Annotated in this window: 205 protein-coding genes and 2 tRNA genes (1 of these 207 running past the window's edge); 90 read left to right on the forward strand and 117 right to left on the reverse strand. The window is 67.2% G+C overall.

Going from position 1 to position 227,947, the window contains the following annotated elements:
- Window positions 1-167: 167 nt before the first annotated feature.
- Window positions 168-626: a translation initiation factor IF-3 gene (gene infC, locus AC2IR1_RS15190; RefSeq protein ID WP_486476423.1), complete on the forward strand. Its 459-nt coding sequence runs from the start codon at window positions 168-170 to the stop codon at window positions 624-626.
- Window positions 627-1,060: 434 nt separating this feature from the next.
- Here infC and AC2IR1_RS15195 read toward each other — a convergent pair whose 3' ends face one another.
- The 4 genes from AC2IR1_RS15195 to AC2IR1_RS15210 all read right to left on the reverse strand — a co-directional run bounded on the left by AC2IR1_RS15195 (window position 1,061) and on the right by AC2IR1_RS15210 (window position 5,578).
- Entirely contained in the window at window positions 1,061-1,525 is a 465-nt protein-coding gene (locus AC2IR1_RS15195; RefSeq protein ID WP_486472812.1) for a (2Fe-2S)-binding protein, read from the reverse strand.
- A 151-nt stretch (window positions 1,526-1,676) separates the two neighbouring features.
- The gene (locus tag AC2IR1_RS15200; protein WP_486472813.1) at window positions 1,677-2,678 is read right to left on the reverse strand and encodes a molybdopterin-binding protein; all 1,002 of its coding nucleotides are present in this window, start codon (window positions 2,676-2,678) and stop codon (window positions 1,677-1,679) included.
- Entirely contained in the window at window positions 2,675-3,640 is a 966-nt protein-coding gene (locus AC2IR1_RS15205) for an XdhC family protein (protein ID WP_486472814.1), read from the reverse strand. Before AC2IR1_RS15205 ends, AC2IR1_RS15200 begins: the two co-directional genes overlap by 4 nt.
- A gap of 168 nt (window positions 3,641-3,808) precedes the next feature.
- The gene (locus tag AC2IR1_RS15210; protein ID WP_486472815.1) at window positions 3,809-5,578 is read right to left on the reverse strand and encodes an OmpA family protein; all 1,770 of its coding nucleotides are present in this window, start codon (window positions 5,576-5,578) and stop codon (window positions 3,809-3,811) included.
- Window positions 5,579-5,983: 405 nt separating this feature from the next.
- Between AC2IR1_RS15210 and AC2IR1_RS15215 the strand changes: the two genes are divergently transcribed.
- The 9 genes from AC2IR1_RS15215 (at window position 5,984) to AC2IR1_RS15255 (ending at window position 17,220) form a co-directional block, all read left to right on the forward strand.
- Entirely contained in the window at window positions 5,984-7,012 is a 1,029-nt protein-coding gene (locus tag AC2IR1_RS15215; protein ID WP_486472816.1) for a glycosyltransferase family 2 protein, read from the forward strand.
- A gap of 2 nt (window positions 7,013-7,014) precedes the next feature.
- Complete coding sequence (locus AC2IR1_RS15220) at window positions 7,015-7,668, forward strand: sulfotransferase (RefSeq protein ID WP_486472817.1); 654 nt, start codon at window positions 7,015-7,017, stop codon at window positions 7,666-7,668.
- Window positions 7,665-10,034 carry a glycosyltransferase family 2 protein gene (locus AC2IR1_RS15225; RefSeq protein WP_486472818.1) on the forward strand — a complete coding sequence of 790 codons (2,370 nt, stop codon included), beginning with the start codon at window positions 7,665-7,667 and terminating at the stop codon, window positions 10,032-10,034. The genes AC2IR1_RS15220 and AC2IR1_RS15225 overlap by 4 nt, the downstream gene beginning before the upstream one ends.
- 18 nt (window positions 10,035-10,052) lie before the next feature.
- Window positions 10,053-11,123 carry a glycosyltransferase family 2 protein gene (locus AC2IR1_RS15230; RefSeq protein WP_486472819.1) on the forward strand — a complete coding sequence of 357 codons (1,071 nt, stop codon included), beginning with the start codon at window positions 10,053-10,055 and terminating at the stop codon, window positions 11,121-11,123.
- Between the two features lie 103 nt (window positions 11,124-11,226).
- Complete coding sequence (locus AC2IR1_RS15235; RefSeq protein ID WP_486472820.1) at window positions 11,227-12,201, forward strand: phosphoadenosine phosphosulfate reductase; 975 nt, start codon at window positions 11,227-11,229, stop codon at window positions 12,199-12,201.
- Window positions 12,202-12,285: 84 nt separating this feature from the next.
- Window positions 12,286-13,338 carry a dihydroorotase gene (pyrC, locus tag AC2IR1_RS15240; RefSeq protein WP_486472821.1) on the forward strand — a complete coding sequence of 351 codons (1,053 nt, stop codon included), beginning with the start codon at window positions 12,286-12,288 and terminating at the stop codon, window positions 13,336-13,338.
- Between the two features lie 109 nt (window positions 13,339-13,447).
- Window positions 13,448-14,125, forward strand: coding sequence for an orotate phosphoribosyltransferase (locus AC2IR1_RS15245; RefSeq protein WP_486472822.1), 678 nt, complete (start codon window positions 13,448-13,450; stop codon window positions 14,123-14,125).
- 396 nt (window positions 14,126-14,521) lie between these two features.
- Entirely contained in the window at window positions 14,522-16,006 is a 1,485-nt protein-coding gene (locus tag AC2IR1_RS15250) for a replicative DNA helicase (RefSeq protein ID WP_486472823.1), read from the forward strand.
- 371 nt (window positions 16,007-16,377) lie between these two features.
- A complete protein-coding gene (locus AC2IR1_RS15255) occupies window positions 16,378-17,220 on the forward strand; it encodes a DUF1194 domain-containing protein (RefSeq protein ID WP_486472824.1) in 843 nt (280 codons plus the stop codon).
- 117 nt (window positions 17,221-17,337) lie between these two features.
- On the opposite strand, the gene AC2IR1_RS15260 is transcribed toward AC2IR1_RS15255, so the two are convergent.
- The 10 genes from AC2IR1_RS15260 to AC2IR1_RS15305 form a co-directional block, all read right to left on the reverse strand.
- Window positions 17,338-17,547 (reverse strand): YgaP family membrane protein, encoded by a 210-nt coding sequence (locus AC2IR1_RS15260; protein ID WP_486472825.1) that lies wholly within the window; start codon window positions 17,545-17,547, stop codon window positions 17,338-17,340.
- Window positions 17,548-17,639: 92 nt separating this feature from the next.
- Window positions 17,640-18,317 carry a Crp/Fnr family transcriptional regulator gene (locus AC2IR1_RS15265; protein ID WP_486472826.1) on the reverse strand — a complete coding sequence of 226 codons (678 nt, stop codon included), beginning with the start codon at window positions 18,315-18,317 and terminating at the stop codon, window positions 17,640-17,642.
- 11 nt (window positions 18,318-18,328) lie between these two features.
- Window positions 18,329-19,288 carry an SLAC1 anion channel family protein gene (locus tag AC2IR1_RS15270; protein WP_486472827.1) on the reverse strand — a complete coding sequence of 320 codons (960 nt, stop codon included), beginning with the start codon at window positions 19,286-19,288 and terminating at the stop codon, window positions 18,329-18,331.
- Window positions 19,289-19,620: 332 nt separating this feature from the next.
- Entirely contained in the window at window positions 19,621-19,749 is a 129-nt protein-coding gene (gene cydX, locus AC2IR1_RS15275) for a cytochrome bd-I oxidase subunit CydX (protein ID WP_486472828.1), read from the reverse strand.
- 17 nt (window positions 19,750-19,766) lie between these two features.
- Window positions 19,767-20,927 (reverse strand): cytochrome d ubiquinol oxidase subunit II, encoded by a 1,161-nt coding sequence (gene cydB, locus AC2IR1_RS15280; RefSeq protein ID WP_486472829.1) that lies wholly within the window; start codon window positions 20,925-20,927, stop codon window positions 19,767-19,769.
- A gap of 6 nt (window positions 20,928-20,933) precedes the next feature.
- Entirely contained in the window at window positions 20,934-22,532 is a 1,599-nt protein-coding gene (locus AC2IR1_RS15285) for a cytochrome ubiquinol oxidase subunit I (protein WP_486472830.1), read from the reverse strand.
- 179 nt (window positions 22,533-22,711) lie between these two features.
- On the reverse strand, window positions 22,712-24,355 hold the full coding sequence (locus tag AC2IR1_RS15290; protein WP_486472831.1) for an amino acid ABC transporter ATP-binding/permease protein: 1,644 nt from the start codon (window positions 24,353-24,355) through the stop codon (window positions 22,712-22,714).
- Window positions 24,352-26,184, reverse strand: coding sequence for an ABC transporter ATP-binding protein/permease (locus tag AC2IR1_RS15295; RefSeq protein WP_486476424.1), 1,833 nt, complete (start codon window positions 26,182-26,184; stop codon window positions 24,352-24,354). Before AC2IR1_RS15295 ends, AC2IR1_RS15290 begins: the two co-directional genes overlap by 4 nt.
- A 51-nt stretch (window positions 26,185-26,235) precedes the next feature.
- Entirely contained in the window at window positions 26,236-27,051 is an 816-nt protein-coding gene (locus AC2IR1_RS15300; protein ID WP_486472832.1) for a Crp/Fnr family transcriptional regulator, read from the reverse strand.
- A 115-nt stretch (window positions 27,052-27,166) separates the two neighbouring features.
- Complete coding sequence (locus AC2IR1_RS15305) at window positions 27,167-28,378, reverse strand: TsoY family (seleno)protein (RefSeq protein ID WP_486472833.1); 1,212 nt, start codon at window positions 28,376-28,378, stop codon at window positions 27,167-27,169.
- 484 nt (window positions 28,379-28,862) lie between these two features.
- On the opposite strand from AC2IR1_RS15305, the gene pepT reads away from it, so the two are divergent.
- Window positions 28,863-30,101, forward strand: a complete 1,239-nt coding sequence (gene pepT, locus AC2IR1_RS15310) for a peptidase T (protein ID WP_486472834.1) — start codon at window positions 28,863-28,865, stop codon at window positions 30,099-30,101.
- A 244-nt stretch (window positions 30,102-30,345) separates the two neighbouring features.
- On the opposite strand, the gene AC2IR1_RS15315 is transcribed toward pepT, so the two are convergent.
- Window positions 30,346-30,957 (reverse strand): redoxin domain-containing protein, encoded by a 612-nt coding sequence (locus AC2IR1_RS15315; RefSeq protein WP_486472835.1) that lies wholly within the window; start codon window positions 30,955-30,957, stop codon window positions 30,346-30,348.
- 444 nt (window positions 30,958-31,401) lie between these two features.
- Window positions 31,402-32,133 (reverse strand): Crp/Fnr family transcriptional regulator, encoded by a 732-nt coding sequence (locus AC2IR1_RS15320; protein WP_486472836.1) that lies wholly within the window; start codon window positions 32,131-32,133, stop codon window positions 31,402-31,404.
- A gap of 82 nt (window positions 32,134-32,215) precedes the next feature.
- Here AC2IR1_RS15320 and AC2IR1_RS15325 point away from each other — a divergent pair, with 82 nt between their 5' ends.
- From AC2IR1_RS15325 to dgt, 14 genes are all read left to right on the forward strand, one after another.
- Entirely contained in the window at window positions 32,216-32,620 is a 405-nt protein-coding gene (locus AC2IR1_RS15325; protein ID WP_486472837.1) for a hypothetical protein, read from the forward strand.
- Window positions 32,621-32,832: 212 nt separating this feature from the next.
- Window positions 32,833-33,873 carry an alanine racemase gene (alr, locus tag AC2IR1_RS15330; protein WP_486472838.1) on the forward strand — a complete coding sequence of 347 codons (1,041 nt, stop codon included), beginning with the start codon at window positions 32,833-32,835 and terminating at the stop codon, window positions 33,871-33,873.
- Between the two features lie 2 nt (window positions 33,874-33,875).
- The gene (locus AC2IR1_RS15335) at window positions 33,876-34,670 is read left to right on the forward strand and encodes an MlaE family ABC transporter permease (RefSeq protein WP_486472839.1); all 795 of its coding nucleotides are present in this window, start codon (window positions 33,876-33,878) and stop codon (window positions 34,668-34,670) included.
- On the forward strand, window positions 34,667-35,413 hold the full coding sequence (locus AC2IR1_RS15340) for an ABC transporter ATP-binding protein (RefSeq protein WP_486472840.1): 747 nt from the start codon (window positions 34,667-34,669) through the stop codon (window positions 35,411-35,413). The genes AC2IR1_RS15335 and AC2IR1_RS15340 overlap by 4 nt, the downstream gene beginning before the upstream one ends.
- Window positions 35,414-35,721: 308 nt before the next feature.
- The gene (gene radA / locus AC2IR1_RS15345) at window positions 35,722-37,089 is read left to right on the forward strand and encodes a DNA repair protein RadA (protein WP_486472841.1); all 1,368 of its coding nucleotides are present in this window, start codon (window positions 35,722-35,724) and stop codon (window positions 37,087-37,089) included.
- A gap of 69 nt (window positions 37,090-37,158) precedes the next feature.
- Window positions 37,159-37,722, forward strand: coding sequence for a CvpA family protein (locus AC2IR1_RS15350; protein ID WP_486472842.1), 564 nt, complete (start codon window positions 37,159-37,161; stop codon window positions 37,720-37,722).
- A gap of 212 nt (window positions 37,723-37,934) precedes the next feature.
- Window positions 37,935-39,440 carry an amidophosphoribosyltransferase gene (purF, locus tag AC2IR1_RS15355; RefSeq protein ID WP_486472843.1) on the forward strand — a complete coding sequence of 502 codons (1,506 nt, stop codon included), beginning with the start codon at window positions 37,935-37,937 and terminating at the stop codon, window positions 39,438-39,440.
- A gap of 524 nt (window positions 39,441-39,964) precedes the next feature.
- Window positions 39,965-40,498: a DUF2199 domain-containing protein gene (locus AC2IR1_RS15360; protein ID WP_486472844.1), complete on the forward strand. Its 534-nt coding sequence runs from the start codon at window positions 39,965-39,967 to the stop codon at window positions 40,496-40,498.
- A gap of 121 nt (window positions 40,499-40,619) precedes the next feature.
- Window positions 40,620-40,874: a hypothetical protein gene (locus AC2IR1_RS15365; protein ID WP_486472845.1), complete on the forward strand. Its 255-nt coding sequence runs from the start codon at window positions 40,620-40,622 to the stop codon at window positions 40,872-40,874.
- Window positions 40,875-40,972: 98 nt separating this feature from the next.
- Window positions 40,973-41,653, forward strand: coding sequence for an SDR family NAD(P)-dependent oxidoreductase (locus tag AC2IR1_RS15370; protein WP_486472846.1), 681 nt, complete (start codon window positions 40,973-40,975; stop codon window positions 41,651-41,653).
- 180 nt (window positions 41,654-41,833) lie between these two features.
- On the forward strand, window positions 41,834-42,616 hold the full coding sequence (gene surE, locus AC2IR1_RS15375) for a 5'/3'-nucleotidase SurE (RefSeq protein ID WP_486472847.1): 783 nt from the start codon (window positions 41,834-41,836) through the stop codon (window positions 42,614-42,616).
- 93 nt (window positions 42,617-42,709) lie between these two features.
- Window positions 42,710-43,369: a protein-L-isoaspartate(D-aspartate) O-methyltransferase gene (locus AC2IR1_RS15380; protein WP_486472848.1), complete on the forward strand. Its 660-nt coding sequence runs from the start codon at window positions 42,710-42,712 to the stop codon at window positions 43,367-43,369.
- 174 nt (window positions 43,370-43,543) lie between these two features.
- Window positions 43,544-44,746, forward strand: a complete 1,203-nt coding sequence (locus AC2IR1_RS15385; RefSeq protein WP_486472849.1) for a peptidoglycan DD-metalloendopeptidase family protein — start codon at window positions 43,544-43,546, stop codon at window positions 44,744-44,746.
- Window positions 44,747-44,868: 122 nt separating this feature from the next.
- A complete protein-coding gene (dgt, locus tag AC2IR1_RS15390) occupies window positions 44,869-46,209 on the forward strand; it encodes a dGTP triphosphohydrolase (protein ID WP_486472850.1) in 1,341 nt (446 codons plus the stop codon).
- A gap of 229 nt (window positions 46,210-46,438) precedes the next feature.
- On the opposite strand, the gene AC2IR1_RS15395 is transcribed toward dgt, so the two are convergent.
- The 6 genes from AC2IR1_RS15395 to AC2IR1_RS15420 all read right to left on the reverse strand — a co-directional run bounded on the left by AC2IR1_RS15395 (window position 46,439) and on the right by AC2IR1_RS15420 (window position 51,527).
- Window positions 46,439-47,278, reverse strand: a complete 840-nt coding sequence (locus AC2IR1_RS15395) for an ATP-binding protein (protein ID WP_486472851.1) — start codon at window positions 47,276-47,278, stop codon at window positions 46,439-46,441.
- A 23-nt stretch (window positions 47,279-47,301) separates the two neighbouring features.
- Window positions 47,302-48,255, reverse strand: a complete 954-nt coding sequence (gene tatC, locus AC2IR1_RS15400; RefSeq protein ID WP_486472852.1) for a twin-arginine translocase subunit TatC — start codon at window positions 48,253-48,255, stop codon at window positions 47,302-47,304.
- Window positions 48,256-48,306: 51 nt separating this feature from the next.
- Window positions 48,307-48,942 (reverse strand): Sec-independent protein translocase protein TatB, encoded by a 636-nt coding sequence (gene tatB, locus AC2IR1_RS15405; RefSeq protein ID WP_486472853.1) that lies wholly within the window; start codon window positions 48,940-48,942, stop codon window positions 48,307-48,309.
- 6 nt (window positions 48,943-48,948) lie between these two features.
- A complete protein-coding gene (tatA, locus tag AC2IR1_RS15410) occupies window positions 48,949-49,164 on the reverse strand; it encodes a twin-arginine translocase TatA/TatE family subunit (protein WP_486472854.1) in 216 nt (71 codons plus the stop codon).
- 307 nt (window positions 49,165-49,471) lie between these two features.
- Window positions 49,472-50,557, reverse strand: coding sequence for an ABC transporter ATP-binding protein (locus tag AC2IR1_RS15415; RefSeq protein WP_486472855.1), 1,086 nt, complete (start codon window positions 50,555-50,557; stop codon window positions 49,472-49,474).
- 190 nt (window positions 50,558-50,747) lie between these two features.
- Complete coding sequence (locus tag AC2IR1_RS15420) at window positions 50,748-51,527, reverse strand: SDR family oxidoreductase (RefSeq protein ID WP_486472856.1); 780 nt, start codon at window positions 51,525-51,527, stop codon at window positions 50,748-50,750.
- 144 nt (window positions 51,528-51,671) lie between these two features.
- Here AC2IR1_RS15420 and AC2IR1_RS15425 point away from each other — a divergent pair, with 144 nt between their 5' ends.
- Window positions 51,672-52,721 (forward strand): Hint domain-containing protein, encoded by a 1,050-nt coding sequence (locus AC2IR1_RS15425; protein ID WP_486472857.1) that lies wholly within the window; start codon window positions 51,672-51,674, stop codon window positions 52,719-52,721.
- A gap of 42 nt (window positions 52,722-52,763) precedes the next feature.
- Here AC2IR1_RS15425 and AC2IR1_RS15430 read toward each other — a convergent pair whose 3' ends face one another.
- Window positions 52,764-55,163 carry a Kelch repeat-containing protein gene (locus AC2IR1_RS15430; RefSeq protein WP_486472858.1) on the reverse strand — a complete coding sequence of 800 codons (2,400 nt, stop codon included), beginning with the start codon at window positions 55,161-55,163 and terminating at the stop codon, window positions 52,764-52,766.
- Window positions 55,164-55,557: 394 nt separating this feature from the next.
- Between AC2IR1_RS15430 and AC2IR1_RS15435 the strand changes: the two genes are divergently transcribed.
- The 5 genes from AC2IR1_RS15435 (at window position 55,558) to AC2IR1_RS15455 (ending at window position 62,323) form a co-directional block, all read left to right on the forward strand.
- A complete protein-coding gene (locus AC2IR1_RS15435; RefSeq protein WP_486472859.1) occupies window positions 55,558-57,165 on the forward strand; it encodes a peptide chain release factor 3 in 1,608 nt (535 codons plus the stop codon).
- Between the two features lie 36 nt (window positions 57,166-57,201).
- Complete coding sequence (locus AC2IR1_RS15440) at window positions 57,202-58,953, forward strand: glycosyltransferase family 2 protein (protein ID WP_486472860.1); 1,752 nt, start codon at window positions 57,202-57,204, stop codon at window positions 58,951-58,953.
- Entirely contained in the window at window positions 58,950-59,912 is a 963-nt protein-coding gene (locus AC2IR1_RS15445) for a glycosyltransferase family 2 protein (RefSeq protein ID WP_486472861.1), read from the forward strand. The genes AC2IR1_RS15440 and AC2IR1_RS15445 overlap by 4 nt, the downstream gene beginning before the upstream one ends.
- A gap of 258 nt (window positions 59,913-60,170) precedes the next feature.
- Window positions 60,171-61,688, forward strand: coding sequence for a DEAD/DEAH box helicase (locus AC2IR1_RS15450; RefSeq protein ID WP_486472862.1), 1,518 nt, complete (start codon window positions 60,171-60,173; stop codon window positions 61,686-61,688).
- 179 nt (window positions 61,689-61,867) lie between these two features.
- Window positions 61,868-62,323 carry a PilZ domain-containing protein gene (locus AC2IR1_RS15455; protein WP_486472863.1) on the forward strand — a complete coding sequence of 152 codons (456 nt, stop codon included), beginning with the start codon at window positions 61,868-61,870 and terminating at the stop codon, window positions 62,321-62,323.
- Here AC2IR1_RS15455 and AC2IR1_RS15460 read toward each other — a convergent pair.
- The 32 genes from AC2IR1_RS15460 to AC2IR1_RS15615 form a co-directional block, all read right to left on the reverse strand.
- Window positions 62,292-63,965 (reverse strand): ribonuclease J, encoded by a 1,674-nt coding sequence (locus AC2IR1_RS15460; protein WP_486472864.1) that lies wholly within the window; start codon window positions 63,963-63,965, stop codon window positions 62,292-62,294. The genes AC2IR1_RS15455 and AC2IR1_RS15460 overlap by 32 nt on opposite strands.
- Window positions 63,962-64,741 (reverse strand): type III pantothenate kinase, encoded by a 780-nt coding sequence (locus AC2IR1_RS15465; protein ID WP_486472865.1) that lies wholly within the window; start codon window positions 64,739-64,741, stop codon window positions 63,962-63,964. The genes AC2IR1_RS15460 and AC2IR1_RS15465 overlap by 4 nt, the downstream gene beginning before the upstream one ends.
- Window positions 64,725-65,534, reverse strand: a complete 810-nt coding sequence (locus AC2IR1_RS15470) for a biotin--[acetyl-CoA-carboxylase] ligase (RefSeq protein WP_486472866.1) — start codon at window positions 65,532-65,534, stop codon at window positions 64,725-64,727. The genes AC2IR1_RS15465 and AC2IR1_RS15470 overlap by 17 nt, the downstream gene beginning before the upstream one ends.
- On the reverse strand, window positions 65,524-66,960 hold the full coding sequence (nuoN, locus tag AC2IR1_RS15475; protein WP_486472867.1) for an NADH-quinone oxidoreductase subunit NuoN: 1,437 nt from the start codon (window positions 66,958-66,960) through the stop codon (window positions 65,524-65,526). The genes AC2IR1_RS15470 and nuoN overlap by 11 nt, the downstream gene beginning before the upstream one ends.
- A gap of 18 nt (window positions 66,961-66,978) precedes the next feature.
- Window positions 66,979-68,535, reverse strand: a complete 1,557-nt coding sequence (locus AC2IR1_RS15480) for an NADH-quinone oxidoreductase subunit M (RefSeq protein ID WP_486472868.1) — start codon at window positions 68,533-68,535, stop codon at window positions 66,979-66,981.
- Complete coding sequence (gene nuoL / locus AC2IR1_RS15485; protein ID WP_486472869.1) at window positions 68,535-70,640, reverse strand: NADH-quinone oxidoreductase subunit L; 2,106 nt, start codon at window positions 70,638-70,640, stop codon at window positions 68,535-68,537. The genes AC2IR1_RS15480 and nuoL overlap by 1 nt, the downstream gene beginning before the upstream one ends.
- A gap of 4 nt (window positions 70,641-70,644) precedes the next feature.
- Window positions 70,645-70,950 carry an NADH-quinone oxidoreductase subunit NuoK gene (nuoK, locus tag AC2IR1_RS15490; RefSeq protein ID WP_167688014.1) on the reverse strand — a complete coding sequence of 102 codons (306 nt, stop codon included), beginning with the start codon at window positions 70,948-70,950 and terminating at the stop codon, window positions 70,645-70,647.
- 228 nt (window positions 70,951-71,178) lie between these two features.
- Entirely contained in the window at window positions 71,179-71,787 is a 609-nt protein-coding gene (locus tag AC2IR1_RS15495; protein ID WP_486472870.1) for an NADH-quinone oxidoreductase subunit J, read from the reverse strand.
- On the reverse strand, window positions 71,784-72,191 hold the full coding sequence (locus tag AC2IR1_RS15500) for a carboxymuconolactone decarboxylase family protein (protein WP_486472871.1): 408 nt from the start codon (window positions 72,189-72,191) through the stop codon (window positions 71,784-71,786). The genes AC2IR1_RS15495 and AC2IR1_RS15500 overlap by 4 nt, the downstream gene beginning before the upstream one ends.
- Window positions 72,192-72,230: 39 nt before the next feature.
- Window positions 72,231-72,725: an NADH-quinone oxidoreductase subunit NuoI gene (gene nuoI, locus AC2IR1_RS15505; RefSeq protein WP_486472872.1), complete on the reverse strand. Its 495-nt coding sequence runs from the start codon at window positions 72,723-72,725 to the stop codon at window positions 72,231-72,233.
- A gap of 3 nt (window positions 72,726-72,728) precedes the next feature.
- Window positions 72,729-73,769: an NADH-quinone oxidoreductase subunit NuoH gene (gene nuoH, locus AC2IR1_RS15510; protein ID WP_486472873.1), complete on the reverse strand. Its 1,041-nt coding sequence runs from the start codon at window positions 73,767-73,769 to the stop codon at window positions 72,729-72,731.
- Between the two features lie 6 nt (window positions 73,770-73,775).
- The gene (locus tag AC2IR1_RS15515; protein WP_486472874.1) at window positions 73,776-74,201 is read right to left on the reverse strand and encodes a hypothetical protein; all 426 of its coding nucleotides are present in this window, start codon (window positions 74,199-74,201) and stop codon (window positions 73,776-73,778) included.
- The gene (gene nuoG / locus AC2IR1_RS15520; protein WP_486472875.1) at window positions 74,198-76,183 is read right to left on the reverse strand and encodes an NADH-quinone oxidoreductase subunit NuoG; all 1,986 of its coding nucleotides are present in this window, start codon (window positions 76,181-76,183) and stop codon (window positions 74,198-74,200) included. Before nuoG ends, AC2IR1_RS15515 begins: the two co-directional genes overlap by 4 nt.
- Window positions 76,184-76,189: 6 nt before the next feature.
- On the reverse strand, window positions 76,190-76,621 hold the full coding sequence (locus tag AC2IR1_RS15525) for a DUF5333 domain-containing protein (RefSeq protein WP_486472876.1): 432 nt from the start codon (window positions 76,619-76,621) through the stop codon (window positions 76,190-76,192).
- Between the two features lie 217 nt (window positions 76,622-76,838).
- The gene (locus AC2IR1_RS15530) at window positions 76,839-77,213 is read right to left on the reverse strand and encodes a hypothetical protein (RefSeq protein ID WP_486472877.1); all 375 of its coding nucleotides are present in this window, start codon (window positions 77,211-77,213) and stop codon (window positions 76,839-76,841) included.
- Window positions 77,214-77,217: 4 nt separating this feature from the next.
- Entirely contained in the window at window positions 77,218-78,519 is a 1,302-nt protein-coding gene (gene nuoF, locus AC2IR1_RS15535; RefSeq protein WP_486472878.1) for an NADH-quinone oxidoreductase subunit NuoF, read from the reverse strand.
- A gap of 3 nt (window positions 78,520-78,522) precedes the next feature.
- Complete coding sequence (locus AC2IR1_RS15540) at window positions 78,523-78,759, reverse strand: DUF5337 domain-containing protein (protein ID WP_486472879.1); 237 nt, start codon at window positions 78,757-78,759, stop codon at window positions 78,523-78,525.
- A gap of 3 nt (window positions 78,760-78,762) precedes the next feature.
- The gene (locus tag AC2IR1_RS15545; protein ID WP_486472880.1) at window positions 78,763-79,371 is read right to left on the reverse strand and encodes a helix-hairpin-helix domain-containing protein; all 609 of its coding nucleotides are present in this window, start codon (window positions 79,369-79,371) and stop codon (window positions 78,763-78,765) included.
- A gap of 49 nt (window positions 79,372-79,420) precedes the next feature.
- A complete protein-coding gene (locus tag AC2IR1_RS15550; protein ID WP_486472881.1) occupies window positions 79,421-80,590 on the reverse strand; it encodes an NADH-quinone oxidoreductase subunit E in 1,170 nt (389 codons plus the stop codon).
- Between the two features lie 129 nt (window positions 80,591-80,719).
- Window positions 80,720-81,013 (reverse strand): hypothetical protein, encoded by a 294-nt coding sequence (locus AC2IR1_RS15555; protein WP_486472882.1) that lies wholly within the window; start codon window positions 81,011-81,013, stop codon window positions 80,720-80,722.
- Entirely contained in the window at window positions 81,014-81,172 is a 159-nt protein-coding gene (locus AC2IR1_RS15560) for a hypothetical protein (protein WP_486472883.1), read from the reverse strand.
- Window positions 81,172-82,386 carry an NADH-quinone oxidoreductase subunit D gene (locus AC2IR1_RS15565; protein ID WP_486472884.1) on the reverse strand — a complete coding sequence of 405 codons (1,215 nt, stop codon included), beginning with the start codon at window positions 82,384-82,386 and terminating at the stop codon, window positions 81,172-81,174. The genes AC2IR1_RS15560 and AC2IR1_RS15565 overlap by 1 nt, the downstream gene beginning before the upstream one ends.
- The gene (locus AC2IR1_RS15570) at window positions 82,386-82,997 is read right to left on the reverse strand and encodes an NADH-quinone oxidoreductase subunit C (protein ID WP_486472885.1); all 612 of its coding nucleotides are present in this window, start codon (window positions 82,995-82,997) and stop codon (window positions 82,386-82,388) included. Before AC2IR1_RS15570 ends, AC2IR1_RS15565 begins: the two co-directional genes overlap by 1 nt.
- Before the next feature lie 16 nt (window positions 82,998-83,013).
- Window positions 83,014-83,547 carry a NuoB/complex I 20 kDa subunit family protein gene (locus AC2IR1_RS15575; protein ID WP_486472886.1) on the reverse strand — a complete coding sequence of 178 codons (534 nt, stop codon included), beginning with the start codon at window positions 83,545-83,547 and terminating at the stop codon, window positions 83,014-83,016.
- Window positions 83,538-83,903: an NADH-quinone oxidoreductase subunit A gene (locus tag AC2IR1_RS15580; protein ID WP_486472887.1), complete on the reverse strand. Its 366-nt coding sequence runs from the start codon at window positions 83,901-83,903 to the stop codon at window positions 83,538-83,540. The genes AC2IR1_RS15575 and AC2IR1_RS15580 overlap by 10 nt, the downstream gene beginning before the upstream one ends.
- A gap of 384 nt (window positions 83,904-84,287) precedes the next feature.
- Window positions 84,288-85,076 carry a crotonase/enoyl-CoA hydratase family protein gene (locus tag AC2IR1_RS15585; RefSeq protein ID WP_486472888.1) on the reverse strand — a complete coding sequence of 263 codons (789 nt, stop codon included), beginning with the start codon at window positions 85,074-85,076 and terminating at the stop codon, window positions 84,288-84,290.
- Window positions 85,073-85,930 (reverse strand): hydroxymethylglutaryl-CoA lyase, encoded by an 858-nt coding sequence (locus AC2IR1_RS15590; RefSeq protein WP_486472889.1) that lies wholly within the window; start codon window positions 85,928-85,930, stop codon window positions 85,073-85,075. Before AC2IR1_RS15590 ends, AC2IR1_RS15585 begins: the two co-directional genes overlap by 4 nt.
- Window positions 85,931-85,987: 57 nt before the next feature.
- Window positions 85,988-86,659 carry a glutathione S-transferase family protein gene (locus tag AC2IR1_RS15595; protein WP_486472890.1) on the reverse strand — a complete coding sequence of 224 codons (672 nt, stop codon included), beginning with the start codon at window positions 86,657-86,659 and terminating at the stop codon, window positions 85,988-85,990.
- The gene (locus AC2IR1_RS15600) at window positions 86,656-88,608 is read right to left on the reverse strand and encodes an acetyl/propionyl/methylcrotonyl-CoA carboxylase subunit alpha (protein ID WP_486476425.1); all 1,953 of its coding nucleotides are present in this window, start codon (window positions 88,606-88,608) and stop codon (window positions 86,656-86,658) included. Before AC2IR1_RS15600 ends, AC2IR1_RS15595 begins: the two co-directional genes overlap by 4 nt.
- Before the next feature lie 7 nt (window positions 88,609-88,615).
- Entirely contained in the window at window positions 88,616-89,113 is a 498-nt protein-coding gene (locus AC2IR1_RS15605) for an O-acetyl-ADP-ribose deacetylase (protein ID WP_486472891.1), read from the reverse strand.
- Entirely contained in the window at window positions 89,110-90,087 is a 978-nt protein-coding gene (locus AC2IR1_RS15610; RefSeq protein WP_486472892.1) for an NAD(P)H-dependent flavin oxidoreductase, read from the reverse strand. The genes AC2IR1_RS15605 and AC2IR1_RS15610 overlap by 4 nt, the downstream gene beginning before the upstream one ends.
- Before the next feature lie 135 nt (window positions 90,088-90,222).
- Entirely contained in the window at window positions 90,223-91,824 is a 1,602-nt protein-coding gene (locus AC2IR1_RS15615; protein ID WP_486472893.1) for a carboxyl transferase domain-containing protein, read from the reverse strand.
- Window positions 91,825-91,955: 131 nt separating this feature from the next.
- Here AC2IR1_RS15615 and AC2IR1_RS15620 point away from each other — a divergent pair, with 131 nt between their 5' ends.
- Complete coding sequence (locus AC2IR1_RS15620; protein WP_486472894.1) at window positions 91,956-92,558, forward strand: OmpW/AlkL family protein; 603 nt, start codon at window positions 91,956-91,958, stop codon at window positions 92,556-92,558.
- A gap of 77 nt (window positions 92,559-92,635) precedes the next feature.
- Here AC2IR1_RS15620 and AC2IR1_RS15625 read toward each other — a convergent pair whose 3' ends face one another.
- The 3 genes from AC2IR1_RS15625 to AC2IR1_RS15635 all read right to left on the reverse strand — a co-directional run bounded on the left by AC2IR1_RS15625 (window position 92,636) and on the right by AC2IR1_RS15635 (window position 95,860).
- A complete protein-coding gene (locus AC2IR1_RS15625) occupies window positions 92,636-93,799 on the reverse strand; it encodes an isovaleryl-CoA dehydrogenase (protein ID WP_486472895.1) in 1,164 nt (387 codons plus the stop codon).
- Between the two features lie 170 nt (window positions 93,800-93,969).
- A complete protein-coding gene (locus AC2IR1_RS15630) occupies window positions 93,970-95,163 on the reverse strand; it encodes a DegT/DnrJ/EryC1/StrS family aminotransferase (protein ID WP_486472896.1) in 1,194 nt (397 codons plus the stop codon).
- 34 nt (window positions 95,164-95,197) lie between these two features.
- Complete coding sequence (locus AC2IR1_RS15635) at window positions 95,198-95,860, reverse strand: HAD-IIIA family hydrolase (RefSeq protein WP_486472897.1); 663 nt, start codon at window positions 95,858-95,860, stop codon at window positions 95,198-95,200.
- Window positions 95,861-96,098: 238 nt separating this feature from the next.
- On the opposite strand from AC2IR1_RS15635, the gene glmU reads away from it, so the two are divergent.
- Genes glmU through AC2IR1_RS15650 form a run of 3 tightly spaced genes read left to right on the forward strand, consistent with a single transcriptional unit; the run spans window position 96,099 to window position 100,023 of the window.
- Window positions 96,099-97,454, forward strand: a complete 1,356-nt coding sequence (gene glmU / locus AC2IR1_RS15640) for a bifunctional UDP-N-acetylglucosamine diphosphorylase/glucosamine-1-phosphate N-acetyltransferase GlmU (protein WP_486472898.1) — start codon at window positions 96,099-96,101, stop codon at window positions 97,452-97,454.
- Entirely contained in the window at window positions 97,454-99,277 is a 1,824-nt protein-coding gene (gene glmS, locus AC2IR1_RS15645) for a glutamine--fructose-6-phosphate transaminase (isomerizing) (protein WP_486472899.1), read from the forward strand. Before glmU ends, glmS begins: the two co-directional genes overlap by 1 nt.
- Entirely contained in the window at window positions 99,274-100,023 is a 750-nt protein-coding gene (locus AC2IR1_RS15650; RefSeq protein WP_486472900.1) for a DNA alkylation repair protein, read from the forward strand. Before glmS ends, AC2IR1_RS15650 begins: the two co-directional genes overlap by 4 nt.
- On the opposite strand, the gene AC2IR1_RS15655 is transcribed toward AC2IR1_RS15650, so the two are convergent.
- A complete protein-coding gene (locus AC2IR1_RS15655) occupies window positions 100,024-100,512 on the reverse strand; it encodes a hypothetical protein (RefSeq protein WP_486472901.1) in 489 nt (162 codons plus the stop codon).
- A gap of 102 nt (window positions 100,513-100,614) precedes the next feature.
- On the opposite strand from AC2IR1_RS15655, the gene moaA reads away from it, so the two are divergent.
- From moaA to gloA2, 4 genes are read left to right on the forward strand one after another with little or no spacing between them, the layout of a single operon-like run.
- Window positions 100,615-101,619, forward strand: a complete 1,005-nt coding sequence (gene moaA / locus AC2IR1_RS15660) for a GTP 3',8-cyclase MoaA (RefSeq protein WP_486472902.1) — start codon at window positions 100,615-100,617, stop codon at window positions 101,617-101,619.
- Window positions 101,620-102,933, forward strand: a complete 1,314-nt coding sequence (locus tag AC2IR1_RS15665; protein WP_486472903.1) for a 3-deoxy-D-manno-octulosonic acid transferase — start codon at window positions 101,620-101,622, stop codon at window positions 102,931-102,933. It abuts the gene before it with no gap.
- A gap of 55 nt (window positions 102,934-102,988) precedes the next feature.
- Window positions 102,989-104,041 (forward strand): glycosyltransferase family 4 protein, encoded by a 1,053-nt coding sequence (locus AC2IR1_RS15670; RefSeq protein WP_486472904.1) that lies wholly within the window; start codon window positions 102,989-102,991, stop codon window positions 104,039-104,041.
- 13 nt (window positions 104,042-104,054) lie between these two features.
- On the forward strand, window positions 104,055-104,438 hold the full coding sequence (gene gloA2 / locus AC2IR1_RS15675) for an SMU1112c/YaeR family gloxylase I-like metalloprotein (RefSeq protein ID WP_486472905.1): 384 nt from the start codon (window positions 104,055-104,057) through the stop codon (window positions 104,436-104,438).
- On the opposite strand, the gene AC2IR1_RS15680 is transcribed toward gloA2, so the two are convergent.
- The 5 genes from AC2IR1_RS15680 to AC2IR1_RS15700 all read right to left on the reverse strand — a co-directional run bounded on the left by AC2IR1_RS15680 (window position 104,435) and on the right by AC2IR1_RS15700 (window position 110,844).
- Complete coding sequence (locus AC2IR1_RS15680) at window positions 104,435-105,301, reverse strand: MBL fold metallo-hydrolase (RefSeq protein WP_486472906.1); 867 nt, start codon at window positions 105,299-105,301, stop codon at window positions 104,435-104,437. The genes gloA2 and AC2IR1_RS15680 overlap by 4 nt on opposite strands.
- Window positions 105,302-105,374: 73 nt before the next feature.
- Entirely contained in the window at window positions 105,375-106,541 is a 1,167-nt protein-coding gene (locus AC2IR1_RS15685) for a M20 aminoacylase family protein (protein WP_486472907.1), read from the reverse strand.
- 48 nt (window positions 106,542-106,589) lie between these two features.
- Window positions 106,590-107,750, reverse strand: coding sequence for a M20 aminoacylase family protein (locus tag AC2IR1_RS15690; RefSeq protein WP_486472908.1), 1,161 nt, complete (start codon window positions 107,748-107,750; stop codon window positions 106,590-106,592).
- Window position 107,751: 1 nt separating this feature from the next.
- Window positions 107,752-108,915, reverse strand: a complete 1,164-nt coding sequence (argE, locus tag AC2IR1_RS15695; RefSeq protein ID WP_486472909.1) for an acetylornithine deacetylase — start codon at window positions 108,913-108,915, stop codon at window positions 107,752-107,754.
- Between the two features lie 93 nt (window positions 108,916-109,008).
- Window positions 109,009-110,844: an ABC transporter ATP-binding protein gene (locus AC2IR1_RS15700; RefSeq protein ID WP_486472910.1), complete on the reverse strand. Its 1,836-nt coding sequence runs from the start codon at window positions 110,842-110,844 to the stop codon at window positions 109,009-109,011.
- Window positions 110,845-111,111: 267 nt separating this feature from the next.
- On the opposite strand from AC2IR1_RS15700, the gene AC2IR1_RS15705 reads away from it, so the two are divergent.
- The 8 genes from AC2IR1_RS15705 (at window position 111,112) to AC2IR1_RS15740 (ending at window position 117,412) form a co-directional block, all read left to right on the forward strand.
- Window positions 111,112-112,818, forward strand: a complete 1,707-nt coding sequence (locus tag AC2IR1_RS15705; protein WP_486472911.1) for a peptide ABC transporter substrate-binding protein — start codon at window positions 111,112-111,114, stop codon at window positions 112,816-112,818.
- A 154-nt stretch (window positions 112,819-112,972) separates the two neighbouring features.
- Window positions 112,973-113,995, forward strand: a complete 1,023-nt coding sequence (locus AC2IR1_RS15710; RefSeq protein WP_486472912.1) for an ABC transporter permease — start codon at window positions 112,973-112,975, stop codon at window positions 113,993-113,995.
- Window positions 113,988-114,953, forward strand: coding sequence for an ABC transporter permease (locus AC2IR1_RS15715; protein WP_486472913.1), 966 nt, complete (start codon window positions 113,988-113,990; stop codon window positions 114,951-114,953). The genes AC2IR1_RS15710 and AC2IR1_RS15715 overlap by 8 nt, the downstream gene beginning before the upstream one ends.
- 146 nt (window positions 114,954-115,099) lie before the next feature.
- The gene (locus AC2IR1_RS15720) at window positions 115,100-115,507 is read left to right on the forward strand and encodes an EF-hand domain-containing protein (protein ID WP_486472914.1); all 408 of its coding nucleotides are present in this window, start codon (window positions 115,100-115,102) and stop codon (window positions 115,505-115,507) included.
- Between the two features lie 116 nt (window positions 115,508-115,623).
- Window positions 115,624-115,917 (forward strand): hypothetical protein, encoded by a 294-nt coding sequence (locus tag AC2IR1_RS15725; protein WP_486472915.1) that lies wholly within the window; start codon window positions 115,624-115,626, stop codon window positions 115,915-115,917.
- A 107-nt stretch (window positions 115,918-116,024) separates the two neighbouring features.
- Entirely contained in the window at window positions 116,025-116,603 is a 579-nt protein-coding gene (locus AC2IR1_RS15730; protein WP_486472916.1) for an RNA polymerase sigma factor, read from the forward strand.
- Window positions 116,604-116,613: 10 nt separating this feature from the next.
- The gene (locus AC2IR1_RS15735) at window positions 116,614-116,994 is read left to right on the forward strand and encodes a hypothetical protein (RefSeq protein WP_486472917.1); all 381 of its coding nucleotides are present in this window, start codon (window positions 116,614-116,616) and stop codon (window positions 116,992-116,994) included.
- Window positions 116,995-117,004: 10 nt separating this feature from the next.
- A complete protein-coding gene (locus AC2IR1_RS15740) occupies window positions 117,005-117,412 on the forward strand; it encodes a hypothetical protein (protein ID WP_486472918.1) in 408 nt (135 codons plus the stop codon).
- Between the two features lie 10 nt (window positions 117,413-117,422).
- On the opposite strand, the gene AC2IR1_RS15745 is transcribed toward AC2IR1_RS15740, so the two are convergent.
- Window positions 117,423-117,845: a PaaI family thioesterase gene (locus tag AC2IR1_RS15745; RefSeq protein ID WP_486472919.1), complete on the reverse strand. Its 423-nt coding sequence runs from the start codon at window positions 117,843-117,845 to the stop codon at window positions 117,423-117,425.
- Between the two features lie 400 nt (window positions 117,846-118,245).
- On the opposite strand from AC2IR1_RS15745, the gene AC2IR1_RS15750 reads away from it, so the two are divergent.
- The 8 genes from AC2IR1_RS15750 (at window position 118,246) to AC2IR1_RS15785 (ending at window position 129,471) form a co-directional block, all read left to right on the forward strand.
- Window positions 118,246-121,569, forward strand: coding sequence for a protein kinase domain-containing protein (locus AC2IR1_RS15750; RefSeq protein ID WP_486472920.1), 3,324 nt, complete (start codon window positions 118,246-118,248; stop codon window positions 121,567-121,569).
- A gap of 27 nt (window positions 121,570-121,596) precedes the next feature.
- Entirely contained in the window at window positions 121,597-122,265 is a 669-nt protein-coding gene (locus AC2IR1_RS15755; protein WP_486472921.1) for an FHA domain-containing protein, read from the forward strand.
- A complete protein-coding gene (locus tag AC2IR1_RS15760; RefSeq protein ID WP_486472922.1) occupies window positions 122,262-123,413 on the forward strand; it encodes a PP2C family protein-serine/threonine phosphatase in 1,152 nt (383 codons plus the stop codon). Before AC2IR1_RS15755 ends, AC2IR1_RS15760 begins: the two co-directional genes overlap by 4 nt.
- A gap of 65 nt (window positions 123,414-123,478) precedes the next feature.
- Window positions 123,479-124,897 (forward strand): FHA domain-containing protein, encoded by a 1,419-nt coding sequence (locus AC2IR1_RS15765; RefSeq protein WP_486472923.1) that lies wholly within the window; start codon window positions 123,479-123,481, stop codon window positions 124,895-124,897.
- A 97-nt stretch (window positions 124,898-124,994) separates the two neighbouring features.
- Window positions 124,995-125,927, forward strand: a complete 933-nt coding sequence (locus AC2IR1_RS15770) for an FHA domain-containing protein (protein WP_486472924.1) — start codon at window positions 124,995-124,997, stop codon at window positions 125,925-125,927.
- Window positions 125,924-128,059: an FHA domain-containing protein gene (locus tag AC2IR1_RS15775; RefSeq protein ID WP_486472925.1), complete on the forward strand. Its 2,136-nt coding sequence runs from the start codon at window positions 125,924-125,926 to the stop codon at window positions 128,057-128,059. The genes AC2IR1_RS15770 and AC2IR1_RS15775 overlap by 4 nt, the downstream gene beginning before the upstream one ends.
- A gap of 16 nt (window positions 128,060-128,075) precedes the next feature.
- Window positions 128,076-128,531, forward strand: coding sequence for a hypothetical protein (locus tag AC2IR1_RS15780; RefSeq protein WP_486472926.1), 456 nt, complete (start codon window positions 128,076-128,078; stop codon window positions 128,529-128,531).
- Window position 128,532: 1 nt separating this feature from the next.
- Complete coding sequence (locus tag AC2IR1_RS15785) at window positions 128,533-129,471, forward strand: TSUP family transporter (protein ID WP_486472927.1); 939 nt, start codon at window positions 128,533-128,535, stop codon at window positions 129,469-129,471.
- A gap of 368 nt (window positions 129,472-129,839) precedes the next feature.
- Here the strand turns inward: AC2IR1_RS15785 and AC2IR1_RS15790 are convergent, their stop codons facing one another.
- Together AC2IR1_RS15790 and AC2IR1_RS15795 are read right to left on the reverse strand one after the other, a co-directional pair.
- Window positions 129,840-131,273 (reverse strand): NAD(P)(+) transhydrogenase (Re/Si-specific) subunit beta, encoded by a 1,434-nt coding sequence (locus AC2IR1_RS15790; protein ID WP_486472928.1) that lies wholly within the window; start codon window positions 131,271-131,273, stop codon window positions 129,840-129,842.
- A 13-nt stretch (window positions 131,274-131,286) separates the two neighbouring features.
- The gene (locus AC2IR1_RS15795; protein WP_486472929.1) at window positions 131,287-132,861 is read right to left on the reverse strand and encodes a Re/Si-specific NAD(P)(+) transhydrogenase subunit alpha; all 1,575 of its coding nucleotides are present in this window, start codon (window positions 132,859-132,861) and stop codon (window positions 131,287-131,289) included.
- Between the two features lie 347 nt (window positions 132,862-133,208).
- On the opposite strand from AC2IR1_RS15795, the gene AC2IR1_RS15800 reads away from it, so the two are divergent.
- Window positions 133,209-133,961 carry an SDR family NAD(P)-dependent oxidoreductase gene (locus tag AC2IR1_RS15800; protein ID WP_486472930.1) on the forward strand — a complete coding sequence of 251 codons (753 nt, stop codon included), beginning with the start codon at window positions 133,209-133,211 and terminating at the stop codon, window positions 133,959-133,961.
- A gap of 292 nt (window positions 133,962-134,253) precedes the next feature.
- Here AC2IR1_RS15800 and AC2IR1_RS15805 read toward each other — a convergent pair whose 3' ends face one another.
- Window positions 134,254-135,033, reverse strand: a complete 780-nt coding sequence (locus AC2IR1_RS15805) for a gamma-glutamyl-gamma-aminobutyrate hydrolase family protein (protein ID WP_486472931.1) — start codon at window positions 135,031-135,033, stop codon at window positions 134,254-134,256.
- Window positions 135,034-135,295: 262 nt separating this feature from the next.
- Here AC2IR1_RS15805 and pepN point away from each other — a divergent pair, with 262 nt between their 5' ends.
- The 5 genes from pepN (at window position 135,296) to AC2IR1_RS15830 (ending at window position 142,526) form a co-directional block, all read left to right on the forward strand.
- Window positions 135,296-137,860, forward strand: a complete 2,565-nt coding sequence (gene pepN / locus AC2IR1_RS15810) for an aminopeptidase N (RefSeq protein ID WP_486472932.1) — start codon at window positions 135,296-135,298, stop codon at window positions 137,858-137,860.
- A gap of 211 nt (window positions 137,861-138,071) precedes the next feature.
- Complete coding sequence (locus tag AC2IR1_RS15815) at window positions 138,072-139,349, forward strand: hypothetical protein (RefSeq protein WP_486472933.1); 1,278 nt, start codon at window positions 138,072-138,074, stop codon at window positions 139,347-139,349.
- An 80-nt stretch (window positions 139,350-139,429) separates the two neighbouring features.
- A complete protein-coding gene (gene gatB / locus AC2IR1_RS15820; RefSeq protein ID WP_486472934.1) occupies window positions 139,430-140,944 on the forward strand; it encodes an Asp-tRNA(Asn)/Glu-tRNA(Gln) amidotransferase subunit GatB in 1,515 nt (504 codons plus the stop codon).
- Window positions 140,945-141,588: 644 nt separating this feature from the next.
- Entirely contained in the window at window positions 141,589-142,053 is a 465-nt protein-coding gene (locus tag AC2IR1_RS15825) for a thioesterase family protein (protein ID WP_486472935.1), read from the forward strand.
- Entirely contained in the window at window positions 142,050-142,526 is a 477-nt protein-coding gene (locus tag AC2IR1_RS15830) for a DUF4177 domain-containing protein (protein WP_486472936.1), read from the forward strand. Before AC2IR1_RS15825 ends, AC2IR1_RS15830 begins: the two co-directional genes overlap by 4 nt.
- Window positions 142,527-142,679: 153 nt before the next feature.
- On the opposite strand, the gene AC2IR1_RS15835 is transcribed toward AC2IR1_RS15830, so the two are convergent.
- Window positions 142,680-142,934, reverse strand: coding sequence for a BolA family protein (locus AC2IR1_RS15835; protein WP_486472937.1), 255 nt, complete (start codon window positions 142,932-142,934; stop codon window positions 142,680-142,682).
- A gap of 93 nt (window positions 142,935-143,027) precedes the next feature.
- On the opposite strand from AC2IR1_RS15835, the gene AC2IR1_RS15840 reads away from it, so the two are divergent.
- Window positions 143,028-143,657, forward strand: a complete 630-nt coding sequence (locus AC2IR1_RS15840; protein ID WP_486472938.1) for a J domain-containing protein — start codon at window positions 143,028-143,030, stop codon at window positions 143,655-143,657.
- A gap of 308 nt (window positions 143,658-143,965) precedes the next feature.
- Window positions 143,966-144,397 carry a VOC family protein gene (locus AC2IR1_RS15845; RefSeq protein ID WP_486472939.1) on the forward strand — a complete coding sequence of 144 codons (432 nt, stop codon included), beginning with the start codon at window positions 143,966-143,968 and terminating at the stop codon, window positions 144,395-144,397.
- A 4-nt stretch (window positions 144,398-144,401) separates the two neighbouring features.
- On the opposite strand, the gene AC2IR1_RS15850 is transcribed toward AC2IR1_RS15845, so the two are convergent.
- The 6 genes from AC2IR1_RS15850 to AC2IR1_RS15875 all read right to left on the reverse strand — a co-directional run bounded on the left by AC2IR1_RS15850 (window position 144,402) and on the right by AC2IR1_RS15875 (window position 148,905).
- Entirely contained in the window at window positions 144,402-145,115 is a 714-nt protein-coding gene (locus tag AC2IR1_RS15850) for an LrgB family protein (RefSeq protein WP_486472940.1), read from the reverse strand.
- 3 nt (window positions 145,116-145,118) lie between these two features.
- Window positions 145,119-145,487, reverse strand: coding sequence for a CidA/LrgA family protein (locus AC2IR1_RS15855; RefSeq protein WP_486472941.1), 369 nt, complete (start codon window positions 145,485-145,487; stop codon window positions 145,119-145,121).
- A 329-nt stretch (window positions 145,488-145,816) separates the two neighbouring features.
- Window positions 145,817-146,377, reverse strand: a complete 561-nt coding sequence (locus AC2IR1_RS15860) for a T6SS effector amidase Tae4 family protein (protein WP_486472942.1) — start codon at window positions 146,375-146,377, stop codon at window positions 145,817-145,819.
- Window positions 146,378-146,567: 190 nt separating this feature from the next.
- Complete coding sequence (locus AC2IR1_RS15865; RefSeq protein ID WP_486472943.1) at window positions 146,568-147,116, reverse strand: hypothetical protein; 549 nt, start codon at window positions 147,114-147,116, stop codon at window positions 146,568-146,570.
- Window positions 147,117-147,544: 428 nt separating this feature from the next.
- A complete protein-coding gene (locus tag AC2IR1_RS15870) occupies window positions 147,545-148,366 on the reverse strand; it encodes an anti-sigma factor (RefSeq protein WP_486472944.1) in 822 nt (273 codons plus the stop codon).
- On the reverse strand, window positions 148,363-148,905 hold the full coding sequence (locus AC2IR1_RS15875) for a sigma-70 family RNA polymerase sigma factor (protein ID WP_486472945.1): 543 nt from the start codon (window positions 148,903-148,905) through the stop codon (window positions 148,363-148,365). The genes AC2IR1_RS15870 and AC2IR1_RS15875 overlap by 4 nt, the downstream gene beginning before the upstream one ends.
- A 229-nt stretch (window positions 148,906-149,134) precedes the next feature.
- On the opposite strand from AC2IR1_RS15875, the gene cobS reads away from it, so the two are divergent.
- Both cobS and AC2IR1_RS15885 read left to right on the forward strand, forming a co-directional pair.
- Complete coding sequence (cobS, locus tag AC2IR1_RS15880) at window positions 149,135-150,118, forward strand: cobaltochelatase subunit CobS (protein WP_486472946.1); 984 nt, start codon at window positions 149,135-149,137, stop codon at window positions 150,116-150,118.
- A complete protein-coding gene (locus AC2IR1_RS15885) occupies window positions 150,118-150,795 on the forward strand; it encodes an aspartate/glutamate racemase family protein (protein ID WP_486472947.1) in 678 nt (225 codons plus the stop codon). The genes cobS and AC2IR1_RS15885 overlap by 1 nt, the downstream gene beginning before the upstream one ends.
- Window positions 150,796-150,802: 7 nt before the next feature.
- Here AC2IR1_RS15885 and AC2IR1_RS15890 read toward each other — a convergent pair whose 3' ends face one another.
- Window positions 150,803-151,420 (reverse strand): hypothetical protein, encoded by a 618-nt coding sequence (locus AC2IR1_RS15890; RefSeq protein WP_486472948.1) that lies wholly within the window; start codon window positions 151,418-151,420, stop codon window positions 150,803-150,805.
- Between the two features lie 195 nt (window positions 151,421-151,615).
- On the opposite strand from AC2IR1_RS15890, the gene AC2IR1_RS15895 reads away from it, so the two are divergent.
- The 7 genes from AC2IR1_RS15895 (at window position 151,616) to AC2IR1_RS15925 (ending at window position 158,168) form a co-directional block, all read left to right on the forward strand.
- Window positions 151,616-152,098: a hypothetical protein gene (locus AC2IR1_RS15895; protein WP_486472949.1), complete on the forward strand. Its 483-nt coding sequence runs from the start codon at window positions 151,616-151,618 to the stop codon at window positions 152,096-152,098.
- 223 nt (window positions 152,099-152,321) lie between these two features.
- A complete protein-coding gene (locus AC2IR1_RS15900; RefSeq protein WP_486472950.1) occupies window positions 152,322-152,558 on the forward strand; it encodes a hypothetical protein in 237 nt (78 codons plus the stop codon).
- Complete coding sequence (locus tag AC2IR1_RS15905; RefSeq protein ID WP_486472951.1) at window positions 152,543-152,962, forward strand: hypothetical protein; 420 nt, start codon at window positions 152,543-152,545, stop codon at window positions 152,960-152,962. Before AC2IR1_RS15900 ends, AC2IR1_RS15905 begins: the two co-directional genes overlap by 16 nt.
- Window positions 152,963-153,067: 105 nt before the next feature.
- A complete protein-coding gene (gene cobT, locus AC2IR1_RS15910) occupies window positions 153,068-154,942 on the forward strand; it encodes a cobaltochelatase subunit CobT (protein WP_486472952.1) in 1,875 nt (624 codons plus the stop codon).
- A 209-nt stretch (window positions 154,943-155,151) separates the two neighbouring features.
- Window positions 155,152-155,880, forward strand: a complete 729-nt coding sequence (locus AC2IR1_RS15915) for a class I SAM-dependent methyltransferase (RefSeq protein ID WP_486472953.1) — start codon at window positions 155,152-155,154, stop codon at window positions 155,878-155,880.
- Between the two features lie 51 nt (window positions 155,881-155,931).
- Window positions 155,932-157,743, forward strand: a complete 1,812-nt coding sequence (locus AC2IR1_RS15920; RefSeq protein ID WP_486472954.1) for an aminopeptidase P family protein — start codon at window positions 155,932-155,934, stop codon at window positions 157,741-157,743.
- 83 nt (window positions 157,744-157,826) lie between these two features.
- Window positions 157,827-158,168, forward strand: coding sequence for a DUF427 domain-containing protein (locus AC2IR1_RS15925; protein ID WP_486472955.1), 342 nt, complete (start codon window positions 157,827-157,829; stop codon window positions 158,166-158,168).
- A gap of 161 nt (window positions 158,169-158,329) precedes the next feature.
- Here the strand turns inward: AC2IR1_RS15925 and AC2IR1_RS15930 are convergent, their stop codons facing one another.
- Window positions 158,330-159,961, reverse strand: coding sequence for a chloride channel protein (locus AC2IR1_RS15930; RefSeq protein WP_486476426.1), 1,632 nt, complete (start codon window positions 159,959-159,961; stop codon window positions 158,330-158,332).
- 288 nt (window positions 159,962-160,249) lie between these two features.
- Here AC2IR1_RS15930 and AC2IR1_RS15935 point away from each other — a divergent pair, with 288 nt between their 5' ends.
- Window positions 160,250-162,505: an alpha/beta fold hydrolase gene (locus tag AC2IR1_RS15935; RefSeq protein ID WP_486472956.1), complete on the forward strand. Its 2,256-nt coding sequence runs from the start codon at window positions 160,250-160,252 to the stop codon at window positions 162,503-162,505.
- A 270-nt stretch (window positions 162,506-162,775) separates the two neighbouring features.
- Here the strand turns inward: AC2IR1_RS15935 and recN are convergent, their stop codons facing one another.
- The 13 genes from recN to ftsW form a co-directional block, all read right to left on the reverse strand.
- Window positions 162,776-164,428, reverse strand: a complete 1,653-nt coding sequence (gene recN / locus AC2IR1_RS15940; RefSeq protein ID WP_486472957.1) for a DNA repair protein RecN — start codon at window positions 164,426-164,428, stop codon at window positions 162,776-162,778.
- Between the two features lie 80 nt (window positions 164,429-164,508).
- Window positions 164,509-165,357, reverse strand: coding sequence for an outer membrane protein assembly factor BamD (locus tag AC2IR1_RS15945; protein ID WP_486472958.1), 849 nt, complete (start codon window positions 165,355-165,357; stop codon window positions 164,509-164,511).
- A 211-nt stretch (window positions 165,358-165,568) separates the two neighbouring features.
- The gene (lpxC, locus tag AC2IR1_RS15950) at window positions 165,569-166,489 is read right to left on the reverse strand and encodes a UDP-3-O-acyl-N-acetylglucosamine deacetylase (protein ID WP_486472959.1); all 921 of its coding nucleotides are present in this window, start codon (window positions 166,487-166,489) and stop codon (window positions 165,569-165,571) included.
- A gap of 267 nt (window positions 166,490-166,756) precedes the next feature.
- On the reverse strand, window positions 166,757-168,592 hold the full coding sequence (ftsZ, locus tag AC2IR1_RS15955; protein ID WP_486472960.1) for a cell division protein FtsZ: 1,836 nt from the start codon (window positions 168,590-168,592) through the stop codon (window positions 166,757-166,759).
- Window positions 168,593-168,761: 169 nt separating this feature from the next.
- On the reverse strand, window positions 168,762-170,069 hold the full coding sequence (gene ftsA, locus AC2IR1_RS15960; RefSeq protein ID WP_486476427.1) for a cell division protein FtsA: 1,308 nt from the start codon (window positions 170,067-170,069) through the stop codon (window positions 168,762-168,764).
- 102 nt (window positions 170,070-170,171) lie between these two features.
- Window positions 170,172-171,065 (reverse strand): cell division protein FtsQ/DivIB, encoded by an 894-nt coding sequence (locus AC2IR1_RS15965; protein WP_486472961.1) that lies wholly within the window; start codon window positions 171,063-171,065, stop codon window positions 170,172-170,174.
- A complete protein-coding gene (locus AC2IR1_RS15970) occupies window positions 171,053-171,973 on the reverse strand; it encodes a D-alanine--D-alanine ligase (protein ID WP_486472962.1) in 921 nt (306 codons plus the stop codon). The genes AC2IR1_RS15965 and AC2IR1_RS15970 overlap by 13 nt, the downstream gene beginning before the upstream one ends.
- 122 nt (window positions 171,974-172,095) lie before the next feature.
- On the reverse strand, window positions 172,096-173,085 hold the full coding sequence (murB, locus tag AC2IR1_RS15975) for a UDP-N-acetylmuramate dehydrogenase (RefSeq protein WP_486472963.1): 990 nt from the start codon (window positions 173,083-173,085) through the stop codon (window positions 172,096-172,098).
- Window positions 173,086-173,163: 78 nt separating this feature from the next.
- Complete coding sequence (locus AC2IR1_RS15980; protein WP_486472964.1) at window positions 173,164-173,451, reverse strand: hypothetical protein; 288 nt, start codon at window positions 173,449-173,451, stop codon at window positions 173,164-173,166.
- A 3-nt stretch (window positions 173,452-173,454) separates the two neighbouring features.
- Window positions 173,455-173,700 (reverse strand): DUF2484 family protein, encoded by a 246-nt coding sequence (locus AC2IR1_RS15985; RefSeq protein ID WP_486472965.1) that lies wholly within the window; start codon window positions 173,698-173,700, stop codon window positions 173,455-173,457.
- A 450-nt stretch (window positions 173,701-174,150) separates the two neighbouring features.
- Window positions 174,151-175,551: a UDP-N-acetylmuramate--L-alanine ligase gene (murC, locus tag AC2IR1_RS15990; protein ID WP_486472966.1), complete on the reverse strand. Its 1,401-nt coding sequence runs from the start codon at window positions 175,549-175,551 to the stop codon at window positions 174,151-174,153.
- A gap of 4 nt (window positions 175,552-175,555) precedes the next feature.
- Window positions 175,556-176,671 (reverse strand): UDP-N-acetylglucosamine--N-acetylmuramyl-(pentapeptide) pyrophosphoryl-undecaprenol N-acetylglucosamine transferase, encoded by a 1,116-nt coding sequence (locus AC2IR1_RS15995; RefSeq protein ID WP_486472967.1) that lies wholly within the window; start codon window positions 176,669-176,671, stop codon window positions 175,556-175,558.
- Window positions 176,672-176,679: 8 nt separating this feature from the next.
- A complete protein-coding gene (gene ftsW / locus AC2IR1_RS16000; protein WP_486472968.1) occupies window positions 176,680-177,846 on the reverse strand; it encodes a putative lipid II flippase FtsW in 1,167 nt (388 codons plus the stop codon).
- A gap of 316 nt (window positions 177,847-178,162) precedes the next feature.
- Between ftsW and AC2IR1_RS16005 the strand changes: the two genes are divergently transcribed.
- Window positions 178,163-179,338 (forward strand): BaiN/RdsA family NAD(P)/FAD-dependent oxidoreductase, encoded by a 1,176-nt coding sequence (locus AC2IR1_RS16005; protein WP_486472969.1) that lies wholly within the window; start codon window positions 178,163-178,165, stop codon window positions 179,336-179,338.
- Window positions 179,339-179,447: 109 nt separating this feature from the next.
- Here the strand turns inward: AC2IR1_RS16005 and murD are convergent, their stop codons facing one another.
- The 9 genes from murD to AC2IR1_RS16050 form a co-directional block, all read right to left on the reverse strand.
- Window positions 179,448-180,854, reverse strand: coding sequence for a UDP-N-acetylmuramoyl-L-alanine--D-glutamate ligase (murD, locus tag AC2IR1_RS16010; RefSeq protein WP_486472970.1), 1,407 nt, complete (start codon window positions 180,852-180,854; stop codon window positions 179,448-179,450).
- Between the two features lie 625 nt (window positions 180,855-181,479).
- Window positions 181,480-182,562: a phospho-N-acetylmuramoyl-pentapeptide-transferase gene (gene mraY / locus AC2IR1_RS16015; RefSeq protein ID WP_486472971.1), complete on the reverse strand. Its 1,083-nt coding sequence runs from the start codon at window positions 182,560-182,562 to the stop codon at window positions 181,480-181,482.
- A gap of 47 nt (window positions 182,563-182,609) precedes the next feature.
- The gene (locus AC2IR1_RS16020; protein ID WP_486472972.1) at window positions 182,610-184,040 is read right to left on the reverse strand and encodes a UDP-N-acetylmuramoyl-tripeptide--D-alanyl-D-alanine ligase; all 1,431 of its coding nucleotides are present in this window, start codon (window positions 184,038-184,040) and stop codon (window positions 182,610-182,612) included.
- Entirely contained in the window at window positions 184,037-185,560 is a 1,524-nt protein-coding gene (locus tag AC2IR1_RS16025; protein WP_486472973.1) for a UDP-N-acetylmuramoyl-L-alanyl-D-glutamate--2,6-diaminopimelate ligase, read from the reverse strand. Before AC2IR1_RS16025 ends, AC2IR1_RS16020 begins: the two co-directional genes overlap by 4 nt.
- Window positions 185,561-185,614: 54 nt before the next feature.
- A complete protein-coding gene (locus AC2IR1_RS16030; RefSeq protein ID WP_486472974.1) occupies window positions 185,615-187,396 on the reverse strand; it encodes a peptidoglycan D,D-transpeptidase FtsI family protein in 1,782 nt (593 codons plus the stop codon).
- Window positions 187,393-187,782: a cell division protein FtsL gene (ftsL, locus tag AC2IR1_RS16035; RefSeq protein ID WP_486472975.1), complete on the reverse strand. Its 390-nt coding sequence runs from the start codon at window positions 187,780-187,782 to the stop codon at window positions 187,393-187,395. The genes AC2IR1_RS16030 and ftsL overlap by 4 nt, the downstream gene beginning before the upstream one ends.
- Window positions 187,779-188,807 (reverse strand): 16S rRNA (cytosine(1402)-N(4))-methyltransferase RsmH, encoded by a 1,029-nt coding sequence (gene rsmH, locus AC2IR1_RS16040; protein WP_486472976.1) that lies wholly within the window; start codon window positions 188,805-188,807, stop codon window positions 187,779-187,781. Before rsmH ends, ftsL begins: the two co-directional genes overlap by 4 nt.
- 3 nt (window positions 188,808-188,810) lie before the next feature.
- Window positions 188,811-189,338: a division/cell wall cluster transcriptional repressor MraZ gene (gene mraZ, locus AC2IR1_RS16045; protein WP_486472977.1), complete on the reverse strand. Its 528-nt coding sequence runs from the start codon at window positions 189,336-189,338 to the stop codon at window positions 188,811-188,813.
- A 946-nt stretch (window positions 189,339-190,284) separates the two neighbouring features.
- The gene (locus tag AC2IR1_RS16050) at window positions 190,285-191,388 is read right to left on the reverse strand and encodes an Mrp/NBP35 family ATP-binding protein (RefSeq protein WP_486472978.1); all 1,104 of its coding nucleotides are present in this window, start codon (window positions 191,386-191,388) and stop codon (window positions 190,285-190,287) included.
- A gap of 220 nt (window positions 191,389-191,608) precedes the next feature.
- On the opposite strand from AC2IR1_RS16050, the gene AC2IR1_RS16055 reads away from it, so the two are divergent.
- Together AC2IR1_RS16055 and AC2IR1_RS16060 are read left to right on the forward strand one after the other, a co-directional pair.
- Window positions 191,609-191,872, forward strand: coding sequence for a hypothetical protein (locus AC2IR1_RS16055; RefSeq protein ID WP_486472979.1), 264 nt, complete (start codon window positions 191,609-191,611; stop codon window positions 191,870-191,872).
- Between the two features lie 48 nt (window positions 191,873-191,920).
- Window positions 191,921-192,139 carry a DUF1127 domain-containing protein gene (locus AC2IR1_RS16060; RefSeq protein WP_486472980.1) on the forward strand — a complete coding sequence of 73 codons (219 nt, stop codon included), beginning with the start codon at window positions 191,921-191,923 and terminating at the stop codon, window positions 192,137-192,139.
- A 952-nt stretch (window positions 192,140-193,091) separates the two neighbouring features.
- On the opposite strand, the gene AC2IR1_RS16065 is transcribed toward AC2IR1_RS16060, so the two are convergent.
- A complete protein-coding gene (locus AC2IR1_RS16065; RefSeq protein ID WP_486472981.1) occupies window positions 193,092-195,530 on the reverse strand; it encodes an ATP-dependent helicase in 2,439 nt (812 codons plus the stop codon).
- 247 nt (window positions 195,531-195,777) lie between these two features.
- Between AC2IR1_RS16065 and AC2IR1_RS16070 the strand changes: the two genes are divergently transcribed.
- The 3 genes from AC2IR1_RS16070 (at window position 195,778) to AC2IR1_RS16080 (ending at window position 201,541) form a co-directional block, all read left to right on the forward strand.
- Window positions 195,778-196,884 (forward strand): heme-binding protein, encoded by a 1,107-nt coding sequence (locus AC2IR1_RS16070; RefSeq protein WP_486472982.1) that lies wholly within the window; start codon window positions 195,778-195,780, stop codon window positions 196,882-196,884.
- Between the two features lie 132 nt (window positions 196,885-197,016).
- Window positions 197,017-197,724 (forward strand): hypothetical protein, encoded by a 708-nt coding sequence (locus tag AC2IR1_RS16075; protein ID WP_486472983.1) that lies wholly within the window; start codon window positions 197,017-197,019, stop codon window positions 197,722-197,724.
- Window positions 197,725-198,097: 373 nt separating this feature from the next.
- Complete coding sequence (locus AC2IR1_RS16080; protein WP_486472984.1) at window positions 198,098-201,541, forward strand: pyruvate carboxylase; 3,444 nt, start codon at window positions 198,098-198,100, stop codon at window positions 201,539-201,541.
- A 141-nt stretch (window positions 201,542-201,682) separates the two neighbouring features.
- Here AC2IR1_RS16080 and AC2IR1_RS16085 read toward each other — a convergent pair whose 3' ends face one another.
- The gene (locus AC2IR1_RS16085) at window positions 201,683-201,841 is read right to left on the reverse strand and encodes a hypothetical protein (protein WP_486472985.1); all 159 of its coding nucleotides are present in this window, start codon (window positions 201,839-201,841) and stop codon (window positions 201,683-201,685) included.
- A 136-nt stretch (window positions 201,842-201,977) separates the two neighbouring features.
- Here AC2IR1_RS16085 and AC2IR1_RS16090 point away from each other — a divergent pair, with 136 nt between their 5' ends.
- A complete protein-coding gene (locus AC2IR1_RS16090; RefSeq protein ID WP_486472986.1) occupies window positions 201,978-202,643 on the forward strand; it encodes a thermonuclease family protein in 666 nt (221 codons plus the stop codon).
- 52 nt (window positions 202,644-202,695) lie between these two features.
- Here AC2IR1_RS16090 and AC2IR1_RS16095 read toward each other — a convergent pair whose 3' ends face one another.
- Window positions 202,696-203,190, reverse strand: coding sequence for a MarR family winged helix-turn-helix transcriptional regulator (locus AC2IR1_RS16095; protein WP_486472987.1), 495 nt, complete (start codon window positions 203,188-203,190; stop codon window positions 202,696-202,698).
- 129 nt (window positions 203,191-203,319) lie between these two features.
- Here AC2IR1_RS16095 and AC2IR1_RS16100 point away from each other — a divergent pair, with 129 nt between their 5' ends.
- From AC2IR1_RS16100 to AC2IR1_RS16130, 7 genes are all read left to right on the forward strand, one after another.
- On the forward strand, window positions 203,320-203,745 hold the full coding sequence (locus tag AC2IR1_RS16100; protein WP_486472988.1) for an organic hydroperoxide resistance protein: 426 nt from the start codon (window positions 203,320-203,322) through the stop codon (window positions 203,743-203,745).
- Between the two features lie 213 nt (window positions 203,746-203,958).
- Window positions 203,959-204,474 carry a GNAT family N-acetyltransferase gene (locus AC2IR1_RS16105; RefSeq protein WP_486472989.1) on the forward strand — a complete coding sequence of 172 codons (516 nt, stop codon included), beginning with the start codon at window positions 203,959-203,961 and terminating at the stop codon, window positions 204,472-204,474.
- A 196-nt stretch (window positions 204,475-204,670) separates the two neighbouring features.
- Window positions 204,671-204,745: transfer RNA gene (locus AC2IR1_RS16110), tRNA-Gly, on the forward strand.
- A gap of 67 nt (window positions 204,746-204,812) precedes the next feature.
- A tRNA-Gly gene (locus AC2IR1_RS16115) sits at window positions 204,813-204,887 on the forward strand.
- Window positions 204,888-205,063: 176 nt separating this feature from the next.
- A complete protein-coding gene (locus AC2IR1_RS16120; protein WP_486472990.1) occupies window positions 205,064-206,110 on the forward strand; it encodes an ABC transporter ATP-binding protein in 1,047 nt (348 codons plus the stop codon).
- Window positions 206,111-206,203: 93 nt separating this feature from the next.
- Complete coding sequence (locus AC2IR1_RS16125; RefSeq protein WP_486472991.1) at window positions 206,204-207,187, forward strand: NAD(P)H-dependent flavin oxidoreductase; 984 nt, start codon at window positions 206,204-206,206, stop codon at window positions 207,185-207,187.
- 523 nt (window positions 207,188-207,710) lie between these two features.
- On the forward strand, window positions 207,711-208,325 hold the full coding sequence (locus AC2IR1_RS16130) for a TetR/AcrR family transcriptional regulator (protein WP_486472992.1): 615 nt from the start codon (window positions 207,711-207,713) through the stop codon (window positions 208,323-208,325).
- 47 nt (window positions 208,326-208,372) lie between these two features.
- Here AC2IR1_RS16130 and AC2IR1_RS16135 read toward each other — a convergent pair whose 3' ends face one another.
- Complete coding sequence (locus AC2IR1_RS16135; RefSeq protein WP_486472993.1) at window positions 208,373-209,101, reverse strand: hypothetical protein; 729 nt, start codon at window positions 209,099-209,101, stop codon at window positions 208,373-208,375.
- A 230-nt stretch (window positions 209,102-209,331) separates the two neighbouring features.
- Here AC2IR1_RS16135 and AC2IR1_RS16140 point away from each other — a divergent pair, with 230 nt between their 5' ends.
- Together AC2IR1_RS16140 and AC2IR1_RS16145 are read left to right on the forward strand one after the other, a co-directional pair.
- Window positions 209,332-210,063: a response regulator transcription factor gene (locus AC2IR1_RS16140; protein ID WP_486472994.1), complete on the forward strand. Its 732-nt coding sequence runs from the start codon at window positions 209,332-209,334 to the stop codon at window positions 210,061-210,063.
- Between the two features lie 3 nt (window positions 210,064-210,066).
- A complete protein-coding gene (locus AC2IR1_RS16145; RefSeq protein ID WP_486472995.1) occupies window positions 210,067-211,440 on the forward strand; it encodes a sensor histidine kinase in 1,374 nt (457 codons plus the stop codon).
- A 36-nt stretch (window positions 211,441-211,476) separates the two neighbouring features.
- Here the strand turns inward: AC2IR1_RS16145 and AC2IR1_RS16150 are convergent, their stop codons facing one another.
- From AC2IR1_RS16150 to AC2IR1_RS16195, 10 genes are all read right to left on the reverse strand, one after another.
- The gene (locus AC2IR1_RS16150; RefSeq protein WP_486472996.1) at window positions 211,477-212,706 is read right to left on the reverse strand and encodes an aminopeptidase P family protein; all 1,230 of its coding nucleotides are present in this window, start codon (window positions 212,704-212,706) and stop codon (window positions 211,477-211,479) included.
- 209 nt (window positions 212,707-212,915) lie between these two features.
- Window positions 212,916-213,338, reverse strand: coding sequence for a hypothetical protein (locus tag AC2IR1_RS16155; RefSeq protein WP_486472997.1), 423 nt, complete (start codon window positions 213,336-213,338; stop codon window positions 212,916-212,918).
- A gap of 139 nt (window positions 213,339-213,477) precedes the next feature.
- Window positions 213,478-214,557 carry a DUF1513 domain-containing protein gene (locus AC2IR1_RS16160; RefSeq protein ID WP_486472998.1) on the reverse strand — a complete coding sequence of 360 codons (1,080 nt, stop codon included), beginning with the start codon at window positions 214,555-214,557 and terminating at the stop codon, window positions 213,478-213,480.
- A 2-nt stretch (window positions 214,558-214,559) separates the two neighbouring features.
- A complete protein-coding gene (locus AC2IR1_RS16165) occupies window positions 214,560-215,561 on the reverse strand; it encodes an imelysin family protein (RefSeq protein ID WP_486472999.1) in 1,002 nt (333 codons plus the stop codon).
- Window positions 215,561-217,144, reverse strand: coding sequence for a di-heme oxidoreductase family protein (locus AC2IR1_RS16170; protein ID WP_486473000.1), 1,584 nt, complete (start codon window positions 217,142-217,144; stop codon window positions 215,561-215,563). Before AC2IR1_RS16170 ends, AC2IR1_RS16165 begins: the two co-directional genes overlap by 1 nt.
- A 161-nt stretch (window positions 217,145-217,305) precedes the next feature.
- A complete protein-coding gene (locus AC2IR1_RS16175; protein WP_486473001.1) occupies window positions 217,306-218,175 on the reverse strand; it encodes an amidohydrolase family protein in 870 nt (289 codons plus the stop codon).
- Window positions 218,176-218,372: 197 nt separating this feature from the next.
- Window positions 218,373-218,858 carry a bacterioferritin gene (gene bfr, locus AC2IR1_RS16180; protein WP_486473002.1) on the reverse strand — a complete coding sequence of 162 codons (486 nt, stop codon included), beginning with the start codon at window positions 218,856-218,858 and terminating at the stop codon, window positions 218,373-218,375.
- Window positions 218,824-219,099: a (2Fe-2S)-binding protein gene (locus AC2IR1_RS16185; protein WP_486473003.1), complete on the reverse strand. Its 276-nt coding sequence runs from the start codon at window positions 219,097-219,099 to the stop codon at window positions 218,824-218,826. The genes bfr and AC2IR1_RS16185 overlap by 35 nt, the downstream gene beginning before the upstream one ends.
- A 206-nt stretch (window positions 219,100-219,305) precedes the next feature.
- Complete coding sequence (locus AC2IR1_RS16190) at window positions 219,306-220,574, reverse strand: imelysin family protein (protein ID WP_486473004.1); 1,269 nt, start codon at window positions 220,572-220,574, stop codon at window positions 219,306-219,308.
- Between the two features lie 30 nt (window positions 220,575-220,604).
- Window positions 220,605-221,072, reverse strand: a complete 468-nt coding sequence (locus AC2IR1_RS16195) for a hypothetical protein (RefSeq protein WP_486473005.1) — start codon at window positions 221,070-221,072, stop codon at window positions 220,605-220,607.
- 375 nt (window positions 221,073-221,447) lie between these two features.
- Here AC2IR1_RS16195 and AC2IR1_RS16200 point away from each other — a divergent pair, with 375 nt between their 5' ends.
- Window positions 221,448-223,511 carry an oxidoreductase gene (locus AC2IR1_RS16200; protein ID WP_486473006.1) on the forward strand — a complete coding sequence of 688 codons (2,064 nt, stop codon included), beginning with the start codon at window positions 221,448-221,450 and terminating at the stop codon, window positions 223,509-223,511.
- Between the two features lie 274 nt (window positions 223,512-223,785).
- Here the strand turns inward: AC2IR1_RS16200 and AC2IR1_RS16205 are convergent, their stop codons facing one another.
- The 4 genes from AC2IR1_RS16205 to AC2IR1_RS16220 all read right to left on the reverse strand — a co-directional run.
- Window positions 223,786-224,034 (reverse strand): formate dehydrogenase subunit delta, encoded by a 249-nt coding sequence (locus AC2IR1_RS16205; RefSeq protein ID WP_486473007.1) that lies wholly within the window; start codon window positions 224,032-224,034, stop codon window positions 223,786-223,788.
- The gene (gene fdhD / locus AC2IR1_RS16210; protein ID WP_486476428.1) at window positions 224,024-224,836 is read right to left on the reverse strand and encodes a formate dehydrogenase accessory sulfurtransferase FdhD; all 813 of its coding nucleotides are present in this window, start codon (window positions 224,834-224,836) and stop codon (window positions 224,024-224,026) included. The genes AC2IR1_RS16205 and fdhD overlap by 11 nt, the downstream gene beginning before the upstream one ends.
- Window positions 224,836-227,739, reverse strand: coding sequence for a formate dehydrogenase subunit alpha (gene fdhF / locus AC2IR1_RS16215; protein WP_486473008.1), 2,904 nt, complete (start codon window positions 227,737-227,739; stop codon window positions 224,836-224,838). Before fdhF ends, fdhD begins: the two co-directional genes overlap by 1 nt.
- Before the next feature lie 157 nt (window positions 227,740-227,896).
- A protein-coding gene (locus AC2IR1_RS16220; protein WP_486473009.1) for an NADH-ubiquinone oxidoreductase-F iron-sulfur binding region domain-containing protein crosses the window boundary here: on the reverse strand, window positions 227,897-227,947 show its 3' end. Its footprint extends 1,449 nt past the window's final position; the window shows 51 of its 1,500 coding nt (coding positions 1,450-1,500); the start codon falls outside the window, past its right edge — the gene reads right to left on this strand; it ends in the stop codon at window positions 227,897-227,899.

The raw sequence follows: 227,947 nt of genomic DNA on the forward strand, positions 1-227,947 counted from the left end.
CGCGAAATGGCGCTTGAAAAAATCCAGCCTCGCGCGTATTTTGCCGCCTCAATCCGATCAACGATCAAAGGACGAAAACCATAGCTCGCAGACCCCACAACGCGCCGCCGACCCGTGACACCGGCCCCCGCGTAAACGACCGCATCCGCGCCCCCGAAGTTCGCCTGATCGGCGCCGAGGGCGAAAACATCGGCGTCGTGCCGCCCGCCCGTGCCATGGCACTGGCCGAGGAAGCCGGTCTCGACCTGGTCGAGATCTCTCCCAACGCGACCCCGCCGGTCTGCAAGATCATGGACTTCGGCAAGTTCAAGTACGAACAGCAGAAGCGCGAGTCCGAAGCCCGCAAGAAACAGAAGGTGATCGAGGTCAAGGAAGTGAAATTCCGCCCCGGCACCGACATCCACGACTACGACGTCAAGATGCGCAACGTCATCAAGTTCCTCGAAAAGGGCGACAAGGTGAAGGTCACCCTGCGCTTCCGGGGCCGCGAGATGGCGCACCAGAACCTCGGCCGGGAACTCCTGGAACGGGTGGCGGAAGACGTCAAGGAACTCGGCAAGGTCGAAAACATGCCGAAGATGGAAGGCCGCCAGATGGTCATGATGATCGGCCCGCTCGCGCGCTGATCCCGTCTGACGGATCCCCGATGCTCAACGCCCTCCCCCAACCGGGAGGGCGTTCTGCATTCGTAGGGTGGATGAAATCCACCACTGCTCCCCAAGCCTGAAATCCACCGCCTGCCCACATTCGTAGGGTGGATGAAATCCACCGCAACTCCCCAAGCCCCCATGCACCACACCTCTCCCACACCTCTCCCGCGCCCGGGGTTTGCCCGCCCCCTTACGCGGCCCGGCCATCACGTCCCCCAAAACCCACCGCGCGCACCGTTAACCCCGGCGGATCCGGCCATGCCGCACCGCCGCGATACCGACGCAATACCGACGTTATACCGACGTGCCGATTTCGGCCCGAAAGCCCTGTTAACCATGGGTTTCGCTGGCTGAGTCGCTGCACTGCAGTACCGACGTTGTCGACGGTGCCGCAGGATCTCGTTAACGGATCACAGCTGCCCGGTGGCCGCCAGCGCCGCCTTGACGATGTTGTGGTAGCCGGTGCAGCGGCAGATATTGCCTTCCAGGTGGTCCCGGATCTCCGCCTCGCTGGGCTTGGGGTTCACCTCGATCAGCTTGGACAGCGACATGATCATCCCCGGCGTGCAGAAGCCGCACTGAAGGCCGTGATTGTCCTGGAAGGCCTGCTGCAGCGCCGACAGCGTGCCGTCGGGTGCCGCCACCCCCTCGATCGTCGTCACCTCCGCCCCGTCGGCCTCCAGCGCGAACATGGTGCAGGCCTTCACCTGCAGCCCGTCCACATGCACCGTGCAGGCACCGCATTGCGAGGTGTCGCAGCCAACATGCGTGCCGGTCAGGCCCAGCCCCTCGCGCAGGAACTCGACCAGGAGCGTGCGCCCCTCGACCTCTCCACTGCGGGTTTTTCCGTTCACTTTCAAACTGATGCTGGGCATGGCTCCCCCCGGGGCTGGCTAGTACCCGCACTCAAGCATGGCAGGCCCCGGGGGGCAAGGAAAGATGCCCCCGGCAGGCATCACCAGGCCGTCACGGACCTTCCCGGGCCGTCACGGACCTTCCCGGGCCGTCACACTGCGAAAGGATGCCTCACTTCGGGTCGCGCGGCTGCGGCCGGGTCGGGATGTCCTTCAGCAGGCCCCCCACCCCCATGCCGGCCACATCGGCAGAGGTGACCTCGACCCCGCAAAGGATCCGTTCCAGTACCCAATCCGCCCCGTTCAGCGCGGGCGACCGGGCACAGCCCGGCAAGCCGATCACCGGGGTGCCGGAAAGATCGCCGAAGAACAGCAGGTTGCCCGGATCCACGGGCATGCCGAACCGGGTCACCTGCCCGCCCGCATGGCGCAGCGCGGCGGGCGCCACGTCGTCAGGGTCCGAGGTGGCCGAGCCGGTCAGCACCAGGATCACATCCGCCCGCGCCGCCTCCCGGGCAGAGGCCAGCGCCAGCGACAGCGCCTCTTCCTCATGCGGGACATTGCTCTCCGCCACCAGCCCCGCGCCCAACCGCTCCAGCCGCGTCGACACCGCCCGGACCCCGGTCCGCTCCGGCACCTCTCCGGTGAAGGTCTGCACCAGCACCGCGCGGGGGCGCGCCAGGTGCTGCAGCCGCAAGGCACCCCGCCCCGCGTCGCAGGCCGCCTGCAGCGCCGCATCGGGCACCGCGTAGGAAATGATCTTCACCGTGGCCACCATGCCCCGCACCGCCATACGCTGGTACTCGGGCACCGTGGCCACCGTGATCATCGGATGTATCGCGTTGACCGCGTTGATCTTTTCCGCGTCCACCACGGCCAGACCCGGGGTCTCGGAAAAGACATTGACGCGCCCCGTGCCCGGCACGCCCAGGCGCAGCCCGTCCCGTTCCGGCACCAGGGCCCGGGCCAGCGCCTCGGCCGCGGCATCCTCGTGCACGTCATGCGCTTCCAGCCGCGCGGCGGTCACCCGGTCGATCCCGAACCAGCGCAGCCGTTCCAGATCGGCCGTGCCCAGGCGCAGCCCTTTGCGCAGGCGCGTCCCGTCCGGCAGTTCCAGCGAATGGGCCAGGATGGCCCCCTCCGCCCGGTTCAGGCGGACCTCTCCGAACTTCATGCGCCGCGCCTCAGGACCTGTACCAGCTCCGCCAGGATCGACACCGCGATCTCCGCCGGATTCGCCGCCCCGATATCGAGCCCGACAGGCCCGTGGATCCGCGCCAGGTCCTTGTCGGCAAAGCCCTTTTCGGCCATGCGTTCCAACCTCTTGCCATGGGTCCGCTTCGACCCCAGGGCACCGATGTAGAAACAGTCGGACCGCAGCGCGGCTTCCAGCGCCGGGTCGTCCAGCTTGGGGTCATGGGTCAGCAGTACCAGCGCGGTGCGTGCGTCCAGCCCCAGTTCCGCCACCGCCTCATCCGGCCAGTCAGTCAGCAGCCGCACCCCCGGAAAGCGCGCGTAGGAGGCAAAGCTCTCCCGCGGGTCGACCACCGCCGGATCGAACCCCGTCGCCCGCGCCATCGGCACCAGCGCCTGGGCGATATGCACGGCGCCCACCACGATCAGCCGCAGCGGCGGGTTGTGCACGGCGACGAAGCGGCCATCTTCTTCGAAACCGGATCTATCCATGCGGAAACGCTCGGGAAATCCCTCTGCCACGACCTCCGTCACCGCCCCCTCCGGGGCCGAGATCACCGCCGCCGCCTGCCGGTCCGCGCGGCGTGTCACCAGGTCCTGCAACAGGTCTTCGGGAAAGGCCCCGCCCACCGGCTGCACCAGCACCCGGATGGTCCCGCCGCAGGCCAGGCCCACGGCAAAGGCGTCACCGTCGCTCACCCCGTATTCCAGAAGCCGCGGCGCGCCGGTTTCCAGCGCCTCCAGCGCCTCGGTCACCACCGCGCCCTCGACACAGCCGCCCGAGACGGAGCCCGCGATCTCCCCCTCCCCAGAAATGGCCAGCTGGCTGCCCACGCGGCGCGGCGCGCTGCCCCAGGTTTCCACCACCGTGGCCAGGGCCGCGCCCTTGCCCGACAGGTGCCAGTCCAGCGCCTGTTCCGGGATCATGTCGAATGCGTCCATCGGATCTCTCCCCCGAACCGTGATGCCGGCACCTGCCCGGCGTTCCGGCCCCAGTAAGGGCCATGCGGCGACAGAGTACAAGCCGTGCCCCCCCGGCCTGGCGCGAAAACGTGAAAAGGGCCGCCCCCACCTGGGGGACGACCCGAATTTTCGTGCATTTGCGGTGGCTTATTCGCCCTGCAGCAGCGGCGTGATGCGGCGGACGACGGCGCGGCGGTTCATCCGCTCCGCGTCGGAGGTCGCCACCTTCAGGTCGCCCTCGCCATAGCCCTGGACCACCATGTTTTCCGGCGGAACGCCGAAGTATTCGGTGAGGGCCAGCGCCAGACTTTCCGCGCGCCGGTCCGACAGGGCCAGATTGTAGCTCGCCTGACCGACCGCATCGGTATGGCCTTCGACCAGGAACACCTCCGAGGGGTTCTCCTCGATCATCTCGACCATGGCCTGCCCCAGCTCTGCCAGGTCGCGGGCCTCTTCGGGGCGGATCACGGCGCTGCCGGTTTCGAAGTTCACGTTGTCGACGGTGATCTCGGGCACCAGTTTCCGCACGGCACCGATGTCACGCACCTGGCCGAGAGAGAACGTCCGGTCCGCCCCGGTCTGGTAGCGTTCCAGCGCGCGGGCCAGGTCACCGGCATTGCGGTTGTCATAGGTGATTTCCGGCTGCGCGGGGGCCTGCGGAAGGTCCTGCACCTGCACGCGGTCGAACTGGCGCGTGTCGTCGAACAGCAGCACTTCCTGCCCGTTGGGCAGCACGCGCGTCCGGCGCAGCACCGTGCCATCGGCTGCCCGGATCGTCACCACCTGGGTGCCGTCCTCGCGGGTCACCGTCGTGCGGGTGGAGCCGTCGTTGAAGGTCTCGGTCCGCACGTCGCTGCCCGGCTGGCGCAGCAGCGTATCGTCATCCTTCAGGACCACGTAACGGCCGTCGCGTTCCACCACGACACGGTCACCGGAGTTGGTGACAACCTTGTCGCCATTGGACAGGATCTTGCCCACGGCATAGGCGCCAAGACCCGCAATCGCGGCCTTGCCCAGGGTTTCCAGCAGGTCGTTTCCGCCGTCGTCATCCCGGGCACGCTGATCCTGCTCCGGGGCCTGTTGCGGCGCGGATGCGGGGGCGTTGGCACTGACACTATTGGAGAATTCCTCGTCCGAGGAGCGGGAATTCTCTTCGGTGACGCGTTGATCGTCCACGTCCGCCGCCTCTGCGCCTTCCTGCGCTGCGGCCACGCCTGCACGCTCTTCGGCACGTTCTGCCTGTTGCTCGGCCTGCTGCTCCGCTTGCTGCCGGGCCTCTGCGTCGGGCTTGGGCGGGGCGTCAGCCTCCGGTGCGGGTGCGGCTTGCTGCTCGGGCGCGGGGGCCTGTTCGGGCGCCTGCTCAGGGGCAGGCTGCGGCGCAGGTTCCTGTGCGGGCTCCTCTTCGGGGGCCGGTTCAGGCGCGGGGGCCTGTTCCGGTGCGGCCTGCGGCTCTGGCGCTGGCTCAGGGGCCTGCTCAGGCTCCGCCTGCGGTTCAGGGGCCGGCTCGGGGGCCTGCTCTGCCTCTGGCGCCTGCTCAGGCGCTTGTTCGGGCATCTGTTCGGGCACTTGCTCCGGCTCAGGCTGGTCCCCGACCTGCGGCAGCGCCTGGGGCGCGACCTCCTGATCGGGCTCCTGATCGGGGGCTGCGGGCTGGGGCATCTCGCCCTGCGGCTCTTCGTTGCCCGGCTGGCCCTCGCCCTGCCCGTTCCCTTTCCGGCCCGGGCCGCCACGTTGCAGGCCATTCTCGATGCAGGTCTGAAGGTCCTGCCCGCTCAGCCCGGCGCAGGCTTCTGCGCGGTTACCATTACCATTGCCCTTCTGCCCACCGGGGGCAGATTGCGACATGCCCGTACCGGGCAGCGCGAGGGCCAGGGACAGGGCAAGCGCCGTGCCATTCCTGAAAACTCGTGCGGTCATACTTACGTGTCCTTTCTCCTCCGCCGGGGCCTGCTCATGCCCCGGTCGTTGCCACTCAACACCCGAGAGCGCGAGTTGGTTCAATTTCAACGCATCGCCCACCGGGTTCCGGCGCTCGCAGCCTGCCGCAAGACGGGGAAGAAACGGGGGCGCGATTGACGCAACGGCCGGAAATTGCGATCTTTCCGCCAAAGAACAACCACAATCGCCGGTCAGATCACGTGTCAGATCACGAGGGCGTCCATTCCCGGGCGCATGGACGATACGGACGATGGCGAAGGGCAGGACACAGATGATCGCAACGCAGGCCAGATCCGCGGCCAGATCCGGAACAGCTGCCCCGGCCGACGCCCTTTTCAGCGACCCTGTCGGCACCCCCTGCCGCCGTGGCAAAGGAGCCTCGCGATGCAGGTAACCGCCGTCACCTGCGTCAAGAACGAAGGCCCCTTCCTGCTGGAATGGATCGCCTTCAACCGGGTCATCGGGGTCACGGATTTCCTGTTCTACTCCAACGATTGCTCCGACGCGACGGACCGCCTTCTGGACCGGTTGCAAGATCACCGGCTGGTCTGGCACCTGCCCAACCCCGCCCAGGGCCGCAACTACCAGATGGAAGCGCTGAAGGACGCGGCACGGCAGACCATCGTGACCGGCGCCGACTGGGTCTGGATCGCCGACGTGGACGAATTCCTCAACATCCACACGGGCGATCATACCATCCCGGCCCTGATCGCCGCCTGCGGCGACCCCCAGGCGATTTCCGTCACCTTCCAGTTCTTCGGCAACGACGGGATCGACGGGTTCGAAGACCGTCCCGTGATCGAACAGTTCACCCGCAGCCATAACCCCGACATCTGGTGCGGCGAAACCGCGATCGAGGTGAAGTCGCTGGTGCGAAAGGACTTTCCGCTGCGCTACTACGGCGCGCACCGCCCCTTCTTCGGCAACAGGCTGGCCCCGGCCAAGCGGCCCCGCTGGACCGACGGATCCGGCAGGAAGGTCCCGCCAAAGTTCCTGGTGGCCGACAATCCCCGCCGGATCCGCAAGTTCCCCGCGAAGGGCGCCCGCGATCTCGCGACGCTCAACCACTACGCCCTGCGCTCGCTGGACAGCTACCTGGTCAAGAACGACCGGGGCGACGTGAACCGCGAAGGCCGTGCCTTCGATGACAGCTACTGGCGTGAACGCGCCGACGTCGCCTGGCAGGACCTGTCGATACAGCGCTACCTGCCCGCCCTGACGGCGGAGATGGACCGGCTGAAGGCCCTGCCCGGCATCGCCGCGCTGCACGAGGAAGCCTGCGCCCTGCACCGGGCCAAACGCGACGCCCTGCTCGACCAGGCGCCCTACCCCGCCATGCGCGATCAGCTCCGCGCAGCCTCGACCCTGCCACCGCGCGAAGAAGCCCTGCTGGCCGAACTGGGGAGGCTCTGACGATGCACCGCATGCGCGTGATCAACCTCGGCCTGCCGAAATCCGGCACCACCTCCTTTGCCGAAGCGATGACGGCGGCCAAGCTCAACGTGGCCGACCACCGGATCCGGCGCGGGCAGACCGCGGACCAGGCGATGAACCGGAACTTCGTCGGTCTCGTGCTCTACCGTGGCTACTACGGCTCCGGCGATCCGCTTGAACTTCTGCATGAATTCGACGCCGTGGCAGAGGCCTCCTTCCTGCACCAGGGCCGCTCCGCCTGGCCGCAGATGGACTATGCCCTGATCGCCGCGATCCGCGAACGCCACCCGCATGTGAAATTCACCGCCACCCGGCGCGATCCGGCAAGGCTGGCCAACTCCATGATGCGCTGGACGAACATGCCCAAGCGGCTGCTGGAAAATTCCCTGCCCGGCCTGCCTGCAGGCTTCGGCGGGGAAGAGGCGCAGCTGGCCCGCTGGATCGACGGCCACTATGCCCACCTCGACCGGATCTTTGCCGGGGATGACGCCTTCCTCAGCTTCGACGTGGCCGATCCGGACGCCCAGCCAAAGCTGGAGGCGCACCTGGGCTTTGCCCTGCCCTGGTGGGGCCGCGCGAACGAGAACACCTCCCGCCCGGCGGATGAAAACGAAGACCGGGATCAGACCGCATGAAGATCATCCTGCATATCGGCACCGAACCTGCGGGGTCGCTCGCGCTGCAGACGACGCTGCACGAAAAGCGCGATCAGCTGAAATCCCATGGCATCCTCTACCCGCGCTCGCCGGGCAAGAAGAACCAGGCGCGGCTTTTCATGGCGGTCACCGACCCGGATCAGGTCGATCCGCTGCGGTTCAACCGCGGTCACATCCTGCCCGAGAAGCAGCGCGCCCTGCGCGAAGAGGTCGGCGCTGATCTTCTACGTGAAGTTCAGTCCGCAAACCCTTCCACTCTCGTGATTTCCTGCGCTCAGCTTGCGACCGGCCTGACCCGCCGCTCCGAACTGGAAACGCTGCGCAACCTGCTGCTTCCCCTGTCCGACGACATCACGGTCGTGGCCCATCTGGCGGATCAGGCCACCGCCATGGCCCGCGCCTATGCCGCGCAGGTCATGGAAGGGCGCGCCAGCTCGCTTGCCGTGGAACAGGCCATCCCCCAGACCGCCGACTGGTGGACCTCCTGCCTCGATGCCTGCCCCGAACCCGACCCGCTGCGCGGCATCTTCCCCTCGATCCAGCGCCCGCTGTTCTGGCTCGACTACGCCGCGCTGCAGACCCATTGGGAGGCCGTCTTCGGCCCCGGCCGCGTGATCTTCCGCCCCTACCGGCCGGAGGTAATGCATTCCGAAAACGTCACCGATGAAATCCGCGACATGCTGGGCCTCGAAGCGCAGATCGGCAAGGGAGAGGCAGTGCCAGTCCCCGGTCAGGTGCCGGCGGCCACGCTGACACGCGCCCGGCAGATGAACGACCTGCTGCAGGCCTACCTGCAATCGCGTGACGCGATCCTGCCGCGCCAGCTCTGGATCCGGTTCCTGAACGAGATCGCGGTCGATGGCCCCGCGATGGATCCGGCCGAGCTCGGCGCGCTCTGCGCCCGCTTCGCGCCCGGCAATGCCGCCCTTCTGCCCGCGCAACCGGCCCTCTCTGCCGCCGACCTCGCCCTGCCCGCCCCCGGCGTGCCCTGGGCCGAGGCCGATCCCCTATTCGGCTACCGCGCGTCCCAGTACCTGCTGTCCTTCCGCTGGCGCATCGACAAGGCCACGAAGGAAGAGCGCGACGGCAAGATCGCGGAGGCCAAGGTGATCACCGGCGAAGCCCCCGCGCCTGCGACAGCAGGCCCCGCCGGAGGCGGCCTCTCGGCCGAGGCGCGCGCGATCCTGCCCCCCGATGCCGTGGCCCGGTTCGACAACATCAAGGGCGGCGCCTTCGCGCCCCACAACAACATCGGCCAGGTCGATGAAGAGGCAGAGCTTCCGCCCTATACCCCCATCACGCCCCGCAGCCTGCCCGCAGGCAACTCCGGCCGCGTCGTGCTGGGCTGCATGAAGAACGAGGCACCCTACATCCTGGAATGGGTCGCCTATCACCGCGCCGTGGGTTTCGACAATTTCCTGATCTACACCAACGACTGCACCGACGGCACGTCACAAATCCTGGACCGCCTGATGGAGCTGGGCATCGTCCAGCACCGCAACAACGACAACTGGCAGGGCAATTCCCCCCAGCAATCGGCGCTGGATGCCTCGCTGAAGGAACCGCTGATCCGCGACGCGGAATGGATCGCCCATTTCGACGTCGACGAATTCGTCAACATCCGCACCGGCAACGGCACCCTGGATGATTTCTTTGCCCGCGTCCCCGATGCCACCAATGTCGCGATGACCTGGCGGCTTTTCGGCTACAACGGCGTCAGCGCGCTGAAGGATGACCTGGTGATCGCCCAGTTCGACCATGCCGCGCCGAAATACTGCCCCAAGCCCCATACCGTCTGGGGGTTCAAGACCATGTTCCGCAACATCGGCGCCTACCAGAAGATCTCCTGCCACCGTCCGAACAAGCTGGACGAGGCAAAGCAGCCGCAGGTTTCCTGGGTCAACGGATCGGGGCAGCCGATGACGAAGGACGTGCTGAAGAACGGCTGGCGCAGCTCGCAGAAGAACATCGGCTACGACCTTCTGCAGCTGAACCACTACGCCCTGCGCTCCGCCGAAAGTTACCTGATCAAGCGGCAGCGCGGCCGCGCCCTGCACGTCGATCGCTCCATCGGGTTGAACTACTGGGTGCGCATGGACTGGTCCGACAACCGTGACATCACGATCCAGCGCAACATCCCCCGCGTCCGCGCCGAACTGGCCCGCCTGCTGGAGGATGACAAGCTGCGCTCCCTGCACGAGGCGGGCTTTGCCTGGCACCGCGCCAAGGCCGCCGAACTGCACGGGATGGAAGAGTTCGAAGAGCTCTACACCCAGGCGCTGAAACTGAAGCTGACCGAAACGGAGCGCGTCGCCTATGCGCTGGCCCTCGACGTCGAAAGCTGACCGGCGGCCCGCGCACTGATGCGGGTGCTGGCGATCCTGACCGTCCGGAACGAAGCCGCCTTCCTGCTGGAATGGCTGGCCCATCACCGCTGCATCGGCTTCACCGATTTCCTCGTGTTTTCCAACGATTGCCAGGACGGCACCGACCTGATGCTCGACCGGCTGGCGGAACTGGGCGTGCTGACCCATGTCCGCAACGACGGGCCCTATGATGCACGCGGCATCCAGTTCACCGCGCTCAAGCAATGCGAAAAGCTCGACATCGTGCAGCAGGCCGACTGGATCCTGCCCTTCGACATCGACGAATTCGTCAATATCCACGTGGGCGACGGCACCATCCCGGCGCTGCTCTCCGCCCTGCCCGAGGCGACGGCGATCACCCTCACGTGGCGGCTCTTCGGCAATGGCGGCGTCGTGCACTACGACGACACCCCCGTGACCGAAACCTTCACCCGGGCCGCGCCCGAGGTCCTGCACTGGCCCTGGCGGGCTTCCATGTTCAAGACGCTCTATCGCAATGACGGCACCTACCGGAAGGTGGGCGTGCACCGGCCCCGCGCGCCGGTGGCAAGCCGGCTCGACCAGGCGCGCTGGTTCGGCTCCGACGGCGAGGCCCTGCCGGAAAAGTTCCGCCGTGAACGGATTTTCTCCAACTACGGAAAGTCGAACTACGCCCTGGCGCAGCTGAACCACTACGCGCTTGGCGCGATGGAAAGCTTCATCCTGAAGGCCGATCGTGGCCGGGCGGTGCATGCCGATGACATGCTGGGCATGGACTACTGGGTCGAACGGAATTTCGCCGCAGAGGAAGACCGCAGCATCCTCCGCCACGCCCCCGCCATGCAGGCGGAGCTGGCCCGGCTGAAAGCCGACCCGAGGCTCGGCGCACTGCACGGCGCCGCCGTCACCTGGCGGCATGACCGGTTCCAGGACCTGATGCTGCGCGAACCCTTCCGCGCCCTGATGGGCCGGATGCTGCTGACACCGCCCACGCGCCCCCTGCCCCTGCGCGCCGCGCGCTACATCGCGAAATACGCCATGCAATCCCGCAGGATTAGCGATGAAGGCAGCGACTCAACCGGCGGCTGAAGGCGCTTTCATTTCCCTCCGAACATCCTACTTTCGCCCAAATCGCCATGCATCATGGCGTCGAACAAGGCGGAGAAACCGCCGCCGGGTAGCCAGGGGTCCCATGACGGAGCAGCAGACAACAGCCAGTATTCCAACCGACCTCTCGGTCTCCCTGCAGGGACTGGGCAAGGCGGACTGGCTGTCGCGACTTGCCGGGATCGCCGCGGCGCGCGGTGGCTTCCGCAACCTCGGCAAACACCATTTCGCCGCCTATATCGCCGGTGGCTCCACCCTTCTGGTCACCTTCGAAACCCAGGCCGGTATCCAGGGCCTGACGGAAGAAGCGCAGCCCCTGGGCTGGCGCATGGTGCGCGAAGAAGGCTGGTCCCACCTCTGCCTCGTCTCCGACGGCGATACCTGGTTCCGCGACGAAGACGTCTATGCCTATGTCGACGACCTGGTCGACCGCGGCTTCTTCGAAGATTTCGACCGGGTGGTCTTCTACGGTGCGGGCCCCTGCGCCTATGCGGCCTGTGCCTTCTCCGTGGCCGCGCCCGGGGCGCTGGTGCTCGCGATCCAGCCCCAGGCGACGCTGGATCCGACGCTGGCGGAATGGGATGACCGCTTCATGGAAATGCGGCGGCTTGATTTCACCTCCCGCTACGGCTTTGCGCCCGACATGCTGGATGCCGCCGAACGCGCCTGGGTGCTCTACGATCCGACCGAACACCTGGACGGCATGCATGCCGCGCTCTTCGCCCGGCCCAATGTCACGCTGCTGCGGCTGCGGTTCCTCGGCGCGGCGCTGCAGGGGTCGCTGCTGCGGATGGGCATGCTGCACACGCTGCTGCGGCTCGCCGCCATGCGCCGGCTGGATCCGCGCAGCTTCGCCACGCTCTACCGTCGCCGGCGGCGCTATCCGCCCTACCTGCGCAACCTGCTGACCGCGCTGGAAGCGGACGGAAGAGAGGCGCTGATCCAGGCCCTGTGCCGGAACGTGACGCAGCGGATGAACCTGCCCCGTTTCCGCCGCCGCCTGCGCCGCCAGCCCGACATGGCCGAAAGCTTCGACGATCTGAACCACGAACTCGACTGACGCGCGCGCCCGGGGGCACCTCGGCGTCAGCTTTGCCCCGCTACCCTCTGGCGCGCCGCGGGGTGATGTCGTAAAGCGCTTGGCATGACCCAGAGCCTCACGATCCGCCGCCCCGACGACTGGCACCTGCATCTGCGCGACGGCGAGATGCTGAAGGCCGTCCTGCCCGAAACCGCGCGCCACTTCGGCCGCGCCATCATCATGCCGAACCTGGTGCCCCCCGTGGTCACCGCCAAGCATGCAGCGGAATATCGTGACCGCATCCTGGCCGCCCTGCCCGAAGACATGACCTTCGAGCCGCTGATGACTCTCTACCTGACCGAGGGCACCGATCCAGCCGATGTCGCCGCCGCCGCCGCCTCCGGCCTGGTCAAGGCGGTAAAGCTCTACCCGGCGGGCGCCACCACCAATTCCCATTCCGGCGTGACCGACTTCCGCAAGGTGATTCCGGTGCTGGAACGCATGGCCGAAATCGGCCTGCCGCTCTGCACCCATGGCGAGGTGACGGATCCCGAGGTCGACATCTTCGACCGGGAAGCCGTCTTCATCGACAAGGTCCTCGATCCGCTGCGCAAGGAAATCCCCGAACTGCGCGTGGTGATGGAACATATCACCACCTCGGACGCGGCCGACTACGTCCGCTCCGCCGACGCAGGCCTGGGCGCCACGATCACCACGCACCACCTGGTCATCAACCGCAACCACATCCTGGTCGGTGGCATCAAGCCCCACTACTACTGCCTGCCGGTCGCGAAACGCGCCACCCATCAGCAGGCGCTGCGCAAGGCGGCGACCTCGGGCGATCCGCGCTTCTTCCTGGGCACCGACAGCGCCCCCCACGTGGACCCGGCCAAGGAATGCGGCTGCGGCTGCGCGGGCTGCTTCACGGCCACCAACACCATGGCGATCCTGGCCCATGTCTTCGACGAGGAAGGCGCGCTGGACAAGCTGGAGGGCTTCACCTCCCTCAACGGTCCCGCCTTCTACCGCCTCGCGCCGAACCCCGGCACCCTGACGCTGGAAAAGTCGCCCACGGAATACCCCGCGAAGATCGAGACCAAGGCCGGCGGCCCCGTCACCGTCTTCGATCCCGGTTTCATCCCCGCCTGGCACGTCTCGGCCGTCAGCGCCGAGTGACGGCAGAACGCCCATTCGGGACGCGCCACAGGCGCGCGCGCGCCCCGAGCCTCCGGCGGGAGTATTTCCGGCCGTCGAATATGAACAGGTCAACGAGAGGACACCGACAATGATCCCCAGCTCCTACCCGTCGAAAGAAGAGATCGCCCGGCTGACCGCGGGGATGCTCCTCGACATCAAGGCAGTGGATTTCAACACCGAAACCCCCTTCACCCTGGCCTCCGGCCTGCCCTCGCCCTCCTACGTCGACTGCCGGAAGCTGATCTCCTTCCCGCGGATCCGTTCCGCGCTGATGGATTTCATGACCTGCACCGTGATGCGCAACGCGGGCCTTGAAGCCTTCGACAACATCGCCGGCGGCGAAACCGCGGGCATCCCCTTCTCCGCACTGGTGGCCGAACGCATGGCCCTGCCCATGACCTACGTGCGCAAGAAGCCCAAGGGCTACGGCCGCAACGCCCGTATCGAGGGCGTCATGACCGAGGGCCAGCGCGTCCTGCTGGTGGAAGATCTGACGACCGATGGCGGCTCCAAACTGTCCTTCGTGGATGCGATCCGGGAAACCGGGGCCAGCTGCAACCACACCGCGGTGATCTTCTACTACGACATCTTCAAGGGCACCGAGGAGACGCTGGCGGAACACGGCGTGACGCTGCACCACCTGTGCACCTGGTGGGATGTCCTGGCCGAGGCACGCCGCCGTGGCGCCTTCGACGCAAAGACCCTGGACGAGGTCGAGACCTTCCTCAACGCCCCGCGCGAATGGCAGGAAGCCCGCAAGGGCTGACGAGACTAGGCGGGCACCGGCCCGCCCGACTCGCTGCACCGCCGCAAAACAGCTGTCCCCCGTTCACCGACCAGATCGTAGACGCGGGGGCAGCCGATCCGGCCCCGCCCTGCCTGACTTCCGGGCAGACCTCCGCCGGTCACAACACAGGCCATTCCCAATATCTCGGGCAAGCCGCGCAAATTGCCACGAACTGTGGTAGGATGGAACCATGCACAGCTTATCCACAGGATATCCCGATTGTCTCCGCCCGGGCGCTGCGGCTAAGACCTCCTTCCACGGGGGACGATCCGGCGGCAAGATCCGGACGGCCGAGGCAGGTCCGTCCCGCGGCAGGTCACCGGACCGCCGCGGGATCGCGCATGTTTCCCACAACTGTGTCATCAGGGGCTTGGAATGAACGAGATCACCACATTCAACGCGACCGGCGAAGAAGCGGATCTCTCGAAGGCAATGCCGCACTCGGTGGAGGCGGAGCAGCAGCTGCTGGGCGCCATCCTGACCAACAACGATGTCTACGACCGCGTGGCGCAGATCATCGGTGCGAACCATTTCTACGATCCCGTCCACGCCCGCATCTTCGAGGTCGCGGCGGCCCGGATCGCCAAGAACAACCTGGCCTCTCCCGTCACGCTGAAGGCCTTCCTGGCCGATGATCCCGGCCTGCAGGAACTGGGCGGCCCCTCCTACCTGGCAAAGCTCGCCGGTGCGGCCGTCTCCTCCTACGCCGTGCGCGACTACGCCCAGATGATCTACGACCTCGCCATCCGGCGGGAACTGATCCGGCTGGGCCGCGACATCTCCGACGGGGCCAGCAAGGTCGATGTCGAAAACGACCCCAAGGAACAGATCATCCAGGCGGAACAGAAGCTCTACAAGCTGTCCGAACAGGGCTCCGCCGAACAGGGCTTCGTGTCGTTCCTGAAGGCCGTGACCGACGCCGTGAACGTGGCCAATGCCGCCTACCAGCGCGAAGGCGGCCTGGCCGGTGTCTCCACCGGGCTGATGGACATGGACCGCAAGCTCGGCGGGTTGCACCCATCCGACCTTCTGATCCTCGCCGGGCGTCCCTCGATGGGGAAAACCTCGCTCGCGACCAACATCGCCTTCAACGTCGCCAAGGCCTACCGCAAGGGCACCAAGCCCGACGGGTCTGTCGGCACGATCGAAGGCGGCGTCGTGGGCTTCTACTCCCTCGAAATGTCGGCCGAACAGCTGGCCGCCCGTATCCTGTCCGAAGCCGCCGAAGTGCCCTCCGAACAGATCCGCAAGGGCGACATGACCGAAGAGGAATTCCGCCGCTTCGTTCAGGCTGCCAAGGATCTCGAAGCCTGCCCGCTCTACATCGACGACACCCCCGCCCTGCCGATCGCGCAGCTGGCCGCGCGGGCCCGTCGCCTGAAGCGGACCCATGGCCTCGACCTGCTGATCATCGACTACCTGCAGCTCTGCCGCGGCACCGCCGACAACCGGGTGCAGGAAATCGCGGAAATCTCGATGGGCATGAAGGCCATCGCCAAGGAACTCAACATCCCGGTGATCGCCCTGTCCCAGCTCTCGCGTACCGTGGAAAGCCGGGACGACAAGCGGCCCCAGCTGTCGGACCTTCGCGAATCGGGCTCGATCGAACAGGACGCCGACGTGGTGATGTTCGTGTTCCGGGAAGAATATTACGTCGAAAGGGAGAAACCTTCCGACGACAAGCTGGAAGATATGGCCGCCTGGCAGGAACGGATGGAACGTCTGCACGGCAAGGCCGAAGTCATTATCGGCAAGCAGCGTCACGGTCCCATCGGCACCGTGGAGCTTTCCTTCGAAGGTCGCTTCACCCGCTTCGGCAACCTGGTGAAGCCCTGGCAAAACGATCAGGGCGGGTACTGAGGGCGCCCCGCGCGCCCCATCCGCCAAAGTTCTGAATTCACGGGGAAACCGGGCCTGAGCCCGCGTCCTTCCACGCCTCCGGCCTGGGCGGTGCGCAGGCTGCGGTTTCCGGCGAAGATACCTCTCGGCGCCGCTTTTCGCCGGGGGCATTTCGCATGTGCAGAAACCACTTGTTAACATGAGAAGTCAAGCGACTCACCCGTCGCGAGCCTTGTATATATGGAGAATTTGCAGCAGCACGTTCCGGACAAGCTCGCGTTAAGGTAAATTCGCTACTTTCTTGCGCATCTATTCCGGTGGTTACCGCTCTCACTTGCTGCGCTGCGGCAAAAACGCTGGACAGAATTACCGAACCGAACGGAGAATTCGTCATGCGCCTGTTACATTTGTTGCCCCTGTTGCTTATCCCCGCCCATGCCTCGGCCGATTCCGCCGATCTCTTCGCCTATGATCCGACCCTGGTCGAAGTGGATGTGGAGCTCGCCCTGATGGTCGATGTCTCCCGCTCCATGACCCCGAACGAGCTTGAGATTCAGCGCCACGGTTATGCCGCCGCGCTGACCTCCGGTGCGGTTCTGGATGTGATCGGGGACGGTTTCCTTGGCCGGATCGCCGTGACCTACGTCGAATGGGCCGGCCCCGGATCCCATCGCGTCGTGGTCGACTGGACGACGATCAGCACCGCCGAAGATGCCGAACGCATCGCGGCCCTGCTGATGGAGAACCAGCCCCACGGCATGCAGCGCACCTCGATCTCCTCCGCGCTCGATTACGCCGCCGAAACGCTGGACAACAACGGCTACCAGGGGCTGCGGCGGGTGGTGGATGTCTCCGGTGACGGGCCCAACAACTCCGGCGATCCGGTGGTGCCCGCGCGCGACCGGCTGCTGGCGCGAGGCGTCACGATCAACGGGCTGCCCCTGATGACCGAAGAGGGCGTCGGCTCGCAATGGACGCTGGATGATCTGGATGCCTACTACCGCGACTGCGTGATCGGCGGGCATGGCGCCTTCATGATCCCGGTGCGCAGCTGGGATGAATTCGCCGATGCCGTGCGCCGCAAGATCGTGCTGGAAATCGCCGCCCTGCCGCCACCGCGCATTGCGCCCAGCACGGGTTACCGGGTGATCCCTGCGGCGGGCCTCAGCCCTGCGGCCGATTGCCTGGCGGGCGAAAAGACCTGGGAACGGTTCCGCACCCAGTGGGATCCGTGATCCCCGCCACGGGCAGGCGCATCACCGCAGATCCCGTCAGGCCGGCCGCGCAAGCGGGCCGGCCTTTTCCCTGGCCCTTGAGCTGTCAGTGGCCCTCACCAGCGGCCCGCGCCGGGATCAGCAATCCCGACAGGTCTTCAGACCGACGATACGATACAGCGGGCAGTTCCCGACGATCGCGGTCACCCCCATGATCACCGCCACCAGCAGCACCAGCCAGTGCCACAGGCCCGCGCCGGCCCAGCCGGTCCCGAATGCGACGACCAGAAGAACCACAGCCAGCACGATGCGCAGCCCACGGTCCAGTTTTCCCATGTTCACGGACATGACGACCTCCTTTCAGGAAGAACGCGGATCTAGTGCCCGCATCCTGCCACGAAAGGCCCCGCCCCGACGGTGACAAGATCACCAAGCGAGGTTCAGCGTTCGCTGCCACCGCGCGCGATCCGCTCCAGCGCCTCCCGGTCGGTCAGGCAGACCGCCCCGCGCGCCTGCTTCACCAGGCCCCGCTTGTGGAAATCCGACAACAGGCGGCTGATCACCTCCCGCGCGGTGCCCAGCTCGGTACCCAGAACCTGGTGGGTCGCATGCACCACCCCGTCCTCATCCGCCAGCTGCAGCAGCCGCCCGGCCAGACGCACGTCCAGCCGCTGGAAGACGATATCGTCGATCAGCGTGAACAGGTCCGTGATCCGCCGGGCATAGGCGCGGAAGACGAACTCGCGGAAGGCCTTGCTCTCCGCCACCAGCCCGTCGAAGGTCCCGCGCGGGATCTCCACCGCGGTGACCGGGGTCTCCGCCACGCCGGTGGTGGCGTAATCCTCGAAGGCCAGCATGCAGGCGGTGGTCAGCACGCAGCTTTCGCCCGCATGCACCCGGTAAAGGAACACCTCCCGCCCACTGTCGGAGCTTTGCTGCACCCGCACCGTGCCCGACAGCAACAGCAGCAGGCGATCCGCCTCCTGCCCCGGCTCGAACAGCACGGCGCCCATGGGGAAACGGCTCACCCGGCTGCCCTGGCGCAACCGGCGGCGCGTGTCCTCCGGCAGGGCCTTCAGCCCCTCGAACCGTTCGATCCAGTCGATATCCTCGCTCACCGCGTCGCCTCCTATTCCGGTACGCAGATTTCCCCGGCCGCCGCCGCGCGCGCGGTGCGCAGGATCAGCCCCAGGATGGTCACCACCAGCGCCACCAGCAGCAGGAGCCCGATCCCCCGGTGGAACCCCGACCCGGTCAGCGCCGCGAAGCGGAAGCTGGCCGTGGTGATGGCCGCCAGCGGGAAGGACAGCGCCCAGAAGCTCAACGCGAAGGGCAGCTTCAGCAGCGCCGGCACCTGGATTGCCACCAGGGCGGCAAAGAAATAGCCCGCGTTGATCAGCACCCGGGCAACGTCATCCACCGCGCCGCCATGCAGCTGCACCCAGGCCAGGAACCCCACGGCGGGCGGCGCCACCAGGATCACCAGTGTGGGGCGCAACTTGCCCGGCAGCGGCTCGTGAAAGATCAGGCGGTTGAAGACCAGCGTCAGCAGCACGATCCAGAACAGCACGCCGACGGAAAAGAAGTACCAGCTCAGCTCCATGAACCCCAGCGGCACCCCTGCCAGCGGCACGATCACATTGCCGACCGCCGGGATGAACCAGGCCGGTGAAAGCTGCTGCGGCCCGAACGCCCGGGCAGAGATCCAGGCCGAAATGACTACCAGCGTCAGCACGGCCTGCACCGCCGCCCCCAGGATCCAGACCCAGTGCGCCAGCGCCGGGGCCTCCTCCCGCAGGAAGGCCGCCAACAGCAGCATGGAGATGGAGACGGCCGGGAAGAAGGCCAGCCGCACCGGATGATGCCACTCGGCCTTCAGCGCCTCCCAGTGCAGCAGCGCCTTCGCCGCCAGGGCCAGCAGAAGCAGGGCAAAGACCGCCATCGCGGCCCAGCCCACCGGGCTTGCCACTGCGCCCAGCCCCCCGGCCCGCAGCGCCAGGGTCAGGCCGAAAAGCCCCATGGACATGCCGAAGAAGGAGATCGGGAAATTGACCAGCCGTTGCGGCGTCTGTTCGGAAGTCGTCGTCATCTCAAATCCTCCTCCTGCGCCGCAGCCCCGGCCAACAGATTGGGCCAACGGACTGGGCCAACAAATTGGGCCAACAAATTGGGCCAACAAATTGGGCCCGCAATCAGCCCGCACCCGCCGGGGGCCAGCTTAGCGCAAGATCCCGGCTCGGCACGTGAAAACCGGGCTCGCCCTGCGCGACCAAGGCGCGCGCCCGGGAAAATTCCTGCTTCGATCATCACGCAAGCCCCTCCCCTGCGGGAGGCCTGACGCATCCCGCCCTTCGGTCGGAGCTTGCGAAATGATCGGTCATCGGGGTGGTGGCCGGCGCGGGTCCGGCCACCACCAGCGGCTTACTTCTCGACCGGGGTGTCAACCTCGCCCGCCAGGCGGCGGTCGCGTTGCATCTCAAGCCACATAGCGTTCAGCACGGCAAAGCCGGCAGCCAGCGGAAGCCCCAAGAGCCAGGCAAAGTACCACATCGTTGCTTTCCTTTCTGTCAGTAGCTGTGCGACGGGCCGGTCACGTCATCCTCGGTCACCTTGCCCCACAGGACTTTGTAGACCCAGGCCGTGTAGGCCAGGATGATCGGCACGAAGATCACCGCGGCGATCAGCATGATGAACAGCGTCTGGTGAGAGGACGAAGCGTCCCAGACCGTCAGCGAGCTTGCGGGGTTCACGTTCGACGGCAGGATGAACGGGAACATCGTCAGCCCGACAGAGCTGATGACCCCCAGGATCCCCATCTTGGAGAAGAGCAGGGTCGAAACCTCGCCCCCCTTGCGCAGACCGCGCACCGCCAGGCCCATGCCGACAAAGCCGAGCACCGGGGCAATGACGATCCAGGGACGCAGCGCATAGGCCTGCAGCCAGGAGCCGCCCCGGGCCACTTCGCTCAGCAGCGGGTTGGACGGGCCGTTGGCCGCCACTTCGCTGGTGATCTGGTAGCCCTGCACGCCGAAGGCCAGCCACAGGCCCGCAAGGGCATAGGCGACCATGGCGACGATACCCGCGACCGACCCGATGCGACGGGCCCGGGCGTTGATGACGCCCTCGGTCTTCACCGTCAGCCAGGCGGCACCGTGCATCATCAGCATGCTGAAGGACACGACACCGGCCAGGATGGCGAAGGGACGCAGCAGCCCCAGGAACTTGCCGTAGAAGGACCCGTCATAAAGCGGCATCAGCAGGTCGTTGAGGTGGAAGGGCACGCCCAGCAGGGCATTGCCCACGGCCACGCCGAACAGCAGCGCCGGGCCGGCACCGCCGACGAAAAGCGCCTTGTCCCAGTTGCTCCGCCACCGCTGGCCGTCCCGCTTGGAGCGGTACTTGAAGCCGACGGGCCGCAGGATGAAGCAGGCCAGCACGGCGAACATCGCCAGGTAGAAGCCGGAGAAGCTGACCGCGTAAAGCGGTGGCCAGGCGGCAAAGATCGCGCCGCCCCCCAGGATGAACCACACCTGGTTGCCTTCCCAGACCGGGCCGATGGTGTTGATCACCACGCGGCGTTCCACGTCGGTCTTCGCCACGAAGGGCAGCAGCGCCGCGACCCCCATGTCGAAACCGTCGGTCAGTGCGAAGCCGATCAGAAGGACACCCAGAAGCACCCACCAGATCACCCGCAGCACGTCATAGCTTATGAGATCGTGAAGAATCATGGCTTGTTACTCCGCGGCAGCGATTGCGGGATCGGCCTGCAGCCGGGCCGCATGGCGCTGTTCCCAGATTTCGGTTTCCTCGACATCTTCGACCGGGCCCTTGCGGATGTATTTGATCATCAGACCCATCTCGATGATGAAGAGCACGGTGTAGAAGATCACGAAGCCCGCGATGGTCAGAAGCAGGTCACCCACGGTCAGGTGGCTGACCGAAAGCGCGGTCGGCAGGATGCCATCGACCGTCCAGGGCTGACGCCCGTACTCGGCCACGATCCAGCCCATTTCCACGGCGATCCACGGCGCCGGCAGCGCATAGAGGCCAAGGCGCAGCGCCCAGCGGGGATAGGATTGCCCGTAGAAGCTGGAGCGGACGAAGAACAGCGCCATCACCGCGATCAGCACGACGCCCATGGCAACCATGATGCGGAACGCCCAGAACAGGGATCCGACGGCGGGCACCGTGTCCCAGGCCGCCTTGGCGATCTGGTCATCGGTCGCCTGGCGCGGGTCTTCCACGTAGCGGTTCAGCAGGAAGGCATAGCCCAGGTTCTCCGAATGGTCCTCGAAGGTCTGGCGCACGGCGGCCGGGGTGGCGTCATGCTGTGCCCGGATGGTCATCAGCGCATCATAGGCGATCAGCCCGTCGCGGATCCGGTCCTCGTTCTCGGCCACCAGCTGCTTGATGCCCGGGATCTCCTCGGTCAGCGACCGGGTCCCGATCAGGCCCATGACCCAAGGGATGTGGACGGCGTAATGCGTCTCGCGCGCTTCCTTGTCGGGGATGCCGACCAGGGTGAAATGCGCGGGCGCCTCTTCCGTCTCCCACATCGCCTCGATCGCGGCGAGTTTCATCTTCTGCGTCTGCCCGGCCGAATAGCCCGACTCGTCGCCCAGCACCACGACCGACAGCGACGCCGCCAGCCCGAAGGAGGCCGCAACGGTGATCGAACGCTTCGCCAGGTCAACGTGCCGGCCCCGCAGCAGGTACCAGCAGGACACGCCCAGCACGAAGGCCGCCGCGGTGGCATAGCCGGCGCTGACGGTGTGCACGAACTTGGCCTGCGCCACCTCGTTGAAGAGCACCTCGAAGAAATTGTTCATTTCCATGCGCATGGTGTCGGGGTTGAAGGTGGCCCCCACCGGGTGCTGCATCCAGCCGTTGGCGATCAGGATCCACAGGGCCGAGAAGTTGGAGCCGATGGCGACAAGCCAGGCCACCACCAGGTGCGAGACCTTGGAAAGCTTGTCCCAACCGAAGAAGAACAGGCCGACGAAGGTCGCTTCGAGGAAGAAGGCCATCAGCCCCTCGATCGCCAGCGGCGCACCGAAGATGTCCCCCACGTAGTGGCTGTAATAGCTCCAGTTCATGCCGAACTGGAATTCCATGGTGATGCCCGTGGCAACGCCAAGGACGAAGTTGATGCCGAAAAGCGTCCCCCAGAATTTCGTCATCTGCCGCCAGATCGGGCGGCCGGTCATGACGTAGACCGTCTCCATGATCGCAACGAGGATCGAAAGACCCAGCGTCAGCGGCACGAAGAGGAAGTGATACAGAGCTGTCAGTGCAAATTGCAGGCGTGACAGCTCTACGATGTCGAGCTCCATCTCTGGCCTCCTTGGTTCCGGATCGGGCAGGTCCTCAAAGGCGACTCGCCCGCTCCTCATTTCTCCCGGACATACCTCCCCAAGCATCCGGACCTATGTGACAAGATCACCGTTGAAGGTGACTTCATCACAACTGGTACTAATCAGACCTCGAGGATGCGTGTTTGCGCTAGGTCAAGTCACAGGGGCATTCTGGAAGAAAAAGTGAGTCGCTGCGTAAAGATTTCGTGATCTCCGCCGCGATGCAAGGTGGCCAATACGGCACAGTCCGGGAAAAGCTCCTTGATGTTTTTCAACACCTTGTCGGCCGTTTCGGAATCGAGCCCCTCGGTCGGTTCGTCCAGCAAAAGAAGGGACGGACGGCGCAACAGGCAGCGCGCCAGCGCCAGCCGGCGCCCCTGACCGCCCGAAAGTCCGGCCCCGCCCTCGCCCAGCTGGGCCTCCAGCCCGCCCCGTTCACGAACTTCGTGATCCAGCGCGACCGCCTCCAGCACCTGCCAGAGCGCCGCATCATCCGCCCCGGGCCGGGCCAGCGTCAGGTTGTCGCGGATGCTGCCCGCGATCAGCGCGGACCGCTGCGGCAACATGGTGACCACCTCCCTCAGGGCGGCTTCGTCCCAGTCGGCCGGGGACAGGCCCGCGATGGTGATCTGTCCCGGGGACGCCTCTGCGCCCTCGCTCAGAAGGCCCGCGATCCGCATCAGGAGGGTGGTCTTGCCGATGCCCGATGGCCCTTCCAGCGCCAGCGCCTCCCCCGGCGCCAGGGTGAACTGCAACCCGACCTCGGGCAGATCCACCGACAGCAGCGCAGCGCCCGCAGCGCCTTGGCCCCCGCCCCGTGTCGTCCCGCCCACGGGCGACGCCTCCGGGGCGACGCGGCCCGCCGCATCCATCATCCGGCCCAGTTCGGAAAAGCCGCGGCGCAGCGGATGCACCGTTTCGGCCAGCGCCAGCGCCACGAAGATCGCGATCGCGGCCTTCGCCGGATCCAGCGTGCCCGCGTCGACCGCCTGCGCGCCCATGACGAGCGCCCCGCCGACCGCCAGCGCCACCACCACGGCCAGGCCGAAGCCCGCCCGCCGCTCGGCCCGGTCCAGTACCGCCGATGCCGCACGCGCCCGGCCGTCGCCGGCCAGCAGCTCCGCCTCCGCGCCGGCCAGTTGCCCGGCCAGGATCAGCGCCTCGCGATCGCGGATCATGTCGATCATGCCCCGGCGCAGGGCCTGCGCCTCCCGCTCTCCCTCGCGCGATGGCACCATGGCCGCGCGGCCCAGCCGCCACAGCACCAGCGCCGCCAGCGGCAGGTAGAGCGCGGCCACCGCCTGCGCCACGGGCCAGCCCGCCAGCCATCCCAGCATGGCAAAGACGGCGGCATGGGTCACCAGCCCGGCAAAGACCGGCAGCGCCAGCCGCAGCATCACCCCGTCCAGCGCATCCACATCCGCCAGGATCCGCGTCAGCACCGCCTCGCTGCGCAGCTGCGCCAGCGCCCGGCCACCGGCCCGCGCCTGCCGGCGCAGCAGGTCCACCCGCAGGGCCGCCAGCGCCCGCAGCGTCGCGTCATGGGTCAGCACCCGCTCGCCATAGCGCGCGGCGGTGCGTCCAAGCGCCAGCAGCCGCACCCCGGCAGAGGGCTGGAACACGTTGAAGGCAATGCCGATCCCGGCCAGACCGGCCAGCCCGGTGGCGGTGATGAACCACCCCGACAGGCCCAGCAGGGCCACCCCCATCAGCAGCACCGTCACCGACAGGACCGCGCCCCGCGCCATCGCCTTAGGACTGGCGCGCAGGACAAGCTTCAGGACACGCAACAACGCCTTCATGCCTCACCCTCCGTGCTGACCGGCGCGATCTGCACCTGCCTGTCCATCGCTGCCGCCAGCGCCGGGTCATGGGTCGCCACGATCAGCGCCGCGCCCCGTGCCTTCAGCCCCAGAAGCGCGCGCGTCACCCGCGCCGCCGTCTCGGCATCCAGATCGGCGGTCGGTTCATCCGCCAGCACCAGGTCCGCGCCCTGCATGATCGCCCGGGCAATCATCAGCCGCCGCGCCTCCCCGCCGGAGACGCCGCCGCCGGTTTCCCCCAGCCGCGCCGCCAGGCCGCCGGGCAGACGCGTAACGATGCGATCCGCCTCCGCCGCCGCCAGCGCCGGGGCCGGGTCCTGCCCGCTGCCCTTGGGATCCAGCCACCGGCCCAGCTCGCTGTCGGGGAAATGCACCCGCTGCGGCACCAGCGCCAGCCGCGCCCGCCAGCCGTCGGCGCGCGCGGCGTCAAGCGGCTGGTCGCAGACCATCACCCCCCCCTCCAGCAGGGGGACCAACCCCGCGATGACCGACAGCGCGGTCGATTTGCCCGCGCCCGAAGGCCCCACCAGCGCCAGGCTTTCACCCGCCTCCAGCGACAGGTCCGGCAGCGCCAGCGCCCGCCCCGGCAGCGCGGCCACCGCGCCCCGCATCGACAGGCGCATCGCCCCCGGCAGCGGCGCGGCCTCCACGCCCTCGCCCAGCAGGCCGGTGCGCGGCGCCGCATCCATCTCCTCCAGCTCCGCCACGACGGAGACACCCGACGCCCGGTCGTGCCAGGCCGCCGCAAGGTCGCGCAGCGGCTGGAAATACTCCGGCGCCAGCAACAGCAGGAACAGCCCCTGGTAGAGGCTCAGCCCGCCGCCCCAGCTGCCCCAGTTGACCTCGCCCAGCAGGGTGAAGCCCACGAAGACCGCCACCATCGCCACGCCGATCGCCGCGAAAAGCTCCAGCACGGTAGAGGACAGGAAGGCGATGCGCAGCACCGCCATCGTCTTTTCCCGCAGCCTGTCGGCCCGGGTCTCGAAATCCTCGGCCGCCCGCGCCTCGGCGCCCAGCAGGCGGATGTCGGCCAGTGCGCCCAGCCGGTCCATCAGCATGGAATTCAGATCCCCGATCTCGTCCATCTGGCGGCGAGAGGCCTCCTCCGCCGCCATGCCCACCAGCGCCATGAACACCGGGATCAGCGGCCCCGCGACCAGCAGGACGATCCCCACGGCCCAGCTGAACCAGAAGGCGATGGCAAGGTAGATCAGCGGCAGGATAGAGGTCCGCAGCATGGCCACGTGATACCGGGTGATCCAGGGATGCAGCAGCGGCAGCTTCTGCACCGCCAGCGCCGCCACGGCCGCCGATCCCGCCGCGCCCGGCCGGCGCGCTTCCCGCCCGATCAGCCGCGCGCGTTCCCGCGCGATAGTGCTGTCCGCGGCGCGGTACAGGATCCCGCCCGACACCCGGTCCAGCAGCCCCCGCAGGATGCCCGTGGCAACAAAGATCGCGGCGGCCCAAAGACTGCGCTGCAGCCCTTCCACCCCGTCGACCCAGCCCGCCACGGCCCAGGCGATGGCGGCGGCCTGCACCGGCCAGAGCGCGCCCGAAAGCACCGAAAGGATGCCCGCACGGCGCAGCTCCGCCTTCACCGGGGTGATGATCCGGGCCTGCATGCGCGCCCGCGCGGCGCTGCGATCTGCCCTGGCCGATCCCGCGCCCGCGCCCGCCTCTTTCCGGGTCTCTGGCGGGGCCTCGGATGGGACCCCTGTCCGGGGGTGGGTCCCCCCCTGGGTTGCCCCTGAAACGGCATCGCGGATCCCGGCCTCTGCCGGCGTTCCTGTGGCCACGGCGTCGTGCATGTTCAACGGCCCTTCCTGCCCGACCGGGCGCTCTGGGCCGCTCCGGCGTCGTCACTTTCCTGCCCCGGCGTCCTGTGGGCGCCTGCGGCCGGAACGGTCCCGCCCCTCCGGCATCCCGTCCCAGGCCGTCTCGCCCCAGACCGCCTGCCCCCTGGCAAGCCGCGACAGGGCCGCGGCGCCGGTCACCCGGATGCGCCCACGCCCCTGTTCGATCCAGCCCCGGTTGGCAAAGTCCTTCAACCGGCGGGAAATCACCTCTCGCGCGGTCACCAGATCGGCTGCCATGGCCTGGTGCGTCGTCTCTACCGCACCTGCGGCGGCGTTTTCCAGCAACCATTCCGCGATCCGCTGGTCCATCCGTTGCGCGGCACTTCCCGCAACCCGCTGGAAGAACCAGGGCAAACGCCTTGCATGCTGGGCGAAAAGCGCCTTGCGAAAGGCCGCATCCTCCGCCACCAGGCGACGGAAGGCCGCAGGCTCCAGCTCCAGCCAGCGAGTCCGTTCCAGGCACTGCGCCGTCACCGAAAGCCCGGTCCCCGACAGGATCGCGGCGGTCACCGGCATGCAGTCCTGCCCGGCGCTGGCCCGGCATTCCGCCATGGGAACCGTCCGGTTGCGCGTCTGGAAGCGCACCGAAACGCGCCCCGACTGCAACAGCACGAAGGCCCGCGGCGGCCCGTGCCAGCGAAAGGCGGTCGCGCCCGCAGCCGCCTCCCGCGGGCGGCCGCCCGCGCCTCGCACCGCCTGCTCCAAAGCGATCCGCGCGATCTCGTCCGGGGTCCCGGGGCATCCGCGCCCCAAACCACTCTCCGAACCGCTCTCCGGTTCACCCCGGGGGCCTCCGCCTGCGTCGATACCGATAGTCATGCTCTTGTCCTCCTCTGCCCTGCCCGGGCACGAAGAACCCCGCCCGGGATACCCCGGGCAGGGTCTGGCCAACACCGTGCCGGATCCCGTCACCGGGCCCTCATTCACCGGGCCCTCATTCGGCCGCGATCCGTGCGCCCTGGCGGGCCGGCATGAAGTGGCGGCGGTTCAGCACCAGCATCAGCACGATCATCGACAGCTGCAGGGCCAGGGCCACGCCCGTCAGCGCCCAGTAGGCCGTGCCGAACTTGGCAATCAGGCCGACCGCGACCAGCCCCTTGTTGATCCAGAAGTGCATCATCACCGACAGGGCGACACCGGGGCAGATCAGGGCATAGGACCCGACAGAGGTCTCATGTCCGCTGACGAAGCGCTTCAGGTAGCCCGTGGCGCGCAGCACGACCAGCCCGAACAGGCCGAAGGCCACCTGCACCGACAGCAGCCGCGTCAGCATCACCAGCATGTCGGCACCCGAGGTATGGGCGTCAAAGGCCACGTGCAGCCCGTGGGACTGGCGGACCAGCAGGATGCCCAGCACGGTGATCATCGGCACGACGATCAGCAGGGTCGGCGCCTGTTCGACGGCCACGCCATGTTCCAGCATGGCCCGCACGCCCAGGATCAGCTTGATGGTGCCATAGACGACGGCAACCACCAGGAAGAAGGTCGACAGCACGATCGAAACGCCCGTGGTCACGGCATTGACGCTCATCGCACCGGGGGCCGACAGGCCGACACCGACCATGGCGAGGGCGAAGGCGGGCAGCAGCTGCGCCAGGGAGTTGTTCTTGGTGCAGTCGAAGCCGCCAGACCCGATGACGCGGGCCACGAACCGGCCGATCTGGCGCAGGGCCATCACGCCCACGGCCAGGAAGGCCAGCATGGCAACCGGGAAGAGGTATTCAACCACGCCCCAGAGCCCAGGCACGAAGACCAGGCCAAGGATGAACATCGCGTTGATCGACATGGCCAGCGCCAGCGGCAGCGCGGTCATCTGGGTCTGCGCATTGGACATGTGCAGCGCCGCGCCATGTTCGGAGGCCAGGAAGGGCCCGGTGCGCCGCAGGTTCCAGACCAGCAGGTACAGGTTCATGGCCGAAAAGACCGCGATCCCCGCCATGGCGATCCAGATCGCGGCGGAAAACAGCGGGCCCGCCGTGGCCAGGGCCGCGGTGATGTCCTCGAAGACCGGCACGGGCTGGCCCGGGTGCTTCACCCAGAACATCAGGTACATGAAGAAGGTGACGGCCAGGCCGCCGGCGCCCACGGACGCTAGGTAATAGAGCGGGGACCATTGGTCCGCCGGACGGGAAGCTTGGGGTTTCATAGGGTCCTCCGTTGAACTGTGTTTGCTCTCTGCCCCAAGGCTACGCCGCCCGCGCCCGCGCTTCAGTGACATGGTCACCCTCGCCCTGACGACCCCGCAACCCACTGACAAAAAATACAAAACCCCTCCCGCATCCCCGGCCACACCGCCCTCCCTCCGCCTGCGCCCCATCCGCCGCGCCCGTGCCCTGCCACCCGCCTCCCCTCGCCCGTCGAATCGCCGCCCCCGCCATCCGCTCCCCCGCCCTTCCCATTTTTTGGCCCCAAATATCCTGGGGGGAGCCTCCGGCACGGAGGCGGGGGGCAAAGCCCCCCTTCCCTGTTTCAATGTCGCCCTCCGGCGACGGGGGGCAAAGCCCCCCTTCCCTTCTCATAAGGTCGCCCTCCGGCGACGGGGCGCAAAGCCCCCAACCCGCCCCCCTAGGCGGCACCCTTGACACTCCCGCGCCGCGGCCTTTCCCTCTGGGCAACAAAAGGAGTCTCCCATGTCCGCCACCTTCGGCCCCGAACTCGAAGATCGCCTGGTCCGCTACTGCGCCATCGACAGCCAGTCCGACGCGCTGTCCCCCACCTCGCCCAGCACCGAATGCCAGTGGGACATGATCCGCCTGCTGGAAGCGGAGCTGAAGGAGATCGGCGCAAGGGACGTCACCGTCACCGACTACGGCGCCGTGCTGGCCACCGTGCCCGGCACCGCCGCCGGGCCCACCGTCGGCTTCTGCGCCCATTTCGACACCGCGCCGCAATACAACGCCACCGGCGTCAAGCCGCGGGTCATCCGGGGCTACAACGGCGGCGACATCACCTTCCCCGATGCGCCCGAACTGGTGCTTTCGCCCAAGGACTTCCCTTACCTCGGCGAAAAGCAGGGCCACGACATCGTCACCGCCTCGGGCGCGACGCTTCTGGGCGCCGACGACAAGGCGGGCATCGCCATCATCATGGCGGCGGCGAAACACATGATAGACAACCCCGAAATCCCCCATCCCCCGATCCGCATCGCCTTCACCCCGGACGAGGAAATCGGCCGCGGCGTGGACAAGCGCCTGCCCGCCGATTTCGCCTGCGACTTCGCCTATACCTACGACGGTGCCGAAGTGGGCGAAGTGGTCTATGAAACCTTCTCCGCCGACATCGCCCATGTCACCGTGACCGGCGTGTCGATCCACCCCGGCTCCGCCACCGGCAAGCTGGTCTCGGCCATCCACCTGGCCTCCAAGATCACCCAGGCGCTGCCGGCCCACACCATGACGCCCGACACCACCAGCGGCTACGAAGGCTTCATCCACTGCACCGACATGACCGGCGACGCGGCAGAGATGAAGCTGACCTTCATCCTGCGCGACTTCGAACGCGACGGCCTGGCCCAGAAGGGAGAGATCCTGACGAAGGTCTGCGAAGCGGTGGCCGCCACCGAACCCCGCGCCACGGTGACCTGCGAGATTACCGAACAGTACCGCAACATGTACTACTGGCTGGAGAAGGACATGACGCCGGTCGAACTGGCCCGCGACGCGGCCCGCGCCATCGGGGTCGAACCGATCGCCCGGCCCATCCGCGGCGGCACCGACGGCTCCCGCCTGACCGAACTGGGCGTGCCCACGCCCAACCTCTTCACCGGGATGCAATGCATCCACGGGCCGCTGGAATGGGTCTCGGTGCAGGACATGACCAAGGCGACGGAACTGATGCTGCAGATCGCACAGAAATCCGCGACCGCCTGATCGCCCGGGTCCCCAAGTGCCAGAGCCGCTGCCAGAGCCTGTGCCCGGGGACGCAGGAAAGGCCCAAACGAAAAGGCGCGCCCCCGGCGCGCCTTTCTCGTGTCCCTTTTCCCGATGCCCCGCGTCTCCCCCCTCCGGCCCATCCCCGAGCCTTCACGACAAGACCTGCCCGACAAGACTTGCCCGACAAGACCGGCATCCTCACCCGTACCAGTAAGGGCGCCACTGCGCCGCCGACGGGCCTTCAGTAGCGGGCGCGCATCGCGTCGTAATATTCCCGCGCCGCATCCAGCGTCCGCAGCGTCTCGTCCAGGGACCGGCTGATGAACAGCGGATATTCGAAGAGCATGCTGACCTTCAGTTCCGGGCTGATGATGATCGTCTTGCGGATGGCGGAATTGTCCTCGGCCAGCGGGTGGATCATGCCGAAGGTGCCGGTCAGCACCCCGTCCGGGTCAGAGATCACGGGGAAGGTCACCCGGCGGCCCGTCTCCTGTCGGATCTGTTCCAGCCAGATGTGCAGTTCCGGGATCGGGTTGCGGGCGATGCCCACGACGCGCACGCCCTCACGTTTCAGGTCCTCGTAGACCCGCGCCACCGCGGCCAGCTCCTGTGTGCAGGTTTCCGAAAAGGCATCCGCAATGCTGAAGAACAGCGTCCAGTGACCGGAAACATGGGGGTGGAAGGTCATCTGGCCGGTCGTCGACTCGGCAGAGAAGTTGGGGAAGTACTCCCCGATGCTCGGCGTCCACTTCGCCCGCTTGCGGTAGGTCGTTGGCACTTCAACCCAGGTCTGCGGCCCCGTTTCCATCGGCTGCGCCTGCTGCGATCCGGCCTGCGGCCCCGGTTTCGGCATGGACAGGGCCGCCGATGGCTTCCCCGCAGCTTGTCCCGGCGTGATCCGTCGCGGCTTTACCCCGCCCGAGGGCGCACGCATGAAATTCTTTAACATCGTCTACCTTACCCCTGCGGCCCACACTTGACCGCTCCTTGACACGCCCCGGTTCTACTCGCGCGTAAGGGCCTAATTTGGGGCAAATTGTGGTAACTATTCGGCTGCGCCCCATATCGCCGCCCCGGATTGCCATCCCTCCGAAGGGCCGAAAAAGGGCGGAAAAGGTAACGAAAAAGATACGAAAAAGACCCGGCAAGCGCCCGCCCTGCCGCGCAATCGCGGGATGGATCGCGACCGCCACCCGGGCCTGTCCCAACCATTGCCGGGCCAGTACCCGTCCGTATCCCCGCCCATTCCCGTCCCATTTCCGTCGCATTCCCGGCCCCTGCCGGGGCGACCGGCAGATCAGATCAGCGGCCGCAGGTCGGGATTCGCCGTCGGATCCAGTTGCGCCAGCTCCGCCAGCGCCACCCGGTCCAGCACCTTCAGGCGGCCGCGCTTCCATTCCGCCAGGCCCTGCTGGCGCAACTTCTGCAGGGTCTTGTTGGTATGGACCAGCGACAGGCCCAGCGCATCCGCCAGGTCCTGCTGGCGATAGGGCAGATCCATCGCGCCCCCCTGCGCCAGGCCCAGCGCCGCCGCCCTGTCATGCAGCCGCACGAAGGCCCGCGCCACCCGCTCCGCACCGCTCATCTGGCCCAGCACCGCCAGGCTCTCGCCCAGAACGCGTTCCTCCACCGCCGACAGCCATGTCAGATCATAAGCCCGCCCCGGGTGATCCCGGAACAGCGACCAAAGCGCCTCGCGGTTGAAAACGCACAGTTTCATACGGCTCGATGCCTCCACCGAATGGTGCATTTCCCGCATCACCCCGGCCTGCAGGCCGATGAAGTCCCCCGGCATGACAAAGTTGATCACCTGCCGCTCACCGCTTTCCAGCGTCTTGTAGCGCAGGCCCATTCCCTCCAGCGCGGTATAAAGATGGGGGCTATTCGATCCCTCCAGCATCAGCTGCCCGCCCGGATCCACGATCAGCTCCCCCGTCTTGAACCGGGACATGAACTCCACCTCGCTTTCGCTCAGCGGGTCGAAGATCGCGTGCTTGCGCAGCGGACAATTGCCGCATTCGGTGGGCATCGGAACATTCCTCTCCAGATATGTCACAGTTTAATGCGCCATCGCCCGATTTGTTCCAGACGGGGCGGCATGGAGTCCCGCAATGTCCCCCGCTGACACCCCTTTCGATCCCCCACCCGAACCGACACCCCAGGCCTCACCTCAGGCGCCGGTCTACCTTGTCCTGGAAAGCGACATGCTGATCGCCACCGACCTGGCCGACGGGCTGCAAAGCGCAGGCCCCTGTCACGTGCGGCAGATCACCCATCCCGGGGAGCTCGCCGCCGCGATCCAGGCAGAGGTCTCCATCGCGGCCGTGATCCTTGAGATGACCCAGGCGCAGCTGCTCGCGGCAGAGCTGGAGCCCGTGCTCCTTGCCCGCCGGGCCCGCATCATCCTGACCCGGGGGGAGGCCGATCACGACGCCGTGCTGGCGCGCGGCTGGTTCATGCTGACCCGTCCCTTCACGGATGACATGATCCGCCGCCTGCTGCCGCCACCCGCCTGATCCCGGCCAGAAACATCCCGGCCAGAAACATCCCAGCCAGAAACCGGCCGAAATCCGGCCTCTATCCCGCTCTCTGCGCCCTGAACCGGCCGCCCGGGCGGAAGCGCCCGTTCCGGTCCCGGCTGGTCCAGCCGCCGGCGACGGTCTGGTCCAGCATGCGATCGGGTCCATTTCCCCTTGCGCTTGGCGCGCGGCGGGATCAAGAAACCCCCATGACCACCTCTCGCCTGACCATCGACCTCGCCGCGCTTCGTGCCAACTGGCGCGCGCTCGACGCCCTGTCCGGCCCCGACGTCGAGTCGGGCGCCGTCGTGAAAGCCAACGGATACGGCCTCGGCGCCGCGCCCGTTTCCACCGCCCTCGCCCAGGCCGGTGCCCGCACCTTCTTCGTCGCCGCAGCAGAAGAAGGCGTGGCCGTCCGCGCAGCCCTCGGGCCGGGGCCGCGCATCAACGTCTTCGCGGGCCACATGGAAGGCGACACCGCCCTCCTGCGCGATGCGCAGCTGACGCCGATGCTCAACTCCGCCGAACAGTTCCGCCGCCACCGCGACGCGCTGCCCGACGCCGATTTCGGCATCCAGCTCGACAGCGGCATGAACCGCCTCGGCCTCGAACCCGCCGACTGGGCCGCCCTGCGCGACGAAGCCCTGCCGCTGGGTCCGAAGCTGGTGATGTCGCACCTCGCCTGTGCCGACGAACCCGACCACCCGATGAACCTGCAGCAGCTCACCGCCTTCCGCGAGATGACGGAGGGTGTCGATGCGCCTAAATCCCTCTCCGCCACCGGCGGCATCCTGCTGGGCCGCGACTACCACTTCGACGTGGTGCGCCCCGGCTGCGGCATGTACGGCGGCCTGCCCTACGAAGAGGCGCAGCCGGTCGTCTACCTCGACCTGCCGGTGATCCAGACCCGCCACATCCCGGCGGGCGAATCCGTGGGCTACGGCAATGCCTTCATCGCCCAGCGCCCCACCACCATCGCCACCGTCGCCGCCGGCTATGCCGACGGGCTGCACCGGCTGATGGCCCCGGGCACCATGCTCTACGCCGGCGACACCGCCTGCCCGCTGGTCGGCCGCATCTCGATGGACCTGATCACCGTCGACGTCACCGACCTGGCAGAGGTCCCCGACAGCCTCTCCCTGCTGAACGAGGTGCAGGGCATCGACACGCTGGCCGCCAACGAAGGCACCATCGGCTACGAGATCCTGACCTCCCTGGGCGGCCGCTACGCGCGCCGTTTCACCGGCTGATCATGGCAGGCGCCTCCCTCCCCGCCCGCCTGCTCGCCGGGATCGGAGGCGCAGCCCTCGGCTTCCTGGCCCTCGTCGGCCGGGTCACCCTCTTTGCCCTCGGCTTCTTCCGTCACCTGCTGACCCCGCCCTTCTACGGGCGGGAGATGCTCCATGCGTTCGGCTCCATCGGCTGGCTGTCGCTGCCCGTTGTCGGGCTGACGGCCTTCTTCACCGGCGGCGCCCTGGCGCTGCAGATCTACGCCGGCGGCTCCCGCTTCGACGCCCAGGCCGTGGTCCCGCAGATCGTGGCGCTCGGCATGGTGCGCGAACTGGGGCCGGTGCTGGTGGGCCTGATGATCGCCGCCCGCGTCACCTCCTCCATCGCCGCCGAAATCGCGACGATGAAGGTGACCGAACAGATCGACGCCCTCGTCACCCTGTCGACCCACCCGATGAAATACCTCACCGTGCCCCGCGTGCTGGCCGGCATCGTCACCGTGCCGCTGCTGGTGGGCCTGGGCGACGTGATCGGCATCTTCGGCGGCTTCACCGTCGGCGTACATTCCCTGGGCTTCGGCCCCGCGGTCTACATCCGCAACACCTGGGACTTCATCGAACCGCTCGACGTGATCTCCTCCCTCGTCAAGGGCGTGGCCTTCGGCTTCATCGCCACCCTGATGGGCTGCTACTCCGGCATGAACTCCGGCCGCGGCGCCCAGGGCGTCGGCCGCGCCACCAAGAACTCGGTGCAGGCCGCCTCGATCCTGATCCTCACCGCCAACTTCCTCCTGACGGGAGCCTTCTTCTCGGTATGATAGAGCTGCACTCAGTCACCAAGAGCTTCGGCCCCCACCAGGTGCTCGCCGGCGTCGACCTCACCGTGCCCACCGGCACCTCGACGGTGATCATCGGCGGGTCGGGCACCGGCAAGTCGGTGCTGCTCAAATGCATCCTCGGACTGGAAAAGGCCGACGGCGGGCAGATCCTGGTGGATGGAGAGGACGCCATGCGGGGCGACCGCGACGCCTTCCTTGCCCGCTTCGGCATGCTCTTCCAGGGCGCCGCCCTCTTCGACTCTCTCCCCGTCTGGCAGAACGTCGCCTTCCGTCTGCTGCGCGGCTCGCTCAAGCGCCCCCGGGCCGAGGCGAAGGAGATCGCGGTGGAGAAACTCCGCCGCGTCGGCCTGACCCCCGACGTGGCCGACAAGCTGCCGGCAGAGCTGTCGGGCGGCATGCAGAAACGCGTGGGCCTGGCCCGTGCCATCGCCGCCGATCCGCAGATCATCTTCTTCGACGAACCGACGACCGGGCTCGACCCGATCATGTCCGGCGTGATCAACGACCTGATCCGGGAAATCGTGACCGAGATGGGCGCCACCGCGCTGACCATCACCCACGACATGACCTCCGTCCGCGCCATCGCGGACGAGGTCGCCATGCTCCACGGCGGCAAGGTCCGCTGGACCGGGCCGGTGGCGCAGATGGACAGCTCCGGCGATCCTTACGTCGACCAGTTCATCAACGGCCGCGCCGAAGGCCCGATCGAAGCCGTGCGCTGATCACTGGGGGCTCCGTCCCCCCGTCTCCGTGCCGGAGACTCCCCCCGGAGGCGATCGGCCCCAGACCGATCCCCACCGCGCGCGCCGTTAACCCGGGCCCCTCCGGCGATGCCGCACCGCCGCGATACCGACGCAATACCGACGTGATACCGACGTTGCGATTTCGCCCCGAAAGCCCTGTTAACCCGGGGTTTCCGCCACGATTCGCCGCACTGCAGTACCGACGTGGGGTTCGGCGCGTTCACTTTCCGTTCACGGATCACCCGGATGCCCTTGCCCGGACGCCCCGGCTCGGGCATCACTTGCCCATGGCAAAACCGATCACCACCTTCTCCTGCGCCGAATGCGGTGCCTCCTTTCCCAAGTGGTCCGGCCGCTGCGAAGCCTGCGGCGCCTGGAACTCCATCACGGAAGACGTGCCCCTTTCCGCCGGCCCCTCCGGCAAGACGCTGGGCGCGGCCCGGGGCAAGCGCGTCGCGCTCTCGGATCTTTCCGCGAAGGAAGTGCCCCCGCCCCGCACCTCTTCGGGGATGGAGGAGCTGGACCGCGTCCTGGGCGGCGGCCTCGTGCCCGCCTCGGCCGTGCTGGTGGGCGGCGACCCGGGCATCGGCAAGTCCACCCTGCTCCTGCAGGCCGCCGCAGCCTTTGCCTCCAGGGGTTTGAAAACCTTCTACATTTCCGGCGAAGAGGCCTCCGCCCAAGTGCGCATGCGCGCCTCCCGCCTCGGCCTGCAGGAGGCCCCGGTGCAGCTGGGCGCCGACACCTCGCTGCGTGACATCCTGACCACCCTGGACGAGGAACGCCCCGACCTGGTGGTGATCGACTCGATCCAGACCATGTGGTCCGACCAGGTCGACAGCGCCCCCGGCTCCGTCTCCCAGGTCCGTGCCGCAGCGCATGAGCTGACGACCTTCGCCAAGCGGCGGGGCGCCGCCGTCATCCTCGTGGGCCATGTCACCAAGGAAGGCCAGATCGCCGGCCCCCGGGTGGTCGAACACATGGTCGATACCGTGCTTTATTTCGAGGGCGAGCGCGGCCATCAGTTCCGCATCCTGCGCGCGGTGAAGAACCGCTTTGGCCCCGCGGATGAGATCGGCGTCTTCGAGATGACCGGCGGCGGCCTCAGCGAGGTCACCAACCCCTCCGCCCTCTTCATGGGGGAGCGGGGCCAGCCCACCCCGGGCTCCGTCGTCTTTGCCGGGATCGAGGGCACGCGCCCGGTTCTCGTGGAAATTCAGGCGCTTGTGGCGCCCTCTCCGCACAGCCAGGCGCGCCGCGCCACGGTGGGCTGGGACGGTGGCCGACTCGCCACCATCCTCGCCGTGCTGGAGGCACGCTGCGGCATCCCCTTTGCCGGGCTCGATGTCTACCTCAACGTGGCCGGCGGCATGAAGGTCTCCGAACCCGCCGCCGACCTCGCCGTCGCCGCCGCGCTGCTTTCCGCCCGGGAGGACAACGCCCTGCCCGCCGACTGCGTTGTTTTTGGCGAGATTTCTCTCTCCGGGGCCCTCCGACCGGTGGGTCAGACGGAAAACAGGTTGAAAGAGGCGGCGAAACTTGGTTTCTCGTCCGCGATTGCCCCCTCCGGCGGGAAACCCGGCGGCGACCAGGGGCTGAAGCTGCTCCGCATGGCGGATCTGACCAGCTTCGTCGGAGAGATATTCGGCGCCGGATGAGGCGTACAACCCCCGGGAAAGACTGGCGAAAGCCGGCACCCGCGGAACACAAGGCGGGGATGCGAGCGCATGGAAGGTTTTACTCTGGTCGACGGAATCGTCGCGGCGGTCATCCTGATCTCTGCCATCCTGGCCTACTCCCGCGGCTTCGTCCGCGAATGCCTGGCCATCGTCGGCTGGATCCTGGCCGCGGTCGTGGCCTTCATCTTCGCCCCGAACCTGCAGCCGCTGGTGAAGGAAATCCCGGTGCTCGGCGACTACCTCGCCGACAGCTGCGAACTGGCCATCATCGCCTCCTTCGGGGTGCTCTTCGCCATTGCCCTGGCCATTGCTTCGCTTTTCACCCCGGCCTTCGCCTCGGTGGTGCAGCGCTCGGTGCTGGGCGGCATCGACCAGGCGGCGGGCTTCCTCTTCGGCATCGCCCGCGGCGTCCTGCTCGTGGCCATCGCCTTCTTCATCTACAAGACCATGCTGACCAGCCAGCCGGTCCCCTCGGTCGACAATTCCCGCTCTGCCGCCGTTTTCGCCAAGCTCACCGACAAGATCGAGAACGAGGATCCGGAACGCGCACTGGGCTGGATCACCACCAAATATGAAGAGCTGGCAGCGGTTTGCACCGCCTCCGACAGCTGATCAGCCTGCTCCCCGTTCGGGCGCATGCGCCCGGCGGGGCGGGTCTTCACGGCATCGGCAGTGGACTGACACAAGATTCCATGTGATCCTTTCGTGACACTCGGCGTCCCCCGGCGTAAGAGGGGCGCGAAGGACATGACCGGATTCGGAGCATTTCCCTTGCTGCCAAAGCTCGCCGCCCTCATTCGTACCCAGCCCAGGACGTCTGCCCGATGACCAAGGCCGCCCGCAAAGCGCCCCCCGCCTCGCTTGCCGCTCAAAAGCGTTTCCTTGCCCACCCCTTCGATGACGACAAGCTGAAGGAAGAATGCGGCATCTTCGGTGTGATCGGCGTGACCGATGCATCGAATTTCGTCGCCCTCGGCCTGCACGCCCTGCAGCACCGGGGCCAGGAAGCCGGCGGCATCGTCTGCCACGACCCCGAACAGGGCTTCAACTCTGCCCGCCGTTTCGGCTACGTGCGCGACAACTTCACCTCCCACTCGGTGATGCAGACCCTGCCCGGGCCGCTCGCCATCGGCCACGTGCGCTACTCCACCGCCGGCAAGAAGGCCGCGGTGATCCGCGACGTGCAGCCGTTTTTTGGAGAGTTTTCAAAGGGTGGCGCGGCGATTGCCCACAACGGCAACATCACCAATGCCGATGCCCTGCGCCGCGAACTGATCGAGCGCGGCTCGATCTTCCAGTCGTCGTCGGACAGCGAATGCATCATCCACCTGATGGCGCGCTCGCTGCAAAAGGACATCCCCTCGCGCATGGAAGATGCCCTGCGCCGCGTCGAAGGCGCCTTCTCGGTCATCGCCATGACCCGGACCAAGCTGATCGGCGTCCGTGACCCGCTGGGCGTGCGCCCGCTGGTGCTGGGCAAGGTGGCCGACGGCTATTGCCTCTCGTCCGAGACCTGCGCGCTCGACATCATCGGCGCCGAACTGGTGCGTGAAATCGCCCCCGGCGAAATGATCGTGATCAACGAGAACGGCAAGGTCGAAAGCTCGCATCCATTCCGGCCGCAGCCGTCGAAGTTCTGCATCTTCGAACATGTCTACTTCTCCCGTCCCGATTCGATCATCGCGGGCCGGTCGGTCTATGAAACCCGCCGCCAGATCGGCGTGGAACTGGCCAAGGAAAGCCCGGTCGATGCCGACCTCGTCTGCCCCGTGCCCGACAGCGGCACGCCGGCGGCCATCGGCTACAGCCAGGAAAGCGGCATCCCCTATGCCATGGGGATCATCCGTAACCAGTACATGGGCCGGACCTTCATCGAACCGACCGAGCAGATCCGCAACATGGGCGTGCGGCTGAAGCTCAACGTCAACCGTGCGCTGATCAAGGGCAAGCGGGTGATCCTGGTGGACGACTCGGTGGTGCGCGGCACGACCTCCCGCAAGATCAAGGAGATGATCCTGGATGCCGGCGCGGCAGAGGTCCACTTCCGCATCGCCTCCCCGCCCACGGCCTGGCCCTGCTTCTACGGTGTCGACACGCCCGAACGCGAAAAGCTGCTGGCCGCCACCATGTCGGAAGACGAGATGCGCGACCACCTGCAGGTGGACAGCCTGAAGTTCATCTCGCTCGACGGTCTCTACCGCGCCGCGGGCGAGGCCTCGGGCCGCGACAACGACTGCCCGCAGTATTGCGACGCCTGCTTCTCCGGCGAATATCCGGTGGTGCCCTCCGACCAGGTCGAGAAGGGCTTCCAGCTCAAGGCGGCAGAGTAAGCCCCTGTTCCAGAACCGAGAAAGGCAGCCTTCGGGCTGCCTTTTTGCTGCGCGTGGCATCGGTGGATTGGCATCCACCCTACAGGTGGATGAAATCCGCCGATGCCACCATACGGTCCCCGCCGATCCACCGATGCCCCGTAGGGTGGATGAAATCCACCGGTGCCCCCGTACGGTCCACGCCAACCCACCGATGCCCCCGTAGGGTGGGTGAAATCCACCGAAGCCTCCGTACGGTGCATGCCAATCCACCGATACCCCTCGTAGGGTGGATGCCAATCCACCGACCGATGCCCCGCCGCTCCCGGCTGATCAGGGGGGCTCCGCCCCCGTCTCCGTCCCGGAGCCTCCCCCGGAGTATTTCGGACCCAGTGAGAGAGCGGGACGGCGCGAAGCCGGGCGGGGCTCAACCTCTTCTGCCCCGAACACGCCTGCCGGAAGCGGTCTCGCCCGGCGCATCCCGCTGGCCCCGGCGCGCCGGGGATGCTAGCCCGGAAGGGCAGACAGCCGAAAGGACGCGCCCCATGACCCTCCTCGCCCTAGACGCCCGCTGGCGCCGCCTCCAGGACAAGTTCGGCGGCGTCTTCGACATCGGTTTCGACATGCCCTCCGCCTGGCCCCACGCCGAACCCACCGACGACATGCCCGAGGTCACCGCAGGCGAAGACCGCCTCGCGCCGGAGCTTTGCCGCCTTGGCGACAAGCGCTTCCTGCACGCGGTCCTGCCGCTGCCCATTCGCGGCACCGAGGAAGTGCTCTACCTCGCCCCCTGGGCCGAGGTCCCGGCAGAGGTCTTCTACGGCTACCTCGACCTGATCACCGAAGGCACTCCCCTCGCCGCCGCCACTGCGCAGCTGGCCAACGACCTGCCGCTCTTCCCCGGCAGCCTCGGCACCCCCGTCACCCTCCAGCCCGGAGAGGACGGCGCCCGCCCCCTTCTGCTGGCAGAGGACGGCCCCCTGGCCGAGGCGCAGGAAGAGGGCATCTCCTTTGACCAGTTGCTCGACCTCTACGCCCAGGCCGATCACGACATCCGGCCGCAGCTCTCCGCCGACTGACCCGGGCCTGCCCGGCAGCCGGGCGCCGACGCGGCGCCCCGTCGCATCCCCGACGCCTCTCCGGGCCTTTCCCCCACCGCCGTTCCATGCGAGACGCCCGCCTCCATGAAACGGAGGCCCCATGGCCAGCTACGACCCGGCACAGACCGCCACCCAGAAAGACGCCCTGCCCCTGCGCCAGCTGGCGCTGCTCGGCACGATCACCGGCCCCTCGGGCCAGGAAGCCCTGCTGCGTACCGCCAATGGCCGCATCGAACGCGCCCGCGCCGGGGACAGGATCGCCGGGGCGCAGATCACCGCCATCGGCGAGGGAGAGGTCTCCCTCGTCGCGCGCGGGCAGGCCTACCGGCTGACCCTTCCGGCCGATCCGTCCTGAGCCCGGCGCTCATCCCTCCCGCGTCACTCCGTCCCGTCCGCGCCGCTGCGCCCCCGAAACGCTTGACCGGTCGCCCGGGACACGGCAGGAAAACCGCCATGACGGACCAGAACGCCCCCCGCCCCGCCGGTGATACCGACCTTCCCGTGGCTCTTGTGACCGGCGCCTCGCGCGGGCTGGGCGCGGCCTTCGCGCTGGAACTGGCGCGCACGCACCACGTGGTCGCGGTTGCCCGCACCGTCGGCGGCCTGGAAGAACTCGACGACCGGATCAAGGCGATCGGTGGCTCGGCCACCCTGGCGCCGATGGACATCTGCCTGCCCGAGGCCATGGCACAGCTCTGCCGCTCGATCTTCGACCGCTGGGGCGCGGTGGCGACCTGGGTCCATGCTGCGGTGCATGCCGCGCCGCTGACCCCGGCCTCCCATGTCGATGCCAAGGACTGGTCGAAATCCGTGGCCACCAACCTGACCGCCATGGGCCACCTGCTGCCCTACGTGGCGCCCCTGCTGGGCACCACCGGCCGCGCCGTCTTCTTCGACGATCCCACCGCGCCAGGGGCCAAGTTCTTCTCCTCCTACGGCGCCACCAAGGCAGCCCAGGTCGCCATGGTCCGCAGCTGGCAGGCGGAAACCGTCAACACCGGGCCCCATGTCCATGTGCTGACCCCGAACCCCATGCCCACGGCCACCCGCGCCCGCTTCTTCCCCGGCGAGGACCGCGCCCGCCTGGCCGACCCGGGCGCAGAGGCCCGCCGCCTGCTCGCCCTCATCGACTGAACCGCCCCCTGGCTGACCGTCCGGGGTGACCGCCCGGGCCGGTCACCCCGGACCCGGCGGGGCCTTTCGTTGCTTTATTTCAATGCTTTTGCCGCCCCCGGGCGCCTGCCCCGCCTTGCTCCTGCGCCTCCCCTCCCCTATGCAGGTCGCAAACCGGATCGAACGGCAAGGACCACAGGCATGCGCATTCTCATCACCAATGACGACGGCATCAACGCCCCCGGCCTGAAGGTCCTCGAAGCCATCGCGACCGAGCTCGCAGGCGCGGGAGGAGAGGTCTGGACCGTCGCCCCCGCCTTCGAACAGTCAGGCGTCGCGCATTGCATCTCCTACGCCCATCCCACTATGATCTCCGAACTGGGGCCGCGCCGCTTCGCCGCCGAAGGCTCCCCCGCGGACTGCGTGCTGGCGGGTGTGCATGACGTGCTGGCGGGCAAGCCCATCGACCTCGTCCTCTCGGGCGTGAACCGGGGCAACAACTCCGGCGAAAACGCGGTCTATTCCGGTACCATCGGCGGCGCCATGGAAGGCGCGCTGCAGGGGCTGACCGCCGTCGCCCTGTCGCAGTATTTCGGCCCGAACAATGCAAAGCTCGACGATCCGTTCGAAGCGGCCCGCACCCATGGCGCAGAGGTCCTGCGCAAGCTGCTGGCGCTGCACAAGCCCGTCTCGGGCAACTACAACACCTTCTACAACGTCAACTTCCCCGCCCAGCCCGCCGATGCGGTGAAAGGCACCCGCGTCGTGCCGCAGGGCTACCGCCCCGACACCTCCTTCTCGGTCACGCCGCAGACCTCTCCCTCGGGCCGGCGTTTCCTCTGGGCGCAGGGCGGCAACCAGCACGGCGCCTGCACCCCCGGCTGCGACGTCGAAGCGAACCTCTCCGGCTACATCTCGGTGACGCCGATGCGGGCTGATCTGACCGCGCATGAGCTGATAGAGGGGCTTCGCAGCATCGAGTGACCCTCTAATGCGCCCCTGCGCCACGCAGGCCCTTTCCCCGCGACACGGTTTGGGCAATCGTTCGCCAGAGGCGCGCAAAGGACCCCGACCCGCATGACCCCGCAAGACGAAGACTTCGAAATCGCCGAACGCAAGATGCAGTTTCTCTTTGCGCTCCGCTCCCGCGGGGTCACCGACAAGCGCGTGCTGGAAGCGATGGAAAAGGTCGACCGGGGCCCCTTCATCCGCGGCATCTTCGCCGACCGCGCCTACGAGGACATGCCCCTGCCGATCGCCTGCGGGCAGACGATCTCCCAGCCCTCGGTCGTGGGCCTCATGACCCAGGCTCTGGAAGTGCAGCCGCGCGACAAGGTGCTGGAGGTCGGCACCGGCTCCGGCTACCAGGCCGCGATCCTCAGCCAGCTGGCGCGCCGGGTCTATACCGTCGACCGCCACCCCCGCCTGGTGCGGGAAGCCAAGAAGGTGCTGGATGGCATGGGCCTGGTCAACGTGACCACCTTTGCCGCCGACGGCTCCTTCGGACTGCCCGATCAGGCGCCCTTTGATCGCATCCTCGTGACCGCCGCGGCCGAAGACCCGCCCGGCCCGCTCTTGGCTCAGCTCAAGACGGGGGGTATCATGGTGCTGCCCGTCGGCCAGTCGGACACGGTCCAGAGCCTGATCCGCGTCCGCAAGCTGGAAACCGGGCTGGATTACGACGAGCTGCGCCCGGTCCGCTTCGTTCCCCTTGTCGAAGGCATGGGCAAGGAGTAGGCCCGGCACCGCTGCGATCCTGCTGCCCCCGCCGCCCTGGCGGCCAGGCGACCGGATACAGTGAACTACAGGCGCCGTGACGGCCCGCACCTGCGGCGCCCCGCGGCAGGACAAGACCGGCACAGACCGGACGAACGACAAGCCCCGAAGGGGCAGCGGATGAGGATCGGACAGATGACCGGATATCGACGCGTACCGGCCCGCCTGATGGCGGCCACTTGCCTGCTGGCCCTGGCGGCCGGCTGCACCCTCGACAGCGACCTGCGGGGGGGCTTCGATGCCTTCACCACCGCCGATGCGGCCCGCAATGCCTCTGCCCCGCGCCCCGCGCCGGACAATCGCGGCATCATTTCCTACCCGAACTACCAGGTGGTCGTGGCCCGCCGCGACGACCGCGTCGCCGATGTCGCCTACCGCATCGGCGCCGATCCCGCCGAACTTGCCCGCTACAACGGGCTGGAGGTCGACAGCCAGCTGCGCGAAGGCGAAATCCTGGCCCTGTCCTCCCGCGTCTCCGAACCTTCCCCCGCCACCGGCGCCGCCGGCACCGGGCCGATCCTGCCCCCGGGCCAGGTCGACATCAGCTCCATGGCCGGCTCCGCGATCGACCGTGCGGCCGACAACGAGGTCTCGGTCGCGACCCTGCCGCCCGCCACCGCCGGCGAACCCGCCCGCCAGGTCGGCAACGAACCGATCCGCCACCGCGTCCAGCGTGGCGAAACCGCCTATACCATCGCCCGCCTCTACGGCGTCTCGGTGCGCGCCCTGGCGGACTGGAACGGGCTCGACAGCCAGTTCACCATCCGCGAAGGCCAGTACCTGCTGATCCCGCTGGTCACCGAAAGCGGCACCACCACCGCCGCCCAGACCTCCGCCCCCGGCGAAGGCACGGCGACGCCGGTGCCGCCCTCGGCCTCCACACCGCTGCCGCAGGAAACCCCGCCCAGCCAGACGGAGGCCCGCCAGCAGGCCGAAGAGGTCGCCCAGACCGTCACCCCCGATCTCTCCTCCGAACAGGCGGCGCCTTCGGGCCGCTTCGCCTATCCGCTGCGCGGCCGGATCATCCGGGAGTACGAAAAGGGCCGCAGCGACGGCATCGACCTGGCCGCCGATCCCGGCACCGCCGTTTCGGCCGCCGCCGCAGGCTCCGTCGCCGCGATCATCGAGGATACCGACAACCGCTCCGTCATCGTGGTCAAGCACGAGGACAACCTGCTGTCGCTCTACTCCAACGTGACCGGCATCACCGTGGCCAAGGGCGACCGCGTCTCCCAGGGGCAGAAGATCGCCCAGGTCCCCGGCGGCGACAATGCCTACCTCCACTTCGAGATCCGCAACGGCCTCGAAACCGTCAACCCGATGGACTACCTGCGCTGACCACAAGGGCCCGGGGGCGCGCGGGCATCTGCCCGCCCGCGCCCCCGACCACCCAGCACCCCGGCCATCCTGCACCCCGGCCCTACCGTCAGCCCGGCCCCTCCTGCCAAAAGGATCCCGCCATGGACTGGACCGCCCTCCTGTCGGCCGAACGCCTGGGCGACAGCGCCTATCGCGGCGCGCCCGGCCGCTCCGTCTTCGTGCAGGACCATGACCGCATCGTCTTCTCCGCGCCCTTCCGGCGGCTGGCCAACAAGACGCAGGTCCACCCTCTCTACGATCACGACCACATCCACCACCGGCTGATCCACTCGGTCGAGGTCGCAAGCGTGGGCCGCTCCCTCGCCATGCGCATCGGCCAGTGGCTGACCGCGCAGGGGGAGCTGCCCCCGGGGGAGGAAAACACCCTCGCCAACGTGGTGCAGGCCGCCTGCGTCGCCCATGACATCGGAAACCCGCCCTTCGGCCATTCGGGAGAGGAAGCCATAGGCGACTGGTTCGCCGCCCGCTTCGACGCGGGCCAGGGCCTGCCCGGCACCCTGGACCCGGCCCTGCGGGACGAGTTCACCGCCTTCGAAGGCAACGCCCAGGGCTTCCGCATCCTGACCCGGCTGGAAATGTACCGCGGCCGTGGCGGCATGCGCCTGTCCAAGGCCGTCCTGGGTGCCTTCACCAAGTACCCCGTGACCGCCGCCACCCGCGCCACCCTGCCGGAGGCCACCCGGCAAGGCTATTCGGGGCTGAAGAAATTCGGCCTCTTCGCCACTGAGGCCGCCTATTTCGCCGAAGCGGCAGAGGCGCTCGGCCTGCCCCGCCAGGGCCTGCCCCAGGCCCCCTGGTGGCGCCGTCACCCGCTGGTCCTCGTGGTCGAGGCCGCCGATGACATCTGCTATAACATCGTCGACCTCGAAGATGCCTTCACCTCTGGCGACCTGCCCTACGAGGCGGTCCGCGCCCCGCTGGAAGCGCTCATCGGCAGCAGCCGCGAACCCACGGACCAGACCCCGGCGGAACATGTCTCCACCCTGCGCGCCATGGCCATCGGCGTGGCCATCGACGCCTGCACCACCGCCTTCGAAGCCCAGTATGATGCGATCATGTCCGGGGACTTCGCCGGCGCGCTGATCGACGCCTCCGCCTGCGCCGCGGAATTCGCGCAGATCAAGACCCTGGCACGCACCCGCATCTTCACCTCCCCCCGCAAGACGGAGCTGGAAGTCTCGGGCCGCCGCGTCATCCACAACGTGCTGTCAGGCGTGCTGCCGATCTACGAGGACCTCGCCGGCTGCGGCTGGGATCCGGACAGGCTCTCCGGACCCTCCGAACAGCTCCGCCGTGCGCTCTCCCTCGACCTGCGGGGCATCGACGGGCCGGAAAGCGCGCTGCACGGGCTGGCCGATTTCACCTCCGGCATGACCGACCGCTACGCGCTGCGCATCTCGCGGATGCTCTCCGGGACCTGAGCACGGCGCCGGGGCGAGCGGAGCGCCAGAGGGAGGGGGGCTTTGCCCCCCGTCTCCTTCGGAGACTCCCCCCAGGATATTTTTGGCCAAAAAATGGGAGTTGCGGGCGCGCGCCGGATGCTGGGCGCGTTTTCGAGGGGGAGCGTGCACGCGCTCATGCCAAACGTCCGCCGATCCAGGGGTGCCTGCCCGCTTTTTCAGCCGGACGGGCCTCGTCCCCGGGGCTATGTCAGCCCGCGCTGATGCCGTGGCGCCCGGCCAGATCCATGAAGAACTGCCAGGCCACCCGGCCCGACCGGCCGCCGCGCGTCGCCTGCCATTCGATGGCCTCCGCCCGCAGCACCTGCGGATCGACACTCAGCCCGTGGGCCGCGCAATAGCCGTCGATCATCGCAAGGTATTCGTCCTGGTCGCAGGGGTGGAAACCCAGCCAGAGGCCGAAACGATCCGAGAGGGAGACCTTCTCCTCCACCGCCTCGCTGGGGTTGATCGCGCTCGAGCGTTCGTTCTCGATCATGTCGCGGGGCATCAGGTGGCGGCGGTTCGAGGTGGCGTAGAACAGCACGTTCTCCGGCCGCCCGGCGATCCCGCCATCCAGCACCGCCTTCAGCGACTTGTAATGCTGGTCGTCATGGCTGAACGACAGGTCATCGCAGAAGAGCAGGAAGCGATGGGAGCTGGCCGAAAGCAACTGCAGCAGCCGCCCGACCGAGGGCAGGTCCTCCCGCTGCAGTTCGACGATCTTCAGCGGCAGGCCCTGGCGCAGCACCTCTGCATGCACCGACTTCACGAGGGAGGATTTGCCCATCCCCCGAGCGCCCCAGAGCAGGGCGTTGTTGGCGCCCAGCCCCTTCGCGAATTGCAGCGTGTTGGCCAGCAGCGTGTCGCGGGACCGGTCGATGCCCACCAGCAGGCCGATCTCCACCCGGGCGACCCGGGTGACGGGTTCCAGCCATTCCGGCGCGGTATGCCAGACGAAGGCATCGGCACTGTCGAAATCGGGTGCGTCCAGCGGCGCCGGCGCCATGCGCTCCAGCGCCGCGGCAATGCGGCTCAGGTCCTCGGACATCTCTCCCCCCGGCCCCTCGGGCCTCACGTCTTCCTGTCGGTCTCTTCGCTGTCGCCGGCGGCCTCATCCGCCCCATCGGTTTCGGCCACCTCGGTGCTGCCTTCCCCGTCGATATCCTCATCCCACAGGCCCTCGGCCTTCAGGTAGGCTTCGCGCCGCTTCTCGACCCGCCCCACCATGAAGATGGAAATCTCGTAGAGCCCGTAGACCACCACGAACAGCGTGATCTGCGTCACCACGTCCGGCGGGGTCACGATGGCGGCCAGGATCAGGATGCCGACGATGGCATACTTACGGACGTTCTTCAGGCCCTCCGCACTGACCAGCCCCGCCTTGCCCATCAGGGTCAGCAGCACCGGCAGCTGGAAGCACAGGCCGAAGGCCACGATCATCTTCAGCGTGATGTCCAGGCTTTCGTTTACCTTGCCGTTGAACACGATCTCGATGCCGGAGCTTTCCACCGCGTCGCCCACCGAATCCGCGCCCTGCGCCAGGGCCGCGACCAGCGACGGCACATCGGCAAAGCCCAGGAAGAAGGCCATCGCCATGGGTACCACGACATATTGCGCGAAGGCCGCGCCCAGCAGGAACAGCGCCGGAGAGGCGATGAGGAAGGGCAGGAAGGCCGATTTCTCGTTCTTGTAGAGCCCGGGCGCCACGAAACGCCACATCTGGTAACCGATGATCGGGAAGGACAGCACGAGGCCGCCCACCATGGAAATCCGCACAAGGGTGAAGAAGTATTCCTGCGGCGCAGTGTATTGCATCACCGGGTTCGGGTTGCCGAGCGACCGCATGGTCTTCTCGATCGGCACCAGCAGGAAGTCGAGGAGCTGCCCGCCGAAGCTGAAGCAGATCACCATGGCGACCACGAAGGCCAGCACACAGCGGATCAGCCGCGTGCGCAGCTCCGCCAGGTGTTCGATCAACGGGGCGGAGCTGTCCTCCAGCTCGTCCTGCTCGATCTGATCAGCCATGGATGGGGTCCCTCGTGAAATCAGGCCTGGAAACAGGCGCCTGGCCGCGGGTCAGCCCTTGCGGACCGGCCTGCGCGGCGATGCGGCGGCGCGGGCGCCGCGGGTCTTGGGCTGTGGCTTGCGGGCGGCTCCGGCGGCGCGCTGGCCGGCGGTCTGGCGCAGGCCCTGCTGGACCTGCATCGCGGGCGCCTCCTCCACCGGGGCAGCGGACACCGTGGGCCGCGACTTTGGCAGTTCAGGCACCGCCAGCGGCTTGGCCGTGGTCGTGGTCGCAGTCGTCGAACCCGATCCCGTACCGGCCGCCTTGGCGGCCGCTTCCCCGTCCAGCCGCTTCTGCGCGGCCTTGGAGGTTGCGTCGTGGATCTTTTTCGCCGCCTCGGCCCGTTCACCGGCCAGCTTCGCAGTCTCGCTGCCCGGCTTCCACTTCAGCGGATCGGCCGCTTCCTTCACCTTGTCCATCCCGTATTTCTTCGGGTTGGACAGGCCTTTCAAGGTGTTGGTCGCTTCCTTCATGCCGGACTGGTCGGCTGCATCCTCCATGGCGCGCGTGAATTCCCGCGCCATGCCTCGGGCCTTGCCGACGAACTGCCCAACGGAGCGGAAGAGCCCCGGCAGTTCCTTCGGTCCGACCACGATCAAGGCCACGATCCCGACCAGCAGGATCTCCGTGCCGCCCATTCCGAACATGTCAGATCAGGCCTTGTCCTTGGACTCTTCGGGCGTGACGTCGCGTGCGTCGGCCGCCTTCTGTTCTTCAAGCTCTTCGGTGCTGTCGTTCACGCCCTTCTTGAAGGCGGTGATCCCCTTGCCGACTTCGCCCATCAGGGACGAAATCTTGCCGCGCCCGAAGAGCACCAGCACCACGACGGCGATGAGCAGCAGGCCCATGGGGCCGATGTTGTTCAGCATTTCAGCTCTCCCCTGGAACGGAGGCCATGCCTCCTTGGTGGTAGACTATCTAATCGCTCGGGCGGCGGGTTGAAAGAACCAAAGCGCACGCTAGGGGGAAATTTGATTATACCTGCACTCCGGGCGCCACTTGCGGGGGGCCTCCGGCGCCTGCACCGGCCAGTTCCCGCCAGCCGGGCCCGCCGCATCCGGGCGGGTTTCGGCCCGGGATCTGCGCACGCCGGGGCGGTGCGGGCGGCGGAAAGACACCGGGCGGGGCGCCGTCCAGGGGCATACCGGGGCGGGACAGGCCCCGCCTGCGCAGCCCTCAGACCCCTGCAGGAAAGACGAAACAGCGATCCCGGCGGATCATCAGCCACAGCGGCTTGCCCGGTTTCGGCAGGAAGACATTCGGCACCGTCGCCTTAAGGATCGACCCGTCGTGGTCCATCCGAAACTCGACGAGGGATTCATTGCCCATGAATCGGGCACGCTCAACCACACCGCGAGCGGCCACGCCATGTTCGGGCGTCGGCAGCGGGCCGGTGCCGCCCCGGTCGAAGTCGATCCGCAGGTGCTGCGGCCGGATGACGATCTCCACTTCCGTGCCGTCGGGCTGGCCGGGCGCGAAGAACTGGCCAAAGGGTGTTTCCGTCAGCGCCCCCTGCACCGTGCCACGGATCACGTTGATATCGCTGAAGAAGGCCACTGCCGCCTTGTCACGCGGGGCATTGTAGATGTTGTAGGGCGCGCCCTGCTGCACGATCTGGCCTCCGCGCATCAGCGCGATCTCGTCGGCCATGCGCATCGCCTCTTCCGGCTCGTGGGTGACCAGAAGAACCCCCGCACCCTCTTCCTTCAGCACGTCCAGCGTCTGATCGCGGATCTCGTCGCGCAGGCGGTTGTCCAGCCCACTGAAGGGCTCGTCCATCAGCATGACCTTGGGCCGGGGGGCCAGCGCACGGGCCAGGGCCACGCGCTGCTGCTCCCCGCCCGACAGGTGATGGGGGTAGTTGTCGATATGACGCAGCAGGTCGACGCGCGCCAGCAGCTCCTCGACCCGGGCGCGCTGCGCCGCCTTGGATCCGTCAAGACCGAAGGCCACGTTCTGTGCCACCGTCAGATGGGGGAACAGGGCGAAGTCCTGGAACATCAGGCCGATCCGGCGCCGTTCGGGCGGGATGCGGAACTGGGTGTCGCAGATCAGGTCGCCGTCCACATGGATGGTGCCGCTGTCCTGCATCTCGACCCCGGCGATCATCCGCAGCGTCGTCGACTTGCCACAGCCCGAGGGCCCCAGAAGGCAGGTCACCTGCCCCGGCATCACCTGCAGCGACACGTCCCGAACCACCTCGGTCCCACCGTAGGAACGGCACAGGTTGCGGATCTCCAATCGCGGGGTCTGCTCGGGCATGTGGCCTGTTTTCCGATGCTTTGTGTCGGGTTTCAGGTGTCTTAGCAGCCCGCCCCGCACCGCGCAATCGGCACGGCTTGCGGCACGGTGGGCTTGGCATGCCCGCCCTCCACCGCGCCCCCCGACGCCGCGCGGCAATGCAAAAGGGGGCGCCCGACGGACGCCCCCCCCTTACCGCCATGCAGCGCGCTTACAGCGTGTAGTGCAGCGCCCCGCCATCCAGCAGGATGTTCTGCCCGATCATGAAGGCGACGTGCTGCGAACACATGAAGGCGCAGGTCTCGCCAAAGGCTTCGGCCGTGCCATAGGCGCGCGCGGGAATGCCCGACTTGCGCGCCTCGCGGGCCTCTTCCAGGGTGATCCCCTGGCTCTTCACCACGGCCCCGTCCAGAGAGGCGGCGCGGTCGGTGTCATGGATGCCCGGCAGCAGGTTGTTGATCACCACGCCGTGGGGCGCCACCTGCCGCGCGGTGCCCGCGACATAGCCGGTCAGGCCGGCCCGGGCCGAATTCGACAGGCCCAGCACGCCGATGGGCGATTTCACCGACTGGGAGGTGATGTTGACCACCCGACCCCAGCCCTGTTCGATCATGCCCGGCAGCTGCGCCTTCATCAGCGCGATCGGCGTCAGCATGTTGGCGTCCAGCGCCTTGATGAAATCCTCGCGCTCCCAGTCCATCCACATGCCCGGGGGCGGACCGCCCGCGTTGGTGACCAGGATGTCGACCTGCCCCGCCGCGTCCAGGACCCTGGCCCGGCCCTCTTCGCTGACGATATCGGCGGCCACCGCCGTCACTTCGACGCCGTAGGTCGTGCGGATCTCCTCCGCCGTCGCCTCCAGCGCCTCCGCGCCGCGCGCATTCAGCACCAGGTTCACGCCCGCCTCGGCCAGCGCCAGGGCACAGCCGCGCCCCAGCCCCTTGGACGAGGCCGTCACCAGCGCGCGCTTTCCCTTGATTCCCAGATCCATAGGTCTTCTCCCTCTCAGCGGCCCCCGGTGCCTGCGCACGCCGGGCCGAAACTTTCCGCGAAATCAGCCGTAACTCGCCAGTATCCCGCCACAATCGATCGATAGATCTTCGGCACGTCGCAGACATGGAGTAAGCAGAGCGCAATGACTGCCATTCCCACACAACCGGCCACGGCCATTCCCGTGTTTTTAGCCTCCGCGCTCGAGGTCGTCCATGGCGTGAACGAGGGCGACAGCCTGTCCTTCGCGGATGACCTCGTGCCCGACGACATCTACTGGTTCCAGCCGGGCACCGAACAGGCCCGGATGATGGTGCAGATGCGCGCCGATGGCACGATGCGCGTCGCCGAAGGTTCCCCCACCGGGGGGGCAGGCATGGCACTGCACCTCGACAGCTGCCTCATCTTCATGTCCCCCGACGGGGAAACCACGGAAATCCTCGTGCTCGTCGCGGTCGATGCCCGCGGCGACGTGGACGAGGTCTATGCCCTGCCGCTTGCCCCCCTCGTGCCGCGCCACGATTACCGCCTGGTGGGGATCGACCGCCGCTCCGCCCCGCGCAAGTTCGCCGAGGTCGGCTGCGTCTCCTTCACCCGTGGCACCATGATCACCCTGGCCTCCGGCGCGCAGCGCGCGATCGAGGATCTGAAGGTCGGCGACCGGGTGCTGACCCGCGATGACGGGCCGCAGGAAATCCGCTGGGTCGGTCACCAGACCCACCGCGCCTCGGGCGATTTCGCCCCCATCGTGATCCGCGCGGGCGTCCTGTCGAACACCAATGACCTGGTGGTCAGCCCCGAACACCGGCTGTTCATCTACCAGCGCCAGGACCGGCTGGGCGTCGGGCACAAGGAAGTGCTCGTCCGGGCCCGCCACCTGGTCAACGGCGACACGATCTACCGCCAGGACGGCGGCTTCGTGGATTACTTCCAGCTGCTCTTCGACCGGCACGAGATCATCTACGCCGAAGGCATCGCCGCCGAAACTCTGCTGCTGGACACCCGCACCATGGCGGTCCTGCCGCCGGAGCTCGATCCGGAGCTGGGCCAGGCCCTGAAACGGGTGCTGCCCAACCACGGTGACCAGGCCCACCTGCGGTTCGAAATCTCGCCCAAGGCGCTGAACCGGCCCGATGCGCTTTCGCTGCTGATCGACGCGGTGAAGGGCGGCAATAGCGGACAGCGGCGGCACTGATCCGCCGCCGCCCTTCCCGACACCACCGCCCCTGCCCGGGCCTTATTTCACCGGAACACTGACCGGCCCGGCCTCTGCCGCCGCCTCCTGCGCGGCTTCGGGGCCCGGCATCAGCGGCGCCAGCAGCGCTTCCATCGCGCGCAGCATGTCTTCCTGGCGGAACCGTTCCAGCGCATCTGCCCGGCCGGCAGCGGCCAGTTCGGCCACCCGCCCAGGGTCGCGCACCAGCGCCGCCAGCTTCTCCGCCAGCACGGGCTGGCCTGCCTCGCCCACCGGGTAAAGCACCCCGGTCACGCCATCGCGCAGGATCTCCGCCGTGCCGCCGCTTTCCGTGCCAAGCGCCAGCAGGCCATGCGCCATCGCCTCGGTCGTGACCCGGCCGAAACATTCCGCCTTCTGCCCGGGCCGCCCCTGCGAATTGGTCACATGGGCATCCGCCAGGTGAAGCAGCGCGCCCAGGTCGGGCCGCGCGACAAAGGCCCATTCGGGGCGCAGCACCCGGCGCTCGTCCCGGCTCAGCCCGCGCAGGAAACGCCTGCGATGGCGGGCATCCCGGAACCCGACCAGCATCAGCTTCACCGGCAGCTGCTGGTCCCGCGCCAGTTTCGCCACGGTCCGCAATAGCGGGATCTGCCCCTTCGCCTCGGTGACCGATCCCACGCAAAGCACCACAAAATCCCCCTCCTCGAAGCCGAGCGCGCGGCGCAGCGCCTCCCGGTCCTGGGGCACCGCACCTGCGGCATCGGGGTCCAGCGGATCAGGCTGCGGGTAAAGCAGACGAGTCGTGCCCTCCAGCAGGGTCTCGCTCAGCGGGGGATGCAGCACCGCCCGGCGCGCCGGCACATCGACCGCCCCCTCCCAGGCCGCCAGGCAGGCCTGGCTGTCAAACAAGGCCGCCGCCGCCTGCCCGATCAGCCGCCCGCCCGCGGCATATCCCTCCACGTCGATCTCATGCACCCACCAGGCCAGCTTCGCCGCCAGGAAGGGATCGCGCGCCAGAACCTCGGCGATCCAATCCGCCACCGGGGCCGCCACCGTGTTGGCCACCACAAGGTCTGCCTCCCGCGCCAGCTCTTCCGCCCGTTCGAAGGGCACCAGGGCCACGGGGAAATCCAACATCAGTGGATCGTCCAGCCGCGGGTTGCCCGGGCAGACCAGGCGCACTTCCGCGCCAGAGGCAATCAACGCCTTCGCCGTTTCCAGCAGCAAAAGGGGCGCCCCCGTCCGGGTCAGCTCATGGGTGACCAGCAGGATGCGCCGTCCGTCGAACCGGTTGCCCGCGGGCAGCGCCTCCGGCCGGGCGCCCGCGCGCAGGGTCTGCCGCGCCCCCGTCACCGCCGAGGGCGCGGGCACGAAGGCCGTCGTCTCCATCGCCCAGGTCCGGTCCGAAATCGCCCCGGGCCTGTCGCTCAGGGGCTGCGCTTCCTGCCCGCCCGTCACGACCAGCCGCCCTTCGTGCAGCGCCGTCGCCGGCAGCTTCAGCGGTCTCGGCAGGTGGCCCGCGATTTCCCAGCGATCGCGCGCCGGATCATAGACCTGCACCAGGTCCGTCAGCCGCAGATGGAAATGCTCGGGGTACTTGTAGACCTGCCCCCCCGCGACCAGGATCTTCCCGCCCACGGCCTGGATCGAGAAATCGATGTGCGACGCCGCCATCGGCATGTCGCGGATCCGGGTCCACTTGCCCCGCGGGGCATCCAGCCGGAAACAGGCCGCGATATAGCTCTCCTCGGTCTCGGCCGTGCAGGTGAATGCCGGATCGCCCTCGATGGCCATGAAATCACCCTGCTGGCCGCCCAGCACGTAGAGGCTGTCGTTCATCACGATGCTGCCCCGGTGCATGCCCGGAACCGGGATCGGCTCTTCCCGGCGCCAGCTCTCCTCGGTCGCGCGGCCGTTGTCGACCCCGATGGACCAGTGCTCCGCCCGGGGTGTCCAGCGGTCCTCGTCCGCCCCTCCGACAAGATGCAGGCGCCCCCGCCACAGCTGCATGGTGGAGGCATAGCGCGCCGCGGGCAGATCAGGCAGCGGGTGCCACTTGCCCGTGCGCGTGTCCATCACGAAGCCGGTGGTGATCGCCGGGCGGCACTCCGGGCCGACCTGGCCGGACACGATGTAGATGTAGCGCCGCCCGTCCGCCACGACCGAGGCATGCGAGCTGGGGAAGCCCTGCGGCACCGCGACGGGGGGCAGCCAGCGGTTGTCGGCCATGTCGAAGATATCGACGCTGTCAGAGGTATCGTGCAGGGCCCTGTAGCCGCCAAAGACGTAAAGCCGCTTGCCGATCTGCGCCGATCCGGCATCGTAAAGCCCGTGGCGGCAGGGGGTCAGTTCCCGCCACTTCGGCCCCGGGCGCCCTGCCCGATGAGCCTGTTCCGCGCGCAGCGCCTCTTCCATCCTGCGACGCTGCCTGCGCCGTCGAAACGCTCCGCGAAGCCCCATGGGCCGTCCTCCAGTTGTCATTATCAAACGTTCACGTAGCATTCTGGAGTGTGTTGGGTAAGCCCCCCTGCCCCTTGGGAAACCTTCGCGCGCCGTCACCGGCCGATCTTCGCCTCCCGCCCTCGGCTGGCCCCGGGTAGGCCCCGGATAGGCCCCGGGTTGCCGCCGGTTTGCCCGCCACCGGTCCCGTGCTGCACCGCCCGCAGGCGCAGGACTTTCTTCATCAAGCTTTACGGAATTAACCCGATCCGGCGCACCGACGGCTTACCGACACGATACCGACGTGATACCGACGTTCGGGACGTTGCTTCCGTTCGGTGGTTAACGCCCCGTCCGAAGGCCCCGCTCCACCCCCGCGCTTGCCCTTTTTCCGATCCCTGATATACGCCGCGACATGCTCGATACCGCTTCCAACCGCCCCCAATTGCCGCCCGAGATCGCCCGGCGCCGGACCTTCGCCATCATCTCTCACCCGGATGCCGGGAAGACGACCCTGACGGAAAAGTTCCTGCTCTACGGTGGCGCCATCCAGATGGCCGGCCAGGTGCGTGCCAAGGGGGAAGCGCGGCGGACGCGGTCGGACTTCATGCAGATGGAAAAGGACCGGGGGATCTCCGTCTCCGCCTCTGCAATGTCGTTCGATTTCAAGAACTTCCGGTTCAACCTCGTCGACACGCCCGGCCACTCCGACTTCTCCGAAGACACCTATCGGACGCTGACGGCGGTGGATGCGGCCGTGATGGTGATCGACGGCGCGAAGGGTGTGGAAAGCCAGACCCAGAAACTGTTCGAGGTCTGCCGCCTGCGCGATCTGCCGATCCTGACCTTCTGTAACAAGATGGACAGGGAAAGCCGTGACACCTTTGATATCATTGATGAAATCCAGGAAAACCTGGCCATCGACGTGACGCCGGCCTCCTGGCCCATCGGCGTCGGCCGGGATTTTCTTGGCTGCTACGACATGCTGCACGACCGGCTGGAACTGATGGACCGCGCCGACCGCAACAAGGTGGCGGAATCCATTTCGATCAAGGGCCTGGACGATCCCAAGCTGGATGAAAACATCCCTGCCGACCTGCTTGAAAAGCTCCGCGAGGAGGTCGAGATGGCGCGCGAACTGCTGCCTCCCTTCGATCAGCAGGCGCTGCTGGACGGCACGCTGACGCCCATCTGGTTCGGCTCCGCCATCAACTCCTTCGGGGTGAAGGAACTGATGGAGGGCATCGGTGAATTCGGCCCCGAACCGCAGCCGACGGCGGCGGAACCGCGTCAGGTTTCTCCCGATGAAACAAAGGTTTGCGGCTTCGTCTTCAAGGTGCAGGCGAACATGGACCCCAAGCACCGCGACCGGGTCGCCTTCCTGCGCATGTCTTCGGGCCACTTCAAGCGCGGCATGAAACTGACCCATGTGCGCTCCAAGAAACCCATGGCGATTTCAAACCCCGTGCTCTTCCTCGCCTCCGACCGCGAGCTGGCGGAAGAGGCCTGGGCCGGCGACATCATCGGCATTCCGAACCACGGCCAGCTGCGCATCGGCGATACGTTAACCGAAGGGGAAGCTCTTCGTGTTACGGGTATTCCGTCCTTCGCCCCGGAACTCCTCCAGGGTGTCCGTGCCGGGGACCCGATGAAGGCCAAGCACCTGGAAAAGGCCCTGATGCAATTCGCCGAGGAAGGCGCGGCCAAGGTCTTCAAACCCTCCATCGGCTCCGGCTTCATCGTCGGCGTCGTGGGCGCCCTGCAGTTCGAAGTGCTGGGGTCGCGGATCGAGCTCGAGTACGGCCTGCCGGTGCGCTTCGAACCGTCGCAATTCACCTCGGCCCGCTGGGTTTCGGGGCCGAAGCTTGCCGTCGACAAATTCGTCAACGCGAACAAGCAGCACATCAGCTACGACCATGACGGCGACGTCGTCTACCTCACCCGGCTGCAGTGGGACATCGACCGGGTCGAACGCGACTACCCGGAGATCACCCTGTCGGCCACGAAAGAGATGATGGTCTGACTTGCGAGGGGGTCGCTCCGGGGGCATGGTGGCGTCATGAGCGGCTCTTCTACATATGGCGGTTTTCGGCGCGTGATTGCCCAGATGGAGGGGCGACGCGCGCCGATGACCTTCGCCCCCGGAGAGGCCCTTCCGCCGGAGAACCTCGATTTCCGGCCCCTCCGGACCCGCATGGTCCACCCGGTGGAGGAGCCCTTCCGCTCCTCCCGCTCCAGCTTCGCCTACAAGATGAGGGAGCTCACGGCCCAGTTCGAAGGCGAGCCGGAGCTCCTGGCGCTGCATGGCCTGCTGATCGCCAACCTGCGCCGGCGCGACCAGCCGTCCCAGACGGCGCCCCTCTTCCTGCGCATGTGGCGCGAAGAGGCGGACTTCCTGCTCGAACACCTCGATGCCCGCTGGATGGTCTCTGCGGTGACCACCTTCGCCGATCACGGTGAGAATGAGATCCAGCGCCGCATCGGCCATGCGCTGACCGTGCTCTTTTCCACCATGAAGCTCTACGAGACGGAGCGCCTGCACTCCGGGGCGGAACCATGGGAAGCTTTCAGCGAGCAGCGCAAGCGGCCGCGTGTCCTGGCCCTGAAAATGGATCCCTACGCCATCCACTCCGGCGGGCTGGACGTGAACATGCTGGGCCGGCTCTGGCAGGACGCGGCGCAGGACGCGGTGATCTGGCCCCTCGCGCAGCGCCTGCTGCTCCTGCTGGACGAGGATGAGCGCACCGTCTTCCGCCGCTTCCGCACCATGCGGGAGGCCCGCCGCAAAGGCGAGGCGCGCGAAGCCAGGAAGCTCTTTCAGATCAAGAAGGTAACCGACAGCCGCGCCATCGCGTCGACAGAGGGGCTGCCCCTTGAACAGGATCCGGACAAGGTGACCTGGGCGATCGCCGCCACCGTGAAGGCCCCGCTGGCAGAGCTCGCCCGCTTCACCGCCTACCACCTCGATGAAGGCGCGGCGCAGATCGACCTCTACCTCGATGCGCCCGACCCGGCCGCCACCGCCTTCTTCGCCGCCGAACCACGCGTCAACGTCATCCCCTGCGACGCGGCCCACTGGGCCAGCTTCGACCGGCCGCGCCCCGTCGACCACCGCCAGCGCCAGTGCCGCAACGCGACGCGCAGCTACGAGCGCTGCCAGCATCACTTCCTCGCCCATATCGACGTGGACGAATACCTGATGCCCCCGCGCCGGCTGTCCTGGGTGCTGGCCCACCTGCCGCCCAAGGTCGCCGTGCTGCAACTGCACCCGGCCGAACTGCTGGCGGGGGGCGAAATGCACTTCAAGCTGACCGACCGCGATGCCGGGCACGAGAAATACGCCACCTCCGCCGTCTACCCCACCTTCGGAGAACACCTGCGCGGCGGCTTCGTCGGGCATATCCAGGGCAAGTCCATCGTCCGCACGGGGATCAAGGGGCTCCGCCTGGACCTCCACCGCCCCTACATCGGGGAAAAGCAGGTCCAGAACCGCGCAACCCTGCTGGGCGGCTGGGTCGGCCATGCCCATGTCCGGTCCTGGGAAGACTTCATCGACAAGCTGGACTTCCGCCTTGCCCAGGGCTCCTACCGCCCGCGCGAAAACCATTTCACCCTGCATGACGTGCTCACCTATCTCATTGCCGAAGAAGGGGAAAAGGGCCTGCATCAGCTTTATGAAGAGGTCTGCGCGGACACCCCCGAACTGCGCGACAGGCTGGCGCAATACGGCATGCTGGTGACCCGCGACCTGGACCTCGACGCGCGCTGCCTCCGGGTCTTCGGCCGCCTGCCGGAAGACATCCCCGCATGAGCGCGACCTGGGGCCTCGTCGCCACCATCAGGGCCCCGGCGGAGGCCGTGCTGAACTTCGCCGCCTGGCACCTGGAACTTGGCGCACGCCGGCTGACCATCTTCCTCGACGATCCGCAGGATCCGGTCTACCCGCTGCTGAAGGCCCACCCCAGGATCAGCGCGATCCGCTGTGACGACAGCTACTGGAAACGCCGTTCGACGACCGGGCGCCCGGAGAAACACCAGCTGCGGCAGGTGATCAACGCCAGCCATTGCTATACCCGCAAGAACACGCTGGACTGGCTGGGCCATATCGACGTCGATGAATTCCTGCTGCCCGAAACCACCGTGTCGGAGGCGTTGACGGCGCTGCCTGCCTCGATCCTGTCCGCCCGCATGCGCCCGCAGGAGATGCTGGCCCCGCCCCCCGGCTCGCCGCCCTCCGCACTCATCCGCCTGCGCGCCTTCTCCCTGCCGCAGGCGCAGCGCCAGGCAGAAACGGCACGGATCTACCCGGAGTTCGGCGCCTACCTCAACGGCGGCATGCTCTCCCACGTGGCCGGGAAGCTGTTTGTGCGCAAGGGCTTGCAGAACGTCCGTTTCAAGATCCATCGCCTCGTCGCCGGCGGAGAGGAAGATCCCGCCCAGACGGAGCTCCCACAGATCGCCCTTGCGCACCTCCACGCGCCCTCGTGGGAGGCATGGAAGGCCCATTTCCGCTTCCGGCTGAGCCGGGGCGCCTACCGCGCGGACCTGAAACCGAACCGCCCGGCCCTGACCGGCGCGGTCAACCTGCACACCCTGCTGTCCACCCTCGAAGACACCGAAGGCGAAGCGGGCCTGCGGCGCTTCTTCACCGAGGTCTGCGCCGACATGCCCGACCTGAGAGAGCGGTTGATGCAGGAAGGGCTGCTGCGGGAGGCGGTGATGGATCTGCCCGCGCTGCGCCGCAAGCACTTCCCCGAGGCCCCCAGCTGACAGCGGTCCGACAGAGCTTTTTGCAGGGCTCCGCCCCCCTTTCTGCGCCCGGCCACCGGCCCCTCGCCGCAAACGCGCGACAGAAACCCTCTGTTTCCCGGGATTCGCCTCGGCAAAGCCCCAGTCAGATTGACCTTTTGCCCCATCTGGGATATGCCCCCGCTCGTAAATCGCGCCAAAGACAGGCGCGAGGGGCCCATCGGGCCCTGGGACGTTAGACGCTACGGGCCAAACAGTGTCCGTATAGATCGGATACATATGACCAAGTTCTCTGACCTCGACCTGGACCCGAAGGTCCTGAAAGCCATCGCAGACGCCGGATACGAGGCGCCGACGCCGATTCAGGCGGGCGCGATTCCCCATGCCCTGAAGGGCAAGGATGTGCTGGGCATCGCCCAGACCGGCACCGGCAAGACGGCTTCCTTCACCCTGCCGATGATCACCCGCCTGGCCAAGGGCCGCGCCCGCGCCCGCATGCCGCGTTCGCTGGTGCTCTGCCCCACCCGGGAACTGGCAGCCCAGGTCGCAGAAAACTTCGACATGTACACCAAGTACCTGAAGCTGACGAAAGCGCTGTTGATCGGCGGCGTCTCCTTCAAGGAACAGGATGCCCTGATCGACCGCGGCGTCGACGTGCTGATCGCCACCCCGGGCCGCCTGCTGGACCACTTCGAGCGCGGCAAGCTGCTGCTGACCGGCGTGGAAGTCATGGTCGTGGACGAAGCCGACCGCATGCTCGACATGGGCTTCATCCCCGACATCGAACGCATCTTCTCCCTGACGCCCTTCACCCGTCAGACCCTGTTCTTCTCCGCCACCATGGCGCCGGAAATCGAACGGATCACCAACACCTTCCTCTCCGCACCCGAGCGGATCGAGGTGGCGCGGCAGGCCACGACCTCCGACACGATCACCCAGCAAGTGGTCATGTACAAGCCGACCCGGAAGGACCGCGAAGGCTCCGAGAAGCGCCGCATCCTGCGACAGCTGATCGACATGGAAGGCGACAGCCTGACCAACGCCATCGTCTTCTGCAACCGCAAGACCGACGTGGACGTGACCGCCAAGTCCCTGAAAAAGTACGGCTATGACGCTGCACCGATCCATGGCGACCTGGACCAGTCCCAGCGGATGAAGACGCTGGACGGCTTCCGTGACGGCTCCCTGAAGATCCTCTGCGCCTCCGACGTGGCGGCGCGCGGTCTCGACGTGCCCTCCGTTTCCCACGTGTTCAACTTCGACGTGCCCTCCCATTCCGAGGACTACGTGCACCGCATCGGCCGGACCGGCCGCGCCGGCCGCAAGGGCAAGGCGATCATGATCTGCACCCCGCGCGACGAAAAGAACTTCGCCGAGATCGAGGCGCTCGTCTCGATGGAGATCCCCCGCCTTGAACTGCCGGGCGTCGAAAAGCCCGCGAAGCAAGAGACCCCGGCCCCTGCAGCCGAAGAAGAGGGCACCCGCTCCTCCTCCCGGTCCCGCTCCCGCTCGCGCAGCCGGACCCGCTCCCGCGATGAGCAGAAGGACGCGGCCCCCGTCGCGGCAGAGGCGCAGCAGCCCGCCCCCGTGGCAGAGGAAAAGCCCGCCCGCGCAGAACGGTCCGAGAAGAAGAGCCCGGAAAACAAGACCGCGGAGAAGAGCAACTCTTCTTCCGACAGCAAGCCCCGCTCTTCCCGCGGCGGCAAGTCGCGTGGCAACGACAACAAGGTCGTGGGCATGGGCGATCACCTGCCCAGCTTCATCGCCCTCTCCTTCGAGCAGCGTCGCGCCAGCTGACCTGCCCCCGAAAGCTGATCGCGAAAGCAGACCTGACCCCAAACGGAATTCAGAACGCCCCGGCCCCATGGCCGGGGCGTTTTTCCTTGCCCGAACGGCGCCAATTCGCGTCACTTCGCCTGCGCTCTTCACGCTCTGGTAAGGGGCCCCGCCGAATACTGCGGCAAAGGGAGCCCGCCATGAGCATCGTGATACCCCCGGAAAACCTGCAGACACGCCGCCGCCACCGCCGCTATGCCCTGCGGCGCCCCTGCACGCTGATCTTCAACGACCTCTCGGTCACCGCGCAGCTGGTCGACATCTCCCTTGGCGGGGCTGGCATCTGCCTGCCGATGCATGTGGCGAACTACGGTCGCTTCACCGGGCTGATCTTCCGCCTGCAGGACGTGGGCGGGTTCCGCTCCGATCTGCGCTGGACCTCTGATCGCCGCATGGGCCTGCAGTTCGACCCGATCGCGCACAGGTCCCCGGGCTTGCTGGCCCTCCTGTCGGAGCTGGAAACGCAACAGCCCGACGCAGAGGGCGCCGGGCTGGAGGATGAAGGTTTCGCTCGGGTCGTCAGCCGGGGCAGCTGGATGCGCCGCCCCCTGCCCCGAAAGACGATCAGGGTGTCAGGCGCGACACCACCACCGTGACCTCGGGCTTCTTGCCGATCTCGTCGTTGGCGGAGTTGCGGACGATCCGGCGCAGGGCCTCTTCCAGCTTCGCATCGTCCCGCAGGGTCTTCGCATCGGCCCGGCCCAGGAACTGGCTCAGGTCATGCTCCAGCACGTCCGACAGAGGCGCGTTGGACTTGCCCGTTTCCGGCAGGCCCATCAGGTCGCACCAGGGATCGCCAAGCGGCTCGTCTTCCTCGTCCAGCACGGCCGTCACGGTGACATGGCCGTTCAGCGCCATGCGGATCCGGTCCCGCACGATCCCGTCGAGGTAGCCGATCTGCACCGAACCATCCAGGTAGGTGCGCCCGGTTTCCACATGTTCGACCACCTTGGGCGCATTGCCCGACAGGTCCAGCATCATGCCGTTGACGCAGACCTCGGCCGCACGGCCGGCGGCCATGGCGATCTTGGCATGCTCGCGCAGGTGACGGTGCTCCCCGTGCATCGGGATCACCATCTGCGGCTCGGTCACGCGGTGCATCGTCTCCAGGTCGGGGCGGTTGGCGTGGCCCGACACGTGGTAGCGGCCCGAGTGATCATCGACCACGTCCACGCCCAGCTCGGATAGCTGGTTCATGATCGCGATGACGCCCTTCTCGTTGCCCGGAATGGTCTTGGAGGAGAACAGGAACATGTCTCCTTCCTGCAGGGTCATGCCGTGGTGCTTGCCCCGTGCCAGCTGGGCGGAGGCGGCGCGGCGTTCGCCCTGGCTGCCGGTGACGAGCAGCATCAGGTTCTCGCGCGGGATCTCGCGGGCCTCTTCGGGGCTGACGACCTTGGGGAAGGACGACAGCACGCCGGTTTCCAGCCCCGCCTCGACCATGCGGCGCATGGCGCGGCCCATCAGGCAGATCGACCGCCCGGCACGTTCCCCGGCCTCGGCCAGGGTCCGCACGCGCGCCACGTTGGACGCGAAGGTCGTGGCGACGACCATGTACTTGGCGTCCGCCACCAGCTTCTCGACCTCGGGGCCGACCTCGGCCTCGGACCGGCCGGGGTTCGGGCTGAAGACGTTGGTGCTGTCGCAGACCAGCGCCTTGACGCCCCCCTTGGCGACATCCGCCCAAAGTTCAGGATCCCAGGCCTCGCCCACCAGCGGGTTCGGATCCAGCTTGAAGTCGCCGGTGTGCAGGACGCGGCCTGCCGGCGTGTCGATCACCAGGCCGGAGCTTTCGGGGATCGAGTGGGAGATCGGCAGGAAGCCGATCTTGAAGGGGCCGGCATTCACCGTCGCGGGCCAGGCGGAGGCAGTGGTGACCGCCTCGTCCGGCACGCCGTATTCGGCCAGCTTGCCGCGGGCGATATTGGCGGTAAAGGCGCGTGCGATGATCTTCGGATTGCCGAGACGCTGGTACAGATGCCCCACGGCGCCGACGTGATCTTCGTGCGCATGGGTGATGAAGACCGCCTCCAGGCGGTCCTTGTTCTGTTCGAGCCAGGTCACATCGGCAAAGATCAGGTCGACCCCGGGGGTCGTGTCCATGTCCGGGAAGGCGACGCCCATATCGACAAGGATCAGCCGCTCCTGCCCGGGTTCACCGTAGCCGTAGACATAGGCGTTCATGCCGATTTCGCCGGCGCCGCCCAGAGGCAGGTAGATCAGCCGTTCGTTGCTCATGTAGTCCCCAATGACTGGTTGAAGTCGTGGATGACCCTGAGGCCGTGGATGGTCAGGAATTCATCAAAGTGGTCGAACAGCGTATCGCCCTGCTGGAACAGAGGTGCAAGCCCCCCGGTAGAGATAATACGCATGGGACGTTCGTATTCGCCCTTGATCTGGTCGCAGATCCCCCGGACGAGGCCGACATAGCCCCAGAAGACACCGCTCTGCATGCAGGCCACGGTATTGGTCCCGATGACCTTCTGCGGCTTGGTGACATCCACATGCGGCAGCGCGGCCGCCGCCTCGTGCAGGGCCTGCAGCGACAGGTTGACGCCGGGGGCGATCACGCCGCCCACATAGGCCCCGTCCTGCGACACCACGTCAAAGGTCGTGGCCGTGCCGAAGTCCACCACGATCAGGTCGCCGCCGTAGCGGTCGAAGGCCCCCGCGGCATTCACCAGCCGGTCCGGGCCCACCTGCGTCCCCTCGTCCACCCGTGGCGGGTTCGGCAGGGCGCATTCCGGCTTGCCCACCACCAGCGGGCGGCAGTTGAAGTAGCGGTCCGCCAGGACCCGCAGGTTGAAGACCACCCGCGGCACGGTCGAGGAGATGATCACCGAGTCGATGTCCATGGCGATCTTGTTGTGCACGAGCAAAGTCGAAAGCCAGACATAGTACTGGTCCGCCGTCCGCTGATGCTCGGTCGAGGTCCGGAAGGTGCACAGCGACTCCTCTCCGTCCCAGACCGAGAAGACGGTGTTGGTATTGCCGCAGTCAATTGCCAGAAGCATGGTTTTCCTCCTCGTAGCGTACATCGCCCGAAGCGATCCGCACCGGCCCTCGGGCCGTCTCCAGGACAAGGCACCCGTCCTCGCCCAGCCCCCGGAACATGCCGCGCTGCACGGTCTGTCCGGTGGTCACTTCCACCCTGGTGCCGAGCCCATGCGCGCGCGCGGTCCAGGCGCGGCGGATGGGCTCGAACCCCTCGTCCTCGTAGATCTTGCGATAGCGCCGCAGGTTCGATGCCAGCAGGCTCAGCACCTCTTCCACACCCGGCGGGGCCTCCTGATCCCGGATCGACCGGGCGCCGAGATCGGCCAGGCTGATCGGGCGAAGCCCCCCTGCCCGCAACGCGGCGGCCGGCGGCACGGCGGCTATGTTCACGCCGAACCCGATCGACAGCCAGGGCTCGCCCGTACCACCGCTTGCGCTCTCCAGAAGGATGCCCGCGATCTTGCAGCCGCGCACCAGCACATCATTGGGCCATTTCAGCGCGATCTGGTCGGTGTAACTGGCCAGGGTGTCGCCAAGGGCCAGGGCGGCCTCGAAGGACATCAGGGCGGCCTCCTGCGGCGGCCTGGTGCCGCGCGTCAGGTAGGTCGTGGCCAGGTTGCCCTCGGGCAGGGTCCAGCTGCGGCCCCGGGTGCCCCGCCCCGCCGTCTGCCGGCGCGCCAGGATCCAGAGGTCACAATGAGGAGGAGGCGGCGCTCGTCGCGCCGCCTCGCTCATGGTGCTGTCCGTCTCTTCGAGGTCGATGACCTCTTCCGAGGAAGGCCACCATTCCTCCCAACCGTTAATTGACAAGCGTCGCTGCCGCGGCCTCGGCCAGGCCCTCGATGCCGAACAGGTTCACGGCACCGGCCACCATGATGACCGCCGAGGCCATGAGGAAGCCCCAGAGCACCGGGCTCTTCGACTTGTCGAGCGGCTCCGCATAGTTGCTGAAGTACATGAAGTAGACGATGCGCAGGTAGTAGAAGGCACCGATCACCGAGGCGATCACGCCCATGATCGCCAGCCAGACCAGGCCACCTTCATAGGCCGCCGTCAGCACGTAGATCTTGCTGAAGAAGCCCAGCATCGGCGGCACGCCGGCCAGCGAGAACATCAGCACCAGCACCGCCAGGGCGCGCCCCGGGTAGGAGGCAGAGTACATGTTCAGCGCGGTGATGTCGGTTACCGGCTGGCCATCCCGCTCCATCGACATGATGAAGGCGAAGACGCCGATGTTCATGACCACGTAGATCGACATGTAGATCAGCATCGCCTGCACACCGAAGGCCGTGCCGGAAGCCAGGCCCATCAGGGCAAAGCCCATGTGCGTGATCGACGAATAGGCCATCAGGCGCTTGATGTTGGTCTGACCGATGGCGGCGAGCGAGCCCAGGAACATCGACAGCAGCGAGATCAGCGCGATCACCTGTTGCCAGTCTTCGGTGATGCCACCGAAGGCGGAATGCACGACGCGGGCGAACAGTGCCATCGCCGCAACCTTGGGGGCGGTGGCAAAGAAAGCGGTGATAGGCGTCGGCGCGCCTTCGTAGACATCCGGCGTCCACATGTGGAACGGCACGGCGGACACCTTGAAGGCCATGCCCGCGATCATGAAGACCAGGCCGAAGAGCAGGCCAAGCGGCGCATGCCCCTCACCCGCGGCCTCGATGATGCCCGAGAAGAGCGTCGTGCCGGAGAAGCCGTAGACCAGCGAGGAGCCATACAGAAGCATGCCCGAGCTGAGCGAGCCCAGGACGAAGTACTTCAGGCCCGCTTCGGTGGACTTCACGCTGTCGCGCCGCAGCGAGGCCACGACGTAGAGCGCGAGCGACATCAGCTCGAGGCCCATGTAGAGCACGATCAGATCCCCGGCGGAGACCATGACCATCATGCCGATGACCGCAAGCACCACCAGCACGGGATATTCGAAGGATTTCACGCCGCGGCGCGACAGGTAGTCCTGCCCCATGGCCAGGACGGCCGCCGCAGAGAGCAGGATCGCCACCTTGGTGAACTTCGCGAAACCGTCGGCGTTGAAGGACCCGGCAAAGGCCGCCTCCGCCGTTTCCCGGCTGCCGACCCAGATGGCCGCCAGCAGCAGCACCGCCGCGGTGATCCAGGCCAGCGGACCGCTCAGCTTGTCCTTGCCCGTGTAGACCACGACGACAAGGGCGAGCATCGCGTAGATCGCCAGCAGGATCTCCGGCAGAATGACGTTCAGATCAGCCTGAAACATTGTCTTTTGGCCTCCAGGTCAGTGCGATGCAGCCACGGGCGCAGCCATGTCGCTGCCGCGACCGGCCGCGTCGAGGGCGGCGTGATGGTTTTCGACCAACACCGAGACCGTGGGGCCGACGATGTCCGTGACGAAGCTCGGGTAGATGCCCAGGAACAGGGTCATCGCGACCAGCGGGCCGAAGATCACCTTCTCCCGCAGGTCCATGTCCTTGATGCCCTTCAGGCTTTCCTTGATCAGGTCACCCATCACCACCCGACGGAACAGGAACAGCGCGTAGCTGGCCGACAGGATCACGCCGGTTGCGGCGAAGGCGGTGATCCAGGTGTTCACCTGGAAGATACCCAGCAGGGTGAGGAATTCACCGATGAAGCCAGAGGTCCCCGGCAGGCCGACGTTGGCCATCGTGAAGAACAGGAAGATCAGCGCGTAGATCGGCATCCGGTTGACCAGGCCGCCATAGGCCGAAATCTCCCGGGTGTGCATCCGGTCATAGATCACGCCCACGCCCAGGAACAGACCGGCGGAGATGAAGCCGTGGCTGAGCATCTGGAACATCGCACCGTCGATGCCGTTCTGGTTGGCGGCGAAGATGCCCATGGTGACATAGCCCATGTGCGCGACCGAGGAATAGGCGATCAGCTTCTTCATGTCGGTCTGCACCAGCGCCACGAGCGAGGTGTAGACGATGGCGATCACCGACAGCCACAGCACCAGCGGCGTCAGCACGTCGGCGCCCACCGGGAACATCGGGAAGGAGAAGCGCAGGAAGCCGTAGCCGCCCATCTTCAGCAGGATCGCCGCAAGGTCGACCGACCCGGCGGTCGGCGCCTGCACGTGCGCGTCAGGCAGCCAGGTATGGACCGGCCACATCGGCGTCTTCACGGCGAAGCCCACGAAGAAGCCGAAGAACAGCAGCGTCTGGAACCCGCCCGGGATCGTCACGCCCCAGATCGTGATCGGGTCGGAGGAGAAGTCGTAATCCAGCAGCGCCACGATGTCGGTGGTCTGGGTGTGGTGGAAGATCGCGACCATCGAGATCAGCATCATCACCGACCCGAGGAAGGTGTAGAGGAAGAACTTGAAGGTTGCGTAGACCCGGTTCGGACCGCCCCAGATGCCGATGATCAGGAACATCGGGATCAGGCCCGCTTCGAAGAAGACGTAGAACAGCACCATGTCCAGCGCCATGAAGACGCCCAGCATCAGGGTCTCCAGCACCAGGAAGGCGATCATGTATTCCTTCACCCGGGTGTTGATGTTCCAGGACGCCAGGATGGTGATCGGCATCATGAAGGTCGTCAGCATCACGAAGAGGACCGAGATGCCGTCGACGCCCATCTTGTAGCGCAGGCCCAGCAGCCAGGGATGATCCTCGATCAGCTGCAGCCCCTCGGTGGAGGGATCGAACTGGAAGAGGATAAACAACGACACCAGGAAGGTCAGCGATGTGGCGATCAGCGCCACCCACTTGGCATTCCGCTCGGCAGCCGCGTCGTCGCCCCGCAGGAAGATCGCGAGGATGACTGCCGCGATCGTCGGCATGAAGGTGACGATTGACAGAAGGTTATTCATTAGTGAGCCCCTCCGGTGAGCGTCATCAAGGTCACGAAGGCCGCGATCCCGATCACCATCGTGAATGCATAGGTGAAGATGTAGCCGCTCTGCCAGCGACCGACGAGCCAGGTGAAGAAGGGCACGATGCCCAGGGCCACGCCGTTCACCGTTCCGTCGATGAGCGAGCCGTCACCGCGCTTCCAGAACAGCCCCCCGAGCCAGAAGGCCGGGCGAACGAAGATGAAGTTGTAGATCTCGTCGAAGTACCACTTGTTCAGCAGGAACAGGTACAGCGGGCGGTTCGCCTTTGCCAGCCGGGCCGGCAGGGCGGGTTGCTTGATGTACATATACCAGGCCGTCACGAAGCCGAGCAGCATGGCGACGAAGGGGCTGACCTTGACCCAGGCCGGGGCGTGGTGCGCCTCATCCATGACGTGGTTGTCGGGGCCCATGAAGATCGCGCCCTGCGGCGCGCCGTAGGCTTCGGCATGCGCCTCGCCATGGTCGTCCGCCGCCGCTTCGGTGGTTGCATGTGCGGTCTCGGTCGCGGTTCCATGGCCGCCCTCCGCGCCTTCGGCCGCGGCCTCTGCGTGGTGGGGGATGCCGAAGAAGGCGTTCACCTTCTCATGGTCGCCGAAGAACTGGCCGTACCACAGCATGCCGGCGAAGATCGCGCCCAGGGACAGGATGCCCATGGGGATCAGCATGACCTTCGGACTTTCATGCGCATGATCGTGGGTGTGCTTGTCGCCCCGCGCCGTGCCGTAGAAGGTCATGAAGATCAGCCGCCAGGAATAGAAGCTGGTGAAGAGTGCCGCGATGACAAGCATCCAGAAGGCGTAGCCGCCGCCGGTGCCTGCCCAGGCGCTCTCGATGATGGCATCCTTCGACAGGAAGCCCGCAAAGCCGATGTGGGTCAGCGGGATGCCGACGCCGGTGATGGCGAAGGTGCCGATCATCATGGCCCAGTAGGTCATCGGGATCTTCTTGCGAAGGCCACCGTAGTTCCGCATGTCCTGCTCATGGTGCATCGCATGGATGACGGAACCTGCACCGAGGAACAGCATCGCCTTGAAGAAGGCGTGGGTCAGCAGGTGGAACATCGCGGCGGAGTAGACGCCGACGCCCGCGGCGACGAACATGTAGCCCAGCTGCGAGCAGGTCGAATAGGCGATCACGCGCTTGATGTCGTTCTGCACCAGGCCGACCGTTGCGGCGAAGAAGGCCGTCGTGGCACCGATGAAGGTGATGAAGGCCATCGTCTCGGGGGCGTATTCCATGATCGGCGACATGCGGCAGATCATGAAGACACCCGCGGTCACCATGGTCGCGGCGTGGATCAGCGCTGACACCGGGGTCGGGCCTTCCATCGCATCCGGCAGCCAGGTGTGCAGGAAGAGCTGGGCCGATTTACCGGCGGCCCCGATGAACAGCAGGAAGGCCAGCAGGTTCGCCGCGTTCCAGTCGGTCCACAGGAAGGTCAGCTGGGTGTCCGCCAGTTGCGGGCCGGAGGCAAAGATGACGTCCAGGTCGATGCTGTCGGTCAGAAGGAACAGCCCGAGGATCCCCAGCAGGAAGCCGAAGTCGCCCACGCGGTTCACGATGAAGGCCTTCATGGCCGCAGCCCCGGCCGAGGGCTTCTTGTAGTAGAAGCCGATCAGAAGGTAGGACGCAAGGCCCACGCCTTCCCAGCCAAAGAACATCTGCACCAGGTTGTCCGAGGTCACCAGCGCCAGCATGGCGAAGGTGAAGAACGACAGGTAGGCGAAGAAGCGGGGGCGATATTCCTCGCCCTCCTTGAAGTTCTCGTCATGCGCCATGTAGCCGAAGCTGTAGACATGGACGAGCGCGGAAACCGTGGTGACCACGATCAGCATGATCGTCGTCAGCCGGTCCACCCGCACACCCCAGGAGGTCGAAAGCGTGCCGCTTTCGATGAAGCGCAGGATCTCGACGTGCTGTGCGGTGTCGGGCGTGGTGAAGAAGGCGATCCAGCTCAGCAGGCAGACCAGGATCAGGACGCCCGTGGTCAGGAACTGCGCGCCCTTCACACCGATCAGACGCCAGCCGAACCCGGCAATGATGGCCGCGAAAAGCGGCGCCAGGAGGATGATGGGGACCATGTTCTCAGCCTTTCATCACGTTGACGTCTTCCACGGCGATGGTGCCGCGGTTCCGGAAGAAGCAGACGAGGATCGCAAGGCCGATCGCCGCCTCGGCCGCCGCCACGGTCAGCACGAACAGGGTGAAGACCTGTCCGGCGAGGTCACCGAGGAAGCTCGAGAAGGCCACGAGGTTGATGTTCACCGACAGCAGGATCAGTTCGATGCTCATCAGCAGGATGATGACGTTCTTCCGGTTCAGGAAGATGCCGAAGATCCCGATGACGAAGAGCGTTGCCGCCACCGTCAGGTAATGTTCGATTCCGATCATCCGCGGACTCCTTTCGCTTTCAGCCCCGCCGCACGGTTCCCGGCGAGCCCAACCACGACGGGCACGACTGCGCCCGCGAAAAAGATGGCTATCCAGCTGGCAATGCTCATCGCTGTCCCGTTCCTTCCCCCGGTCTTCCGGGGTCGCTTTGATTGCTGGGGTCGTCAGGCGACCCCGGGTTCTGCACGCCCCGGCCGAAACCGGGGCAGTTTGACACCGGTCAGAAGCTCAGAGCCCCTGCCCCGGTTTCACATCCTTCAGTTCCATCGCCTTGGCCGGATCGCGCCACATCTGCGCCAGCACGTTCTGGCGCTTGATGTCCTGGCGGTGCCGCAGGGTCAGGACGATAGCCCCGATCATCGAGACCAGCAGGACCAGACCCGCCAGCTGGAAGACCAGGAAGTATTGTTCGTAGATCAGCTGCCCCAGGGCGGCGGTGTTCTGAACATCCGTGGGCGCAACGGCCATCCGCGCCGCTTCCGCCGTCTCCGCCTCGGTCCAGGAGCCGAAGGCCAGGCCGAACTGCATCAGCAGGATCACCCCGATCAGCAGCGCCAGTGGCATGTACTTGGCCATCTCCGCCTTCAGCTCGGCGAAATCGACGTCCAGCATCATGACCACGAAGAGGAAGAGCACCGCGACCGCGCCGACGTAGACGATGATCAGCAGCATCGCCACGAACTCCGCCCCCAGCAGGACGAAGAGCCCCGCGGCGGACAGGAAGGACAGGATCAGCCAGAGCACCGAATGCACCGGGTTCCGGGAGATGACGGTAAACAGCCCCCCCACCAGCAGGCAGAGTGCGAAAAGGTAGAAGGAGAAGGCGGCGACAGTCATGTCTCATCATCCTCGTGTTCGTCCATGACCTCTTTGGCCAGCGTGGCAGCCTTGGTCATGGCGGGTATACCGGCGAACATCGACATCTGTGCGATGGCCTCGGCGATTTCCTGTTTCGTGGCGCCTGCCTCCAGAAGGTGGCGCACGGTGATGCGCAACTGGCTTTCGGCCTGTGCGCCCTGCATTGTCAGACCCGCGAGGGTCAGGAAAAGGCGGGTCTTTGCGTCCAGCCCTTCCTTGTTGACGGTGTTGCCAAAGGCGAACTCCATCCATTCCTTCGGCATCGTCGGCCAGAGCTGCTCGAACCCCTTGGGGGTGAAGCTCTCCAGCGCCGGGTTCATGGCCTTGGCCATGTCCTGGGCATGCCGGATGAACATCTCGAACGGGTTCTGGGGGTCAGACATGGCCGGCCCCTTTCGCTCGCATATGTTCACGGGAACAGATCATCGGTAGGGCGCATCCAGCTCCAGGTTGCGGGCGATCTCGGCTTCCCAGCGGGCCCCGTTATCCAGCAGCTTCTCCTTGTTGTAGAAGAGCTCCTCGCGGGTTTCCGTCGCGAATTCGAAGTTCGGCCCCTCGACGATCGCATCCACCGGGCAGGCTTCCTGGCAGAAGCCGCAGTAGATGCACTTCGTCATGTCGATGTCGTAGCGCGTCGTCCGGCGGGAGCCGTCCTCGCGCGGTTCGGCGTCGATGGTGATGGCCTGCGCCGGGCAGATCGCCTCGCACAGCTTGCAGGCGATGCAGCGCTCTTCCCCGTTGGGATAGCGGCGCAGCGCGTGTTCGCCGCGGAAACGGGGCGACAGCGGCCCCTTTTCATGCGGGTAGTTCAGCGTGGCCTTCGGCTTCACCAGGTACTTCAGGCCCATCTTGAAGCCCTTGAAGATATCCAGAAGCAGGAAGTACTTGGCGGCGCGGGTATAGTCGACGTTCGCCATGGGTCAGCCTCCAATCATCCAGCGGGCATAGGCACCGCCGAAGAGTTCGAATTTCGCAAGGAAGGCCACCAGGATCACCCAGACCAGGGAGATCGGCAGGAAGACCTTCCAGCCGATGCGCATCAGCTGGTCGTAGCGGTAGCGCGGCACCACCGATTTCGTCATCGCGAAGACGAAGAAGATCAGCAGGCACTTGCCGAAGAACCACAGGAAGCCGTCGGGCAGGCCCGGGATCGGGGACAGCCAGCCGCCAAGGAACAGCGTCGTGGTCAGCGCGCACATCATCACGATGGCGACGTATTCACCGATCATGAACAGCAGGAACGGGGTGGAGCTGTATTCCACCTGGTAGCCCGCAACCAGTTCGGATTCCGCTTCCGGAAGGTCGAACGGCGGGCGGTTGGTTTCCGCGTGGGCCGAGATCAGGAAGAGGAACAGCATCGGGAAGTGCGGCAGCCAGTACCAGCTGAAGATGCCGTAGCTGCCATCCTGTGCATGGACGATGTCGCCAAAGTTCATCGACCCGGTCGAGATCACGATCCCGATGATGATCAGGCCGAGGGACACCTCGTAGGAGATCATCTGCGCCGCGGAGCGGAGCGAGCCCAGGAACGGGTATTTGGAGTTCGATGCCCAGCCCCCCATGATGACGCCGTAGACTTCCAGCGAAGACACGGCGAACACGTAGAGGATCGCGACGTTGATGTCCGACAGGACCCAACCGTCATTGAAGGGGATCACCGCCCAGGCCACCATGGCCAGGACGAAGCTCAGCAATGGAGCCAGGAAGAAGACGAACTTGTCGGCGCCCGCCGGCACCACGACCTCCTTCATGATGTACTTGCCGAAGTCGGCGAAGCTCTGCAGCAGGCCGAAGATGCCAACCACGTTGGGACCCCGACGCAGCTGGACCGCTGCCCAGACCTTGCGGTCCGCGTACAGCAGGAAGGCGAGGCACACCAGCAGGGGCACCACGATCAAAAGCACCTGTCCGATTATCAGCAGCAGGATGCCTAGCGGGTTGGAGGTGAAAAACTCAGCCATGTGTCCTCACACCGTCGGTATTCCGTTTTCCGCGCAATTCGCGGTGACGACTTCTGCGTCCAGTGTCCGCAGACCCTCTGGCAGGGCTGCCGACACGGTATAAACCGCATCTGCCTCCCAGTGACCAGAGACCTCGGCGACATTAGTGCGCAGATGCCTTGCAAATCCGTAGCCGCGGATCAGCGCATATTGTGCTGCCGCGCATTCCGCGTAGGCCGAGACATCCTCGGCACTGCGCGCACCCCGCATGGAGACGTGGAAATTCACCAAATCACCATCCAGGAGACGGGTCTCGATGCCATCGTAGGACCGGCCCGGCAGCGTCGGGGACGCTGCACGGGTGACGGTGTCGACAGGCCCGCATGCACAGGGCTTCTCGCAACCCGCCAGGGTCAGCAGGACCCCCGCGCCTATGATCGCAAATGCCTTCATTCGGCCGCCATCGGTGCGGCGGCGCGTTCGGCCGCCATGCGGGACAGCTCTGCCATGACTTCCGACGCACGTGCGATCGGGTTGGTCATGTAGAAGTCCTTGATGACCGGACGGAAGTCCGCTTTGCCCAGCTTCGCCGCGGGTGCGGCGGTCCAGGTGTTCTCGGGCACCTCGCCGATGCGCGCCAGGTGCGGCACCGCCGCGACCAGGGCCTTGCGCAGCTGCGCCAGGCTGTCCCAGGGCTGGGTCGCGCCCAGCTCGGCGGAAAGCGCCCGCAGGATGGCCCAGTTTTCCTTGGCCTCGCCGGGGGCGAAGCCCGCCCGCATGGTCAGCTGGGGACGACCCTCGGTGTTCACGAAGAGCCCGTTTTCCTCGGTGTAGGCGGCGGCGGGCAGGATCACGTCGGCGCGGTGTGCGCCGCGGTCGCCGTGGGAACCCTGGTAGATCACGAAGGCACCCGCCCCGATTTCCACTTCATCGGCGCCCAGGTTGTAGATCACGTCGGCCTCGGACACGGCATCCATGCCGCCCTCGTTCACCGCGCCCACGTCCAGCGCGCCGACGCGGCTGGCGGCGGTGTGCAGCACCAGCATCCGACCCGAAAGGCCCATGGCCGCGGCCAGCACGGCGGCGCCGTCGGCCTCGTTCAGGGCGCCCTGCCCCACGATCACGATGGCATCCTCGGATACCTTCAGCCCGTCCAGCGCGGCCCGGTCGGTGCCGGCGTGGGTGTAGGTGTAGGTCAGATCCGTTGCCGGCCCCACCACGGTGACGCTTGCCCCGTGGGTCCAGGCCTTGCGGATCCGCGCGTTCAGCACCGGCGCCTCGTCGCGCGGGTTGGTGCCGATCAGCACGATCTCCTTGGCGGTGTCGATATCCTCGATCGCCACGTTGCCGACATAGGCCGAACGGTTACCGGCCGGCAGCTTCGCCCCGTCGGTGCGGCTCTCGACCACGCCGCCCTGCGCCTCGACCAGCTGCTTCAGCCCAAAGGCTGCCTCGACCGGGGCCAGGTCACCGACCAGGCCCGCGACCTTCTTGGCGCCCTTGATGGCACCTGCAGCAGCGGCCAGCGCCTCGCCCCAGGTGGCGGGCTTCAGCTTGCCGTCCACGCGGACGTAGGGCCGGTCCAGCCGCTGACGGCGCAGCCCGTCCCAGATGAAGCGCGTCTTGTCGGAAATCCATTCCTCGTTCACCGCGTCGTTGTTGCGCGGCATGATCCGCATCACTTCGCGGCCCTTGGTGTCGACCCGGATGTTGGAGCCGAGCGCGTCCATCACATCGACCGTCTCGGTCTTGGTCAGTTCCCAGGGACGGGCGGTGAAGCTGTAGGGCTTCGACACCAGCGCGCCCACCGGGCACAGGTCGATGATGTTGCCCTGCAGGTTCGAATCCAGCGTCATGTTGAGGTAGGAGGTGATCTCCGCATCCTCGCCCCGGCCGGTCTGGCCCATCTGGGTGATGCCCGCGACCTCGGTCGTGAAGCGCACGCAGCGGGTGCAGCTGATGCAGCGGGTCATATGCGTGTCGACGAGCGGCCCGAGGTTCAGGTCATCCGTGGCACGCTTGGCCTCGCGGTAGCGGGAGAAGTCGACGCCATAGGCCATCGCCTGGTCCTGCAGGTCGCATTCGCCACCCTGGTCGCAGATCGGGCAATCCAGCGGGTGGTTGATCAGGAGGAACTCCATCACCCCTTCGCGGGCCTTCTTCACCATGGGCGACTTGGTCTTGATCACCGGCGGCTGGCCTTCCGGCCCGGGGCGCAGGTCCTTGATCTGCATCGCGCAGGAGGCGGTCGGCTTGGGCGGGCCGCCCACGACTTCGACCAGGCACATGCGGCAGTTGCCGGCGATGGACAGACGTTCATGGTAGCAGAAGCGCGGCACTTCGACCCCGGCCTCCTCGCAGGCCTGCAAGATGGTCAGAGCCGGGTTAACCTCGATCTCCTGGTCGTCGATGATGACTTTGCGAAGGTCAGACATGGGTGCTCACTTTGCTTTCAAGAGAACGCCGATCTGGCTGTTCCGCGCGATCTCGGTCTTGCCGAGGCTGCACAGATCCGCCGTCTTCTCGGGGTCCAGTCCTTGGGATTTCACGTATTGCTCGCCCAGCTCGCGCATCCGCGCCTTTTCATCCTTGCTGGTGGCATAGTCTTCTATTTCGTCGTTGCTGTAGCCCAGGTCGCGGGCCTTGTTGCGCAGATCGTTGAGGACCAGCAGGCCCTTCAGGTTGCGCGGGTCGATCTGGGGGCACTTGTCGCTGATCTCGATCGCCATCGCGACCCAGAGCATCGGGCCGTCGATCTGAGGCACCTCGCGCAGGGGCGGGCGCGGATCGGTACTGGCGGCAGAGGCGCCGGCGGCGGTGATCGCACAGGCGGTCGTCAGGCTGGCGGTCAGGGCGGTGAAGGCAAGACGCATGGGGTGTCCTTTCTGCGGGGTTGCACCCCGCAGAGCGGTGGCGGACCGGCTGCTATTCAATAGCAGCCCCCGCGAAACACCCCGGATGAGAGCCTTCACGCTCATGCCACACCCCCTTCGTGCGCAGCGCTCCGCCGGCGCGCGAATGCAGCGGTGCCCGCCGTCTTCACGTCACGCGGCAGGGCCTGGGCCACTGCAAGGGGATATGCCCGTCCCATCACCATCCCTGGCAGCTTCCCGTCATCACCAGGTTGCCCGCATCGTCGTAAACCACGGCTTCCGGCGCATCGTCGGGGCCGACGGTCCAGTCGATCCGGCTGCTGCCGTAGTATTCGATGCAATGTTCGTTGGCCTTGTAGCGGCCGGCCTCGCGGGCACCGGCCAGGGACAGGCCCGGCTTGCGCACCGACACGGTGAAGGCGGCAGGCGCATCCTTGTCGAAGGAAATGTCGCTGCGGAAGTAGTAGCCGTCGAAGACCGGGCGGTTCTTGCTGCCGACCTCCTGCAGGCGCGCGCAGCCCGAAAGGGCCAGCCCGGCCAGGCCGGTCAGCAGGGCGCCACGCAGAAGGGTATTCAGGGTCGTCTTGGTCACGCGATCACTCCGCCGCCGTCAGGATGGTGGTGGAACGGCCGGTTTTCTGCCGCTTGATGCGATCCTCGATCTCGTCGCGGAAGTGGCGCACTAGGCCCTGGATCGGCCAGGCGGCCGCATCGCCCAGGGCGCAGATGGTGTGCCCTTCGACCTGCTTGGTCACCGAAAGCAGCATGTCGATTTCCTCGACCTCGGCCTCGCCGGTCACCAGGCGGTCCATCACGCGGGACATCCAGCCGGTGCCCTCGCGACAGGGGGTGCACTGGCCGCAGCTTTCATGTTTGAAGAATTTCGACAGGCGCCACACGGCTTTCACCACGTCCACGCTGTTGTCCATGACGATCATGCAGCCGGTGCCGAAGCTCGACTGGTTGGCGCGCATCCAGTCGAAGTCGAAGATCGCGTCTTCCAGCTTCTCCTTGGGCAGGACCGGGCAGGACGCACCGCCGGGGATGATGGCCTTCAGGTTGTCCCAGCCGCCGCGGATGCCGCCGCCGTGGTGCTCGATGATCTCGCGCACCGTCATCGACATGGACTCTTCGAAGACGCAGGGGTTGTTCACGTGGCCGGTCAGCGCCATCAGCTTGGTGCCCGCGTTGTTCGGGCGCCCGAAGGAGCTGAACCATTCCGGGCCGCGACGGATGATCGTCGGCACGACGGAGATGGACTCGACGTTGTTCACCGTGGTCGGGCACCCGTAAAGACCCGCGCCGGCCGGGAACGGCGGCTTCATCCGGGGCATGCCCTTCTTGCCTTCCAGGCTCTCGATCAGGGCGGTTTCCTCGCCGCAGATGTAGGCGCCGGCACCGTGATGCAGGAAGATGTCGAAATCGTAGCCGGACTTGCAGGCGTTCTTGCCGATCAGACCGGCATCATAGGCCTCGTCGATGGCGGCCTGCAGGGCCTCGCGCTCACGGATGTATTCGCCACGGATGTAGATATAGGCCGCAACGGCGCCCATTGCGAAACCGGCGATCAGCGCCCCTTCGACCAGGCAATGCGGGTCATGGCGCATGATTTCCCGGTCCTTGCAGGTCGCGGGTTCGGATTCGTCGGCGTTGATCACCAGGTAGGCCGGGCGACCATCGCTTTCCTTCGGCATGAAGGACCACTTCAGACCGGTGGGGAAGCCCGCACCGCCACGACCGCGCAGGCCGCTGTCCTTCACCTGCTGGATGATCCAGTCGCGCCCGTTGGCGAGGATATTCGCCGTGCCATCCCAGTGCCCGCGTGCCTGTGCGCCTTTCAGCGAACGGTCATGCATGCCGTAAAGGTTGGTAAAGATACGATCCTGATCCTTGAGCATGTCTTACCCTTTGTCATCCCGGCGCGTGCGCCAGATCCCAGCCACCACCACCAGCGCCCAGACGAAGGCGGCAATGGCGGCAAAATCGAACAGGAAGACGAAACGCTCAGGCAGGCCCAGCTGGCCACCGATCAGCTGCAACCCCATCCAGAGCACCATCGTCACGGCGATTACCACCCCGACCATGCGCCCCTTGCGGGCCTGTTCCAGCTCTTTCGCGCTTGCTTCCGTCATCTCCATTCCTCAGCCCGCCTTTTCGGCGGACAACTCCCGCGCCTGGTCGATCCAGCCGTCCCGGCCGATCCGCCCCCTGGCGCCTTTCACGTTCTCCTCGACCCAGGCGATATCCGCCTCGGTCCATGCGGCGATCTGGGCAAAACGGGTGATCCCCGCCCCGGCCAGGGCCTCCGCCAGCTTGGGGCCCACGCCCTTCAGCTGTTTCAGGTCATCTGCCGGCCCAGCCTCGTCAGCACCAGCCTCGTCAGCATCTGCCTCGTCAGCATCTGCCTCCTCGGCGACAGGCGCATCCGCTTCGGACACCTCCGCCGCGGGCGCTTCCGCTACCGGCTCTTCCTTGGGCTCAACCTCTTGAGTCCCCGGCTGCACCTCGCCCTGCGGCGCGGCCACGGCAGCACCGGCTTCCCCGGCAGAGGCGGCAACAGGCCCCTCCCCTGCGGCGGAGACGCAGACGAACCGCAGCACGATCACCACCAGGGCAGCGCCAAGGAAGACCGCGATGATGAAGGCCCCAAGGAACCCCAGCGGGCCGGTCAGCGCCAGCAACAGCAGCAGCGCCAGTGCCGCGCCTAGCGCCAGCCCCGTCGTCCTGCAAATGTCACCGGTCTTTCCCATGCCTCAGCTGCCTCTCCCTGGCCAGTTCGCCCTGTTGGTCTTTACCCTGTCAGTCCTTGTCGTAGACGTCGCCGCCCTTGACCCGCTTGGAGAAATCCGTCTCTTCGCCAGAGGCCAGTTTCTTCGCCTGACCGACCCAGTCGTCCCGGCTGACACGGCCCTTGAAGCCGACCAGGTTCTGGTCGGCCCAGGCCACCTGCGCGGCGTCCCAGGATGCGATCTGGTCGAAGTGGAAGATGCCGATCTCGTTCAGCACGCTTTCCAGCTTCGGACCGACGCCGGAAATTTCCTTCAGGTTGTCGGCCTTGCCGTCGCGCGGCCCATCCAGAACCTCGGGCTTTTCGCCCTCGCCCGCTGCGGCCACGGCCTCTGCGGAAACGGCGGGGGCCGGCTTTGCCGCGGCCTCGGCAGGGGCTTCCTGCTTGGTCACGCCGGTCTTGTCCGCCGGCACATCGGCCGCGGGCTTCGCCTCGGTCTTGACCTCCGGATCGGTCGCCGGGCCTGCCGGTTTCTCATCCCGCCAGGGCGTGCGCAGCGGCACTTCGGTGCCGTCGATCCGCTTGATCGTGTCGCCGACTTCCACCGCACGTGCGGCAGAGGCGTTGTACTGCGTGCGCCCGCTTTCCCACTCGGTCAGCGCAACCAGACCCGCCAGCGGTTCGGAGGAGAAGCGGCCGTTCTGCGGCCCCGGCACCGGCACTTCACCGGCGGCCAGCTTGTCCAGCAGCTCCGAGAACTTCTCGGGCGTCAGATCTTCGTAGTAGTCCTTGCCGATCTGGGCCATCGGCGCGTTGGCGCAGGCGCCCAGGCATTCGACCTCTTCCCAGGTGAACTTGCCGTCGTCCGACAGCTGGTGCGCCTTGGGAGCAATCTTGTCCTTGCAGATCGCGATCAGGTCCTCCGCCCCGCAGATCATGCAGGTCGTGGTACCGCAAACCTGGATGTGTGCGACGGATCCGGTCGGCACCAGCTGGAACATGAAGTAGAAGGTCGCCACTTCCAGGGCACGGATATAGGCCATGCCCAGCAGGTCCGCGACATATTCGATCGCGGGCTTGGTCAGCCAGCCTTCCTGCTCCTGGGCGCGCCACAGCAGCGGAATGATGGCAGAGGCCTGACGGCCCTCGGGGTACTTCGAAATCTGGCCCTCGGCCCATTTCAGGTTCGCCTCGGTGAAGGCGAAGCTTTCGGGCTGTTCATGGTGCAGGCGTCTCAGCATCGGCTCAGGTCCCGTCCTTTACTCTCTGTTCCGCGGAACTAGGCTCCGCTCCGGCCCTTTGGGGCCCATTCTCCAGCGGCGGTCGATCCGCCCGGCACGGCCCGGGGCCGTACCGCATCATCTGCCGCCTCAGGCGGCGCAGTCCCCGACCACCAGCTGCACGGCCCCGTCAGACAGGGACACGGCTTCGCCGGTGGCGATCTTGTACTGGGCCATCTCGATGGCCTGCTGCCGCGTCATGCCCGTCTGCAGCTCGACCGGCAGGTAATCCCGCTCGGTCCGCAGCACGCAGCCGACGGAGGCGACGGCATCGTTGAAGTTCTCGGCCGCGCCCACGGGCAGGTCCGAGGGGGGCGTGGCACAGGCGGCAAGAGCCATCAGGCCGCAGACCACCGTCAGGCGGGTCAGGTTCTTCGCCGCCATTCAGAAGTACCCCCGCGCGATGTCCATCAGCACGGCAACCGCCGCGCCCACGATAGTCCCGATCACCAGGCGAGAGCCGCCCCGCGCCGCCAGCACGGCCAGAAGGCCGCAGACGGCGCCGACCAGCAGCTGCCAGACGGAGATCGTGACAGACCCCATCAGCGGTCCACCTCGCCGAACACGATATCCATCGTGCCGATGATGGCGGCCACGTCGGCCAGCTGGTGACCAGACGCGACGTAGTCCATCGACTGCAGGTGCATGTACCCCGGCGCCCGCATCTTCACCCGGTAGGGTTTGTTGGTGCCGTCCGCCACGAGGTAGACGCCGAATTCGCCCTTGGGCGCCTCGACCGCGGCATAGACCTCACCGGCGGGCACGTGGAAGCCCTCGGTGTAGAGCTTGAAGTGATGGATCAGGCTTTCCATCTTGGTCTTCATGTCGCCACGCTTCGGCGGGGTCAGCTTGCCGCGCGCCAGAACGTCACCGGGGGTTTCCCGCAGCTTGACGATGGCCTGGCGGATGATCTTGGTGCTCTCGCGCATCTCGGCCATCCGGACGAGGTAGCGGTCATAGCAGTCGCCGTTCTTGCCGACGGGGATCTGGAAGTCGAACTCGTCGTAGCACTCATAGGGCTGCGCGCGACGCAGGTCCCAGGCAAAGCCGGATCCGCGCACCATGACGCCGGAATAGCCCCAGTCCTGGATGTCCTGCTCGGTCACGTGGCCGATGTCGACGTTCCGCTGCTTGAAGATCCGGTTCTCGGTCAGCAGTTCGTTGATATCGTCGAGGGTTTTGGGGAATTCGATCGCCCATTCCTCGATATCGTCGATCAGCTTGTCGGTCAGGTCCTGGTGGACGCCGCCGGGCCGGAAGTAGGCCGCGTGCAGACGCGCGCCGCAGGCCCGCTCGCAGAAGATCATCAGGTCTTCGCGCTGTTCGAAGCCCCAGAGCGGCGGGGTCAGCGCGCCGACGTCCATTGCCTGGGTGGTGACGTTCAGCAGGTGGTTCATCACCCGGCCGATTTCGGAGAACAGCACCCGGATCAGCGACGCCCGCTTGGGGATCACCGTGCCGGTCAGCTTCTCGATCGCCAGGCACCAGGCATGTTCCTGGTTCATCGGCGCCACGTAGTCGAGGCGGTCGAAATAGGGCAGGTTCTGCAGGTAGGTGCGGCTTTCCATCAGCTTCTCGGTGCCGCGGTGCAGCAGGCCGATGTGCGGGTCGGCGCGCTCGACGATCTCGCCGTCAAGCTCCAGCACCATGCGCAGCACGCCGTGTGCCGCCGGGTGCTGCGGCCCGAAGTTGATGTTGAAATTGCGGATCTGCTGTTCGCCCGTCTGGGCGTCTTCGAAACCTTTGGAGCCGTCCATCACTTCGCCTCCTCCTTCTTCTCGTCACCGGGAAGAATGTATTCGGCCCCCTCCCAGGGGGACATGAAATCGAACTGGCGGTATTCCTGGACCAGCTTGACCGGTTCGTAGACGACGCGCTTTTGCACCTCGTCGTAGCGCACCTCGGTATAGCCGGTGGTCGGGAAGTCCTTGCGCAGCGGGTGGCCGCGGAAACCGTAGTCGGTCAGGATGCGGCGCAGGTCCGGGTGGCCCGAGAAGATGATCCCGAACATGTCGAAGACCTCACGCTCGAACCAGTTGGCGGACTTGTGCACGCCGGAGATCGAGGGAACCATCTCGTCCTCCCGCACGCCGACGCGCAGGCGGATCCGCTGGTTCGTGTACATCGACAGGAAATGGTAGACGACGTCGAAACGCTTGGCCCGCTCCGGGTAATCCACCGCGGTGATGTCCACCAGGCTGGAAAACTTGCAGGAGCTGTCGGTGCGCAGGAACTCAACGAAGCCGACGATGTTCGAAGGCACGACGTCGATGTTCAACTCGCCGAAGGCCACCTCCCAGGAGGCGACGCAATCGGGACGCTTCATCTCGATATGGGCGCCCAGTTCCTTCAGAGCTTCTTCGCTCATGGTCTCTCCCCTGCCCTTATCGCGTCAGTGTGCCGGTACGGCGGATCTTCCGCGCCAGCTGCAGGATGCCGTAGAGCAGCGCCTCTGCGGTCGGCGGGCAGCCGGGGACGTAGATGTCCACGGGCACGATCCGGTCGCAGCCACGCACGACGGAATAGCTGTAGTGGTAGTAGCCGCCGCCGTTCGCGCAGGAGCCCATGGAAACCACGTAACGCGGTTCGGGCATCTGGTCGTAGACCTTGCGCAGCGCGGGGGCCATCTTGTTGGTCAGCGTGCCGGCGACGATCATCACGTCGGACTGACGCGGGGAGGCGCGCGGCGCGATCCCGTAGCGTTCGGCGTCGTAGCGCGGCATCGAGGTGTGCATCATCTCGATGGCGCAGCAGGCCAGGCCGAAAGTCATCCAGTGCAGCGACCCGGTGCGCGCCCAGGTGATCAGATCCTGGGTGGAGGTCAGCAGGAAACCCTTGTCCTGCAGTTCCTTGTTCAGCGCCTGGGTGGCAACTTCCTTGTCGGCGCCCGCAGTGTTGGCGGAGGTCATCACTCCCATTCCAGGGCTCCCTTCTTCCATTCGTAGGCAAAGCCGATCGTCAGCACGGCGAGGAAGACCATCATCGACCAGAAGCCGATCATGGAGATGTCCTTGAAGGCCACGGCCCAGGGGAACAGCATCGCGATTTCGAGGTCGAAGATGATGAACAGGATCGAAACCAGGTAGAACCGGACATCGAACTTCATCCGGGCGTCATCGAAGGCGTTGAAGCCGCATTCGTAGGCGCTGACTTTTTCAGGATCGGGGTTGCGAACGGCAATGATCACGGCGGCAAGGATCAGCACCAGGCCAAGGGCGATCGCGACCGCGAGAAAGATGAGGATGGGAAGATATTCCCGCAGCATCTCTTCCACGAATGGCTCCTTTCATGGGCGGCGCGGGTCCATCACGGGGACCCACAAGGCTGTGTGGGTTGTACGCCTGCCCCCCGGCATGGTCAACCGAAGGAGAGCGTTTTACACGGTTAGGAGTGCCTTGGACTTTCTTTATAAACAATTGAATACCAAGGAATTGGGGACTTCGTTCGCGGTTAACGCCGCGTTGCCGCATCGCTGAAGATACCCTACGGAATCCCTCACCTATTTCACACGGAATCACTCGGGTTTATCCTGCGTCACCCAAACCGCCCAAATAGGCGGCAAAATGCCGCCTCTCCTTACCCCAAGGTCAAGCGCGTTCGGCAAAAGGTGACACCATGACGCATAGTTTAGCGCGGACCCCGGCGGCCGATGGGGGGCTCAGCCCTGCCAGGGGGCAGCCCTGCGCGCAAAAAAGGCGGCGATGCCCTCCTGCGCCTCCTCGCCTTCCCAGCAGGTGACCAGCTCCTCGACCGAATGGGCGACCATCTCGGGTCCCGGCGCCCCCCCCAGAAGGCGGGCCAGCCGCTTGGCGCGGGCGACGGCGCCGGGGGCGGTCTGCAGGATCGGCGCGATCTCGGCCTCCACCTCCGCATCCAGCGCATCCACGCTGGCCACCACCCGGCTCAGCAACTGCAGCTCCCGCGCCTCGGCCGCCCCGAAACGCCGTCCCTGAAAGAAGATACGCCGTGCGCCGGCGGGCCCCGTGCGTGCAACCACATAGGGACCGATGGTGGCCGGGATCAGGCCCAGGCGCGTTTCCGTCAGGGCCATTTCAACCGTCTCCAGCCCGACGACCACATCGCAGACGGACACCAGCCCGACGCCGCCACCAAGGCAATTGCCCTGCACCCGGCCGATCAGGGGCTTGGGCATCGCATCCAGCGCGCCCAGCATGTCGGCCAGCGCCCGGGCCTCACGCCGGCGTTGCGGCCCGTCGGCGGCCATCTGCGCCTGCATCCATCCCAGGTCTCCGCCGGCGCAGAAACTGCGCCCCTCCGCGCCCAGCACCACCACGCGCACGGCCTCGTCCGCGGCAAGCTCCCCTGCGGCCTGCGTCAGCTCCGCGATCATCTGGCCGCTCATCGCGTTGTGCTTTTCGGGCCGCGCAAGCCAGAGCCGGGCCACACCGCGCGCCTCCCGCTCCACGCGGATCGTCTCGAAAGTCATGTCGTCCCCCTCAGACCGCGCGCCATGGCGGCGGCCTCCGCCAATATGTCGCCCCGCAGCCCGGTGACGTAGCCAAGGGACTCCACCCGCTCCTTCACCGCCTCCGTCGCCACGTTTCCCGCAGCCCCGGGCGCATAGGGGCAGCCCCCCAGCCCCCCGACCGAGGCATCGAAGATCCGCAGCCCCATCCGCAGTGAGAGTTCTATGTTATCAAGCGCATGCCCCGCCGTGTCATGGAAATGTCCGGCGACCTGCTCCGCAGGGATCTCGTGCAGGACGGCGCGCAGCATCGGCGCCACTTCCTCCGGCAGGGCGCGGCCCAGGGTCTCCCCAAGGGAGATTTCCGTACAGCCCATTTCGAACAGGGCAACGGCGACGCGTGCCACCGCCTCCGGCGCGACGGGTCCGTCATAGGGGCAATGGGTGACGCAGCTCACGTAGCCGCGCACAGGCACGCCCGCCTCCCCCGCCGCCGCGACTACAGGACGGAACCTCTCCAGGCTCTCTTCTATACTGGCGTTGATATTCGCGCGGCTGAAGCCCTCGCTGGCCGATCCGAAAACCGCGACCTCGTCGGCGCCTGCGGCCAGGGCATCCTGCAGCCCGCGCAGGTTTGGGGTCAGCGCCGTGTAGCGCACGCCGGGCACACGCGTGATCCCCGCAAGAACCGCGGCGCTGCCCGCCATTTGCGGCACCCATTTCGGGCTGACGAAACTGGCGCATTCGATCCGCGCGAACCCGGCGCGGCCCAGGCAATCGACCAGCGCCACCTTGTCGGCCACCGGGATCGCCCGCGCCTCGTTCTGCAGGCCGTCGCGCGGCCCCACTTCGAAAATCTCGACCCTCTCGGGCATCTCCCCTCCCCGCGCCCCTCCCAAGGCGCCCTGATCATTTCCGTCCCACCAACCCCGTCAGACCGTTTCGGACAGGGGCGCGTAGAAGGCCTTCGCATAGACGCCCGCGCCCGGGTCCGGCACCGACTGGCGGAACGCAGGCCGATCTGTCACCCTCTCGTACCAGGCGGCCACTTCGGGGAAGTCGTCCAGCGTCACGAAATGCAGCGCCATCCACAGGGCCTGCCCCACGGCGATATCCGCCGCCGAAAAGCCGGAGGTCAGCAGATAGTCCCGGTTTTCCAGCGGCGTGGACAGCCGCGCCTCGATCGCCGCAAGGCATTTGCGCAGCCGGGCCACCTCGATCTTCATCAGAACGGGGGAACGCATGTGATCTTCGTAAAGCACGATATGCTGCTGGGTCAGCGCCGCGCTGTGCTGCGAAATCGTCTCCGCGAAATGCAGCCAGACCAGCCAGTCGGGCCGGTCCAGGTCACCCGGCAGCCGCCCCAGCCCCCGGGCCGGGAAGCGCTCGCACAGGATCTCCATGATCGCCAGGCTTTCGAAGTAGACATCCCCGTCCATCTCCAGCGCCGGCACCCGGCCCGCGGGGGAGAGCGACAGGTACTCCGGCTGGCGCAGCGAGGCGTCGAAGGGGTGGACCACCATTTCGAAGGGCTCGCCCAGTTCGTGAAGCAGCCACAACACCCGCATGGAGCGGGACCCGGCGCAGTGATGCAGGCTGATCATGCGGAACCCTCCGCATCCTCGCGGGTTTCCAGACGGATGAGCGCGGCGCCGGCCTCGACCTGCCCGCCCTCCCCCGCCAGAACCTCGGCTACGATACCGTCTCTCGGGGCGCTGAGCGCATGTTCCATTTTCATGGCTTCGAGAATAGCCATTCGCTGCCCTGCGGCAACCGCTTCCCCGGGTTTGACGAAAACGTTACGCAAAAGCCCCGGCATCGGCGCAAGGATGACATCGCCCCCCGCCGCCTCCTCCGCCCCCGCGCCGGGCACGACGACCTCCCAGACCCGGGGCCAGCCGCCGAACATCGTGATCCGCTCCCCCGCCATGTGCCAGCCCGGCGCCCGCTGCCCCGCGATGCGCCAGCAGCCGCCCTGCCAGCGCGCCTCCGCCGCGACATCGCCCAGGCGCAGCAGGTGCGATCCGTCGTCCCGGCTCTCCACCGCGACCTCCACCTGCGCCTCCCCCCGCATCAGCCGCAGATGCCGCACCAGCGGCACCCAAAGGGTGAAGCCCCGCCGCGGCTCCGGCGCCCCTGCAAGGCCAAGCGCGACCATGGCCGCCCACCCCGCCTCCCAGGCCGCAGGCTCCGGCGGGTGGCAGAGCGCGGTGGCCTTACGCCCGATCAGACCGGTATCCATCCGCCCCGCCCGGAACTCCGGCTCCGCCACCAGCGCGCCGAGGAAGCCGAGGTTGGTGATGCTCCCCGCCACCTCGACCTCCGCCAGGGCACGCTCCAGCCGCTGCAACGCGACCTCCCGCGTCGGGCCATGGGCGATCAGCTTGGCGATCATCGGGTCGTAGTGCGGGGAAATCACGTCGCCCTCCGCCACGCCCGCATCGGCGCGGATCCCCTCGGGGAAGCGCAGCCGGTCCAGCCGCCCCGTGGCGGGCAGAAACCCCGCCTCCGCATCCTCGGCGTAAAGCCGTGCCTCGACCGCATGACCCCCGATCGCCAGATCCTCCTGCCGGGCGGGCAAGGGCTCCCCCGCCGCGACGCGGATCTGCCATTCCACGAGGTCCACACCCGTGATCGCCTCGGTCACGGGATGTTCGACCTGCAGGCGCGTGTTCATCTCCATGAACCAGAACCCGTCGGCGCGCAGACCGTCGCTGCCGTCCGCGATGAATTCCACCGTGCCCGCGCCGCTGTAACCGATGGCCTCCGCCGCCCGCACGGCGGCCCCTGTCATCGCCGCGCGCACCTCGGCGCTCATCCCCGGCGCGGGGGCCTCCTCGATCACCTTCTGATGGCGCCGTTGCAGCGAACAGTCCCGCTCGAAAAGATGCAGCGCCGTGGTCCCGTCGCCAAAGACCTGCACCTCCACGTGGCGCGGGGTGTCGATGTATTTCTCCACCAGCATGCGGTCATTGCCGAAGGCGCCTCGCGCCTCGGCCTGCGCGGCCTCCAGCGCCTCGGCAAAGGCGCCCGGCGCATCGACCCGCCGCATCCCCTTGCCGCCGCCTCCCGCCACGGCCTTCAGCAGCACCGGGTAGCCGATCCGCGCGGCCTCCCCTGCCAGAAACGCCGCCCCCTGCTCCTCTCCATGATAGCCCGGGACCACGGGCACGCCCGCCGCCTCCATCAGCGCCTTGGCCGCGCCCTTCAGCCCCATGGCGCGGATCGCCGCCGCCGAAGGCCCGATGAAGGCCACGCCCGCCGCCTCAAGCGCCTCGACGAAATCGGGGTTCTCCGACAGGAAGCCGTAGCCCGGATGCACCGCCTGTGCGCCCGTCTCCACCGCCGCCGCGACCACCCGGTCGATCCGCAGATAACTCTCCGCCGGCCGCGCCCCGCCAAGGCAGACCGCCTCATCCGCCAGCCGCACATGCGGCGCCTCGCGGTCGGCCTCGGAACAGACGGCCACCGTCGCGATCCCCATCCGCCGCGCGGTGGTGATCACCCGCACCGCGATCTCTCCCCGGTTCGCCACCAGGATCTTTCGGAACATCATGCCCTCAGCCATCGACCGCCTCCCTCAGGATCTCTTCCTGCCGGCTGTCGAAGGCCACCAGCAGGATCTCCATCTCGCCATGCGCCGCCTGCCAATCCCGGCAGGCCGCCACCGCCACCTGCGCCGCCTCTTCCGCCGGATAGCCGTAGACGCCCGTCGAAATCGCCGGGAAGGCCACCCGGTGCAGCCCCGCCTGCGCCGCCAGATCCAGCGACGCGCGATAGCAGGAGGCCAGCTTCGCGGCCTCCCCCGCGCCGCCGCCCTTCCAGACCGGTCCGACGGTATGGATCACGTGCCGGGCCTTCAGCCGGTAGCCCTTCGTCATGCGCGCCTCCCCCGTGGGACAGCCCCCCAGCCCCCGGCATTCCGCCAGCAACTCCGGCCCGGCGGCGCGGTGGATCGCCCCGTCCACGCCGCCCCCGCCCAGAAGGGAGGAATTGGCCGCGTTGACGATGGCATCGACATCCAGCGTGGTGATGTCGCCCTTCCAGACACCGATCATGCGCCTGCTCCCCTTCCTGCCAGCCTCTCTTCGGCCACGGTCTCCATTTCCTGCAGGATCGCCGCCGCCGGGCGTATCTCCCGGATCAGGCCGACCCCCTCGCCGATCACCGGCCCGGCGATCGTCGTGTCGCCAATGGCAGCGGCCTCGACCCATTGCGCCCGCAGGTCGGGCCGGGCCGCCAGCTCCTCCAGCCGGTCCTCCCAGGCATCGCCGAAGGCGCTGCGCAGCCCCCGCAGATCCCATTGCGCGGGCCAGTCCTTCTGCCGCGCCACATCCCACAGGCGCGACCGGCAGGTATCGTCCCCGCCCGCCGCCAGCACCGCAAGGCGCTGCCCCTCCGGCACCAGTGCCTCCTCCGCCGCCCAGAAGGCCGTCCCGCACAGCGCGCCATCCGCGCCCAGCATCAACGCCGCCGCAAGGCCCCGGCCATCGGCAATCCCTCCCGCCGCCAGCAACAGCACCTCCGGCGCATGGGCCGCCAGGAAATCCGCCACCTCCGGGACCAGGGTCATCGTGCCCCGCCGGGCGCCATGCCCCCCGGCCTCCGTGCCCTGGGCCACGATGACCGCCGCCCCCGCATCAAGCGCCGCGCGCAACTGCTCCAGGTCCTGGACCTGCGCCGCCACCGGCACGCCGGCCCCCTGCGCCCGCGCGGCGGGGGCCGCAAGATCCCCGAAGGAGAGGAACAGCAGCGCCGGATCCCGCGCCAGCACCTCCTCCAGCAGCGCCTCGCCCGCCGCGCCCTGCGCCGCCAGCGCCCAGGTGATCATCCCCAGGCCGACCCGGGCATCGCCTGCGGCCGCCATCTCCCGCCGGATCCACCCCGCCTCGGCATAGCCGCCGCCGATCAGGCCAAGCCCGCCCGCACGGCTGACAGCCGCCGCAAGCCGCCCGCCCGCGACCCCCGCCATGGGTGCCTGCATCACCGGGGCCCGCAGGCCGAACCGTTCCGTGAACCGTGTCGCGATCATCCCTGATTTCCTTCGCTTGCCTTCTGTCGCCTGCCCTGCGCCCAACGGCACGCCATCCCGCCCCGGCGTTGATACGCACCGCCGCTATACCGACGTTATACCGACGTGAGACCGACATGCCGATTTCGCCCGTTTTCACATCCTGAAGACGCCGAAACGGCTCTCTTCAATGGGGGCGTTCAGGCTCGCTCCCAGGCTCAGCGCCAGCACGTCACGGCTCTTTCCCGGGTCCACGATCCCGTCATCCCAGAGCCGTGCCGAGGCATAAAGAGGATGGCTCTGCCTTGCGAACTGCTCCTGCATGGGCCGCTTGAACGCCGCTTCTTCCTCTGCGCTCCAATGCGTACCGCGCCGTTCCAGCGCCTCTCGCCGGACCTGGGCCAGAACGCCCGCGGCCTGGTCGCCGCCCATCACGGCGATGCGGGAGTTGGGCCAGGACCACATGAACCGGGGGCCATAAGCCCTTCCCGCCATGCCATAATTCCCCGCGCCATAGCTGCCGCCTATGACCATCGTGATCTTTGGCACGGCAGTACAGCTGACGGCCGCCACCATCTTGGCCCCATGCCGGGCGATCCCCTCGGCCTCGTATTTCCGGCCCACCATGAACCCCGTGATGTTCTGCAGAAAGATCAGCGGGATCTTCCGCATGGAACAGAGTTCGACAAAATGCGCCCCCTTCACCGCGCTTTCGGAAAACAGCACGCCGTTGTTGGCGACGATCCCCACGGGCCAGCCATCCAGATGGGCAAAGCCGCAGACCAGCGTCTCCCCGAAGCGCGCCTTGAACTCGTCGAACCGCGACCCGTCCACCAGCCGCGCGATGACCTCCCGCACGTCATAGGGCACCTTCGGATCGGCGGGCACGACCCCCAGCAGCTCTGCCGGATCATGGGCCGGAGCCTCGGGTCGCTGCCGGGCCACGACGGGCGCATTGCGGTTCAGCGCCGCCACCTCCGCCCGGGCGAGCGCCAGCGCATGGGCATCGTCCTCGGCCAGGTGATCGGCCACGCCCGACAGGCGGGTATGCAGATCGCCGCCGCCAAGGTCTTCTGCCGTCACGATTTCCCCGGTCGCGGCCCGTACCAGCGGCGGCCCGGCCAGGAAGATCGTCCCCTGCTCCCGCACGATGATCGTCACGTCCGACATCGCGGGCACATAGGCGCCCCCCGCCGTGCAGGAGCCCATCACCACGGCGATTTGGGCGATCCCCTTCGCGCTCATCCGCGACTGGTTGTAGAAAATCCGGCCGAAGTGGTCACGATCCGGGAAGACCTCGTCCTGGTTGGGCAGGTTGGCGCCCCCGCTGTCCACCAGGTAGACGCAGGGCAGATGGTTTTCCTCCGCGATCTCCTGCGCGCGCAGGTGTTTCTTGACCGAGATCGGGTAGTAGGTGCCGCCCTTCACCGTGGCGTCGTTGCACAACACCATGACCTGCTGCCCCGCGACCCGGCCCACGCCCGCGATGATCCCGCCCCCCGGTGCCGCCCCGTCGTAAAGGCCATGCCCCGCCGTGGCGCCGACCTCCAGGAAGGGCGAGCCGGGGTCCAGAAGCCCCGCCACACGATCGCGTGGCAGCATCTTGCCCCGTGACAGATGCCGGGCCCGGGCCGCCTCCCCGCCGCCCGCCGCTGCCAGTGTTGCCGCCGCGCGCACCTCCTCCAGGGCCGCCTCATGGGCCGCGACATTGGCCCGGAACTCCTCCGATCCCGTCAGGATGGCAGACCTCAGCTTCATGACCGCCCTCCGCCTCTCTGTGCCAAACCGCCGCAGGATCCTGCTTTCATGTCAGTCACTTGACCCAGATCAAAGCTGCGACTCTCCTGCGGGCGCAAGCCCGGGCCCATGACATTCTGAAAGGACATCCCATGCATATCCGGACCATTCTCCTCTCCGCCACGGCCCTTCTGGCACTGGCGGCGACCGGTGCGGCCGCGCAGCAGAAGGGCGATATCACCCTTGGCCTGGGCCTGGGCTACGTGAACCCGAAGGACGACAACGGCACCCTGACCGCGGGCGACGTGACCATCGGCGATGACACCCAGCTGACCCTGACCCTGGAATACTTCCTGACCGACAACCTCGGCGTAGAGGTTCTGGCGGCCACCCCCTTCACCCATGACATCAACCTCAACGGGTCCAAGGTCGGCACGGTGAAGCAGCTGCCGCCGACGATCTCCCTCAACTACCACTTCACCAATGCCAGCGCCGTCACCCCCTTCGTGGGCATCGGCGTGAACTACACCACCGCGCTGGACGTCGACTCCTCCCTCGGCAACCTGAAGCTGGATGACAGCTGGGGCCTCGCCGCCCATGCCGGTCTCGACTACCGGATCGGAGAGAACAGCCAGATCCGCGCCGACCTGCGCTGGATCGACATCGACATGGACGCCTCCCTGAACGGCAGCGACCTCGGCACCGCAGAGGTCGACCCGATCGTGGTCGGGGTCTCCTACATCTACACCTTCTGATCCTGCAGGTTTCGGGGGACAGGGGCGCATCCATCGGATGCGCCCTTTTTCATGGGGAAACGGGACCTGTCGACGTCTCATCCCATGGCCGCCATCAGCTCGCGCCCCACCAGCATGCGCCGGATTTCCGAGGTGCCCGCGCCGATCTCCATCAGCTTGGCATCCCGGAAGAGCCGCGCCACAGGCGCATCCGCCAGGAACCCCGCCCCGCCAAGTGCCTGCACCGCCTGATGCGCCACCACCATCGCCTCTTCGCTGGCGTAAAGAACGCAGGCCGCCGCATCGGCGCGCGTCACCTCTCCCCGGTCGCAGGCCTTCGCCACCTCGTAGACATAGGCCCGCGCCGAATTCAGCTTGGTGTACATGTCGGCGATCTTGCCCTGCATCAGCTGGAAGGATCCGATGGGCTGGCCAAACTGCCGCCGCTCGGCCACGTAGGGCATCACCTCGTCCAGGCAGGCGGCCATGATGCCGGTGCCGATGCCCGACAGCACGACCCGTTCGTAGTCGAGGCCGGACATCAGCACGCGCACGCCCCGCCCCTCCTCTCCCAGGACATGTTCGAACGGAATTTCAACGTCGTCGAAGATCAGCTCGGCCGTGTTCGATCCCCGCATCCCCAGCTTGTCGAAATGCGGACTGGTGCTGAACCCCTTCATCGACTTCTCGACCAGGAAGGCCGTGATCCCCTTGGACCCGGCCTCCGGATCGGTCTTGGCATAGACCACCAGCACATCGGCATCCGGCCCGTTGGTGATCCAGTACTTGTTGCCGTTCAGCACGAAACGGTCGTTCTTCTTCTCCGCCCTGAGCTTCATCGACACCACGTCGGATCCGGCACCCGGCTCGCTCATCGCCAGCGCGCCGACATGGGCACCCGACACCAGCCCCGGCAGGTAGCGCGCTTTCTGCTCTGCCGTGCCGTTCAGCCGGATCTGGTTGACGCAAAGGTTGGAATGCGCCCCGTAGGACAGGGAAACGGAGGCCGAGGCGCGCGCGATCTCCTCCACCGCGATGACATGAGCCAGGTAGCCCATGCCGGTGCCGCCGAACTCTTCCTCCACCGTCAGACCCAACAGGCCCATCTTTCCCATCTCGCGCCACAGCGCGGCAGGAAAGACATTGTCCCGGTCAATCTCGCCGGCCAAAGGCTTCACCCGATCCCGGGCCCAGACATGCACAGCCTCCCGCAATGCATTGACGTCCTCGCCCAGATCGAAGCGCATGGATGCAGTGAACATCGGGCTCCTCCTTCCCGTTTATGAACACTCGTTCACAACACTAGAAGGAAGCCCCCGCGCCGGTCAACAGCCAGGCACCGGTGGCCAGACACCCGCGCGATTTCGCCCGGCGAAATCGCCAGGCATGGAATGCGCCGCAGGCGCGCCTTTGGATTACGTCAGATCCCGGATCAGGCCGCCTGCCAGACGGCCCCGACTTCCGACCGGATGATCCGCGCCAGCAACGCGCAGTCCTCCAGGCTGAAGGTCAGCGGCAGCCGCATGTCCAGGATCCCCTTCAGCACCCGGTCGGTTTGCGGCATCGGATGGCTTTCGGCATAGCGCCAGCTGTCATAGCGGGAGGTGAAGCCCACCGGCTCCGCATCCCCGAACCACTTCAACTCGACCCCGCGGGCGGCGCAGCGCGCCACCACGTCCCGCACCGCCTCCTCGGCCCAGTCCAGAAGCAGGAACTGGATGGACGACCCGACGTAGCGCTCCTCCGCGGGCCGTTCGATCACCGTCAGGCCGGGGGTGCCGCGCAGCCCCTCCTCCACCACCCGGTAGCGCGCATTCCAGTTTGCGCATTGCTGCGCAAGCGTTGCCAGCTGCGGACGCAGGATCGCCGCGCGCAGGTTGTCCATGCGGCCCGAAACGTTGGGCGTGTCATACTTGACCCGCTCGAAGACCTCCGCCCCCGGCGCCGCGAGGTGCTTGGAATAGAGCATGTAGCTGCCCGAAAGGATCACCGCCCGCGCCGCAAGCTCCTCGTCATCGGTCACGAGGAACCCGCCCTCACCCGAATTCATGTGCTTGTAGGTCTGGGTGGAATAGCAGCCGGCAATGCCCTGCCGCCCGCTTTCCTGCCCGTTCCAGGCCGCGCCCATCGTATGCGCGCAATCCTCGATCACCTTCACGCCCGCCGCATCGCAGATCGCCATCAGCCGGTCCATGTCGCACAGATGCCCGCGCATGTGGCTCAGCAGCAGGAACTTCGCCTGTCCGATCTTGGCCTCCAGGTCGTCCAGCTCGATGACAAGGCTCTCCGTCACCTCGACATAGACCGGGTGCCCGCCCACGGCGGCAATCGCCCCCGGCACCGGCGCCAGGGTGAAGGCATTGGTCAGCACCGCATCGCCCGGCTTCACCCCCGCGGCCCGCAGCCCCGTGGTGATGGCGATCCCCCCGGAGCCGAGCGCGACGCAGTATTTCGCCCCCACCAGGTCGGCAAATTCGCGTTCCAGCAACGCGGCCTCTCCCGCCTCGCCCGGCACGGTGTTGTAGCGGTGCAGGCGCCCCGTGCGCATCACTGCCACCGCGGCCTCGATCGCCGCCTCCGGGATCGGTTCCTGCTGGGTGAAGCTGCCGGTAAACCGTTCGGTCATGATCCGTCCTTCCGGGTTGTCTGCGTCGCGGATGTCACAGAGCCAGCCCGGCGACCACGCCGGGAAGCTCGTCGAAATGCCCGATCAGCGCCTCGGGCTCCAGCGCGGCCATGTCCTCCCCCGAGGGGCCGAAGCCCACCAGGATCGACGGCACGCCCGCCGCACGGGCCGTGTTGCGGTCGGTGTCGCTGTCGCCCACCAGGCAGCAGCGCGCGGGATCGGCCCCGACACGGCGCGCGGCCTCGCGCAGGGGCTCCGGGTCCGGTTTCTTCACCGTCAGCGTATCGGCCCCCACCAGCGCCCCGAAGTCGCCCAGCACGCCCAGTTCCCCCAGCAGCATCCGCGCCAACCCCTCGGGCTTGTTGGTGCAGATCGCCACGGCGTGGCCGTCGGCCTTCAGCGCCGCGACCGCCTCCATCGCCCCGGGGTAGAGCACGGTATGGGTCGCGATGTCGCCCTTGTAGGCCTCCAGCAGGTGGAAATAGTGCCGCAGCATCTCCTCCTCGCTCACCGGGCGCTCGACCCGCGAAAAGCCCAGCTTCAGCATCGCCCGCCCGCCGCGCAGCGCCGTGCCCGCATCGGCCGGCGTCAGCAAATCACCCAGCCCCTCGGCCCGGAAACAGGCATTGGCAGCGGCCAAAAGGTCCCCGCTGGTATCGGCAAGGGTTCCATCCAGGTCAAAGATGACGGCGCGCATGAAGGTCCTTTCCGCCGGGCTCCTCCCCGGCAGGGTTTTGCCCGCATTGTTGCGGACCGAAACCCAAGTTGATCGCCCCGCGCGGCCCCCGGCCTTGCGCAGCCTTGCCCACCGGATAAAACGGGCGCGAACAAAGGACAATGGCCCGCAAGCGGAAACGCCCGGGTCGAGGCTATCGAAGCGGCCCGGGTGCACCCCGGACCGGCATCAGGCGGGCAAAGACCCGCAAGGGGGCAGAATGAGCACGGCACTGGTGATCCTGGCAGCGGGCAAGGGCACGCGGATGAACTCGGACCTGCCCAAGGTCCTGCACGAAATCGCGGGGGCGCCGATGCTGACCCACGCCATCACCTCCGGCCTGGCGCTGGAACCTTCGCGCGTCGTCGTCGTCGCGGGCCATGGCGCCGAAGCGGTCGCCGCCGCCGCCGAAGCGGCCTTCCCCTTCAGCCAGATCGTCCTACAGGAAGAGCAGAAGGGCACCGCCCACGCCGTCGCCCAGGCGCGCGACGCGCTGGCCGATTTCGACGGCGATGTCCTCGTGCTCTACGGTGACACCCCCTTCATCCGCCCCGAGACGCTGGAGGCGATGAAGGCCGCCCGTTCCCGTCATGACGTCATCGTGCTGGGCTTCGAAGCAGCCGATCCCGCGCGGTACGGCCGGCTGGTGATGGAGGGCGAAAGGCTCGACCGGATCGTCGAATTCAAGGATGCATCGGATGAGGAGCGCCGCATAACCCTTTGCAACTCCGGCGTCGTCTGCGCCGACCGCGCGCTGCTCTTCGACCTGCTGGCGCAGGTTGGCAACGACAACGCGGCGGGCGAATACTACCTGCCCGACGTGGTGGGCCTGGCCAATGCGGCGGGCCATTCCTCCGGCGCCGTAACCTGCGCCGAAGCGGAAACCCTGGGCGTCAACTCCCGCGCCGAACTCGCCCGCGCCGAAGGCCTCTTCCAGTCCCGCGCCCGCGCCGAGGCGCTGGAAAACGGCATCACCCTGCAGGCCCCCGAAACCGTCTACTTCTCCTTCGACACCTTCATCGGCGGCGACACCGTGATTGAACCCAACGTGGTCTTCGGTCCCGGCGTCACGGTGGAAAACGGCGCGCGCATCCGCGCCTTCTCCCACCTCGAAGGGTGCCACGTCAGCCGTGGCGCCACCGTCGGCCCCTACGCCCGCCTGCGCCCCGGCGCGGAGCTGGCCGAGGACGTCCATATCGGCAACTTCGTCGAGGTGAAGAACTCCATCATCGACCGCGGCGCCAAGGTGAACCACCTGACCTATATCGGCGACGCCGACGTGGGCGAGGCCACCAACATCGGCGCGGGCACCATCACCTGCAACTACGACGGCGTGATGAAGCACCGCACCGTGATCGGCGCACGGGCCTTCATCGGCTCCTCCACCATGCTGGTGGCCCCGGTAACCGTGGGCGACGAGGCGATGACGGGCTCCGGCTCCGTCATCACCTCCGACGTGGAGCCCGGCGCCCTTGCCATCGGACGCGCACGGCAGGTTACCAAGCCCGGCATGGCGCGGAAATTGTTTGAAATCCTCAAGTCCAAAAAAGCCGCCAAGGCGAAAGAGGCAGAGTAATGTGTGGAATTATCGGGTACCTGGGCAAGCATGAGGCCGCGCCCTTTCTCGTCGAGGCGCTGAAGCGGCTGGAATACCGCGGCTACGACAGCGCGGGCATCGCCACGGTCAACGCAGGTCGGCTGGACCGTCGCCGCGCCGTGGGCAAGCTGGTCAATCTTTCCGACGTGCTGGTGCATGATCCGCTGCCCGGCAAGTCCGGTATCGGTCACACCCGCTGGGCCACCCATGGCGGCCCGTCCGAGATCAACGCCCACCCCCACAGGGTCGGCAAGGTCGCCGTGGTCCACAACGGCATCATCGAGAACTTCCGCGAGCTGCGCGCCGAACTGGCCGACGCCGGTCTCGTGCCCGAAACGGAAACGGATACCGAAACCGTCGCCATGCTCGCCGCGCAATACGTGGCAGAGGGGCTTTCCCCGCAGGAGGCCGTCGCCCGCACCCTGCCGCGCCTCGAGGGCGCCTTTGCCCTGCTCTTCCTCTTCGACGGGGAAGAGGACCTGATGATCGCGGCCCGCAAGGGCTCCCCCCTTGCCATCGGCCATGGCACCGGGGAAAACTACGTCGGCTCCGACGCCCTGGCCCTTGCCCCGCTGACCGACCGGATCACCTACCTCGAAGAGGGTGACTGGGCCGTGGTCACCCGCGAAAGCATCACCATCTACGATGCCGCCGGGGCACAGGTGAGCCGCCCGGTGAAACAGGTGACCCTGGACAGCGCTCGGGTGGACAAGGCCGGTTACAAGCACTTCATGGCCAAGGAAATCGCGGAACAACCCCAGGTTCTGGGCGATGCCCTGCGCTTCTACCTGACCGAAACGGGTGACGGCATCACCCTGCCTGGCGACGGCATCGACTTCACCGCCATCGACCGGCTGACCCTGGTGGCCTGCGGCACCGGCTACTACGCCTGCCTGACCGCGAAATACTGGTTCGAACAGATCGCCCGCCTGCCGGTGGAGGTCGATGTCGCCTCCGAATTCCGCTACCGCGAGCCGCCGATCAGCCCGCGCACCCTGGCGCTCTTCGTCTCCCAGTCGGGGGAGACGGCCGACACCCTGGCGGCCCTGCGCTACTGCCAGGGCAAGGCCGACAAGATCCTGGGCCTCGTCAACGTCGCCGAAAGCTCCATCGCGCGGGAAAGCGACCTTGCCCTGCCTATCCTCGCCGGGACGGAAATCAGCGTCGCCTCCACCAAGGCCTTCTCCTGCCAGCTGACGGTGCTGCTGACGCTGGCCCTCGAAGCGGCGCGCCAGCGTGGTGCGATCACCCCCGAACGGCTTTCTTCCCTGCTGTCCGCGCTGCGCGGCGTCCCCGCAGTGATGAGCCGCCTGCTCGACGACATGGACGCCACCGCCGACATCGCCCGCCAGCTGTCGGAGGCCCAGGACGTGCTCTTCCTCGGGCGTGGCCTGATGTATCCGCTCGCCCTGGAAGGCGCGCTGAAGATGAAGGAAATCAGCTACATCCACGCCGAAGCCTATGCCTCTGGCGAACTCAAGCACGGGCCGATCGCGCTGATCGACAAACATGTGCCGGTGGTCGTCATGGCGCCCCGCGACGGGCTCTTCGACAAGACGGTGTCGAACATGCAGGAGGTGATGGCGCGCGGCGGCAAGGTGCTGCTGATCTCGGACCGGGCCGGTCTCGCCTCCGCCCAGGATGGCATCTGGCAGAGCATCGAGATGCCGCAGGTCGATCCGGTGCTGACCCCGATCCTCTATGCGGTGCCCGCGCAGCTGATCGCCTATCACACCGCCATCGCCAAGGGGACCGACGTCGACCAGCCGCGCAACCTGGCCAAGTCGGTGACGGTCGAATGACCCTCGATGACGCGCTGGACGCGCTGAAAGCCCATGCCGATGCCGACCGCGCCGATGGGGCGGCGGCCTACCACAAGGTGCCCCGCAGCTACCTCGGCGTGCCGAACCCGGTGATCAACGATCTGGCGCAGGAGTGGCGCCGGTCGCTGACGCTTGAAAACCGGCTGTCGCTGGCCTCCGCCCTCTGGCAGACCGACATCCACGAGGCACGCATCGCCGCGGCCAAGCTGCTGACCCAGGCCCGCATCCGGCCCGACGACGCGCAGGTCTGGTGGCTGATCTGTTCCTGGGTGCCCGATTTCGACGCCTGGGCCATCGCCGATCACGTCTGCATGGCCGGCCAGCGCCGCATCATGGCCGATCTCTCCCGACTGGAAGAGGTAGAGGCCTGGACCACCCACGAAGACCTCTGGACCAAACGCGCGGCCCTGGTGATCACCCTCGGCCTGACCCGGTCGAACCATCCGGGCGCGGCCGAAGCCGCCGCACGCCAGCGGGTGCTGGGCTGGGCGGCGGGCTATGTCTCCGACAATCGCTGGTTCATCCAGAAGGCCGTGGCCTGGTGGCTGCGTGACCTCTCCAAACATGATCCCCAGGCTGTCGCGGCCTTCCTCGCGGAACACGGAGACGGCATGCGCGGCTTTGCCCGCAAGGAGGCGGGGAAGTACCTGCCGCAGGAGTTGAAGCCCGATCCGGCCAACACCCCGGAGGCCACGCCAGAGGCACCTTCCGGAGAGGAGGGCTGATCAGCCTGCGCTGATCTCCACCTCTGCCAGGGCGGTCAGGGACAGGCCAAGCGCCTGCATCGCCTGCAGGGACAGGCGCGATCCCGATCCCGGCGCACCGCCCGTCGGGATCAGCCGCACCGAAATCACCTTCCCGGTGTCCAGCGCCCGCACCTTGCCCGCCGTCTCGGCGGTCACGAAGGGCGTCTTCAGCCACATCCCCGGCTCCGTCGCCGTGCCAAGCGTCGCGATCGAGGTGCCCAGCACACCCGAGGCGGCGGTGCCCGGCGCCGCGACTGCCGCGCTTTCCTCCGCCTCCGCCCCGTCATCGCGGGATTTCGGCCGCATCGTCCAGGCCTCACCGGAAGAGGAATAGGCATCCCCAGCCACATCCCCTGTCTCCTCCCCGGCGGGATCGGCACCACGTCCGAAGGGGTTCAGGTCGGTCAGCGCCGTCTGCGAACAGGCGGAAAGGACGGGAATCACGAGAAGAAGGCGAAGTTGTTTCATGCCCGAATGCTAGCGCATCCGTCGCAGGCGGCAATCGCCTTGGTGTCGAGTGACCCACGAATGACCCTTGTCGGCGGCCCCCCGCCCCCCTAGGTTCTGCCCATGCAAAGACCCCTCGTCGATCCCTTCCAGCGGGCCATTTCCTACCTGCGCGTCTCGGTCACCGACCGGTGCGATTTCCGCTGCGTCTACTGCATGGCGGAAAACATGACCTTCCTGCCCAAGAAGGAACTGCTGACGCTGGAAGAGCTCGACCGGATGTGTTCCGCCTTCATCCGCATGGGCGTCGAAAAGCTGCGCATCACCGGGGGCGAACCCCTCGTGCGGCGCGACATCATGACATTCTTCCGCGCCATGTCCCGCCACCTGGACAGCGGCGCCCTGAAGGAACTGACGCTGACGACCAACGGCTCGCAGCTGGCACGTTTCGCCGCCGATCTGGCCGCCGCCGGGGTGCGCCGCGTGAATGTCTCGCTCGACACCCTGGACGAGGAGAAATTCGCCCGCGTCACCCGCTGGGGCCGCCTGCCCCAGGTCATGCGCGGCCTCGATGCGGCCCAGGCGGCCGGTCTGAAGGTCAAGCTGAACGCGGTCGCCCTGCGCGGTTTCAACGAGGAAGAGCTCTTCTCCCTCGCCGAATTCTGCGCCGAACGGGGCATGGACCTCACCTGGATCGAGGTCATGCCCATGGGTGACATGGGCGAAATGGACCGCATCGGCCAGTACTGGTCGATCCGCGACGTCCGCGCCCGGCTCGAAAAACAGTATACGCTGACCGACCTGACCGAAAGCTCGGGCGGGCCGGCCCGCTACGTCCGGGTGAACGAGACCGGCCAGAAGATCGGCTTCATCACCCCGCTCAGCCACAATTTCTGCGAAAGCTGCAACCGGGTCCGCATGACCTGCACGGGGGAGCTTTTCATGTGCCTGGGCCAGGAAGACATGGCCGACCTGCGCACGCCCCTGCGCGCCTCGGCCGAGGATGCCCTGCTCGACCAGGCGATCCGCGATGCCATCGCGCGAAAGCCCAAGGGCCACGATTTCGACTATTCCCGGAAGCAGGCAGGCGGACAGATGTCCCGCCACATGAGCCACACGGGCGGCTAGATGGCGGCCCGGCACGGGGCGCCGACGCCCTTCTATCGCTTCTACTGCGCCGTTGCGGCGTTGACCGCCCCGCTGATGTGGCGCCGCGTCTCTGCCAAGCTGCAGGCCGAAGGCACGCCCGCCGCCCGCAGGCAGGAACGCCTGGGCCACGCCACCCTGCCCCGGCCCGATGGCACGCTCTTCTGGTTTCACGCCGCAAGCGTGGGGGAAAGCGTCTCCGCGCTCGGCCTCGTGGAAGAGGTGCTCCAGCGGCAACCGCAGGCCCATGCGCTGATCACCTCCGGCACGGCAGGCGCGGCCAAGGTGCTTGCCGGACGGCTGCCCGACCGCTGCCTGCACCAGTTTTCGCCGCTGGACAGCGGCGCGGCCCTGAAACGCTTCTTCGCCCACTGGCACCCCGATGCCGGGATCTTCGTCGAAAGCGAGATCTGGCCGCAGATGATCGTGCGCGCCCGCGCCACCGGCATGAAACTTGCCCTGATCAACGCGCGCCTTTCCAAAAGCTCTCAGCGCAACTGGCGGCGCTTCAACCGGACTTTCCTGTTCCTGATGGATCAGTTCGCCCTGATCCGCACCCAGGATCGCGCAACCCTGGATGCGCTGCACGATCTGGGCGCCGATACCGCGCGCGTGGGCCAGGGGCCGAACCTGAAGGCGATGATCACGCCGCCGCCGGTGGACGCGGCGGAACTCTCCGCCATGAAGGCCGCCTTCCCCGCCCCCTTCTGGGCCGCCGCCGCCACCCATGCGGGCGAAGAGGCGCAGGTTCTGGAGGCCCATCTCGCGGCCCGTGCCCAGATCCCCGGCCTGCGCCTGCTGCTGATCCCGCGACACCCGACGCGCGCCGGTGAAATCCTGGCGGAGATCCGGGCCCGCGACCTCTCCGTCGCTCAACGCTCCGCCGGGGATCCGCCCGACGCGGCAGAGGTCTACCTGGCCGACACCCTGGGCGAGATGGGGCTGTGGTATGCTCTGGCCCCCTTCGCCTTCCTCGGCGGCTCCTTGTGCGATGCGGGCGGGCATACGCCCTATGAACCCGCCTGCTTCGGCACGCCCGTGCTGCACGGGCCCCTCTATGCCAATTTCACCGAAACCTACGCCACCTTCGACGGCGCAGGCGCCGCCCTGCAGGTCGCCGGGCCCGAGGCGCTGGCGCAGCAGGTCACCCGGCTGCTGACGGACGCCACCGCCCTGGCCCAGCTTTCCGCGCGGGCGCGCCATCTGGGCGAGGATCAGCGCGCGGGCCTTGGCGCCGTGGCAGAGGAACTGCTGCAGGCGCTCGGCCCCCTTCCCGCCTCCGCCCCCCTCGTGTAAGCCCGGCGCAACACCACCCGGCCGCACACCAAGGGGCCCCTCCGGAGAGACCGCCATGACGACCCCCGACATTTCCGAGATCGAGGTCATCGCGCCGAACTTCAAGAAGCGCATGTCCGGCGTCACCTCCACCGTTTACCGGCTGGTCCCGCTGCAGGCCCGCGATATCGCCATCGCCACCTGCGGCCCGACCATCCCCGACGCCCTGCCGCAGATCCCCGTCTCTGCCCTGCCGACCCTACCGCGCAACCGCACCCGGGTCTGGCACGCGCGCCGCAACAACGAGATGCTGGCGGGCATCGCCCTGAAGCGGCTGATGGGCAAGCGACTGAAACTGCTCTTCACTTCCGCCGCGCAACGCGACCACAAGGGTTTCACCAAGTGGATGATCCGCCAGATGGACCGGGTCGTGGCGACCTCCGCCCGCTCCGCCTCCTTCCTCGAAGTGCCTGCCACCGTGATCCACCACGGCATCGACGCCAGCCTCTTCGAACCCGCCGCCGACAAGACCGCCCTGCGCGCCGAACTGGGCCTGCCCGCCGGGCAACTGCTGGTCGGCTGCTTCGGCCGGATCCGTTACCAGAAGGGCAATGACCTCTTCATCCGGTCCATGCTGCGCCTGCTGCCCTCGCGCCCGAACGTCACCGCCGTGATGATGGGCGGCGTCACCGACAAGAACCGCGATTTCCTCGCCGGGCTCAAGCGGGAGGTGGCCGAGGCCGGTCTTTCCGACCAGGTGATCTTCCTGCCCGAGGATCCGCACTGGGACATCTCCCGCTGGTTCAAGGCGCTCGACCTCTACATCGCGCCGCAACGCTGGGAAGGCTTCGGCCTGACCCCGATGGAGGCGATGGCCTGCGGCGTGCCCGTCGTCGCCACCACCGCCGGCGCCTTCCAGGACTTCATCCCCGACGGCACCGCCGGCACCATCGTCCCGGTGGAGGATCTGGACGCCCTGACCGCAGCCACCGCCGCCCTCCTGGACGATGACGCGACCCGCACCGCCTGGGGCGCTGCCGCCCGGGCGCATGTGCTGGAAAGCTGCCTGATCGAACAGGAAGCCGCCACCCTGGTCGGCATCTACCGAGAGATGCTGGCCGAAGACTGACCAAGGGGGGGCCATGCTGAAACGCTTCCATCACGTCGCGATCATCGCCGGGGATTACGCCCGGTCGAAGGCCTTCTACACCGAAGTGCTGGGCCTCTCGGTCGTGGCCGAGACCTACCGCAAGGAACGCGACAGCTGGAAGCTCGACCTCGCCCTGCCCGGCGGCGGCCAGATCGAGCTTTTCTCCTTCCCCGACGCCCCCACGCGCCCGACCCGGCCAGAGGCACAGGGCCTGCGACACCTCTGCTTCGCGGTCGACGATCTGGACAAGACGGTGGCGGAGCTGACGGCGAAGGGCGTTGCCGTCGAACCGATCCGCATCGACGAAGGCACCGGCGCCCGCTTCACCTTCTTCGCCGATCCCGACGGCCTGCCGCTGGAACTCTACGAGATCTAGAACAGCGCCACGCCCGCATCCCGCGCGGCCACCACCGCCGCCAGGTTGGACCGGTGAAACCCGCGGTAGAAATCTCGCACCGGCTCCGGCATCGTCGTGGGCCAGTCCAGGAAATCCTCGGCCATAAAGCCCGCCCGACGGTCGCTCACCTCGCCCTCGGCCCCCGCCACAGCGACGACCAGCGCGCGGAAATAGGCCAGGTTTCTGTCGACCACCGCCGGGTCTGCGCTCTGCCCATGGGCCAGCACCACCTGCCGCGCCCCCAGATCCCGGATCCGTTCCAGCGACCGCAGAAGCAGGTCCAGGTCTCCCGGTGCGGCGCTCCAGACCTCGGGAATGGGATCTTCCACCGCATCCACGGCCAGGCAGGTCGCGAGCTCTGGGATCCAGACCGAAACATGGTCGGGAGTATGGCCGGGGGTGTGCAACAGCTCCAGCGTCAGGTCGCCGCCGTGCAGCGCCATCCGGGGTCCGGCAAAGGTGATCGTGGGTTCGATGATCCTCACCCCGGCAAAGCGCGCCTCCTTCGCCGCCATCTCCGACAGCACCCGCGCGGGCTCACCCCCGGCAAGGCGCTTCAGCGCCGTCTCATGGGCAATGATCGGTGCCCCTGCCACCGCCGCATTGCCCCAGAAATGATCCCAGTCCATGTGCGAATTTACCACCAGCAGGGGCAGGTCCCGCAGTTGATCCGCCAGCAGGTCCAGCGCCCGGGCGCACATCCCGGGCGTCGACAGCGTATCCACCAGCACCCCGAACCGCGCGGTCCGGACAAAGACCGCATCCACCTCGTCCCCTGCGCGCAGCACGCTGATCCGGGGATCCAGCCCCGGGTAGCGCGCCAGCCTCACCTCTTCCGACATCCCGCCCCCTCTGACCATCAAAAAGGGCGCCGCCCTGCGGCGACGCCCTCTCAAGCAACCTAAACGTAACCGATCACGCCTCGACCGGCATCCGCTTCTCCACGATCTCCGCCCACCAGGAGCAGCCCGCGGGGATCGCATCATCGTTGAAGTTGTATTCCGGGTTGTGCACGTCGGCGCTGTCGCCGTTGCCCACCAGGATGTAGGCGCCCGGGCGCTCTTCCAGCATGTAGGCGAAATCCTCGCCGCCCAGGGTGATCGGCGCATAGGCGCAATCGCCGGAAACGGACTTGGCCACCTCCGCCGCGAACTCGGTCTGCTCCTCGGAGTTGACCATCGCCGGATAGCCCGGGAACCAGTCGATCTCCGCCGTAGTGTCAAAGGCGGCTGCGGCCTGTGCGACCACGGCCTTGAACCGCTCTTCCGCCAGCTCGCGCATTTCCCTGGTCATGGTCCGGATCGTGCCGCGGATCGTGACATGGGCCGGGATCACGTTGAAGGCCTTGGAGGAGCTTTCGATCGAGGTCACGGAAATCACCATCTGGTGCACCGGGTCCGCGTTACGGCTGACGATGGACTGGATGGCCCCCACCACGTGCGAGGATGCGACAATCGGGTCGACGGTCTGATGCGGCTTGGCGGCGTGACCGCCCCGGCCCACCACCTTGACCTCGAACTGGTCGGTGGCGGCAAAGAACGGGCCGGAGCGGATGGCGAACTGCCCGACCGGGATCTTGGGCCAGTTGTGCATGCCGTAGACCTCGTCGATGCCGTATTTCTCCATCAGCCCGTCCTGGCACATCTCCAGCGCGCCGGCGCCGCCCTCTTCGGCCGGCTGGAAGATCACCACCACGGTACCGTCGAAGTTGCGGGTTTCGGCCAGGTACTTGGCCGCGCCCAGAAGCATGGCGGTATGGCCGTCATGGCCGCAGGCATGCATGGCGCCCGGTGTCTTCGACGCATAGTCCAGCCCCGTCGCCTCCTCGATCGGCAAGGCATCCATGTCGGCACGCAGGCCGATCACCTTGCCCGAGCCATTGGCACGGCCCTTGATCACGCCGACGACGCCGGTGCGACCCAGACCGGTGGCAATCTCGTCACAGCCGAATGCCTTCAGCTTTTCGGCCACCACGGCAGAGGTCCGGTGGGTTTCATAAAGGATCTCGGGGTTCTCGTGCAGGTCACGGCGCCAGGCGGTGATTTCGTCCTGCAGCTCTGCGAGGCGGTTCTTGACGGGCATATCGGGGCTCCTTGAAGTCTCGGGCTATGTCTGGTGCGGGATCGACGGTCAGCGGGGCATCGGCAGGCGGCTTTCGGCCAGCTCCGCGATGAAGCTCATACCATAGGGAATGATGGCATCGTTGAATTCATATTCGGGGTGGTGAAGGCCCGCGCTCTCTCCGTTGCCGATCAGGACATAGGCGCCGGGCCTGCGGCGCAGCATCTCGGCGAAGTCATCCGCGCCCATGACCGGCGGGAAATCCGTGGTCGCAGCAGAAACCGCGTCACCGGCGGTGGCGGCATAGCCCACCTGCTCGGCATGATTGATCAGCACCGGCGGCCCGGGCAGGAAGGTCACCTCGGCCTCCACGCCGAATGCTGCGGCAGTGGCCGTCGTGACCTGCTCGATCCGCGCGCGGACCTGCTCCTGCACCGCGTCGTCATGCACCCGGTAGGTGCCCTTCAGATGTACCACCTCGGGGATGACGTTGTAGGTGTTGGTCTCCGTCCGGAAGCCGCAGATCGACACCACGGCATTCTGCACCGGGTCGACGTTGCGGCTGACGATGCTCTGCAGCGCGGTCACCACATGGGCGCCCGCCAGCGTCGTGTCGATGTTGAGGTTGGGCATGGCCGCATGGCCGCCCTTCCCGGTCAGCACCACGTCGAACCGCTCCGGCGCGGCAAACTGCGGCCCCGCGCGCATGGTGAAGGCGCCGGGCTCCAGCCCGGGCCAGTTGTGCATGCCATAGACCTCGTCGATGCCGAACCGTTCGATCAGCCCGTCCTCGATCATCGCCCTTGCGCCGCCGCCGCCCTCTTCCGCCGGCTGGAAGATGCAGACGAAGGTGCCCGCGAAATTCCGCGTCTCAGCCAGGTACTTCGCCGCCCCCAGCAACATAGAGGTATGGCCGTCGTGACCGCAGGCATGCATCTTGCCCGCCACGGTGGAGGCATGGGGCAGCCCCGTCGCCTCCTCGATCGGCAGGGCGTCCATGTCGGCGCGGAAGGCCACGGCGCCCCCCGGTGCCCGGCCGCGGATCACCGCGACCACACCGGTCTGCCCGACGCCCTCGACCACCTCGTCACAGCCGGCCTCGCGCATGCGCTCTGCCACGAATTTCGCCGTCTCATGTTCCTCGAAACGCAGCTCCGGATGGGCGTGCAGGTGACGGCGCCAGCCGCCCACCTCCTCCGCCATCTCCGCAATGCGGTTGCGCACCGGCATCTCAGGCCTCCATCATCGTGATCAGGCGGCGCATGAAGTCGAGACCCTTCTCGAACTGCTCCACCGTGATGAATTCATCGGGCTTGTGCGCCTGTTCGATGTTGCCCGGGCCGCAGACCACGGCGGAAATGCCTTCCGCCTGGAAATACCCCGCCTCGGTACCGTAGCTGACCACGTGGGATCCGTTGTCCCCGGTCAGCCCGCGCACCAGCCGGTCGGCGGCGCCATCCTCTTCGGGCGTCAGCCCCTTCGAATTGAAAAGCCGCGTCAGCTTGATCGAGGCATCGGGATGCACCGCCTGCATCTCCGCCTCCAGCTTGCGGACCTCCTGGGTGTAGGCCTCGGCGTAATCCTCCGGCTCCTCGCCGGGAATGCAGCGGAAGGACATCACGAACTCGCAGTACCCCGCGGTGATGTTATGCGCCGTCCCGCCGGAAATCAGGCCCACATGGGCATTGGTCCAGGGCGGATCGAACATCGCATCGGTGCCCTCGGGCGTCTTCGCGGCGTTCTCTGCGTTCACCCGGTTGCCCCAGTCGACCAGCTTTGCCGCCTCCATCACGGCGGATACGCCGGTATAGGCGATGGAGCTGTGCACCTCCACGCCCGTGACCTCGGTGCGGATGGCAAGGCCGGCCTTGTGGCCCGACACCACCTGCATCTCGGTCGGCTCCCCGATGATCGCCACGGCGGGCATGGGCACCTGGGGCAGGCAATCCTGCAGCAGCGGGTCGGCGCCCAGCAGGCCGATTTCCTCGTCATAGGTGAAGGCAAGGTGCAGCGGTTTGGACAGCCGCCGAGACGAAGCCTCCGCCAGGGCCCAGACCGCCAGCGCGTCGAAGGTCTTCATGTCAGCGCAGCCGCGCCCGTACATCCTGCCCTCGCGCTCCTCCACGGTGAAGGGATCGCTCGACCAGTCCTGGCCATCCACCGGCACCACGTCCGTATGGCCCGAAAGCACGATCCCGCCCTCTTCGGCGGGCCCCACGAAGGCCCAGAGCCCGGCCTTCGGCTCGCTGGGGTGCAGGTGGCGCACACAGGTCGCGCCATGTGCCTCCAGGTAGGTCTGCACCCAGTCGATAAGGGGAAGGTTGCTATCACGGCTGACCGTGGGGAAGGAGATCAGTTTCTCCTGGATCTCGCGGGGAGACAGGCGGGACGTCATCGTCTGGTCTTTCCTGGCACACGGGGCAAGCCGCGCGGCTGTGTCTGGGTCAAGTGACGGCGGGCACCGGCCCGCCGGTCGCGGCGGCAGGTCTCAGTACCCGCTGTCGGTGGTCAGGACGAAATGATCCTTACCGACCTGGCTGTAGACCGAAGGTTCGGCCACGTAGTCCAGATCGTGGATCGGCGACGGGATCGGCTTGAAGTTCAGCTCCCGCTCCGACTTGCGCTGCAGCGGATCGGCGATCGGCACGGCCTTCATCAGCGCCTTGGTGTAGGCGTGCTGCGGGTTCTCGAAGACGGCCTGCCGGCTGCCGATCTCCACGATCCGGCCAAGGTACATGACACCCACCCGGTGGCTGACCCGTTCGACCACCGCCATGTCATGGCTGATGAACAGGAAGGACAGGCCAAGCTCGGCCTGAAGTTCCATCATCAGGTTCACCACCTGCGCCTGCACCGACACGTCCAGCGCCGAAACGGCCTCATCCGCGACGATCAGCTTGGGGTTCAGCGCCAGGGCACGGGCAATGGCGACGCGCTGGCGCTGCCCGCCCGACAGCTCGTGCGGGAAACGCCGCATGAAACTGCGCGGCAGCTCGACCCGGTCGAACAGCATCTCGACCCGCTCCTGCATGGCCTTGCCCTTCAGCGTGCCGAAGTTCTTCATCGGCTCCGCCACCTGGTCCGACAGCTGCATCTGCGGGTTCAGAGAGGCGAAGGGATCCTGAAAGATCATCTGCATGTCCAGGCGCGCCTTCCGCAGATCGCGATCGTTCAGCGCCATGATGTCGGTATGATCCAGCTCGATCTGGCCCGACTGCGGCTCCACCAGGCGCAGGACGGACCGGCCGGTGGTCGACTTGCCGCAGCCCGATTCGCCCACCAGGCTCAGGGTCTGACCGCGCTTGATGTCGAAACTGACGTCCTCCACCGCGTGCACATTGGCCACCGTCTTGCGCATGATGCCGCCTTTCACGGCAAAGCGCGTCGTCAGGTTCTTCACCGACAGCAGCACCTCGTCCTTGCCCGGGATCGGCTCGATCTTCTGCCCCTCGACCCCGAACAGCTTCATCGGCTCCGGCAGCGGCTTGCCCGTCATCTCACCCAGCTTCGGCACGGCAGCCAGCAGGGCCTTGGTGTAATCGTGCTTGGGCGCGTTGAAGATCTCCGCGACCGGGCCCTCTTCCACCTTGTTGCCCCGGAACATGACCACAACGCGGTCGGCCATCTGCGCCACCACGGCCATGTCGTGGGTGATGAACATCACCGCCGTGCCGGTTTCCCGCTTCAGCCGGTCCATCAGCGCCAGGATCTCTGCCTGGATGGTCACGTCCAGCGCGGTCGTGGGTTCATCCGCGATCAGAAGGCGCGGCTCGCAGGCCAGGGCCATGGCGATCACCACCCGTTGACGCATGCCACCGGAAAGCTCGTGCGGGTACTGTTTCAGGCGCCGCTCCGGCTCCGGGATGCGCACCTCGCGCAGCAGATCCACCGCCTTCGCCATCGCCTCGGACTTCTTCATGCCCTTGTGCAGCATCAGCCCCTCGGCCAGCTGGCGCCCCACGGTGAACACCGGGTTCAGCGCCGTCATCGGCTCCTGGAAGATCATCCCGATCTCGTTGCCCCGGATCGTCCGCATCAGCGACTGGTCCGCCTTCGCCAGGTCCAGCTCTTTTCCGTCCTTCCGGTCAAAAATTAGGCGCCCCCCCGCAATTTTTCCGCCGCCGTACTCGATCAGCCGCATCAGCGAGAGAGAGGAAACAGACTTGCCGGAGCCGGATTCGCCCACGATGCAGACGGTCTCGCCCGGGTTGATCTGGAACGAGACATCCTCGACCCCGATCACCGGCCCATCCTTTGTTTCGAAGGAGACACGCAGGTTTTCGATACGCGCGATAGGGTGTTCGGAGCCGGGAGTGTCGAGCATGGGATCGCCTTGGTCAGGAGTGTCCCCAGAACGCTACAGAGGCGCTCGCGAAAAAGTCAAACACGACCGGTGCCGCCGCTACGGCACCTCGCGGCCGATCACGTTTGCTCACATCCAAGGGTTGCTTTTTGATCGAATCCGATCTTCGATAATCCCATCCAAGGGTGGGATCGGCGCCTGGCGACCTTGCGGTTCGCCAGGCGCTCTGGGTCTCGCCTGCGGCAACGATCGGGCCAAAGAGGCCCGGCACTCAACTGGGAGATACCAATGAATCTGAGAACCGTCCTTCTCGGAGCGGCCGCCCTGTCGGCCATTGCCCCGGCAGCCTTTGCCGAGCGCGGCTCCGACGGCCAAGTCAACATCATCTACTGGCAGGCGCCGTCGATCCTGAACCCCTACCTCTCCGGCGGCACCAAGGACATCGAGAGCTCCTCGATGATCATCGAACCGCTGGGTCGTTTCGACGAAACCGGCGCCCTGGTGCCCTGGCTCGCCGCAGAGATCCCCACCGTCGAAAACGGCGGCGTGTCCGAGGATCTGACCTCGATCACCTGGAAGCTGAAAGAGGGCCTGCTGTGGTCCGACGGCACCCCCGTCACCTCCGCCGACGTGGTCTTCACCGCCGAGTACTGCATGCATCCCGAAGGCGGCTGCGCCCAGCTGTCCAAGTTCGATGCCGTCTCCTCGGTCGAGGCAGAGGATGACCTGACGGTCAAGGTGACCTTCAAGGCGCCCACGCCCAACCCCTACCTGCCCTTCATGGGCGGCCAGTCCCCGATCATCCAGAAGGCCCAGTTCGAAAGCTGCCTCGGCGCTGCCGCCTCGACCTGCACCGAGCAGAACTTCAACCCGATCGGCACCGGCCCCTTCGTGGTGGACGAGTTCAAGCCGAACGACGTGATCACCATGTCGGCCAACCCGAACTACCGTGACCCCGCCAAGCCCGCCTTCGCCTCCGTGACCTTCAAGGGTGGCGGCGATGCGGCAGCGGCCGGTCGCGCGGTTCTCGAAACCGGCGAATTCGACTACGCTTGGAACCTGCAGCTGGCCCCCGAAGTCATCGCAGAGATGGAAAAGGGCGGCAAAGGCACCACCGTGGCGGCCTTCGGCACCCTGGTCGAACGGATCGAGATGAACCTGACCGACCCGTCCCCCGACCTGCCGGCAGACATCCGCGCCACCCGCGAAGCGCCCCACCCCATCCTGTCGGACGAACGCGTGCGCAAGGCCCTCTCCATGGCCATCGACCGCGAGATCCTGGTGGAAATCGGCTACGGCCAGGCCGGTCGCCCGACCTGCAACCTCGTGCCCGCGCCCGATCTCTACGCCTCGCCCAACACCGACTGCATCGGCCAGGACCTGGAAGGCGCCAAGGCCCTGCTGGAAGAGGCCGGCTGGACCGACACCGACGGCGACGGCATCCGCGACAAGGACGGCATGAAGCTGTCCCTGCTCTACCAGACCTCGACCAACGCCGTGCGCCAGAACTTCCAGGATGCCATCAAGGCATGGTGGGGCATGATCGGCGTGGAAACCGAGCTGCGCAACGTCTCCGGCTCCGTCTTCTTCGGTGGTGACGCGGGCTCCCCCGACACCTTCCAGAAGTTCTATGCCGACGTCGAAATGTACGCCAACAACTTCGACGGCACCGATCCGCAGGCCTACCTGTCCATGTACCGCTGCGGCAACGAGCCGAAGCCGTCCTCCCAGTGGCAGGGTGAGAACATCAACCGCTTCTGCGATCCGGAATACGATGCCCTGCTCGACGAGCTGGCAGCGACCGGCGAACTGGACAAGCGCGGCGAGATCGCGATCCGCCTGAACGAGATGCTGACCAAGGACAGCTACACCATCGTTCCGCTGGTTGACCGTGGCCGTGTCTCCGCCCATTCCAACACGCTCGGCGGCGTGGTCCTGAACACCTGGGACTCCGAGCTGTGGAACGTGGCCGACTGGTACCGCATCAAGGACTGATCCTTGCAACGGGGGGCCGGGTTCCGTGCCCGGCTCCCCACTCCCCCGCCTGACCTTGTCTGTCTGACCGCTGCAAGATCCTTCGGGCCGGGAACGCCCGAACCGTCCTTGCGGTCCGCCTTTCGGGGACAGCGCCAAGACGCCGGGATCCTCCATGCTCAATTTCACCCTCCGACGGCTGCTGATCGCCGTCCCCACCCTGCTTGCCAGCGCCATCGTCATCTTCGGCCTGCTGCAGCTCGCCCCGGGCGATCCGATGGCCAACGTGCCGCTGACGGTGCCGCCCGAAGTGAAGCAGAAGATGCGCGAAGCCCTCGGCCTGGGCGAACCCATCCACATCCAGTTCTGGAAATGGCTGGTCCAGTTCTTCTGGATCGAACCCCAGGTCCTGATCGACAACATCTTCGGCACCCACCTGGCCGACGGCAAGCTGCGCGTCATCTCCTGGCAGACCCGTTCGCCGGTGATGGACATCGTTGTGCAGCGCCTGCCGCAGACCCTCTGGGTCGTGGGCACCTCCTACGTGGTCGGCATCCTGATCGCCCTGCCGATCGGCATCTACTCCGCCTACAAGCAGTATTCCGTCTTCGACCAGGCCGGGACGTTCATCTCGATGGTGGGCTACTCCGTGCCCACCTTCTTCACCGGCGTTCTGCTGATCGTGATCTTCTCGGTCAACATGCCGCGGGAAAGCTTCTTCTGGTTCCCGTCGATCTACGACACGACGCATGAGGTCGACAGCTGGGCCGCCCTGGGCTTCCAGGTGCGCCAGATGTTCCTGCCGGTGATGGTGCTGGCGCTCTACAATGCCGCGCAGATCTCGCGCTTCATGCGGGCCTCGATGCTCGACAACCTCAACCAGGACTACGTGCGCACCGCGCGCGCCAAGGGCCTGGGGGAACGGGTCGTCGTGCTGGTCCACGTGCTGCGGAACTCGCTGATCCCCGTCGTGACCGTCATCGCGCTCGGCGTGCCGCAGGTCTTCGGCGGCGCCATCATCACCGAACAGGTCTTCAAGGTGAACGGCCTCGGCCACCTGCTCATCGGCGCCATCGAAGCCAACGACCTGCCCATGGTCCAGACCCTGACCTTCATCTTTGCCGTGCTGATCGTGGTGTTCAACCTCGTCGCCGACGTCCTCTACGGCATCCTCGACCCGCGGATCCGCTATGACTGACGAACTCGACGACATCACCCCCACGACCGGGGGCGCAACCCAGGCCGGCGGCGTGCTCGCCGGGCCCATGCCCTCCGCCCCGCCGCGGTCCCAGTGGAAAGAGGTCTGGGTCCAGTTCCGCCACCACAAGGGCGCCATGGCCGGCGGGATCGTCTTCGTGCTGATCCTCTTCGGGGTCTTCGCCGGGCCCTGGCTCTGGCCGCTGGATCCGGCCGCGATCGACTTCCGTGCGCGCAACGTGGGCCCGACGCTGGCCCATCCCTTCGGCACCGACCAGCTGGGCCGCGACATGCTGGCCCGGATGATCGAAGGCGGCCAGGTCTCCCTGGCCGTGGGCGTCACGGCGATGCTGCTGGCGCTGGTGCTGGGGACGCTGATCGGCGTGCTCTCGGGCTACTTCCGGCGGCTCGACAACGTGCTGATGCGCCTGACGGACCTCTTTCTGGCCCTGCCCCTGCTGCCGCTTCTGCTGGTCATGGTGCTGCTCTTCCGCGAACCGCTGGCCAAGGCCTTCGGGATCGAGACGGGCATCTTCATCCTCATGGTCACCGCCATCGGCGTGACCTCCTGGATGCCCACGGCCCGGATCGTGCGCGGCGACGTGCTGGCCCTCAAGGAACGGGAATTCGTCCTGGCGGCGCGCTCCATCGGGACCACCAACGCGATGATGATCGCCCGGCACATCCTGCCCAACGTGATCTCCCCCATCGTGGTGTCGGCCACCCTCGGCATCGCCAATGCGATCATCACCGAGTCGGCGCTGTCCTTCCTGGGCCTCGGCTTCCCGCCGGACTTCCCCACCTGGGGCCGGCTGCTCTTCGACGCGGTGGACTACATGCAGCAGAACCCCGAACGGGTGGTCATGCCCGGCATCGCCATCTCTCTCACGGTGCTGTCGGTCAACTACCTGGGCGACGGGCTGCGCGACGCGCTCGATCCCCGGATCCGCGGCCGCTGACGCCACGCCACCCACACGCCCCGAAAATACCCGGCCTCACCCGCCGGGTATTTTTTTGCGGAAAGGCCAAATTTCCCGCCGGGCCCGCGTAGGCCTTTCCCCCTGGCGCCGTAGTGCAGGGTGAAAGCAACGAACGGAGCCCAACGATGAACCGACAGCTTCTTCTTCCCCTCGCGCTTCTGGCGCTGGCCGCCACCCCGGCGCTGGCGCAGAACGGCGCCCGCCAGGCCCAGGCGATTGCCCAGGCCGACACCAACGGCGACGGCATGGTCAGCCGGGACGAGATCGCGGCCCGCAAGGTCGGCGTCTTCTCCCGCCTCGACGGCAACGGTGACGGCTACATCACCCAGGCAGAGGCCGACCGCATGCGCCGCATGTTCGAACGCTCGATGAACGGCGCCGCCTTCACCGAGGCCGACACCAACAACGACGGCGCCCTGTCCCAGACCGAATTCACCACCTATTCCCCCATGTTCGCCGCCGCAGATACCAACGGCGACAACCTCCTGTCGCAGGCCGAGATCACGGCCATGCGCCAGGCCCTGCAGAACTGACCCCCGACAGATTTCTGCAGGGCACTCCCCCCAGAGGCAGCAGCCCCCTCGATGACCCTGACAGGCGGCGCCCTTCGTCCCGAAAGCGCCCGCCCCTCCCTCGAAAGGACTTTGACATGAAACGTATCGCAACCCTCACCACCCTGATGATCCTCGCCGCCGCCGGGGCCCAGGCCGACAGCAGCCGCACCACCACCTTCGGCAACGGCGCCTCGATCACCTCCGAACGCAACTGCGTGCGCATCGAAGGCCAGGCGGCCGAATGCGACAAGACCACCACCGCCACCAACCAGTACGGCGACAGCGCCACCAAGTCGCGCAACCGGGTGACCTCCTCCGATGGCACCACCGTCACCCGGCAGGGCTACGGCGGCGCCACCACCACGACCACCCGCAGCGTGAACCCGTAACCCCGGGGCCAACGACGGCCCGCACCGGGTCCCGGGGGATTTGTCCCGCCCCCGGGGCCGCGGATTGATGTAAAGATGACAGGCAATGAGACGAAACGGAGCCACAGGTGATCTCGCAGCAGGCCCCCCTGCCAGAGGATGCCCCCGAGGACGCGATGCTGCTTGCGCGCATCAGCGCCGGGGAGGAAGCCGCCCTGACCCTGCTGATCGCCCGACACGGGCGGGCAGTACGGGCCGTGGCCGCGCGCTACCTGTCCGACATGGCCCTGGCCGAGGATATCGTCCAGGAAACATTCCTGAAGGTCTGGACCCGCGCGTCCTCCTTCGACCCCGACCGGGGGCAGGCGAAATCCTGGATCTTCCGGATCGCCACCAACCTGTGCACCGACCGCTACCGGCGGCAGAGGCTGGGCTTCTTCCTGGGCTTCGGCCCCGACGATCCCGAACCGGCAGCCGACCAGCCCGGGCAGGATCGCCAGTATGCCGCCCGGCAGGATCTGGACCGCGTGCGCACCCGCATCGCCGCCCTGCCGCAGCGGCAGCGCATGGCGCTGCTGCTCAGCGCCGCCGGCGGTCTCTCGACAGCGGAGATCGCGACTTCTATGCAAACAAGCCCCGGCGCGGTGGAACAACTGCTCGTCCGGGCCCGGCGCACGCTGCGTGCCGCGCTCGACGAAACTGACTGAGGAGACGACCATGACCAAGCCAGACGGAAAACCGGAAGACGGTTTCGACCTGCTCCTCGATCGGGCCATCCACGAGGACCTGCGCGACACCGCACCCGAATTCACCACCGCCCGCATCCTGCGCCAGGCGAAACAGGCCGAGGCGCGACGCCCCGGTGCGGGCCGCCCCGCATGGCGAGGCAAACGCCTGCGCGCCGGGCTTCACATCGCCGTTCCCACCCCGGGTCTGATCGCCGCCAGCTTCGCCGCGCTGCTGCTTGCCACCCCGGTGGCCATCGCCAAATGGCCCGCCGGAGGCGACGCCATGGACCGCACCATCATCGCCCTGGCCAGCGGCGACCCGCTTGGCCTCGACCCGACGCTGCGCCTGCTCGCCCGGCCCGGTCGGTAAGGAGAAGAAAATGTCCCTGCGTCGCCGCTTCCCGCTTGTCCTCTGGGCCGTCCTGGCCCTCTCCCTGATGCTGAACGCCGTGGCCATCGGCGTGGCCTGGCGCCTCAACGACCTGCGCGCCAGCTTCAACGGCGAAACCGAAGGGTTCCGCGCGTTTTCACAGGATGTCACCGCCGGCGTCCTGCTGTCGATGAGCGACCGGAAGGAGGACTTCCGCGCCGGGCTGGATGAACTGGGCCAGGCACGCCGCCGCATGTTCGAAGCCGCCGCCGCCCGCCCCTATGACCGCGCCGCCGTCGAACAGGCGATGCGCGACGTGCGCGAGGCCACGACAGAACTTCAGACCCGGGCCCAGGCGCTGATGCTGCAGGAATTCGATAACCTCGCGTCAGAGGACGTCGACATCACCCTGGACTGACGGCCCCTGATCAGTCGGGCTTGCGGGGCGCGGGCCTGCGGGCGATCGTGCCTTGGGCGGCGGCCACGGCCTTTTCGGTCCCGTCGGGTTGCTCGCAGAAGATATCGCAGCGGCACACCGCCTGGCTGGCCCCGTGCGACAGCACCTCGCCCCGGGCCAGCAGCCGCCGACCCTGCGCCGGGCGCAGGAAGTTGATCTTCCATTCCATCGTCAGCACCTCCTGCAGGACAGATCCCCCCGCAAAGGTCAGCGCCATGTCCGCCAGCGTCGCGCTGACGCCACCATGCACGAAGCCGTTGTGCTGCATGTGATGCGGCGCGATCTCAAGCACCAGTTCACAGCCCCCCGGCTCAAAGCGCGTGATCTCCACGCCCACCAGCTGCGAAAATGGCTGCGCCGCCAGGATCTCCTGGCCAAACGGCATCAGGTCCATCGCTCTCTCCTCCCCCCGAAGGGTATCTGCTCCCCCCTCCACCCTGCCGGTCCCGGCTGCGGGGTCCAGCACGACGTCACGTCGATCACGCACCCCAACACCCGGCGCACCGCCTGCCGCAACCCCGGCGCGCACCGCGCAGGCCCGCTCCCGCAAGGGATGCAAGGGCCCGAAACCACTGCCGAATTCTCCTGCCGCCCGGGCTGCCCGAATATGGTGCAACCCTGCCACATCTCTGCTTTCCGCCCGGTCATGACGGTCATTTTCACGGGCCAGACCCCACGCCACCTGTTTTGATGGCGTCAACTCCGCTTTTTCCGACCGGCGCCTTCCAGCCGATCCAACTGGGCGAAGCCGGGGACGAGGTGTTAACAGTTTGATTTCAGATAGATAATTATCCATGCCCGCATCCGATGTCGCTTTCCACGCTGTTGAATCACCGGAAGAATCGTCTTTCGCCTATCCGCTGACCGTCACCGCCGCGAAGGTCGATATGGGCAGCTGGTGCGAACCGGGGGATGCGGTCTATGCCGTGGTCTCCGCCGATGGCCGCCGCCAGACGCTGAAGACCCCGCACGCCGGCTACGTCCACCTGCGCCTTGCGGTCGGCCAGAAGATCGACGGTCGCACCGTCGCCTTCTTCGTCAACGACAGCCGCCAGGTCTCCCCCTCCGAAGCCGTCCGGGCAGAGCAGGACGGCACCGCCGCCCCCGCCGAGGGCGATGAATACCTGCTGGACGCGCTGCCCAACGGCACCCGGCTGAACAATGGCCAGTTCACCATCACCCGCTACATCGACGCGGGCGGTTTCGGCATCACCTACTTCGCCGAAGACAACCTGGGCCGCCGCTTCGTGCTCAAGGAATGCTTCCCCAACTCGATGTGCGCGCGCAACAGCCTGCGCGTCTCCGCCCGGGCGAGCAAGTTCAAGGGCGACCTGCAGAAATGCGTCGACCTCTTCCTGAAAGAGGCCCGCATCCTCGCCCGGATCTCCTCGCCCAACGTGGTGCATGTCTCGGCGCTCTTCACCGACAACGACACCGCCTACATGGCGCTGGATTTCATCAACGGCCGCACCCTGTCGTGGTACCTGGAAAACGACCCCTCGGTCTTCGATCCGCCCTTCGTGACGGACTTCCTTCGCACCATGCTGCAGACCCTCGCCCAGATCCACGAGGCCGGGATCCTGCACCGCGACATCGCGCCCGACAACATCATGCTGGATACCGAAGGCACGCCGATCCTGATCGACTTCGGCGCGGCGCGGGCGGAACAGGCCGTCGCCTCGCGCATGGTCTCCTCCATGGCGATCTGCAAGGACGGTTTCTCCCCCTTCGAATTCTACGACGTGCGCAGCACCGCCGCGCACCGCCCGGCCTCCGACCTCTATTCCCTGGCCGCCACGGTCTACGCGATGATCACCCATCGCATGCCGCCGGCCTCGGTCACCCGGCAAAGCGCGGTGATGCAGGGCGATCCCGACCCGCTGAAGCCGCTGACGGGCAATTTCCCCGGCCACGACCCGGCGCTCCTGGCCTCCGTCGAAACCTGCCTCTCCCTCGGCATCCGCGATCGCTTCGCCTCCGCCACCGACTGGCTCGCCGCGCTGAAGGCCCCGACCTCACCACCGCCCCCTCCGCCGCCCCCGGGGCCCGACACGGACCAGCCGGACGGTGCGCAACCGGACGAGGTCACGTCCGACCCGACAACCGGCCCCCGGCCGGGGCCAGCGCCCTCCGAAGGCCCAGCCCCCTCCAAAGGCCCCGCCCCCTCCGAAGGTAACGTCACCATCGCGGCGCTGTTGCGGCAGATCCTCCTGTCGCGGGAAACAAAGCCCTCCGACGCGCCGGTCTCTCCGACCTCCTGGATCATCTCCTGGGGGAAGGACCTGACCCGGATCGCCGGGGACCTGCACCAGGCGGGGCAATGCTTCGGCGTGCTGACGGTCGATGATGTCGAACTGCTGCGCGATGCCTGGGAAACCGCGCAGCTGCGCCCGGATTTCAAATCCCTCGGCTTCTACCGCGCCCTGGGCCGTGCCCGCCGCGGGCAGATGGATCGCGGCACCTGCGCGCCCGAACTCACGGCCAAGGGCGCCCGCACGGGCGAGGCCTCCGACGTCTACACCCTCGCCGCCGTGCTCTTCGAAGGGATCACCGGCGCGCCCTATCCCGGGGATCGCACAGCCGTGGCCGCCGCCCGCGACCGCTACAACGCCGCGGAGTGGGAATTCGAGCGGATCCTGTGCCCCGTCCTGCACTGGGCGCTGAACCCCGATCCGGCGGGTCGCCCCACCCTGGATCAGCTGCGCATCGCCCTGAACGGGGACGTGCCCCAGGCCGCCCGCGATGCCTTCGCCGGGGCCGGAAAGGAGGAGCAGCCCCAACCGCAACCCCAGCCTAAACCAAAGCCCGAGCCGAAACCCCAGCCCCAAGCCAAACCCCAGCCGAAACCCGCACAGCCATCCCAACCGCCCTCCGGCGGCAGCGGCACAACCTCCCTCGCGCCCCGGCTCTCCGACCACATGGCAGAGCTTTCGGCCGGCCGTCAGCTGCGCCCCGTGCCCCGGCAACCCCTGGCGCCCGAAGCGGATGTCATCGCCTGGGGCCAGACCCTGCTGACCCTCGCCCGCCAGATGCACCTTTCGGGCCGCACCCTGGGCATCCTCACGCAGGAGGATCTGCGCCTGCCCGAGGGCGGAGAGCTGACGCTGGTGTCGCGTTTCGAGGACAGCGGCTTCTACCGAAAGCTCAGCCGCGCGCAGCAGCACAAGGCCTCCTCCGCCACCTGCGCGCCGGAACTGCTGCAAAAGGGCGGTCGCACGGGCGAGGCAAGCGATGTCTACACCATCGCCGCCCTGCTCTATCGCTGCATCACCGGCGACAAGGTGCCCGATCACTACCCCACCGTCGAAGCCCTGCCGCGCAACTACGACGGGCTGCCCGCGCTCTACCATGCCGTGGCCGCAGCCCTGTCGCCCGATCCCTCCATGCGCCCCTCGCTGGAAGACATGCAGGGCTACCTCAAGGGCCGTGCCCCCGGCACCTCCGCCACGCCGAAGCCCGCCCCCGGGAAGGCCAACGACAGGACAAGTGACACGGCGCGTGCCAAGACGAGCGAAAGGGCCAAACCCGCACCCGGCCCCGCCGGCGCAACGACTTCGACCTCGCCCTCGACTTCCGGCACCACTGGCCCCACCAGCGCCTCCTCCTCCGGAGAGTATTTTGCCGAAGGCCTCTCCGGGGTGTTCGCCGCGCTGACCGGTCCCTTCCTGCTGACCCTCTGCGCGACCGTCTATGCCGCCAGCGTCGATGCGCTACCCGCCTTCATCGAACCGCTGCGCTCGGTCACGCGGGAGCTGCGCATCGCGATCACCGGGGAATTTCCCGACACCACGCCGGTGCTGACCTTCCCCTCCGCGATCATGCTGGCCTGTGCCGCGCTGGTCACCTGGCTGATCCACCGTCAGCAGAAAAAGGGCCGCGCCCGGGCGGCGCAGGGCGGGGCCAACGATGCGGCCTTCAACCGGCTTCTGGTCCTGCCCGCCCTGGGCTGTGCACTCTTCCTGGGCCAGCTGCCCTTCATGCTGACCACCGAACAGATCATCGGCCCGTCCGAGATCACCACCCCGCCCTCCGCCACCCTCATCTTCGGCCTCTGCGCCGTCTTGGGCCTTGCCATCGGCGCCGTCACCGCGCGTCGTGGCCTCAAGGGCTACCGCTAACCGCTCCCGCTGTTCAGGAGATCACCGATGACCAAGAAGAAATTCCATGCCTCCGGCGTCTACGATGACGACGACGCCAGCACCGCCGGCAAGGCCGTCGGCAAGACCCGCAAGCTCGACACCGGCAGCGATGCCGGCGGCAGCGGCGATGACGGGATCTCTATCCGCACCCGCCCCTACGGGCGCGACCACATGGAAAAGGAGGCGATGACCGACGCCACGCCGGAGCCCGCCCCCCAACCTGCTCCCGAACCCGAAAGCTTCCGCCCCAAGACGCACATCGTCGGCCACGGTCGCCGCGCCTCCGCGCCCGATGCCAGCCCGGCCGCGTCCGGCGACATGGGCGATGCGATGCCGGTCACCGGCTGGCTGGTGGTGATCAAGGGCCCGGGGCGTGGCCGCTCCGTCGAACTGTTCAACGGCATGAACAGCCTCGGCCGGGGGGAGGAGAACGCGGTGCAGGTCGATTTCGGCGACACCACCATCTCCCGCGAGGCGCATTGCCATGTCACCTATGATGACGAGGGGCGGATGTTCTTCATCTCCCACGGGGGCAAGCAGAACCTGGTGCGGCGCAACAACAAGCCGGTGCTGAACTCCGAAGAACTGCTGGATGGCGACACCATCCGCCTGGGCGAAACCACCCTGCGGTTCCGCGCCTTCTGCTCCGAAGACTTCGACTGGGCCGACGAATGACCTCTCCCCGCTTTGCCTACGATACCGCCCACGCCCTGCTGTTGGGTGCGCGCGACCAGCAGGAAGACAGCCTGCTGGTCGACTTCCCCCTTGGCCGGGCGTGCGGTTATGCCGTCCTGGCCGACGGTATGGGCGGCGAAGGCAACGGGGAGATCGCCTCCCAGCTGGTCCTCTTCGAAGCCAGCTACGGCCTGCACGAATTGCTGCGCGCCGAAGCCGGCGGCGCGGAAGGAGGCGAGGCCCGCCTGCGCGCCGTCCTCCACGAAGGCATCGAACGCGCCAACGGCAGCATCGCGGAAAACATCCGTGCCACGCCACGGCTGCGCCACATGGGCTCCACCCTGCTGATGCCCGTCGTCTTCGAAGACCGGCTCTGGTGGGCCTCGGTCGGTGACAGCCCGCTCTACCTCTGGCGCGCGGGCCGGATGCAGCAGATCAACAAGGATCACTCGGCCCTCTCGGCCATGGATGCCGCCACCCTGACCCCCGACGAACGCCGCTACTACGGGGCGCAGCTGACCTCGGCCATCACCGGCAAGACGATCGAACAAATCGACCTGCCCGAAACCCCGCGCCAGCTGCAGCCGGGCGATGTCGTCATTGCGGCCAGCGACGGGCTGCAGTTCCTCACCAACGACGAGATCGCGGATATCGTCGCCACCCACGCCAGCGACGGCGCCCGCGCCATCTGCACCGCGCTCACCGCCGGGATAGAGGCACTGGCCGCCCCCGATCAGGACAATACCTCGATCCTCGTGCTCTGCTTCGGCGCCCCTGCCCCGACACGGCCCGCAACACGGCCCGTCACCGCCGCCGCGCCCGGCCCCTGGGGCACCGGAAAGCCGGGGGAGGAGGATACCAACACCGCCACCGCCCCGCAGCAGCCCCCGGAAGAGGATCCCGGCGCCCCCCGCATCCGCCGCGCCCGCGCACCGCGCCAGCGCCGTCCCGTCCTTGCCCTGGCCGCCCTGCTGCTGGCGCTGGCCTTCCTGGCCACCGGCGTGACGATGTATGCCCCCGACCTGCCCCGCACCCTGCTGGGCCGGCTGCTGGGCGCCGAACCCGCAAGCGAAGCCCCCTCGATGAAGGTCTCCGGCCAGGGGGGCGCCGGCTTCAAGACCCTGCCCCGCATGGCCCCGGGGGACTGATCCGACCCGCGCCGCCAAAGCGCCCCACTTCCAGACCTGCCGTACCCGAGCCCGAGAAAGTCCCGATGAAGACAAGATCCATCTCCCGCCCGTTCCTCCGGCTCCTGTCCGGTCTCGCCCTGCTTTCCCTGCCACTGCCACTGGCCGCGCAGCAGGCACAGACGCTGCCCTGCGCCCTGCTGGAAGATGGCTACAGCTGCGAAATCGCCCTGCCGCTCTCGGCATCGGGCGGGGCGCCCAAGACCCGGGTCACCGATGCCACCGGCGCAGAGGTCGATGCCAGTTTCACCCAGGGCCGTGCGGGCCGCGTCGTCATGCTGCTGGTCGATACCTCCAACCCCGCGCGCGGCGCGCTTCTGGGCCAGGGCATCCTGCAGTTGCGCGACCTGGTGGGCCAGATCCCCGAAGGCACCCTGGTGGGCCTCGCGCGGTTCGATGAAAACCTGACCCTCCTGCGGGACCCCACCCCGGATCACGCCGTGATCCTGTCGGCGCTGGACAGCGATCTTTCCGCCGACGGGCAGAACACCCACCTCTACGAAGCGCTGCTCGATGCGCTGGACGCGCTGCCGGGCACCCCCGCCGGGCGCGCCGATATCGTCGTCTTCTCCGATGGCAATGCCGAGGACCAGAACTTCACCCTGGCAGAAGTCTCCTCCCGCGCGCGGGAAGCCCGGGTGCGCATCTCCGGCATGGGGGCGGTCCTGCGCTCTTCCGAACTGGGCTACCTGCAAAGCCTCGAACGCCTGTCCGAGGAAACCGGCGGCATCTTTGCCGAGGCCCCGGCCGGCGGCGCCAATTTCCCCCCGGCGAAGCTCTCGGCCATCGCCGCCCTGGGCGAAGGCGGCGGCACCCTGCTGCTGCCCCGGGCGCCCACGGCCGATCTGACCCTGGAACTGACCTGGCCCAACGGGCGCGGCGAAACCTTCACCATTCCCGCCGGCGCGGAAGAGCCCGAGATCCTGGAAGAGGTGCCGCTGGTCCCGGTCTGGGCCTGGGGCATCGGGGCGATCCTTCTGCTGATCCTGGCGGCCCTGCTGCTGCGCGGCCGCAAGCAGCCGGAAACCGTGCAGGTCATGATGCCCGCCGCCCCCGATCCCGAACCGGCCGCGCCCCTGCGCAACTTCGGCACGCTCACCTCGGCAGAGGGGCACGTCTATGCCCTCACCAGCACCGTCGTCACCATCGGCCGGACCGAGGATGCGGAGGTGCAGCTGATCAACGATTCCGTCTCCCGCCGCCACGCCACGATCTCGGTTGCCGAAGAAGGCACCCTGCGCGTCACCGACCTCGATTCCACCAACGGCGTCTTCATCAACGGGAAGAAGGTCGCCACCGGCACCTTCGACGACGGCGACACCCTCACCTTCGGAGAGGTGAAGCTGATCTACACCGCCCCCGATGCCGACGCCCCCTGGCAGGGCGAACCGGATGACGACGGCACGCAGGACGGCGCAGATGCCGACGGCGGGGGCGATCCCTGATGCCCCACCACGCCGCCCCAACCGCCTCAGCAGCCACCGCCCCAGCAGCCACCGTGCCGGCCCACACGGGCCTGAAGCGCGCAAAAGGACTGCCCCGATGACCGCACCCACCGTTTCCCTCTCCATCGCCCAGGGGCAGCTGCCCCCGGGCGGCACGCCGTTTCGCGTCTCGGGCCTGACCCTGCCCCTGCGCCTGCTGCGCGGCCCCGGGGATGAGGTCCTCCTCGAAGACGGCCGGGGGCAGCGCAGCGGCACGGGCCTGCGCGTGCCGGAACTGTCGCGCGAACACATGAAGCTCTCGCTCGAAGCCAACGGCGAACTGGCGATCTGGGATCTCTCCAGCAACGGCATCGCCCTGGTGCAGAAGGATCGCCAACACCCGGTGGGCCGGGGCCGCGCCATCTTCATGAAGCCCGATCCGGGACGGCAATGCGCGCTAGTCTCCGTCGGGCTGTCGATCTCGGTCAGCGTGGATCAGCCCCGCCCGGTCCTGCGCGACACCCGGCAGCTCTGGATCGACCTGCACCATGCCCAGGACAGCCGCGGTTACCGCCTGGGTGAGGCGCCGCTCGTGATCATCACGAGCCCCGACGGTGGAAACGGCCGCGTCAAGGTCAGCCAGCCCGCGCCGCAACCGCTGGAACAGGTCGCGGCGGCCCATCCCCGGCGGCGCGGCATCATCCTGGGCCCCGACGCGCGGGGCGATCTCTCCCTGCTGCCCCTGCCCTTCACCGAACTGACGATCAACCGCGTGCCCCAGGGCCCGGTCACCGAAGGCGCCACGGCGCCCCGCCCCCTGGTGGACCGTGATCTGATCGCGACCCCGGATTTCCACCTCCACATCCTCGAAGAGGGTCCGATGCCCGTCCTGCCCTGCATCAACCCGGACTGCCGGATGATCAACGACTACATCCCCAACGGCAACTGCGCCTTCTGCGGCACCCGCCTGGGCGATGCCCGCACCCGCCTGCTGCGCGGCCCCGGAAAACCAGGATCAGGCGGGAACAGGCACGGCGGAGGCACCACATGACCCGCAACTACAACTGGATCTTCGAAGTGCGCGAGGCAGACCGCGCGGGCACCCCCACCGGCCCCGCCATGCCGCTCGAACTCGAAGCGGCGGGCTACTGGTCCTTTGGCCGGTCCGGGGACTGCGACGTGGAACTCGACGGCGACGGCGTCTCGGGCCTGCACTTCTCCCTGCTGCTCGACGGCAGCACGCACCAGGTCATCCTGCGCGATGCGGGCAGCACCAATGGCACCTTCCTCGAAGGGCAGCCCGTCACCGGCAACCGTACCGTCCGGAAGGGAGAGGTCATCTCCCTCCCCGGCTGGTCCCTGCGCCTGGTCGAAACGCCCAATGTCGGCCCCCGCACGGAACCCGGCGGCCTGCGGCGCGTGCCGCCCTGGCTGCGCGGTACCCCCCGGGGCAACGACATCCTGCAGCAACGCACCACGGGCCCCTACATCCCGCCCGAAGACGGCCCCGCGCAGCAGGCCGCACCCGATCCTGACCCGGCGCCCAATCCCGACCCGGCGCCCCGCCCGTCCCCCGCGTCCCGCGCGCGCGATCCCTTCCCCGCGCCCTTCTTCGACACCGACATGGTGGATCCCGCCGCCCTGCGCGCAGGCCCCCACGCCGTCACCGAAACCCGCTTCTGCGCCGTGGGCGGCGGCATCGGTTCCTTCGTCTTCGTCGACCACCTGCGCTGCTACGGCGTGCCCGCCTCCGACATCACCGTCATCGGCGCCACCACCAGCAGCTACGAAACCTACAAGCGCTACTGCGAGAACTCGCAGATCCCCTCCCACGAACGGCTGCGCTCCAACTCGCTCTCCACCCCCGACAACATTTGGGGCTTCCCCGGCTACGCCAGCCGCGAAGGCATGCGCGGGCTCAAGCGCGGCCGCCTGGGGGAGCTGAAGTACATCTTCCAGGTCTTCGGGGAACCCACCCTGGCCGAAAGCTATACCCCCCGCGCGGGCGATGTCTTCGACAGCCTCGACCGGGAAGAGGCGCGCATCGGCTGGCAGGGCATGCTCAGGCAGGGCCAGGCGGTGCAGATCCGAAAGACCACCGACGGGCGCTACGCCGTGGCCTACCGCGCCCGCGGGCGGGAACTGGAAAGCGGGCGCGGCAGGCAGCAGTTCATCATCGCCGATGTCCTGCACCTGTCCACCGGCTACGCCGCCACCCGCTTCGTCGAGGATTTCCAGGACTTCATCACCCGCCACCCCGACAAGCGGCACATGGTCCACAACGCCTACGAGACCCACGACCAGATCTTCGAAGAGGCAGAGCGCAGCCAGAAACCGGTGCACTTCGTCGTGCGCGGGCGCGGCATCGTCGCCAGCCGGGAAATCCAGCGCCTGTCGGAGGCGCGCCGCAAGAACCCCAACATCGTCATCCTGCACTCCATGCGGTCCAAGCTCGATCCGCGCGGCGGGGCGACCTACGGCCGTGCCTCCCGGCCCGTGCGCACCAACGTGGAAATCCAGCCCTTCAACTGGCCCAAGGCCTGCTGGGGCGGCGACCTGCGCTTCGAATACGAACGCGCAGGGCCCGAGAAACGCGGCGCCATGCTGGCCACGCTCGGCGGCACCACCACCGCGCAGCGCTCCGACTGGATCGAGATCGCGGAACGCGGCGAGGAAGAGGGCTGGTATCGCCCCGTCTACGGCAACATCACCGAAATCCTGCCCGAAGCGGACCACGAAGGGGTGATGATCCGCATCAAGGGGCCCGACGGCCACGTGGCCGAACTGCACGCCGACTACCTGATCGACTGCACCGGGCTGATCTCCGACATCACCCGCTCCGCCCTGCTGGGCGACCTGATCTCCACCTACGCGCTGCCGCGCAACCATGCTTATCGCAAGCAGGGCGCGGGCTGGCAGAAGGCCGGGCCCACCGGGCTGCAGGTCTCCAACGGGTTCGAGGTGGAAACCCTGCGCAATGGCCGCGGCCGGGTCTTTGCCGCGGGCACCATCACCTCCGGCGGGCCCTACCTCGCCGTCGACAGCTTCCTCGGCCTGCAATATTCCGCCCTGCGGTCCACCGACCAGCTGGTGACCGAAGGCCAGCACGGGGTGAAGAACCTCGGCCCGCTGCGCTCCTTCGGACAATGGCTGAAATGGTGCGCCGGGCGCGCCCCCCGCTGATGCAAAGGAGACAGAGATGATCCCCACCCTCGCCGGACGCATCCAGACCCGCCTGCTGCTCTTCGTGCTGATCGGCATTCCCGTCACCGCGCTCTTCACCTGGGCCTGGCTGGGCCAGTGGAACGGGCCGGTCTTCCAGCTGCTGCTGACCTTCCTGGCCACGATCACCGCCCTCGGCCTGCTGCTCGATGTGGCCTACATCGGCATCCAGCACCTCCGCTGGGACCGCGACTGGCCCTTCGCCTACCAGTTCTTCTTCTCCATCGTCGAATTCGGCATCGTGCTCTTTGCCGCCCGCGCGGGCCTCATCCCCTGGCTGCCCTCGGCGCTCTTTGCCCTGCCCCAGGTGCAGGTCATGGCCGTCAGCCACTTCGCCTCGGTCTTCATCCCGACCTTCCTGGCGCTTCTGGGTCCCGTCTCGGTCTTCTTCATCCGCTGGCGGTTCAAGGCCGGTCAGCTGGGCAAGATGTAGGATGAAGGGCTTCCTCCGGGTCTGGAGCCCGGTCCACCTCGGCCTGCTGATCGCGGCCTACCTCTACCTGCTGGCGCAATCCGGGCTGACGCTGGCGGTGCTCTCGGGCCTGTGGTTCTTCTTCCCGGTGGGCATCCTGGGTGCGATCATCGCCAATGCGACGGGCACCGGCGGCGGCGTGGTCTTCGTGCCGGTCTTCTCGGCCATCCAGGAAGGCGCCATCCCCGTGCCCGAAGCGTTGCGCGCCGTGGCCAGCCTCTCCGCCGCCGAAAGCGTCGGCGTCTCCTTCCTGATCCAGTGCTTCGGCATGTCGGTGGGCGCGCTCACCTGGGCGCATGGGATCTTCGTCAAGGACAGCCTGGCCTGGAACGAGAAGATCGCCGCCCCCGTCCTGATGTCGCTGACCTTCGCGCCCCTGGCCACGGGCATCCCCACCCTGCTGCTGGTGCAGGAATATGTCCGCATCGACGGCCAGGACCTGATCTATTTCTTCAAGCTCTTCTCCCTGGCCCTCGGGCTCACCCTGCTGGTCTTCACCTGGGTGCAGCGCAGCCAGGCCGCGAAGGAGCGCAAGCTCCACGTCACCCCCGGCGAAATCTGGGTGCTGCTGGGTCTGGGCGTGCTGGGCGGCGCGGTGACGGCGCTCTTTTCCGTGGGCATAGGGGAGTTCCTGGCGATCTACCTGATCCTGCGGAAGTTCCCCACCAAGGTGGCCATCGCCGTGGCGGTCTGGGTCTCGGTCGCCTGTGTCTTCACCGGGGTCTGGGCGAACCTGATCGCGGGCACGGTGCGGCTGGAAGTGGCACTGATCGCGGTGCCCGGCGCGGTGGTCGGCGGGTTCCTCGCCAAGCGCATCGCGCAGCTCCTGGGCTCGCTCTGGCTCAAGACCGCGGCCTCGGTCTGGATCATCGCCTCTTCGGTGTACCTGCTTCTGCACTGACGGGGGCGGTGGAAGGTGGATTGCATCCACCCTACGGGCGACGACGCCCGTTTGCGCCATGGTGGATTTCATCCACCCTACACGTCCTCCGTAGGGTGGATGCAATCCACCTTCCAAGGGCCCCAACCTCCCGACCACGCCGTCCCGGCACCATCCCCGCCCCATCCCCCAAACCACCGCACGCTCCGTTAATCCGCCCCTCCGGGAATAATACGCACCGACGCTATACCGACGTGATACCGACGTATCACCGACGTGCCGATTTGGCCCCCATCCCCCTGTTAACCCGCGCAAAATCGCGATTCCCATGCAAAAGGGGCGGTGCATCGCACCGCCCCTTCGCATCTCGTTAACCAGCCCCCTCGGGATCAGTCGATCTTGCTCAGCAGATCCCCGATGGAGCCCTTGGCGTCACCGTAGTACATCCGCGTGTTCTCCTTGTAGAACAGCGGGTTCTCGATGCCGGAATAGCCGGTGCCCTGGCCGCGCTTCGACACGAAGACGGTCTTGGCCTTCCAGACTTCCAGCACCGGCATTCCGGCGATCGGGCTGTTGGGATCTTCCTGCGCGGCGGGGTTCACGATGTCGTTCGACCCAATCACGATGACAACGTCGGTATCCGGGAAATCTTCATTGATTTCATCCATTTCCATGACGATGTCATAGGGCACCTTGGCCTCTGCCAGCAGCACGTTCATGTGACCCGGCAGGCGACCGGCGACGGGGTGGATGGCGAAACGCACCTCCTTGCCCTTGGCGCGCAGCTTACGGGTCAGCTCCGCCACGTTCTGCTGCGCCTGCGCCACCGCCATGCCGTAGCCCGGCACGATGATCACGCTGTCGGCGTCTTCCAGGGCGCTCGCCACGCCGTCGACGTCGATGGGCTTCTGCTCGCCCTCGACTTCCATGGCCGGACCAGCGCTGCCGCCGAAGCCGCCCAGGATCACCGAAACGAACGATCGGTTCATCGCCTTGCACATGATGTAGGAGAGAATGGCCCCCGAAGAGCCCACCAGCGCCCCCACCACGATCAGCAGGTCATTGCCAAGGGAGAAGCCGATGGCAGCCGCCGCCCAGCCGGAATAGCTGTTCAGCATCGAGACCACGACGGGCATGTCGGCGCCGCCGATGCCCATGATCAGGTGATACCCGATGAAGAGCGCCAGCAGGGTCATGACGAAGAGCGGCAGGAAACCGTCTGTGCCAAAGTACCAGAACAGGCAAAGCACCGACAGGATCGCCGCGCCCGCGTTCAGCATGTGACCGCCCGGCAGCTTCTCCGCCTTGGAGGTCAGCTTGCCCGAAAGCTTGCCGTAGGCCACCACGGAACCGGTGAAGGTCACAGCACCGATGAAGATGCCGAGGAACAGCTCGACGGCGAGGATGTTGATCTCCACCGGGGTTTTGTGCGCCACCAGCTGGGCAAAGGTGCCGATGACCTCTGCGCCATTTTCATGAGCCTTTTCAACAGCATGAATGGTGAAATGCGCATTGAAGCCGATGAAGACGGCCGCCAGGCCCACCAGCGAGTGCATGGCTGCGACCAGCTGCGGCATCTCGGTCATCTCGACCTTCTTGGCGACGAACCACCCGATGGAGCCGCCGGCCACGATCAGCACGATCGACAGCAGCCACAGGCCCGCGCCCGGGCCGATCAGCGTGGCGAAGACCGCCAGCGCCATGCCCGCGATGCCGTACCACACGGCGCGCTTCGCGCTTTCCTGCCCCGAAAGGCCACCCAGCGAGAGGATGATCAGAATGGCGGAGACCACATAGGCCGCCGTCGTGAATCCAAATTCCATGTCTCTGCGCTCCTTAGGATTTCTGGAACATGGCGAGCATGCGCCGCGTCACGAGGAAGCCACCGAAGATGTTGATGCCGGTCATGAAGACCGAAAGGGCGGCCAGCAGGATCACGATCCAGGAGCCGGAGCCGATCTGCATCAGCGCGCCCAGGATCACGATGGAGGAGATGGCGTTGGTCACGGCCATCAGCGGAGTATGCAGCGAATGCGCGACGTTCCAGATCACCTGGAAGCCCACGAAGACCGACAGCACGAAGACGATGAAGTGCTGCATGAAGCTGGCCGGTGCGACCAGGCCCACGGCCAGCAGCAGCACCGCACCCACGGTGATCAGCGTCACCTGGGTCTTGGTTTGCTTCTTGAAGGCCGCAACCTCCTGCGCGCGCTTCTCTTCCGGGGTCAGTTCCGGCTCCTTCGGGGCCTTCTTCTGGGCCGCGATGGCAGCCACCTTCAGAGGCGGCGGCGGGAAGGTGATCTCGTGATCATGGGTCACGGTGGCGGACCGGATCACGTCGTCTTCCATGTCGTGGTTGACCACGCCGTCCTTCTCCGGCGTCAGGTCCGCCATCAGGTGACGGATGTTCGTCGCGTAGAGAGAGGAAGACTGCGTCGCCATGCGCGACGGGAAGTCGGTGTAACCCACGATGGTCACGCCATTTTCCGTCACGACCTTCTCATCCGCGACGGTACCTTCGGCGTTGCCGCCCTTCTCTGCCGCCAGGTCGATGATGACCGAACCCGGCTTCATCGCGGCGATCATGTCCGCCAGCCACAGCTTGGGGGCTTCGCGGTTGGGGATCAGCGCGGTGGTGATGACGATGTCGATATCCGGCGCGATCTCGCGGAACTTGGCCAGCTGCGCCTCGCGGAATTCCGGGGAGGAGACGGAGGCATAGCCACCGGTCGCGGCGCCGTCGCTCTGCTCTTCCTCGAAGTCGAGGTAGACGAACTCGGCCCCCATGCTCTCGACCTGTTCCGCCACTTCGGGACGGACGTCGAAGGCATAGGTGATGGCACCCAGGGAGGTCGAGGTGCCGATGGCCGCCAGGCCCGCAACACCCGCGCCGATCACCAGCACCTTCGCCGGGGGCACCTTGCCCGCTGCGGTGATCTGGCCGGTGAAGAAGCGGCCGAAGTTGTTGCCCGCTTCGATCACCGCGCGATAGCCCGCGATATTGGCCATGGACGACAGCGCGTCCATCTTCTGCGCGCGCGAAATCCGCGGCACCATTTCCATGGCGACGGCGGTCGCGCCCTTCTCCTTGATCTCCTCCAGCAGGTCGGCATTGCCGCCCGGGTTGAGGAAGCTGATCAGGGTCTGGCCCTCGCGCAGCAGTGCGATTTCCTCTTCCGACGGCTGGCGCACCTTGGCCACGATGTCGGCAGCGCCGTAGAGCGCGGCCTTGTCCGCGACCACGGTCACGCCAGCCGCCTCATAGGCAGAATCCATGAAGCCGGCCTTCTCTCCGGCTCCGCTTTCGATCAGGCAGTCATGGCCGAGCTTCTGCAGTTGCAGAGCCGAGTCCGGTGTCATCGCGACACGCGCCTCGCCTTCGAACACTTCTTTTGGCGTTCCGATCTTCACCTGTGTCGTCCCCCCTTCCGAGTACGGGTTTAACGAATGGCCGGAAGTTTCCGGCACACAATTGTATGCAGCGCGCAATATTATTGCGCGCGTAGCTAAGCCGGGTTTGCCCTGAAAGCGACGCGACTGTCAAACACAACCATATGACGATCCACGGCCATTTCCAGCGAGCGCCCCCTTTGCCACAAGCTTTGGCAAGCAAATCGGATTGTCACGCGGTTGGGACATGGCAGCCATGAGCCGGGTGGGATTGCGCACAGATCGCCTCCGCCCTTGATCGACGACGGGGGATCGTCCTACGGTCGGATCCGATATGCGGAATTTCTTTCCGCAGATGGGAGGATGACATGAAACTGGACGGAAAGCACGCGCTCGTCACCGGCGGGGGCACCGGGATCGGGCTGGCCATCGCCCGCGCCCTGGTGGCCGAAGGGGCGAAGGTCACGATCACCGGACGCAGGCTCGAAGTGCTGGAGGAGGTGGCCGAGCCCGGGATGTTCCCGGCCGTCATGGACGTGACGGAGGAAGGCGCGGTGCGCGACGTCACGGCGCAGGCAGTGGCCGCCCGCGGCCCGATACAGATCTGCGTTGCAAATGCCGGCATTGCCGAGGGGCGAAAGCTCCACAAGACACCGACGGAGCAATGGCGGCGCATCATGGCAACCAACCTCGACGGCTGTTTCTTCACGGTCCGGGAAAGTCTGCAGTCGATGCTGGACACCGGTTGGGGGCGGGTGATTGCGGTATCCTCCATCGCCGGTCTGCGCGGCGCGGCCGGCGCCGGGGCCTACGCGGCCTCCAAGCACGGTGTGATCGGCATGATGCGCAGCTTTGCCGAGGATTTCCTGGGCCAGCCCTATACCTTCAACTCGATCTGTCCGGGCTATGTGGATACGCCGATCGTGACCCGCAACACCGATGCGATTTCCGCCCGTGCCGGCGTGTCCGAGGAGGAGGCGAGAGACATGATGGTGAAGCTCAATCGCCACAAGCGCCTGATTTCGCCCGAGGAAGTCGCGGCCGCCGCACTCTGGCTCTGCGATCCGCTTTGCGAAAGCGTCAACGGGACGGAAGTGCGGATCGCCGGCGGGCAGGTCTGACCCGGGTCAGGGTGGTGCGGCCCAAGGTGGATTGGCATCCACCCTACGCGGGGTTGTGGCGTCACGACGGAGGGTTGTGGCGTCGCGACCGAGGGTCGGGGCGTCGCGACCAAGGGGCGGGGTATCGCGACAAGGGTTGGGACGTCGCGACCAAGGGTGGGTGCACCGCGACCAAAGGTGGGGCCATGGCGAGAGATGTAGGGTGGATGCCAATCCACCTTCGCCTCCCCCACCTCCGACGGCATCAAAACAAGGAAAAAGCCCCCCTCTCCGCCCCTTCAATGGGTAGACATCACGCGGTCCGCCGCACCGGCATCGCCTGGCGGTTGCAGGCCCAGGCCCGCGCCGCCTCTCCCAGCCCTTCGAAGAGCGGGCGGGATACGGGATCATTGGCGGCATTGTATTCCGGGTGCCACTGCACGGCGAGCGTATAGCCCGAGGCACCGTCGACATAGCCGGCCTCCGGCGTGCCATCGGGCGCATAACCATCTATGACAAAACGTTTTCCCGGGGTCACCACGCCCTGCCCGTGAAGGGTGTTCGTCATCACCTCCCGCGCGCCCATCAGCTTGTGGAACACGCCGCCCTCGGTGAAGGTCACCTTGTGGCGCAGGGCGAACTTCTCTTCCAGGGTCCCGTCGGGCGGCATGCGGTGGTTCATCCGGCCCGGGATTTCCCGGATCTCGGGATGCAGGGTGGATCCCATGGCCACCGCGACTTCCTGGAACCCGCGGCAGATACCGACGAAAGGTTGCCCCCGCTCGACACAGGCCCGCACCAGCGGCAGGGTGATCGCATCACGATTGCGGTCGAAAGCGCCATGGGCCTCGGTCTCTTCCTCGCCGTATTCTGAGGGGTGCACGTTCGGTCGCCCCCCGGTCAGGACGAAGCCGTCGTAGGTTTCCAGCAGTTCCTCGATGGACAGGTAACGCGGATCCGCCGGGATCAGCGCCGGCTGCGCCTGGCAGACGGTGGCAACCGCTTCGCAGTTCATCACCCCGCCGGAATGGGTCCGGTAGTTGCCGTCGATGACATTCAGGTTCGTAATGATACCGATCAGGGGTCTTTTCATGGCGCGCCTCTTGATGCGCTGCCCACGATAGCCCCGCACCTTTCCTTTGAAAACTGAAATAGCTGTGCACACCTGCACCACCACGGGTGAGCGCTTCGGAATCCGGCAGAAACCTGCCCCGGGGCCTCATCTTCTGCACGCCTGGCGTGTCGGCCCCGCCGTCGTGCCGGAAAACGCATCGCCCGCCCCCTTGAATTGCCCCCCTTGAATTCCCGGCCCCGGGGCGCAAGATCGCGCCACCAGAGATGCGAAAGGACCCGCCATGAAGGACGCCGCCGCAAAGACCCCGGCAGAAACCATCTACCTTGCCGATTACACTCCCTTCGGCTGGACCGTGGACGAGGTGCACCTGACCTTCCGCCTGGCGCCGGACAGCACGCGGGTCACGTCGCGCATCCGGTTTACCCCGAACCCCGACGCCAGCCAGGAGCGTTTCTTCCTGCACGGCGAAGAGCTCGAGCTGATCAGCGCCAGCATCGACGGCGCCCCCGTCACGCCCGAGGTCACGGAGACCGGCCTGACCTGCGCCGTCCCCGACACCCCCTTCACCTGGGAAGCCGAGGTCGAGATCGCGCCGGCGCAGAACTTCGCCCTGGAGGGGCTCTACATGTCCAATGGCATGTACTGCACCCAGTGCGAGGCAGAGGGCTTCCGCAAGATCACCTACTACCCCGACCGCCCCGACGTGATGTCCACCTTCACCGTCCGCATCGAGGGCGACGAGAAGGTCAAGCTGTCCAACGGCAACCCGGTCGAAAGCGGCGATGGCTTCGCCGTCTGGCATGACCCCTGGCCCAAGCCCGCCTACCTCTTCGCGCTTGTGGCGGGCGAGTTGGTAAACCATCCCGACAGCTTCACCACCGCATCAAGCAAGGAGGTGGAGCTGAACATCTGGGTCCGCCCCGGCGACGAGGGCAAATGCGCCTTCGGCATGGAGGCGCTGAAGAAGTCGATGAAGTGGGACGAAGAGGTCTATGGCCGCGAATATGACCTCGACATCTTCAACATCGTCGCCGTGGATGACTTCAACATGGGCGCGATGGAGAACAAGGGGCTGAACATCTTCAACTCCTCCTGCGTGCTGGCCAGCCCGGAAACCAGCACCGACGGCAACTTCGAACGGATCGAAGCGATCATCGCGCATGAGTACTTCCACAACTGGACCGGCAACCGCATCACCTGCCGCGACTGGTTCCAGCTGTGCCTGAAAGAGGGGCTGACGGTCTTCCGTGACGCCTCCTTCACCGCCGACATGCGGTCGGAGCCGGTGAAGCGGATCAGCGACGTGATCGACCTGCGCGGTCGCCAGTTCCGGGAGGACAACGGCCCGCTCGCCCACCCTGTCCGCCCCGAAAGCTTTCAGGAGATCAACAACTTCTACACCGCCACGGTTTACGAGAAGGGCGCAGAGGTTATCGGCATGCTGAAGCGGCTGGTGGGGGACGAGGCCTATTTCAAGGCGCTCGACCTCTACTTCGCGCGCCATGATGGCCAGGCCTGCACGATCGAGGACTGGCTGAAGGTCTTCGAAGATGCCACGGGCCGCGACCTGACCCAGTTCAAGCGTTGGTACAGCCAGGCCGGCACCCCGCGCCTGCATGTCACCGAAGACTGGAACGACGGCACCTTCACTCTGCGCTTCAAGCAGGTGACGCCGCCCACGCCCGGCCAGCCCGACAAGCTGCCCCAGGTGCTGCCGATCGAGGTGGGCCTGATCGGCCCCAACGGCGACGAGGTGGTTGAAACGACCCTGCTGGAGATGACGGAGGCCGAACAGAGCTTCTCCTTCTCCGGCCTGGGTGCCCGGCCCGTGCCCTCGATCCTGCGCGGGTTCTCTGCCCCGGTGATCCTTCACCGCGACACGGACAATGCCGAACGCGCCTTCCTGATGGCCCATGACACCGATCCCTACAACCGTTGGGAAGCGGGCCGCGGGCTGGCGAAACAGGCGCTTCTGCGGATGATCACCGAAGGCGTAGCCGCCGACGAAGGCTATCTTGGCGCGCTGCAGACCCTGCTGGCGGACGAGACGCTGGACCCGGCCTTCCGCGCCCTGGCCCTGGCCCTTCCGTCGGAGGACGACCTGGCACTGACCCTGCATGAAAGCGGCATCGTGCCCGATCCGCAGCTTATCTGGGACAAGCGCGAAGCGATGCGCCAGGCCATGGCGGAATGGATGCCGGACCTGCTGGCGAAGCTCTACGAGACAAACCAGGTTCCCGGCATCTACCAGCCGGATGCAGGGCCCGCAGCGTCCCGTGCGCTGGCCAATGCCGCCCTGGCCCTGCTGACCCGTCTCGATGGTGGCGACAGGGCCCGGGCGCAGTATGCGGCGGCCGACAACATGACGCAGCAACTGGCCGCGCTGACCTGTCTGCTCTCCGTCGGGGCGGCCGAGGCGGAGCTCTCGGCCTTCTACGACCAGTGGCAGGCGGACAGGCTGGTGATCGACAAGTGGTTCTCCCTGCAGGTGGCCTACGCCAGACCCGCCGACACCGCCGCCGTCGCGGCGCGGCTTGTCACGCATCCCGACTTCGACATGAAGAACCCCAACCGGTTCCGGGCCGTCTTCGGCGCCCTGCAGATGAGCCAGGCGGGCTTCCACCACGGGTCGGGCGACGGCTATGCCCTGCTGGCGGACTGGCTGATGAAACTCGATCCGCTGAACCCGCAGACGACCGCGCGCATGTGCACCGCCTTCCAGACCTGGAAACGCTTCGACGCCGACCGACAGGCGATGATCCGGCACCAGCTGGAGCGGATCTCCGCCCGCGAGGGGTTGAGCCGCGACACGGCAGAGATGGTCGGGCGGATCCTGGCCGGGTGAGTCTGCGGGCGCCAAGTGAGTCTGCGGGCGCCAAATCATTGATACAAAAACGTTTCTCGGCGCAATTGCGCGCGCCGGGAAACAACTCAGGGTGATTTCCCGCAAATGTTAACGAAGTGGCGACGGTTTATCGCCATATCTCCGCGAGGGCGCCACGTTTCGGCCCCAAACCCCGGCCAGAACGACCGGTAACGAACATGCGGAGACCTCCATGCGCAGCCTCTCTACCCTTCCCGGCATCCGGACCCTCTTCGGCGGGGACACCACTCCTCCGCCCGAAGCCATGCCGGGTCAGGAGGCCGTCGTGGACAGGTTGACGGCCAAGGGCGGGCGCCAGATCCGCATCCGCTCTGCCGCCGAAGCACGGGCAGAGGTACAGCCGTCCCCGACCGAGGTGCGCCGCCTTCTGCCCATCCGTCACGCCACGCGGGAGCAGAGCACGTTCCGCGCCTATTTCCAGAAAGGTCAGAGCCTGGCCCGCCAGGATCGCTGGGACCTGCTGTCGCGCATGATCCGCGAAACCGACCGCCTGCGCGAAACCTCCCCCGCGGGGATCCGGATGGCAGAGGTCCTGTCCGCCGGGGCACGATCCGACATGGTCAGCGCCGCCCGCAAGGCCCTGCAACGCGGCGGCCAGCCCTGCGCCGCCTCCATCGCCGACCTGGATGAGATCGCAGCCGAAGGCGACTGGCCCGTCGCGGTCACGGTCGCCCGGCTGCACATGGATCTGGCCTGGCTCTACCACGGGGATCTGCCCCCTGTCGGCCGCCCCGCGCAGCCGCACCCGGAATTCGACCGCCATTTCGCCCGCGCCGCGCAGCTGCTGGACGGGTTCAGCCCGCTGGAGGAAGCCAGCCCGATGCTGGCCGAGGCGCGCATCGCCCTGCTGGCCGGGGATCCCGACGCGGCCCTGCGCATCCGCGACGACTTCGAGGACCTGATCGACCTGGATCCGTCCAACCCCGGGCCGCTGCGGACATTCGGCCTTTACCTGCTGCCCCGCTGGTTCGGAACCGATGCCGCCGGGATCGAGGCCGCGGCGAGTGCCACTGCCGACCGCCTTGCCGACGTCTGGGGCGATGGCGCCTATGCCTGGGCCTGGCTCGACGCCCTGTCGTCCGAGCCGGAGACCGCCGCCGCCTGCGACGGGGCGCGCCTGCGACGGGGCCTTTTCGACATCCTGGACCGTCATCCCGGTCAGGAAGTGGCCAACCTCCTGGCGGGCTTCTGTGCGCTTGCCATGGCGCCCGGCCGCGCCCCGGCGGGCCTGTCTGCCGACGCACGCGCCACGCGGGATCAACTGCACGCCGCCGCGGACGCCATCATCGAACACCACATGAGCGAGATCCGCCCCGAATTGTGGCTGCGCGGCTCCCGTCCGGCCCTGGCCCTGCCCGAAGAGCCGATGAGCCCGGCGGACCTTGCGGCAGATGCCGCGCAGATCGCCGCGATCGTCAAGGCGCGCCGTTCCGGGGCGGTGAAGCACTGACCAGCGTGCCGAGGGCTCTTGCCCCCTCTCCCGCCCTGTCCTAGAACCCGGGATCAAGCCAATCCCGGAAAGGACGGAGCATGCTGGACCTCACCTACGAGACCCCGAAGCCCAAGGTGATCGCGGGCGCGAAACACGACTGGGAACTGGTCATCGGGATGGAAGTCCATGCCCAGGTGTCCTCCAACGCCAAGCTGTTCTCCGGCGGATCCACCCTGTTCGGCGCTGAACCCAATTCCAACGTGGCCTTCGTCGATGCGGCCATGCCCGGGATGCTGCCGGTCATCAATGAATACTGCGTTGCCCAGGCGGTCCGGACCGGGCTCGGCCTGAAGGCGCAGATCAACCTGACCTCTGCCTTCGACCGGAAGAACTACTTCTACCCTGACCTCCCGCAGGGCTACCAGATCAGCCAGCTGTACCATCCCATTGTCGGCGAAGGTGAAATCCTGGTCGACATGGGGCCGGGCGTGGCGCGCATGGTGCGGATCGAACGGATCCACCTGGAACAGGACGCGGGCAAGTCGATCCACGACATGGATCCCAACATGTCCTTCGTCGACCTGAACCGGACCGGCGTGGCGCTGATGGAGATCGTCTCCCGCCCCGACATCCGCGGCCCCGAAGAGGCCGCCGCCTATGTCACCAAGCTGCGGCAGATCCTGCGCTACCTGGGCACCTGCGACGGCAACATGCAGAACGGCAACATGCGCGCCGATGTCAACGTGTCGGTCTGTCGTCCGGGTCAATACGAGAAGTACATGGAAACGCAGGACTTCTCTCACCTCGGCACGCGCTGCGAGCTGAAGAACATGAACTCCATGCGGTTCATCCAGCAGGCCATCGACTTCGAGGCACGGCGCCAGATCCAGATCCTGGAAGCGGGCGGCGAGATCGTGCAGGAAACCCGCCTTTACGATGCCGACAAGGGCGAGACGCGCTCCATGCGGTCCAAGGAAGAAGCGCATGACTACCGCTACTTCCCCGATCCCGACCTGCTGCCGCTCGAGATCGAACAGGGCTGGGTGGATGATATCGCCGCCTCCCTCCCGGAACTGCCGGACGAGAAAAAGGCGCGCTTCGTCAAGGACTTCGGCCTGTCGGAATACGACGCTTCGGTGCTGACCGCAGAGGTGGTGAACGCGGGCTTCTTCGAAGAGGTCGTGTCGGCCTGCGAGGATGGGAAGCTGGCGGCCAACTGGGTCATCAACGAGCTGTTCGGGCGTCTGAAGAAGGACGATCTGGACATCACCGACAGCCCCGTCAGCCCGACGCAACTGGCTGAAATCATTACCCTGATCAAGAAGGGCGACATCAGCGGCAAGATTGCCAAGGACGTCTTCGAGATCACCTTCACCGAAGGTGGCTCCCCCGCCGAGATCGTCGAAGCCAAGGGCCTGAAGCAGGTCACCGACACCGGCGCCATCGAGGCCGCCGTCGACGAGGTCATCGCGGCGAACCCGGCGCAGGTCGAAAAAGCCAAGCAAAACCCGAAGCTTGCAGGCTGGTTCGTGGGTCAGGTCATGAAGGCCACCGGCGGCAAGGCCAACCCGAAGGCCGTGAACGAGCTGGTGGCGGCAAAGCTGGGGCTGTGATCGTCGGAGTGCGGCGAGCGGCGGACGGCGGGGTGAAACCCCGCCCTACGGCCAATCCAGGGTGGGGTTCGGCGTTATGTAGGGCGGGGTTCACCCCGCCGCGCCACCCCATGCAGGACGACGTTCACCCCGCCGCGCGACGCCATGTAGGGCGGGAGATATCCCGCCTTCCGCAACCAGACTTTGCAACTTAGCCAAAGGGCGGGGCATTAACCCCGCCCTTTTTGCCGAAATTTGCAAACGTCGGTATTACGTCGGTATCGTGGCTGTATCGCGACGGTCCGTTTTCCAGGGGCCTGAGCGTAAAGGAAGATTTACCAAAGGTGACCGGGCGGCCGGCACGACTCGCCCGGCGCACGCTGGGGCAAGGATGCGGTGACCGGTCCAGAGCCTCGAGAAGGGCCGGGAGAAAGGCCCCGGCGAAGGCCGCGAAGCCTTGGGGAGGCCGAGGCCGGAAAGCGTGACGGGAGACGGGGCAGCGCGATACAGGGCACCGGGCACAGAGCACCGGGCGCGGCAGCAGACACAGGCGCCCGGGCAAGACACGCGTAAGACAGCGGGCAAAGCTACGGACATCGGAGGGCATGCCGACCGGCTTGCCCTCCTCCTCTCCTCTGTTACCCTCCGCCGCAAACGGAGGTTCCATGCCCTATCTCAGCGACTACATGACCATCAAGCCGGAGTGGATCGACTACAACGGCCACCTCAACATGGCCTACTACGGCGTCTTCTTCGATCTGGGCGGCGATCCCTTTACCGAGGAGATGGGCATGGGGGAGCAGTATCGGCAGGACACCGGCTGCACCACCTACGCGGCGGAGTTCAAGGTGCGTTACCTGCAGGAGGTCCACAGCGATGCGAAGCTGCGGGTGACCCTGCGGCTGGTCGACGTGGGGCCGAAGTCGTTCCACTATATCCAGGAGCTATACCACGAGGACGGATGGCTGGCGGCCACCGGCGAGGGGATCACCCTGCACGTGGATCAGAGCGGGCCGAAAGTCGCCCCTTTCCCCGAGGCGGTAAAGGCCAGGCTTGACGCCGCCCTGGCCGAACACCAGAAGGAGCCGATGCCCGACTGGGTAGGCAAACCGATGGGACTGCGGAAATGAACTGGGAATACAGGGTCGTGCCCGCCCCGGAAAAGGGGCGCCGTGCACGGGGCGTGAAGGGGCCGGAGGCGCAATTCGCCCTGGCCGTCGAGGACGTGATCAACGAGATGGCCGCCGCCGGCTGGGAATACTGCCGGGCGGAGATGCTGCCGCAGGTCGAACGGCGCGGGCGCCAGACCTATCGCAACCTGCTGGTCTTCCGCCGCGAGGGCACCCCGGGCGATGTGCCGCTGCACCGGCCCGAAGGCGAGGGCGCGCGCGATGGCGCCCGGCGCCCCCTGCTGGGCCGGGTGGTGGACGGCGTGCTGGCCCGCCCCTCGGGCCGCCGCGAACCCAGCCTTGAAAGCGGCGAAGCCAGGCCTGTCGCCGTGAAGGCCCCCGAAGTGCGGCCCCAGGCCGCACCGCAGCCCGGCCCCGCCGCGCCGCCGGTCGATGCGGCCCCCGAAGCCGGGGACGAGAACGAGAAAGCCTGATCGGGCGCGCCTGCCCCGGCCTGTTTTGCCCCGTCATGGGCACCGATCTGTCACTTGAAGCCTTCAGCCCCTTCCGGATCCGGTCCGGGAGGGGCTTTGCCTTGCCCGCATGGCCGGAGCCCTGCCCCGGCGCCGGATGTCAGGTGGGGCGCATCAGGCGGACAGATCCAGCGAAAGCGCGTGGATCTGGGTCATGAGCGGGCCCAGGGCCTCATGCACGGCGCGATGCCGCGCCACGCGGCCCATGCCGGCGAATTCACCGGCCTTCATGCGCACCTTGAAGTGGCTTTCCCCGCCTTCCTGGAACCCGGCATGGCCGCGGTGGCTTTCGCTGTCGTCGATGACTTCCAGGGTCTCGGGTGCGAAAGCGGCCTGAAGCCTTTCGCGGATCTCTGCCTGTCGGGACATTTTTTCTTTCCTCGCCTCTTCACCTTGTCGGTTCATAGTCTAAACTGCAGCGCCTGACTCGGAAACTCCCCCAAGACGCAGGAGGCCGCCCCCATGCCAAAGTCCGATCCCTTCGGTTTCGATATGTCCGTTTCTTCTGCCAAGAAGAAGCAAAACCGCGGTCGCCGCGGGATGTCCGGCGCGTCCGAGACCTCCACCCGCGTCTGCGAGCATCCGGGCTGTGATCAGCCGGGGAAATACCGGGCGCCGAAGGCCCCGGACGTGCTGGATGAATTCTACTGGTTCTGCAAGGATCACGTTCGGGAATACAACCAGAAATGGAGCTTCTTCGACGGCAAGACCGAGGCGGAGATGAACGCCCAGGCCAGCAATGACAAGGTGTGGGAACGCAAGACCAAGCCCCTGGGCGATCCGGAGGCGCGCGCCTGGGCGCGGCTTGGCATCGAGGATCCGCACCAGGTGCTGGGCGCCAATGCCACGCAGAACCCGGGCAAGAGCAACAACAACGGCCACACCCGCCGCCTGCCCCCCACCGAACGCCAGGCGATCGAGATCCTGGAGGCGAAGGACCACTGGTCCAAGGCGGAGATCCGCAAGGCCTACAAGGCGCTGATCAAGGTGCTGCACCCCGACATGAACGGCGGCGACCGCAGCCAGGAAGAACAGCTGCAGCAGGTCGTCTGGGCCTGGGATCAGATCAAGGACAGCCGGAGCTTCAAGTAAGCCTGCCGGCATCCGCAGGAAGGGGCGCGTCGCGGGGGAACCTGCGGCGCGCCTTTTCTTTGCCTCCCGGCGCGCGGGAAAGAGATGATCCCGGGATGGCGCGGGTCCCGGGCAGGTCGCGGTCGATGGACGGAGCGGAGATGGCCCGGCAGCCCGGGGCGCAGGATCTGCCCGGCAATGCGGCATCTGCGCGACGGTGCAGGCAGAGGCGCTGGCGGAGGCCTGTTGCGAAGGCGCGCGGGCGGCCGGGCACTGGCGCCCGGGCGCGGGGCGCGCTCTGATCCGGGCAGGACAGAGCGGAGACCCCCATGAAGATCAAGCGCATTCACCACGTCGCCATTGCGGCGACCGAGGCCTCCCCGCTGACCGAGGTCCTGACGGGTCTGTTCGGCTTCGACGTGCCGCAGGTGGAGAGAAGCGGCGATGGCCGGCTGGAGATCGCGATGTTCGGCAAGGGGGGCGGCAGCGCGGTCGAGCTGTTGTCGCCGCGCCAGCCGGGAGCGGAGCCGCCGACCGCGCCGGAAGCCCATCTGGAGGCGACCGGAGAGGGGCTTTACCACATCTGCCTGGAAGTCGAGGGGATCGAGGCGGTGATGGAGGCGCTCAGCCGCAAGGGTGTCCGGTTCCGGAGCGAGGCGCCGATGCCCGGCCATGGAGGCAGCCGGATCGCCTTCATGGATCCGGAAACCACCGGCGGGATCTTCTTCGAACTGATGGAACCCGCCGGCGCAGGGGGCTGAGCCCCTACTGGAACCAGTTAAGGACCAGGGGCGCGATGAACCCGGTCAGCACCGCGTTCAGCCCCATGCCGATGCCCGCGAAGGCGCCGGCGGTGGGGTGCACCTGCAAGGCGCGCGCCGTGCCGACGCCATGGGCCGCAACCCCGGTGGCAAAGCCCCGCCCCCGCCAGTCCCGCAGGCCGAGCGCGTTCAGCGCCGGCGTCACCACGATGGCCCCGATCATGCCGGTGATCAGCACCAGCACGGCCGTCATCGCCGGATCCCCGCCGACCTTTTCGGAAATGCCGATCGCCACCGGCGCGGTGGCCGATTTCGGCGCGAGGGAGGCCAGAAGCTCCCCCCGGACGCCAAAGGCCCAGGCCAGGCCGAGCGCTGCGACCACCGCCGTGAACGACCCGGCCACAAGCGCCACGCAAAGCGGCAGCAGCGCCTTCTTCACCCGCTTGAGGTTGGCGTAGAGCGGCAGGGCCAGGGCCACGGTGGCCGGTCCCAGCATGAAGTGGACGAACTGCGCGCCTTCGAAATAGGTGTCATAGGGCGTGCCGGTCGCCAGCAGCAGCGTGCCCAGCAGGATGACGGAGATCATCACCGGATTGCACCAGGGCTTGCGCCGCGAAAAGCGGAAGATCGCATCGGCCATCCAGTAGGCCACGAGCGTCACGGTCAGCCACAGCAGCGGGCCTTGTTCCAGGTAGGACCAGAGCAGAAGGGGATCCATGGGTCAGTCCTCCTCGTCCACATTGCCGGTGGCGCGGGCCACGTATTCAAAGGCCACGGCGCCGACGATGATCGCCAGCAGGGTGGACCCCACCAGCGAAACGGTGAGCGCGAGCGCGTGGGAGGACAGCTCCGGCAGGCGGGCGACGGCGCCGACGCCCACGGGCACGAAGAGCAGCGACAGGTGCTGCAGCAGCCCGTCGGCCACGGGCCGCACGGTCGCCAGCACGGGCGGAAAGAGCACCATGGAAATGCACAGCGCCACCATGGCGAGGACAGGCCCCGGCAGCGGCAGTGAGAGGGCACGGGAGAGGATTTCACCGCAGAGCTGGTAGAGCAGCAGCACGATGATACCGGAGAGGAATTTGGGCACGGTCGTTTCCCTGAATGGCTACGGGCCGCCGCGACGGGATGCGGGGGCGCCGGGCCACGGGATCGGGAACGGTCCCCAAGCCGGTGCGACGTCGCGGAAGCTTCTGACTGGCAAGGGGTTAGCGCAGGTGACGCAGGGTCCGCAAGCGCGGCACGGGCGAAGCCGCCATGCACGGGGACCATGGCAGCATCAGTGCCCGGCAGGACGGCACGGGCCCCGTCGAAGGCCCCGTCGAAGGCCCCGACGAAGGAGCCCGCTGCGGGGTCTGGCTGCGGGGGCAGGCTCAGGGTTCTGGCTCAGGGCCCCTGCCCCCTATGGGCCGTCGGTGGTCAGCCCTTGGTTTCCCACAGCTTGACCTTCCGGGCCCGCGCCAGCAGGCCAGAGGCCCCGGCCCAACGGCCCTTGTCGGCGTAGATTTCCAGCAATTCGCCGTTCCAGAGGTCGACATGATCGCCGCTGCGCCTTTTGTCGGTCAGCGGCAGCCAGTTGAAGACCGTTTCCGACGGCGTGCTCCAGCAATCTTCGAGGTAGATCACCCCGGTCTTGCCGTCGATCGGGGTGCTGAAGGTCTTTGCCTTGGTGTCGATGCTGTCGCGGATCGCCTGCAGCATGGTGGCGCCGCTGCAGGAATAGCTGGGCGGGCCCAGCTGCTTTTCCATCGCCACGGCCAGTTCGGTCGCCTTGACGAAGAACCGCTTCGTCAGGGGCTGGTCGCGCACCGCCTCGTTGGTGGCGCCGAGGCCGTGAAAGGTCACGTCCCCTTCGCCCGGGCGGATCTTCAGGGTGGCCCCGACGACGAGCGCGCAGCGGTTGCCGGTGGTGATATCACCGCCCCATCCCCGGATCTGGGTGAAGCGTTCGAGCAATTGCTTGTAGGTATATGCGAGCATGAAAACCTCTGACTGAATCCGGAAAGTTTCCGCCGGGTCAATGGAGGCTGTCAAGTTTTCATGGGTTCCTGCATGGGGCGCACACGGGCGTCGCGCCGCCCGGCCGGAACGGCAGGCCCCGCCGCCGGAGAGCGGCGACGGGGCTGAGGGACGAAACGCGGCGGAAGGGGCGCCGCATATGGCCCGGGGGTCACTGCAGCGCGGCGACCTCTTCGGCGACGCGGTTGCCGTAGTAGTCGACCAGCGCGGCGTAGTAGGTTTCGGGGCTGGGCAGGGTCACTTCGGTGCCGTCATCGACCGCGGCAAGATCGGGCCGGGCCATCAGGCGCACCGGCACCACGTCGATCACCTGGCCGCTGCGGTTCACGATGCGGGTGCGGGCGGTCATGCCGGACCGCAGGGGATCGGGCTGATCGCCACCGTTGTAGCGCAGGCCCAGGCGATCGAGGGAGGTTTCCACCTGCCAGCCATCGGCGGCGATCCCACGGGCCGCCAGGGCGCGCACCACCGCAAGGTCCAGATCGCGGCCGACCCCGTCGAAGAAATCATCGGCGGCCGGATCGGCCAGCTCGACCGGGCGGTTGAGCGCATTGGCGATGCCGCTGGCCTCTTCCAGGGTGTCCTGTTCGGGGATGTCGGCAAAGGCGGGCAGCGCCAGGGGCAGAGCGCCGGCGACGGCGAGGGGCAGCAGGTACTTGCTGGCGGGCTTCTTGCGGGACGTCTTGAGGGGCTGGGACACTTTCGATCTCACTTCCGTTGGCAGCCGGCCTATCCGGGGGCCAAGGGGCATCCGGCCCCGTCCGGGAACGGGGTGGATGGCCTGGGGACAGCCGGCGGGCTGGGGTTGATCAGGGTACGGGACCCTGCGGTCTCACTGCCCAGACAACGGCGGGCCGGGCGGCAGGTTCCCGCGGCTTTGCACGCCCCGGTGCCACTTGACCGCGCACAGGCCCACCGGAGGGCCCGGCAGGTTCCCGCGCAAGTTACTGACGTGACAGTCGTTTTTCAGACCATTCGGAAACGTCTGCCAGACGCCTGAAAGATAGGGGAAAAATTTTGCTCTCCGCAGCTCGGCCGAAGATCGGAAGGGGGCCGGGCGACGGGAGCGGCAGGTTTCCGCAGGCAGGATTCGGACCAGAATTCGGGAGGCAATTGGCGGGGCGGCTGTCAGTCCGACAGGGCCTCTGCCGCGGAGACAAGCTGACCGGAGGCGAGAATGGCCCCCGTCGGCGTGGTGCCCGGCGCGCCGCCTTCGGGCTCTTCCGAGACCTCCATCCGGCCTTCGGGCATGAGAGAGGCCGGCCCCGGCTGCAGGGTCAGGGCCAGGCTGATTTCCCCGTCGGGCCAGAGCGCAAGTGGCAGAGGATCGGCATCCCCGGCCACCAGCCAGAACTGGAACACCCGGCCCTCTGCGGCTTCCCTGCCCTGGCGTTCCAGGGTCAGGGTCCGGTGATCGGCATCGAAGGCGGCATCGAACTGCACCGGCAGATCGGCGGAAGCGACCTGTTCGCCCACCGGGGGCCGGATGGCGGCGAGGTAGTCCGGCGCGGTCGCCGGGACCATGAGCCCGCTTTGCCAGGCCAGCCAGGCCAGCCCGGCGGCCACGGCGGTGCCGATCACAGCCTCGCCCAGGCCGAGGGAGGCGATGAAGCCGCGCCAGCCGGTGGGGATCTCTTCCTCTTCCTCCGGCCAGAGGCGGGCCTGCAGGGCATCGCGGATGCGGGCGACCTTCTCCTCTTCGGGGAGGTCGGGATGGCGGGCGGTGAAATCCCTGGCCCAGGCCGTGACCTCTGCCCGCAGGGGGGCGGCCCCGCGCAGGCGGGCGCGCACCGCGCGCCGTTCGGGCGTGGACAGGAGGGAGAGCAGGTGATCCAGGGCCGCGGCCCCTTCGCCGGAGGCGGGCCGGGCAGCTCGGCCACGGCGGCGGGTTTTCCCGGAGGCGGCACCGCCTGCCGTCGTCGTCCGGGCGCGCCGGTTCTCTTCAGTCATCGCGACAGGCATTCCTTGAGCTTGATCAGGCTGCGCCGCAGCCATGTCCGCATGGTGTTGAGCGGGACCGCATGACGTTCCGCCAGTTCCTGGTAGCTGAGACCCACCAGGTAGGCCCCGCGCACCGCTTCCGCCCGGTCTGGATCAAGCTCTGACAGGCAGGTGACAAGGCGCGCACGTTCGCCGGAGGCAATGGCCTGCGCCTCTGGCCCGGGTTCGCCGGAGGGCAGAACCTCTGCCTCCGACAGATCCTCCCCCCGGGCGCGGCGGGCGCGCAGGCGGTCGATGGCGGTGTTGCGCGCGATGGTGATCAGCCAGGTCATCGGGGAGAACCCGGTGGAGCGGTAGCGATCGGCATTGCGCCAGATCTTCACGAAGGTGTCCTGCAACGCGTCCTCGGCTTCGGAGCGGGAGCGCAGGATGCGCAGGGAGACCCCGAAGAGCTTGCCCGAGGTCAGGTCGTAAAGCCGCTGGAACGCGCCACGGTCGCCATCGGCGGTGCGCGTGATCAGCTCTTCGATCTCCTCCAGCGTGGCCAAATGGCCCTCCGATATTCCAGCCGGCATTCGGAACCGGGCCTGTGCCCCGCCCCGTTCGATGCGGTTCGTGATCCCCGGACGAGCCTTTGTGCAGCCGGTTCGGCACGAACCGGGCCGGGCCCTGCCGGGGGCGTTTTTGCCCTTTCCCTCGCCGCGCGCTTCGATATGGTGCACCGAGACCCCGCAGGATGCTGCGGGTGCGGAATGAAGCAGGAAGGACTTGCCGACCATGGCCGAGGGATCGCTCGATAGCAACGCCAAACCGACCGAAGAAATCTCCGTCCGGGAGACCTTTGGCATCGATACGGACATGGTGGTGAAGGGCTTCGAAGAGCGCACCGACCGTGTGCCCGAAGTGGACAGCACCTACCGTTTCGACCCCGACACGACCCTGGCCATCCTGGCCGGGTTCAGCCACAACCGCCGCGTCATGGTGCAGGGCTACCACGGCACGGGCAAGTCGACCCATATCGAACAGGTCGCGGCCCGGCTGAACTGGCCCTGCGTGCGCGTCAACCTGGACAGCCACATCAGCCGGATCGACCTGATCGGCAAGGATGCGATCAAGCTGAAGGACGGCAAGCAGGTGACGGAGTTCCACGAGGGCATCCTGCCCTGGGCGCTGCGCAACCCGACCGCCATCGTCTTTGACGAATACGACGCCGGCCGCGCCGACGTGATGTTCGTGATCCAGCGGGTTCTGGAAACCGACGGCAAGCTGACCCTGCTGGACCAGAACGAGGTCATCACGCCGAACAAGTACTTCCGCCTGTTCGCGACGTCGAACACCGTGGGTCTGGGCGACACCACGGGCCTCTACCACGGCACCCAGCAGATCAACCAGGCGCAGATGGACCGCTGGTCCCTCGTGGCGACGCTGAACTACCTGAGCCATGATGCCGAAGCGGCGATCATCCTCAGCAAGGCGCCGCATTACAACAACGAGAAGGGCCGCAAGATCATCAACCAGATGGTCACCCTGGCCGGCCTGACCCGGACCGCCTTCATGAACGGCGACCTGTCGACCGTCATGTCGCCGCGGACCGTGATCAACTGGGCTGCCAACGCGGAAATCTTCCGCAACGTGGGCTATGCCTTCCGGCTGACCTTCCTCAACAAGTGCGACGAGCTTGAACGCCAGACGGTGGCCGAGTTCTACCAGCGCTGCTTCGACGAAGAGCTGCCCGAAAGCGCGGCTGCTTCTGCAAGCTGATGCATATCGGCCTGATCGGCGGCATCGGGGTCGCGGCGAGCCTGGTCTATTACCAGCGCCTCGCGGCCCGGGTTGCCGATCTGGGCGGGCGCATGGAAATGACGCTCGTCCATGCCGATATCCAGGAGCTGATCCGCAACAACCTGGCCTGGAACGCGGAAGCACAGGCCGAAAGCTATGCCCGTTATATCGACCGGCTGCGCGACGCGGGATGCGACTGCGCGGCGATCACGTCGATCGGCGGGCATTTCTGCTATCCCGAAACCGTGGCGCGGGCGCGCCTGCCCATGGTCAGCGCCATTGCGCCGCTGGATGCCCATTTCGCGGGTCAGGGGCTGAAACGCGTGGGCCTTCTGGGCACCGCCAACGTGATGCGAACCCGGCTGTTCGGCCAGATGGAGAAGGTGGAGGCCGTGGCGCCCGAGGGGGACCTGGACGCCATCGGCAAGCTCTATCAGGACATCGCCGTCGCCGGGATTTGCACCGAGGCGCAGCGCGCCGAGTTCTTTGAACTGGGCCGCCGCATGGTGGAGGATCAGGGCGCCGAGGCGGTGATCCTGGCGGGCACCGACCTGAACCTGGCCTTCGATCGTGATGCCGGATACCCGGTGGTGGATGCGCTGGACATCCACGTGGCGCTGCTGGCCGATCTGGCGACCGGCCGCGCCAGCCTTTGATCGCGCCCTATTCGAAGGGCAGCTTCGACCAGCTGGTGTTCTTGACGATCTTGGCCAGCTCATCGACCGGGTAATTGCCGTTGCCGCCCACGGGCACCATGGCCGCGGCATGGGTCCAGCACTGGTGGATGTAGATCTGCCGCGCCTTCTTCCCTCCGCCGAGAGAGACCGGTTTCAGCGTGCCGGAATAGCCCGCCGAATTGGCCGGGGCCCCTTCGCCGTAAAGGGCGTAGAGCGGGGATTTCAGCCGCACGACCTTGGCCAGGCCGATCTGCTTGGCGCTGCCGCTGTACCATTCCGACAGCAGGGCCAGCACGCCGTGCAGCATCGACTTGCCCTGCTGGCGATCATGGATCAGCAGGTCCCAGGTAACGCCGAAATGGGCCGCGATCCGTTCGAATTCATGCGGGGTGAACCACCAGGCGCCGAAGTCCCCGGCGCGTTCGCCGGTGCGTTCCACCTCCTTGTGGAGGCGCAGCAGCAGGGCGCCCGTGGGCAGGGTCACCGTGACCGGAGAGTTGATGCCGCCGCCGCGATGGCCGGAGGCGTCGAAGCCGAGCCCGCCCAGCAGGACGTCCTGCGTCGGCTGGCCGCCGGGGTAATCCCCGCTGTTGATGGGTGTCATCCTGTCCTCCCAGACGAAATGGATAGCTGAAAATGGATCCGAGAAATCTGCCGGTCGGGTCCGGCCCTTACAGGATGCGGGAGGCCGCGCGCCCTGTCCAGCCGCCTGACGCGCCGGGCCGGGATCCGCCGAATGCGAGGTATCTGCGCCCGTGCGGTTAAGGGTTTGGGAAACCCCGCGGCGCAGGGTGGATGGATGGAGAGATCGCCCGCCCCACCCCGCCGCCCCGGCCCCGCGTCGCGCGTGGTGCCCCTTGCGGTGCAGTGCCTCGCGCTGCTGTGGCTTCTGCAGGCAGGCGACGGGCGGGCCGCCGCGGCGGTGATGCCCGCGGACAGGGGCACAGGGCCGACAGAGGGGCGCGGGACCGATTGGGCCCCGCAGTTCGCCCGCTGCGCCGGGCGCCTGTCGGCAGAGGTGGAGCATGGATGGCTGACCGGGGCCGAGGGCGACGCCGCGCGCCAGGCCGCCCGCGCTACCATGCTGGAGCTTCTGGCCGCCAGTCCCCTCCCTGATCCGGGCACGCCCCGAGACCTGCTGTCCCTGCGGATCGAGGCGAAGATGGCGCAGCGCGCCCTGCTGGAACGCGCCCGCTTCAACGCCGATCCCGCCGATGCCGCCCGCGCAGCCCAGGCAGCGCGGGCTCTTCTGGCCCCCTGCCTGGCGATGCTGGGCGCCTGACGGGCGCCCTTTGGCCGCCGCGCGACCCGCCGCCCCGCCCTTCCCCTACGGCACCCGATCAAGCGCCGGTCGCGTCACTTCACATTGGCGAGAGGCGCGAATTCTCCCCCGTGCAATCTGCGGCAAAGAGTCCTAACTCATTTGACAATACAAACACACTCCCCTCCGCCGGCGGCCCTCCCCCGCTGGTCCTCCCCTTTCAGAAACAAGATCGGAGCTCCCCATGCGTCGTTTCCAACCCCTTATTTTCCTCTCCGCCCTCGCCTTCCCCGCCGGTATCGCCGAGGTTGCCACCGCCGAGGTGGATGACCGCAACCATGCCGTCACCAGCGAAGCCGTGACCCAGCTGTCGCTGGATGAAACCGCCAGCTACACCTTCGGCAGCGGCATGCCCGGCGGCGCCGGCGTGCGCGCCGACATGGACAGCCGCGCCCTGATCCGCGAGTGGACCCGAAGCTGACCGGCCCTATCTGGGACGGCATGCGCAGCCTGCCTTCCTCCCTCACGCCTCTGGTGGCTCTCATGTCCCTGGCCCTTGTCGCCGCAGCCCCGGCTGCCCGGGCGCAGGCAACAGACGACCCGGGCGAAACCGCGCGCTGCGCGGCCTTCTGGCTGGGCGTTGCGGATGTGGCTGGCGCCTATCCCGGCTATTTCCGCGAAGCAGAGGCGATCCGCGCCCAGGCGCGCGCCTTCGTCGAGGCCGCCGGGGTGGAGGACGTGCCCCCCCTCGACCAGATGCGGCGCGACTACGGGATCAGCGCGCGCGCCGCGATCCTGGGCGGTGATCGCCTTTCCGCCCGGATCTATGAAAACATGACCGATCGCTGCGCGGAGCCAACCCCGGAGCCCACCCCCGAGCCGTGACGCAGCGCCGTCGAAGGGCCGACAATGTGCCGGGCCCGCAAAGCACCGCCCGCGTGCGGCGCTTCGCGCTTGCGGGCGTCGCGGCCAAGTGCTTTATCTTTCGACATGAGCAAGTCCAGCGACAACCCCGCCGATCCGTTCAAGAAGGCCCTGGCCGAGGCCACCAAGGTCATGGCCGACGATCATGACCTGAACGTGCAGTACAGCGTCGACCCTTCGGGCAAGACCGCCGACCAGGTGCGTCTGCCGCAGGTGTCCCGACGGATGTCGAAGGAGGAGGTTCTGCTGGCCCGCGGCACCGCCGATGCGCTGGCGCTGCACCACCGCTATCACGACGCCAAGACCCACGGGAAATACCAGCCCGACGGCCAGATGGCGCGGGAACTGTTCGAGGCGATGGAAACCGCCCGTTGCGAGGCCATGGGCGCGCGCGACATGCCCGGCACGGCGGGCAACATCGACCACAAGATCGCCGCCGAGGCTCGCCGCCTTGGCTATGACGGGATCAAGGATCGCGCCAGCGCGCCGCTGCCTGCGGCGGCGGGCTATCTGATCCGTCACCTGGCCACCGGGCGCCCGATGCCCGCCGGTGCGGAAAACGTGATGGAGCTTTGGCGCCCCTTCATGGAGGAACGCGCGGGCGGGACCCTGGAAGACCTGCAGGAGCGCCTGTCGGATCCCGCGGCCTTTGCCCGCTTTGCCCGCAAGATGATCGACGACCTGGGCTATGGCGACCAGCTGGGCGATGATCCCGATGCGGAGGACGAGGAGTCCATGGACGACGCCGAGGAGGCGCCCGAGGACGATCAGGAGCCAGAGAGCAGCGGCGAGGACGACAGCGAGGACCAGCCCGAGGCAAGCCCCGAGCAGAGCCAGGAGGATCAGCAGGATCCGACCGAGGCCGAGGTCAGCGCCGAGGACATGGCCGACCAGGAAGCCGCCGAGGAAGCCGAGCTGCCGGAGGGCGAGGCCCCGCAGGAGCCCCCCACCCCGCAGCCCGTCAGCGACGCGGATCCGAACTACAAGGTCTACACCGACAGTTTCGACGAGGAGGTTCTGGCAGAGGACCTGGCCGATCCGCAGGAGCTGGAACGGCTGCGCGCCTACCTCGATCAGCAGCTTGACCCGCTGAAGGGCGCCGTGGGCCGCCTGGCCAACAAGCTGCAGCGCCGCCTGCAGGCGCAGCAGAACCGCAGCTGGGATTTCGACAAGGAAGAGGGCGTTCTGGATGCCGGCCGTCTGGCCCGCGTCGTTGCGAACCCCACCACCCCGCTGTCGTTCAAGGTCGAGAAGGACACCGAGTTCCGCGACACCGTGGTGACCCTGCTGCTCGACAACTCCGGATCCATGCGGGGCCGCCCGATCTCCATCGCGGCGATCTGTGCCGACGTTCTGGCGCGGACGCTGGAGCGGTGCAGCGTGAAGGTCGAGATCCTGGGCTTCACCACCCGCGCCTGGAAGGGCGGGCAGAGCCGCGAGAAGTGGCTGGCCGATGGTCGCCCCCAGCAGCCCGGCCGCCTGAACGACCTGCGCCACATCGTCTACAAGCAGGCCGATGCGCCCTGGCGCCGCAGCCGGGAGAACCTTGGCCTGATGATGAAGGAAGGCCTGCTGAAGGAGAACATCGACGGCGAGGCCCTGGAATGGGCGCACCGCCGGATGGTGGCCCGGCGCGAGGCGCGGCGCATCCTGATGGTGATTTCCGACGGCGCGCCGGTGGATGATTCCACGCTGAGCGTGAACCCCGCGAACTTCCTAGAAAAGCACCTGCGCGACGTGATCGCCATGATCGAGAAGCGCAAGGCGGTGGAGCTGATCGCCATCGGCATCGGCCACGACGTGACCCGCTACTACGAGCGCGCGGTGACGATCACCGACGTCGATCAGCTGGCCGGTGCGATGACCGAACAGCTGGCGAGCCTTTTCGACAACGATCCCCGGGCGCGCGCGCGCTTCCTTGGCATGCGCAAGGCGGGCTGAGCCCCGCCCGACAGTCGGAGGCCCCGAAAACGGCCCGGCCCCCAGCGGGAGCCGGGCCTTTTCATGCGCAGGGCCACCTTCGCCCGTGACATTATGCCCCCGTCTTGCCCGGCACGCCGGGCTGGATCGGTGCGCCCGGGGGTGGCAGGGTGTCCCTGGGTGGGCCCATGTGCGCGCTCCGCCGGGCGGAGCGCCGGAAGGATGCGCTGATGCCCCCTGATCTGCCTGAACGCCATTCCCGCAGCCCGCAGCCCCACAACCTGCCCCCCGCCCCGCCATCGGAGAGCAATTTCACCGCCGCGCGTGCCTTCGTCGCCCATGGGCGCAGGCGCCAGCGGGAGGAGGGACGGGAGAGCATTTCCGGCCCCGGCTCCTTCCTGGAGGCCGCGCGCCCCACGCTGACCCTGCTGCGCCGCGCGCTGGAGGAACGCGAGATCGGCTCGATCCTGGACCTGGGGTGCGGCGACTGGAACTGGATGCGGGAACTGGGCCTGCCGGAGGTCGGCGGTGGCGTCGACTACCTGGGCTGGGACGCGGACCCGGACCTGCTGGACGAGCTGCGCGCGCGCCATGGCGGCCCCCGGGTGCGGTTCGAGCTGCAGGATCTGACCACCGCCCCCCTGCCCCGCGCCGACCTGGTGATCATCCGAGACGTGCTGTTCCACCTGCCCCACGACCTGGGATGCCGGGTGGTGGAGAAGATCCGCCAGAGCGCGCGCTACATGATCGCCACCAGCTTCCCCGGGCAGGCCAGCAACCCGGACTGGGGCGACTGCCTTCCGGTGCGGATCGACGGCTGGGGGTTCTACACCATCGACCTTTGCGCGCCGCCCTTCGACCTGCTGCCCCATCTGGTGGAGATGCTGCGCGAACCGGCCTGTTCGGCCCGGGGACGCCCCCGTTTCGTCTGCCTGTTCGATTTCGGCTCGCAACCCTGAGCAGGGAGACCTAGATTGATCCCCGACCCGCGACGATCTTAGGGGATCCAGATGTTCCAGACTTTCGAAACGCCCTCCAGCCCCGACCAGGGGCCACCCCGGCTTGCCCTCCTGCGTGCGCAGCTGAAAGCGGAGGCGCTGGATGCCTTCCTGGTGCCGCGCGCCGATGCCCACCAGGGCGAATATGTCGCCCCCCGGGACGAACGGCTGGCCTGGCTGACGGGCTTCACCGGGTCCGCCGGGTTCTGCGTGGCCACCACCGACCGCGCGGCGGTTTTCGTGGACGGGCGCTACCGGGTGCAGGTGAAGGCGCAGGTGGCCACCGAGTTCGAGAAGATCGACTGGCCGGAAACCCAGGTCGGCACCTGGGTGCGGCAGGCGCTGCCGGGCGGCGGCGTGCTGGGCTACGACCCCATGCTGCATGCCCGGGGCGAGATCGACCGGCTGGCGGCCAGCCTGGAGGGATCCGGCGTCGCCCTGCGCGCGGTGGAGGCAAACCCGGTCGATGCGATCTGGGACGACCAGCCGGAGCCGCCGATGGGCCCCATCGTGCCGCAGCCGATCGAATTCGCCGGCGAGACCCTGGAAAGCAAATGCGCCCGGCTGGGCGCCGAGCTGGAGGCCGCCGGAGAGGCGATGGTCGTGCTGACCCTGCCCGACAGCATCGCCTGGCTCCTGAACATCCGTGGCAGCGACATCGCCCGCAACCCGGTGCCCCACGCCTTTGCCCTGCTCTTTGCCGACGGCCAGGTCGCCCTGTTCGCCGATGACGCCAAGTGCGACGAGGCCCTGCTGGACCACCTTGGCCCGACGGTGAACATCGAAGGACCCGAATCCTTTGGCCCGACGCTGGAACATCTGGCCGGGCGGCTGAAGAAACCCGTCAGGCTGGATCGCAACTCCTGCCCTATCTGGGTGGCCGACCGGCTGGCCGGGCTGGAGATCCACTGGGGCAGCGATCCCTGCATCCTGCCCAAGGCGCGCAAGAACGCCGCCGAGATCGAGGGCATGCGCCAGGCCCACCTGCGCGATGCCGTGGCAATGTGTCGCTTCCTTGCCTGGTTCGACGCCGCACAGGCCGAAAGCCTGAGCGAGATCGACCTTGTGACCCGGCTGGAAATCTTCCGGCGGGAAACCAACCAGCTGATGGAAATCAGCTTTGACACCATTGCCGGGGCCGGGCCGAACGGCGCCCTGCCGCACTACCATGTCACCAGCGACAGCAACCGCCAGCTGGAGACCGGGCAGCTGGTCGTGGTCGACAGCGGCGGCCAGTACCTGGACGGTACGACGGACATCACCCGCACCCTCCTGGTGGGCGAAGAGGCCGGCCCCGAAGAGCGGGAATGCTTCACCCGGGTCCTGAAGGGCATGATCGCCATTTCCCGCCTGCGCTGGCCAAAAGGCCTTGCAGGACAGCATCTTGATGCGCTTGCCCGCTATCCGCTGTGGCTGGCCGGGCAGGATTTCGACCATGGGACGGGCCATGGCGTGGGCGCCTATCTTTGCGTTCACGAGGGGCCGCAGCGCCTGTCGCGCGTGTCCGATGTGCCCTTCGAACCGGGCATGATCCTGTCCAACGAACCGGGCTATTATCGCGAGGGTGCCTTTGGCATCCGGATCGAGAACCTGATCGTGGTGCAGGAGGCAGGGGAGCTGCCGGGGGCCGACAACCGCGCCATGCTGGACTTCGAAACCCTGACCTTCGTGCCCATCGAAAGACGCCTGATCGCACCCGAGCAGCTGTCGGAAGAGGAGCGCGCCTGGGTCGATGCCTATCATGCAACGGTGCGCGATAAGATCCGTCCGCTGCTGGACGCCGAGACCGCACTGTGGTTGGATCGCGCGACAGCCAAACTGTGAACTTCCTGACCCCGCAAGGGGCGTGGTGACACGCCCCTGTTACACGCACGCGGCAGGAGTTTCGGGACCAAGGGAAAATGACCATGACCGACATCACCATCCGCAAGGCGGAGGGCATCTGGAGCGTTCGCGCTGGCGGTGCCGTGCTTGCCGAAAGCCGCGAGGCACTGGAACTGAGCGAAGCGGGCCACCCCGATATCATCTACTTCCCCCGTGACGACATCGCGATGGCCTTCCTGGACCGGACCGATCATGCCAGCCACTGCCCCAAGAAGGGCGACGCGGTCTACTTCTCGATCGTGACGAAGAGCCAGACCCTGGAAAACGCCGCCTGGTCCTACGAGGCGCCGCTTGACCAGGCGCAGCGGATTGCCGGGCACGTGGCCTTCTACGCCACCGATTTCGTGACCGTCGAACAGATCTGAGTTTCGGGCCGCAATCCGGGAGCGATCCCGCCACCGCCAGCCCGGGGTTCAAGCCGGTCGAAAGACCCGCCCGGCCCGTCGCCAGACCTGCAATGCCCGCCCTTCCGGCGGGCATTTCGCGTTTCGGGGCCGATCAGTGCGGGCCGGTCAGTGGGGGCCAGTCAGCTGTGTTCCTCTATCGCCGTGGCGGCGAGGGCCTTGTTGTAGCAGCGCAGCGCATCGACGTGGAAGAGGGCGCCCAGAAGGCGCGGAGGCTGGTTTGCCTCCGGCGGGGAAATCACCGGGATGAAGGGTTCAAGGCTGCGTTCGAAGACCGGGAAGGCCGCTTCGAGCGTGGCATTGGGATCGAGGTAGATCCCCTTCTCTATCAGCTCCCAGCACTTGTCCTCGGGGGCTGCGGCCTCTGCCTCCGGTCTGCGCATGACGCCTGCGACGCTGAACATGCAGAGCAGGTACTTCTGCGGACCGGCGGCCAGGTGGATGCCGCGCCGTTCCAGCTGCGTCAGGAAGAAGGAGCGTTTCACCAGCCGCGATCCGATGGCGGTGGAGATGGAGACGGTGACCATGACAGCCAGCGCCGTGGTCCAGTCCCCGGTCAGTTCGAAGACGATCAGCGTGGTGGAGATCGGCGCCCCCAGCACCGCCGCCGCCACGCCACCCAGGCCTGCCAGCGCGTAGAGCGAGGGGCTGCCGGAATGGTCGGGGAAGAGGCTGGTCGCGATGACGCCGAAGGCCAGCCCGGTGAGCGCGCCCAGCATCATGGAGGGGGAGAAGACCCCGCCGCCCATGCGCCCGCCCATGGTGATCGCCGTGGCGAGCGCCTTGACCAGCGCCAGCACCATCGCTTCGCGCAGGAGCATGTCGCCGGACAGGGCGCGCAGGGTCGTTTCATAGCCCACGCCGATGATATGCGGGAACCAGATCGCCATCAGCCCCAGGAGGCCGCCCGCCACCGCCGGGCGCAGGAAGCGCGGGACGGAGAAGCGGCCCTGCAACCGGCCCGCGACGGTTTCGGCGGTGAAGATCGCCCGCATGAAGAGCCCCGCCACCACGCCGCAGACCGCACCGAGCAGCAGGAAGGCCGGCAGTTCCTGGTAGAGCACCAGGATGGAGCTGTCGTGCAGGACGAATTCCGTGGTTTCGCCGAATTGCAGGCGGGAGATCACCGCGCCCGCCACGGCGGCGATGGTGATGGGCGCGAAGGCGTGGATCGCGAAGTGGCGCAGCACCACTTCGAGCGCGAAGAGCGTGCCGGCAATCGGCGCATTGAAGGAGGCGGAAACTGCGGCGGCCACCGCGCAGCCCAGAAGGTCCCGCCCGGTCACGCCATCGGCCTTCAGCCGGTTGAGCACCCAGGTGGAGGCGACGGCGGCCAGGTGCACCACCGGCCCCTCCCGCCCGGAGGAGCCCCCGGTGCCCAGGGTGATCAGGGAGGCGGCGGCAGAGGCGAGACCGGCCCGGGTTTCGACCCGCCCTTCCTTCAGCGCGGCGCCCTCGATCACGTCGGCGACGGAGCGGACGCGGCCATCGGGGGTGAAGACATGCAGGATGATCCCCACGATCAGCCCGCCGACCATCGGCACCAGAAGGACCAGGTACCAGGGCAGCCCGCCCGCGAAGGAGTGCATCAGGTGCGGATCGTCGGCGCCGTAGGCCAGGCGCTGCAACAGGGAGATCCCGTTGCGGAAGGCCAGCGCCACGGAGCCGCCCACGACCCCGACCGCCAGGGCGATCAGCCAGAACTGGACCTGGTTCGGCCCGCGCGTCCTGAGGATGGACCAATAGGCCCGGATCAGCGTGAAGAGCCTGGCCAACGGCCTGGTGAGCCAGCTTCCGTCCCGCGCCTTGGTCTGCACTGCCCTGCCTTCCCGTCCCGCGCACCGCAGCCCCCGCGGCCCCGGTCAACCTGTCTTCCGTCCTAGGACAAAGCCGCGCCGCGGAAAAGGCCGCAGCGCCCCCGCAACAGGCCCGGCTGCGGAGTGATGCAACGGAAAGACAGAAAACTGTGGACTACGACCATCCGCCCGCTTGAAGAGCGCGCCATGAAAGGTTCTGATTTGATCAGAAGAAGGGGACGAGCAATGGACCAAAGGCCGTGGCGCAAGCCGGGGGATCGGCCTGGCCCTCGCCAGACCACCGCGTTCGAGGCGGAGGAGGCAGCCAGGCTGCACGACCGGGTGATCGGTCGGCTCTACGATGTTGCGGTGGATCCACGCAACCTGTCCGAACTGCTGGACGACTGGGAACGCCTGAACCGCCCCCTGCGACATGCCTTGGACCAGGCGGCCCGACAGCCGGCTGCCCCGGGCGGAGGTGCCACGGACACGGCGGGACCTTCGGGCACGGCAGGGTCATCGGGGTCAGAGACCGATGCCCATCGGCTTTCCCCCCTGTCCGGCCCCGTGGTGACACCTTCCGAAAGCGCGGCGCGCAGGCTTGATTTCGCCGGGCATTTCCAACGCGTTGTGCGCCTGCTGGAACAGGGATCCGGTGCCCGGGCCCTGCGCCCGGAGGAGGCGGAGCTTCATCGGTTCAGCCGTACCGCGGCCTTTGCCGTCAGCCCGGCGCTGACCCTGTCTGCGGCCAACGAAGCCACCCGCAGCCTGCTGCAAATCGACCGGGGCGACAGCATCGACTGCCTGCCCCTGGAAACCGCCCACCTGGAAAGCCTGCGCGGGCTTCTGCGGCGGATGATGGGGCAGCAGCCCGATCCGGCCTCTGCCCGCGCCCGGCGCCTGCCGGCCCGCCCCGGGCGGATTTCGGTGCTGCGCCTGCGGCTGAAGGGCAGCGGCCGCCTGATCCTGGCGCAATGTGCGCTGAACCGCCCGCCCGGACATGCTCCCTTCGTCCTGGTTGTCACCTCCGAGCTGCGCTGGCCGGAAAGCCTGGCGGAAACCCTGCGGGAGGCCTTCGGCCTGACCCGGGCGGAGGCGCAGATCCTGTCCTCCCTCACCCAGGCGCGGCCGGTCCGGGAGATCGCGGAAGAGCGCGGCCGCTCGGTGGAGACCGTGCGCGCGCAGATCAAGTCGATCCTGGCCAAGACCGAGACCCGCAGCCAGGGGGAGTTGTTGCGGCTGGCCCTGTCGGTCAGCGACCTGGCGCCGCTGGACAGCCTGCAGGACAGCGCGACGCCGGTGACCCGGGACGGCAGTGTCAGCACCGCGCCCGCAGGCGGCACCGACCGCAGCTGGGTCGAGGCGCTGGTATCGGCCGAGGCCTCGCCCGATAGCGGCTTTTCCGCCAGCCCCCCGCCTGCCAGCGATCTTCCGGACCTCGACGGCGCCCTGGGCGCACGGTTCGACAGCCCGCAAGCCTGGAGCGAGGCACCGGCCCCGGCACGGCGTGGCGGCACCCAGCGGGGGCGGGCCGGCGGCATGGTGCGGTTCAGCCACGGCGGCGGCACCCTGCCGGTCGTGCCCTACCGCAGCCTGATGCGCAGCCATGGGCGCCGGATGGAATACCTGGTGCTGGGCGACCCCGACGGCGCGCCGGTGATCTGGACCCATGCGGTGACCGGCTTCTGCCGCTGGCCCGCTGCGATGGAGGCCGCCGCCGCTGCCGCCCGGTTGCGGGTGCTCGTGCCGGTCCGCGCGGGCTTCGGCGCCTCCGACCCGCTGTCGCCCGCCATGCTGCAGGACGAGGGGCCGCACGACCCGGCGGCCCGCTTCCGCCAGGCGGCCGATGACATCGCCGCCCTGATGGACCGGCTGTCGCTGGAACGGGCCCCTGTGCTGGCCTACAGCGGGGACATCCGCATCGCCGCACTGCTGGCCAACCGCCATCCCCAGAGGGTCAGTGCGATCATCGGCACGAATCCCGTGCTGATCCCCCCTACCCCGGCCCATTACGACGAAATGGGGCGCTGGCATCGCTTCATCCTGGGGGGTGCCCGCTACACGCCGGAACTGCTTCCCTTCATGCTCGACACCTCTCGTGCCATGGCGCGGCGCACCGGCTACGAGGATTTCATGTCCAGGCTGCTGGGCCAGTCCCCCGCCGACAGCGCCACCCTGAAACAGCCGGAGATGCGCGCGGCGCTTTCCGCCTCTCACGAGCTGGTTGCGGATGGCGGCAGCGTCGCGACCGCGCTGATCGACGAACTGGTGGACGGAGAGAGGCTGGACTGCACCGGAGAGCTGGACGCCCTGAAGGGGCGGCTGCCGGTGCACGTGGTCCAGGGCGATCAGGACATGCGCAGCAGCCCCGCGATGCGGGCGGCCGGGCGGCGTCGCTTCCCCTGGATGGAATACATGGATGTTCCCGACACCGGCGAACTGCTGTTCATGCAGCGCGGTGACATCCTGCTCGATCTGGCAAAATCATATGTAAGCATTTGACGTTAGGGGAAACTTTCTGATCACGTTTTCTTGATCAGCCTTTCCGCGGCGCGGTTTTGCCCCATCTGGGGTATGACCGGGGAAGCCCGGAGTGCGATTTTAAGCCTTGTTAAGTGGTGATCTGTTGCGTGTACCCGTGCCGAGGGTTCCCCGAACAGGAGATCGCGGCACGGGAGTACGCTGCTCCCCATCCGAACATACCGAAGGGCGCTCCGATATGGGCGCCACGACACCGGCGCGTGACACGAGGATGCTGCCCCCGGTGCGGCCTCAGCCGGCTGCGATCAGCGCCCGGGCCGCCGCGCGGGCCTCTTCCGTGACCGCATCGCCGGAGATCATCCGGGCAAGCTCGTCCACGCGGGCCTCTGGCGACAGGGGAATGACGGTGGAAAGCGTCGCATCCCCTTCCACGCGCTTGGCGACCTGCCAGTGATGCGCCGCCCGTGCCGCGACCTGCGGCGAATGGGTGACGACCAGGACCTGCCCGCCTTCCGCCAGCTGCGCCAGACGGCGACCGACCGCATCGGCGGTGGCCCCGCCGACGCCACGGTCGATTTCGTCGAAGATCATGGTCACCGCGCTGTCGTCACCCGACAGGCAGACCTTCAGCGCCAGCAGAAAGCGCGACAGTTCCCCGCCCGAGGCGATCTTGGCCAGCGGCCCGGCGGGGGCGCCGGGGTTGGTGGCAACGGTGAAGGAAACCTCATCCCGCCCATCCGGGCCGGGTTCCGTCGCATCCACCCGGGTGACGAAACGCGCGCGCTCCATCTTCAGTGGTGCCAGCTCTGCCTCCACGGCGGTGTCGAGCCGCCCGGCTGCGGTCTTGCGCGCGGTGGTCAGCTCCTCCGCCAGGGCGTCGTAGACGCCTGTCGCCTCCCGCAGGGCGGTTTCGAGGCGGGCGATTTCATCGGCGCCGTTGTCGATGGCGCCGAGGCGGCTGCGCAGATCCTCGGCCAGGGTGGCCAGTTCATCGGGCAGCACGTCATGCTTGCGCGCAAGGGCGCGGATGGCGAAGAGGCGCTCTTCGCAGGCCTCAAGCTCCAACGGGTCGAAATCGAGCGCTTCGAGGCAACGCACGACACCATCGGCGGCCTCGTCCAGTTCCGCGAGCGCGCGGGACAGCGCGGCGATCGGCGCGTCAAGGCGCCCTTCGACCCCTTCGGCGGCCCCTTCCAGCCAGCGCAGGGCATCGGACATTGGCCCTTCGGCCCCGTCCTGCCCAAGCGCCTGGTGTGCGCGGGCCACGTCCTCCCGCAGGCGTTCGGCCCCCTGCATGAGGCGACGACGCGCGTCGAGGTCGCTTTCCTCCCCCGCTTCGGGGGCGAGTTGATCCAGTTCCTTCACCGAGTGACGCAGGAAGTCTTCTTCGGCGGCGGCGGCGACCAGGGCCGCGCGCGCGGTATCCAGCGCCTTCTGTGCCGCGGAGCGCGCCCGCCAGGCATCGCGCAGGCGCGCCTTCAGCGGTGCGGTTTCGGCAAAGGTATCGAGGATGTCGCGGTGACCGCGCGGGTTCAGCAGGCCACGGTCGTCATGCTGGCCATGCAGTTCCACCAGGGTTTCGGAGAGCGCGCGCAGCACCTGCCCCGAGGCGCGCCGGTCATTGACCCAGGCCGTCTTTCGCCCGTCGAGCGTGTTGATGCGCCGCAGGACCAGTTCTTCGCCACCGGGCAGGCCCGCTTCTTCGAGAACGGCGTGGGCGGGATGGCCGGGGGCGAGTTCGAAGACCGCCGTCACCTCCCCCTGCTCTGCCCCGCTGCGCACTAGATCCGCGCGCCCGCGCCAGCCGAGAACGAAGCCCAGGCTGTCCAGGACGATGGATTTGCCCGCACCGGTTTCCCCGGTCAGCACGTTGAGGCCCGGCTGGAAGTCGAGATCCAGCCGGTCGATGATGAGCATGTCCCGGATATCGAGCCCGCGCAGCATGGCCGCCCCTCAGTGACGGGGGCCGATCCCCCCGGGGCAGAACGCGCCGGAGGGGGCGAAGGGATATGCGATGCGCCGCATCAGAGCCAGTCGCCCTTTACGGTCTGGCGATAGATCTTGGCCAGCCAGCCGTTGCCGCGCGCCTTCGGTTCCAGGCCCTTGCGCGTCAGCAGCTTGTAGCTGTCGTCGTACCAAGTGGTGGAACGGAAGTTGTAGCCCAGGATCGCGGCCGCGGTCTGTGCCTCGTCCGTCAGGCCGAGGGACAGGTAGGCCTCCACCAGGCGGTGCAGCGCTTCGGGGGTGTGGGAGGTCGTCTGGAACTCCTCCACCACGATGCGGAACCGGTTGATGGCGGCGCCGTACTGCTGCCGTTTCAGGTAGTAGCGACCGACCTCCATCTCCTTCGCGGCGAGGTGGTCGAAGGCCAGGTCGAACTTGAGAATCGCGGACTTGGCATATTCGCTGTCCGGGAACCGTTCGATCACCTGGCGCAGCGCCTGGAGCGCCTGCATCGTCAGCTTCTGATCCCGGCCGATCTCGTCGATCTGATCGTAGTAGCTGAGCGCCAGAAGGTACTGGGCATAGGCCGCGTCATCGGAGGTCGGATAGAAGTCGAGGTAGCGCTGTGCGGCAACCCGGCTTTCATCGTAATTGCGCGCCGAATGCAGCGCGAAGGTCTGCATGATCAGCGACCGTTCAGCCCATTCGGAATAAGGATAGAGGCGCTCGATCTCGGAGAAGTAGGTCGCAGCGTCTTCGTACTTGCGCTCCTCCATCTCGTATTCGCCGCGTTCGAAGATCTGTTCGGCCGTGAAGGCCTCCATGTTCGTCTTCGAATTGTCGACACCGGGAGTGTTCGAACATGCCGCGAGTAGCGCCGCTGCCAGGGTGCCCCCTGCCAGCCTCAATCGGAAACCGCCGCCCTTCATGCCTGCATAACCCCTTCAGCGTCATCTTAGTCGGGCCGGCCCGGGAGAGCCGACGCAACCCGGTCCTAGCACAGAAAATTCCGGTGCAAAACGCCTTTGCGCCGGGAAGCCCGGCAAAGCGAACACGCGGGTCCGGCATGGCAAAAAGCCGCCCCGGTGGGGGCGGCTGCGCCAGGGCCGCGAAAGGCCCGCCGGTCGATGCCGTTCACGATCAGGCGACGGCCGGGATTTCATCCGGGGTGATGCCGACACCGGGCAGACGCGCCGCGGTGGCATCGTCGCAGGAGCGGATGCGGTAGTTGCGGCTGTCCGAGAAAAGCTCCCGCAGCAGGGTGTTGGTGAGCGAATGGCCGGACCGGATGCCTTCGTAGCGGCCCAGGATCGGGCCGCCCGCCAGGGCGAGGTCCCCGAGGGCATCCAGCATCTTGTGGCGCACGGGTTCGTCTTCGTGACGCAGGCCGGAGGGCGACAGGATCCTGTCCCCGTCGACCACCACGGCATTGTCCAGCGTACCGCCCAGGGCCAGGCCATTGGCCTGCATCAGGTCCACGTCCGCCTGGCGGCAGAAGGTGCGGCTGTCGGAGAGTTCGCGCACGAAGGCGCCGTTCTTGATCACCAGTTCCCGGTCCTGCACGCCGATGGCGGCATCGGGGAAATCAATGTGGAAGGCGATTTCAAGCTGTTCGGCGGGCAGCAGACGGGCAACGGCCTCCCCCTGGCGCACCTCGACCGGGCGCAGCACCTCGATCGCGCGGGTGGGGGCGGATTGCTCGGTCAGGCCACGGGCCAGGATGCCACGCACGAAGGGCGCGGCGGATCCATCCAGGATCGGCACCTCAGGCCCGTCGATTTCGACCAGGGCGTTGGAAACGCCGCAGCCGGCCAGGGCCGCCATCACATGTTCAACCGTGGAAACACTGGCGCCGGCGCCGTTGACGAGGCGGGTGCACAGCGCCGTCCGCTCCACCGCGTTCCAGCGGGCGGGGATCATGCCGTCATCATCTGCCATGTCGGTGCGGCTGAACCAGATGCCGTAACCGGCCTTGGCCGGGCGGATCGTCAGCGTCGCAGGCTTGCCGGAATGCAGACCGAAGCCGCTGAAGGTGGCCGGAGCCTTGAGAGTGTGTTGCACGGTTCGTACCCCAGGAATGTCCCTATCGGCCTGTCCCGGCCGTTAACTGCTCATTAGGTACGGTCTGTGGAGAACAGTCTCAACTCACTCTTTGCAACGGATTGAAACATCCGCCTCGCAGCGGGGCGGAAACCTGCTCCCCTCTGCGTGAGGGGTTAAAAAGTCAGCGATTACAATAAGAAAGGCCGCCCTTCGGCGGCCTTTCAAATTAACCTAGTCAGCAGAAACGTCGGTTTTGTTACCGGGACGTTACGGCAACTTCGCGGCTCAGTTGGCCTGACGGCGCAGGAAGGCCGGGATCTCGATCCGTTCCTGATCCGGGTCCGCCTCTTGCTGGGTCTGAGGCTGCGGCTGCGGAGCCGCACGGCGCGGCGCGGCGGCAGGTGCGGCCTTGGGCTCGACCCGGGGTTGCTGCTGCGCAGCGGCTTCGGACTGCGAATGGCCGGTCATGCGGTTGATCAGCGAGTTGATCCGGGAGGACCGCTGCTGATGCGCCTGGGCCGCGGGCTGGGCCTGTTGCGGGGCGGGCTGCTGCACCGGCTGGGGTGCCGGGCGCGCTTCGCCGGCACGGGGGGCCTTGGCGACGGCGGCCTGCAGGCGGGCCATGGTTTCCGGGGTCGGCTGACCGGCCGGGCCACGGGACGGCGCGACATAGGCTTCGCGCGGGTCATCGACCGCATGCGCCATGGGCGCGGCCTCTGCACGACGGGGCTGGTAGGCCGGCGGCGGCAGGTCATCCTGGCCGTAGCTGGTGCGCTGTTCCGGACGGGTTTCGTAGGTCATCTCAGGCTGCTGCTGGGCGACAGGCTGACGATGCTCTTCCCGCTGGGGCGCGGACTGCTGCACGACGCGGCGCGGCTCCGGCCGGGTATAGCCATGCTGCGGCTGGTACTGCTGCGCGGCGGGCGCCGGCTGTGCATCCAGTTCGTCGAAGAGAGAGGGCGCGTTGTCCAGATCCTCTTCCAGCGGCGCATAGCCCTGCTGGCGCGCGGCCGGCTGGTGATGCTGCGGTTGCGGCTGGGGGGCGGGCTGCGGCGCGGGTTCCTGCGCGGCGACCGGCTCTTCCATGCGGACGGAGGCTTTCAGCGGCTCGGCCATGCGGCGACGGGGCACCGGGATGTCCTGCGTCACTTCGGAGGCGTCGATGCCGGTGGCGACGACGGAGACGCGCATGCGGCCTTCCATCGTCTCGTCCAGGGTCGAGCCGACGATGATGTTGGCGTCCGGGTCCACTTCCTCGCGGATGCGGTTCGCGGCTTCGTCCAGTTCGAACAGGGTCAGGTCGTGACCGCCAGTGATGTTGATCAGCACGCCACGGGCGCCCTTGAGGGAGATCTCGTCCAGCAGCGGGTTGGCGATCGCCTTTTCGGCGGCCTGCAGGGCGCGGGTCTCGCCATCGGCTTCGCCGGTGCCCATCATCGCCTTGCCCATCTCGTCCATCACGGCGCGGACGTCGGCGAAGTCGAGGTTGATCAGGCCGGGACGGACCATCAGGTCGGTCACGCCCTTGACGCCCTGGTAGAGCACGTCGTCGGCGAGGGAGAAGGCCTCGGTGAAGGTGGTTTTCTCGTTGGCGAGGCGGAAGAGGTTCTGGTTCGGAATGATGATCAGCGTGTCCACGACCTTCTGGAGGTTCTCGACGCCCTCCTCGGCCTGGCGCATCCGCTTCACGCCTTCGAACTGGAAGGGCTTGGTCACGACGCCAACGGTCAGCACGCCCAGCTCACGCGCGGCCTGCGCGATGATCGGGGCCGCGCCGGTGCCGGTGCCGCCGCCCATGCCTGCGGTGATGAAGCACATGTGGGCGCCGGCCAGGTGGTCGACGATCTGCTCGATGCTTTCCTCGGCGGCGGCTGCGCCAACGGCGGCCTTCGCACCGGCACCGAGCCCCTCGGTCACCTTGACGCCGAGCTGGACCCGTGCGGTCGAGCGGCTCTGCTGGAGCGCCTGCGCATCGGTATTGGCAACGACGAAGTCGACGCCTTCCAGTTCCTTGTCGATCATGTTGTTGACGGCATTACCGCCGGCGCCGCCCACACCGAACACGGTGATACGCGGCTTCAACTCTTCTCCCATGCCGGGAACGCTGAGGTTCAGTGTCATCGAATTTTCCGCCTGCTAGGTCCCCTTTTCGGGGATTTTTTCTGCCTATCACTGCAAACACTAACGCTTTCCACGGCGGGCGTCACCCCATAAACAGCGAAAAACACCAAATCTGGGCGCGGTTTGGCTGCCGTTCGCGGCATTTCGCCGAAAGCACATTATCTTGCGTTTACCAGTTCTCCCGGAACCAGCGCACAGCCCGTTTGAGAGACCGCGCGGGGTAGCGATCCAGCGGCAGGTCGAAGTCCCACCATTCGTCCTGCGGATGGGCCGCGAAAAGGCACATGCCGACGGCGGAGGCGAAGCCGGGGCCGGTTGCAGCCTGCGGCAGGCCATGCACGCGCAGGGGGCGCCCCAGGCGCACCTGCTGGCCAAGGATCTTGGAGGCGAGCCCGTCGAGGCCGGGAATCTGGCTGGCACCGCCCGTCAGGACGATCTGCTGGTTCGGCATGTGGTCGAAGCCCGCCGCATCGAGGCAATGACGCACCTCTTCAAGGATCTCCTCCACCCGCGGGCGCATGATCCCGATCAGCTCTGCCCGGGTGCAGGTGCGGCGGTCATGTTCGTAATCGCCGGTCTCGCCGCCGATCTCGATCCGCTCGCGGTCGTCCATGCCGGTGGCCTGGACACCGCCATAGAAGGTCTTCAGCCGTTCTGCATTGGCCGCCGGAATCTGCAGCGCCATGGAGATGTCGCCGGTCACGTGATCGCCGCCCATGCGCACCGCATCGGCGTAGATCATGTGCTTCTTCATGAAGATCGACAGCGAGGTGGTGCCGCCGCCCATGTCGATGCAGGCCGCGCCGAGTTCCTGCTCATCCTCCACAAGGGAGGAGATGCCGGTGACATAGGCCGACGAGGCGATGCCGGCGAGTTCGAGATCGCAGCGCTTGACGCAATGGGCAAGGTTCTGGATCGCCGCCGCATCCACCGTCAGCATGTGCATGTCGGTGGCGAGAGTGGAGCCGATCTGACCGCGCGGATCCGACAGGCCCGAGCGGTGGTCGAGCGCGAAGTTCACCGGGTGGGCATGCAGCACCTCGCGGCCATCACCGTAGTCCGGCAGATCGCAGGCCGCCAGCACGCGGGAGACGTCCTGTTCGGAGACCTGCTCCCCTTCGACATCCACCGTGCCGGCCAGGCCGTAGCTGCGCGGCCCGGCGCCTGCAAAACAGGCGATCACGTGGTCAACGCGAACCTTCGCCATCTTCTGCGCCGCCTGCAGGGCGGTACGGATGGCGCGTTCGGTTTCCGGCATGGCGTCGATTTCACCAAAGCGTACACCGCGCGAACGGGTGGTCGCCGCGCCGATCACGCGGAAGCCCGCCTGCCCGGCGAGAGAGCCTACACCATCGCCCGGCAGCGCGCCACGACCGGTGCCGTCGAACCGCAGGATCAGGCAGGCGATCTTGGACGTGCCAACGTCCAGCACCGCCACGACCCCGCGTTGCATCGCCGCCTTGCGCATGTTCCGCATGGCCCGCTGGGAATGATAGAGCTCCATGTTCATCTTGCCGCCTGCTGCCTCTCGTTGCCGGTCGTTTCGTGCCGGTCCTGCGTTGTTTTCCTGCCCGTTACGTCAATTGCCGGTCGTGACCACCAGGTCACGGATCCGGCGCCAGTCCTTCACCGCGCCATCGCTGAGCCGCAGCGTCGGACGATCCGCCAGGCGCATGTCCACCGCGACCACGTCGCGCGACAGGAGCTCCTGCGCCTCGTCCAGGGCCAGGACGCGTTCCAGCGCCTGGACCGATTTCTTTTCCGGCAGCAGGATGCGCTGCCCGTGATCCAGCACCAGGTCCCAGCGGCGGTCGCCGATCCGTTCCAGCCCGCGCACGCGGTCCTGGATCGGACGGGCTGCCGCGATCAGGGCCAGCGCTTCGGGAATGGCGGCCGGTTGCCCCGCCCCCGCCAGAAGCGGCAGATCGGGCCGGTCGGAGCGTTCGTAGACCGCCCCGGTCACCGCGCCCGTGGGATCCACGAGGTCGAGCCCGTCAGGCCCGCGCCAGATCGCCACCGGCACCCGTTCGATCACCGCAACCCGGAGCACCCCACCATCGCGCAGCTGAAGCGAGGCTTCGGCCACCGACGGCAGGCTTTCGATCGTCTTCTTCATTCCCGCCAGGTCGATGTTGAACGAAGAGCGCGGCAGGTCCAGATCGGCGACCTCCCGGATATCCTCGATCGTGCCGGGGGAGGCATGGGTGATTTCCATCACCTGGACCATGAACTGAGGCATCGTCTCGAAGTCTTCCTTCCATCCCCGAATGGTGGAGACGACGTTGTCGCGCCGCACTTCGTCCGCCATGTAGAAATGGACGGACCCGAAGCACACCACGGCAGGCACCACGATACGCAGCGCCAGCCGGTAGCCCGGCGTCAGCAGGAAGCGTTGCAGCCGGTAGGACCAGCGCGAGGGCGCGGGATCGTGGCGCGGCGCGGCGCGGCGGCGGGAAGCTCTCAACGGTCGCACGAGGCATCCTCCACCAGCCAGCGGCAGAGCGCGCCGAAGGACATGCCGCAGGCCGCGGCATGTTCCGGCGACAGGGAGGTCGGCGTCATTCCCGGCTGCGTATTGGTTTCCAGCAGGACGAGGCCCGCGAGGCCGCGACTGTCATCCCAGCGGAAATCGGTCCGCGACACGCCGCGACAGCCAAGCGCCTGGTGCGCCCGCAGGGCATAGTCCATGCAGGCAGCCGCGATATCCTCGGGGACCTCTGCCGGGCAGACATGGCGGGATCCGCCGGGGGCGTACTTGGCTTCGTAATCGTACCAGCCATCGGTGAGGATTTCGGTCACGCACAGGGGCTTGTCCCCCAGGACCGAGACCGTCAGCTCCCGCCCGGCGACATAGGCTTCGACCATCAGGACATCGGGCATGTCCATTGCCACGTCAGGCGGGGAATTGGCCCCCTCCGGTACGATGTAGACGCCGACGGAGGAGCCCTCGTTGTAGGGCTTCACCACGTAGGGCGGTTCCATGACATGACGCGCGCGGATCTCGGCCCTGGCGGCCAGCAGGCTATCGACCACGGGCAGACCGGCGGCGCGATAGCTCGCCTTGGTCTTTTCCTTGTCCATGGCCAGGGCCGAGGCAAGGACACCGGAGTGGGTATAGGGAATGCGCAGCCATTCGAGCATGCCCTGAACGCAACCATCTTCGCCGAAGCGGCCATGCAGGGCGTTGAACACCACTTCCGGCGCGATCTCCGCCAGACGCGCGGCAAGGTCGTCGCCCGCATCCACGGTGACGACCTCGAAACCTTCTTCCCGCAAAGCGGCGGCGCATTCACGCCCCGACGACAGCGAAACTTCCCTCTCGGAGGAGGGGCCGCCCATCAGGAGTGCCACTTTCGGGTTTGCCCTGCTCGACGAACCCATGTGCCTCAATGTCCCGGGCCTTTCCGGCCCTTTTCTCGTTCAGGTCGGCGCGGAGACCGCACCGTCTGACCAGCTGCGCCCAAGGGGCCTGACCGGTCGTTCATCCATGCCTTAAGGCATTGTTATGAATCGCTTTCAGCATCTTCGGCGGCGCGTTCGAGGCCATCCCCGACCGGGTCTACCCCCGGCAAATCATCGCCGATCCGCATGATTTCCCAGTGTAACTCCATTCCCCGGCTTTGAAAAACCCTTTTTCGAACCTCTTCGCCAAGGGATTCGAGATCGCGGGCGGTGGCCGTGCCGGTGTTGATCATGAAGTTGGAGTGTTTCTCCGACATCTGGGCGCCGCCGATGGAAAACCCGCGCAGGCCGGCGTCGTCGATGACCTTCCAGGCCTTGAGGTCATGCACGTCATCCGCCCGCCCGGTGGAGGAGAACCCCGCCGGATTGCGGAAGGTGGAGCCGGCGGAGCGGTCCCTCACCGGCTGGGTGGCGTCACGGCGGGCGAGCTGGTCATCCATGCGTGCTGCGAGTTCGGCCGGGTCACCCGCCGGCCCTTCGAGCACGGCGGAGGTCAGCACCCAGCCCTCGGGCAGGTCGGAATGACGGTAGGCAAAGCCCATCTGTTCGGGCGTCAGGGTCACGGGGGTGCCCTGCCGGGTGACGGCGCGCACCTCCTTCACCACGTCGGCGGTATAGGTGCCGTAACATCCCGCGTTCATCCTGACCGCGCCGCCGATGGAGCCGGGGATGGTGCGCAGGAAGGTCAGGTCGATGCCCGCCTCCGCCGCCTTGCGGGCGACATGGCTGTCGGGGGCGGCGGCACCGGCGATGACGCGGGGGCCGTCCAGTTCGAAGCCGTTGAAGTTGCGCCCCATGCGGATGACGACGCCCCGGATGCCGCCATCGCGGACGATCAGGTTGGAGCCGACGCCCATGGGGAAGACCGGAACATCCGGGTCCAGGGCCGCGAGGAAGGCGCAGAGGTCGGCCTCATCCGCGGGCTGGAACAGCCAGTCGGCAGGCCCGCCGACACGCAGCCAGGTCAGCCGGGACAGGTCGCCCTGCGGGGTCAGCTTCCCGCGGATTTCGATCTCTTCCGGACGGGCCATTGGTGCTCCTGCCTTGTTGGATTGCCTTTGGGGGCAGATAGCAAGCGCCCCCTGCCCCGGCAAGGCCGCGCTGCGCGATCAGCCGCGCCAGAGCGACCAGAGCCAGCCCAGCAGACAACCGGCAGCGCCGAAGACCAGCATCGCCCAGCCGGTCATGTAGGCGAAATAGGGGATGAGGCTGGGGTTCATGCCCGGCACGCTGCCACCAACCCCGAAGAAATGCATCGCCGCCACGTCGATCCCGCCCACGACGGGAAAGCCCAGTGCGGGCAGCGGATCGAAATCCTGCATCATGGAGAAGGCCACCACCAGGACGACGAGACCGATCAACAGCGGGAGCAGGAAGACGATCACGAGGTCCAGCATCGGTCAGTCGAGCCGGGAACGCACCCAGCGGGTGAGGTAGATCACCGGCCACCGCAGGACGGACATCCCGCCCAGCAGGACGATCAGCCCCGCCCAGGGGCCGTGCTGCATGGTGACGAAACCGAGGATCGGGATCCCGCAGGCGATGAGCAGGTAGGCGCGCGACCAGTGATCATCGCGGGATGGGATCAGTGCGAGGATATTGGCCGCAATTCCCCAGAGGGCCGCGAGAATGATCGATTCGCTCATCGTGCTGCCTCCTCTGTCCGGATCCGCCTGCCGGTACAGTCTGCGTGACTTACCGAGAGCGATTCCAAGAAAATTCCTGCCTGTTGCCGTTTTGCAAGAGAGTAACCCCAAGGTCCTGTAGCAACAAGAAAATTCTTCACATTTACCTGCAGTATACAGGTCACCACGACAGCCCGAGTCGCAGCCGGCGGCACGATACCGCCTACCGCTGCAGAGGCAACTGACGCGGCACGAACCGGCCCCGGAAAGCGCGAACTCCCCTGCGAGGCGCCACTGAACCCGGCAGTTCGAAACCCCGCAGGCAGGGGCATCTTGCAGCGCCCCGAAACGCCCGCGCGCCGGGCCTCCTGACTAAAGCACTCAGCTTTTCCAGCCAGATCAACCACTTCCGCCACGGAGCATCGCCGCCGCTTTTTCGATCACCGCGGGTTCCCCGCGCCCCGATCGCCGCTACTTCGACAGACGCTCCGGCAGGCGATTGGCCCAGGTGGAGATCGTCCCCGCCCCGAGGCAGACGACCATGTCGCCGTCATGGGCCTGTTCGCGCACCAGCCGTTCCAGATCCTCTTCGGAGGTGATGGCCCGGGCGTGGCGGTGGCCGTGACGGATCAGACCGGCGACCAGATCATCCCGCGATGCGCCGGGAATCGGATCTTCGCCGGCGGCGTAGACCTCGGCGATGGCGACCACGTCCGCCTCGTTGAAACAGGCGCAGAAGTCATCGAACAGCGAATGCAGCCGGGAGTAGCGGTGCGGCTGGTGGACCGCGATCACGCGGCCTTCGGTTGCCTGGCGCGCGGCCTTCAGCACGGCGGCGATTTCGACCGGGTGGTGGCCGTAATCGTCGATGATGGTCACGCCGTTCACTTCGCCAACGCGGGTGAAGCGCCTGTTCACGCCACCGAAGTTGGCCAGCGCCGTGCGGATTTCGTCGGCCTTCATGCCAAGGTGGCGGGCGACGGCAACGGCGGAAAGCGCGTTGGAGACGTTGTGATCCCCCGGCATCGGCAGCGTGCAGCCTTCGATCTTGGTGTCTTCGGCCTGCAGCAACACGTCGAAATGTGCCACGCCCTTCTTGTAGGAAAGGTTAACCGCACGCACGTCTGCCTGGGCGTTGAAGCCATAGGTGACGACGCGGCGATCGGAAATCTTTCCCACCAGGGCCTGCACCTCTGCATGGTCGGTGCAGCAGACGGCAATGCCGTAGAAGGGAATGTTCGACACGAAATCGAGGAAGCCCTGGCGCAAGCGGTCGAAATCGCCCCAGTGGTCCATGTGTTCCGGGTCGATATTGGTGACGATGGCGATGGTCGCGGGCAGACGGTTGAAGGTGCCGTCGCTTTCGTCGGCCTCCACCACCATCCATTCGCCCAGGCCGACCCGCGCGTTGGAGCCATAGGCGTGGATGATGCCGCCGTTGATCACCGTGGGGTCGATGCCACCCGCATCCAGCAGGGTCGCGACCATGGTGGTGGTCGTCGTCTTGCCGTGGGTACCGGCGACGGCGATGTTGGATTTCAGCCGCATCAGTTCGGCCAGCATTTCCGCCCGGCGAACGACGGGCAGGCCCCGGCGGCGCGCCTCGTCCAGTTCGGCATTGCCGGGCTTGATCGCGGAGGAGATCACGACGACCTCGGCATTTTCCAGGTTCTCGGCCCGCTGGCCTTCGAAGACCTCTGCCCCGAGCTTTTCCAGACGCTGGGTGATGGGCGAACTTTTCAGGTCGGACCCCTGCACCTTGTAGCCATGGTTCAGCAGCACTTCGGCGATGCCGGACATGCCGATGCCGCCGATGCCGACGAAATGGATCGGGCCGACGTCGGTGGGCAGCTTGGTGGCGGCAGCATTCATGCGCTCAGTCCTTCTTCGTCTGTCTGGCTTGCGCCACGATGTATTCGACCATGTCGCCCAGATCGTGGGCCGCGTCGGGTTTGCCGAGCGACAGCGCGGCACGGGCCATCTGCTCTGCCCCCTGGGGATGGTCAAGCACCAGCTGGATGTTCTCCGCCAGGCTTTCCGGGGTGAACTGGCTTTCGGGCATCATGATTGCCGCGCCCGCCTCGACCAGGCCGCGGGCATTGGCGGTCTGGTGATCCGCGGTGGCAGCGGCGAAGGGCACGAGGATGGCCGGGCGGCCGATCACGGACAGATCGGCGATGGAGGAAGCGCCGGAGCGGGTGATGACCAGCTGCGCCTCGGACATGCGGCGGGGAACGTCCTGGAAGAAGGGTTCCACCTCCGCATCGATGCCCTGTTCGGCGTAGAAGGCCGCGACGCGGTCGTGATCCTCCGGCCGGGCCTGCTGCGCCACGCGGATGTTGGCGCGGACGTGATCCGGCAGTGCGGCGATGGCGGCCGGCACGATATCGGAGAGGATGCGCGCCCCCTGGGAGCCGCCCATCACGAGCACCGACATCGGGTAGTCGCCCGGAGCGATGTAGCCCGCGCCCGCGCGGTCACGGACGGCGGCGCGCACCGGATTGCCGATGTGGTAGCCGGTCACGCCTTCCGGCAGGTCTGTCGGCCATGTGCCGCAGGCGATGGCGGCGACCCGGGTCGCGAAGACCTGGTTCACCCGGCCCAGGACGCCGTTCTGTTCGTGGATCAGGCGCGGCTTCTTCAGCAGGGTTGCCGCGGCCATGGCCGGGATCGCCGGATACCCGCCGAAGCCCACGACGGCCGTAGGCCGGTCACGCCACATGCGGAAGGTGGCCCCGATGACACCGGCGGCAATACGCAGGGGCACCACGGCCTTGGCCAGCAGGCCACCACGGGAAAACGTCGCCGAGGAGAGCTGCTCCACCTCGACTTCCTTGGGGAAGCCGCCGGAGTAGCGCGCCCCGCGGGCGTCGGTCGAAAGTTTCACCCGCCAGCCACGGGCGAGCATTTCCTCGGCCAGGGACTGGGCCGGGAACATGTGTCCACCGGTCCCTCCGGCGGCGATGACAAGGAGAGGCGCGTCGAGATTCATTCCGGTTCTTATCGGTTACGGCCCGCCAGCAGATCGGCGATCTGGTTCTGGGGCCGGGTTCGCGTAAAGGCCAGCAGCATGCCCACGGCAATCCCCCCTGCGATCAGGGAGGAGCCGCCGTAGGACACGAAGGGCAACGTCATGCCCTTGGCCGGCAGAAGGCGCACGGCGACGCCCATGTTGATCATGGCCTGCACACCGAAGACGGCGGCAAGGCCGGTGCCCGCCAGCCGGATGAAGGGATCACGTTCCTTCATCAGGCGACTGAAGCTGCGCAGCACGATGGTGGCATAGAGCGCGATGATGACCGCGACCAGGATCAGCCCGTATTCCTCTGCCGCGACGGCGATGATGAAGTCGGTATGGGCATCCGGCAGGGACATCTTCACCCGGCCCTCCCCCACGCCGACGCCGAAGAGGCCGCCTTCGCGGATGGCATTGGCCGCAAAGCCCAGCTGGGAAGTCGGATCGACGTCCTGCGCCAGGAAGCCGTCGATGCGGCGGGCGAAGTGATCGGAGCTTTCGTAGGCCACGGTGCCGGCCAGCACGACCGCCCCCGCGATGGAGATCAGCAGCGTCATCGGCGCGCCGGCCACGAAGTACATCACGCCCCAGCCGAAGAGGATCAGGGAGGCCTGGCCGAAGTCAGGCTGCATCACCAGCATGGCGACGATGGTGACCATGAGGATGAAGGAATAGAGCCGCCCCGGGGGGCCGTTGATCTCTGCCGCGGCGGAGAGCATCCAGGCGGCGACGACGACGAAGACAGGCTTGAGGAATTCCGAGGGCTGAAGCGAGGCGAAGCCGAGGGAATACCAGCGGATCGCCCCCTTGCCGAAGTCGGTGCCCAGCACCGGAAGCGCCGCGATGGCGACGAAGGCGCAGGCAAAGCCGATGGTGGCCAGGCGGCGCACCGTGGCCGGGTTCATCATCGAGGTGACGAACATCGCGGAAAGCGCCAGGGCGCCGAAGATCGCCTGTTTCGTCACGTAGGTGAAGGGCGGCAGGCCGTTGCGTTCGGCCAGCGGCGGCGAGGCGGCGAAGCCCAGCAGGATGCCGATCGCGAAAAGCCCCAGGATGCAGGCCAGGGACAGCTTGTCCACTGTCCGCCACCACTTGGGAATTACCGGTTCACCATCCCGCACGGGGATGGCGCCATATACCATCTCAGTCATGACGTCCGCCTGATGCCCGGGTTGGCCCGGTGCTCTGTTGCCTCATCGGGTCCCTTGAACGGGACCTCTGCGACAAGTGTAGCCCGTTTCCCCCCATGAGACCAGTCAGAAACATTGCCTATGCCCCGGGGCCCCACCCGCCCGAAGCATGGTTCTCCGGGGGCGGCGCCCTTGAAAACAAGGCAGCACCCGGCTCCGGGGCCAGGGCCTTCGCCCGCTCCCGGCCGCTTGCCGGCGGAGCCTTGCCGCCCCCGGGCGGCGTGCCCTGCCGAAGCTTTGGCTTGCAGGGTGGCCCCTGCTGGCGCTAGGGGGCGGCATGGACTTCGACACGATCATCCTTGGCGCGGGCGCGGCCGGCCTGATGTGCGCGGCACATGCGGGCGGGCGCACCCTGCTGGTGGACCACGCCCGGCGCGCGGGAGAGAAGATCCGCATCTCCGGCGGGGGGCGGTGCAACTTCACCAACAGCGGTGCGGAGCCGGGCAACTTCCTGTCGGCCAACCCGCATTTCTGCAAATCCGCCCTGGCCCGCTACACGCCGTGGGATTTCGTCAGCCTGGTGAGCGAGCATGGCATCGCCTGGCATGAGAAGACCCTGGGGCAGCTTTTCTGCGACGACAGCGCGAAACAGATCGTGGCGATGCTGACGGGGCTCTGCGATGCCGCCGGTGTGACCCTGGCGCTGGAAACCTCGGTCGAGGAGATTTCCCACGGGCCGCAGGGCTTTACCCTGCAGCTGTCGGAGCGCGGCCAGGCCCGGCAGGTGCGCGCGGCACGGCTGGTGGTGGCCACCGGGGGCAAGTCGATCCCGAAGATGGGCGCAACCGGGCTGGCCTATGACATCGCGCGCCAGTTCGGCCTGAAGGTGACGGAAACGCGCCCCGGGCTGGTGCCGCTGACCTTCCCGGATGGACGCTTCGCCGCGATCTCCGGCCTGTCCCTGCCGGCGCGGGTGACCAGCGGGCGAGCCTTCGACGAGGCGCTTCTCTTCACCCACCGCGGGTTGTCGGGCCCGTCGGTCCTGCAGGCGTCTTCCTACTGGCGTGAGGGCGAGGCGGTGGAGGTGAACCTGCTGCCCGGCGCCGATCCCTTCGCCGTGCTGCGCGCGGCCCGGGCGGAAGGCGGAAAGCGCAGCCTTGTCAGGAGCCTGGACGCGCTGATGCCGGCGCGGCTGGCCGATCATCTGGGCGCCGAGTGGGGGCTGTCGGGCCGGTTGGCGGACCAGTCGGACAAGGCCCTGGCGGCCCTGGCGGAGCGGCTGACCGGCTGGCAACTGACGCCCTCGGGCAGCGAGGGCTACCGCACGGCGGAGGTCACCCTGGGCGGGGTGGACACCGATGGGCTGGACAGCCGGACGATGGCGGCCAAATCCCTGCCGGAGCTGCATTTCATCGGTGAATGCGTCGACGTGACAGGCTGGCTGGGCGGGTACAACTTCCAATGGGCCTGGGCCAGCGCGATGGCCGCGGCGGAGGCCATCCGGGCGGGGTAAGGCCCGGGTAAGACCGAGTTAAGGCCCGGCCGGATGAGGCAGGTAAGGTGGATTTCATCCACCCTCCGGGCGGGTGTAGGGTGGATGAAATCCACCTTCGCTCCGGCAATTACCCTTCCGCCAGCACCTTCCGCACCTGCGCCGCGAAATCCTCGCCCCGCTTTTCGAAACTGTCGTACTGGTCGAAGCTCGCCGTGGCGGGGGCCAGAAGCACCGTGTCGCCCGGCTCCGCCTCGGCGGTGGCGCGGGCAACGGCGGTGGCCATGTCGCCGCAGACCTCTGCCTCCAACCCTTTGAGCTGCATCGCGAAATCCTCGGCCTCGCGCCCGATGACATAGGCCTTGCGGATCTCTTGCGTGACCTCCAGCAGCGGGCCCAGCCCACCTTCCTTCTGCAACCCGCCGCAGATCCAGCGGATGCTCCGGAAGGCCTTCAGCGCCTGCACGGCGCTGTCGACATTGGTGGCCTTGCTGTCGTTGACGAAGGTCACCCCGCCCGCCTCGGCAATCCGCTGCGAGCGGTGCGGCAGGCCCGCGAAACTGTGGAAGGCCTGTTCGATGACACGCGGCGCGAGCCCCAGGGAGCGCGCCACCGCATAGGCGGCGCAGGCGTTCTGATGGTTGTGCGCCCCGGGCAAGCCCTTGATTTCGCGCAGGTCGATCGACCCAACCTGCCGCCCCTTGCGGTATTCGGACAGGAACCCCTTGCGGGCATAGACCAGCCAGCCGGGCCCGCCGAGCTTGGCCGCCGACGAGATCCGGATCACCCGGTCATCGACCGCCCCTTCCGAGAGCTGGTTGGCCAGGAACCGCCCCTCCACCTCGTCCACGCCGATCACGGCGCGGTCCGGCCCGCCCTCTGCAAAGAGCCTCCGCTTGGCCGCGAAATAGCCGCCAAGGCCGCCGTGGCGATCCAGATGATCGGGGGAAAGGTTCGTGAAAACAGCGACATCCGGGGTGAGCGACCGGGCAAGTTCGGTCTGGTAGGAGCTGAGCTCCAGCACCACGACCCCACCGTCGCCCGGCGGGGTGATATCCAGCACGCCCCGGCCGATGTTGCCGGCCAGCTGCACTTCGCGTCCGGCATGGGCCAGCACATGGGCGATGAGCGCGGAGGTCGTGGATTTGCCGTTGGACCCGGTCACGGCAACCACCTTGGGTGGCGTGTCGAAGCTCATCCAGTCGGATTGCCCGAGCGAGCGGAAAAAGAGGCCGATGTCGTTGTCGACCGGCACGCCTGCCTCCAACGCCGCGGCGATGACGGGATGCGGCCGGGGGTAGAGATGGGGAATGCCCGGAGAGGTCACGAGACAGGCAACCCCTTCGAGAGACTGGGGTTTTGTCAGATCGCGCAGTTCCAGGTCATTCTCCGCCGCGATCTCTGCCGCGCGGGGGCCATCGTCCCAGGCGATCACATGGGCACCCCCTGCCTGCAGCGCCCTGGCCGCGGCCAGCCCCGACCGGCCGAGCCCCAGAATGGCCACCTGCTGCCCTTCGAACCCATCCACCGGAATCATGCGCGCCTCCTGCATTGCGTGGCCGCGACAGTGCCCCCGGAGCACGGGAAGTTGCAAGGCGATGAAGGCGGCGCACGCCACGTCGGTACTGCGGTGCAGCGACTCGGGGCGACGGAGCCTTGGTTAACAGGGCTTTCGGGCCGAAATCGCAACGTCGGTATTGCGTCGGTATCGCGGCAGTGCGGCATCGCGAAAACCGGGGGCGTTAACGGAGCGTGCGCAGGGCGCCAGGGACGGGTATCGGCCTTGCGGCCGATGGCCTCCGGCGGGAGTATTTTCAGCCATCGAATAGGAGAAGGGCAGTGCCGGTGGGGCGGGCGGCGTTTCGGGAAGCCTTGGCCTGGCGCCTATGCAGGGCCACGGCTTTCCGCTTCGTCCCGACGAAATACGCTGGGGGCCTCTCCGATGGCTTGTGCAGCACCCAAAAGCGAACCCCGGTCGCATCGGGGCGCCCCGCCCCTCCCATTTTCTGGCGTCCAAATATCCTGGGGGGAGACGCGCGGCACGCGCGGCGGGGGGCAAAGCCCCCCCTGCTCCCTCGGCCAAAGCAAATACCCCCGCCGCAAGGCTGCGACGAGGGCAAATTTCCGTAGGGTGTGTGCCAACACACCTTCCGCCGGACGCCTCAGCGCAGTTTCAGCGTGGCGAGGCCGACGATGGCGAGGATCAGGGAGATGATCCAGAAGCGGATCACGATGGTGGGTTCGGCCCAGCCCTTCTTCTCGTAGTGGTGGTGGATCGGCGCCATCAGGAAGACCCGCTTGCCGGTGCGCTTGAAGTAGGCGACCTGGATGATAACCGAGAGCGCCTCGACCACGAAGAGGCCGCCGACGATACCCAGGACGATCTCGTGCTTGGTGGCCACGGCGATGGCACCGAGCGCGCCGCCAAGCGCCAGGGAGCCGGTGTCGCCCATGAAGACGGCCGCCGGCGGGGCGTTGTACCACAGGAAGCCGAGCCCGGCCCCGATGAGGCCCGCGACGAAGATCACGATCTCGCCCGTGCCGGGAACGTAGTGCAGGCCGAGGTATTCGGTGAAGGTGGTGTTGCCGACGAAGTAGGCGATGATGCCGAGCGCCCCGGAGGCGATCATGACCGGCATGATCGCGAGCCCGTCAAGCCCGTCGGTCAGGTTGACCGAGTTGGCCGCGCCGACGATGACGAACATGCCGAAGGGCACGAAGAAGATGCCGAGGTGCAGCAGCACGTCCTTGAAGACGGGGAAGGCCAGGGCAAAGCGCATGTCCGCCGGGTGGGCCCAGCTGGCCCAGAGCGTGGCCACCAGCGCGATCAGGAAGCCGAGCGCGAGCCGCATCTTGGCCGAGACGCCCTTGGTGTTCTGCTTCGACACCTTGGCGTAGTCGTCGGCAAAGCCGATGGCGCCGAAGGAGAGCGTGACGAAGAGCACGAGCCAGACATAGGCATTGTCCCACCGCGCCCAGAGCAGGGTCGCCGTGGTCAGCGCGGCCAGGATCAGCAGCCCGCCCATGGTGGGCGTGCCGGCCTTGGCCAGGTGGGTCTGGGGGCCGTCATCGCGGATCGGCTGCCCCTTGCCCTGGCTGCGGCGCAGCACGTTGATCAGGCGCGGCCCGAAGAAGAAGCCGAAGAACAGCGCCGTCAGGAAGGCCCCGCCCGCACGGAAGGTGATGTAGCGGAAGAGGTTGAACAGGTCACCGCCATCTGACAGCGCGGTCAGCCAGTAAAGCATCGGGGGACGTCCTTTTCGGAGAGCTTCGGTCGTGTGGTTCGGGGAATTCAGTCGTCGGCGGGATGGCTCAGTTTGCGCAGGGCGTCAACCACGGTCGAAACGCGGGAGCCCTTGGAGCCCTTGACCAGCATGACATCGCCGGCGTCGACCAGCCGGGCGGCATGATCGGCCAGCGGCGCGGCGGTGTCACAGAAGCGGCCGCGCTGGTGCATCGGCAGCGCTTCGTAGAAGGGTTTCATGCGCGCGCCGACGCAATGGATCATGTCGATCCGTTCCAGCGCCGGGTGATCGGCCAGGGCGCGGTGCATCTGCAGCTCGTCCTCGCCCAGTTCGAGCATTTCGCCCAGCACCGCGATGCGGCGGCCGTGGCTGTGGCGCCCCAGGTTGTCGCGCGGCTTGGAGGCCGCCAGCACATCCAGCGCCGCGCCCATCGATGCGGGGTTGGCGTTGAAGGCGTCGTCGATGAGTTCGAAGGACAGCGCGCGTTCCAGCGGGTCCAGGATGCGCCACTGGCGCAGCCCGCGCCCCGGCGGCGGCACCCAGCGGCCCAGGGCCGCCAGCGCCAGCGCGCGGTCCAGGCGCAGCACATGGGCCACCGCCAGCACCGCAAGGGAGTTCAGCGCGAAGTGGCGCCCCGCCGCCTGGATCTTCCAGGTCACCGGCGTGCGCCAGGCCCGGGCCTCGCAGACCAGGCAATCCTCGGCCAGGGTGACCTGCATCAGGCGGTGGTGGCAATTGCGGCTTTCGCCGAAGCGCAGGATGCGGGCCTTGGCGTCGCGCGCGGCCTGCACCAGGATCGGCGTGGTGCCCAGATCCCCGTTCAGCACGGCAACGCCACCCGGTTCCAGCCCTTCGAAGATGGAGCCCTTTTCGCGGGCGATCGCCTCGATGCTGTCAAAGGCTTCGAGGTGGGCGGCGACCACGGTGGTGACCATGGCGACATGGGGCCGGGTCAGGCGGGTCAGCGGCGCGATTTCACCGGGGTGGTTCATGCCGATCTCGATCACGGCCAGTTCGGTATCGGCGGGCATGCGCGCCAGGGTCAGCGGCACGCCCCAGTGGTTGTTGTAGGAGGCCTCGGCCGCGTGGGTCTTCTTCTGGGCGGAGAAGACATCGCGCAGCATCTCCTTGGTGGAGGTCTTGCCGGCGGAGCCGGTGACGGCCACGACGCGGCCCTTCATCCGGGCGCGGGCGGCGCGGGCCAGCCCTTCGAGCGCCTGCAGGACATCGGGCACGACGAGGAGGGGCGCATCCTCGGCCACGCCGTCGGGCCGGTGGGTGACAAGGGCGGCCCCTGCCCCGGCGGACAGCGCCTGGGCCACGAAGTCATGCCCGTCGCGGGCGGCCTTCAGCGCGACGAAGAGGTCGCCGGGCGCCAGGGTGCGGGTGTCGATGGAGACGCCGGTGACGGACCAGTCCCCCTGCGGGGTGCCTCCGGTGGCGGCTGCGGCCTCTGCCGCGGTCCAGAGCGCGCTCACGCGAGCCTCCCGTCGAGGGCGGCGACGGCGACGGAGGCCTGTTCGACATCATCGAAGGGATAGACGGTGTCGCCCACCGTCTGGCCGGTTTCATGGCCCTTTCCGGCGATCAGCAGCGCGTCGCCCGGGCCGAGCGCATCGACGGCGCGCAGGATCGCTTCGGCGCGGTCGCCCACCTCCACCCCGTCGGGGCAGCCCATGAGCACGGCCTGGCGGATCGCGGCGGGGTCTTCGGAGCGGGGGTTGTCGTCGGTGACGAAAACCAGATCGGCGTTTTCCGCCGCCGCCTGCCCCATGAGCGGACGCTTGGTGCGGTCGCGGTCGCCGCCGGCGCCGACGATGGCGAGGATGCGGCCCATGACATGCGGGCGCAGCGCCTGCAGCGCGGTGGACACCGCATCGGGGGTATGGGCGTAGTCGACGAAGATCGCCGCACCGTTGGCACGGGTCGCGGCCAGTTGCATCCGGCCGCGCACGCCATCGAGGCGGGGCAGCACGGCGAAGACATCATCGGGGCCGTCGCCCGACAGCAGCGCAAGCCCCGCCGCCAGCAGGACGTTTTCCCCCTGGAAGTCGCCGATCAGGTTCAGCGGCACCTGGTATTCCTGCCCGTTGAAACCCACGCGCAGCACCTGGCCTTCGGGGGTGAAGCGGCGTGCCAGCAGGCGCATTTCCGCATCCGGGTGCTGGCCCACGGTCAGCACGTCCAGGCCGCGCGCCTCTGCCCGGTCGGCCATTTCCACCCCGCGTTCGCCGTCGAGGTTGATCACGGCGTGCCCTTCGGGTGCCAGCACCCGGGTGAAGAGGGAGGCCTTTGCCTCGAAGTAGGCATCCAGGGTGGGGTGATAATCCAGATGGTCCTGCGTCAGGTTGGTGAAGCCCCCGACCGACAGGATGATGCCGTCCAGCCGCCGCTGCGAGAGCCCGTGGGAGGAGGCTTCCATCGCGCAATGGGTGACACCGGAGGCCGCCGCCTGGGCGAGGATCCGGTGGAGGGTGATGGGTTCGGGCGTGGTATGGCTCAGCGACCAGGAGAAATCGCCCTCCACCCCGGTCGTGCCGAGGTTGATCGCCTGATGGCCCAGCTGCTGCCAGATCTGGCGCAGGAAGGTCGCGACGGAGGTCTTGCCGTTGGTGCCGGTCACCGCCGCCATCACAGGTGGCTGCGCCCCGAACCAAAGGGCCGCGGTGCAGGCCAGGGCCTGGCGCGGATCCTCTGCCACGACGAGGGCGGTTTCGGTGCCCGCCAGATCCTCGGCGGCAATCCGCGCGCCCTCTGCATCGGTCAGCACGGCGGTGGCGCCGGCCTCCAGCGCGGAGGCGATGTAGGTGGCGCCGTGAATGCGGGTGCCGGGCATGGCGGCAAAGAGGAAACCGGGTTCGACCTCCCGGTTGTCGACGGCCAGGCCGGTGATGCGCGCCTCGCGCCCGCCGCGTGCGGTCAGGCCCAGGTCGGCAAGGGATTTCGCCCCGTCGCCGCCGCTGCGCCCTGCCTCAGAACCGCCTGTTTCCCGTGCCATGCGCCGCTGCCTTTCCGGGGTCTGGAGCCCCTGCCCGGACCGCCTGTTCGACGGTCAGTTCGATGTCAGGGTTATAGCAGCCGCAGGGGCGGGTTCAACGGCGGGCCGCAGGCCGAGGAGCGGCCCGATCCGCCGGATCACCTCTGCCGCGACGGGCACGGCGGTGAAGCCCGCAGTGCGCCGGTTCTGCCCCGCGATGAAGGTTTCGGCTTCGTCCAGCATGAGGATCAGCGCGTATTTCGGCTTGGACGCCGGGAAGATCGACGCGAAGGTCGAAATCGTCTTGTCCTCGTAGTAGCCGCCGGTGGGCTTGAGCTTGTTCGCGGTGCCGGTCTTGCCGCCGACCTCGTAGCCTTCGACATCGGCGAAGGAGGCGGTGCCTTCGGTCACGACTTCACGCAGCAGCTGGCGGACCTGGGCGGCGGTCTGTTCGGACATCACGCGGGTGCCTTCGGGCGGCGTGGTGCGCTTGAGCAGCGTCGGTTTCAGCAGGCGCCCGCCATTGGCGATCGCGGCATAGGCGGCGGCCACGTTCATCATGGAGACCGACATGCCGTGGCCGTAGGACACGGTCATCGTCGTCAGCTCGGACCAGTTCGACTGGGTCTTGGGGGCGGTCGCTGCGGCCTCCGACAGTTCCAGCGGAGAGGGATCCATCAGGCCCAGGCGCCGCAGGAAGACCTGCTGCCGCTCCGCGCCGATCTGCTGCGACAGCCGCGCCGTGCCGATGTTGGAGCTTTCGACCAGGATGGTGCGCACGTCGGCTTCCTTGCCGATGTAGTGGTCATCGGAGATGGAGAAGCGACCCCAGCGGATCGGGCCGCGGATGTCGATCACCGTGTCGGGGGTCGCGATGCCCTCTTCCAGCACTTCGGCGATGGTGAAGGCCTTGAAGACGGAGCCCAGTTCATAGGTCCCCTGCACCGCGCGGTTGAAGAGCGGGCTGTCGTCGGGGTGGCCGGAGGTCGGGTTGTGGGGCCGGTCGTTCGGGTCGAAGTCCGGCAGGCTGGCCAGGGCCACGACTTCGCCGGTGTTCACGTCCAGCAGGACGGCGCCCGCGCCCTTGGCATTCATCAGCTTCATGCCGCCCGACAGAACCTGTTCCAGCGCCGCCTGCACCGTCAGGTCGAGGGAAAGCCGCAGGGGCGTGCCCGCCTGCGCCGGATCGGTCAGCCGTTCGTCGAATTCATGTTCCAGCCCGCCGGAGCCCTTCAACTCTGCCCAGGAGGTGCCTTCCTTGTCGAAGGAGGTCCCGCCCAGGATATGGGCCGCCACGGCCCCGTTGGGATAGAGGCGCATTTCGCGCGGGCCGAAGTGCAGGCCCGGTTCGCCGATGTCATGCACCGCCTGCTGCTGTTCGGGCGAAAGCGTGCGGCGGATCCAGTAGAATTTCCCCTTGCCGGTGAAGCGGCGTTCAAGCGCGGCCTCGTCCAGTTCCGGGAAGATCTTCGCCAGTTCCTGCGCGGCGCGGACCGGGTGGATCATCTGCTGCGGGTGCGCGTAGAGCGCGTAGGTTTCCATGTTGGTGGCGAGGATCCGGCCGTCGCGGTCCAGGATCTCTGCCCGCTGGACGGCAGGCGGCGTGGCGTTGCTGGCCACGCGCGGCTCCTCCCCCTGGGAGGCGGCCATGACGCCCATGCGCAGGCCGATCACCGAGAAGGCACAGAAGAAGGCCATGCCCAGCACCAGAAGCCGGGTTTCGGCCCGCGCGCGGGAGGTGTCGCGCATCGCCTCGTGCCGGAGGCGGATGTTCTCCTTCTCGATCACGTCGGGGTTTTCACCCCGGGCGCGGGCTTCGAGGATGCGGGCAAGCGGGCGGAGGGGCGTGCGGTTCACTGGCCATCCCCCGGCTGGGTGCCGGCGATCACCTGGTCGGGCGCGGGCCCGAGGGAGGAGACATCGACGGGGTTGTTGAAGACGATCTCCGGCGCCGGCTGGGGCGGGAAGCGGACCTGGGTGATCTTGCCGAACTGCGACGGGTCGAGCGGCTGCAGCTGCAGGTCGGGGAAGTTGATCTCCGCCAGTTCGCGCAGCCGGTCGGGGCGGTTCAGATAGGCCCATTCGGCGCGCAGCATGTTCAGCTGGGCGCGGGCATCGGCGATCGAGGACTGCAGGCGTTCGGAGGTCGAGATCGCCTTCTGCGTCCGGTAATTCTCCTGGTAGGCCCAGAAGGCCAGGCCGATGACGGCCAGGGCGGAGAGCACGTAGAGGAAGGTCTTCATCGTCTTTTCCCCTTCGGTTTCGCGGCGCCGGGCATGCCCATGGCGGCGCGGTCGATCTCTTCTGCGGGTGTGTCGGTGCGAATGCCGACGCGCAGGCGGGCGGAACGGGAACGGGGGTTCTCCTCCAGCTCCTGCTCATCGGGGCCGATGCCCTTTTTCGTGGGCTGGGTGAAGGCCGCGGCCTCTGCCTCCTGCACGGGGGCATAGCGGTTGACGTTGCCGCTGGAACCGGTGCGCAGCTGGAAGAAGCGCTTCACCATGCGGTCTTCGATGGAATGGAAGGACACGACGGCCAGCTTGCCGCCGGGCTTCAGCGCGCGTTCGGCGGCCATCAGCCCTTCGGCCAGGGCGCCGTATTCGTCATTCACCGCGATGCGCAGCCCCTGGAAGGAGCGCGTGGCCGGGTGGCTTTGCCCCGGCTTCTGGCGCGGCAGGCAGCGTTCGATGATTTCCGCCAGCTGCAGGGTGGTGGTGATGGGCGCCTCGGTGCGGGCACGGAGGATGGCCTTGGCGATGCGGCGCGAGGCGCGCTCCTCTCCGTAGAGGAAGAGCACGTTGGCCAGCGCTTCTTCTTCCATCTCGTTGACCAGGTCGGCGGCGGAGGGGCCGGACTGCGACATGCGCATGTCGAGCGGCCCGTCGCGCATGAAGGAGAAGCCGCGTTCGGCCAGGTCGAGCTGCATCGAGGAAACGCCGAGGTCGAGCACGACACCGTCGAGCCCCTCGGGCGCATGTTCGGCCGCGACCTCATCAAGGTTGGCGAAGTTGTCCTGCACCACGCTCAGGCGGTCGCCGTAGGCGCCGGACCAGCTTTCGGCCATCTGCAGGGCCAGCGGATCCTGGTCGATACCGATCACGCGGTCCGCGCCGGCATCCAGCAGGCCCCGGGCATAGCCGCCCGCGCCGAAGGTGCCGTCGATCCAGGTGCCGGAAACGGGTGCCACGGCCGCCAGCAGGGGGCGCAGCAGGACCGGAACATGGGGGGCTCCGGCAGGTTTGGGTTTGGGGGTGGGACCTTCGGCCATGGCTCAGCCCTCCCCGCCCGGAGAGGCGGCACGCAGTTCGTCCAGCAGGGCTTCGGGATCGAAATCCTCTTCCTCTGCCAGCATCTTCTCTTCCTGCTCGGCCACCATCGCCTCGTAGGCATCGGGGCGCCAGATCTGGAAGGTCTTGCCGACGCCGGCGAACAGCACGTTGCCGCCCTGCGCCACGCCGATCTTTTCGCGCAGCTTGGCCGGCAGCACGATGCGGCCGGTGTCGTCGATGGCGAAATCCGTGGACTGGGAGATGTACCAGCGGCGCATCATCTTGGTGCGCGGCGCCGCCTGCGGCATGCGCAGGATCATCTCGACCGTTTCGGACATGGTTTCGGCGGAATAGCATTCGACGTAGCCGTCGAGGTGGCCACCGAAGACCGCGTACATCTTGGCGGTCTTGCCGGGGGCCCATTCGGGATCCTGGGATTCGAGCACGGTACGGAACTTGGCCGGGATGGAAACCCGACCCTTGGAGTCCACCTTGAACTCCTCTTCGCCCGTGAACCTCTTTTCGCTCAAGGCCCTGCCCGTTGCCTGTCCCCCTTGACGTGATTCTCCAGATACGCTTCCCTGGAACGGAAAACGGCGGATAGGGGCTGCTGCCACATGCCCTATCCGCCGCCCTCGTCCCGTTTCCGGGGTTGTCCGACTACGCGCGGCCACCTGGGGGGATGTCTGCTCGCCCCGCGCGCCGGATCTCTGGTTTTTGCGATGAAGTGGGGGTGCCTGTACTACTCACTGCCTTGGGAAGTCTTGCGAGGTCTGACGCCTCTTAAGTCCCCGTCCTCATCTGCAAACATGGTTGCCATGGGACTTCATGGAACGCAAATGGTTTTTACGGGAATTCGAGGGAAAATGTAGTCTCAACAGGGTCCGAAAGACAAGATGTGGGGTCACATCATCTCACTCCGGAGTGAAAATCGGGCTCAATTTGCGCCCCACCCCATCCGAGATACCAGATATTGCGGTGACTTCCGCCCATACGATCCCAGCCCATGAAATCCCACGCAAGTCCATTCAGTTCCCGCCAGCTGCCCGAAGAGGACTCGAAACGGGGTTAACGGCCCCTGGCGATTCCCTCTTCGGGCCCCGGATCGGGCCGGTTCCCGCCGTCACGCCGAGGTGATTCGCCGCGATCCCGCGCCGTAGCCGGAGGGCGGGAGAGAGATCGGGCGGGGATTTCATGGCACCCGATGGAACGTCGCCGCCCCCGGCACCAGTCCGGATCACACGGGAGGGCACGGGATCCGGCGCCATGGGCCGCCCCGCGCCACCACAGGCAGCCCCAAGACGCCCGCAGAGGCGCCAGAACAGGCCCTGGCACAAGACGCGCGCCACGTGAAAACGCCCCGCCGGAACCGGCGGGGCGCATCGGATCCCCATACATCTATTACTGTCGCTGCGCGGCCCTGCCCCGCATCATTGGCGCATCACGGGCGCATCACAGGCACCCCGCAGGCCGCGTTCAGGCCAGGTCACGTTCCACCAGCCGGGCCGCGAGGGCCGCGTAGGCCTCTGCCTGAGGGCCATCCTGCAGCGCGACGGGGGTGCCGCCATCGCCAGCAAGGCGGGTTTCCAGATCCAGCGGCAGCGCGCCGAGGAAGGGCACGCCCAGCTTCTCTGCCTCCGCAGCGACGCCGCCATGACCGAAGGGATGGGATTCATGCCCGCAGGCGGGGCAGATGAAGGAGGCCATGTTCTCCACCATGCCGACCAGCGGCACCTTCAGCGTATTGAACATGTCCATCGCCTTGCGCGCATCAATCAGCGCCACGTCCTGCGGGGTGGAGACGATGACGGCGCCATCCAGGGCGGACCGCTGGCCCAGGGTCAGCTGCACATCGCCGGTGCCCGGCGGCAGGTCGATCAGCAGCACGTCCAGTTCGCCCCACTGCACCTGGGTCATCATCTGCTGCAACGCGCCCATCAGCATCGGACCGCGCCAGACCACCGCCTTGCCCTCCTCCAGCATCAGGCCGATGGACATGAGGGTGACGCCATGGGCCGTCAGCGGTTCGATCGTCTGGCCATCGGGCGAGGCCGGACGCTTCGACGCGCCCATCATGCGCGGCTGCGAGGGGCCGTAGATATCGGCATCCAGCAGACCGACACGGCGGCCCTGCTTCGCCAGGGCGACGGCGAGATTGGAGGAGACTGTGGATTTGCCCACCCCACCCTTGCCGGAGCCGATGGCCAGCACGCGCTTCACGCCCGCCGGCTTCATCGGCGCCGTCTGAGGCTTCGGATGACCGCCGATCTTGAGGCTGGGCGGCTGGCCGGAGGGCGCAGCTGCGCGCGGGGCCGCGCCGGGCGCGGGGCGATCTTCGTGGGCGGTCAGCGCGGCGGAGACGCGGGCAACACCCGGCAGGGCCGAGACGAGCTCCTCCGCGGCGGCGCGGATCGCCTCCATCTTTCGGGCGGTGGCGGAATCGGGGGCCTCTATGACGAAACGGACGGTTTCACCGTCCACCGTCAGCGCGCGCACCATGTCGCGACTGACGAGGTTTCCGCCATCAGGCAGCGTGAGTCGCTTCAGTTCCGCCAGAATCTGGTCACGTGTGACAGGCACTTTTCTCTCCTTCCGAGGGCTGAACCTAAGGTGCGCATTTTACAGGCGGGGACAAGGGCGGGAACAGGGGCGGGCCCGAACAGCGGGTTGCGCGTGCCATGCGGGCGCAGAATGCCTTGCTGCAGCGCAGCATGAAATGATCCCCAAAGCGGTTTGGAAACTGCCCCGGGCACCCTGCCCTGCGGCGCGGCGTTTCCGCTAACCTCCGACAAAACAACATATGTGCACGAATGATGTCGCTGATTTATCAAGCGTTCTTCGAGGGCTTATTTCCCTGGGCGCCGTACATATTCCGCCCAAAAACCGTGCAGATTTTTCCATCGACTTTACGTCAGCAACTCTTATGCACCTTCTGCATAGCGGCGTTGAGGAACCGGCCATTGTGCAAACGCAGCAAATCCGTAAATTCAGTCTCAACAGCGGCGGTCAAGCAGCCAACGAAGTTAGCGCCAACAAGGCAGACCTCGGAAAGATGCAAAACTGACGCAACGGATTTAACGACTTTCAGATCGTTACGTGAAGGATGAGTAAGATGGCATATGCAGTGCACACCCCCGCTGGCGCAGCAGCCCAGCAAGGCTTCTCCAAGGTCTTCGGCGGCGTCGCCGTCCGTTATGCCAAATACAGCAAGTATCGTCGCTGTGTGGCCGAACTGTCCGCTCTCTCCAACCGGGAGCTCAAGGACCTCGGCCTGCACCGCTCGATGATCAAGTCGATCGCATACGAGGAAGCCTACGGCACCTCCGCGTAACGAAAGTTGGGATCAGTCGGCCCTCTCCTCCTCCCTGGGCCACTGAGACTGGCGAGGGTGCCTCTCCTCCTCCCTGGCACCCTCGCACCTACACCGGAGCTGAACGCTCCAACAGTTCGCCGGCCTCTCCTCCTCCCTGGCCGGTGATGTCAGGACCGGCGGGAGCTCTCCTCCTCCCTGCTCCCGCCGGACACTGACCCCAGATACGGACGCTCTCTCCTCCTCCCTGAGCGTTCGTTGTATCCCGGAGATGCCTCTCCTCCTCCCTGGCATCTCCGGACCCATCACGGGGACGTTCCGAAAGGTCCTTCCCCACATATTCGCCGGCCTCTCCTCCTCCCTGGCCGGTGATGTCAGGACCGGCGGGGGCTCTCCTCCTCCCTGCTCCCGCCGGACACTGACGACCAGATACGGACGCTCTCTCCTCCTCCCTGAGCGTTCGTTGTATCCCGGAGATGCCTCTCCTCCTCCCTGGCATCTCCGGACCCATCACGGGGACGTTCCGGAAGGTCCTTCCCCTCCTATTCGCCGCTCTCTCCTCCTCCCTGAGCGGTGATGCCAAGACCGGCGGGAGCTCTCCTCCTCCCTGCTCCCGCCGGACGCTTGGATCCGATACGCGGCCCTCTCCTCCTCCCTGGGCCAGCGTTGAATGACCGCGGTGCCCTCTCCTCCTCCCTGGGCACCGCGGTTTTTCGTTTTCAGGGGATCGGTTTCCAGGACATCGCTTGAAAAGAAGGGGGCCTTGCCCCCTCGGCCGCGCTGCGCGCGCCCTTCACCCCCAGAGTATTTCCGGCCATCGAATGGAACAGGGTGCCCTCCCCACGGGACGCCCCATGAGGTTCGCAGATGCGACGGCGGCTCGCCTGCGCTACCGCCCTTCCTCCATTCGATGGCTGAAAATACTCTGGGGGGAGCCGAAGGCGGGGGGCAAAGCCCCCTCCCTCACCCGGTCTCAGAAGGGCACGTCGTCCGGATTGGTGACGAATTTCGCGACCACCTTCTTCACGCCGGATTTCTCGAAGGAAATCTCCAGCTTGTCGCCTTCAACCCCGATGATCTCGCCATAGCCGAACTTCTGGTGGAAGACCCGTTCACCCACGGTGTGGGAGGAGGTCGCAGTCATGTCGATGACCGAGCCACGCGTTTCACGGGGCTGCGATACCGGCCGGTCGGAGGCACGCGCCTGCATACGCTTCCAGCCGGGGGAGTTGTAGACGTTTGCCTCCGCCATGCGGGTTTCCATGCCGGACTGGACCGAGCCACCCGAGGCAGCGCCGAAGCCGCCACCATAGAGCCCCGGGGGCGTCAGAACCTCCACATCCTCTTCGGAGAGCTCATCGATGAAGCGGGAGGGCAGCTGGCTCTGCCATTGGCCAAAGACGCGGCGGTTGCCGGCGAAGGAGATCGTGCAGAGTTCCTCGGCGCGGGTGATGCCGACGTAGGCCAGGCGGCGCTCTTCCTCCAGCCCCTTGAGGCCGCTTTCATCCATGGAGCGCTGCGAGGGGAAGAGGCCGTCTTCCCAGCCGGGCAGGAAGACCACGGGGAATTCCAGGCCCTTGGCCGCGTGCAGGGTCATGATGGAGACCTTGGGTTCGGCGTCGTCGTTGCGTTCGTTGTCCATGATCAGCGCGACGTGCTCGAGGAACCCCTGAAGGTTGTCCAAGTTTTCCAGCGCCTTGACCAGTTCCTTGAGGTTTTCCAGACGGCCCGGCGCCTCTGGCGTCTTGTCGTTCTGCCACATCTCCGTGTAGCCGGATTCGTCCAGCAGGCGCTCCGCGAGTTCGATATGGCTGAAGGGCGCCTGGGGCCGGTCTTCGTCCATCACGACGTCGTCTTCATCCGCCAGGGTCAGCGCCGTGGCCTGCAGGCGGGCGACCTCGTGGTAGCGGTCGATCAGGTCGACGAAGCGCGAAAGCTGTGCCGCGCCCTTGCCCGTAAGCCCCTGATCCTGCAGCAGGATCCGCGCGCCATCCAGCAGCGAGGTGCCATTGGCCCGCGCCGCCATCTGGATCTTCTGCTGGGCCTTGTCGCCCAGACCGCGCTTCGGCGTGTTGACGATACGTTCGAAGGCAAGGTCATCGGTGGGCGAGGTCACGAGCCGGAAATAGGCCATGGCATCGCGGATCTCGAGCCGTTCGTAGAAACGCGGGCCGCCGATGACGCGGTACGGCAGGCCGATCGTCAGGAAACGGTCTTCGAAGGCGCGCATCTGGTGGGAGGCGCGGACGAGAATCGCCATGTCGTCGGCCGAATAGGGATGCAGGCCGCGCGTGCCCTTCTGCAGGGCCTCGATCTCATCCCCGATCCAGCGAGCTTCCTCATCGCCATCCCAGTGGCCGATCAGGCGCAGCTTTTCCCCCTCGGGCTTGTCGGTCCACAGGGTCTTGCCCAGGCGGTTTTCATTGCCTGCGATGACGGAGGAGGCGGCGGCCAGGATATGCGGGGTCGACCGGTAGTTTTGCTCCAGGCGCACGGTCTTGGCGCCGGGGAAATCCTTTTCGAACCGCAGGATGTTGCCCACCTCTGCGCCGCGCCAGCCGTAGATCGACTGATCATCGTCACCGACGCAGCAGATGTTCTTGTGACCGCCCGCCAGCAGGCGCAGCCAGAGGTACTGCGCCACGTTGGTATCCTGGTATTCGTCCACCAGGATGTACTTGAACCAGCGCTGGTATTGTTCCAGCACGTCCGGATGCGCCTGGAAGATCGTCACCATGTGCAGCAGCAGGTCGCCGAAATCGACCGCGTTCAGTTCCCGCAGGCGGGTCTGATACTGATCGTAGAGTTCCGTCCCGCGGTTGTTGTAGGCCGACGCCTCTGACGCGGGGACCTTCGACGGGGTCCAGGCGCGGTTCTTCCAGCTGTCGATGAGGCCCGCCAACTGCCTGGCTGGCCAGCGTTTTTCATCAATGTTGGCCGCGACGATCAGCTGCTTGAGCAGACGGATCTGGTCGTCTGTGTCGAGGATGGTGAAGTTGGACTTCAGCCCGGCCAGTTCGGCGTGGCGGCGCAGCAGCTTGACGCAGATGGCGTGGAAAGTGCCCAGCCAGGGCATGCCCTCCACCGCCTCGCCCAGAAGGCGGCCGACGCGGAGCTTCATTTCCCGCGCCGCCTTGTTGGTGAAGGTGACCGAAAGGATCTCGTTCGGGCGGGCGCGCCCGGTGGAGAGCAGGTGGACGATGCGCGAGGTCAGCGCCTTGGTCTTGCCCGTACCGGCGCCTGCCAGCATCAGCACCGGACCATCCAGCGCCTCCACCGCCTCGCGCTGCGCGGGGTTGAGATCGTCGAGATAGGTCGCGGGGCGCGCCGCCTGCATCGCCCGCTGCGACAGGGGCGTACGGGGGGGCTGGCTGGCCGCTTCGAATGCGTCGTCTTCGGAGTAACTGCTCATCCCCGAAAGATAACCTGTACCGGGGCCGGACGGAAGGGGCCGTTCCGGGTTTGTTCAGAAACGGGCGGCAAATTGCGGCCTCACCCTTATGTCGTATTGACTGAGTGGTCAGCGTAGGAATCTCTTGCAGGTTGCATTTCGAGCCTGCACCCTGCCCGCATTATTTCAAGACCTCCATTTCAAAGTCATTTTTCACAGCCGGCCGCATCGGACCGGCCGCCACCCATTTTCAGAAGGGATTTGAGCCATGGCGATTCAGGGCATTACCGAACTGACGGAAAAGGTACACGACAAGGCGGAACGCGAGGTTGCCGCCGCGCTGCGCGGCGATCCGAGGCTGGGCGATCTGCTCTGGCTGCCGGGGCGCTGGCTGAACGCAAAGGACGAAGTCACCACGGGATTCGAGGGGCGCGGCTGGAACATGATCGCCCTGCCCTTCTTCGGCGGCACGGGGGATTTCCGGATCCTGGCCAACCAGTACAACGAAACCCTCGATTTCGCCGTGGTTGACGGGCCGGTGGCGAACCGGGGTGTCGCCAAGGAGGGCGGCGACCCGGCCACGGCGCAAACGGATCAGAGCATCTTTGCGCTGGATTACCAGCAGCTGATCACCCAGATCGCGGCCGGCAGCGCGCCGCCCGTCGACCCGAAGCTGATCGGGGGCGCCGGGCTGGGCATCCATCACGAGCCGGGTTTCATGCTGTCCATCACCGATCAGCAGACGATGATTCCCTATGTGAAACGCACGGCGGAGAAGGTCTTCGAGGAAGAGATGATGCCGCTGAACGTCGCCCGGCTTGCCTCCATCCCGCATGGGGACGCCGTGACGGCAATGGGGGTCGGCTTCACCGAGGCGGGCGGCCCCTTCATCCCCAGCATGTCCGGGCTGCCGGAGGGCTTTGACGCGAACCCCCAAAACCCCTACCTGGCCAACTATTTCGCGATGAGCGGCGACAAGGCCTTCCCCGGGGTGCTGAATTTCCCGGCCTTCGACGTAATCAAGCCGACGGCCCTGCTGACAGCCAGCATCGCGGGCCTGGGGCCGATCACCAAGACCACGACCCTGCATTTCAATACGGAGTTCGCCACGGGCGGCATCGTCAACACGCCCTTCGTGGTCAAGGAAGCCAATGCGACCAGCATGGAGTCCTTCTTCTGGCTGATGGAACCGGAAGAGCCGCTGAACGGGCGGCGCCACTACCTGGCCTACCTGCAGAACGTCATGCTGGATTTCTTCCCCCGGCGCGGTGGCGCGGAGGGCGAGCTGATCCGCTGGCCGCACATCAGTTTCAACGTCATGTGCCTGGACGAGGTGCCGAAGGCAAAGACCATCGACGTGCCCCATACCGCCTAGGCGGGTCATCAGGCGGCGGCGGCCTGGCGCGCCGCCCCCTGTACCGGCGGCAAAAACCGCCCTGCAGTCAAGACGGCGGCAAGGTTCACCCGCGATACACGAGGGCTGTCGCCCTTTCAGAAGAGCCTAGAGATGAGCCTTGCCATCACATCGACCCCGGCGGTGACCTGCACCGACATGACGCAACGCGCGGGACAGGATCCGCTGTCCGATACGGCCGCGGCCCCCTGGATCACCGGCCGCCCCCAGGTGGAGGCAGGCCGGGCCGATGCGCAGCGGGTCAGCGCCCTGCAGGAAACCGATCGGGCCAACACAGGAGAGCTGGCCGGCAGCAGCGCCGCAGGCAGGATCCGCCCCTACGAGGCGACAGGCCCCGCCGAAAGCCCCTGGTCCCCCCGTGCCGGAGCGGCAAGCGCCACGCTTGGCCTGGACCGGGCCGCAGAGGGGAAGGCGCAGCCTTCGCGCATGGCGCCCGCCACCCTGTTCGAGGCCCTGGTGAACAGCGAAGCGCGGGAGGCCAGAGGCGCGAACCCCATGGAGGAGGCGCAGGAACTGGCCACCGGCGCCCGCAAGAGCGCCAGCCTGGACGCCATCGACAGTGACGCGGACGGGCTGATCTCCGGTTCGGAGGTGATCGCCTTCGAAGCCAGCCGGGCGGCGGAGATGGGCGGCGCCATGCCCCCGCCCCCGCCGATGCCCACCACGCCGGACCGCGACGACAGCAGCTCCCTCTACCAGACGCTGGAAGCCCAGGGAGAGGCCGCCTGGGAGAAGGTCAGCCGGTTCACCGTTGCCGATCGCCTTGCCGCGGAACGCAGCACGCTGAACGTCCTGGCCTAGCGGGCGCCCCGCGCGGGACGCTGACCACCGGGTGGAAAGCAGGGCGCCGCCCGCCCCCCGGCTGAAAGCGTGCTCGCCGGGCGTCGTGGCGATCTGCGCCCCGAAGCTTCCCACTGGACGCAAGGCTGTCGGGCGCAGCCCGGACCGCGGCGCGGGTCATTTCGCAGGTCATTTCCCTGACAAGTCCAGAAAACAGGGGGCCTCCGCCCCGGGGCACCTGCGCCCCTCCATCGTAGTGAAACAAGCTATTCGCCCAGCGGGATAATTGTTCACGCAAATTACCTTCAGGCTTGCGCCGCGCTGCGGCATCGCGTTTCCTGTCAGCAAGGGCGGAGTCACCGTCGGACCCGTAGCCTGCAGACGAGGAGCAGACATGGCCGAATTCCAGAAAATTCTCATCGCGAACCGGGGCGAGATCGCCATCCGGATCATGCGTGCGGCAAACGAGATGGGCAAGAAGACCGTCGCCGTCTATGCCGAGGAGGACAAGCTGGGGCTGCACCGGTTCAAGGCGGACGAGGCCTACAAGATCGGTGAGGGTCTGGGCCCGGTGGCGGCCTATCTCTCGATCCCGGAGATCATCCGGGTCGCCAAGATGTCGGGCGCGGATGCGATCCACCCGGGCTATGGCCTGCTGTCGGAAAACCCTGATTTCGTCGATGCCTGCGACGCGGCGGGCATCACCTTCATCGGACCGAAGGCGGCGACGATGCGGGCGCTTGGCGACAAGGCCAGCGCGCGCAAGGTGGCCATCGAGGCGGGCGTGCCGGTGATCCCGGCGACGGAAGTGCTGGGCGATGATTTCGACGCGATCACCCAAGAGGCCGGGGAAATCGGCTACCCGCTGATGCTGAAGGCCAGCTGGGGTGGCGGCGGCCGCGGCATGCGCCCGATCAACGGCCCGGAGGAACTGAAGGAAAAGGTGCTGGAGGGCCGGCGCGAGGCAGAGGCCGCCTTTGGCAACGGCGAGGGCTACCTGGAAAAGATGATCACCCGGGCCCGGCACGTCGAAGTGCAGATCCTGGGCGACAAGATGGGCAACATCTATCACCTCTACGAACGCGACTGTTCGGTCCAGCGGCGCAACCAGAAGGTCGTCGAACGCGCCCCCGCCCCCTACCTGAGCGAGGCGCAGCGCGAGGAAATCTGCGAGTTGGGCCGCAAGATCTGCGCCCATGTGAATTATGAATGCGCGGGCACGGTCGAATTCCTGATGGATATGGACACGGGCGCTTTCTACTTCATCGAGGTGAACCCCCGCGTACAGGTGGAACACACGGTGACCGAGGAGGTGACCGGCATCGACATCGTGCAGGCCCAGATCATGATCGCCGAGGGCAAGAGCCTGGCCGAGGCCACCGGCAAGGCCAGCCAGTACGACGTGCGCCTAATGGGCCATGCGCTGCAGACCCGGATCACCACCGAGGACCCGCAGAACAACTTCATCCCCGATTACGGCCGGATCAGCGCCTACCGGACCGCCACCGGCATGGGCATCCGACTGGACGGCGGCACGGCCTATGCGGGCGGCGTGATCACCCGCTATTACGACAGCCTGCTGGTGAAGGTGACGGCCAAGGCGCAGACGCCCGAAAAGGCCATTGCCCGGATGGACCGCGCCCTGCGCGAATTCCGGATCCGGGGCGTCAGCACCAACATCGCCTTCGTGCAGAACCTGCTGAAGCATCCGATCTTCCTGACGAACCAGTACAGCACGAAGTTCATCGACACGACGCCGGAGCTGTTTGATTTCCGCACCCCGGCCGACCGGGGCACCAAGGTGCTGACCTATATCGCCGACGTGACCGTCAACGGGCATCCCGAAACCAAGGGCCGCGCCGCCCTGCCCGAGGGGTTCAAGCTGCCCCATCCGCCGAAGGCCGGGCCGAACGTGCCGCCGGGCACCAAGACCCTGCTGGATGCCGAGGGGCCGAAGGCCGTGGCCGATTGGATGCTGGCGCAAAAGCCGCTGCTGATCACCGACACGACGATGCGCGACGGGCACCAGTCCCTGCTGGCGACACGGATGCGGTCGATCGACATGATCAAGGCCGCGCCCAGCTATGCCGCGAACCTGCCGCAGCTCTTCAGCCTGGAATGCTGGGGCGGCGCCACTTTCGACGTGGCCTTCCGTTTCCTTCAGGAAGACCCCTGGCAGCGGCTGCGCGACATCCGGGCCGCCTGCCCCAACATCCTGACCCAGATGCTGCTGCGCGGGTCGAACGGCGTGGGCTATACCAACTACCCCGACAACGTGGTGCAGGCCTTCGTGAAACAGGCCGCCGCCACCGGCATGGATGTCTTCCGCGTCTTCGACAGCCTGAACTGGGTGGAGAACATGCGGGTGGCCATGGATGCCGTCATCGACACTGGCAAGATCTGCGAAGGCACGGTCTGCTACACCGGCGACATCCTGAACCCGGACCGGGCCAAGTACGACCTGAAGTATTACGTCGCCATGGCCAAGGAGCTGGAAGCGGCAGGGGCCCACGTGCTGGGCCTGAAGGATATGGCGGGCCTGCTGAAACCCGCCGCCGCGCGAGTGCTGATCAAGGCGCTGAAGGAAGAGGTCGGCATCCCGGTCCACTTCCACACCCATGACACCTCGGGCATCGCGGGGGCGACGATCCTTGCGGCGGCCGAAATGGGCGTGGATGCGGCGGATGCGGCGATGGACAGCTTCTCGGGCAACACCTCGCAACCGACGCTGGGGTCGATCGTCGAGGCGCTGATGCACACGGATCGCGACACCGGGCTGGATATCGAGGAAATCCGCCAGATGTCGGATTACTGGGAAGCGGTGCGCGGGCAATACGTGGCCTTCGAGAGCGGCATGCAGGCGCCCGCGTCGGAGGTCTACCTGCACGAGATGCCGGGCGGCCAGTTCACCAACCTGAAGGCGCAGGCGCGGTCCATGGGGCTGGAGGAACGCTGGCACGAGGTGGCCCATACCTATGCCCAGGTGAACCAGATGTTCGGCGATATCGTGAAGGTCACGCCCTCCTCCAAGGTCGTGGGGGACATGGCCCTGATGATGGTCAGCCAGGGCCTGACCCGCGAGGAGGTCGAGGATCCGCAGCGCGAGATTTCCTTCCCCGACAGCGTGATCGACATGATGCGCGGCAACCTGGGCCAGCCGCCGGGCGGCTTCCCGCCCGCGCTGGTGGCAAAGATCCTGAAGGGCGAGGCGCCCAATACCGAACGCCCCGGCGCGCATCTGCCCCCGGTGGATTTCGCCGCGACCGCCAAGGAACTTTCGGAGAAACTGGGCGGCACGCAGGTGGATGAGGAGGATGTGAATTCCTACCTTATGTACCCCAAGGTCTTCCTCGACTACGCCACCCGGCACGAGGCCTACGGCCCGGTCCGCACCCTGCCCACGAAGACCTTCTTCTACGGCATGGAACAGGGCGAACAGATCTCGGCCGAGATCGACCCGGGCAAGACGCTGGAAATCCGGCTGCAGGCCGTGGGGGAAACCCGCGAGGATGGCGAGGCGCGGGTCTTCTTCGAGCTGAACGGCCAGCCCCGGGTGATCCGGGTACCTGACCGCTCCGTCACCGGGGGTGCTGCTGCGAAGGTGAAGGCCGATCCGGCAAACGCGGCCCATGTGGCGGCGCCGATGCCGGGCGTTGTCGCCTCCATCGGGGTGACGGCGGGGCAGGAAGTGAAGCAGGGCGACCTGATCCTGACCATCGAGGCGATGAAGATGGAAACCGGCCTGCATGCCGACCGCGACGGCAAGATCAAGGCGGTCCATGTCACGCCTGGCGCACAAATCGACGCGAAGGACCTGCTGGTCGAATACGACGACTGACCCGCACCGAAGCGGGTGCTGCGCCAGTTCTGCGAAACGGCGCCCCCAGGCGGTATCTGAGACCAGATCAACAAGACAGGAGGGCGCCCGCAAAGGCGCCCTCCTTTTGCAAGGGCCAGGGGCCGAACGCGCCGCGCGCCTTCAGCCGTCCTTCTTCTCGGACGCGGCCTTCTTCATCCGCGCCAGCATCTCTTCCTTGGAGGGGCGCCCCTTTTGGGGCGTGTCGCGCTCGCCGCCCCTGGGCTTGTGACGCGGCACGCCCTTGTGCGGCTTGGCGCCGCCCATCTTCGAATAATCCATGACCCGGTCCTTTCAGGGTGAGTTGACGGCTCATGCCCCGGAAAGGGGCATCGGGCAAGAGGCTGAATGGATCGCTATTGCGACTATGGGCATCCATATCCTAGGTGTCGGTATCACCTGACGGAGTTTCGATGCCATGTCCCTGCGCCTGCCCGCCCTGCTGATCTGCCTGGTCCTGGCCCTGCCTGCGGCGGCAAGGGAGCTGTCCGGCATGGCACGCATCGTCGATGGCGATACGCTGGACATCGGCGGGCAGGTGGTGCGGCTGCTGGATATCGACGCGCCCGAAAGCGCCCAGACCTGCCACGGTGCCCCCTGCGGGTCCAACGCCACCGCCTACCTGAAACGGCTGACCCGCCTGCGCAGGGTGACATGTCGCGGCACCGAAACGGACCGCTACGATCGCCTGCTGGCCAGCTGCGAGGCCGGTGGGAAGGACCTGGGTGCGGAGATGGTTCTCGCCGGGCAGGCCGTGGCCTATCGGCAGTACGGGCTGACCTATATCGACCAGGAAAAGGTGGCGCGCATCCAGGGGCTTGGCCTTTGGGCCGGTGGCACGCCAGTGATGCCCTGGGACTTTCGCGCCGGCAAATGGGATGAGGCAACCACTGCGCGTGCCTCGGCCACGCAGGGCGGCAACTGCCCCATCAAGGGCAACATCAGCGCCAAGGGGGAGCGGATCTACCACACCCCCTACTCGGCCCATTACGCGCAGACCCGTATTTCCCCGTCCAAGGGCGAACGCTGGTTCTGCTCGGAAGCGGAGGCCCTGGCCGCCGGCTGGCGCGCGGCGCGGAACTGACAACGGAACTGCTGACGGCGGTTCACCCGGCAGCGCCCTACTGCTGCGCGCCCTACGCCTGTTCGGCAGACCCCTGTTCGGTGGGCCCCTTTTCAGCAGCCCGGGCAATCTGGCGCCGCAGATCGCGCAGGGTCTGCAAGGTCGCCCGATAGCTTTCCTCGGTCATGCCGCTGTCACGGGCGATGCATCCCGGCACCTTTGCCGCCTCTGCGGCGCGCAGGCGCCCTGCCTCCGTCAGCCTGATTTCCACGCGACGCTCATCCCTGGCCGACCGGACCCGGTCGAGCAGGCCCGCGGCCTGCATGCGTTTCAACAGGGGTGAGAGGGTGTTCGTCTCCATCGCCAGGGCCTCCCCCAGCTCCCCCACGCCCTGACCGTCCCGATCATGCAGCGACAGCAGCACCAGGAACTGCGGATAGGTGATCCCGATCCCTTCCAGGTAGGGCGCATAGAGCCGGATGAAGGCATGGCTGGCCGCGTAAAGGTTGAAACAGAGCAGCGCATCGGCGGGCGGTGCGGGCGTTTCCCCCTGATCGGCGGGTGGCAAGAAGGTATCCTGGGTCATGGGGGTAAAATAAATCGCGCACGACTTAGTCGCAAGCCTTGTAAACCCGGCACAGGCGGGCCATATATATCGCACACGATACAATCGTTCGTGATCAAAAGGAGACACCCGATGACCCTTTCCCCGCTCTACACCACCCGCGCAACGGCAACCGGTGGCCGCGAAGGCCGCGCAGCCGTCGAAGAAGGCTCGCTCGCCGTGGCCCTTGTCACCCCGAAGGAGTTGGGCGGCGCCGGCGGTGACGGCACCAACCCCGAGCAGCTTTTCGCAGCCGGCTATGCCGCATGCTTCCTCTCCGCGCTGAAGGCCGTGGCCCGGATGGAAAAGGTGAAGGTCACTGACGACTCCACCGCGACCGCAGAGGTGACCATCGGCAAACGCGACGATGGCGGCTTCGCCCTGAAGGTCGGCATCTTCGTCTCCCTGCCCGGGATCGAGGCGGCCCAGGCAGATGAGCTGATCGAGAAGGCCCACCAGGTCTGCCCCTACAGCCACGCCACCCGTGGCAATATCGAGGTCACCGTCGGCCGCGCCTGATCGCCCCGCCCGGCCAAGCCAAGCCAGGTCCGGCCGGGACCTTGCAAGACCCAAAGCATAGGGCGGATCCAACCGGATCCGCCCTTTGCGCGTCACGATGCGCAACCCAGGCTCTGGGGCCGGCGCAAGCCTGCTCTCGCCAAGCTGTGCCTCTCCCCTTGCGCCGATGCGGTTTTGCCGCTTGGCTGGCATCAGCCACCGACAGGACCCCAGATGCACGTCAGACCGGAAACCCCCGAAGATATCGCCGCGATCTCGGCCCTGACCGATGCCGCCTTCGCCGGGCTTGCCTATGCCTCCGGCCGCGAAGCCGCCATCGTCCGGCAGTTGCGCCAGGACGGCATGCTGTCCCTCTCGCTCGTGGCCGTCGCGGCGCCGGAAGATGGCGGCGGCCTCCTTGGCCACGTGGCCTTTTCCCCCGTGCAGATCGGGGGTGTCGGGGATCATTGGTACGGCCTGGGCCCGATCTCTGTCGCGCCCGACCGGCAAAGGCGGGGCATCGGCCGGTTCCTGGTTTCCGAGGGGCTGTCTTCGCTGCGGGCCATGGGCGCGAAAGGATGCGCCCTGATCGGCAATCCCGCCGTCTACCGGCGCATGGGCTTTGAAAGCGATGGCAGACTGACCTACGGGGACCTGGATCCGGCGCTGGTTCAGTACCACAGCCTGATCGGCCCACCCCCTTCGGGTGAGCTGAGCTTTGCCCCCGCCTTCAGCGGTTCGGCCCGATAGGCCCGCCCTTCCCCTGCCTGCGCCCGCTCAGGTTCACGCATGCCGGGCGTCCCGCGGCCCCGCCGAAGGCCTGGCCCTTTGTTTCAAGGCCCTCGCCACGCGACGCGGAAAGACCCACAGAAATTTCGCCAATCGGCCGAAATTTCCTCTTGCAGCGCCCTGACGTTCTTTATACATCGTGCCTCACCAAAACGGTGCGGGCGTAGCTCAGGGGTAGAGCATTACCTTGCCAAGGTAAGGGTCGGGCGTTCGAATCGCCTCGCCCGCTCCAATTTGGGCCTTCTTCGGCAGAGATGCCATCGAAGGAATACCTCGGACGAAAGTCCATCGCCAAGGAAGCGGGCGTAGCTCAGGGGTAGAGCATTACCTTGCCAAGGTAAGGGTCGGGCGTTCGAATCGCCTCGCCCGCTCCAACTTTCCCATTCGGAACAAGACGATCTGCGGCGCCTTTCGGCGCCGTTGTCGTGTCTGCCCCCGGCGGGTCGTACAGCTTTCGCAGCAAAGCCTCTGTCGTAAAACCTTCATATGGCAAACCCTTAACTTCCCGCCCCGCTCTGGCTAGATCGGCGCGAAGCTAGCGGGGAAGGTGATGTCGGTATCCATCAGCGGCGCGGTAAAGCGCTTCGGCCAGGAGGCCGCGGTCGACGGAATCAGCGTCGAGATCCCGCAGGGGGCCTTCTTCACCGTCCTTGGCCCCTCGGGCTGTGGCAAATCCACCCTGCTCCGCCTCATCGCCGGGCTGGAACCGCTGGACGCGGGCACCATCGCCCTGGACGGTCGACCCGTCTCGGGCCCCGGCCTGCACGTTCCGCCGGAGCAGCGCAGCGTCGGGGTCGTCTTCCAGACCTACGCGCTCTGGCCGCACATGGACGTCACCAGCAATGTCGCCTTCCCGCTGGAATGCGAAGGGCGGACCCGCGCCCGGGCACGCGCCGCCACGGCGGAGCATCTGGCCACTGTCTCCCTGACCGACTACGCCACCCGCAAGCCGGCCGAGCTTTCGGGCGGTCAGCGTCAGCGGGTCGCCCTGGCCCGCTGCCTTGCCTCCGGGGCGAAGATCGTGCTGATGGATGAACCGCTGGCCAACCTCGACCCCCATCTGCGCACCCGGATGGAGGAGGAGCTGGCGGTCTTCCACAAGGCATCCGGTGCGACGATCATCTACATCACCCACGACCAGAGAGAAGCGATGGCCCTGGCGACAGAGGTCGCGGTGATGGAAAAGGGCCGGTTCGCACAGGTGGGATCGCCGGAAGCGATCCACGACAGCCCCGCCACCGAACATGTCGCCCGCTTCATCGGCCAGTCCGCGATCCAGCAGGCCGAGATCACCGGAGGCGCGGCGCGGATCGGGCCCCACCTGCTGCCGCTGCGCAACCTTGCGGCGGCAGAGGATGGCACGGCGAGCGGCCCCGCCCGCGTGGTGATCCGTCCGGCGGACCTGACACCCTGCGAGGCCGGCCACCCCGGGGCGCTGCCTGCCGTCGTCGAACGGATCACCTATCGCGGGGGCGCCTGGGAAGCGCTGGCGCAGGTGCCCGGCTTCTCCGCCCCCCTGCCCTTCCGCGCGGATCGGCGCCTGCGCCTGGGCGAACAGCTGTCCCTCGCCGCGCGGCCGGTCTGGCGCCTGCCCTGAGGCCCCGCGCACCCCGTGACGCAGCGACAGAGGTGACACCCCGCCGCCGCCGTGCCACCTCTGGGCACGAGGAAAACGACCGGGAGGAAACCCATGAGCTTGCCCAGCCTGCTCTCCAACCTGCGTCTGCCGCTGATCGGCAGCCCGCTCTTCATCATTTCCAATCCGGACCTGGTGATCGCCCAGTGCAAGGCCGGCATCGTCGGATCCTTTCCGGCCCTGAACGCGCGCGAGGCCGAGGGCGAGCCGATCGAGCTGGACCGCTGGCTGACCCGCATTCGCGAGGAGCTGGACCGGCACAACCAGGCCAACCCCGACAGTCCGGCCGCGCCCTATGCGGTGAACCAGATCGTGCACAAGTCCAACACCCGGCTGGAGCGCGACGTGGAAATCTGCATGAAGCACGAGGTGCCGGTCTGGATCACCTCTCTCGGCGCGCGGGCGGAGGTGAACGAGGCCGCCCATGCCGCCGGCGGGATCGTCCTTCATGACGTCATCAACGACCGCTTCGCCCGCAAGGCCATCGAAAAGGGAGCCGACGGCCTGATCGCGGTGGCCGCAGGCGCGGGCGGCCATGCGGGCGCCCTTTCCCCCTTTGCCCTGGTGCAGGAAATCCGCGCCTGGTTCGATGGCCCACTGTTCCTGTCGGGCGCCATCGCCAAGGGCGACAGCCTTCTGGCCGCGCTCGCGCTCGGCGCCGACGGTGGCTATGCCGGCTCCGCATTCATCGCGACCGAAGAAGCAAATGCGGTTGATGCATACAAGTCCATGATCACCGACTGCGGCGCGTCCGACATTGTCTATTCGAACCTCTTTACCGGCGTATGGGGCAATTACCTGAAACCCTCCATTGCCGCGGCGGGAATGGATCCGGAAGCCCTGGAACTGTCGGATCCTTCAAAAATGGATTTCGGCGGCGCAAAACCAAAGAGCTGGAAGGAAATCTGGGGATCCGGACAGGGCATCGGCGCGGTGAAGCAGGTCCTGCCAGCCGCCCGGCTGGTTGACAGGCTGGAAGAGGAATTCCTCCAGGCGCAGCAGAGGCTGGCGTCTCAGCTTGGCTGGACGCGCGATTAACCGCCTGTCAAACCCGCCCGAAAGGCGAAATTCCGCTTATAGAACAAATACAAGGCTGCCGAAATTCGCGACATGAACGCCTTTCGGCAGCCTTTATTCCATTGAGTAAAACAATTTACTTTTGAGTAACTCGTTTCTGCACAGACGGCACTCCCATTGCCGCTTTTTTCTGCACGCCATTCCCCGGGATCACCTTGCACCCCCCTTGGGAAGGGCGTTATCTGCGCCCACATACGCCTCCGGCGCTTTGCGACGTCTTTCGCAAACGACATTTGCGCAAATTGCGGATCGTTCGAACGATTTACCCTTGGGTTTTTTGCAATCACAGGGGTTTTCACCGTGTGTTTTCCGGCTTAGAGCAGTCGCTAATCCGGCAGATGGGTCCTCTTGTCCGACGAGTCCACAGACTTTCCTGCGCGGCAATGTCGCGCCACAATAAACGGCAATAGAATTTGTCTGCAGATTGGCGATGAAACGGCTCAGTTTTCCGAATCATCGCCCCACCAAAATGACTGAGGGGCAAATGGCAGATTGGAATGGGGAGATCGCATCGCGTGAGGAGATGCGAGAACGCAAGCGTCGCGCGGCGCTGCATGTCGCGTCCCGCCTGTTCAACGAGAAAGGCTACCACGCGACGTCACTGGATGAGATCGCCGACCAGATCGGCGTGACGAAGACCGCGCTCTACTACTACTTCCGCAACAAGGAAGAGCTGCTTCACGACTGTATCGAGATCAGCCTGAAGGCCGGCGAAACCGCCAGGGCCGCGGCAGAGGCCAGCGACCTGGGCGCCTACGACAGGTTCCAGAAGTTCTACCTGGATTACCTGCGCCTGATCATGGAAGGCGGCGGCAGCTACAGCTCGCTGATCAGCATGCGCGCCTTGCCGGCGCCGATGCAGGATGGGCTGTTTCGGCGCCGTGACGCGCTGCGCGGCTACATCCAGACACTTCTGGAAGGCGCGCTGGCCGACGGTGACGTCCGCTCGATCGATCCGGAGGCGACCTCGCTCTTCCTGATCACGGCAATCAACTGGATCATGGCCTACCACCAGGAACGCCTGGGCGACGAGGTTGACCTCGACAAGATCGCACGCGGCTTCCTTGACCAGATCCTCTTCGGCCTCGAGGCCCGCTAGGCACGCCAGCCTGGACGCGACACCACCCCGGGCGCGCCTGCCCCGGATCAGTTGGTGATCAGCGTGTAGGAACTGGCCACCCCGCTCCCGTTCTCGACCCTCACTTCGAAGAAGTCCGTCCACACCGGCTGCCAACCGCAGTAGGCGATCGGTCCATGGTCCGTGTCCTCGCAGACGACACGGCCCAGTGAATCCGTGATCCGCAGGCTCAGCTCGACCTCCGGCAACTCCGCCTCGACGTAGACCTCTGCGTAGTCGCTGCCCTGGAACCTCATGGCCGGGTAGATCGCGCGCCCCTCCGCCGCGACCCGGTCGATGGAATAGACCTGCCCCGTCGGCACGCCGCGCGCCGCCGCCGTGCCGAAATCATCCGCCAGGGCGAGGATCGTCTCATCACCGCGGGCCATCTGCCGGGCCACCTGCAGCATGTCCTGCCAGGTCATCATCTGCGTCATCATCTGCGCCTCCCCCGGGGGCAGATCGGCGCCGCCGGTCACCGGCGTGCGCTCCACCTGCATGGCCACCACGGATTGCCGCAGCCGGGCCGCGGCCAGGGCCAGCAGCGGGTCCTTCGTCTCCTGCGCGGTGGCGAAGAGCCGGGCCGAAAGCTCCGCCTGGCGAATGACCGTCTCGGCCTGCGCGGGCTGCTGCCCTGCCAGCGTCAGCACCATAGCCCCCAGCAGGGCCGCCCGGCGGATCGGGCGCGACAGAGAATGACACGACAGGGAATGGCGCGACTGGGAAAGGCGGGATTTGCGGCAGGCGGTCCGGGGCATCGTCATCTCCGTTCGGTTTGGTCGATCCTTGCCCCCTCGCCCGCCTGTTTCAATCGCAAACTGGCCGGTTTCATGCCCCTGCCCCCGCATGACCGCACTTGTCATGTGAGTTGCCCCGGGCGCCCCCTTAGCACTAAACATCAAGGGGATGGCACGACGCGTCATCGCCCGCATGCCATTCCGGATCCCGGCGGATCCGGCCCAAGGACCCCCAAGGACCCAAGGACGCCATGACCGACACCGCGACGCCCAGCACCCCCGCCCGCATCCTGATCGTCGAGGACGACACCGAGGCAGGCCAGGCGGTCAGCGCCGCCGTCCGTGACCTGGGCGCCGAACCGGTCTGGGTCACCACCTATGACGAGGGGCTGGCCCAGGCCGCCGCCGGCGATTTCCAGGTCATCGTCTTCGACCGCATGCTGCCCGGCGGCGACGGGATCGACGCCATCGCCAAGATCCGCGCCGCAGGCTCCACCGCGCTGGTCATGATCGTCTCGGCCCTGGGACGGGCGCAGAACAAGATCGACGGGCTGGAAAAGGGCGCCGACGACTACCTGGCCAAGCCCTTCGACCCGGACGAGCTGCGCGCGCGCCTGCGCGCCCTGATGCGCCGCGCCTCGATGCAGGTGATGGACAACGACCTCGTGGTCTTCTCGGACGTGCAGATCCGCATGAAGGCGCGCACCGTGCACATCGGCCAGACCCATGTCGCCGTCAGCCCCAAGGAGTTCGAACTGATCTCCTACTTCGCCCGCAACTCGGGTGCCGTGGTGACCCGCATGCAGCTGCTGGAAAACGTCTGGAACCTGCACTTCGATCCGCAGACCAACGTCGTCGACGTCCATGTCGGGCGCCTGCGCCGGAAGCTGGAACAGGCGGCGGGGCGGCCGATCATCCATACCGCGCGGGGCGAAGGCTACATCTTCGACGCGCAGAAGGCCCTGCCCGGCGCAGAGGCCTGATCCATGCCGCAGCTGCCCGGCTCCGCCAGCCTGCGCGTGACCCTTGCCATTGCCGCGGGGATCATCCTGATCTCCCTCTCGGCCATGGGCCTTCAGTACCGGGTGACCGCCCAGGCCCTGGCCGCGCGCCAGACGGAGCTTCTGGAAACCGACCTGGAGGCCTTCGCCGCCAACTACCAGCAGCGCCGCATCCCGGCCCTGCGGGAGGCGATCGAATTCCGCTCCGGCACCATGCTGCCGGATGAGGCGATCTACCTTCTGCAGGATCGGGATGGCATGACCCTGGCCGGCAACATCGGCGGCTGGCCCAAGGGGATCACCGCCGCCGGGGACCGTTTCGACCCGACCCCGGTGCAGGGCTACACCCTGCCCCTGGGCCTTGACGGGGCAGAGATCACCTATCGCGGGGTCGCGCGCATCCTGCCCGGCGGGTTCCGCCTGATCACCGCCCGGGCGGAGACCGCGCGCGATGCCACGCTGGCCAGCCTGCGCCGGCTGATCTGGCCGGTGGCGACCGGGCTGGTCGCCATCGCCCTGCTGGCCGGCTGGCTGACCTCCCGCTGGGTGCTGGCGCGCATCGACCGGATCAACCGGCTGGCCGATACCGTGGCCGACGGCGACCTGTCGGCGCGCCTGCCCGGCGACAGGTCCCGGGATGAATTCGGCCAGTTGGAAAGCCATGTGCACGCCATGCTGGACCGGATCGAGGCGCTGAACCGCGCAACGCAGCGCCTGTCGGATGTCATCGCGCATGAACTGCGCACGCCGCTCAACCGCATCCTGCAGAAGATCGCCGCGCTGGACGCCCCCGCGCCCCAGAAACAGGCGCTGGAGGCGGAAATCCACGCCACCACGCGCACCTTCAACGCCCTGCTCGACATTTCTGCCGCAGAGGCCGCAAGCGGCGCGCGCCCCGGGCTTGTCCCGGTGGACCTGTCCGCGCTGATGACCGACATGGCGGAGCTCTACGAGCCGCTTTTCGAAGACAGCGAAATGACACTGGCAAGCGCCATCGAACCGGGCTGCATGGTGCTGGCCGAACGCAACCTGGTGGCGCAGGTGCTGACCAACCTGCTGGACAACGCGATGAAGTTCTGCGGGTCCGGCGACCGGATCACCCTGGCCCTGGCCTCCGACGCGGAACGCCAGTTGATGGTGGTCTCCGACACCGGCCCCGGCCTGCCCCCCGAAGCCCGGGCAGAGATCACGCGCCAGTTCGTCCGGGCCGAACGCGACCGCGAACGCGGCATCGCGGGCCATGGGCTGGGCCTTGCCCTGGTGCAGGCCATCGCCACCCGCCACGGCGCCAAGATGACCCTGCCCGAGACCGCGCAGGGCTTCCGGATCGAGATCGCCTGGCCGAAGCTTTCGGCATGACGGGGCGCAGGTCAGCCCGCGCCCCCGCCCCTACCCTCAGGCGATGATGTTGGCCCCGGGGCCATAGGGGAACTTCGTGATGTTCTCCGCGCCCTCTTCGCCCACGACGAGGATGTCATGCTCCCGGTAGCCGCCTGCCCCGGGCATGCCTTCGGGCAGCCAGAGCATCGGCTCCATCGAGACGACCATGCCAGGTTCAAGCACCGTGTCGATATCCTCCCGCAGCTCCAGCCCGGCCTCGCGGCCGTAGTAATGCGACAGCACGCCGAAGCTGTGGCCATAGCCGAAGCTGCGATATTGCAGCAGCCCCTCGTCGGCCAGGAAGCGGTTCAGCTCGTCACAGATCGCGGCACAGCTGATGCCCGGCCTGATCAGCGAAAGGCCCAGTTCGTGGGTCGCCACGTTGGCCTGCCAGATCCTGAGGCTCTCCGCATCCGGTTCGCCCAGGAACAGCGTGCGTTCCAGCGCGGTGTAGTAGCCGGAAATCATCGGGAAGCAGTTCAGCGACAGGATATCGCCCCTCTGCAACGCCCGCGTCGTCACCGGGTTGTGGGCGCCGTCGGTGTTCAGACCGGACTGGAACCAGACCCAGGTGTCGCGCAGCTCGGATCCGGGATGGGCGCGGGCGATCTCCGCCTCCATCGCGTCGCGCCCGGCCATGGCAACGTCGATCTCCCGCGCGCCCTCGTGGATCGCGGCGCGGATCGCCTCGCCGCCCAAATCGGCAATGCGGGCGCCCTCGCGGATCAGGGCGATCTCCTCCGGCGATTTCAGCATGCGGGCCTCCATCGTCGCAGGTGCCACGTCGACCACCTCCGGTCCGCCCAGGAACGCCGCCAGCTTCGCCGATTGCGCCAGGGTCAGGTGATCGGCCTCGATGCCGACACGGGTGGCGCCACCCACCAGCCCATTCACCGCGCGCCAGTAGTTGTCGCGCTTCCAGTCGGTGTAGATGACGTTCTCGCCATGGCTCCTCCGCCAGGGCTGGCCCGCGTCGATATTGGCGCTGACCGTGGTGCAGGCCTCCTGCGTGACCACGCAGGCATAGGGCCTGCCGAAGGAGCAGTAGAGGAAGCCCGAGTAGTAGGCGATGTTGTGCATAGAGGTCAGCAGGACCACGGGCAGATCCATCGCCGCCATGATCGCGCGCAGCCGCGCCAGCCGGGTTTCATATTCCCCGGCGCTGAAGGGCAGCGGCACCTTGTCGCCATTGTGGCAGGTGAAATGATCGACGCGGGTATTCAGCTGGGTTGCCAGATCGGCCATGTCTCAATCCTCATTCCGGAGGCCGGAACGGGAGAGACGTCCACGCCCGGCGCAAACGTCCGGGCGTACAGGACAGGGGTGAACCTTCGGGACCGGGATGCGCGCCGACGCCATCGCCGCGCGGTCTCCGCAGATGTTCTAGCCGCGCCGTGCCGCCCGGGCAAAGCCGAAAATGGCCCGGACCGGCTGCCGGGCCACGACTGCACGGATCATGGGCGCCAGACCGGCTCCAGCACGGCGACGACACCGCTGGAAAGACCGATATGCAGATGCACGTCCGCGGGCGCGGCGCAGATCGCCTCGGTCGCCGAGACGAGGACCCGCGGGCTGCCGGTCGAGGGCACCTCGACCTCCCGCAGCAGGGCCCCCGCCGCATCGAAGGCCGCAAGGCGCACGAAGCCGTCGGCCACGGGCACGCGCGTCAGCGCCCCGAAAAAGGCCGCCTCCGCCCCCTCGCCCGCCGCCAGCGCCTCCAGCGACGGCGCGAGGGGCGTCACGGCGCAGAAGGTCTCGCTCCCGTCCGGGACGATGAACCAGTTCAACGTCCCCGCCTCCGGAAAGCTGGAAAAATCGAGCATGAGTTCCGGATCGTCCGGCAGCCCACCCGATCCTGCTGTCATGTCTTCGGCCATCGCGGCTTCTCCTGTGCAAAGGCATCCCAGGACCAGAGGTATCAGGACCGCCCGATGGAAGGGTAAACGCATGGCCGCTCTCTCACATGACCTGCGGGGGATCAGGCTAGCCGCAGGGACCGGCACGGATCAACCCGCGTCAAAGGACGACGACGTGATTGTCCCAGGCGCGTTCGGCCCGGGTGAAGGGCTGAAACTCGGTCGCGGTCGCATGCCAGACCCCGCCCAGCCCGTCGGTGACCAGGAAGCCCTCTGGCCCTGCCGCCAGGCCGCAGACATCGGGCCGGCGGTGCGACACGACGAAGTTGGCTTCCCTGTCGAAGATGTGCAGACGACCGCCGCGCGGGCTGGTGATGCCGAAATACTGCCCGTCCCCGGACAGGGCGACGGACCCGGCATAGGCCTTCATCGCCAGCTGTTCCCCCAGCGGCGCCTCGGCAATCTTCGCCTGCGGCCAGCCGCGCCGGTGCAGCGCCAGAAGCGGCGGGGCGTCCATCTCGTCACCCTCCCACTGCATGGCGAAGCCCACCAGCTCATCCTCCGTCATCGCCAGGTGGCGGATGGAATTCAGGTGCAGTTCCGGGTCCAGGAAGATCTGCTCCAACAGCTCGCCCTCCGGGGTGATATAGGCCAGGGAGGGCTTCATCGTCGGCAGGTTCAGCTTGCCCCGCCCGTCCTCGACGCGCGGATCGGTCCGGATGCCGCCATTGGCGACGACCAGTGTGCCGTCCTTCATCTGCAACGCCTCGTGCGGGCCGACGCCATGGGTCTCGATCTCGCCCACGCGCCTGTAACCCTGGCTGCGCGACCACAGGCCGATCTTGCCACGGGTCGTGATGTAGTCGTTTTCCAGCGTGGCCAGGATATCCCCACCCTGCAGGAAGGTGCCGTGGCCCATGAAGTGCCGCCCCTCGGGGCTTTCCAGCTCATGCAGGACCTCCCCGGTGACGCAGTGGATCACCCGCGCGTAGGTCCCGGGGCGGCGGGCAAAGCCCACGGCCTCCGGCGCGACGGGATGCGCCGCGCCCGCATGGCCACGATGCGGCACCGGCACGCGGAACACGTCGTGCCCCATGATGTCGATCCCGAAGAGCGCATGCTGCCCCGACGGTTCCTTGGCGAAGGCCAGGAAGGCCGGGGATCCGGCATCGGCCCAGCTCAGCCGGGGCGTCAGCGCCGATGCGGCCATGGCGGCAAGAAATGCACGGCGGGTGGTCATGGTCAGTCTCCGTCAGCGGAATTGAAGCCCGCGGTCAGGCCGAAGTGGCCCCCGATCTCCCCTTCGACGGCGGTGCGGACAAGATCGACGCGTTGCTGGATGATCTCCACCTTCAGCCGGCCCGAGATGTCGGCGACACCTTCAAAGGCCGGATCGTCCAGCGCGTCGATGCGATCGAAGGCAGAGGCAAAGGCGGCCTCGGTCTGGGGCATCTCCTCGGGTTTCATCAGCAGGCGGGCGGTGCGTTGCAGCGCCTCCAGCGACAGGCGCACGTTGCGCAGCGACCGGTCCGACCGGCGGGCCTCTGCCCGCATCGGACGCGGCCGGTCGAAGGTGCCGAGCGGGCGGCCCAGGCGGCTGTCGTCGGTGAATTCCAGCCCCGTCAGCAGCGCGGTGTAGATCGTGCGGATCGCCTCGTCACCGGTCAGATAGGTGGTATTGCCCGCCTCCCCCGCGCTCAGCAATGCGGGCGCGGCTTCGGCCTGCCATTCGCCGTCGATCTCCTGCGCCATGCGCAACAGATCGGCAGAGATCGCCTGCACCAGGCGGCAGGTATAGCTCCCCTCGGCATAATCGCTGAACTGCGGATCATAGAGCAGGTATTCCAGCGCGAAGAGCCCGCGCGCCGCCACGGACAGCTCGTGGAACTCCGCCGGCTGGTCGACGATGGCGTCCTCGCCCGCGATCATCTGGCCCAGCATCTTGGGGGTGAACCCCTTCTTGTCGGGCCAGAAGGCAATGGCGTTGACCCGGCCGTCGACCTCCAGCGGGCCGAAGCGGAAATGAGAGATCCCCAGCCACATGTCGAAGGCGCTGTTCCAGGCATTCAGCAGGTTCGGCTGGGGTGTGCAGTCGCTCACCGCCTGCCCCTTCAGCGCATGGGCCGCCTTGGCGAACTGGCCGGTTCCGGGCAGGATCTGTTCATCGACCACGTCCTGCACATCTGCCCCCGCCCCGCCGGCAGTCAGGCACAGGGCAGTCACGGCGGCGGTCAGTATTCGCATCAGAGGCTCTCCAGGAAGGCAATCAGGGCAGCGCGGGTCTGCGGATCCATGTCCACCACATTCTGGCGCGCCTGTGAAGCCTCCCCCCCGTGCCACAGCACCGCTTCCAGCAGGCTGCGCGCCCGGCCGTCATGCAGGTAGTAGCTGTGGCCATTGACCTGCGGGGTCAGCCCGATCCCCCAGAGCGGCGGCGTCTTCCATTCGTAGCCATCGGCGCGGCCCTCGGGCCGGTGATCGGCCAGACCCTCGCCCATGTCGTGCAGCAGAAGATCGGTGTAGGGCCAGATCAGCTGGAAACTCTGCGCGTCCTGCCCTTCCAGGCGGTGGGTGACGTATTTCGGGGTGTGGCAGCTGGTGCAGCCGGCCTCGTAGAAGGCCTGCTTGCCCGCCAGCACCTCCGGCGCGTCCAGGTTGCGCCGCTCCGGCACCGCCAGGTTGCGGCTGTAGAAGGTGACCAGGTCCAGCCCCGTCTCGTCGATCTCGGTGCCGCGCGCGTCGCCATCGCCATGGGGTGCGGTGCGGCACCCGGCCTCAACCTCGGAACAATCGCCCCAGGGCTGGGTGAAGATCGGGGTCGAAATGCCGATATCACCGCTGAAGGCCGCCGCCGACTGTTCCTTCACGCTGGGCGCCCCGGCCTTCCAGCCGAAACGCCCCAGTTCGGGCCGTGCGTTTTCGAAGGACCAGACCACCTGCGCCCGGCCGGAAATCCCGTCACCATCGGCATCGTCCGGGTCGACCCGCGCCAGCAGGTCTTCCGCCGGGATCGCCTCCAGCAGGCCCAGGCCGATCATCTGCGGCGCCACGCGCGGGCTCAGCATCGCGCCCGGGGCCAGCGGGCCATAGCCCAGGTCCTCTGCCGTCCAGGTCGGGCGCCGCAGGCTGGCCGTCTCGCCCCCTGCCAGCGCCACCGTTTCCTCTTCCCAGCTCACCCCCAGCCGGTATTCGGCCGGAAGCCCGGCAATGCCGAAGTCCTGCAGCTGCCCGCCATAGACCGGATCGGGCCGCGTGCGCGCGGCCATGGGACTGCCGGCAGAGATCAGGAAGGCCTCGATCTCCGACATCTCCACCGCCTCGTCCGCGGGCACGGAAATCCGCAGGAACATCGACACCGCGTCATCCTCCGGCCCCTCGGGCGGATGGCCGCGCCCGTCCTTCAGGTGGCAGCGCTGACAGGCCCGGGCGTTGTAGAGCGGCCCAAGCCCGTCGCTCGCCTGCGTCGAGGACGGCGAGCTGACCCAGAGCTTCTTGAACAGCCCGTTGCCCAGCTTGAACGTCATCTCCCCTTCAAAGCCGATGTTGGCGGAAAACTGGCTGAAGGCATCGTGATCCGTCCGCGCCCGTGTCGTGGCCGCGCCCGCGGGGTTCTGCTCGAACTTTTCCGGAGCCGAGAAATCGGTCGTGGGCGCCACCACGGCGGCAATGCGCGCGCGCTCCGCATCGGTTCGGGGGACGACGTTCAGGATCGGCGCGGTCAGCGCCTCGGCCAGCGGTTTCGGGTCCGCAACGGCAGCCTGGGCGACCAGGGCCGCCGCCAGTGCCAAACCGCTGCCTGCCGCGAAAAGTCGGTGGGTCGGGGTCATCTCTCTCGGCTCACTCTTCTGAAGACAGGAAAGAGGTGCCACCAATTCCTGACCACTTCAATCGGAAATCCCGGTCAGCGACTGCGGCACGGCGTCCCGTGCCAAGTCGGCAACGGGGGGCCGGCATTGGGACCGACATTGGGGCCGGCACCGGGGCGTCATCAGTCCTCCCCCCAGAACACCCGCAGCGCCGTCTGCCTGAAGACCTTGGCGCGCGCCGCATCGTCCGGCAGGGCGCGATCCAGCAGCCGGGCGACCGGCCCATAATCGACCCGCTCCGGCACCCGCAGGAAGGGCCAGTCCGACCCCCAGACGCAACGATCCGGCCCCCAGGCGCGCAGGATCTCCTCCACGAAGGGCGCGGCCTCCTCGAAGGGCCAGGGGAAGGCGGCGAACTTGTGGTGTCCGCTGACCTTGATCACCGTTTCCGCCTCGCGCTCCGCCAGGCGCAGCAACGCGCGAAACGCCTCTGCCTGCAGGCCATCCGACAACACCGGACGCCCGCAGTGATCCACGGCCAGCCGCACCGGGCTGTCGCCCAGCAACTCCAGCGCGTCGAAGATCCCGTCGCCGATGAACTGGATGTCCAGCACCATATCCAGGTCGACCAGCATTTCGGTCACCCCGGCATAGGCCGCGTAATGGCCCTGCGGATGGAACGGCAGGTTGTAGGCCACGCCGATGACCCCCGCCGCCTTCAGCGCTGCCAGCGCCCCATGGGTGATGTCGGGCGGCACCACGGCGATGCCGCGCCACGTCCCGCCCGATTGCGCGATCGCGTCCAGCATGGCGGAATTGTCGGTGCCATAGCCGGAGGACGGCTGCACCAGCAAGGCGCGCTCCACCCCGTTGGCGGCAAAGACCGCGCGCATCTGCGCCAGGGTGCCGATCTCCTGCCCCTGCGGGTGATAGGGGTTATCGTCCCCATAGGGGAACCGCGCAGGGTCCAGCAGGTGCAGGTGAGTGTCGATTTTCCCCGTGTCCGTAGACTTCCGCGTGTCTGCAAACTTTCCCGTGTCCGCAAGGCTCATGTCCGCTCCCCGGGGCGCAACGCCCCTCTCATGTCTCGGCTCGAATTTCCCGGGGGAATTGCGGCCCGGCGCAACGGGGCAAGGCCCCTCAGCCGTCCGGGCCTTGCTTCCCCCGGCCTTTCCATACCCCCCGCCCATGCAAAAGGGGAAGCCCTGCAAGGACTTCCCCCTCTCGCACCCAGCGATCTGGCGCCTGTTTACTCGGCCTCGTCCGCCGAAGAGGCGTTGAGCAGACCGTATTTCTCCGCCCCGAGGGAGGCGTAGAGATCCAGCTGCGTCTCGAGGAAGTCGATGTGACCTTCCTCATCCGCCATCAGCTCTTCGAACAGGTTCTTCGAAACGAAGTCGCCCACGCTGTCGCAATAGGTCCGGGCCTCTGCATAGAGGTTGCGGGCCTCGTGCTCGGCGGCCAGGTCGGCCTCCAGCGTTTCCTTCAGGTTCTCGCCGATTCGCAGGGAGTCGAGCTTCTGCATGTTCGGATGGCCTTCCAGGAAAATGATCCTGTCGACCAGCTTGTCGGCGTGATGCATCTCCTCGATGCTTTCCTCGCGGGACTTGGCGGCAATCTTGCCATAGCCCCAGTCCTTCTGAAGACGGTAGTGCAGCCAGTACTGGTTGATGGCCGTCAGCTCGCTGCGCAGTGCTGCGTTAAGGTACTCGATGACCTTTGCGTCGCCTTTCATCCATGTTCTCCTGTGTCGTGGCGCGGCGGAGGCCGCGCAGTATCTCTGGTACCTCGAAACTATCGCAATCACGCATGGTGTCCATGAAAAGCGGAAGGCATCCGCCGCATTCGGCTTTCTTGCCAAGTGCACGGTATACCTTGCCCGGCGTGATGATCGTTTCCGGGTCGGCGGCGCGCATCCAGTCCACGGCGGATCTGATATCTCGGTCGGTGATAGAGTGGCAGTGGCAGACCATCATGGTTCAATACTCTTGACGTTCCGGGGTGTTACACGCCCGGCCGGCCTGGGTCGCCCGGGATACTTGCTGCGGGGGCTGCGCCTTGGCGCGCCGTCTTGTCTTGTTCTTGGCAGCCCCGGCAGCTGCCGGGCCCGCGCCGGACGGATCCCGTTCGCCGGTCCGCCCGAAATTCAAACGGGCGCGCCTGGCTGGCGCGCCCTGTCGGGTCACTCGAAAACGGCGCCCGGATTGTCGAGGCTGTCGGAGCCTTCGAAACCGATCTGGTCCAGCTCCAGCGCGCCGACGGCCCGTTCGATCCCCTTGGTCTGGGTGACCAGCGCATCGACGGCGGCCATGATCAGGGCCTCGCCCTTCTCGTTGCCCCGCTCCAGCATCATGTCGTAGCTGAAGCCCGCCTCGGCCGCGCTTTTCAGCGTCGCCAGCTTGAACATCGTGTCCATCAGGTCGGCCTTCAGGGTGGCATCGACCTCCGGATCGGCCTCGGCCACCAGCTCCGACAGGCTCGGCCCCTCGGTCACGGTGCCGTCCACGCCGGTGTAGGACCCGTAGTAGACGTTCCGGATGCCCAGCCCGTCGTAGTAGTGGCTGTTGTAGGTGTTGTCGGAGAAGCAGTCGTGCTCTTCTTCCGGGTCGTTCAGCAGCACGCCCAGCTTCATGCGCTCGCCCGCCTGCTCCCCGTAGGAAAGGCTGCCCATGCCGGTCAGCATGGCCACGATGCCGGCATCTTCGTCCGCCATGACGGTGGCACGTGCCTCGCCGCCTTCGGCCCATTGCCCGGCCATCCATTCCAGGTCGCTGACCAGCAGGTCGGTGGCGGCCTTCAGGTATTCGCCGCGACGGTCGCAGTTGCCCCCGGTGCAGGCCTCACCCATCGCATAGTCGGTCCAGGGGCGTTCGCCCGCGCCCTTCTCGGTGCCGTGCAGGTCCTGACCCCAGAGCAGGAATTCGATGGCGTGGTAGCCGGTGGCGACATTCGCCTCCACCGCATCGGCCTCGTGCAGGGTGCTTTCCAGCAGCTCCGGCGTGATCTCGGTCGCGTCGATCTCCTCACCCGACAGGGTGAAGGTCGGCGTCGCGACGACGTTCAGCACGGCATAGGCGTTTTCATCGGTGGCGCCGCCATAGGAAGGGTCGACATAGTCGATCAGACCCTCGTCCAGCGGCCAGGCATTCACCTTGCCCTCCCAGTCGTCCACGATCGCATTGCCGAAGCGGAAGGCCTCGGTCTGCTGATAGGGCACGCGGGCCTCTTTCCAGGCGGCCTTCGCGGCCTCCAGCGCTTCGGCGGAGGGATCCGCGATCAGCGCATCCACGGCGGCCTGCAGCGCCTGCGCGGTGGTCAGGCTGTCACCATAGGCGGCGGCGGCGATGTCGGCGTAGGTGGTCAGCACCTCCGCCTTTTCGACGGCGCCAGCCAGGCTCGGCGCGGCCACAAGGGCGGTCGTTGCCAGGGCGGCTTTCAGGATGCGTGTCATTTAGGTCCCCTCGTTCCTGTTGTCAGGTTTTCAATGCAAAGTGGCGGAGCGCGCCCGGTCCGGCATCATCGAGATACCGGCAGGCGCGGCCCGCATCAGATCCAGTCCCAGCACCGTGGCGCAGGACACGACGGCAGGCGCCACATCGGCGCGCACCAGCAGGCAGGCCATCAGCATGGCATCCTCGCTGTCGCCGCTGGCGGCAATGCTGACCAGATGGGCCAGCACCGCCTCGTCGGCGCCGACGCAGGCACAGGTCAGACCGTGGCGCATCAGCGGGCGCCGCAGGTGGCGCAGCACCATGGCGAAAAAATCGTCCAGGCTTTCTTCCAGGCGCAGCCCGCGTTCGGCCCCGGCCATCATCCGCAACTCGCTGGCGAAACGTGCCATCTCGTCCGGCCCCTCGCACCGCGCGCGCAACGCCCCGATCACCAGCGCCTCCGACACCGGCAGCGCGGCGATCTTCGCCACGGCCTCGGCTCCGCGCTGAACGCTCACGCCCGGCCCCCGGCACGGCGCCGCCACAGGCCCGTCCGGGCCGTACCGTTCCGCGTCTGTCGGGTTTCACGAGTCATGGCATCTCCTGTTGGGGTCATTTCTGACCAAAACACTCACCCAAGTCAATCCCGAGTGTTTTGCATGGGAACTTCCATGCCAAGTCCCCGGACCACGCCCCATGCCAAATCCCCGGGCGCTGCGCCGGCCCGCCCCGGGCGCCTTTCGCCCCCGCAAAGGCAAAATCGCGGCACCGGCCGTCGTTTCCGACATCCCGCAGCCGCTTCGCGACGCCGCTGCTTTCAAGCCTCTTGGCAGGTCGCGGCAGCGCATGGTTCGCTCCGCTCGCAGCTACTCTCCAGGGAACTTCACCAGGCCATGACGACCACTGCCGCCCAACAAACCGCCTCCCGCGATCCGCTCCTGCAGCCCTATCAGCTCAAGCATCTGACGCTGAAGAACCGGATCATGACGACCTCCCACGAACCGGCCTATACCGAGGACGGCCTGCCCAAGGACCGCTACCGCGCCTACCATGAGGAACGCGCGCGCGGCGGTGTCGGCATGGTGATGACCGCGGGCTCCGCCGTGGTCTCCCGCGACAGCCCCGCCGCCTTCGGCAACGTCGCCGCCTGGAAGGACGAGATCGTGCCCTGGATGGCAAAGCTGACCGAGGCCTGCCACGCCCATGGCACGGCGGTGATGATCCAGCTCACCCACCTCGGCTGGCGCACCCGCTACGACGTGGAAGACTGGCTGCCTGTCGTGGCCCCGGGCCCCGCCCGTGAACCCGCGCACCGCGCCTATCCCAAGGTCATGGAAGACTGGGACATCGCCCGGGTGATCGAGGACTACGCCCTGGCCGCCGAACGGATGAAACAGGCGGGCCTCGACGGGATCGAACTCGAATGCTACGGCCACCTGATCGACGCCTTCTGGTCACCGCTGCTGAACGCCCAGGACGGGCCCTGGGGCGGCGACACCGAGGCGCGGATGAAGTTCTCCCTCGACGTGCTGCAGGCGATCCGCGACCGCACCGGCCCCGATTTCCTCGTGGGCGTGCGCTACACCGCCGACGACACCATGCCGGGCGGCATCGACGAATCCCTGGGGCTGGAGATCGGCCACCGCCTGAAGGCCTCGGGCCTTGTCGATTTCCTCAACGTGATCAAGGGCCGCATCGACACCGAACCGGACCTGACCGACGTGATCCCGTTGCAGGGCACGCCTTCGGCCCCGCACCTGGATTTCGCGGGCCGCATCAAGGCCGAAGTGGGCCTGCCCACCTTCCACGCCGCCCGCATCGCCGACGTGGCCACGGCACGCCATGCGGTCGCCTCGGGCAAGCTCGACCTCGTCGGCATGACCCGCGCCCATATCGCCGATCCGCACATCGTGGCCAAGATCGCAGCAGGCAAAGAGGATGAGATCCGCCCCTGCGTCGGCGCCACCTACTGCATCGACCGGATCTACGTGGCGGGCGGCGCGCTCTGCGTGCACAACCCGCACACGGGCCGCGAACTGACCCACCCGCATTTCATCGAACCCTCCGAGGCGCCCCGCCGCGTCGTGGTCGTGGGCGCGGGCCCCGGCGGGCTCGAAGCGGCCCGCGTGGCCGCCGAACGCGGCCATATCGTGACCGTGCTCGAAGCCGCCGATCAGCCCGGCGGCCAGGTCCGCCTGCTGGCGCAATCCCCCCGCCGGGCGGAGATGATCGGCATCACCGACTGGCGCATGCAGCAATGCGAGGCGAGGGGCGTCGAATTCCGCTTCAACACCTTCGCCGAGGCAGAGGACATCACCGCCCTCTCGCCCGACCTCGTGGTGCTTGCCACCGGCGGCCTGCCCCATACCGAGGTAATCGCGGGCGCCGACCTGGCCCTCTCTGCCTGGGACGTCCTCTCCGGCGAGGTGAAGCCGGAAGGCTCGGTGCTGATCTTCGACGAGGTGGGCGACCATGCGGCAATGCAGGCGGCGGAGAAGCTGGTCTCCCTCGGTTGCAAGGTGGAGTTCATGAACCGCGAGCGCGGCCTTTCGCCGGAAATCCTCGGCATGAACTTCGTGCCCTACATGCGCGCGCTGCAGGACAAGGAGGTGACATTCACCGTCGCCCGCCGCCTTCTGGGCCTCGCCCGCGACGGCAATCGCCTGACGGCCACGATCGGCACCGACTACTCGAAATGGACGACAGAGGCGCAGTACGACGCGGTGCTGGTCAACGCCGGCACCATGCCACTGGATGACCTCTACTTCGACCTGAAACCGCTGTCGCGCAACCGGGGCGAGGTCAGCCAGTCTGCCCTCACCTCCTGCTCGGGATACCCCTTCCCCCAGGTGGCGCCCGATGCCGCCTTCGACCTGGTGCGGATCGGCGATGCGGTCGCCGCCCGCAACATCCACGCAGCGATCTTCGAAGCCATGCGGATCCTGCGCCAGGTCTGATCCCGGCACGACAATAGCAAACCGGTGCGGGGGGCTCTGCCCCCCGTCTCCCTTCCGGAGACTCCCCCCGGAGTATTTTCGGCGGGTTGAAAGCAGGATGTGGCACGCCACTGCGGCCGCTCCGGCAACTGCACTGGCGCGCCCTCCCTTTGCAAAGGCAGGGTTCCGCCCTCCGGGCCGGCGCGCGCCTGATCAGTCGGCGTTCCATCCCGCGGCTTCAACCCGCCCGCAATACTCCTGCCGGAGGCAATCGACCGCAGGTCGATACCCCTGCTCAGGCTTCCGCAGGCCGCCTGACGTGCCGGGCGGCGTCCACCACCAGCGGATCGAACCCGACATGCCCAGCCTCGACCAGGGCCAGGAACTGCGCCCGCATGCGCGGCTCCCAGAAGTCGTTCAGATGCGCCGCGATCTGCTCTGCCTGCCCGTCACCGGGCTGGCTGCGAAAGAAGGTGGCGATCTGGTTGGCCATCATCACCAGCTTGGGACCGGTGGCGGTTTCATGCGACGGGTCAAGCGACATGGGTGTCTCCTTCGCGGATCCGCTCCGCATGGGCGTAGATGTCGAAGCCCTCGCCACGGGCGAAGGCGGCAAGGGTGATCCCCGCAGCCCCGGCCAGCCGCACCGCGTGGGCCGTGGGGGCGGAAACGGCGACCAGCGTGGTGCATCCCACCTGCGCCGCCTTCTGTACCAGCTCCACCGACAGGCGGCTGGTCATCACGAAGGCGCCCGACGCCGGGTCGATCCCCGCCCGCGCCAGCGCCCCGATCAGCTTGTCGAGCGCATTGTGCCGGCCCACGTCCTCACGTGCCATCACCAGCCCCTCGCCGGGGCGCAGGAAGCCTGCCGCATGAGCCGCGCGCGTCTGGTCGTGCAGCGGCTGGTGCCCGCGCAGCGCCGCCGCGGCCCTGGCGATCTCTGCCGCGACGAAGACGGGCCCGGGTCCGACCTGCGGCAGTGGACGCACCGCTTCCTCCAGGCTGTCGATACCGCAGAGCCCGCAGCCCACCGGACCCAGCATCGCGCGGCGGCGGCGCTTGACCGCATCCGCGCGCTCCGGCGCCAGCCACATGCGGCACTCGCTGCCCGCCGCGTGCTCCAGCACCTCCAGCTCCGTCACCTCGCCCGGGGCCGCCACGATCCCTTCGGACAGCGAAAAGCCCAGCGCGAAATCCTCCAGGTCCTGCGGCGTGCACATCATCACCGCCTGGGTGGACCCGTCGTAGACCAGCGCCACCGGCCATTCCTCCGGCAGCGCGCGGGTCACCTCGCGCGCCACGCCCCCGCCCAGCGAGAGCCCCGGAAGCGACCGCACCGGCCGCATCATTCCGCCGCCGGCAGGATCCGCCGCGACCGTTCGGCCTGGGCATTGTAATCCTGCTGCCAGTCGGACGGCCCGTTGGACAGGCTCACCTGCACCGCCGTCACCTTGTACTCCGGGCAGTTGGTCGCCCAGTCCGAGAAGTCGGTGGTGATCACGTTGGCCTGCGTGTCCGGGTGGTGGAAGGTGGTATAGACCACGCCCGGCGACATCCGCTCGCTGACCTTTGCCCGCAAAGACGTCTCGCCCGAGCGCGAGGCCAGCCGCACCCATTGCCCATCGACGATCCCCCGCACCTCGGCGTCGTGGGGATGGATCTCCAGCACGTCTTCCTCGTGCCAGACCGAATTCCCGGTCCGCCGCGTCTGGGCGCCGACGTTGTACTGCGACAGGATCCGCCCGGTGGTCAGCAGCAGCGGGAAGCGCGGCCCGGTCTTTTCCTCGGTGGCGACATATTCGGTGACGATGAACCGCCCCTTGCCGCGTACGAACCCGTCCACATGCATCAGCGGCGTGCCGTCCGGGTGCTCGGCATTGCAGGGCCACTGCACACTGCCCTTCTCCTCCAGCAGATCATAGGTCACCCCGGCGAAGCTGGGCGTGGTCAGGGCGATCTCCGCCATGATCTCACCGGGATGCGCATAGGACCAGTTCGCCCCCATGGCATTGGCCAGCATCTGCGTCACTTCCCAGTCGGCGTATCCCGCCTTCGGCGCCATCACCTCCCGCACCCGGTTGATCCGGCGCTCGGCATTGGTGAAGGTCCCGTCCTTTTCCAGGAAGGTCGAACCGGGCAGGAAAACATGGGCGTAGTTCGCCGTCTCGTTCAGGAACAGGTCATGGACGATGACGCATTCCATCGCCGCCAGCCCCGCCGAAACGTGCTTCGTGTCGGGATCGGACTGCAGGATGTCCTCGCCCTGACAGTAGAGCCCCTTGAAGCTGCCATCCACGGCGGCGTCCAGCATGTTGGGGATGCGCAGGCCGGGCTCGGGGTCGATCTCGACACCCCAGACCTTGCCGAAGAGGTCACGCACCGCCTCGCCCTTCACATGGCGATAACCGGGCAGCTCATGCGGGAAGGACCCCATGTCGCAGGACCCCTGCACGTTGTTCTGGCCGCGCAGCGGGTTCACCCCCACGCCGGGACGTCCGACATTGCCGGTCAGCATGGCCAGGTTGGCGATCCCCATGACGGTGGTCGACCCCTGGCTGTGCTCGGTCACGCCCAGCCCATAGTAGATCGCACCATTGCCGCCGGTGGCAAAGGTGCGGGCCGCGGCGCGCAGTTCCTCCGCCGGCACGCCGGTCAGCGCCTCGGTCTCTTCCGGGCTGTGGCGCGGATCGGAAATGAACTCGGCATAACCCAGGTACTCGTCCCAGTCGCAGCGCGCGCGGATATAGGCCTCGTCGGCCAGCCCCTCGGTCACGATCACATGGGCCAGCGCCGAAACGACAGCGACATTGGTCCCGGGCCGCAGCGCAAGGTGGTGATCCGCCGCGATATGCGCCGACTTCACCAGGTCGATCTTGCGCGGATCCACCACAATAAGCTTGGCCCCCGCCCGCAGCCTTTTCTTCAGGCGCGAGCCGAAAACGGGGTGCGCATCGGTCGGGTTGGCGCCGATGACGATGACGACATCGGTCTGTTCGACGCTGTCGAAATCCTGCGTCCCCGCCGAGGTGCCAAAGGTCTGCCCCAACCCGTAGCCGGTGGGCGAATGGCACACCCGCGCGCAGGTGTCGGTGTTGTTATTGCCGAAGACCGCGCGCGCCAGCTTCTGCACCAGGAAGGTCTCTTCGTTGGTACAGCGGGACGAGGTGATCACCCCGATCGACTTCTGCCCATACTTCTCCTGCAAGCCCCGCATCTTTCCGGCGGCAAAGGTCAGCGCCTCGGTCCAGCTCACCTCGCGCCACGGCTCGTCGATGCTGTCGCGCACCATGGGCGACAGGATCCGGTCCGGGTGATCGGCATAGCCATAGGCGAACCGCCCCTTGACGCAGCTGTGCCCCCGGTTGGCCTTGCCCTCCTTCCAGGGCACCATCCGCACCAGCTTGTCGCCCTGCAGCTCCGCCTTGAAGCTGCAGCCCACCCCGCAATAGGCGCAGGTGGTCACGACCGAGCGCTGCGGCACGCCCATCTCGATCACCGACTTCTCCTGCAACGTCGCCGTCGGGCAGGCCTGCACGCAGGCGCCGCAGCTGACGCAGTCCGAGGACAGGAAATTGTCCAGCGAGGTGCCCGCCGAGACCCGACTGTCGAAGCCACGCCCCTCGATGGTCAGCGCAAAGGTCCCCTGCACTTCCTCGCAGGCGCGGACGCAGCGGTTGCAGACGATGCACTTGCTGGGATCATAGGTGAAATAGGGATTGCTCTCGTCGCAGGGCAGATACTCGGGGTTGGCCTCCCCGCCGGTATCGCGCACCGCGAAATGGTTGGCCTTCTCAGGCGCCGCGTCATAGCGCACATCGCGCAGGCCCACGGCGCCCGCCATGTCCTGCAGCTCGCAATCGCCATTGGCCGAACAGGTCAGGCAGTCCAGCGGGTGATCGGAGATGTAAAGCTCCATCACTCCCTTGCGGATCCGGCGCACCTTCTCGGACTGGGTATGCACCACCATCCCGTCATGTACCGGCGTGGTGCAGGAGGCGGGCGTGCCCCGCCGCCCCTCGATCTCCACCACGCACAACCGGCAGGACCCGAAGGCCTCAAGGCTGTCGGTGGCGCAAAGCTTCGGGATATCCAGCCCCGCCTCCGCCGCCGCCCGCATGACGGATGTGCCCGCAGGCACCACCACCGCCTTGCCGTCGATGGTCAGATGCACCGGCTTGCCGCTCCTGGCGGGCGTGCCCATGTCCTTGTCATCAAGGGATTTGTCATTGGGAATGATGAAATCCTTCATGCCTGGATCCTCCCATTGGCCACTTGGCACCGGCCTGTTTCCATTCGATGGCTGAAAATACTCCGGGGAGCGCGAGGGATCGCCATTGATCCGCCATTGGTCCGAGGACAATGGCGATGCCCCTCGCTCCCGTCCATGCCGACCAAACAACGCCCGATCATTCCGCCGCCTCCGTCACTAGACCGAATTCCTCCGGAAAGGCCTCCAG

It is taken from the genome of Pseudooceanicola sp. NS-SX8, assembly GCF_057380755.1.

Bases quoted from the DNA above. Each gene is read 5' to 3' on its own strand.
- AC2IR1_RS15195 (WP_486472812.1), bottom strand. From the start codon at position 1,525: ATGCCCAGCATCAGTTTGAAAGTGAACGGAAAAACCCGCAGTGGAGAG.
- AC2IR1_RS15200 (WP_486472813.1), bottom strand. From the start codon at position 2,678: ATGAAGTTCGGAGAGGTCCGCCTGAACCGGGCGGAGGGGGCCATCCTG.
- AC2IR1_RS15205 (WP_486472814.1), bottom strand. From the start codon at position 3,640: ATGGACGCATTCGACATGATCCCGGAACAGGCGCTGGACTGGCACCTG.
- AC2IR1_RS15210 (WP_486472815.1), bottom strand. From the start codon at position 5,578: ATGACCGCACGAGTTTTCAGGAATGGCACGGCGCTTGCCCTGTCCCTG.
- AC2IR1_RS15215 (WP_486472816.1), top strand. From the start codon at position 5,984: ATGCAGGTAACCGCCGTCACCTGCGTCAAGAACGAAGGCCCCTTCCTG.
- AC2IR1_RS15220 (WP_486472817.1), top strand. From the start codon at position 7,015: ATGCACCGCATGCGCGTGATCAACCTCGGCCTGCCGAAATCCGGCACC.
- AC2IR1_RS15225 (WP_486472818.1), top strand. From the start codon at position 7,665: ATGAAGATCATCCTGCATATCGGCACCGAACCTGCGGGGTCGCTCGCG.
- AC2IR1_RS15230 (WP_486472819.1), top strand. From the start codon at position 10,053: ATGCGGGTGCTGGCGATCCTGACCGTCCGGAACGAAGCCGCCTTCCTG.
- AC2IR1_RS15235 (WP_486472820.1), top strand. From the start codon at position 11,227: ATGACGGAGCAGCAGACAACAGCCAGTATTCCAACCGACCTCTCGGTC.
- pyrC (WP_486472821.1), top strand. From the start codon at position 12,286: ATGACCCAGAGCCTCACGATCCGCCGCCCCGACGACTGGCACCTGCAT.
- AC2IR1_RS15245 (WP_486472822.1), top strand. From the start codon at position 13,448: ATGATCCCCAGCTCCTACCCGTCGAAAGAAGAGATCGCCCGGCTGACC.
- AC2IR1_RS15250 (WP_486472823.1), top strand. From the start codon at position 14,522: ATGAACGAGATCACCACATTCAACGCGACCGGCGAAGAAGCGGATCTC.
- AC2IR1_RS15255 (WP_486472824.1), top strand. From the start codon at position 16,378: ATGCGCCTGTTACATTTGTTGCCCCTGTTGCTTATCCCCGCCCATGCC.
- AC2IR1_RS15260 (WP_486472825.1), bottom strand. From the start codon at position 17,547: ATGTCCGTGAACATGGGAAAACTGGACCGTGGGCTGCGCATCGTGCTG.
- AC2IR1_RS15270 (WP_486472827.1), bottom strand. From the start codon at position 19,288: ATGACGACGACTTCCGAACAGACGCCGCAACGGCTGGTCAATTTCCCG.
- cydX (WP_486472828.1), bottom strand. From the start codon at position 19,749: ATGTGGTACTTTGCCTGGCTCTTGGGGCTTCCGCTGGCTGCCGGCTTT.
- cydB (WP_486472829.1), bottom strand. From the start codon at position 20,927: ATGATTCTTCACGATCTCATAAGCTATGACGTGCTGCGGGTGATCTGG.
- AC2IR1_RS15285 (WP_486472830.1), bottom strand. From the start codon at position 22,532: ATGGAGCTCGACATCGTAGAGCTGTCACGCCTGCAATTTGCACTGACA.
- AC2IR1_RS15290 (WP_486472831.1), bottom strand. From the start codon at position 24,355: ATGAAGGCGTTGTTGCGTGTCCTGAAGCTTGTCCTGCGCGCCAGTCCT.
- AC2IR1_RS15295 (WP_486476424.1), bottom strand. From the start codon at position 26,184: ATGCACGACGCCGTGGCCACAGGAACGCCGGCAGAGGCCGGGATCCGC.
- AC2IR1_RS15300 (WP_486472832.1), bottom strand. From the start codon at position 27,051: ATGACTATCGGTATCGACGCAGGCGGAGGCCCCCGGGGTGAACCGGAG.
- AC2IR1_RS15305 (WP_486472833.1), bottom strand. From the start codon at position 28,378: ATGAAACCCCAAGCTTCCCGTCCGGCGGACCAATGGTCCCCGCTCTAT.
- pepT (WP_486472834.1), top strand. From the start codon at position 28,863: ATGTCCGCCACCTTCGGCCCCGAACTCGAAGATCGCCTGGTCCGCTAC.
- AC2IR1_RS15315 (WP_486472835.1), bottom strand. From the start codon at position 30,957: ATGCCGAAACCGGGGCCGCAGGCCGGATCGCAGCAGGCGCAGCCGATG.
- AC2IR1_RS15320 (WP_486472836.1), bottom strand. From the start codon at position 32,133: ATGCCCACCGAATGCGGCAATTGTCCGCTGCGCAAGCACGCGATCTTC.
- AC2IR1_RS15325 (WP_486472837.1), top strand. From the start codon at position 32,216: ATGTCCCCCGCTGACACCCCTTTCGATCCCCCACCCGAACCGACACCC.
- alr (WP_486472838.1), top strand. From the start codon at position 32,833: ATGACCACCTCTCGCCTGACCATCGACCTCGCCGCGCTTCGTGCCAAC.
- AC2IR1_RS15335 (WP_486472839.1), top strand. From the start codon at position 33,876: ATGGCAGGCGCCTCCCTCCCCGCCCGCCTGCTCGCCGGGATCGGAGGC.
- AC2IR1_RS15340 (WP_486472840.1), top strand. From the start codon at position 34,667: ATGATAGAGCTGCACTCAGTCACCAAGAGCTTCGGCCCCCACCAGGTG.
- radA (WP_486472841.1), top strand. From the start codon at position 35,722: ATGGCAAAACCGATCACCACCTTCTCCTGCGCCGAATGCGGTGCCTCC.
- AC2IR1_RS15350 (WP_486472842.1), top strand. From the start codon at position 37,159: ATGGAAGGTTTTACTCTGGTCGACGGAATCGTCGCGGCGGTCATCCTG.
- purF (WP_486472843.1), top strand. From the start codon at position 37,935: ATGACCAAGGCCGCCCGCAAAGCGCCCCCCGCCTCGCTTGCCGCTCAA.
- AC2IR1_RS15360 (WP_486472844.1), top strand. From the start codon at position 39,965: ATGACCCTCCTCGCCCTAGACGCCCGCTGGCGCCGCCTCCAGGACAAG.
- AC2IR1_RS15365 (WP_486472845.1), top strand. From the start codon at position 40,620: ATGGCCAGCTACGACCCGGCACAGACCGCCACCCAGAAAGACGCCCTG.
- AC2IR1_RS15370 (WP_486472846.1), top strand. From the start codon at position 40,973: ATGACGGACCAGAACGCCCCCCGCCCCGCCGGTGATACCGACCTTCCC.
- surE (WP_486472847.1), top strand. From the start codon at position 41,834: ATGCGCATTCTCATCACCAATGACGACGGCATCAACGCCCCCGGCCTG.
- AC2IR1_RS15380 (WP_486472848.1), top strand. From the start codon at position 42,710: ATGACCCCGCAAGACGAAGACTTCGAAATCGCCGAACGCAAGATGCAG.
- AC2IR1_RS15385 (WP_486472849.1), top strand. From the start codon at position 43,544: ATGACCGGATATCGACGCGTACCGGCCCGCCTGATGGCGGCCACTTGC.
- dgt (WP_486472850.1), top strand. From the start codon at position 44,869: ATGGACTGGACCGCCCTCCTGTCGGCCGAACGCCTGGGCGACAGCGCC.
- AC2IR1_RS15395 (WP_486472851.1), bottom strand. From the start codon at position 47,278: ATGTCCGAGGACCTGAGCCGCATTGCCGCGGCGCTGGAGCGCATGGCG.
- tatC (WP_486472852.1), bottom strand. From the start codon at position 48,255: ATGGCTGATCAGATCGAGCAGGACGAGCTGGAGGACAGCTCCGCCCCG.
- tatB (WP_486472853.1), bottom strand. From the start codon at position 48,942: ATGTTCGGAATGGGCGGCACGGAGATCCTGCTGGTCGGGATCGTGGCC.
- tatA (WP_486472854.1), bottom strand. From the start codon at position 49,164: ATGCTGAACAACATCGGCCCCATGGGCCTGCTGCTCATCGCCGTCGTG.
- AC2IR1_RS15415 (WP_486472855.1), bottom strand. From the start codon at position 50,557: ATGCCCGAGCAGACCCCGCGATTGGAGATCCGCAACCTGTGCCGTTCC.
- AC2IR1_RS15420 (WP_486472856.1), bottom strand. From the start codon at position 51,527: ATGGATCTGGGAATCAAGGGAAAGCGCGCGCTGGTGACGGCCTCGTCC.
- AC2IR1_RS15425 (WP_486472857.1), top strand. From the start codon at position 51,672: ATGACTGCCATTCCCACACAACCGGCCACGGCCATTCCCGTGTTTTTA.
- AC2IR1_RS15430 (WP_486472858.1), bottom strand. From the start codon at position 55,163: ATGGGGCTTCGCGGAGCGTTTCGACGGCGCAGGCAGCGTCGCAGGATG.
- AC2IR1_RS15435 (WP_486472859.1), top strand. From the start codon at position 55,558: ATGCTCGATACCGCTTCCAACCGCCCCCAATTGCCGCCCGAGATCGCC.
- AC2IR1_RS15440 (WP_486472860.1), top strand. From the start codon at position 57,202: ATGAGCGGCTCTTCTACATATGGCGGTTTTCGGCGCGTGATTGCCCAG.
- AC2IR1_RS15445 (WP_486472861.1), top strand. From the start codon at position 58,950: ATGAGCGCGACCTGGGGCCTCGTCGCCACCATCAGGGCCCCGGCGGAG.
- AC2IR1_RS15450 (WP_486472862.1), top strand. From the start codon at position 60,171: ATGACCAAGTTCTCTGACCTCGACCTGGACCCGAAGGTCCTGAAAGCC.
- AC2IR1_RS15455 (WP_486472863.1), top strand. From the start codon at position 61,868: ATGAGCATCGTGATACCCCCGGAAAACCTGCAGACACGCCGCCGCCAC.
- AC2IR1_RS15460 (WP_486472864.1), bottom strand. From the start codon at position 63,965: ATGAGCAACGAACGGCTGATCTACCTGCCTCTGGGCGGCGCCGGCGAA.
- AC2IR1_RS15465 (WP_486472865.1), bottom strand. From the start codon at position 64,741: ATGCTTCTGGCAATTGACTGCGGCAATACCAACACCGTCTTCTCGGTC.
- nuoN (WP_486472867.1), bottom strand. From the start codon at position 66,960: ATGTTTCAGGCTGATCTGAACGTCATTCTGCCGGAGATCCTGCTGGCG.
- AC2IR1_RS15480 (WP_486472868.1), bottom strand. From the start codon at position 68,535: ATGAATAACCTTCTGTCAATCGTCACCTTCATGCCGACGATCGCGGCA.
- nuoL (WP_486472869.1), bottom strand. From the start codon at position 70,640: ATGGTCCCCATCATCCTCCTGGCGCCGCTTTTCGCGGCCATCATTGCC.
- nuoK (WP_167688014.1), bottom strand. From the start codon at position 70,950: ATGATCGGAATCGAACATTACCTGACGGTGGCGGCAACGCTCTTCGTC.
- AC2IR1_RS15495 (WP_486472870.1), bottom strand. From the start codon at position 71,787: ATGACTGTCGCCGCCTTCTCCTTCTACCTTTTCGCACTCTGCCTGCTG.
- AC2IR1_RS15500 (WP_486472871.1), bottom strand. From the start codon at position 72,191: ATGTCTGACCCCCAGAACCCGTTCGAGATGTTCATCCGGCATGCCCAG.
- nuoI (WP_486472872.1), bottom strand. From the start codon at position 72,725: ATGGCGAACGTCGACTATACCCGCGCCGCCAAGTACTTCCTGCTTCTG.
- nuoH (WP_486472873.1), bottom strand. From the start codon at position 73,769: ATGGCTGAGTTTTTCACCTCCAACCCGCTAGGCATCCTGCTGCTGATA.
- AC2IR1_RS15515 (WP_486472874.1), bottom strand. From the start codon at position 74,201: ATGAAGGCATTTGCGATCATAGGCGCGGGGGTCCTGCTGACCCTGGCG.
- nuoG (WP_486472875.1), bottom strand. From the start codon at position 76,183: ATGTCTGACCTTCGCAAAGTCATCATCGACGACCAGGAGATCGAGGTT.
- AC2IR1_RS15525 (WP_486472876.1), bottom strand. From the start codon at position 76,621: ATGCGTCTTGCCTTCACCGCCCTGACCGCCAGCCTGACGACCGCCTGT.
- nuoF (WP_486472878.1), bottom strand. From the start codon at position 78,519: ATGCTCAAGGATCAGGATCGTATCTTTACCAACCTTTACGGCATGCAT.
- AC2IR1_RS15540 (WP_486472879.1), bottom strand. From the start codon at position 78,759: ATGGAGATGACGGAAGCAAGCGCGAAAGAGCTGGAACAGGCCCGCAAG.
- AC2IR1_RS15545 (WP_486472880.1), bottom strand. From the start codon at position 79,371: ATGGGAAAGACCGGTGACATTTGCAGGACGACGGGGCTGGCGCTAGGC.
- AC2IR1_RS15550 (WP_486472881.1), bottom strand. From the start codon at position 80,590: ATGCTGAGACGCCTGCACCATGAACAGCCCGAAAGCTTCGCCTTCACC.
- AC2IR1_RS15555 (WP_486472882.1), bottom strand. From the start codon at position 81,013: ATGGCGGCGAAGAACCTGACCCGCCTGACGGTGGTCTGCGGCCTGATG.
- AC2IR1_RS15560 (WP_486472883.1), bottom strand. From the start codon at position 81,172: ATGGGGTCTGTCACGATCTCCGTCTGGCAGCTGCTGGTCGGCGCCGTC.
- AC2IR1_RS15565 (WP_486472884.1), bottom strand. From the start codon at position 82,386: ATGGACGGCTCCAAAGGTTTCGAAGACGCCCAGACGGGCGAACAGCAG.
- AC2IR1_RS15570 (WP_486472885.1), bottom strand. From the start codon at position 82,997: ATGAGCGAAGAAGCTCTGAAGGAACTGGGCGCCCATATCGAGATGAAG.
- AC2IR1_RS15575 (WP_486472886.1), bottom strand. From the start codon at position 83,547: ATGGGAGTGATGACCTCCGCCAACACTGCGGGCGCCGACAAGGAAGTT.
- AC2IR1_RS15585 (WP_486472888.1), bottom strand. From the start codon at position 85,076: ATGACTTTCGAGACGATCCGCGTGGAGCGGGAGGCGCGCGGTGTGGCC.
- AC2IR1_RS15590 (WP_486472889.1), bottom strand. From the start codon at position 85,930: ATGCCCGAGAGGGTCGAGATTTTCGAAGTGGGGCCGCGCGACGGCCTG.
- AC2IR1_RS15595 (WP_486472890.1), bottom strand. From the start codon at position 86,659: ATGATCAGCCTGCATCACTGCGCCGGGTCCCGCTCCATGCGGGTGTTG.
- AC2IR1_RS15600 (WP_486476425.1), bottom strand. From the start codon at position 88,608: ATGTTCCGAAAGATCCTGGTGGCGAACCGGGGAGAGATCGCGGTGCGG.
- AC2IR1_RS15605 (WP_486472891.1), bottom strand. From the start codon at position 89,113: ATGATCGGTGTCTGGAAGGGCGACATCACCACGCTGGATGTCGATGCC.
- AC2IR1_RS15610 (WP_486472892.1), bottom strand. From the start codon at position 90,087: ATGATCGCGACACGGTTCACGGAACGGTTCGGCCTGCGGGCCCCGGTG.
- AC2IR1_RS15615 (WP_486472893.1), bottom strand. From the start codon at position 91,824: ATGAAGCTGAGGTCTGCCATCCTGACGGGATCGGAGGAGTTCCGGGCC.
- AC2IR1_RS15620 (WP_486472894.1), top strand. From the start codon at position 91,956: ATGCATATCCGGACCATTCTCCTCTCCGCCACGGCCCTTCTGGCACTG.
- AC2IR1_RS15625 (WP_486472895.1), bottom strand. From the start codon at position 93,799: ATGTTCACTGCATCCATGCGCTTCGATCTGGGCGAGGACGTCAATGCA.
- AC2IR1_RS15630 (WP_486472896.1), bottom strand. From the start codon at position 95,163: ATGACCGAACGGTTTACCGGCAGCTTCACCCAGCAGGAACCGATCCCG.
- AC2IR1_RS15635 (WP_486472897.1), bottom strand. From the start codon at position 95,860: ATGCGCGCCGTCATCTTTGACCTGGATGGAACCCTTGCCGATACCAGC.
- glmU (WP_486472898.1), top strand. From the start codon at position 96,099: ATGAGCACGGCACTGGTGATCCTGGCAGCGGGCAAGGGCACGCGGATG.
- glmS (WP_486472899.1), top strand. From the start codon at position 97,454: ATGTGTGGAATTATCGGGTACCTGGGCAAGCATGAGGCCGCGCCCTTT.
- AC2IR1_RS15650 (WP_486472900.1), top strand. From the start codon at position 99,274: ATGACCCTCGATGACGCGCTGGACGCGCTGAAAGCCCATGCCGATGCC.
- AC2IR1_RS15655 (WP_486472901.1), bottom strand. From the start codon at position 100,512: ATGAAACAACTTCGCCTTCTTCTCGTGATTCCCGTCCTTTCCGCCTGT.
- moaA (WP_486472902.1), top strand. From the start codon at position 100,615: ATGCAAAGACCCCTCGTCGATCCCTTCCAGCGGGCCATTTCCTACCTG.
- AC2IR1_RS15665 (WP_486472903.1), top strand. From the start codon at position 101,620: ATGGCGGCCCGGCACGGGGCGCCGACGCCCTTCTATCGCTTCTACTGC.
- AC2IR1_RS15670 (WP_486472904.1), top strand. From the start codon at position 102,989: ATGACGACCCCCGACATTTCCGAGATCGAGGTCATCGCGCCGAACTTC.
- gloA2 (WP_486472905.1), top strand. From the start codon at position 104,055: ATGCTGAAACGCTTCCATCACGTCGCGATCATCGCCGGGGATTACGCC.
- AC2IR1_RS15680 (WP_486472906.1), bottom strand. From the start codon at position 105,301: ATGTCGGAAGAGGTGAGGCTGGCGCGCTACCCGGGGCTGGATCCCCGG.
- AC2IR1_RS15685 (WP_486472907.1), bottom strand. From the start codon at position 106,541: ATGCCCGTCAAGAACCGCCTCGCAGAGCTGCAGGACGAAATCACCGCC.
- AC2IR1_RS15690 (WP_486472908.1), bottom strand. From the start codon at position 107,750: ATGCCGGTGCGCAACCGCATTGCGGAGATGGCGGAGGAGGTGGGCGGC.
- argE (WP_486472909.1), bottom strand. From the start codon at position 108,915: ATGACGTCCCGCCTGTCTCCCCGCGAGATCCAGGAGAAACTGATCTCC.
- AC2IR1_RS15700 (WP_486472910.1), bottom strand. From the start codon at position 110,844: ATGCTCGACACTCCCGGCTCCGAACACCCTATCGCGCGTATCGAAAAC.
- AC2IR1_RS15705 (WP_486472911.1), top strand. From the start codon at position 111,112: ATGAATCTGAGAACCGTCCTTCTCGGAGCGGCCGCCCTGTCGGCCATT.
- AC2IR1_RS15710 (WP_486472912.1), top strand. From the start codon at position 112,973: ATGCTCAATTTCACCCTCCGACGGCTGCTGATCGCCGTCCCCACCCTG.
- AC2IR1_RS15715 (WP_486472913.1), top strand. From the start codon at position 113,988: ATGACTGACGAACTCGACGACATCACCCCCACGACCGGGGGCGCAACC.
- AC2IR1_RS15720 (WP_486472914.1), top strand. From the start codon at position 115,100: ATGAACCGACAGCTTCTTCTTCCCCTCGCGCTTCTGGCGCTGGCCGCC.
- AC2IR1_RS15725 (WP_486472915.1), top strand. From the start codon at position 115,624: ATGAAACGTATCGCAACCCTCACCACCCTGATGATCCTCGCCGCCGCC.
- AC2IR1_RS15735 (WP_486472917.1), top strand. From the start codon at position 116,614: ATGACCAAGCCAGACGGAAAACCGGAAGACGGTTTCGACCTGCTCCTC.
- AC2IR1_RS15740 (WP_486472918.1), top strand. From the start codon at position 117,005: ATGTCCCTGCGTCGCCGCTTCCCGCTTGTCCTCTGGGCCGTCCTGGCC.
- AC2IR1_RS15745 (WP_486472919.1), bottom strand. From the start codon at position 117,845: ATGGACCTGATGCCGTTTGGCCAGGAGATCCTGGCGGCGCAGCCATTT.
- AC2IR1_RS15750 (WP_486472920.1), top strand. From the start codon at position 118,246: ATGCCCGCATCCGATGTCGCTTTCCACGCTGTTGAATCACCGGAAGAA.
- AC2IR1_RS15755 (WP_486472921.1), top strand. From the start codon at position 121,597: ATGACCAAGAAGAAATTCCATGCCTCCGGCGTCTACGATGACGACGAC.
- AC2IR1_RS15760 (WP_486472922.1), top strand. From the start codon at position 122,262: ATGACCTCTCCCCGCTTTGCCTACGATACCGCCCACGCCCTGCTGTTG.
- AC2IR1_RS15765 (WP_486472923.1), top strand. From the start codon at position 123,479: ATGAAGACAAGATCCATCTCCCGCCCGTTCCTCCGGCTCCTGTCCGGT.
- AC2IR1_RS15770 (WP_486472924.1), top strand. From the start codon at position 124,995: ATGACCGCACCCACCGTTTCCCTCTCCATCGCCCAGGGGCAGCTGCCC.
- AC2IR1_RS15775 (WP_486472925.1), top strand. From the start codon at position 125,924: ATGACCCGCAACTACAACTGGATCTTCGAAGTGCGCGAGGCAGACCGC.
- AC2IR1_RS15780 (WP_486472926.1), top strand. From the start codon at position 128,076: ATGATCCCCACCCTCGCCGGACGCATCCAGACCCGCCTGCTGCTCTTC.
- AC2IR1_RS15785 (WP_486472927.1), top strand. From the start codon at position 128,533: ATGAAGGGCTTCCTCCGGGTCTGGAGCCCGGTCCACCTCGGCCTGCTG.
- AC2IR1_RS15790 (WP_486472928.1), bottom strand. From the start codon at position 131,273: ATGGAATTTGGATTCACGACGGCGGCCTATGTGGTCTCCGCCATTCTG.
- AC2IR1_RS15800 (WP_486472930.1), top strand. From the start codon at position 133,209: ATGAAACTGGACGGAAAGCACGCGCTCGTCACCGGCGGGGGCACCGGG.
- AC2IR1_RS15805 (WP_486472931.1), bottom strand. From the start codon at position 135,033: ATGAAAAGACCCCTGATCGGTATCATTACGAACCTGAATGTCATCGAC.
- pepN (WP_486472932.1), top strand. From the start codon at position 135,296: ATGAAGGACGCCGCCGCAAAGACCCCGGCAGAAACCATCTACCTTGCC.
- AC2IR1_RS15815 (WP_486472933.1), top strand. From the start codon at position 138,072: ATGCGCAGCCTCTCTACCCTTCCCGGCATCCGGACCCTCTTCGGCGGG.
- gatB (WP_486472934.1), top strand. From the start codon at position 139,430: ATGCTGGACCTCACCTACGAGACCCCGAAGCCCAAGGTGATCGCGGGC.
- AC2IR1_RS15825 (WP_486472935.1), top strand. From the start codon at position 141,589: ATGCCCTATCTCAGCGACTACATGACCATCAAGCCGGAGTGGATCGAC.
- AC2IR1_RS15830 (WP_486472936.1), top strand. From the start codon at position 142,050: ATGAACTGGGAATACAGGGTCGTGCCCGCCCCGGAAAAGGGGCGCCGT.
- AC2IR1_RS15835 (WP_486472937.1), bottom strand. From the start codon at position 142,934: ATGTCCCGACAGGCAGAGATCCGCGAAAGGCTTCAGGCCGCTTTCGCA.
- AC2IR1_RS15840 (WP_486472938.1), top strand. From the start codon at position 143,028: ATGCCAAAGTCCGATCCCTTCGGTTTCGATATGTCCGTTTCTTCTGCC.
- AC2IR1_RS15845 (WP_486472939.1), top strand. From the start codon at position 143,966: ATGAAGATCAAGCGCATTCACCACGTCGCCATTGCGGCGACCGAGGCC.
- AC2IR1_RS15850 (WP_486472940.1), bottom strand. From the start codon at position 145,115: ATGGATCCCCTTCTGCTCTGGTCCTACCTGGAACAAGGCCCGCTGCTG.
- AC2IR1_RS15860 (WP_486472942.1), bottom strand. From the start codon at position 146,377: ATGCTCGCATATACCTACAAGCAATTGCTCGAACGCTTCACCCAGATC.
- AC2IR1_RS15870 (WP_486472944.1), bottom strand. From the start codon at position 148,366: ATGACTGAAGAGAACCGGCGCGCCCGGACGACGACGGCAGGCGGTGCC.
- cobS (WP_486472946.1), top strand. From the start codon at position 149,135: ATGGCCGAGGGATCGCTCGATAGCAACGCCAAACCGACCGAAGAAATC.
- AC2IR1_RS15885 (WP_486472947.1), top strand. From the start codon at position 150,118: ATGCATATCGGCCTGATCGGCGGCATCGGGGTCGCGGCGAGCCTGGTC.
- AC2IR1_RS15890 (WP_486472948.1), bottom strand. From the start codon at position 151,420: ATGACACCCATCAACAGCGGGGATTACCCCGGCGGCCAGCCGACGCAG.
- AC2IR1_RS15895 (WP_486472949.1), top strand. From the start codon at position 151,616: ATGGAGAGATCGCCCGCCCCACCCCGCCGCCCCGGCCCCGCGTCGCGC.
- AC2IR1_RS15900 (WP_486472950.1), top strand. From the start codon at position 152,322: ATGCGTCGTTTCCAACCCCTTATTTTCCTCTCCGCCCTCGCCTTCCCC.
- cobT (WP_486472952.1), top strand. From the start codon at position 153,068: ATGAGCAAGTCCAGCGACAACCCCGCCGATCCGTTCAAGAAGGCCCTG.
- AC2IR1_RS15915 (WP_486472953.1), top strand. From the start codon at position 155,152: ATGCCCCCTGATCTGCCTGAACGCCATTCCCGCAGCCCGCAGCCCCAC.
- AC2IR1_RS15920 (WP_486472954.1), top strand. From the start codon at position 155,932: ATGTTCCAGACTTTCGAAACGCCCTCCAGCCCCGACCAGGGGCCACCC.
- AC2IR1_RS15925 (WP_486472955.1), top strand. From the start codon at position 157,827: ATGACCGACATCACCATCCGCAAGGCGGAGGGCATCTGGAGCGTTCGC.
- AC2IR1_RS15935 (WP_486472956.1), top strand. From the start codon at position 160,250: ATGGACCAAAGGCCGTGGCGCAAGCCGGGGGATCGGCCTGGCCCTCGC.
- recN (WP_486472957.1), bottom strand. From the start codon at position 164,428: ATGCTGCGCGGGCTCGATATCCGGGACATGCTCATCATCGACCGGCTG.
- AC2IR1_RS15945 (WP_486472958.1), bottom strand. From the start codon at position 165,357: ATGAAGGGCGGCGGTTTCCGATTGAGGCTGGCAGGGGGCACCCTGGCA.
- ftsZ (WP_486472960.1), bottom strand. From the start codon at position 168,592: ATGACACTGAACCTCAGCGTTCCCGGCATGGGAGAAGAGTTGAAGCCG.
- ftsA (WP_486476427.1), bottom strand. From the start codon at position 170,069: ATGCGGAACATGCGCAAGGCGGCGATGCAACGCGGGGTCGTGGCGGTG.
- AC2IR1_RS15970 (WP_486472962.1), bottom strand. From the start codon at position 171,973: ATGGGTTCGTCGAGCAGGGCAAACCCGAAAGTGGCACTCCTGATGGGC.
- murB (WP_486472963.1), bottom strand. From the start codon at position 173,085: ATGGCCCGTCCGGAAGAGATCGAAATCCGCGGGAAGCTGACCCCGCAG.
- AC2IR1_RS15980 (WP_486472964.1), bottom strand. From the start codon at position 173,451: ATGCTGGACCTCGTGATCGTCTTCCTGCTCCCGCTGTTGATCGGTCTC.
- AC2IR1_RS15985 (WP_486472965.1), bottom strand. From the start codon at position 173,700: ATGAGCGAATCGATCATTCTCGCGGCCCTCTGGGGAATTGCGGCCAAT.
- murC (WP_486472966.1), bottom strand. From the start codon at position 175,551: ATGAATGCTGCCGCCACCAAGCTGCCCACCGACGTCGGCCCGATCCAT.
- AC2IR1_RS15995 (WP_486472967.1), bottom strand. From the start codon at position 176,671: ATGAATCTCGACGCGCCTCTCCTTGTCATCGCCGCCGGAGGGACCGGT.
- ftsW (WP_486472968.1), bottom strand. From the start codon at position 177,846: ATGACTGAGATGGTATATGGCGCCATCCCCGTGCGGGATGGTGAACCG.
- AC2IR1_RS16005 (WP_486472969.1), top strand. From the start codon at position 178,163: ATGGACTTCGACACGATCATCCTTGGCGCGGGCGCGGCCGGCCTGATG.
- murD (WP_486472970.1), bottom strand. From the start codon at position 180,854: ATGATTCCGGTGGATGGGTTCGAAGGGCAGCAGGTGGCCATTCTGGGG.
- mraY (WP_486472971.1), bottom strand. From the start codon at position 182,562: ATGCTTTACTGGCTGACCGCGCTGTCAGATGGCGGTGACCTGTTCAAC.
- AC2IR1_RS16025 (WP_486472973.1), bottom strand. From the start codon at position 185,560: ATGGCACGGGAAACAGGCGGTTCTGAGGCAGGGCGCAGCGGCGGCGAC.
- ftsL (WP_486472975.1), bottom strand. From the start codon at position 187,782: ATGAAGACCTTCCTCTACGTGCTCTCCGCCCTGGCCGTCATCGGCCTG.
- rsmH (WP_486472976.1), bottom strand. From the start codon at position 188,807: ATGGCCGAAGGTCCCACCCCCAAACCCAAACCTGCCGGAGCCCCCCAT.
- AC2IR1_RS16055 (WP_486472979.1), top strand. From the start codon at position 191,609: ATGTGCACGAATGATGTCGCTGATTTATCAAGCGTTCTTCGAGGGCTT.
- AC2IR1_RS16060 (WP_486472980.1), top strand. From the start codon at position 191,921: ATGGCATATGCAGTGCACACCCCCGCTGGCGCAGCAGCCCAGCAAGGC.
- AC2IR1_RS16065 (WP_486472981.1), bottom strand. From the start codon at position 195,530: ATGAGCAGTTACTCCGAAGACGACGCATTCGAAGCGGCCAGCCAGCCC.
- AC2IR1_RS16070 (WP_486472982.1), top strand. From the start codon at position 195,778: ATGGCGATTCAGGGCATTACCGAACTGACGGAAAAGGTACACGACAAG.
- AC2IR1_RS16075 (WP_486472983.1), top strand. From the start codon at position 197,017: ATGAGCCTTGCCATCACATCGACCCCGGCGGTGACCTGCACCGACATG.
- AC2IR1_RS16080 (WP_486472984.1), top strand. From the start codon at position 198,098: ATGGCCGAATTCCAGAAAATTCTCATCGCGAACCGGGGCGAGATCGCC.
- AC2IR1_RS16085 (WP_486472985.1), bottom strand. From the start codon at position 201,841: ATGGATTATTCGAAGATGGGCGGCGCCAAGCCGCACAAGGGCGTGCCG.
- AC2IR1_RS16090 (WP_486472986.1), top strand. From the start codon at position 201,978: ATGTCCCTGCGCCTGCCCGCCCTGCTGATCTGCCTGGTCCTGGCCCTG.
- AC2IR1_RS16100 (WP_486472988.1), top strand. From the start codon at position 203,320: ATGACCCTTTCCCCGCTCTACACCACCCGCGCAACGGCAACCGGTGGC.
- AC2IR1_RS16105 (WP_486472989.1), top strand. From the start codon at position 203,959: ATGCACGTCAGACCGGAAACCCCCGAAGATATCGCCGCGATCTCGGCC.
- AC2IR1_RS16120 (WP_486472990.1), top strand. From the start codon at position 205,064: ATGTCGGTATCCATCAGCGGCGCGGTAAAGCGCTTCGGCCAGGAGGCC.
- AC2IR1_RS16125 (WP_486472991.1), top strand. From the start codon at position 206,204: ATGAGCTTGCCCAGCCTGCTCTCCAACCTGCGTCTGCCGCTGATCGGC.
- AC2IR1_RS16130 (WP_486472992.1), top strand. From the start codon at position 207,711: ATGGCAGATTGGAATGGGGAGATCGCATCGCGTGAGGAGATGCGAGAA.
- AC2IR1_RS16135 (WP_486472993.1), bottom strand. From the start codon at position 209,101: ATGCCCCGGACCGCCTGCCGCAAATCCCGCCTTTCCCAGTCGCGCCAT.
- AC2IR1_RS16140 (WP_486472994.1), top strand. From the start codon at position 209,332: ATGACCGACACCGCGACGCCCAGCACCCCCGCCCGCATCCTGATCGTC.
- AC2IR1_RS16145 (WP_486472995.1), top strand. From the start codon at position 210,067: ATGCCGCAGCTGCCCGGCTCCGCCAGCCTGCGCGTGACCCTTGCCATT.
- AC2IR1_RS16150 (WP_486472996.1), bottom strand. From the start codon at position 212,706: ATGGCCGATCTGGCAACCCAGCTGAATACCCGCGTCGATCATTTCACC.
- AC2IR1_RS16155 (WP_486472997.1), bottom strand. From the start codon at position 213,338: ATGGCCGAAGACATGACAGCAGGATCGGGTGGGCTGCCGGACGATCCG.
- AC2IR1_RS16160 (WP_486472998.1), bottom strand. From the start codon at position 214,557: ATGACCACCCGCCGTGCATTTCTTGCCGCCATGGCCGCATCGGCGCTG.
- AC2IR1_RS16165 (WP_486472999.1), bottom strand. From the start codon at position 215,561: ATGCGAATACTGACCGCCGCCGTGACTGCCCTGTGCCTGACTGCCGGC.
- AC2IR1_RS16170 (WP_486473000.1), bottom strand. From the start codon at position 217,144: ATGACCCCGACCCACCGACTTTTCGCGGCAGGCAGCGGTTTGGCACTG.
- AC2IR1_RS16175 (WP_486473001.1), bottom strand. From the start codon at position 218,175: ATGAGCCTTGCGGACACGGGAAAGTTTGCAGACACGCGGAAGTCTACG.
- bfr (WP_486473002.1), bottom strand. From the start codon at position 218,858: ATGAAAGGCGACGCAAAGGTCATCGAGTACCTTAACGCAGCACTGCGC.
- AC2IR1_RS16185 (WP_486473003.1), bottom strand. From the start codon at position 219,099: ATGATGGTCTGCCACTGCCACTCTATCACCGACCGAGATATCAGATCC.
- AC2IR1_RS16190 (WP_486473004.1), bottom strand. From the start codon at position 220,574: ATGACACGCATCCTGAAAGCCGCCCTGGCAACGACCGCCCTTGTGGCC.
- AC2IR1_RS16200 (WP_486473006.1), top strand. From the start codon at position 221,448: ATGACGACCACTGCCGCCCAACAAACCGCCTCCCGCGATCCGCTCCTG.
- AC2IR1_RS16205 (WP_486473007.1), bottom strand. From the start codon at position 224,034: ATGTCGCTTGACCCGTCGCATGAAACCGCCACCGGTCCCAAGCTGGTG.
- fdhD (WP_486476428.1), bottom strand. From the start codon at position 224,836: ATGCGGCCGGTGCGGTCGCTTCCGGGGCTCTCGCTGGGCGGGGGCGTG.
- fdhF (WP_486473008.1), bottom strand. From the start codon at position 227,739: ATGAAGGATTTCATCATTCCCAATGACAAATCCCTTGATGACAAGGAC.